The organism is Rahnella bruchi, assembly GCF_003614975.1.
Lineage (GTDB): Bacteria > Pseudomonadota > Gammaproteobacteria > Enterobacterales > Enterobacteriaceae > Rahnella > Rahnella bruchi.
Genome location: NZ_QZWI01000012.1, coordinates 1 through 164,920, shown reverse-complemented (window position 1 = coordinate 164,920; position 164,920 = coordinate 1). Strand labels below are relative to the sequence as shown.

Here is a 164,920-nt window from a genome sequence, read left to right as displayed (position 1 = left end):
ATAGCCTTTTGAACGTTGCGCAGCAACGGCCCGAAGGGTGAGCCACGAAGTGGATCATCAACTGCCAGGCATCAAATTAGTAGAAAGCCCTGTACTGACGTACAGGGCTTTTTGCTATGGGAAATTTGGTGGTTTTTGTTCGTTATTTGTCCTGCCATCAGGAACTTATTGCCTTGTTGCGGTCTGCCAGAACTTCTGTCAGTTATGCGTCAGATGATAAGCACTATAGCCGACAGCGGCACCTGCAATATCCCAGCTAAAATCTTTCCAGCTCCACCCACTCCCGCCATCACGACTGTCATAGAGTTCTTTGGCTGCGCCGAGGCTCACTGAAAACAACAGTCCGAATGACCGGTTGCGTGCTTCACTCCATCCCTGATGATCGCCATAGGCTGTACTCGCGGCGGCCAACACGGCAGAGCCTACGAAGTGTTCGGCCTTGTCTTTGCCTGTCCATTGATCATTCGCGAAATGCGTACACCCGCTGCATCCTGCTATCAGGACAATGCAAAGCGGCCTGATAGCGAAAGATAACTTCTGAGTCATAAGGAAGAATTCCGGATAAAAAAAAGCCCGATCACGATGATCAGGCTTTCAGTATAGCCAATTACAGAATTCGGCTGATGAGTCTGTCGATTCTTATCCGCCGTAAGCGCCGGATAAGCTTACGAACTTTGACCGGATAATTAGGAATACTTTCCAGTTCCATATAATGTGAAACCACGTGCGTATGCTGCCGAATTTCTTCCAGCTCTTTATTGCGCTCAACGGCCATTTCTTTATGCGGATCGTGGATCAGGATGGCATTCTCAAGATCCAGACGCCAGGCGCGGGGATTCAGGTTATTACCGGTAATCAGTTGCCAGCGGTCATCCACCCAGATGCCTTTCAGGTGATAACTGTTTTCGCCGTCTTTCCACAGACGGACAATCAACTGTCCGCTGTCAACGAAACGCTGTAAACGACTCAGGAATCGACGCAGATTAATCTCATACAAATAGGGTAAGGCGCCGATGATTTTGAATGGCTGATCCTGCGGAATATAGAAATCGTTCGCGGTTTTATCACCCACGATAATTTCCACCTGCTTACCACGGCGCAGAAGATGAATAATGTTGCGCGCCAGCATCGCAGGCATATTAAAGTACGGTGTACATAGCGTCAGCTTATGATCCGTGCTGGCCATAAGATGATGGATAGTCCGGTTAAGCTCATTTTGTTTGCCCAGACCAACGATTGGCGTGACGGCCAGTTCATCGTTACCGGCGTTGTCTTTAAAGTGATAGCCACTGGTACGCAGGGTCTGGCGGAACTGACGTGTTTCGTTCTTAATCTCAATGCTTTTTGGGCGATCTTCACGATCGAGCCGCTGCACGGCAGCTGCCGTCAGGATCGACTTCTTCATAAAGTCGATCATCGTGTTGGCCAGCGCGTTATTCGTCAGCAGCTGATACCGGTCATAACGATATTTTTCATGACGATGTAGGTAAACGTCATTAAGACTCGCACCGCTGTAAATGACCTGATCATCGATAACAAAGCCTTTGAGGTGCAAAACGCCCAAGGCTTCACGGGTATTTACAGGTACGCCATAGACCGGCACAGAAAGCCCGGGGCGCTCTTTCGCCATACGACAATACCAGTCAGCATTGGTATTTGCCGCCGCAGCGCCGATACGACCACGCTGAGCGCGGTGCCAGTCAACCAGCACGCAAATCTCCAGCTCAGGGCATCGCTGCTTGGCATCATACAACGCCGACAGTACATCGCGACCGCCATCATCGTTCTCAAGATAGAGCGCGACCAGATAAATCCGTTGGGTGGCGTTAGAGATGGCTTCGAGCAGCGTCGTACGGAAATCTGTCGGACAGTAGAGCGTTTTTACAGCATCAACTGTTTGGGGGAGTTTTGGCAGTTGAGCAAGGTGTTGTTGATGTTTATTACGTTTAAATTTTGACAACATCACAGTGCGCTTCTTCTCTCTTCATGTAATGGCTTTAGCGGCACAAACAGATACAGGTGACCGCACAATCGGTCGATAATACCATTAGTCCTGTCTGATGTGCGCAACTTTTGCCTGTTCATCGCGCAGGCTCACGGTTTTCTGCTACAAAATTCGGGTCTTTTCCAGCGTCAGGGAGAGGTTCACAATACCGTCCTGAATCTGAATGTCGACGTCAAACCCCAGCTTTCTGGCCAGCGTAATCATGCCGCGATTGTTAGGCATGGTTATTCCGGTCAGACGTTGCAGCCCGTGCTCTGCGGCGTAATTGATCATCTTATCCAGCAGGCGTCTTCCGAGTCCTAAACCTTTCAGGTCAGAGCGAACCAGAACCGAGAATTCGGCGTCAGTATTATCGGGATCTGAAACCGCTCTGGTGACACCAATAATTTCACTTTTATCATTCACATTATGAATGGCCACGAACGCCATTTCGCGGTCATAGTCGATTTGCGTCATATTCGCTAAATCTTCATGCGTGAATTCGTTGATCTCACTGAAATAACGATAGTAGAGATCTTCCTTCGTGACTTTGAGGATAAACGCTTTAAGCAGCGGTTCATCTTCCGGGAGTATCGGACGGAACAGTGCCAGCGACCCGTCTTTCAGTATAACGCGCTCTTCCAGTTCACGCGGATAAGGACGGATTGCCAGTCGTGAAGGTGCACCGGGCTGCTGCGCCGAAAGCTGCATTGAGACATCGAGCAGGCTGAGTTCATTGCCGGAAACCAGCAAAGGATGAATATCCAGCCGTTCTATTTCTGGGCAATCGATAATCAGGTTAGACACATTCACCAGCAGCTGACTGAGTGCCGGGATATCGAGGGGATGCAGCGCATTGCGACCGCGAATTTTGCCACTCTTGAGTGCCTGAACCACCTGATATCGCGCCAGCGTCATGTTCAGCGGCGGCAGGGAAATCGCTGCCTGTCTTTCCGGAAGCCAGTCAGTACCGCCCTCGGCCAGCATAATCAGCGGGCCAAATACCGGATCCTGTTCGACCACCACGCGAAGTTCCTGTGATCCTGGCCGGTTGGCCATGGTTTGCACCAGCAGTCCCTGAATTCTCGCTTGCGGAAATGCCTGTCTGGCGCGGTCAAATATCGCATTCGCGGCCTGTTCCACTTCACTGGCGGTGCGAAGATATAACATCACTCCCTGTACTTCAGAATTGTGCGGGATGTCAGGAGAACGCAGTTTCAGCGCCACCGGATAGCCTACCTGACTGGCGATATTCACTGCTTCAACGCTGTCGCTGGCTATCCATGTTGGCAGCACATTCATTCCGTACGCCTGCAAAATTGCTCGCACCTCATGGGTATCGAGCTGCGTGGTGCCTTCCGCTAATGTCCGGGCAATCAGCCGGTGCGCCTGATCGGTGTTTTGTTCAAGGTCTGCCGGCAGTGCCGGCGTTTCTTTTAGCTGCTTCTGGTTCCTGCGATATTCCACCATGTGCATAAACGCCGTCACCGTACCTTCCGGCGTGCGGTAAGTCGGGATCCCAGCTTCAGTGAAGAGTTTACGGGCTTCCTGCGACGAGAATTCTCCACACCAGTTGGTCAGCAAAGTGATGTATTTACCTCGCGGATGCTGACGAACAGCTGCTATCAGCTGACTGGCTGTCAGGGTGCCGTGCGCAGCAGCGCTTGGGGCGTGGATCACCAGCAGTGCGTCATAATCCGTGCTGTCGAGCAGAGCGGTCATTACTGCCTGATATAGTTTTGGTGTGGCATCGTCGCGTAAATCTAACGGATTGGCGGCGGTAATCGCTTCTGGCAAAACAGCACTCAGGGCGTGACGGGTTTCCTCACTGAGTTTCGCCAGTTTGCCGTTACGCGAAAGCAACTGATCCAACGCCATTGCAGCAGGGGCTGCGCCGTTACTGATGATAAGTAAGCGCTCACCACGCAACGGGCGCATATGGCTCAGCGTTTCGACAGCTGAAAAAAGCTCATGAGTATCCTGCACACGCAGCAAACCGGCGCGCTGGATAGCCGCATCATAGGCTGCATCCAGACTTAGCGGGCTGTTGAGCAATTGCTGGGCTTGTCCGCTGCGGCCACTTTTGATCACCAGAATCGGTTTATTGCGCGAGGCACTGCGTGAGGCGGAAAGAAAGCGCCGCGCATCGCTGATGTGTTCGAGGTAAAGAAGGATGGCGCTGGTTTTGCTATCGCGCGCAAGAAAGTCGAGCAGGTCATCGACATCAATATCCAGGCTATCACCCAGTGAAACGAAATAAGAAAAGCCCACGGCACGCTGTTGCGCCCAGTCGAGAATGGTATTGGCGACGGCCGCTGATTGCGAAATAAATGCCAGTTTACCAGGCAGGATGGGCACCGGCGAAAAGCTGGCATTCAGTTTTTGCCATGGAGCGAGAATACCGAGACTGTTTGGCCCGAGTAAACGCATCGAAAAGCGATGGGCACAGGTTTTGAGTTCAGCGAATTGCTGAGGTTTTGAGGAAAGCACAATCACTGTTTTACAGCCACGCTCGCCAAGTTGTTCCAGCAAGGCGAGATTGCGGTCAGCATGGGTGCAAAGAATGGCCAGATCCGGCGACATCGGCAGGGTCGCGACATCCGGCCAGGTCAGAACACCACACACGGCGCGATAAGCGGGCGTGACCGGCAGCACCGGGCCATTAAATCCGCTGTCGAGAAGATTACGCATCATCAGATATCCGGCGCGGCCCGGTTTATTACTGGCACCAATCACCGCGATAGATTCAGGTCGTAGCAGGGCTTCTAGTCCGCGCTGGCTCATCAGAACTCCAATCAATCATCCTGAACTGATTCTAGAGGTTTTCTTCGTTCTTTGCTGTGAGCTGATGCACCGGATGATGGGGTTTTCCGGCCAGATATTGGGTACGGAAATGAGTGAAGTGCCGTGACAAACCCGCAGATGCCTCGAAATCACCGGCTTTTTCCAGCAACGCAGCAGCCACTTCTACAGTGCAATGCAGTTCCGGGCGCGAGGCTTCACGCAGGATATAGCCTGAGCTGGCGCTTACATCAAGGGAGAATACCGGCAGATTATCCAGATACGGGCTTTTGCGAAACATCTTGCGCGCTTCGTTCCATGTGCCGTCGAGCATAATGAATAAAGGCGGTTTACTGCCTGCCGGTACTTCAGTAAATACCTGACGCGGGGGGGTGGCAAAAGAAGCCGGGAAGACCACGTAAGCCTGACGATCGGGGTCGGCAATCGCCTCCAGCAACGCCGGATCAGTTTGCGTACGTGACCACAGAAACGCCTGTGTATCGGGCAGAACGTCTGCGATTAACCGGCCAGTATTGCTGGGTTTCATCGGTTCAGTGTCAAACATCACCAGACAAAAACGGCTGGCGGCCTGATGGATTTCGCGTGTGGCGCAGATGCAGTTACGTGTGGGTAACAGGCAGGTCTGACAGCGAATGGCCCTGGATCCGCGCGCAAGGAAAGGGCGGGTAGACTGGGCTAAGCGCTGCTCACGCAGGCGAAGAACGGCGTTGTCTGACATAGGCATTCCGGTTAACGAAAAACGGCTATTCTAATCACCCGGTCAGGACAGGCAAGTGGCAACTGCGAATAACAGAAAAAGGCCCGTACAGTATGGGCCTTCGGCAGGGCTTTATAACGGCTTCTGCGTTACAATGATTCATTGAGCCAGTTGTTGAATGGAGCCTTAGGCATCGCTCCGCTCAACATATCGACCATTTTGCCTTCATTAAATACCATAATGGTCGGAATACTGCGGATACGGAACCGCGCGCTCAGTTCAGGTTCTGCTTCGGTATTAACCTTAATGAAACGGATTTTACCGGCACGTTCCTGAGCCACATCTTCAAAAATTGGCGCGAAGTTTACGCAAGGGCCACACCACGGCGCCCAGAAATCGATGACAACCGGCAAATCATCTTGCAGGTATTTGTCCAGGGTCGCGGCGGTCGCGTGAACCACATCGCCTTCAAAAAGTGCATGACCGCAGCGGCCGCATTTTGCGCCGTCGTCGATACGATCCTCAGGCAGGCGGTTGGTGGCCTGACATGATGAACAAACCGTATTCATAAAATAGCCTCTACATTGCTTAACGTGAGAAGGGTATCAACCACAAACTCGTTTTCACCCTTAAAAACGGTTAATAAAACGGCTGATATGTTACTTGTATGTTGTAAGTATGCGGGCGACACCTCACGTAAACAACGTGGTTTATTCAATGAATACGATAGTTTTAAGCTTTTGGTCCAAAGCCTGTGGCTTAGCTCACAGACATCAGGTAATCTTCGCGCCCTGCGCGTAGGTGGAGAGAAAAATGAACGATTCATTCAGTGGCAAGAACGGCAAAGTCAAAGTGATGTACGTCCGTAGTGACGACGACGGCGATAACCGCAATAACGATAAACGTCCTTCCAACAATAAAGGACGTCCGGGCGATAAACCTCGCCAGGGTTCCCGTCCAGACGATGCCCGCCGCAATGAGCGTCGTAGCAGCGATTCCCGTGGTGATTCCCGTGGCCCGGCTCCGCGTCGCGGCGACGATCGCCCGCGCCGTCCGGCTCGTGATGACGATGGCCCGTACTCTTCGCCGTGGAAAACGGTTTCACGTGCACCGGCAGATGAATCTGTTCCGGATCACGGTGGTATCAGCGGCAAAAGCTTTATCGATCCTGAACAGCTGCGTCGTCAGCGCCAGGAAGAAACCCGCGTGTATGGCGAAAATGCCTGTCAGGCGCTGTTCGCCAGCCGTCCGGACGCTATCGTCCGTGCATGGTTTGTTCAGTCGGTGACACCGCGTTTTCGTGAAGCACTGCGCTGGATGGCGGCAAACCGCAAAGCCTATCATGTGGTTGAAGATGAAGAGCTGGCGAAAGCGTCCGGCACCGAACACCACGGCGGCGTATGTTTCCTGATTAAAAAACGTCAGGGCTTGGATGCGGAAACCTATCTGCAATCTGCACCGGCAAAAGACTGTGTGCTGGCGCTGGAAAACGTCGGTAACCCGCACAACCTCGGCGGTATCATGCGTTCTTGTGCGCACTTTGGTATCAACGGGATGATGGTTCAGGATCCGGCTCAGCTGGAATCTGGCGCGGCAGTCCGTACTGCTGAAGGCGGCGCGGAACACGTTAAAGCCATCAGTGCGGATAACTTCCTTGAAGTGCTGGAAACCTTCCGTAACGCGGGATACACCATCGTCACCACGTCCAGCCATAAAGGTACGGCGCTGGGTAAAGCAGTATTACCGGCCAAAATGGTGCTGGTGCTGGGTGAAGAAAGTGATGGTCTGTCTGACAGCGCATGGCAGCAGGGCGACCTGAGCGTATCTATCGGCGGTACCGGTAAAGTGGAAAGCCTTAACGTTTCCGTTGCGTCAGGTATTTTGCTGGCAGAATGGTGGCGTCAGAACCAGGCATAATCGCCGGTTATCGCCATAAAAAACGGACGCTTAATGCGTCCGTTTTGCTTTCCGGTATTCAGGAATTGCCTTAATCAGTGTGCACCACCGGCACCCCCACCACTGCTGAATGGCGGACGGGCGAACCAGATTAAAATAAGCAACACCAGGAACGCACCGCCAGACAACCAGAAGATTTCATTGGCAGAGATGATAAGTCCCTGGTTGGTGATTTCCCTCGCTATCCAGCCAGATGCCTGCTGATGGCTCATGCCCATACCTTCCAGTTGCTGATACGTCTGCGTCGCAGCCGGATTATACGGCGTGATGTTTTCCGTTAACTGCGAGTGGTGCAGCGATTCACGGTTTGACCACATGGTGGTGGTGATTGACGTACCAATCGAGCCTGCCAGCGTACGGATAAAGTTCGACAAACTGGATGCTGCCGCCATGCGTTCAGGCGGTAAACCTGAAAGAATAATGGTCGTCAGCGGCATGAAGAAGCAACCGACCGCGAAGCCCTGAATAAACTGCGGCCACGCCGACGCCCCAAAGTCCATCCCCGGTTCGAACGTATACGCACGCCAGAAGAAGCAGTAGGCATACATGATAAAGCTAAAGGTCACCAGCTTTCGCATATCCAGCCGATGCGCAAAGCGCCCGATAATCGGTGACATCAGAACTGGCAAAATACCCACTGGCGCGGACGCCAGACCGGCCCAGGTGGCGGTATACCCATAGACCTCTTGCAATAACTGCGGCAGCAAGACAATTGCGCCGAAATAGAGCATGTAGGCCAGACTGATACACAGCACACCTATGGTGAAGTTTCGTGATTTAAACAGCGACAGATCGACTATCGGGTGGTCATCGGTCAGCTCCCACACAACCAGGAAGCACAACGCGACCACCGCCACGGCCGCAAGTACGATAATTTCCGTAGAGTTAAACCAGTCGAGTTCTTTACCCCGATCGAGCATCACCTGCAATGCGCCAATGCCCAGTACCAGCAGCACTAACCCCACACTGTCGATAGGCCTGATCTGCGTTGCGGTTTCGCGTCCTTTCAGCGTTTTCAGCGTCAGAAATACCACCACAAGACCGATCGGCACGTTGATAAAGAAGATCCATCCCCAGTGATAGTTATCACTGATATAACCGCCCAGGATCGGCCCGCAAATCGGGGCGACGATCACCGTCATCGACCAGAGCGCGAGCGCGGTACTTCGCTTGGCGGGAGGATAGTTATTGAGTAACAGACTTTGTGAGAGGGGGATCAGTGGACCTGCCACCACGCCCTGTACTACACGGAAGAAGATCAGCATTTCCAGGCTGTTGGACATACCGCACAGCCATGATGCAATCGCAAACAGCACCGTGGACCACAGGAAGAGTTTGACCTCACCAATACGTTTTGCCAGCCAGCCAGTGATCGGGATCGAGATGGCGTTTGCCACCCCGAACGATGTGATAACCCAGGTGCCCTGTGAGTTTGAGGCACCAAGATTCCCGGCGATGGTCGGGATCGCCACGTTGGCGATCGTCGAATCCAGCACCTGCATAAAGGTGGCCATAGACAAAGCCACCGTCATCCAGGCCAGCGGGGCGCCTACCAGCGGTTTATTTGCCACGAAGGTCTCCGGAGATTTTAGCCTGCATTAGCATGGATAACGTCAGCAATGATGGCATTGACCGGTGCCAGATCTATCGTAAGAGCTGAAGTCTGATACAACGGTTCGGTACGGACTTTATCCGCCAGCACCAGACCATCACGGTTCTGAGTATCAACGGTTACCAGTGTTGATAAACCGATACGCAGCGGATGTTCTGCCACTTCCTGATCGTTGAGTTCGATACGAACGGGCAGGCGCTGAACAACTTTGATCCAGTTACCTGTCGCATTCTGAGCCGGTAAAAGCGAGAACGCGCCACCGGTGCCCATATCCATACCCACCACTTTGCCGTGATATTTCACATCATCGCCATACATATCGCTGACCACGGTCGCCATCTGGCCAATACGCATATTCGCCAGCTGGGTTTCTTTAAAGTTGGCATCGACCCAGATGTGATGCGCCGGAACCACTGCCATCAGAGACGTCGTGGGGCTGATTTGCTGGCCAATTTGTACAGCGCGGCGTGAAACGAAACCGTCAATCGGGCTGCGCACTTTGGTACGTTGCTGGGCGAGCCATGCGTCACGCACCTCTGCGGCGGCCTGCAGCACCTGCGGCTGTTTATTGACCGGCGTATCCAGAATCATTGCATGATTGGCGTTGTATTGCTGAACGGCGATGTCGTATTGCGCTTTCGCAGTATCGACGGCATCACGGGCGTGCTGGAGTTCTTCACGACCAATTGCATCGACATTACCCAGAACTACGCGGCGCTTGAGATCCGTCTGAGCCTGTTGCAGCTGCGTCTGGCGCAACGCGATATTGGCCTGATACTGCTTGCCGTTGATGATTAACTGATGCGTCTGACGCACGCTGTTCGCCAGCGCTGTTTTAGAGCGCTCGAAAGCCTGCTCTGCATCGGTTGGGTCAATAGTCACCAGCACGTCGCCTTTTTTCACAAAGTCGGTGCTGTCGAAGTTGACGTCGGTCACGCTGCCCGACACCTGCGCCATAATCTGCACCTGGTTACCTGCGATATAAGCATCGTCGGTAGACTCGAAATGACGCAGTACCAGCAGCCAGTAGAACAGGTAGGCGATGGCGATAATAATGAAAATCCCGGTTAACAAGAGCAAAGCGACTTTACGCGTTTTTTTCTTATTTTTCGGAGCTTGCGGCGTTGCCTGAGTTTCGGCATTTGCGCTCATGGTCTTCTCCACACTGAGTCTTTTATTATGATTTTTGGTCCGCGGCCGGGGCCTGATAGCCACCCCCAAGCGCACGGATGAGACTGATTTTTGCCTGCATCAACTGACTACTGGCGTTGAGTTGCACCTGTTGTTGTTGCAGGAGCGCTGACTGGCTGGTTAACAGCTCATCCCGTCCGATGACGCCAGCGTTGTATCTTGCATCCGAAACGCGATACACCTCATCAAGCGACTTAGCGGCAGAAGATGCCTGCTGCAATTGTTCCGCGCTGCTTTTCGAGACTGTAATGGCATCCGCAGTTTGCTGGATGGCGTTCAGGATGGTCTGGTTATATGACTCAACAGACTGGTCATATAACGCGGACTCTTCGCCCAGTTTGGATCGCAGTGCACCGGCGTGGAAAATCGGCAGCGAAATGGCTGGCGCGATATTCCATGCCTCACTGGCTGCAGACAGAATATTGGGGCTGGTGCCGCCGTAGTTGGTGGTCGTCAGACCGCCAAAAGCACTGATGGAAAGGCTTGGATAGAACTCTTTTTTCGCTGCACTGACCCGCTGGGAATAAGATTCCACCAGATCACGTTGTGCCGCGATGTCAGGGCGTTTACCCAGTAAATCCAGCGTCAGTTCCGCCTTCGGTGCCAGAGCCTCTGCCGGTGGCAGCGCCACGGCATGCAGCCCGTTCATGGCATCCGGACCACGACCCGCGAGCGCAGAAAGCTGATGTCTCAGCTGTTCAGTTTGCGATTTAAGGTTGATGATTTGCTGTTTGGCACTGTCAGCCTGAGCCTGGGTTTGTTGCGGAATTTCAATACCATAGACACCGGCTTTATATTGCGCTTTACGCAAATCCGCCAGACGCTGGTTGTTATCCACTTCATGTTGCAGAACATCCTGCAAAGCAAGATTGGCCTGCAACTGATAATAGGCTGACGCTACCGAACTGGTCAGCGTCAGAGCGGCTTCTGCCTGTTCAGCACGGGCGGAATCTACCTGTGCTTTCGCGGCATTTACCTGATTGCGGTATTTACCCCACCAGTCAAACTCATAGCTCAAATTCAGCCCGAGGCTGTTGCTGCTGTCGAAAATCGGCGCCTGGGGATAACTTGTCAGGAACGGCGGGATCGTGTTTTTTGCTACACGTTCGCGTCGTGTCGAGGCATTGAGATCCAAATACGGGCCATTGGCGGCATCGGCTTCACCCATGACGCTCTGTGCTTCGCGCACGCGAGCGGCTGCCTGACGCAATGACGGCGAGTTTTGCAACGTCGTGGTCATCAGGTTATCCAGTTGCGGGTCATTAAGACTGCGCCACCACTGAGGGCCGAGGGTCAGGGAGCTGACTTTTGCCTGCTGCAGATGAAGCTGTTGCGTATCCAGCAGCGACGACTGAGGAGCAATATTATTACTGGAGGCGCAACCGGCCAAAATCAAAACGGCAAACAGCGGCGTAAGCCTCCAGCGAGCTTGGAGTGACATGTGTAGTTTACCTGAACAGAAATTTAGAATTGTTGTAGCGCTGTTGCATCCATCTGATCAAGGCGAGTTAACAGCTTGCGGGTCAGGGTTTCTAACTGCTTCTGTTCATCAGCGTCTAAAGTTGACCAGAGTAAATGCAGACTCTTGTGTTGAGGCGGAAGTAACTTCTGGATAAAGGCTTCCCCATCAGCTGTCAGGTGCAAATGCAGACAACGGCGGTCATTATCGCTCTCACGACGTTCAATCCATCCGCGTTTTTCCAGCTCATCCGCAATACGGGTGGCGTTAGTTCGGGAAGAACCTAAAGCAGAGCTTAGCTCAGAAGGCTGAATACTGTGACTTTCCTGCGCATCAAGGGTGAGTAACGCCATAAACAGCGTTTCATTAATCCCTTGTGCCTTCAGCATCTTATTGCGATTTTCAAGCAATTTACTTTGCATGTGCATACACAAACGGGTCAGCAAAATTTCCTGATAAGGGAAATCTTTTTGCTTTTTGGCCCGGAAATTTAACATGTTTTCAATTGGCGCGAACGAACTGTCCATATGAGAAGCCTCATTAGTTACAGGTGACATAGTAACGATGGTAATTAATAATATCAATGTCATGAATCACCAATTCTTTAGCAATTAGTGTGATTCATAACTCCAGTGAATTATTCAATGTTTAATGTATTAGGCAGAGTTTGCTCTGTTGTTACTCTGCGGTAAAAAATGGTCTTCAGCCTGCGGTCATCAGCATCACCTTAAACACCAGTCCGTACACCAGGGCACCGGTGAGAGTGGCGATAATGATGCTTTTGGTTCGCCAGAAAATCAGCGCAAGCAGAACAAAACCGGCCAGCGAAGGCAGCAGTTTTTGCTGATCACGCAAAATTTCCGGTGTACTTGAAACCACCAGCAGCGCGCAGATAGATGCGATACCGATGCTGTCGAGCACGCGGGACAGAGGGCCGCTTTTCGGCCCGGTTTTCTGCCTTGCGCCCATGCGCAAAGGCAAATACCGGAACAGGTAATTCACGGTGCCGACGAGCAGACAAACCAGAATGACATTAGTGCTCATCTGAGGTTATCTCCGTGGCGGAAGGGGATTGAGGGCGTTGCAGCAAGGCGGCAACGCAGCCGGCGGCCAGACCGCAGCCGATAGCGGCAGGAATCGACCAGAACAGGAGTCCGCCCAGCGCACCGGCCAGCGATGCGACAAACACCATGCTTTGCTGGCGCTTAAACGCTGCGAGCAAAAAACTCAGAAAAAGAGCCGGTAACATAAAGCCGAGTGCGGCTTCGACGGCTGGAAAATTTTCCAGCGGCCCGTTACCAAACAGCGCACCCACTGCCGTGCCGAATACCCATGAAAGCCAGGATGAAAGCGCAATGCCGCACATCCAGTTTTCGCTCCAGCTGCGTTTATCGCGGATAAGTTTGGCGGTGGCAGCGGCGAAAACTTCATCTGTCAGGCCAAATGCCCAGAGTGCTGTTTTTTTGCCATTGAGTTTTCCGACCAGACGGTTACGCAGCGACGGACCGTACAGCACATGCCGCACATCCATTGCCATGACAGTCAGGGCAGAAATCCACAGTGACATTCCGGCGCTGAGCAGCGCGGTGATGACAAACTGGCTGGCGCCAGCATAGATAAGAATTGAAAACAGGAGACTTTCAGCTGGGGTGAATCCCAGTTTTACGGCACTAAGGCCAAATGCAAAAGCGATGGGCAGATAGCCAATGACAATGGGCAGGCTATCGGTAATACCTTGTGTGAAAGTTGAAACACGGACGGGGTCGGGTGCTTCGAGATCTGGGTTGCTTTGCATGGGTGTTTAAAACATTGTGAAACCGGATGAGTTCCGGCAAATAATTCATTGTGCAAACATTACCAGACTGTAAGTATTGTTAACACCCTTTGGTTCAAATAAATTTCCAATATGATTATTCGCAAGCTAATCAGGAGGGGTGATGGTTCCCTCCTGATGTAGTTCCGTACGTTATTACGCCAACTTATGTTTATATCCCTTCATCCAGACCAGTAAATTCAATACACACATGATGGTACCTGCCGCCGACACCCCATACCAGCCCGCGGCCTGATAGGCCGAAGCAGACACCAGTGAACCTACTGCACCGCCAATAAAGTATGTCGTCATGTAACCCGCAGTCAGGCGGTTTCGTGCTTCCGGCATGGTTTTATAGATAACACTTTGGTTGGTAATGTGAACGCCCTGAACCGAAAGGTCCAAAACGATAATGCCGATAATCAGCGAAATCACCGAATGCTGACCCCAGGCAATCGCAGCCCACGAAAGCAGTAACAGGATCAGTCCCGCCGTGGTGGTCAGGTGCGCTTTCCCCTTATCTGCCAGATGTCCGGCGCGGGTAGCCGCCAGCGCGCCAGCCGCACCCACCAGCCCGAACAGCCCGATCACCGCTTCGGAATAATTGTACGCCGGGCCTGCCAGCAGGAACGCCATTGACGTCCACAAAATACTGAAGTTAGCGAAACAAAACATGCCGATCAGCGCGCGCGTGCGTAAAACCGGCGTGTGAATGAACAGCGTGAAGATGGATTTCAGCAGCTGCGGATAATTCAGGTCGGTATGTTGCTGGTGTTTCGGCAGCTTGCGCCACAAGACCAGGGCCATCACGATCATCAGTGCGCTCGCCACCCAGTAAACGGTGCGCCAGCCGCCCAGCGACGCCAGCAGACCAGCGACAGTACGCGCCAGCAGAATGCCCAGCAGCAGCCCGGACATAATCAGTCCGACCACTTTACCGCGACGTTCCGGTTCCGCGAGCGTCGCGGCCAGCGGCACCAAAATTTGCGCTACGACGGAGAACAACCCGGTCAGCGCTGTACCGACCAGCATGATGGTCAGCGTGGGCGCCATAGCGGTGATCAGTAATCCCGCAGCGGAAAGCAGCGTCATCAGCACGATTAAACCGCGACGTTCGAACATATCGCCAAGCGGCACGATAAACATCAGCCCGCAGGCATAACCCAGCTGTGCCACGGTGACGATGAATCCGGCCTGATTGACAGAAAGATCAAACGCGCGTGCGATGGTTTCCAGCAGCGGCTGCGGGTAATAGTTACTGGCGACGGCAAGCCCGGTGGCAACTGCCATCAGAATAATCAGCGCCGGGCTGAGGGGGGAATGCGTTGTAGTTTTTTTCATAATCAGAATAAATGGATCTTATTGAAGGAGCAGGGAAATGCGTAAAACGATTATCGTTTGAGTTGAAATATTAAACCAATGAATAGTTTTTATGGCAACTAGTTGATTTTGCAATAGCGTTTTTTTTATACAGACCCCACAAAAAAAACGGGCGAAGATTGCTCTCCGCCCGCTGGTCTTACAGAGTTTGTGCCGTGTTATTTCGCAGCAGCCATCGATTCTTTAATCCAGCCATCGAACACTTCCTGGTGGGCTTTGATCCAGCCGTCAGTCTGTGCGCTGATATCCGCTTCTGAATTATGACCGGCGTGCATGGCAGCGTTCTGCGCATTGATGTCTTTCAAAGGCAGTTTCATGATGGCAAACAGTTTCGCCGCTGCCGGGTTTTTCTCAGTCCAGGCCCGGTTCGCTACGATACGCATAGTACTGACCGGGAAACCATAGTTCTTGCCATTTGGCAGCTCAGTGTTGGGGTTTTTCTCGCCCGGCACCACGGAGAATGGCACCTGCAACCACACAACATCTTTGCCCGGCACCATAATGCTGCTCACCCAGTACGGCGTCCACGTGTAATAAAACACAGGCTTGCCTTCTTTGTAGCGCGTAATGGTGTCAGCGATCATCGCAGCATAGTTACCCTGATTGTTGGTCACGGTATCTTCCAGACCGTAAGCTTTCAGCTGTTCATTCAGCACCGCCTCACAACCCCAGCCCGGTGTACAACCGGTCAGATCGGCTTTACCGTCACCGTTGGTATCAAAAATTTTTGCCAGTTTCGGGTCTTTCAGCTGAGCGACATTGGTAATGTGATATTTATCGGCGGTTTTCTTATCAATAAGCCAGCCTTGTGCCGCGCCGGTGATATACGTGCCTTCGCGGTAAAAGACCTTATCGCCACCGGCTGCTTTGTACATTTCATCATGCAGCGGCGTCCAGTTAACGGCGGTAAAGGTTGCATCACCGGCAGCCATGGTGGTGTAGCCTACGTTGTAATCGACTTCGCGAATCGGCAGAACGTCGTAGCCCAGTTTTTCCAGCGCTTTATTTACCAGCTCAGTCTGGAAGGTTTCTTCGCTGATGCTGCTTTGAATTGGCGTAACTTTAATGCCTTTACCCGGCAGATCGGCGGCGAAAGTAGAAGCTGTGGCAAATGTAGTGAGAGCGACGAGCGCCCAGAGTCCTGTCTTTTTCATAAATTCCTCAGATTTTATCTTTGATTATTTTTTTGCTGCGGCAGCGGCAGCTTCTTTGATCCAGCCATCGAAGGTCGCCTGATGCGCCTTGATCCAGCCGTCGACGTGTTGCTGAATATCCTCGGAAGAAGATTCACCCTCGTGCATCCGCAAGTTCTGCGCATTCACATCAGCCAGTGGCAATTTCATAATGGCAAACAGCTTCGCAGCCGCCGGGTTTTGCTCAGCCCAGGCTTTATTCGCCACGATATGTTCGTTATTGACCGGGAAACCGTAGTTTTTACCGTTCGGCAGCGTGGTATCGAGATCTTTCAATGAACCTGGATTGGCGGAGAAAGGCACGGTCAGCCAGACCACATCTTTGCCAGGTTTCATCTCGTTACTGACCCAGTAAGGCGTCCAGGTGTAATACAGCACCGGTTTACCAGATTTATAGCGGGTGAGGGTATCGGCGATAATGGCCGAATAGTTGCCCTCGTTTTGCGTCACGGTATCCGTCAGGCCGTAGGCTTTAAGCTGCGTGCTAATTACGGAGCCGCATACCCAGCCTGGATTACAGCCCGCCATGTCGGCTTTGCCATCGCCGTCGGCGTCGAACAATTTGGCGATTTTCGGATCTTTCAGCTGCGACAAATCGTGGATGTGATATTTGTCTGCGGTTTTCTTGTCGATCAGATAACCCTGCGCCGCACCGCCGATAAACGTACCTTCACGGTAGAATTTCTGATCGCCACCGGCTGAGGCATACATGTCTTTTTGCAGCGGATCCCAGTTCACCGCCATGAACGTCGAATCACCACTGGCGATGGCGGTATACGCCACGTTGTAGTCGACTTCGCCGGTTTGCTGAACGTCGTAGCCCAGTTTTTGCAGCGCACGGTTAACCAGTTCGGTCTGGAATGTTTCTTCTGCGATAGTGCTTTGCAACGGTTTGACGACCACGCCTTTGCCCGGTAAATCGGCAGCGAAAGCGGCGGGTGTCGCAATGGATAATGCGAGGATGAGTGCTTTTTTCTGAGTTGTGCGCATGGTGAACCCTTATTCTTGCTTGTGAATACGTAAGAGTGGACTGCGTTGTTTCAGTGTATTGAGAGTTCCCGGCAGCGAACTGCCGGGAAAAGTGCAGTATGAATTAGGCTTTTTTAACGAAAGGCTTCATCACCAGACCGACAGGGCCGCGGGTGAACCAGCGGTGACCGCCTTTACTGCGGCTGTCGCGACCCATCGACTGGGTAAGACGGTCGAGGATAATGGCGAGGATGACGATACCTGCACCACCGACTGACGCCAGGCCCATGTCCAGACGACCGATACCGCGCAGAACCATCTGACCCAGGCCACCGACTGCAATCATCGAGGCGATAACCACCATCGACAGCGCCAGCATCAGTGTCTGGTTAATACCCGCCATAATGGTCGGCATCGCCAGCGGCAGCTGAACTTTAAACAGCAGCTGGCTCGGGCTTGAACCAAAGGATTTGGCAGCTTCGATCAGGTCATCTGGTACCTGATTGATACCCAGAATGGTCAGACGCACGACTGGCGGCAGGGCGAAGATGATCGTTACCACCACGCCCGGCACGTTCCCGATACCAAACAGCATCACAATCGGCACCAGATACACAAACGCCGGAGTGGTCTGCATGGCATCAAGCAATGGCCTGATAATTTTGGCGGCCCTCTGACTACGGGCCAGCCATATGCCGAGCGGCAAGCCTATCAAAATACAGAAGAACAGCGAGGTCAGTACCAGCGCCAGCGTCACCATCGCTTGTGACCATGCGCCGATAGCACCGATCAGAACCAGTGAAACCAGCGTAGCGGCACCCATACCGAAACCGGCCATCTGCCAGGCGATCAGCGCGAACACCAGGATCGCCAGCGGGGCAGGCAGGGATTCCAGACCATGCTGGAAACCGCTCAGTACGAAATCGACCGGCACACGGATCCCCTGGAATACCGGGCGGAAGTTGGTAACCAGCCAGTCGATCCCGTGGGTGACCCAATGGTCGAGCGGGATCAGCGTGTTGTGGAACGGATCGAGAATATTAAAATGCTGATGATGTTCAGGCGCGACAGCCAGCCAGTCATTGGCCTGTGCAGCGGCATGGTGTGCGGTGTCCGGAGCGCTGGTCGCGGCATCGCTGGCGCCCCCCCACGGATCACTGCTTGCCGCTGCGTTTGCCGCGGCATCGGGCTGAGCCGCAACAGCGCCACTGGCGTTATCGGCACCCCACGGGTCGACGGACGCGTCGGGAACCTGCGCCTGAGCGGCCTGTGCGTGCTGAACAATGGTGTTATGTATGCTTGAAAGACTCATTCGTTACCCCCTTCTTTATCCAGAGCCTGAAGCAACATGGCTTTGGAAATAATGCCGATATAGTTATTGTCCTCATTGACGACCGGCACGGCGCAAGGCGCGGCGGCGACATGAGAAATCAGTTCGCTGAGTGGCATATCTGCCTGCACCGCAGCCGGAGATTCCAGCAGGGCGCTTTCCAGCGTCAGATTGGCTTTCAGCGCAGCTTTCAGGGATTCAATCGACACAACGCCGATGAATTTCTGTCCACGTTCAAGCACATAACCATATTCGCGGTCTTCATCTTCGAGCAGCTTAAGGGCGGCACGCGGACCAAAACCGGGGGTTTTACGTATAAGCGCGCCACGACGGCGGGCAATGTCTTTGGCACTAAATACCTGGCTGATATCGACGCCACGGAAGAAGGTGCGCACATAGTCGTTGGCCGGATTATTCAGAATGTCTTCCGGCGTACCGACCTGCACCACTTCGCCGCCCTGCATAATGGCGATGCGATCGCCGATGCGCATGGCTTCGTCGAGATCATGGGAAATAAACACGATGGTGCGCTGATGCTGAGCCTGAAGCTTCACCAGCTCATCCTGCATCTCGGTACGAATTAATGGGTCAAGCGCCGAGAAGGCTTCATCCATCAGCAGAATGTCAGGGTTGTTGGCCATCGCACGGGCAAGACCCACACGCTGACGCATACCGCCCGATAATTCATCAGGATAAGATTTGGCATAGTTTTCCAGCCCGACCTGACGCAACGCGTCAATCGCTTTTTCATTGCGCTCTTCGACCGGGACACCGGCCAGTTCCATACCAAACGCGGTGTTATTCAACACGGTCAGGTGTGGCATCAGCGCAAAGGACTGAAATACCATACTGATTTTACTGCGGCGCACCTGGCGCAATTTTGACTCTGAGATTTTGGCGATATCTTCGCCGTCGATCAGGACTTCGCCACGGGTGGGCTCTATCAGACGATTGAGAAGGCGTACCATGGTGGATTTACCAGAACCGGATAACCCCATGATGACGAAAATCTCGCCTTCTTCAATGGCCAGACTGGCATTCTTTACGCCAAGTGAAAGACCGGTTTTCTCAAAAATTTCTTCTTTACCCTTGCCTGCGTCAATCATCTTGAAAGCGCGATCAGGGTTCTCGCCAAATACCTTATAAAGATTCTTTACTTCGATTTTAATTGCCATGCAATGTGCATTCCTTGGATATAAATAGCCGTATCGGCTCGATATCTAGTTTTTGTGTTGGACCGTATAGGATTTTGCCTGTAACAAAATAGTGAACGCTTTATACCCTAACACATAGAGATTCTGAGACAAGTCTCAATGTTTCCGGGGAATAATCATGATTGTGTTTCTGGTGGCGTATTTATCTGTATTTGCAGTGTTTAATTTAGATCAGTTAGCACTGACATTTAATGACAAATTATCCTGCCCGAAAATTTCAGCGCAGAACTAATTCCCCAACCGATTATTTTGTTAAAAATATATATAATTTGTTGTTTTCATTAAAGATAATGTCTTTTGTTTTTGTGGGGTTATAAGGGGCGGTAATTGCGTGATTTATATGGGGTTAATGTGTTTTGCTCAGTGCTTATTTACATGTGTAAATAGAGATTTCAGATTCGACTGAACGCGGAGAATTTACCGCTTGTCTGAAAGATGAGTGCTCAGTGAAATAATGACCTGAACCAGTGGGATCTGCGGGAAATTCGCCGGTGATAACACCGGCAGAATGTGCGAAATGCGTCACGCAAAATGGCCAAAATTCGGCCTCAGGATACGGATTTTTCTTGGTCTGCTATTTTGCGATATAAGCGTCTCGGATGACCGATATTTCCGTACTGCATTTCGACACCGATAAAGCCAATTTCCACACAATATTCCAGATAACGACGGCCTGTTGTTTTGCTGATCCCGACTTCCTCAACCACCTCTTCAACAGACCAGCTGACGTCAGGTTTCGCGGTAAATACGCGCTGAACCAGTTCGAGTGTATTCGGTTCGATGCCTTTGGCGGAAGGGGCTGCCGGCGTATCGCTGGCGGGCAGATTGAACAGCTTATCCAGCGCCCGCTGATCCACCACTTTCACATTACGCAGCGTTTGTACCAGCTGCATAAAACGTTCCAGTGAGCTTTGCAGGCGGTGGAAAGATACCGGTTTGATTATGTAGTCGAACGCGCCGCTGCGCATTGCATGACTACAGGTTTGCATATCGCTGGCGGCGGTAATGAAAATCACCGAGCAATCGAAGCTTTTCAGCAGCGGGCTGTCGATGAGATCCACACCCTGACCGTCCGGTAAAAAGTTATCGAGCAGAATCAGCCGTGGCTCATGCAGGCGCAGCAATGAGCGTGCCTGTTCCAGCGTGGCGGCGATACCCACGACACGCAGATTGAAATTTTGCTCGATAAAATCGCGGTGCAGGCCGGCCAGATGCGGCTCGTCTTCCACAATCACGACATCGAGAGCGCTACTGTTATTCATGATTCTTTCCTGTTAGAGCATCTGCCGGAGTCGGTATAAAGACTGAAAATATCGTACCTTGCGGCGTGTTGTCTGAGATTTCGATGCTGCCCCCGGCCTGACGGACATATCCGGCCACCAGATAAAGCCCGATACCGTGTTCGGCGCCGGTCGTCTCATAGCCACTTGAGGGCTTGCTTGTCACGCCCTGTTCAAACAGATGGGGTTTCAGGGCATCGTCCACGCCGCTGCCCTGATCGGCGACTTCAATCAGCAGCTCCTGGTTTCTGTCGGAAATATACAGTTCGACCGGCGCAGTAGGCGTCGGCGCTTTCAGCGTGGCGTCCACGGCATTATCCAGCAGATTACCCACTACCGACATCAGCTCAGTTTCAGTAATCGTTGCCGGAATACGGGTTAACTGGCAGGCGGGGTCGAAACTCAGCTCCACGCCTTTTTCGCGCGCGCTGACGTATTTACCCAGCAGCAACCCGCACAGCGCCGGGGAGGTGAAGCGTGTCGAGACGAAATCCAGCACCGCCTGGGCACCTTCAGACTGCGCCTGAATATAGTGCATTGCATCGTCGTAGCGCTGCATTTGCAGCAACCCCGCCAGCGTGGCAGTCCAATTCAGCTGTTCATGGCGCATGATGCGCAGATTGTCCGCGTAACGTTTCACCTGGCTCAGCTGACTGCTCAGCGTATTAATGTCGTTTTTATCGCGGAAACTGAACACCCAGCCGCTTTCCTTGCCCGGTTCAAGCTCGATCGGCACGCGGTTGACGATCACCTGTCTTTGGTTAAGCACCGTAATCTGATCATGCTGGCTGTTATTTTCACTGACGCCACTTTGCGTAAAGAAGCTAGGTGGGATTTGTAACACCTCCGCCAGCGATTTACCCAGCAGTTCATTTTCGGGCTGATGGATATCGAGTAACTCACGTGCGGCACGGTTGATGGAAATCAGCTGCTTCTGCGCATTAATCGCAAATACGCCTTCATACATGGCTTCCAGCAAGGCTTTTTGCTGGCGAACCAGAAGGGCAATATCTTTTGGCTCCAGCCAGAACATCTGCTTTTTAACGTTGCGGGTAAACATCCATGAAAAAATAAACAGCAGTAATAAAAGAAGTAAACCGTATAAACCAACCTGCGCCAGGCGGTGGCCGTTAATGTTATCAATATATGAGGTGAGGTAGCCGACGGAAACAATACCGATGACCTGATTATTCTCATCAAGGATCGGCGCTTTACTGCGTAACGAAACGCCGATGCCGCCTTGTCTGATGGAAATAATGGTTTTACCGGCCAGCACCTCTGCGTTATCACCGCCAATCATCGGCAGATCGATACGCTGCGGAGATTCGGAATGATAAAGATGCAGCTCGTGGGTATCCCCGATCACGATATAACTGGCATCGCTTTTATCGCGCAGTGGCTGGATAAGTCTGGCGATCCCGGCGATATCCCGGGCCTGAACCTTCTGTGCCAGCCCTGGCATCAGTGCGATTTCACTGGCCTGAACGCGTGCGCGCTGGCCGAGGTCATGGTGCAACTGACGGTCGATAATATGAAATAAAATCGCGCCCAGCAGCACCAGCAACAGGCAGGAAAATACCACCAGAGATAAAAAGAGTTTTACCTGAAAAGGCATTCGGAGTTTCATTCGGTCTGCGGCCACATCAACGTAAAGACACACATTGAATAAGCGTACCATGGGCCAACAGTGGCGGTAATCGGATAAAGACAGAGTTGTGAACAGGCAATATAAATAGCGATGAATTCACTCAATAATTATAAGGGTAATAGGGCGTTTTACTACAAATCTGATAATCCTTATAAATCAAATAACATTAACTCCATAAACACCATAACAACCTTAATCCCTGCGATTTTAATTTGAACAAACTCACATCCTGCTGACCTGCTGTTTTCTTATGCTCAGAACATCAATAAGAAAAGTATTTATAAGAAAGAGGCAATGTCATGAGCACAACCGACGATTCCTACATCGCAGTCAAAGAAAAGAAAGCTTCCGGCCTCTCAGCCAGGCAAAAATGGTGGCACATTCTCGATAACTACAAGATTGGTATTATCCCGCTGCCTTTCTTCCTGCTGGCGGGTGTGCTGATCCTGCTCGACTGCCTGAACGGCAAACTGCCTAGCGATATCGTGGTGATGGTCGCCACGCTGGCCTTCTTCGGTTTTGCCTGCGGAGAATTGGGTAAACGCTTACCGGTAGTGGGCAAACTCGGCGCGGCAGCGATTTGCGCCACCTTTATTCCTTCGGCGATGGTGCATTACGGGCTGTTGCCGGACGTGGTCGTTGATTCCACGGTCAAATTCTATAAATCCACCAATATTCTCTACCTTTATATCTGCTGCATTATTGTCGGCAGCATCATGAGCATGAATCGTCAGGTACTGATCCAGGGTTTTATGCGCATTTTCGTACCGATGCTTTGCGGCGAAGTTGTCGGGATGATCGCCGGTATGGCGATGGGCACCGTTTTAGGGCTACCGCCGATGCAAACCTTCTTCTTCCTGATCCTGCCGATCATGGCCGGTGGCGTGGGTGAAGGCGCGATCCCGCTGTCGATGGGCTACGCGACCATTCTGCATATGGAGCAGGGCGTGGCACTGGGACGTATTTTGCCAATCGTCATGCTGGGGGGGCTGACGGCGATAGTGCTGGCGGGTGTGCTCAATCAGCTCGGTAAACGCTACCCGCATCTGACCGGCGAAGGTCAGCTGATGCCGTCCAAAAAAGGTGAACTGGGCAGTGGCACTGACGAATTCGAAGGTAATCCTGGCGTGAATGCACTGGCCTGTGGCGCGCTGCTGGCGATCCTGTTGTACATGGTCGGGATGCTAGGACAAAAATGGATCGGTTTGCCTGCACCGGTCGGTATGTTATTCGCGGCGGTGCTGGTAAAACTGGCGAACGGCGTTTCACCGACTATTCAGCACGGTTCGATGACGGTGTACAAATTCTTCCGTACCGCAGTAACCTATCCGGTGCTGTTCGCGGTGGGCGTGGCGATTACGCCGTGGCAGGAACTGATTAATGCTTTTACTGTCCCGAACCTGCTGGTGATCGTGACCACGGTGCTGGCGCTGGTGGGCACCGGTTTTTACGTCGGCAAGAAAATCGGTATGCATCCGATTGATGTGGCGATTGTTTCCTGCTGCCAGAGCGGGCAGGGCGGCACCGGTGATGTCGCGATCCTCACTTCGGGTAACCGTATGACCCTGATGCCTTTTGCACAAATTGCTACCCGTATCGGTGGTGCCATCAACGTTTCTGTCGGGCTGTTTGTTCTGGCAAAGTTCTTCTCCTGAGTTCTCCTCTCATTTGCACCAACCCCTTATACCAAAGGGGTTGGTTTAACAGACAAAATTGTTTTCGGTCTAATTTTGGACACACTGCAGGCTGGTTATTTTTTGTTTCGTGGTTATTATTTACGCACTCAAAGATGAGTCACCTGCACCGTCAGCGGGTTCTCTGTATGGATTAATGGTATTTTCGTTAAAAGAAGTCGCGCATGTTCTGTATTAAAATATTCCTCCCTGTATTACTGATTATTGCTCCGGCACTCTTTAGCACCAATTCCTTTGCTTTTGATATGCCAAAGGAATTCGCGTCTATGAATCATCATAAGTTCTCCCACGAAGAGCTTTTTAATGTAAAAGAATCACCGGTATATGAAGACGGTAATGGCAACGCAAAAACGATCAAAGCTTCCTTACTGTCAGAATATTCAAACTGGAAAGGCACGCATTATCGTCTGGGGGGCACTACCCACAAAGGTGTGGATTGTTCAGCGCTGATGCAGCATATCTTCAATGCTTCCCTGCACCAGCAGTTGCCCCGAACGACGTTCCAGCAGATAAAGAACGGGCAGAAGATCAGCATAAATGATCTCAAACCCGGTGATCTGGTCTTTTTCAAAACATCGTCGCGCGATCGTCATGTCGGTGTTTACGTGGGTGATAATCAGTTTATTCACGCATCAAAAATTGAAGGTGTGACTATTTCTTCATTAGATAATCAGTACTGGATTAATCATTATGAAACGGCGCGACGTTTAGAATTAATGAGTTAAAATAAAGCATACAATCACGGGCGAATTAGTCTTTGTAATTCGCCCGTGATAATTTATGGATAATATATCGCTTATTTATCCGAAGATGCCTGCCACAGATTTAATTCGCCATCCGCCACATGTTTATCAATCGCCGTCAGTTCTTCTGCGGTAAAACGCAGGTTTTCCAGCGCCTTCACGTTTTCATCCAGTTGTTCCGGACGGCTGGCACCGATCAGCACCGACGTCACACGGTTATCCTTCAGCAGCCAGCTGAGTGCCATCTGCGCCATTGTCTGCCCGCGCTGTTGCGCCATTTCATTGAGCAAACGCAGACTGTTCAGATTCTCTTCTGACAGCATTTTGGCATTCAGGCCGCGTACTTTGTTCCCTTCAACCTGCATACGCGAACCGTCCGGAATACCGTTAAGGTATTTGCCGGTGAGCAAACCCTGCGCCAGCGGTGTGAACGCAATACATCCCACGCCATTTTGTTCCAGCGTGTCCAGCAGGCCACTTTTATCGACCCAGCGGTTCAGCAGATTATAAGAAGGCTGATGGATAAGTAGCGGTACTTTCAGCTCGCGCAGCAGTTCCGCCATTTTCTGCGTACGTTCCGGCGAATAAGAGGAAATCCCGACATACAACGCCTTGCCGCTTTGCACGGCATACGCCAGCGCCGCAGCGGTTTCTTCCATTGGCGTTTCTTCATCCACACGATGCGAATAGAAGATATCGACGTAATCCAGCCCCATGCGTTGCAGGCTTTGATCGAGACTCGCCAGCAAATATTTGCGCGAACTGCCGGAGCCATACGGGCCCGGCCACATATCGTAACCGGCTTTCGTGGAGATGATCAGTTCATCGCGGTACGGGGCGAAATCCTGCTTCAGCAGACGGCCAAAATTCTCTTCGGCAGATCCCGGAGGGGGGCCGTAGTTATTTGCCAGATCAAAATGGGTGATGCCTAAATCAAAGGCTTTTTGCAGCAAGCCGCGCTGGGATTCCAGCTGGCTGACATGGCCGAAGCTGTGCCAGAGACCGAGAGACAGTGCAGGGAGTTTTAAACCGCTCTGACCACAGCGGCGAAATTGCATGGTTTCATAGCGGGAGGGTGAGGCCGTGTAGGGCATGATGTTTCCTTTTTCTGATAGCGTAGGGTTTTGAAACACTGTTTCTATACTAACGCTGAGAAAAATAACGGCAACTTCAGAAAGTGGCATTTATTTAACTCCCTCCCCTGCGCAGGGGAGGGAGTTTTTAGAAATCCCAGTCCTCGTCTTCGGTGTTAACGGCTTTGCCGATCACATACGACGATCCGGATCCTGAGAAGAAGTCGTGGTTTTCGTCGGCATTTGGCGATAATGCAGAAAGGATCGCCGGATTAACATCCGCCATGCTGGCCGGGAACAGGGCTTCGTAGCCGAGGTTCATCAGCGCTTTGTTGGCGTTGTAATGCAGGAATTTCTTCACGTCTTCGCTCCAGCCCACGCCGTCGTACAATTCTTCGGTGTAGCGGATCTCGTTATCGTACAAGTCCTGAATCAGATCAAACGCCTGCTCTTTGATCTGACGCTGACGTTCTTCGCTTTCCAGTGCCAGCGCTTTCTGGAATTTATAGCCGATGTAATAGCCGTGAACCGCCTCATCGCGGATGATCAGTCGGATCAAATCGGCGGTGTTGGTCAGTTTGGCGCGGCTCGACCAGTACATCGGCAGATAGAAGCCGGAGTAAAACAGGAACGATTCGAGGAACACGCTGGCAACTTTCTTCATCAGCGGATCTTCACCGTCGTAATACGACAAAATGATCGCCGCTTTATTTTGCAGCGCGACGTTTTCCTCGCTCCAGCGGTAAGCCTCGTCCACGTCTACGGTGGCGCACAACGTCGAAAAAATCGAGCTGTAAGAACGCGCATGCACCGCTTCCATAAAGCAGATATTCGAGTAAACCGCTTCCTCATGCGGTGTCACCGCATCTTTCATCAGCGTGGGTGCGCCGGCTACGTTTTGCACGGTATCAAGCAGCGTCAGGCCGGTAAATACCCTGATTGTTAGCTGTTTTTCTTGTGCGCTCAGCGTCGCCCAGGAAGGAATATCGTTCGACAGCGGTACCTTTTCCGGCAGCCAGAAATTCGACGTCAGGCGGTTCCACACCTCGAGGTCTTTATCGTCCTGGATTTTATTCCAGTTGATGGCTTTACTGACCGGTTGCGGCACTAACAATTGTTTTACTGCGCTCATCTTTTAAGTCCTTTCAATCGGTTACAGCGTGCAGGAAACGCAGCCCTGAACTTCGGTGCCTTCCAGCGCCATCTGGCGCAGACGGATGTAATAAATGGTTTTGATACCTTTGCGCCAGGCGTAAATCTGCGCTTTGTTGATATCGCGCGTGGTGGCGGTATCGCGGAAAAACAGCGTCAGCGACAACCCCTGATCGACGTGCTGTGTGGCTTCGGCGTAGGTATCAATGATTTTTTCCGGGCCGATTTCGTAGGCATCCTGGTAGTAATCCAGATTGTCGTTGGTCATAAACGCTGCCGGATAATACACACGACCAATTTTTCCCTCTTTGCGGATTTCTACGCGGGACACAATCGGGTGAATACTCGACGTCGAATTATTGATGTAAGAAATAGAACCTGTCGGCGGCACCGCCTGTAAATTCTGGTTATACAGGCCATGCTGCATCACCGAGTCTTTCAGCGCCGCCCAGTCTGCGGGGGTCGGAAGAGTTATTCCGGCGTCAGCAAACAGTTCGCGCACGCGTTCGGTTTTCGGCTGCCATTTCGCGGCCAATGCGTCATCGACATATTTGTCGAAATAGACGCCGCTGGCATAGGTGGAATCTTTAAACCCTTTAAATGACTGCTGGCGCTCGATGGCGATCTGGTTTGAGGCGCGGATGGCGTGGAAAGCCACCGTACAGAAATAGATATTGGTGAAATCCAGACCTTCTGCGGAACCGTAGTAAATCCGTTCGCGACACAGATAACCGTGCAAATTCATCTGACCCAGGCCGATGGCGTGCGAATCCTGATTACCCTGATCAATAGACGGCACCGAGCGGATGTTACTCATGTCAGACACCGCGGTCAGCGCGCGGACCGCCATTTCGACGGTATTGCCGAAGTCCGGCGAATCCATCGCTGAAGCGATATTCAGTGAGCCGAGATTGCAGGAAATGTCTTTGCCAATTTCCTGATAAGACAGGTCTTCGCCGTAGATTGTCGGCGAATTCACCTGCAAAATCTCCGAACACAGGTTGCTCATGTTGATGCGACCTTTGATCGGATTGGCGCGGTTAACCGTATCTTCAAACATCATGTACGGATAGCCGGATTCGAACTGAATTTCCGCCAGCACCTGGAAGAATTCACGCGCGTTGATTTTGCTTTTGTGAATGCGCTTGTCATTCACCATCTCACGGTATTTCTCGCTGATGCTGATTTCAGACATCGGCACGCCATACACTTTCTCGACGTGATACGGCGAGAACAGATACATCTCTTCGTTGTTCTTCGCCAGTTCGAACGTGATGTCTGGAATAACCACACCCAGCGACAGCGTTTTAATACGGATTTTCTCGTCGGCGTTTTCGCGTTTGGTATCGAGGAAACGCAGAATATCCGGGTGATGGGCGTTCAGATAGACCGCGCCTGCGCCCTGACGCGCGCCCAGCTGATTGGCGTAAGAAAACGCATCTTCCAGCATTTTCATAATCGGAATCACGCCGGAAGACTGGTTTTCAATACGCTTAATCGGCGCGCCCACTTCACGGATGTTGGTGAGCATAAACGCTACGCCGCCGCCGCGTTTGGAAAGCTGCAACGCCGAGTTCACCGAGCGTCCGATGGATTCCATATTGTCTTCGATGCGCAGCAAAAAGCAGGAGACCAGCTCGCCGCGCTGTTTTTTGCCGCAGTTGAGGAACGTCGGCGTAGCAGGCTGGAAGCGGCCTGAGATAATCTCATCGACAAAATGACTGGCGAGCTGAATATCGCCGCGTGCCAGCGTCATCGCCACCATGCAGACGCGATCTTCATAACGTTCGAGGTAACGTTTGCCATCGAAAGTTTTCAGCGTGTAGCTGGTGTAATACTTGAACGCGCCCAGGAAAGTCTGGAAGCGGAATTTTTTGGCGTAAGCCTGTTTGAATAACGCCTTAATATCGTCAAAAGCGTACTGGTCCAGCACAGTGGCTTCGTAATAGCCTTCTTCAACCAGATAACGCAGTTTTTCCGCCAGATTATGGAAGAACACGGTGTTCTGATTGACGTGTTGCAGGAAGTATTGGCGCGCGGCCAGGCGGTCTTTATCAAACTGGATCTGCCCGTCAGCGTCGAACAGATTCAGCATCGCGTTAAGCGCGTGATAGTCCGGGCTGCTGGTACCGGGGTCGGTGATTGCTAGTTCTGTCGCTGCCAAAATTCTGTTACTCCCTGTCTGACCTTTGCAACGTCTTCCGGCGTTCCCAGCAATTCAAAACGGTACAGGTAAGGCACCTGACACTTCTGGGAAATAATATCGCCGGCAATACAATACGCTGCGCCGAAGTTGGTGTTTCCTGCGGCGATAACGCCGCGGATGAGTGAACGGTTATGTTCATCGTTGAGAAAACGGATCACTTGTGTCGGTACCGCGCCTTTGGCCGATCCGCCGCCATAGCTCGGCACCACCAAAATGTACGGTGTGTCGACGCGCAATTTTTCGGGCTGACGATCTTTCGGGATGCGGATCGCCGGCAAACCTGTTCTGCCGACGAAGCGATGGGTGTTTTCTGAACTGCTGGAAAAATAGACCAACGGATTCATCCGCCGGGCCTCAGAACGCGTTCTGAAGCTGGCGCAGGGCGCTGATTTTGTCCGGACGGAAACCAGACCAGTGGTCGTCACCGGCCACAATCACCGGAACCTGCTGATACCCCATCGCCCGAACCTGCCCGAGAGCCTGCTCATCTTGTGTTAAATCCACAACATCGTAAGCGATGCCTTGTTTATCTAATGCACGGTAAGTCGCGTTGCACTGGACACAGTCTGGTTTACTGTAAATAATAATGCTCATGATTCGTATTTCCATCTGGTATGAAATCAGAGACCATTTTTGCCTGCCCGCTGTGCGGCTGATTCAGCCAGGGGAGAGGCGCGAGAGTCGGTGCCATCGTGGCGTCCCGATGCACTGAATACTAGATGTGGTGATTAAAATTTTCAACCACACAATATGTAGATTTTCTAAATTTGCTTATTGCAAAAACGACAAAGCCCGCAGGAAGCGGGCTGGAGAGGGAAAACTTTTTTCGGTATGTTTTTTGAGCAGTGAGATTACTGGCGCATGCCTACCGCAAGACGGTTAAACGCATTCATTATGCCGATTGCGAACGTCAGTTCCGAGATTTCCACGTCGCTGAATTGTGCTTTCAGGGGCTCAAATGCATTATCCGGTGCGCCGGTTGTTGCCACCAGCGTCAGGGATTCTGCCCATGCCAGCGCCGCGCGTTCACGTTCGGAATACGCGTGGCTGACCTGCCAGCCCGCCAGCTGATCCAGTTTGGTTTGCGCGACATCCATTTTGCGCAGTGCTTTGGAATGCATATCCAGGCAATAGGCGCAGCCGTTAATTTGCGACACACGCAGGAATGCCAGTTCGATAATCACGTTATCCAGCGGACCGTTTTCCAGCGCGCCAAGCGCCGCTTTCATCGGTTCCATCACGGAAGAAGACAAAGAATAATAAGGCAGGCGAAGTGCAGTCATGATGATTTCCTTTGGGATTTTTGGAGTTAACAACGACGCACGGTGCGCCTCAATGACCGCTACTTTACGCCTCACATGGTCTATACTACAGGGCCATAAAATACATATTTAAACAGGTCATGATGCGCGGCTTCAGTCTTTCCTTTCAGCTCGATCCCCGGCACAAAGAACCGCTTTACCGTCAGATTTATCAGCGGGTAAAACAGGCGATCATGGCCGGTCAGCTTAAACGCGACAGCCGCGTACCGTCGGTGCGGGCACTGGCCAGTGAACTCGGCGTGGCGCGCGCAACGGTGGAAAACGCTTACGGCCTGCTGATGGCGGAAGGATTTCTGCAAAGTCGCGGGCAGGCCGGAACAGTGGTCAGCGCCCCGGAGAGTTTATCCGTCCCCGCGCCAAAACCGATCAGGAAAGACGCCACGCGTAAACCCATCAACCCGATGCTGCCCTCTGTTTCTTCTTTGCCTTTCCAGCTCGGGCTTCCTGCGCTGGATGAATTCCCCCGCGCTATCTGGTCGCGCATAGTCTCGAGACAAATCCGCCACACCAGCATGAACGATCTCGGTCATCCGCCGCTTGCGGGCACTGACGGATTGCGTAGTGTGGTCGCGCGTTATCTGCAACTTTCCCGCGGATTTACCTGCCGTCCCGAACAGATTTTTATCTGCGGCGGTTACGCGCCGGTTCTGGATTTGATTATCGGCAGCCTGTTGCAGCCCGGCGACGGTGTCTGGCTGGAAGACCCCGGTTATCCGGTGACGCAGGCGTTTTTCCGCGCGGCAGGTGCGGTTGCCATGGCGGTGAACGTGGATGATGAAGGCATGAATGTTCCGCAGGCGGTGAAGCAATTTCCTGACGCACGATTTGCCGTCGTAACGCCCGCGCACCAAAGCCCGACCGGCGTCACCATGAGCTTATCGCGACGCATGGCGTTGCTGGACTGGGCGGCGAAACAGCAGGCCTGGATTATCGAAGATGACTATGACAGCGAATTCCGTTATCACGGCCAGCCGCTGCCTTCTCTAAAAAGTCTGGATACGCAGGGAAGGGTGATTTATGCAGGGACATTCAGCAAAGTGATGTTTCCGGCGTTGCGCTGCGGCTATGTGGTGGTGCCAGAAAGTCTGGTGGATAAAATCGAGGCATATTGCCCGCTGCGGATTTGCGGCACGCCGCCTCTGGTGCAAAGCAGCATTGCGGAATTTATCGAACAGGGGCATTTCTACCGGCATCTTAAAAGAATGCGTCAGCTCTATGCACAGCGGCGTGGCTTTCTCGAACAGGCGCTGACGGCGCAGTTTTCGCCGGACGTATTGCGGGTGAATCAGCAAGTCGGCGGGATACAGTTATCCGCCAGCCTGAACAAAAATCTGGATGACGCGCTGATCGCCAAAAATGCGCGCGAACGGGGTCTTGCGGTACAAGCGCTTTCTGACTGGCAGGTTGAGCGAACTGAGCGTGACGATGCGTTGCGCCCGAACGGACTGCTGATGGGATTTCCCAATATTGGCACTCAGGAACAGGCAAACCAACTTGCCGCGCGACTGGAAGAAGTGATTTCAGAGAGCCAGAAATAGAAAACGGAGCCCGAAGGCTCCGTCGTCTTTTTAGCAATTGTGCGGCAATGAGGGAGCCACACGGATGTTTCAGCTTTTTAAGCCATATTCCCGACACAGGAGTGAAACATCACAAATTGCCTTTCAGGTTATCGACGTCCAAGCAGGACACCGATAACAATACCGATTGCTGCACCGGCACCTACGCCGTACCACGGATTATCTTTCACATAATCGTTGGCTGTAGCCGCCGCATCACGTGCCTGCTGACTGATTTTGTCGGTGTTAAAACGTGCACGGGTATCGCGCAGAACACCCTGAGCTTTGCTGCGGATTTTATCCAATTCGTCCCTGGATTTATCACCTGCAGACTGAAGCACTTCATCCAGCGTGTCCGCCAGCAGGGTTACGTCCTGATTAATATTTTTTTCTACTTTATCTGTTTTCTTAAACATTCCGTCTCTCCTTGTGTGACTGTTGGATTAAGCATAGACCATAATGTTGTACCGGATGGTTCTTTAAGGACAAAGGACTGCGAATATCGGGCATTTCAGGCCATGACGCTGTGGTAACAAGTCAGGCGGGACGCGGGATGGCGTGACGCGGCTCAGATTTCTCTGCAAAACAAAATTCACGTTACAGCCAATAACATTTTTAGCCCGTTTTGAGGCTGAAACCTGTTTATACTGTTGATTCCACTCTCAGTGATCTCATTTTTCGGGTCCGCCCATGTCTTTAAGTACGCTTCGTTCTAACGCTCTGCTCAATAAACGCATTTTGTCGTTCATGCTGTTTACCTTCGTGGTCTATCTGACCATCGGCTTACCGCTCGCCGTTTTGCCGGGCTTTGTGCATAACACGCTGGGTTATAACTCCGTGCTGGCCGGGCTGGTGATCAGCGTCCAGTATTTCTCGACCCTGATAAGCCGTCCGCACGCAGGGCGTTACGCCGACCTGCTGGGCCCGAAACGGGTGGTGATTTTTGGTCTGATCTGCTGCGGGATGAGCGGCGTGTTTTATGCGATCGCTTTCTGGTTTGCCGCTTATCCGCTGGTGAGCTTGCTGCTGCTTTGTCTGGCGCGCGTTTTCTTAGGCGTTGGCGAAAGCTTCGGCAGCACCGGAACCACCTTATGGGGCATTGGTGCAGTTGGCGCAAAACATACGGCACGGGTGATTTCCTGGAACGGCGTGGCTACCTATGGCGCGATGGCCGTCGGTGCGCCGCTCGGTGTATTGCTCAACCACGCTTACGGGCTGATGGGCGTCGCGGTTCTGATTATGGTGGCTGCGGTGTTTGCCGCCATTCTGGCCTGCATGAAAGCGGCCATTTCCGTCACTGCAGGTAAACGTATCGCCTTTAAAGCGGTGGTCGGACGCATCTGGCTTTACGGACTGGGACTCGGTTTTGGCACTATCGGGTTCGGCGTTATCGCCACCTTTATCACGTTGTATTACGCGGACAAAGGCTGGAGCGGGGCAGCGTTCACGCTCACCTTATTCAGCCTCGGATTCGTAGGCGCTCGTCTGGTCTTCGGCAACATGATCAACCGGTTTGGCGGCCTGCGGGTCTCGCTGGTGTCATTCGTGTTTGAGATCGCGGGACTGCTGATGATCTGGCTGGGGCACGATCCGCTGTCAGTCCAGTTTGGCGCGTTCCTTACCGGATCCGGTTTTTCCCTTATTTTCCCGGCGCTGGGCGTGGAGGCCGTGAAACAGGTGCCGCCGCAAAATCAGGGCACGGCGCTGGGCTTATATTCTGCATTTTTAGATCTCGGGCTGGGGATCACCGGCCCGGTCGCCGGGTTGATTATTTCGCATCTGGGCACGCCGTCTATTTATCTGGCCGCGGCGTTTATGGTGGTGATTGCCTGGCTGCTGACCCTCAAAATATGGCTGCAAACGTCGCGTCAGACAAAGGCTGAATAACCTTTATAGCTGTGCGGATGATGTGTTTAGATAAATCCTAAATACGCCAAAATTCGGGATAAACACATTGTCTGGCAGAGTTATTGCGGTAAGGTCGCCTTGCGGTTAAAGAAGCGAGGAGCAACCATGTATTTACGGCCAGATGAAGTGGCACGCGTTTTAGAAACATCAGGTTTTGAACGCGATTTTATTGATGATAAAGCTTACGGCTATCGCCGTGGCGAGCATTATGTGTATGTAAACCGGGAAGCGCGGTTTGGCCGGACTGCCCTGGTAATACACCCGGCGCTGAAAGAGCGCAGTGAGCGATTTGCCGAACCGACGGCATCTTTTCGCAGCAGTGATGCGTACAAGAATTTCCCGCTGGATGTTTCCAGCGACAACGAAACCTATTATGGAATTTGCCACGGTTTCAGTTCACGTCAGATTCTGGCGAGCTATCTGGATAACGTCTTCAGATAATCACGCACTTATTTATGACAAAAGAAAGCCGCTGATTCAGCGGCTTTTTTGCGTTTAAACCAGGTGGATCTGGTTATAAGTCTGATTGTAGTCGCGGCGAAACTGCGCCAGTTCAAAAGGTTCGATATCCAGTTCCGCAAAATAAAACAGCGCCAGTTCGGCGTGTTCGCTGCTCAGTTGTGGCGGCAGATGGGCGCGCACCAGAATATTACGCCAGCGGACGATATTTTCTTCAGAGGCATCTTTAATAAATGTCTGATAAATAAACACAACGTAGGCTGCTTTGCGGATCTCTTCAGCGTAGCCACCGCTTATGGAGCGGATAAACATCTGGCTCTGTCGTTTGCCCATTTCCAGCAGCATGGAATCAATATAAACCGGTTTAATTTTCAACAGACTGGCGAGAGATGCATTCGCTTTGCGGGTGTCTGCCGTCATAAACCAATAACCCACAATAAAAACCACAACAATTGCAGCAAGCATAATCCATATCATTCTGGACTCTGGCCTCCGGCCTTTTCTGGCGTGATGTGAAAGGTGCATGCAACACCCGATGTGGGGAGTTTATCTGCTAATGACAGGAAATACGTGATGGAGTGACAAAGAATTTGTGCCTGCCTCGCAGAATGTCATTGTAAGGTCATGGGATATTGATTTAATCAGGCTGAAAGGGCATGAACTTTTAAAGGAGTGACGGATGGCCAGAAACATTGAAATTAAAGCCAGGATTGATGATTTTTCAGCGATGCATGAAAAACTGGCGCTGCTTGCCGACGGATTGCCGGACATCATTGAGCAGGACGATACTTTTTTTATCTGCCCGCACGGGCGTCTTAAATTACGCACTTTTTCGCCCGTTCTGGGTGAGCTGATTTTCTATCAGCGCCCGGATAAGGCGGGTCCGAAAACCAGTTTCTACCAGCTGACTGAAACCCAGGATCCCGACAGCCTGCGTGAAACGCTGACGCTTGCTTACGGCACCGCGGGTCGCGTCATCAAGCAGCGGACGTTATTCATGACCAGCCAGACCCGTTTGCATCTCGACCGGGTAAAACATCTGGGTGATTATCTTGAGTTTGAAGTAGTGCTGGATGAGGATGAAACGCCGGAGCAGGGCATTGCGATTGCTGAGGATTTACTGGAGAAGTTAGGTATCGGGCGGCAGGAGCTGGTCGATCAGGCTTATGTCGATTTGCTCAATGCTAAAGGCAAACACCATCAGGATTAAGTGAGTCATCACCGCCTTGCGGGTTGAAGGCGGTGATGTCAGTTACTGTTACTTCGTTTCTTCCAGTGAATACGGCAATGGCTGAATGCTCAGCTGGCTGGTGGCGTCGTCACGCACGCGCAAATTCGCGTCGGCATCCAGATCGTTATTCAGCACAGCCTGAACCCAAACCGTGCCGTCGCTGAGCTGCACGGCTGCCAGAACGGTACCGGTTCGACGCCAGTTTTCCCCGAGCTGCAATTCAAGATCGTCTGCCGGAGCGGGCACTTTGCTCGCCTTGCCGGACAACCAGTAAAGCGCACGTTTATTGGCACCACGGTATTTTGCTCGCGCCACCATTTCCTGCCCTGCGTAGCAACCCTTGGTAAAACTGATGCCGTCGAGCGCCTGAATGTTGGTCGCCTGAGGAATAAACTGCACGGCGTTTGGCGTATCGATCACCGGGAAACCGGCTTCGATATCCAGTGCCAGCCATTGCTGGCTGTCATTGCGCTGCGCCTGCTCGCCTAATTCTTCGACCACCTGACGGGCTTTTTCCGGACTGGTCACAATCAGATAACGTTCTGCTGGCAGGGAGAAATGCAGCAGGGTGGTTTCATCCTGTTGCACGACTTGTTGCTCCGCCGTTGGTAATGTCGAAAAGAGACCCGTCAGGGCGGCGCTGGCCTGGAAGCCCGCCACACCAAGCAAGACGACGTCGTCATCAGCCGTGAACGTCACTTTGGAGAACACCGCATATTTCTTCATTTCGGTTAACTGAGTGTCGCGCAAATTACGACGCTCAATAAATGCCATGCCGTCTCCGCGCTTGAACAGACGAAGGTTGCTCCACATTTTTCCTTTCGCGTCACAATGCGCGCAAAGAACGTGGCTGTCGGCTGCCAGCGCATCAACATCCACAGTGACCTGACCTTGCAGGTACTTCATGGTGTCCGCGCCGGTCATGGTCGCCAGCGCCCAGTCTTCCAGAGAGATCAACGTCAACGGCAGATGAGAGGACGCTGAAGGTTTTTGCGGTGGAAAGGGAAATTCGTTAGCCATTTTCTAATCCCGGTCAATGAAATGTGACTGATGACTCATGGTAAAAGAGCCCACCCGCTTTGAAAACAGTTATTGGTGCCTTTTACGGGATGTCTTCCAGAGAATGTAAAACACCTGACAGGTTTACAGCTGGTTTTACGGCACATCACGTAGATTGACAAAACAGGGCACTGAAAAATTACGTCGCATGACGCGCCGCTGTTAGAATCATCGCAGACATAAAGAAACTCACGTTCTGTATCCCAACAAAGAGCCTTGTTATGGAAAGCAAAAATCAACTGGATATTAATAACCGTTCCCGAGTTCACTGGGCCTGCCGCCGTGGTATGCGCGAGCTGGATATTTCGATCATGCCGTTTTTCGAGCATGAATATGATTCGCTAAGCTTGGCCGATAAAGAGGTGTTTGTCCGCCTGCTGACCTGTGATGACCCTGATTTATTTAACTGGCTGATGAATCACGGCGAGCCGAACGATACCGAATTACAACGCATGGTCGCGCTTATTCAGACGCGAAACAAAGCTCGTGGCCCTGTGGCGATGTGACCTGAGGGTGTCCTGGCGCAGTCAGCTTTTCTCACTGGGATGTTACGGTACGGTGATGCTGCTGATTTTGCTGGCACCCTGGCCTGCGGGTTACTGGCCTGTCTGGATGACGTTGTTATTGCTGGTGCTGTTTGAATGTATCCGCAGTCAGCGTCGTATCACGGCGCGTACCGGTGAAATTGTTCTGACTGATGATCACCGTCTTTTATGGCGCGGTCATGAATGGCAGATTAAACAACCAGTGTGGATGATAAGCCACGGCGCATTGCTTTCACTGCGTCGACAGAAACTCAAAGGCGGTCTGGCGCAGGCAATGCGCAGCAGAAGGCAGCGTTTGTGGCTGGCTTCGGACAGTATGAGTCAGGAAGAGTGGCGGCATTTGCGCCAGATACTGCTGAACAGTCATCCGCAAAGCCCGGCAGAACCGGGCTGATATTTGCGGCTAACACATCGGTAGCGAAGCGTTACAGCAGGGCGTCCATTTCCAGCAGGATTTGCTCGCACCACTGTTGCAGGCGTTCTTCGGTGAGATCAAACTGATTCACATCGTCGAGTGCCAGCCCGACGAAATGTTTGCCATCGGCGCTTAGCGGTTTCGGGCTGGTAAATTCAAAGCCTTCCGTCGGCCAGAATCCGATAAAGCGAACACCCAGCGGCACCAGCTGATGGTAAAGCATACCGAGCGCGTCGAGGAACCACTCGCCGTAGCCGAGCTGGTCACCCATACCGTACATGGCAACAATTTTGCCGCGTAATTTAAGCTTAGGAAGTTGATTCCAGACGGCTTCCCAGTCTTCCTGAATTTCACCGAAATCCCATGTCGGGATGCCGAGGATCAGGATGCTGTAGTCTTCCATCACATCAGGATCAACATCTTTAATGTTGTGCAAATCAACCAGTTCTTCGCCCAGAATGTCGCGAATTTTCTCCGCAGCCATTTCGGTGTAGCAGGTGCTGGAACCGTAGAAAAGTCCAATTTTCATGCTTGTTGCCATAACGTCATAAGTATACGAATGGCAGGCAGTGTAGCAGATTTGGATGCATGAAAGGCATAATGGCTGGCGCAGTATGTGCTCAGGAAACAGGAGTCGGAATGCCAAAACAAGAGAATGTGAACACTCAGGACGTTACCTCTGAGCAGGCTTTGCAGGCAGTGAATCAGGCCGATCAGGGTCTGACAGAGCAGTTTCTGGATATGCTGTGGATTGAGCGAAATCTCGCTGAAAATACGCTCTCGTCCTACCGGCAGGACCTCAAAACGCTGCTGGGCTGGCTGCATCACAATAAGACTGATTTACTGCATGTCAGCGCGGAGGATTTGCAATCTTTCCTCTCCGAGCGGATCGAGGGTGGATATAAAGCCACCAGCTCAGCGCGTCTGCTCAGTGCGATGCGCCGTCTGTTCCAGTATATGAACCGCGAATCAGTGCGTCAGGATGATCCGACAGCATTACTGTCTTCGCCAAAATTACCGCAGCGGCTGCCGAAAGATCTCAGTGAAGCCCAGGTCGATGCGCTGCTGGCTTCGCCAAGCGTGGATGTTCCCCTGGAACTGCGCGATAAAGCGATGCTCGAACTGCTGTATGCCACCGGTTTGCGTGTTTCCGAGCTGGTTGGGCTGACGCTCAGTGACCTGAGTCTGCGACAGGGCGTGGTGCGCGTTATCGGTAAAGGGAACAAAGAACGTCTGGTGCCGATGGGCGAGGAAGCGGTGTACTGGATCGAGAATTATTTCGAGCACGGCAGGCCGTGGCTGCTCAACGGACAGTCGCTGGATATCGTCTTTCCGAGTAACCGCGCGCAGCAAATGACGCGTCAGACCTTCTGGCATCGTATCAAACACTATGCGATCCTTGCCGGTATTGATGCGGAACGTTTGTCACCCCACGTTCTGCGCCACGCCTTCGCCACCCACTTACTGAACCACGGTGCGGATCTGCGCGTGGTGCAAATGTTGTTAGGTCACAGTGATTTATCAACCACTCAAATTTATACCCATGTAGCGACTGAACGACTCAAACAGCTACATCAACAACATCATCCCCGTGCGTAACAGGCCGGAGAGAAAGGACGACATGATGAAAAAAGGTTTACTGCTGCTGACATTCCTGACTGCGTGTATGAGTTCCGCGGTCCATGCTGATGATGCAGCAATCAAAGCCACGCTGGGCAAACTGGGTATGAACAATGCCGAGGTACAGTCTACGCCGGTGAAAGGGCTGAGCGCCGTTTCCACCGACAGCGGTACGATTTATATCACCGAAGATGGCAAGCATGTTTTGCAGGGGCCGATGTATGACGTCAGCGGCAGCCATCCGGTCAACGTGACCAACAAAGCGCTGGTGAAAAAGCTCGATGCGCTGCAAAACGAAATGATTATCTACAAAGCCAAAAACGAAAAGCATGTGATTACGGTGTTCACTGACATCACCTGCGGCTATTGCCACAAATTGCACCAGCAGATGCAGGACTACAACGATCTGGGAATCACAGTGCGCTATCTGGCCTTCCCGCGTCAGGGGCTGAATTCCCAGACTGAGAAAGATATGCAATCAATCTGGTGTACCGGCAACCGTAAAACCAATTTTGATGCGGCGATGCGCGGCGATGCAATCACACCGGCGACCTGTGCCACCAGCATTGCAAAACACTTTGAACTGGGCGTTCAGTTCGGCGTTACCGGCACTCCGGCTGTGGTGCTGGAAGACGGTACTTTGATCCCGGGCTATCAGCCGCCAAAAGAAATGGCTGCCATGCTCGATCAGCAGGATCCTTCACATAAAACGGGTGGTTGATTTTTCGTGACCTTGCAGACTCAACTTCGCCGCCGTGAGGCAGCGACTGGCGTGGAACTTCCCGCCGATCTTTCCCCTTTGTTGCGCCGTTTGTATCTCGCCCGCGGGGTGAAAGAAAGTCAGGAGCTTGAGCGCAGTGTGCGCGGAATGCTGCCTTATCAGCAACTTGACGGCATTGATGCTGCGGTCGCGCTGTTGCAAAAAGCACTGGCTGAGCGTCTGCGCATTATTATCGTTGGCGATTTTGATGCCGATGGCGCAACCAGTACCGCGCTCACCTTGCTCTCGCTGCGCAGCATGGGCTGCGGGAATCTGGACTATCTGGTGCCAAACCGTTTTGAAGACGGCTACGGCCTCAGCCCAGAAGTGGTTGAACAGGCGGCGTCGCGCGGTGCGGAGCTGATTCTGACCGTCGACAACGGCATTTCCTCTCACGCGGGCGTCACGCTGGCCCACGAAAAAGGCATTAAGGTACTGGTCACCGACCACCACTTGCCGGGCGAAACCTTGCCCGATGCCGAAGCGATTATTAACCCGAACCTGGTCGGCTGCGAGTTCCCGTCAAAATCGCTGGCAGGCGTCGGGGTAGCGTTCTATCTGATGCTGGCGCTGCGCAGTGCTTTACGTGACAGCGGCTGGTTTGAGCAAAATGGTCTGGCTATTCCTAATCTGGCGGAACATCTGGATCTGGTCGCGCTGGGTACGGTGGCGGATGTCGTTCCACTCGATGCCAACAACCGCATCATGGTGTATCAGGGGCTGAACCGTATCCGTGCCGGTAAATGCCGGGCAGGGATCCGCGCGCTGCTGGAAGTGGCGGGGCGCGAAGCCCGCACATTGTGCGCCAGTGATTTAGGTTTTGCGCTCGGGCCACGGCTCAACGCCGCCGGTCGTCTTGATGATATGTCGGTCGGCGTGGCGCTGTTACTCAGTGAAGACATTGGTCAGGCTCGTGCACTGGCCAGTGATCTGGATGCGCTGAACCAGACCCGCCGCGAGATAGAGCAGGGGATGCAGGTTGAAGCGCTGGCGCTGTGCGACAAACTCGAGCGCAGCACTGATGCACTGCCTTTCGGTCTGGCGATGTACCATCCGGAATGGCATCAGGGCGTGGTCGGTATTCTGGCATCACGTCTGAAAGAGCGCTTTAACCGGCCAGTGATTGCGTTTGCTCCCGCGGGTGCTGGCATTCTGAAAGGCTCCGGTCGTTCGATAGCCGGTTTGCATATGCGTGATGCGCTGGAACGCCTCGATACGCTTAATCCTGGGCTGATGATGAAATTCGGCGGGCATGCAATGGCTGCCGGTTTGTCGCTGGAAGAAAGCAAGTTCGACGAGTTTCGCGACAAGTTTGCCGAACTGGTAGGTGAATGGCTGGATCCTTCGTATCTGGAAGGTGTGGTCTGGTCAGATGGCGAGCTTTCTGCCCGTGAGCTGACCATCGATACGGCTGAAATGTTGCGCGACGGTGGCCCCTGGGGGCAGGCGTTCCCGGAACCGACGTTCGACGGTACGTTCCGCATCCTGCAACAGAAACTGCTCAAAGAGCGTCATCTCAAGCTGATGATAGAACCTGTCGGCGGCGGTCCGCTGCTTGACGGTATCGCATTTAACATTGATCCGACGTTCTGGCCGGACAGCAGTATCCGCGAAGTACAGCTGGCATACCGGCTGGATATCAATGAATTTCGGGGAAATCGCAGCGTTCAGTTGATCATCGAGCATTTATGGCCGAAATAAGCGATTTTTGCCCGCAATAAACCCTGCAAAAAAATGGCTCCTTGCTATAAAAACACCGCTAATTCCGTTAGAATCTGCGGTTCGAATGGCATTGGGCCAACTCCGAATCTAACGTAAGACGCGAAAAATCATGTTTGAAATTAATCCGGTTAAAAACCGCATTCAGGACCTGTCCGAGCGGACAGTCGTTCTTCGGGGGTATCTTTGACTATGATGCCAAGAAAGAACGCCTCGAAGAAGTAAACGCCGAGCTGGAACAGCCGGACGTGTGGAACGAGCCAGAACGCGCACAGGCGCTGGGCAAAGAACGTTCCTCGCTGGAAGCTATTGTTGAAACCATCGATGAGTTATTGCAGGGCGCGGAAGATGTGACCGGCCTGCTGGAACTGGCTATTGAAGCCGACGATGAAGATACTTTCAACGAAACGGTTGCAGAACTTGATGCACTGACCGTCAAGCTGGAACAGCTGGAATTCCGCCGCATGTTCTCCGGTGAATACGACAGCGCGAGCTGCTATCTCGATATCCAGGCCGGTTCCGGTGGTACGGAAGCGCAGGACTGGGCGAGCATGCTGCTGCGTATGTATTTGCGCTGGGCAGAAGCCAAGGGTTTCAAAACAGAAGTTATCGAAGAATCTGACGGTGAAGTAGCAGGACTTAAATCTGCGACCATCAAGATCATCGGCGATTATGCGTTCGGCTGGCTGCGTACTGAAACCGGCGTTCATCGCCTGGTGCGTAAAAGCCCGTTCGACTCCGGTGGTCGTCGCCATACGTCTTTCAGTTCCGCGTTTGTTTATCCGGAAGTGGATGACGATATCGAAATCGAAATTAACCCTGCCGACCTGCGTATCGACGTATACCGCGCGTCCGGTGCGGGTGGCCAGCACGTCAACAAAACGGAATCTGCGGTACGTATTACCCACCTTCCGACCAACATTGTGACTCAGTGTCAGAACGACCGCTCCCAGCATAAAAATAAAGATCAGGCCATGAAGCAGATGCGTGCGAAGCTTTATGAGTATGAGATGCAAAAGAAAAATGCGGACAAACAGCAGCTGGAAGACAACAAGTCTGACATCGGCTGGGGCAGCCAGATTCGTTCTTACGTGCTGGACGATTCCCGTATCAAAGACTTACGCACGGGCGTTGAAACGCGAAATACGCAGGCCGTACTGGATGGCGACCTGGATAAATTCATTGAGGCAAGTTTGAAAGCCGGGTTATGAGGAACCAAAATGTCTGAGCAACAACCAGCAGCGCAAAGTGCAGAAACCGTACCAGATCTTAACAACGAGCTGAAATCTCGTCGTGAGAAGCTGGCTTTACTGCGCGAATCCGGTATCGCTTTCCCTAACGATTTCCGTCGTGACAGCATCTCTGATGAATTGCATGCGAAATATGGCGAAAAGACCAACGAAGAACTGGAAGCATTAAACATCGAAGTCACCGTCGGTGGCCGTATGATGACCCGCCGTATCATGGGCAAGGCGTCTTTCGTGACCCTGCAAGATGTCGGCGGTCGTATCCAGCTTTACGTTTCGCGTGATGACCTGGCAGAAGGCATCTACAACGAGCAATTCAAAAAATGGGATCTGGGCGATATCCTGGGTGCAACCGGTAAGCTGTTCAAAACTAAGACCGGCGAACTGTCGATCCATTGTTCTGAACTGCGTCTGCTGACTAAAGCACTGCGTCCGTTGCCGGATAAATTCCACGGCTTGCAGGATCAGGAAGCGCGTTACCGTCAGCGTTATCTCGACCTGATCGCTAACGACGATTCCCGTAAAACCTTCAAGATCCGTTCTCAGATCATGTCTGGTATCCGCAGCTTCATGGTGGAAAACGGCTTCATGGAAGTCGAAACCCCGATGATGCAGGTGATCCCTGGCGGTGCAGCGGCGCGTCCGTTCATCACTCACCACAATGCGCTCGACATCGATATGTACCTGCGTATTGCGCCAGAACTGTATCTGAAACGTCTGGTTGTGGGTGGTTTTGACCGCGTATTCGAAATCAACCGTAACTTCCGTAACGAAGGCGTTTCTCCGCGTCATAATCCAGAGTTCACCATGATGGAACTCTACATGGCGTACGCGGATTACAAAGATCTGATCGTTCTGACCGAAACTCTGTTCCGCACTCTGACCGAATCCGTTCTGGGCAGCAGCGTTGTGCAGTACGGCGACCAGACTTTCGATTTCGGTAAGCCTTTCGCCAAGCTGACCATGCGTGAAGCGATCTGCAAATACCGTCCGGAAACTAACGTTGCAGATCTCGACGATCTGGCTAAAGCGACCGCTATCGCAGAATCTATCGGTATCAAAATCGAGAAGAGCTGGGGTCTGGGCCGTATCGTTACCGAGATCTTCGAAGAAACCGCTGAAGCGCAGCTGATCCAGCCGACCTTCATTACTGAGTACCCGGCTGAAGTTTCTCCGCTGGCGCGCCGTAATGACGACAATCCTGAAATCACTGACCGTTTTGAATTCTTCATCGGTGGTCGTGAAATCGGTAACGGTTTCTCTGAGCTCAATGATGCGCAGGACCAGGCGCAGCGCTTTGCTGACCAGGTTTCTGCGAAAGATGCAGGCGACGACGAAGCGATGTTCTTCGATGAAGACTACGTGACAGCGCTGGAACACGGCCTGCCACCGACTGCTGGCCTGGGCATTGGTATCGACCGTATGGTTATGCTGTTCACCAACAGCCACACCATCCGCGACGTTATCTTGTTCCCGGCGATGCGTCCGCAGACACAAAAATAAGTTTCTTCAGAAACAACAAAAGGGCGCTCCGGCGCCCTTTTTCATGCCGCAGATCACGCCGCACGCTAACTGCTTAAAACTCCAGCGCTTATCCGCAATCACGCCTTGCTACGTTGTCGTAACCGGTTATAATGCCAGTCGCACACCGATGCGGGTGTAGTTCAATGGTAGAACGGCAGCTTCCCAAGCTGCATACGAGGGTTCGATTCCCTTCACCCGCTCCAAAACTTTCTTCTCTGCACTTATTCAACATCCTACAAAAATCATTCCCGATGCCTGCTGATCCGTATTTCCCTGTACGGTATTTTTGCATGTCTGAAACTTGGTCTCAGAGCAAAAAATCAATACAAATCAGCCCTCTCACCTGCGAAGGGGAGAGGGCTGATTCACATAACGCTTTGCAAACTCGTTTTAAAGCAAGCCGCAGTTACTTGTTTTTCACCTGCAAGCCACGCGGTAGATTGTTGTTATCCACCTGCGGTAAACCGGTAGAGGCAGAAGAGGTGAGCAAGCCGGTCTCAACGTAGTTTTGCAGTTTCTCGCGGGTATCGGTGATATCCAGGTTACGCATGGTCAGCTGGCCGATACGGTCATCAGGTGAGAATACGGAATCACCTTTTTCCATGGTCAGGCGCTCTGGTTTGTAGGTCAGATTCTCAGAGACCGTATTCATGATGGTGTAGTCGTTGCCGCGACGCAGTTCCAGAGTCACTTCGCCGGTGATTTCGCTGGCGACCCAACGCTGAGCGGAGTCGCGCAGCATCAGAGCCTGTGGATCAAACCAGCGACCCTGGTACAGGAGACGGCCCAGCACACGGCCATTCGCATGATATTGCTCGATGGTGTCTTCGTTATGGATACCGGTCAGCAGACGCTCGTAAGCGATGTGCAGCAGCGCCATTCCCGGAGCTTCGTAAATCCCACGGCTTTTGGCTTCGATAATACGGTTTTCAATCTGGTCGCTCATGCCCAAACCGTGACGGCCACCGATGCGGTTGGCTTCCATCATCAGCTCAACGCTGTCGTCAAAGGTTACGCCATTCAGCGCAACCGGATAACCACGCTCAAATCGGATAGAGACTTCTTCCGCTTTCACGACGACATTTTCGTCCCAGAATTTCACGCCCATAATCGGGTTAACGATTTTGACGCCGGAATCGAGGAATTCCAGATCCTTGGCTTCGTGGGTGGCGCCCAGCATGTTGGAGTCAGTGGAGTAAGCTTTCTCGGTCGACATTTTGTAGTCGAAACCAGACTGAATCATGAATTCAGACATCTCATGACGGCCACCCAATTCATCAATAAAGTCGGTATCCAGCCACGGTTTATAAATCTTCAGTTCAGCATTGGTCAGCAAACCGTAACGATAGAAACGCTCGATATCGTTACCTTTGTAAGTGCTGCCGTCACCCCAGATATTCACGCCATCTTCTTTCATCGCGGCAACCAGCATAGTACCGGTCACGGCACGGCCCAGCGGCGTAGTGTTGAAATAAGTCACACCGGCAGTGGTGTTGTGGAACGCGCCACACTGAATGGCGGCGATGCCTTCGGCAACCAGCTGTTTGCGACAATCAATCAGGCGAGCTTTCTCTGCACCGTATTCCATCGCTTTACGCGGAATGGCATCGTAATCTTCTTCATCAGGTTGACCCAGGTTGGCCGTGTAGGCATAAGGGATGGCGCCTTTTTTCTGCATCCACAGCAGCGCTGCGCTGGTGTCCAGACCGCCGGAGAACGCGATACCCACACGCTGATTGATAGGAAGGTGCTTGAGAATAGTTGTCATCGATAAAATCCTGTATGAATTAGGGCTGTCTGCTAAAGGTTTCAATGCCTATATTGATAACGCAAAACCGGGGTCAGGTAAAAGATATTTTGCATATTCATGTGCATTTTATTGCATAATTATACAAAAGTCATGCCTGCACAGTCGTGTTTCATTCAAAATATCTTCGCGTTTTAATGTGGCATCTGTCGCCGCCAAAATCCACCCCTGACTTGCCATTCCCAAAGCCATAATGACTCTTCCGCTTACAGAAGTTATCAAGGAGTGAGAATGAAAGTTTCAGCGCGCAATCAGCTATCCGGCACGGTTTCAGAAATTGTGGAAGGTGCGGTAAACGACGAAGTGGTGTTAGCACTCGATACGGGCGAAAGCCTGGTGACAGTCGTCACGAAAAACAGCGTGAAAACTCTGGGTCTGGTAGTGGGTAAAAAGGCCATCGCTATTATCAAAGCGCCGTGGGTGGTGCTGGCCTCGCCCGACTGCGGTCTGAATTTCTCTGCCCGCAATCAGTTCATCGGCAAAATTGACGATGTGAATCTTGGCGCGGTGAACTCCTCGGTGAGCATTACCTCCGATAAAGGCCTGGCGCTGACCGCGATGGTCACTAACGACAGTGTGAATGAACTGAGCCTGAAACCGGGCGATGCCATTCTGGCGCTGGTCAAAGCCTCCAGCGTGATTTTAGCGACACAAAAATAATGAAGGCACGGCCAGATTTATCGTGTGGTGTGGAGTCTGGCCGGGTTTCATCAAAGCTGCGGGCATTTAATCTGACCGATAGCCTTTTCATAATCTCTGTTATTATTTTTCTCGAGCGCGGTTTTCGCGTTACGTATCAAATCTTTATTATCTTTTGACAGCAAAATTTTATTTGCCCAGTCATCATCAGAGACTTTCTTTTCAGGCTGGCACTTTTCTTTGGTATCACGGACAAGTTGCTGTTTATTCTTACCAAATTCCAGACTCTGAAAAGCGGAATCTGCGAGAGCAATCCCTGGCATAGACATAATAATAATAAGAGGTAGTGCGCGAACAATATTCATTGTGATACCACCTGCATCCGGTTGTTAATAAAGAGGATATAACGACTATATGTTCAATGCCGGTATTACGCAAACCCGAGCGGGGAGCACGGCCGCCAACCTCACATCCCCTCCAGCGGCAACACATCCAGCGGTTTCACTTCCCTGAGCACAAACGACGTTTGCATCTCTTTGATGCCCGGCAGGCGGCGTACCACTTCCATTGCGAAGCTGGAAAAACTGTCGAGATCTTTCGCTACCACCTGCAACAGAAAATCGGCATCACCGGCAATCGCGTAGCAGGCGATCACCGCAGGCAATGCGCCAACTTCCTGTTCGAAACGTTGCGCATCTTCCTCGCTGTGACTGTCGATTTTGACCCGGATAAAAGCCAGCAACCCCAGACCGATTTTTTTCCGGTCAATAACCGCCTGATAGCCGGTGATCACGCCGTTGTCTTCCAGTTGTTTGGTGCGCCGCCAGCAGGGAGAAGCTGCCATACCGACCTTATCTGCGAGCTCCTGATTGGTCATGCGCCCCGAGGTCTGAAGCTGCTTCAGAATGCGAAAATCTGCCGCTGAAATTTCGGATGTGGACATAATCTGCCTTTTTGAAGTGATTTCTAGAAAGGGATAACCAGATTAGTGCATTTTACACCGTTAAAAGAAAGCACCTTTCAGCCGCCGCTCATTATCATGGTTCTCTTACTGATGAACGAAAGGGCGCATAAATGACAGAGACACTCCGGGTGGCAATTATCCTCAATCCTGAGCTTCCGACGGGATTACTGGCAAATACGGCGGGCGTGATTGGTATCGGATTAGCGGCAAACTTCCCGATGCTGGCAGGCATTTCGCTGACTGATGCGCAGGGCGTCACGACAGATTCTATATCGAAATACCCGCTGCCCATTCTTCAGGCAACGCCTGATCACATTAAGGCACTGATGTTTAAAGCGCTGGATGCCGCAGGCGAGCGCAGCGTGGTGCCGTTCCCGTCTTTTGCGCGCACCATGCATCAGTTTGAGCAGTATGAAATGACGTTTCCGCTAAGAGATTTGTACGATGAAGTGCTGGATGGCGTGGGGCTGGTCGGCGCGGAAAAATGGATAAAATCACTGACGGGAAATTTGAAGTTATTGCGCTAGTGAGCTGAATCCTCAGGTATAAAAAAACCGGCAAAAGCCGGTTTTTCTTTATCATCAACCCGATATCAGTTCGTTACTTTCAGCTGCGGATAGCGTTTGAAAATCGTCAGACACCAGACGAACGCGACGCAGCCAATCAGGCCACCGGCGTAGCCGACGTTGCTCATTTCCAGATGCAGACTGACCTGATTGCCGAGAAGCGCGCCCGCGCCGATACCGATGTTGTAGATACCCGAAAGCAGCGCCATCGAGACATCTGTGGCGTCCGTCGCCAGCGCCAGTACGCGCACCTGCATCGCCAGGCCAATAATCATCATCGCCAGTCCCCAGATTACACAAAGGATGGAAATGCTGACCGGGTTCATGACCGCGACAAACAGTAGCAACATGCTGAGCGTGACCATCAGGATCGGGCCGCTGAGCATGGCCGCCGGGAAGCGGTTGCCCAGCACACTAAATGCAATACTGCCGAGAATCCCCGCGCCGCCGAAAATCAGCAGCAGGAAGGTGGTGAAGTTTTCACCCATATTGGCGACAGTCTGAATAAAGGGTTCGATGTAACTGTACGCCGTATAGTGAGCAGTCACTATCAGTGCGGTCAGCACATACATACCGACCAGCGCAGGGCGGCGGAACAGCATCGGCACGCTTTTCAGCGAACCGGTATGCTCACTCGGTAACGGCGGCAACAATCTGATGAGGCAAATCAGCGTCAGCAGCGCGACAACGCCGATACTCATAAAGGTGGTGCGCCAGCCAAGATATTGACCAATCAGGCGGCCAAGCGGCAGACCGAGCACCATCGCCAGCGCGGTGCCGGTCGCCAGCATACTGAGCGCCTGTGTTTTTTTACCGGCAGGTGCCACGCGAATGGCCAGCGAGGCGGTAATCGACCAGAAAATCGCATGAGCCAGGGCGATACCGACGCGTGAGGCGACCAGACTCCAGAAATCCCAGGCCACGACCGAGAGAATATGGCTGGCGATGAATATCACAAAGATGACGATCAGTAAGCGCTTTCGCTCGACATTGCGGGTCAGCAGCATCAGCGGCAATGACATCAGCGCCACTACCCACGCGTAGATAGTCAGCATCAGCCCGACCTGTGCGGTCTGCATGTTGAAACTGGCGGCGATGTCAGAAAGTAATCCGACGGGCACGAATTCAGTGGTGTTGAAGATGAACGCGGCAATAGCCATCATCACAACGCGGAGCCAGGCTGTCCTGCGCGAAACGGTATCTGAGTGCATTGAAATTTATGACTTATAAGAAGAGGTGGAAATCAGGCCTCTGTCTGGCAGACGCCTGTTGAGCGCATAGTGTGTTTTATTTGTTCTAAAAATGAAACAGAAAATTGGCCTAACAGATAAATGTTTAGACGACAATTTTAGTTATGGAAACTGCGACGCTGATCACTTACTGCTTTGCATCATGCCAGCACCAGTGCCACGGCTCATAAATAAAGCCCCACGGGTTATTCAGCGGGAAGGACATAACGAAACCAAAGCGGGCTGCGTGAGTTTGCAGCCACTGAAAAGCCTCGGTTTCGCCAAAAACGCCGGTCACTTCGTCGCAGCCGGGGGTATTGATATCCACCGCGCAACCGGTGTGGTGCTCGCTGCATCCGGGCGGTGCCAGCGAGGTGAAAAACTCTTGCGGCGTGATGCCAGCTTCCTGTTTAGCGCGGATCAGCCCGGCCTGATAATCCAGACTGCGGAAAGCAGAGACCAGATAAATGCCCACCCCGTCGGCAGTCGCCTGCAGTTTCATCTGATGCCAGGCGGCAGCGGCGGGGGAGATCAGCCGGTAAACTTTGCCGGTTTCAGCATCAGTTTCTGTCTCCTCCAGTAAGTGCTCACTTACCTCTTCAAAATAGGGCAGCGTACGATGGGCAATGACCCGCGGATCGATGCCCAGATCAAGCAATAACCGGTCGGTTCTGGCTTTCAGCGCGGCCTGATTCATGCCTGTTCGTTTCCCGGACGGGCAATCACGTCATTCATGGCTTCCGTCATGGCTTTACCCGCCGTGCGCATCGACTGCTGATAGCGTGCGGAGGCCGCAACAAAGGCATTCAGCAGCTGCGTATCCTGCGGATGTTGCTGATATTCCGGATGCCACTGCACGCCAAGGCAGAAATCATACTCCTCACACTCAATGCCTTCGATAACGCCGTCCGGCGCATAAGCATTCACGATGCAACCGGGGCCCACCGATTTCACCGCCTGATGGTGCGAGCTGTTAACCTCGTAATGGTCGCGATCGACGCAGCGGCTGAGCAGCGAACCTTCCACTATCTCTACCGGATGACGGGCGCGCTTTTTGCCGCCCGCGTTTTCAGTATCAACGGTCGTGCTATGTTCAAGGGCGTCGGGGAGTGCATCGGGAATGTGCTGATGCAACGTGCCACCGGTTAAAACGGCAAGCAGCTGCTGACCGCCGCAGATCCCCAGCAGCGGCATATTGCGCTGCATGGCACCTTTAACGATGGCTTTTTCGAATTCGGTGCGAGCGGGTTTCAGGCGAACTTGATCGCTGGTCTGTTGCTCATTAAAGAGTTCAGGCGGCACATCAAACGCGCCGCCGGTGACCACAATGCCGTCACACATAGAGAGATATTCATCCGCCAGTTCAGCGTGATGAGGCAAAGCCAGCGGCACCGCACCGAGCTCTGCCAGACTGTTCATATAGTTCTGACGCAGGGCATACCAGGGAAAATCGGCGTAGCCACCAGCTTCCTCGCTGTCCAGTGTTACCCCAATCACTGGTCTGGATTGAAATTTTGTCTGCATTCGACTGAGTTCCTGCATGAAGATGAAAAACAATCAGAAAATGCACCATATCAAGCCGTGGTCGGAGCAAACAATATAAATTATCAATACTTCTAATTTTCAGGATTTAGCTCTGGTTTTCTCACCGGTTAAGGTGAACGGACAGAGGGTTTTTCACGCTAAGCCTGCGTTTTCCTGACAAAATTCCGGGACAGACTGACACTTCCTGATGCTTTTCTGTCGTCGTCTTCAATATTCATTCTCATTTAGTTCTTAACATTAGCAGGCCGGAAAGGATAAATTAGCGGGTATCATTCATCCTGCTGAATGAAATATAAATTCTTAATTGCTAACAAAATCTTTACGTTGTCCTAAAAACAGCCATCGAAGCTTTTAGGGATAATGTATTTTTGACTGATATTGAAAATCTCTGGTTGAAGGTCATTTTTCAGCTGTTTTCTCCTCATTAATACTGCGAAACCAAGAAATCTATGCTGCCGACTGCCTCGTCTCGTTCCAAAAAACGCACTTTCGTGTGGGTTATCGTCGCCATTATCGTTGCTGCGATCCTGGTCTGGTTCTTTGCTTTCCACCAGAGTGCCTCTGATCCTGCTGCTCATAAGAAGCCGGGACGTGGCGGCATGCGCGCGATGCGCGGGCAGATGATGGCCGGAATGGCAACGCCGGTGCAGGCCGGAAAAGCCACGCAGGCCGATGTGCCGGTCTATCTGCGCGCGCTGGGTACCGTGGTGGCCAATGCGACAGTCACCGTGACCAGCCGGGTGGATGGTCAGCTGATGAAGGTGTATTTCACCGAAGGGCAGAAAGTCGAGCAGGGGCAGTTGCTGGCGCAAATTGACCCGCGCAGCTATCAGGCGACGCTTGAACAGTATCAGGGCGACCTGGCACAGAATCAGGCGCTGGCGAAAAGCGCGGAGCTGACGCTGGCGCGTTACCGTAAACTGTATGCACAGGATTCCCTTGCGCGTCAGGATCTGGAAAGCCAGATCGCCACCGCCGGTCAGTACGCCGGTGCTGTGAAAGCCGATCAGGCGCAAATCGCTGCCGCCAAACTCAACCTCGAGTTCGCCAAAATTACCGCACCGGTCAGCGGCCATGTCGGTCTGCGTCTGGTAGATCCGGGCAATATGGTGACCAGCAGTTCCACCACCGGCATTGTCACGATCACTCAGACCCAGCCGATTGCCGTAACGTTCAGCGTGCCGCAAAGTAATCTGCAAACTCTGCTCAAAGCGCTGCGCGGCGGCAATCAGTTACCGACCACCGCTTTTGATCAGGGCGGCAGTGAAGTGCTCGGCCAGGGCAAACTGCAATTTATCAGCAACGAAATTGATACCAGCACCGGCAGCATCAAGCTGAAAGCGCTGTTCGATAATGCCGATGAAAAACTCTACCCGAACCAGTTTGTGAACGCCCGCTTGCAAGTGGCGACGCTGAAAGACGCTACGGTGGTCCCGGCGGCAGCATTGCAGCTGAGCAGCGATGGCAATTTTGTCTATGTGGTGAACGCCGACAGCACCATTGAGCGGCGCAGTGTGAAATCCGGCCCGGACTTTGGTGACGCTCAGGTGGCGATCCTGTCAGGGGTGAAACCGGGTGAGCAGGTGGTGACCACCGGGATCGACCGCCTGAACAACGGCACGAAAGTGGAGATTGTGACGCCAAATTCTGGCGAAGCTTCGGCAGCGGGCGGTTATTCCAAAGAGCGCCAGCAGAGCGGCGGAGTGGATAAAGCCACAACAGGCGCTGACAAAACTGCTGTCGCCCCTGATGCAGCCCCAAATAAAGCCGGTAAAGACAGCGGGTCTAAATGAATCCTTCACGCCTCTTTATACTCCGGCCGGTCGCGACCATTCTGCTGATGGTCGCCGTGCTGTTGTCGGGGGTTTTCGCCTACAACATGCTTTCGACCTCGGCGCTGCCGCAGGTCGATTATCCGACCATTCAGGTGACGACGTTGTATCCGGGAGCGAGTCCGGATGTGATGGCGTCGGGCATTACCGCACCGCTTGAGCGTCAGCTCGGGCAGATGGCGGGGCTGAGCCAGATGTATTCCACCAGCGCCAGCGGTTCTTCCATTATCACGCTGAAATTCTCGCTGGATTTGTCCCTCGACGTAGCGGAGCAGGAAGTGCAGGCGGCTATCAATGCCGCCGACAGCCTGCTGCCGAACGATTTACCGAATCCGCCGACGTATAAAAAAGTGAACCCGGCGGATGCTGCGGTGCTGACGCTGGCGGCGACCTCTGAATCGCTGCCACTGACCAAAGTTCAGGATCTGGTGAATACCCGCGTGGCACTGAAACTGTCGCAGATTTCCGGCGTCGGTATGGTCACGCTGGCGGGCGGTCATCAGCCTGCGGTTCGCGTGCAGGTCGATCCGCGTAAACTGGCGGCGCACAATCTCAGTCTGGAAACCATCAATACGCTGATCGGGAACAGCAACGTCAACGGTTCGAAAGGCGGTTTCGATGGCCCGAATCATTCGATAACTATTGATGCCAATGATCAGCTGCGCACCGCCGATGAGTACGGCAACCTGATCGTCAATTACGAAAACGGGGCGGCATTGCGTCTGCGCGATGTGGCGACGCTTTCTGAAGCGCCTGAAAACCAGTACCTGTCAGCCTGGGCGAACAAACAACCGGCGATCATTATCAGTGTGCAGCGTCAGCCTGGCGCCAACGTAATTCAGGTGGTGGATGCGATTAAAGCGCAGCTGCCGAAATTGCAGGAAGCGCTGCCGGAATCGGTCAAAATCAGCGTGATTTCCGACCGTACGCAAACCATCCGTGCCTCGATCAGTGACGTCCAATTCGAACTGCTTCTCTCTATCGCGCTGGTAGTCATGGTCACCTTCCTGTTCCTGCGCAATGTCGCCGCGACGCTTATTCCAAGCGTTGCCGTGCCGCTCTCGCTGGTCGGCACCTTTGGCGTGATGTATCTCTGCGGTTTCAGTCTTAACAACCTCTCGCTGATGGCGCTGACTATCGCCACCGGTTTTGTTATCGATGACGCCATCGTGGTGGTCGAGAATATTTCGCGGCGGCTGGAGGAGGGTGAAACCCCGATGCAGGCGGCCCTGAAAGGCTCGCAGCAAATCGGCTTCACCATTATTTCCCTGACGTTCTCGCTGATTGCCGTGCTGATCCCGCTGTTGTTTATGGGGGATGTGGTCGGGCGGTTGTTCCGCGAATTCGCCATTACGCTGGCGGTCTCGATTCTGGTGTCGATGGTGGTTTCGCTGACGCTCACCCCGATGCTGTGCGCTTATCTGCTGCGCCATACGCCGGAAGAAAAACAGAGCAAGTTTTACCGCAAAGGCGGCGAGTTCTTCGACAAAATGATCGCCGGTTACGACCGCATGCTGATCGTGGTGCTTAATCACCAGAAACTCACTTTGCTGGTCGCCGCGGCCACCTTAGTATTCACAGCGCTGCTGTATGTGATTGTACCCAAAGGCTTCTTCCCGTCGCAGGATACCGGGATGATCCAGGGGATCACCCAGGCGTCGCAGGACGTATCCTTCAGTGAAATGGGGCGTCGCCAGCAACTGCTGACTGCCGCCATTTTGCAGGATCCGGATGTGGAAAGTGTCTCTTCCACCATCGGTGTGGATGGCAATAACACCAGCCTGAACAGCGGTCGTTTGCAGATCAGCCTGAAATCCTTTGATGAACGCAGCGAGCGCGCACCGGCGATCATTGCGCGTCTGCAACAGGAAACGGCAAATGTGCCGGGCATCGAACTTTACATGCAGGCTTCGCAGGACCTGACCGTTGACGATCAGGTGACGCCGAGCCAGTACCAGTTCACCCTCGATGATTCTGACAGTGAAAATCTGGTGGAGTGGACGCCAAAACTGATTGAAAAACTCAGTGCTCAGCCGGAGTTCAGCGAAGTGGTCAGCAACCTGCAAAATCAGGGGCAGATTGCTTACGTCGAACTGGACAGAGACGCCGCCGCCCGTTACGGCATAACCGCTTCTGACGTGGATACCGCGCTGTACAACGCATTCGGCCAACGGCTGGTTTCCACCATCTTTACGCAGGCCAACCAGTACCGCGTGGTGCTGGAAGTGGCGCCGCAGTTCCAGCAGTCACCGGCCTCTTTTGATGACGTCTATCTGGCGACTAACAACAGTTCGTCGACCAGCGGCACGGCGGCGACCACCACCACCAGCACGTCCACGACGTCCGACAGCGGTAACCCGACCACCAATTCCGGTGCGACCAACGGCATGATCAAACTGACGTCGATCGCCAAAATCCACATGCGTACCGGCGCACTGTTACAGGCGCGCCTCAATCAGTTCCCGGCGGTGACCATCTCCTTTAACCTCAAAGACGGGTATTCGCTGGAACAGGCGCAGCAGGCCATTAAAACTACCGTGGCCGATATCGCCATGCCGGACAGCATCACCCTGCGCTATCAGGGCGCAGCGGCCTCGTTTGAAAGCGCCACCGGCAACACGCTGTGGCTGATCCTTGCCGCGCTGCTGACCATGTATGTGGTGCTCGGCATTCTGTACGAAAGCTTTATTCATCCGGTGACCATTCTTTCCACGCTCCCGTCGGCGGCGGTGGGGGCGTTACTGTCGCTCATTTTCGCTGGAACCGAGTTCAGTCTGATCGCGCTGATCGGGGTGATCCTGCTGATCGGTATCGTGAAAAAGAACGCCATCATGATGATCGACTTTGCGCTGGATGCGGAAAACAAACAGGGGCTTTCGCCGCGCGAGGCCATTCATCAGGCCTGTTTACTGCGTTTTCGTCCGATCATGATGACCACGATGGCCGCGCTGCTGGGCGCACTGCCGCTGATGCTGGCCAGCGGATCCGGCGCGGAACTGCGCCAGCCGCTGGGGCTGGTGATTGTCGGCGGTCTGATTTTCAGTCAGATCCTGACACTGTTCTCCACCCCGGTGATCTACCTGATGTTTGACCGGCTTTCTCACCGCCTTAATCCGCGTCATCGCCGTTCAGCGAAGCAGGCGGAATAAATGAATATTTCGCGTTTCTTCATTTTCCGTCCGGTCGCCACGATGCTGCTGACGCTGGCGATACTCCTGCTCGGTTTGCTCGGGTATCGCCTGCTGCCGGTTGCGCCGCTGCCGCAGGTGGATTTCCCGACCATTCTGGTCAGCGCCAGTCTGCCCGGTGCCAGCCCCGAAACCATGGCGGCAACGGTGGCGACGCCACTGGAAAGGGCGCTCGGGCAAATCGCCGGTGTGTCGGAAATGACCTCGCGCAGTTCGCAGAGTTCGACCAGCGTCATTTTGCAGTTCGATCTGGATCGCGACATCAACGGTGCAGCCCGCGACGTGCAGGCGGCGATCAACGCTTCCCGTGCGTTACTGCCGAGCAGCATGCCGTCGCTGCCGACTTATCGTAAAGCCAACCCGTCGGATGCGCCGATCATCATGCTGGCGCTGACGTCGGCCACGCGCAGCAAAGGCGAACTTTACGATATCGCCTCGAGCCAGCTGCAACAGAAAATCGCGCAGGTGAACGGCGTCGGGCAGGTTTCTCTGGTGGGTTCTGCGCTGCCGGGCGTGCGCATCGATTTACGTCCGGAAGCGGTGACGTCTTACGGCATCTCCCTCGACACTATTCGCACCGCCATCGCTGACAGCACCAGTAACCTGCCAAAAGGGCTGCTGCAAGGCTCAGATCAGTCGTGGATGATTGAGGGTAACGGTCAGCAAAGTACCGCCGCGCAGTACAAAACGCTGATCGTCACCTATATCAACGGCTCGGCTATTCGCCTGAGCGATATCGCCAATGTGTATGATTCGGTCGAAGACAAATACAACGTCGGTTATTACAACAGTACGCCGTCGGTGATGATTGGCGTGACGCGCCAGGCTGGCGCGAACATGCTGGAAACTATCGAAGCGATCAAAGCCGCGCTGCCGCTGATGAAAGAAAGTCTGCCCGGCGACGTGCAGCTCAATCTGGCGCTCGACCGTTCGCCTAACGTTTCTGCTTCCCTGCGTGACACCGAAATGACGCTGCTGGAAGCCACGCTGCTGGTGATCGCGGTGGTGTTTGTGTTCCTGCGTAACTGGAACGCAGTGCTGATCCCCGCCGTGGCGCTGCCGGTTTCCCTGATCGGCACCTGCGCGGTGATGTATCTGCTCGGCTACAGCCTGGATAACCTCTCGCTGATGGCGCTGATTATCTCCACCGGTTTTGTGGTCGATGACGCCATCGTGGTGCTGGAAAATATTACGCGGCATATTGAGGAAGGGCTGGGGCCGGTGCGGGCGGCGTTGAAAGGCGCGCAGGAAGTCAGTTTTACCGTGCTCTCAATGACGCTTTCTCTGATCGCGGTCTTCATTCCGATCCTGCTGATGGGCAGTATCGTCGGACGTCTGTTCCGTGAGTTTGCGGTCACGCTCAGCGTATCGCTGATCATCTCCATGCTGGTGTCGCTGAGCCTGACGCCGATGCTGTGCGCGCGTTTCCTTAAGCGCAAGCCGCCGGTGGAAAAACGTCAGCCACGCATTTACCGCATGATTGAACGCGGCCTGAACAACCTGCTGGCGGCATATTCCGCCGCGCTCGGCTGGGTGATGCGCCATCAGCTGATCACGCTGGTCGGCCTGTTCCTGACGATCCTGCTTAATTTTTATCTTTATACCGTGGTCGAAAAAGGCTTCTTCCCGGATCAGGACACCGGCATGCTGATGGGCATGCTGCGTGCGGATCAGAACACGTCGTTCCAGTCGATCCAGCCGCAGGTGCTGAAATACAGTAAGATCATTCAGGACGATCCGGCGGTGGATGCCGTGATGAGTTCGGCGGGCAGCGGCGGTTTTGGATCACGTAACACCGCAACGTTCTTCGTACGTCTGAAAGATTTCGACAAACGCACTGCGACGGCTAATCAGGTCGCCAACCGTCTGATGATGGCGACCGGCAAAGAACCGGGCGCGCAGCTGTTCCTGATGGCCGCGCAAGATCTGCATATCGGCGGACGCAGCGCCAATGCGCAGTATCAGTACAGCCTGCAATCTGACGATCTTTCCGTGCTGCGTGAATGGGCGCCGAAAGTGCAGAAAGCGCTGGCAAAATTGCCGCAACTGACCGGTGTGGATTCCGATGCGCAGACCGGCGGTCAGGAGATCATGCTTAATATCGACCGGGATCGCGCGACTCAGCTCGGCGTGAACGTGAAAATGATCGACACGCTGCTTAATAACTCCTTTAGCCAGCGGCAGGTAGCCACCATTTACAAAACGCTGAACCAGTATCACGTGGTGATGAATCTGACGTCTGACTACACCAGTAATCCCGATGTCCTGCATCAGCTGTATGTCGTAACTGATTCCGGTAATCAGGTGCCGCTGTCGGCTTTCGCCACGTTCAGCGGAGCCAATGCGCCGCTGTCGGTTTCCCATCAGGGGCAGACGGCGACCACGACCATTGCGTTTAACCTTGCCGACGGTTATGCGCTGGAAGATGCGCAGGCCGCACTGAAAACGACGATGGCGCAGATTGGTTTGCCGGATACCGTGCATGGCAGTTATGCCGGTACCGCACAGGCGTTTCAGGCACTGGCCAGCTCTATGCCGTGGCTGATTCTGGCGGCGCTGGCGGCGGTCTATATTGTGCTCGGCGTGCTGTATGAAAGTTATATTCATCCGCTGACGATTCTTTCCACGCTGCCGTCCGCCGGGCTTGGCGCGCTGTTGCTGATGCTGGTGACGGGGACGCAACTGACGGTGATCGCACTGATCGGGATCCTGCTACTGATCGGCATCGTGAAAAAGAATGCGATCATGATGATCGACTTCGCACTCGACGCCGAAAGGCGGCTCGGCCTGACGCCGCAACAGGCGATCACCCAGGCGTGTCTGATGCGTTTTCGCCCGATCCTGATGACCACGCTGGCCGCGTTCTTCGGCGCATTGCCACTGGCGCTGGGCAGCGGAGGCGACGCGGATCTGCGCAGTCCGCTGGGGCTGGCGATTGCAGGCGGATTGGCGCTGAGTCAGATCCTGACCTTATTCACCACGCCGGTCGTTTACCTGTATATGGATCGCACCAGCCGCGCAACGCATCGTCTGTGGCACCGCCTGCGTCCTAACGCGACGCCTCCGGAGGCCAGTTCTCATGACTGATCACACTGAAACTCATTACCCTGAAGCGAATCTGATGACTCTGCAAAAAACACGTTCTATGGTGTTCCGTCTTGCTCCGCTGGCGCTGGCACTTCTGGTCAGCGCCTGTACTGTCGGCCCTGATTACCAGCGGCCGGACGTTGCTATGCCCACGGCATTTAAAGAGGCCAAAGGCTGGACGGCGGCGATCCCGAAAGACAATCAGCCCAGAGGCGAATGGTGGTCAGTGTATCAGGATCCTGAGCTCTCATCGTTGCTGACGCAGGTGCAGATTTCCAACCAGAACGTCGCGCAGTACGCCGCGCAATATCGTCAGGCGCAAGCGCTGGTGACGCAGGCGCGTTCCGACTTATATCCTTCTGTGGATGCAACGGCTGGCAGCACGCGCAGCGGTACCTCGACGTCCGCCACTAACAAACAAACAGCAGAACTGAGTGCCAGCTGGGAGCTGGATCTATGGGGCAAACTGCGCCGTACGGCAGAAGAACAGGACGCCAGCGCGCAGGCCAGCAAGGCCGATCTGGCTGATGCGACGCTCAGTGCGCAATCCGAACTGGCGCAGGATTATTTCCAGCTGCGGGTGATGGATCAGCAAATTGCGTTATATAAGCAAAGTATCGATGCCTATCAGCGTTACCTGACGGTGATCCAGAATCAGTACGAAGGAGGTAACACCTCACGCGCCACGCTGGCACAGGCGCAGACTCAGCTGGAAAGCACTAAAGCTTCGGCGCTGGATCTTCAATGGCAGCGCGCCCAACTGGAGCATGCTATCGCCGTGCTGATCGGCAAACCACCGGCGCAGTTCAGCCTCGCCGCACGCGACGTCAAACTAAACCTGCCTGCGATGCCGGATGCGATTCCGTCGCAGCTGTTGCAGCGCCGTCCTGATATTGCCGCTGCCGAACGCACCATGGCCTCATCCAACGCCGCAGTCGGTGTGGCAACTGCCGCGTACTATCCGGATCTGACCCTGAGCGCCAGCGGCGGTTTCGCCAGCTCCGCATTCCATAATTTGTTCTCGTTGCCGAACCGCGTCTGGTCTTTAGGCCCCGAACTCAGCCAGACGGTACTGGATTTCGGGTCCACGCGCGGCAAAGTGGCGCAGGCCGAAGCCGCGTATGACGCCGACGTCGCCGGCTATCGCCAGAGCGTGTTAACCGCGATGCAGGAAGTGGAAGATTATCTGGTCGAACTGCATACGCTGGACAGCGAACGTGTCGCCCGTCAGAACGCCGCCGATTCCGCCAAAGAATCCGCGCGCGTCACCAACAACCAGTATCAGGCCGGGATGATCGATTATCTGGATGTCGCCACAACCGAGAACACCAGTCTGACGCAACAGCAAAGCGTCCTGTCACTGGTCAGCACCCAGATGGTCACCAGCGTCAAGCTGATCGCCGCGCTGGGCGGCGGCTGGAACGGAGATGTGGGTAAGTAGGAGAGTTTGAATGATCTCTACACCAAGGAGGTAAACAAGAAAATAGTTTCTGGCCAAATTGATTATGGCCTGTAGGTTTATATTGATGCGGGAAATTATTGTTTTCATTAATTCGTTTAAATTAGTGTAAGTCGATTTACTCAAGGCGGAGTAAAAATATGAAAATAGCTATACCCGCTTACTTATGGCTTAAAGATGATGGTGGCGCTCCAAAAGATCACTTCTGGTTAAAGCCAGGTGTAGGTTATGCGAAAAGAACGGGTTCTTAAGAAACGCAATTTTTTGGTTCCTGCACTCTTTGCGTTTGTGATGATCGCATGAGTCATTCACTTTCTTACATATTCATTCGATAACGGAAGTTATCAAGCAAACATACATCTGGACGCTTCACCTTATTAAAATAAACGCGGTGGGGGCTTTGATTTACTTATTTTTTCACTCATAAAACATCTAAATAGTTTAACGGGCTTAATATAAATAATTAGCCGGTGTGACGGCAGGCGAAAATGCGTGAATATTAAGATATTGGAATGATGGCCGCAGAAAAGGTGCGGGAAAAATATTATCGCCGTATTTGCAGATACATTCAGTACAGCTCCTCCTCCTGCCAAGGGGGAGGTTGAGTGTGGGTATTCAAGACAAGTCGGTGGTGGCATGTTCAACGATTCAAAACAGAAAGAATTACGCAAAGGTCTGCGAGGAAATCTCACTTATCCAGAGTTTGTTTTATGGCAGGCGATTCGTTGCAAAACGCTGGGTGTTAAATTTCGCCGTCAGCATGGGATCGGGCGCTACATTGTGGATTTTTACGCCCCGGAAATTTCGCTTGTTGTTGAGCTTGATGGTGAAAGTCATTTCAGTGAGAAAGGGATGGCAGCGGATAAAATCAGAACGGAGTTTCTTTGTGATTCGGGAATGAAAGTTATCCGGTTTACGAATCTTCAGGTTATGCAGGAATTACCTGAAATTCTTGAACATTTGCGATGTGAAATTGCACAACGGAAGACAATGTTAACTTTCTGATTTTATTTGTAAAACCCCCTCCCAACCTCCCCCTTCGCAGGAGGAGGAGTTAAAAGCCCGATCGGCTCCGCCTCTGTTGCAGGGGTTGGAGTAGAAACTGGGTCAGCTCCCTCCCCTGCGAAGGGGAGGGTTGGGGTGGGGTATTAATGGCTACGCGGAGTAAAAATTCCCACCAAAATAATTTTTTATCAGTATTTAGTCAGCTATCTCTTCAATATTACATTTCATCTTATCTATCAATAACTTGATTATCCTCCCTTAGCGTTTATCCCGTTTTGGGATAATTCTTCTGCCGGTTTACTCTTCCTGCGTAGACGTTTTATTTACTCATCACTCAGGAAAGGATCCTCCATGAACAAATCACAGAATCATACCGACTGGCATCAGGCAGACATCATTGCGGCATTGCGTAAACGGGGTACGACGCTGGCAGCGGTATCGCGCAGTGTGGGATTGAGTTCATCGACGTTATCGAATGCGCTGTCGCGGTCGTGGTCGAAGGGGATAAGGTGATTGCACAGGCGCTGGATGTGCATCCGAGCGTGATCTGGCCGAGCCGTTATTTTGATGCGCGGGGGGAGCTGGTGGAGAAAGTTCTACGTGGGAATAAGCTGACGCAACAGGCGGTTCGAGAAATGAAGAATCAGAAGGGTATGTTCACGGCGGATAGTATTGAACAACTTAAAAACAGTCTGCGCTGGTGAGTCTGTTCTCTTAAACAAAAACGCCGACTTCCGCCGGCGTTTCCATTCACTCAAAACCTTACTCCTTCCATCCCCCGCCCAACGCCTTATACAAACTGATGTCCTGATTCAGTTGGGCAAGCTGGGTGGTGATCAGCGTTTGCTGGGCGGAGTACAGGGAGCGTTGCGCGACCAGTACGCTCAGATAGTTGTCGACACCGCCTTTGAAGCGCATCTGCGAAAGATCGTAGTTGCGCTGGTTGGCGTCGGCGTCCTGCTGGCGGGCCAGCAGTTCGTCTTTGTAGGTCGCCTGACCGGCTAAGCCGTCGGACACTTCTTTGAACGCCGTCTGAATCGCTTTTTCATAGTTGGCGACGTCAATTTTTTTGGTGTCCCTGGCGATGTCGAGGTTGGCCTGATTCACGCCGCCGTCGAAGATCGGGATATTGATTGAAGGCATAAATGACCACGCGCCGGTGCCGCCGTCGAATAGTTTGCTCAGGCTGCCGCTTTCTGAACCGGCGGTGCCGGTCAGCGTGATGCTCGGGAAGAACGCCGCACGCGCCGCGCCGATGTTAGCGTTAGCCGCTTTCAGCGTATGTTCCGCCGCGATGATATCCGGACGACGGGTCAGCAGGTCAGATGGCAAACCGGCCGGTGTCTGCGGGAATTTCCAGTTCTGTTGCAGGGTGGCGTTGGCCAGCAGACTCTGCGGAATAGTTGTTCCGACCAGCAAGGTCAGCGCGTTCACATCCTGTCGAACCTGGCGGGTGTACTGCGCAATATCGGCCTGTGCTGCGCGCACCGTGGTTTCGGCCTGCACCAGATCCTGCGAGGTGCTGATGCCGGAATCGTAACTGCGTCTGGTCAGTTCGTAGGATTTGTTCTGGCTGTTGGCGGTGTTAATCGCCAGCTTCAGCAGATCGTTATCCGCCGCCAGACTCAGGTATCCGGAAGCGACTTCAGACACCAGCGAGATTTGCGTCGCGCGCTGCGTCGCCTCTGTCGCGAGATACGTTTCCAGCCCCTGATCACGCAGACTGCGCACGCGACCAAACAGGTCAACTTCATAAGATGTCACACCCAGATTGGCGCTGTATTGCTGATACGTCACCGGCCCGGTGTTTTGCGTCGAATACAGTCCGCCCGGCAGATGCTGGTTGGTTTCACCGGCGCTGGCGTCGAGTGTCGGCAGCAGGGCCGCGCGGTCAATCTGGAAAGCGGCGCGTGCAGTATCAACGTTTAACGCCGCGACCCGAAGGTCGCGGTTGTTCTTCAGGGACAGGTCAATCAGCTGGTTCATCGCCGGTTCATTGAAGAATGCTTTCCAGCCGATATCCTCTGCGGCGCCGGTTTTGGCACCGTCCCAGTTGCTGGCGACCGGTAACGCAGGGCGCTGATAATGCGGTTCCATCGTACAGCCCGCCAGCAGGGTGAGTGAAAACGCGCCGATAAGTGACAGCGCGAAATGCGGTTTATTCATGGTGTGTTGCCTCAGACGCAGGAAGCGCTTTTTCTTGTTTTTTCGATTTTCGGGTGAACAGATTCACAATCGTGACGTAGAACATCGGCACGAAGAAAATCGCGAGGAAGGTCGCCGTAATCATCCCGCCGACCACGGCGGTACCGATGGAGTGCTGGCTGCCCGCGCCCGCGCCGCTGGAAATCGTCAGCGGGAAGACGCCGAGGATAAAGGCCATTGAGGTCATGATGATTGGCCGGATACGCAGCTTGGCCGCTTCGATAGCCGCTTCCGTCACCGACATTCCTTCGTTCTCATGCAGCTCTTTGGCAAACTCGACAATCAATATGGCGTTTTTCGCCGCCAGCCCGACGGTGGTTAACAGGCCGACCTGGAAGAAGACGTCATTCGACAACCCGCGCAGCAGCACGGCGCCGATGGTGCCTAAGATCCCCAGCGGAACTACCAGCATGACCGAAAACGGAATCGACCAGCTCTCATACAGCGCCGCCAGGCACAGGAACACCACGATCATCGACAGGCTATAAAGCGCCGGGGTTTGTGATCCGGAAAGTTTTTCTTCATAGCTCAGGCCGTGCCATGCCACTTTGTAGCCCGGTGGCAGTTTGGCCGCGATTTCCATGACTGCTTCGTTGGCGTCGCCCGAGCTGTAGCCCGGTGCCGGTGCGCCCATCAGCTCGACGGAAGACACACCGTTGAAACGCTCGTAACGCGGTGAGCCGTACACCCATTTACCGCTGCCGAAGGCGCTCCACGGCACCATATCGCCGCTGGAATTACGGAAATACCAGTTGTTCAGATCTTCCGGCGTGACGCGGGAAGCCGCCTTGCCCTGGATATAAACGCGCTTAACGCGGTTGTTGTACATGAACTGATTCACGTAGGCCGAACCCCAGGCCGCCGACAACGTATTATTGATGTCGTCGAGGCTCAGACCCAGCGCCTGCGCGCGTTCATCGTCAATTTCAAGCTGATATTGCGGCTCATCTTCCATTCCGTTCGGACGTACAGCGGTCAGACGTTTGTCCTGTGAGGCCATTTGCAGAAACTGATTACGCGCTGCCATCAGGGCTGCGTGACCCTTGCCGTTGGTGTCTTGCAGGAAGAAGTCGAAACCGGTGGCGTTACCCAGTTCCATCACCGCGGGCGGAACGAAAGCAAACACGCGGGCGTCTTTGATGGTGGCGAAATGCGCCATCGCACGCCCGGCCAGCGCCTGAACTTTCTGCGCAGCGTCCGGACGTTTCGCCCAGGTTTTCAGCTGCACGAAAGCGATACCGACGTTTTGACCACGTCCGGCAAAGCTGAAACCGTTAGCGGTGAACACCGAGGAGACAATGCCGCCTTCCTGGGACATCAGGTATTCACGCACGTTGTCCAGCACCTGCTGGGTGCGCTCCGCCGAGGCGTTGGCAGGCAGGGTGGCCTGAACCAGCATCACGCCCTGATCTTCATCCGGCAGAAAAGTGGTCGGCACGCGGGTGAACATAAACCCGGTGGCGATCACGATCAGCAAATAGATGCACATGAACAGACGGCGGCGGGAGATAACTGTTCCGACGGCGCGGGTGTAGCGCATCGCGCCTTTGTCGAAGTTACGGTTGAACCAGCCTGCGAACCCTTTCTGCGATTTTTCCTCGTCGTTGTGTCTGATGATGGTGGCACACAGCGCCGGGGTGAAAATCAGCGCCATCAGTACCGAAAGCGCCATCGCAGAAACGATGGTGATGGAGAACTGACGGTAGATAATCCCGGTCGAACCGCCGAAGAACGCCATCGGCACTAATACGGCTGAGAGCACCAGCGCGATACCAAACAGCGCGCCCTGAATTTGCTTCATCGATTTGATGGTGGCTTCTTTCGGCGACAGCTTATCTTCCGTCATCACACGTTCGACGTTTTCCACCACTACGATGGCGTCATCCACCAGCAGGCCGATGGCCAGCACCATGCCGAACATCGTCAGGGTGTTAATGGAATACCCCGCAGCCGCCAGAATACCGAAAGTACCGAGCAGAACGACTGGCACCACCAGCGTGGTAACCAGTGTCGCGCGCAGGTTTTGCAGGAACAGCAACATCACGCAGAACACCAGCACGATGGCTTCGATCAGTGTTTTCACCACTTCTTCAATGGACGCGCTAACCACCGGCGCGGTCTGGTATGGGAACTCCACTTTCACGCCAGCTGGCAGGGAATCTTCCAGCCCGGCAACGGTGGCTTTCACCGCTTTGTCGGTATCCAGTACGTTCGCGCCGCTCGCCAGACGCAGGGCGATAGCGGTAGACGGTCTGCCGTTAAAGGTGGAGGAAATCGAATAACTTTCCGGCCCCAGATCCACATTCCCGACATCACTCAGACGCACCTGAGAACCGTCGGCATTCACTTTCAGCAGCACGTTTTTGAACTGATTAATGCTGTCGAAACGGGTTTTCCCGATGATGGTGGCGCTGACTTTACTGTCTTTGACCGTCGGCAGACCGCCGAGGGAACCGGAGGACACCTGCACGTTTTGCGCTTCAATCGCCGCGCTGACATCACTTGGGATCAGCTGATATTTATACAGTTTTGCCGGATCGAGCCAGATACGCATTGCGTACTCTGAACCGAGCACCAGAAAGTCACCGACGCCTTTGGTACGCACGATCGGATCTTCCAGTTTAGTGACCAGCAGGTTACTCAGATCCGAGTTACTCATTTTGCCATCGGTCGAAATCAGGCTGACCAGCAGCATGAAGTTGGCCTGATATTTGGCAATGCGTATCCCCTGATTGACCACTTCGGTCGGCAACTGCGACTCGGCCAGTGAGACTTTGTTCTGCACCTGAACCTGCGCGATATCCGGGTTAGTTCCCTGATCGAAGGTGGCAATAATAGTGGCGCTGCCGTCGCTGTTACTTTGCGATTCGATGTAGCGCAGGTTATCCAGCCCGTTCAGTTGCTGTTCGATGACCTGAACCACGGTGTTCTGCGCCGTTTCCGCCGAGGCACCCGGATAAGTGACGCTGACGGAAATCGCCGGAGGCGCGATATTCGGGTACTGGTTTATCGGCAGTTTCATAATCGACAGCGCACCGGCGATCATGATGACGATGGCGACAACCCAGGCGAATATGGGGCGGTTAATAAAGAAAGTAGACATTCAGCTCACCTATTGCGCGGAGGGATCGGTCATCGCGAGATTAGCCTGTTCGGCAGGGGCGCTGGCTTTGCGCTCGGTGGCGTTCACTTTGGCGCCAGGCCTGGCGTTCTGTAAGCCGTCGGTGATGACTTTGTCGCCATCATTGAGCCCCTGATTCACTAACCAGTTGCCGTTCATCATCTGACCGGTGGTGACCGAACGTTGCTCAACGGTGTTATCGGCTTTCACCACATACACATACGGCGCGCCTTTCACGTCATGCATGATGGCTTCCTGCGGCACCAGAATGCCTTTATCATCAACGCCTTGTTGCAGCTGTGCATGAACAAACATGCCCGGTAGCAACTCGTCGTGCGGGTTAGGGAAGGAGGCGCGCAGGGTCACGGAACCGGTACTTTGCGAGACGGTGACTTCAGAGAATTCCAGCTTGCCCGGCAGGGCATATTTGCTGCCATCTTCCAGCGTCAGGGTGGCCTGTGCAGCGTTGTCCCCGGCGGATTGCAATTTGCCGGACGCCAGCGCACGGCGCAGTCTAAGCAGATCCTGCGAGGATTCGTTCACATCGACATAAATAGGATCCAGCTGGTCGATGGTGGTCAGATACGCCGTCTGGCCGCTGGTCACCAGCGCACCTTCGGTGTAGAGCGAACGGCCAATGTGGCCGGAAATCGGCGCGTAGACCTTGGTGTATTGCAGATTCACGCGGGCGGTTTCGACATCCGCAGCGGCTTCGCGCTCGGCGGCGACTGCATCGTCATATTGCTGGCGGCTGACGGCCTGTGCATCAACCAGCGGTTTGTAACGGCGGGCGGTGGCATCGGCGCTTTTCCAGGTCGCCATCGCGCGATCGAATGCGGCCTGATAGGTCGAAGGATCAATCTGGTAAAGCTGCTGACCCGCTTTGACTTCGCTGCCTTCCACAAACAGACGTTTTAGGATCACGCCGTTCACCTGAGGACGGACTTCGGCGCTGCGCACGGCCGTGGTACGGCCCGGTAGGCTGGTAGTGAGGGCAACGGGCTGGCTGTGTAAAGTGACGACATTGACCGCAGGTGCCTGGACCGCCGGAGATGCAGAACCGGCGGAACCGTCACATGCCGAAAGCAGTACAACTGTACTGACAGAAAGAAACTTCAGGCGCATAGAATTCACTCTTTTTGGAAGATTGAGAATAACCATTCTCAACAAGTCCTCCACTATACGAGAGCGCCAGAGTTCCCTGTGTAAGGATATTGTCATCAGCCATGAGTCGATGTTTCGAAATATGAAGAAAATGTTGCCGTATAATCCATTGAAATTATAGGGTTTTAAACTTTTTGTGCAGTGGTAAATGGTAGAGAAGTCGTTACTTAGCAAACTAATTTATAGTTCTTAAGAATGATAACCAGTTAAATATTCTAAAAGTGAATGAATTGTTGGTGGTTAGAAAAGTGTGATGCAGATCAAACAATTTTATACATTTTAACCTGCTGCTTACCAGAAAAGGCTGAAGGATCGCGGCAACTGCCGTTACCTTAAGGGCCGAGAGCGAGCAGTTCTCCTATTTGCTTGTTGCCAGCCGTTCTGAACGATGGTCAGTCGCAACCCCCGTGCCCACAGTCCGATGTGGGCTTTTTTTTGGCTGCTATCCCAATCCGCTTTTCCCCCACAAAACTGTGATCCCTTTCATACTCCTGACTGCTATGTCTATACAACTATACATTCTGTGACTTAACTCAATTAACGGCTTATTTTTAGCCAGCTAATTGAGGGACGACAGATGATAAAACTTGGCAGCAAGGTGCATGATCTGGGCAAGGCCCTGATGACGCCTATCTCGGTGATTGCCGCCGCCGGTATTTTCTTAGGGCTGGCGGCGGCGTTGCAGAATCCGGCCGTCACCGGTGAAGCCTTCACGCAGATGAAAACACTGCAACTGGTGATCGGGTTTATCCGCCAGGTTTCCGGCGCGTTGTTCGCCAATCTTCCGCTGTTCTTTGCCGTCGCTACCGCGATGGGGCTGGCCAATGCAGAGAAAGCCACGGCGGCTTTTTCCGCCGTGATCGGCTTTGTCGGGTTGCATGTCGGGGTTAACTACAGCCTGCTGGCACAGGGGATTACGCCGGACACCATAACCGTCGCCAAACTCACGGCAAAAGGCATGACGGAAAGTGATGCGATGATTTACGCCGCCGAGTTCACCAATACGCTGGGGATTTTCACCTACAACATGAGCGTGCTGGGCGGGGTATTGGTCGGCTTAATTACCATGTGGTTGCATAACCGCTTTTACACCATCGTGTTACCGACCGCTGTGGCCTTTTTCGGCGGACGCCGCTTCGTGCCGATCATCACCATCCTGGTGCTGCCGATCGTCGGTGTGCTGATGTCGCTGATCTGGCCGACGGTCGCGCTGGGGATCCAGTGGATTGGTGAATTGATCGGACGCACCGGCGAGATCGGCACCTTTATATATGCCACGTCGGAGCGCTTGCTGATCCCGACCGGTTTACATCACATCATTAATGAAACGGTGCGTTTCACGCCGATTGGCGGGGTAACGACGGTGGATAATCAGAGCATTGTCGGTGCGCTGAATATCTTCAATGCCGCGCTGGCGAATCCTGGCATGATCCCGGATGCGGTGACGCAGCAGGCGACGCGTTTCCTGGCGCAGGGCAAAATTCCGGTGATGATGTTTGGCTTACCGGCGGCGGCGCTGGCGATGTATCACTGCGCCAGACCGGAACATAAGGGCCGCGTAAAAGCGCTGATGCTGGCGGGCGGGCTGGCATCGTTTACCACCGGCATCACCGAGCCGCTGGAGTTCTGCTTTATCTTCGTCTCGCCGGTGCTGTATATCCTGCACGCGGTGCTGACCGGCCTGTCATTTGTGCTGATGCAGATGCTGCATGTGATGATCGGTAACGTACAGGGCGGGGCGATCGACTTCCTGATCTTCGGTGTGCTTGGCGGCAGCAAAACGCACTGGTGGTATCCGCTGATCCTCGGGATTATCTACGCGCCTGTTTATTACTTCAGTTTCCGCTGGGTTATCTTGCGCATGCAGATCAAAACGCCGGGGCGCGAGGATGAAAACGATGCTGAAGAACGCGCGAAACCTGCGCAGGGAACCGGAGAGAAAACCAAAAATATCATTATCGGACTGGGCGGTGAGGGAAATATTACGGCGGTCGATTGCTGCTTTACCCGTCTGCGCGTGAAGGTCAAAGATATGGCGCAGGTGCAGGACGGAACGTTAATGAAAACCGGCGCAGCGGGGGTCAAGAAGATAACAGACACCGATGTGCATGTGATTTATGGCCCGCAGGTTGAGCAGGTAGCGAATCTGGTGAAAGCTGAGCTGTCGGGCATTGCCTGACGGCAGTTAACCTTTGACTTTGGCATGGACGCTGAAGCCATAGTTTTTCTGGTTGTAATAGACATCCGACACTTCAAACAGCGAACCGTCAGTGAAAGAAACCACCGCGTGCGAGTGCAACACCGGCTGGTCTCGTGACAGATTCAGCGCGAGGCGGATTTCGTTGGAAGGCAGTTCGGCGGAAATCAGTTTTGTGCTTCCCGCAGGCTGAAAACCTTTGGAACGGATATAGGCATATTTCGAGGCGGTCATGGCGGCGCGGTTAATATCCGGAAAATTATCGGCGCGCATCCAGCATTGTTCATACACAAACGGCTCGTCGCCCAGCAGACGCAGGCGGATCATAAAATACACGTCCGTGCCGGCAGGGATATTCAGCTCAAGGGCGATATCCTCGCTGACCGGTATCCGGCGAAATTCCAGCACCTGATTTTCAATCCGCTGGTTATTTTCCTGCGCGACTTCGCTGGCGGTGAGATGCCGGTCGAGCGGTAAGATGATTTTTTGCTGTTTCGGCGGTTCGACCACAAAAGTACCGCGTCCGCGAAATCGCGCCACACGCCCCTGACGGACCAGATAATCCACAGCTTTGCGCGCGGTCATGCGCGATACGCCGCAGATTTCGCAGAGTGCCGCTTCGGTTGGGATCGGATCGCCAGGTTTGATTTCCCCCGCGCTGATTTTTTCAGTCAGTTGCTGCTCAATTTGCAGGTAAAGCGGGGTGAATGAGTTCTTATCTATCTTCATTAAAGATAACCTCCGATCCCTTGAGAATTTCACTTAAGAATAATTGTATAGTCGGCTATACAAATCAGCCAGCCACCCTGTTGATTTTCTGTCCAAAATGGGTTTCAGCACACAAAAAAGAAAGGTTGCTGACATCAGCAACCTTTCTTCATTTTTCAGCCACTTCGCAGCGGCTTCAGTCGTTATTCAGGCAGCAGCGCGCTGGACGTAAATCCACACGGACCGTTTTCCTGATTTTTGAATCGCCAGCAGTGCTGATGATATTTCGCCACGGTATTTCGGTGCGCGACGCTGATAACCGACGTCTGCGGCAATTCGCTCAGCAGCAGAGCGTATACCTGTTGCTCGGTTTCGTCATCCAGCGCGCTGGTGGCTTCGTCGAGGAACAGCGTGTCCGGCTGGATCAGCAGAGCGCGGGCGAAGGAAAGACGTTGCTGTTCACCCGGAGACAGGCGCTGGCTCCAGTTGGCGTAATCATCAAGGATTTCAACCGAGGCCAGATGCGGCAGGCGGCACTGTTCCAGAACCTGTTGCAGGCGTTCATCGGTATATTCACGGCTGGCATCAGGATAACTCAGCGCGTCACGCAGGGTGCCAATCGGGATATAGCTGCGCTGCGGCAGGAACAGATAACGCTTACCTTCCGCCAGGGCGATATTACCGGAGCCATAAGGCCAGATACCGGCAATGGCACGCAGCAGAGTCGATTTACCACAGCCCGAAGGACCGGCAATCAATACGCGTTCACCCGGTTTCATCGATGCAGACACATCACAGAACAGCGGATTACCGTTTGGCAGATTCAGCGTGAGTTTATCGAGTTGCAGGGCGTGTTCGCTGCTCTGACCGACTTTGATCCCGCGTGGCTGCGCATTGACCTGATCGATAGCGGCGTTGAAACCGGCAAGACGGTTAACCGTGGCTTTCCAGTTGGCCAGATCGGTAAAGGCATCGATAAACCAGGACAACGCCCCCTGTACCTGTCCGAATGCGGAGGCGATTTGCATCAGGGCACCCATCTGGATTGCACCGGCGAAATAGCGCGGGGAAGCCACCAGAATCGGGAAGATATTGGCAAACTGTGCGTAAAAGTTGGACGCTACGTTCAGGCGACGGGTCACACGCATGATTGACCACCAGTTGGTTTTGATGGATTCAAACTTGCCGGTCAGCTGGTCGTGCTCGTTTTTCTCACCGTGATACAGGGCGATCGCATCGCTGTTTTCGCGGATACGGATCAGGCCAAAACGGAAGTTCGCCTCGAACCATTCCTGATTAAACCCGAGTTTTACCAGCGGCTTACCGATATACCAGATAATGAAGGAACCGACGGCGGCGTACAGCAACGCGAACCACAGCATGTAGCCGGGGATTTCAAAGTGATGTCCCGCCAGCATGAAGTTCAGCGGGCCACTGATCGACCACAGAATAAACACGAACGAGAACAGCGTCACCACGCTCGACAACAGCCCGAGCACCAGAGAAAGAGTCCCGCTGGTCAGGGCATTCAGGTCATCTGAAATACGCTGATCGGGGTTATCCACCTGATGCTGATACTCCGTGTAATAATAGGCGTGATTGGTCAGCCACTTCTCCATATACTCTTCGGTCATCCAGCGCCGCCAGCTCATTTGCAGGCCCTGCGTCAGATACACTCTGTAGATGGCAATCACGATGAACAGTAGCGCCAGCCAGGTAAATTTCCACAGCTGCGCTTTGAATACCGGATAGTTTCTGTTTTGCAGCGCGTCATAAAACACGCGGTTCCATTCGTTAAACTGCACGCTGAGATACACGCCAGCCAGCGAAAGGATGATGATAGTGGTCAACATGCCCCAGGCTCGCCACTTTTCTTCTGAGCGCCAGTAAGGCTTAATTAACTGCCAGACGGCGCCCCATTGCGCCGATTTCCCAGGTTTTTTAGTCATAATAGCCATGTGTAATCGATATGTTGTGAAGCCAATCATCCCAGAATGAGTGGCTCAGTGCGATAGGGCAATGAGCCACTTGTAAGGATGTTTTTCCAGCACGAAGCTCTGTAGACCACAAAAGTAGAAGGATGTTTGATGAAAGTCGCAGTGAATTTACTGTTGGTGGCAGGATGTTTTGCCAGTGCTCAGGCGCTGGCCCAGATTGATGAACCTGATATTGATGCGGATTGCGTAAAAACGGGCATTTATGCTGCTGCCGGGAAAGTCGCGTATCAGCAGGGAGATCTCGCCAACGCGCGTGAAATTTTCCGTAATCAGGTCGCCTGGAGCGAGTTTTGCCACAAGCCGCAGGATCAGATAGCGACTGCATACAACAACATTGCGCTGACCTACATAAAGCAGGGTGATTATCTGAAAGCCAAAGCCTGGCTGATGCTGGCACCTGCTGACAAAAAATCACAACACAACCTCGGTCTGATCCAGTCAAAACTCGAGGCAATACCGCAGGCTGAGAGTCCGGCAGGCATTTACTGGCAATATGCCGGTTTTGGCAGCTGGAATATTCTGGAAGTGAAAGGCGAGGAAGCGCAGTTCAAAATCGATTTCAGTGGCCTGTATATGGGGCAGATGTCTCTGTATTACGGCCCGAATACCGGCGAGTTTTCGGTGGTGACGGCAATCAAAGATAATCACGCGATTTACCACGAAGCCGATGACGCCTCTGCCGGTAGCGGCGAGTGCAGTGTGGACATGAATTTCGACCCGCAGAATGTGAAGCTGCATACCACCGGCGACTGTGGTTTTGGTCACAACGTACAGGCCGAAGGCGGATTTGTGCGGGTAGCGCAGTAAATTTGAATAAGAGCAAACCGGGCCAATTGGGTTGGTTTGTGCTCCCTCCCCTTCGAAGGGGAGGGAGCCGAAGGGATCTGTTTCTACGCCTGAGGATCTACCACATAAGGACCGAAGCAGTTGTCTTCAGGATCGCTTTGGAAGAACATCAGAATCAGATTGAAGACCGGGCACAGCACCCACCAGCCGCTGTATCCTGCATCGTGATTACGACGCACGGCTAATGCCAGGCTGGGAAGGAAAATGAATAATGAGTAAAGCAAAGACGTTAAATATTCATCACCAAACATCATGGCAATAATACTCACACCAATTGAAATAAGAATATTGAATAACACGAACCACCAATACTCTCTTCTTTGTGCTCGCCCAGAAAAGTTAGCGTAATTTTTAATTGCCTTCAAATACCAATTCATAATAATCCTTTATATAAAGTTAATTCAGGCTCACCTCTGTGTATGACAGAGTCCGTATGCCTGGAAGTGGAGAGGGATGTGATCCGGCAGAAGTCTAATATGAGGGGCTTGCGGGTTCAATTTTTAATTAACAGGTTGTTATTTCTGAATAATTACTTTTCAGTTCTTTTTGGAAACCAGCAAGGGTAAGTGCGTGATAAATATTAATACGTTTGTTTTTTCATTTTTTTAAAATAAAAATCAGCGGGGAGTAATTCCGCCGCTTTGATTGGCTAATTATTTATAAATAATATCTATTAAAGCCACTGCATTTCGCCCTTCAATACTTTCGCGCTCAGTTCTAATGACGAATCATCCTTAAGTTGCGGCCCCCAGAAAGCCACTTTTCGGTCTTTAGTGGCATTGATCTGATCCACCGTCGCCTGCGTAGCCACCACTTTTGCTTGCGGGAAGGCGGCGCGGATCGCATCCAGCCCGAAGTAGAAATCAGGGTCTGACAGGCTGATGTAAACCGTGGTCAGTTTTTTGCCGCTCGCTTTGATCATCTCCACCCGTTTTTCAGCGTCATGGCGCTGGAACTGCGCGTCGATCAATACCGCTTTTATCGCATTTTCTGCAATGTATTGTTATGTAAAGACTAATCCTGGTGCCGGGTGTTTTTCAGGCAGTGAGGGCACAGACTGCGTCTGGTCAAAAGTGTGATCAACGTGGTATTTAAGCCAATCCGGCGTAATGCCGGAGCCTTTACTCATAACTAAAAATATCCGGAGTTTTTATGCCTGTCGCACTCCTGGCACTGGCGCTCAGCGCGTTTGCCATCGGTACCACCGAATTCGTCATTATGGGGTTGCTCCCCAACGTGGCGGGGGATCTGAATGTCAGTATTCCTTCTGCAGGCTGGTTAATCAGCGGATATGCACTGGGCGTGGCGATCGGCGCACCGATCATGGCTGTGCTGACGGCAAAACTGCCGCGCAAGAAAACCCTGCTGCTGCTGATGAGCATCTTTATTTTCGGCAACGTAATGTGCGCGCTGTCGTACAGCTACGGTTTCCTGATGCTGGCGCGCGTGATCACGGCACTGTGTCATGGCGCCTTCTTCGGGATTGGCGCGGTGGTAGCCGCCAGTCTGGTGGCACCGAATCGTCGTGCTTCGGCGGTGGCGCTGATGTTCACCGGTCTGACGCTGGCAAACGTGCTGGGCGTTCCGCTCGGGACTGCGCTCGGTCAGGCGATGGGCTGGCGCTCAACGTTCTGGGTTGTGGCGATTATTGGCGTGGCCTCGCTGTTTGCGTTGTATAAAAAGCTGCCGGATAAGAAAGAAGAAGAACCGACCGATCTGCGCAAGGAAATCCGCGCGCTGCGCAGTCTTGGATTGTGGCTGTCGTTGTCGATCACCATTTTCTTTTCGGCGGCGATGTTCGCGCTGTTCACCTATATCGCGCCAATCCTGACGCAAATCACCGGTGTGTCTGAGCATGGCGTCAGCTGGACGCTGCTGCTGATTGGCCTCGGACTGACCATCGGTAACGTGCTTGGCGGGCGACTGGCGGACTGGCGTCTGGGCATTTCGCTGACTATGACTTTCCTGATGATCGCGATATTCTCCGTGCTGTTCAGCTACACCAGTGTTCATCTGGTGGCCGCCGAAATCACGCTGTTTATCTGGGCGATGGTGAATTTTGCCGCAGTGCCTGCGTTGCAGGTAAATGTCGTGACTTACGGCAAAAATGCGCCAAATCTGGTTTCCACGCTGAATATTGCCGCCTTTAACGTCGGTAACGCACTGGGTGCGTGGGTTGGCGGAGCAGTGATTGAACGCGGAATGGGGCTGAGCACCGTGCCTCTGGCGGCGGGCGGACTGGGCGCAATCGGCTTCGTGCTATGCGTGATCACTTTCCGTCGTGCGGCGAAGAAAGCGGTAAAAGTAGCGGCGTAATCCAGCTACTGAACATTGTAAAGGCCACGCGGAATTGCTCCCGCCTGGCCTTTTTTGTTTCTGTTCAGCGCATCAGTGCGACTTTCAGGCGTTGTGCAAAACGTTGCGCCTGCTGATGGCAGTGCTCAGCAAACGTGGTGACCAGTGCAGAAGCGGGGCGGTGCAGCGGCCGGATCAGGCTGACGGTGAACGGAACCGCGATGCTGAATTCCCTTAATACGACGCCGTTCTCGCTGTTATTAACTGAATAGTCCAACGCTGTCAGCGGATTGACGATGGAGACGCCCGCGCCTTCGCGCACCATGCTGCACACCGATGCGGCGCTGTGCGTTTCCATCACCAGCCGCCGATTCACCTGTTGTTCGGTGAACAGCGCATCGAGTAACTGCCGGTAACTGTCGGTCGCCGACAGGCTGATAAAATTCAGGCCGCTGAAATCCTGTGGCGTGAGACACCGCTTCGCCGCCAGCGGATGTCCTGCGGGCAGCACGCACACTTCGTTCAGCGTCAGCAGGGTCTGGCGCTCGGTTCCGGCAGGGGTCTGGGTGTTTTCCGTCAACCCTAAATCATGGCGCTGCGCTGAGAGCCATTCTTCCAGCAGCGGCGATTCCTGCGGCACAATATTAAAACTGACGTCGGGATAGCGGTCGAGAAACGGCTTACATACCGCAGGCAGCAATGACTGGCTGAACACCGGCAGGCAGGCGATCGACAACTGCGCCTGCTCGAACTGGCGGATGCCTTGTGCCGCGCTGACGATCCTCTCGAGACCGTAATACGAACGCTGCACTTCCTCAAACAACCGCAAACCCTGAACGGTGGGGTACAAACGCCCGCGCAGGCGTTCGAACAATTGCAAATCCAGCAACTTTTCACAACGCGCCAGTTCGCGGCTGACCGTCGGCTGCGAGGTATTAAGCAATGCGGCGGCTTCGGTCAGGTTGCCGGTAGTCATTACCGCATGAAAAATTTCGATATGGCGCAGGGAAATCGCAGGCATGAATTTATCCGGTGAACGGTAGGGGTAATCCATATCATAAATGAATAGACTGACCTGAAATAGATATTTTATCCCCGGTCTGTCACGCGGCATACTGGGGGAAATATGACTGAATTCACCTGACGGAAAATCTTATGCCCCGCGCTCTGAACGACATGTCTACCGCGCTTAATGCCGAAAATTTACTGGCTCTGCCGCAACAATTTGGCTGCCCTGTGTGGGCGTATGACGCCGAGATTATCAAAACGCGCATCGCGCAGTTGCGTCAGTTTGACGTTATCCGTTTTGCTCAAAAAGCCTGTTCCAATATTCACATCCTGCGCCTGATGCGTGAACAGGGCGTGAAGGTCGATTCTGTTTCGCTGGGCGAAATTGAACGTGCGCTGGTCGCCGGTTTTATTCCCGGTCGCGAAGACAGTGAAATTGTATTCACTGCCGACGTGCTGGATCAGCCAACGCTGGAACGCGTAACGGCGCTGGATATTCCGGTGAATGCCGGTTCCATCGATATGCTCAGCCAGATTGGCCAGCATAAAGCCGGACATCCGGTGTGGTTGCGGGTGAATCCGGGCTTCGGTCACGGGCACAGCCAGAAAACCAATACCGGCGGCGAAAACAGTAAACACGGGATCTGGTATGCCGATTTGCCACAGGCGCTGGCGGAAATTGCCCGTTATGAGCTGAAACTGGTCGGCATTCATATGCATATCGGTTCCGGCGTGGATTACGGTCATCTGGAGCAGGTTTGCGATGCGATGGTGCGTCAGGTAATTGAAACCGGACAAGATATTGAAGCGATTTCTGCCGGTGGGGGTCTGTCGATCCCTTATCATTTCGAAGAAGAATCTATTGATACCGGCCACTATTTTGGCCTGTGGAACCGTGCGCGCGAACAAATCGCCGCGCATCTGGGGCATGAAATCAAACTGGAAATCGAACCTGGACGCTTCCTGGTGGCAGAATCCGGCGTGCTGGTGGCGCAGATCCGCGCAGTCAAAGACATGGGCAATCGTCACTTTGTGCTGTGCGATGCGGGCTTTAATGACCTGATGCGTCCGGCGATGTACGGCAGCTATCACCATATTTCGCTGTTGCCAGTGGATGGTCGTGATGTCAGCGGGCAGCCGCTGACTGATTCTGTGATTGCCGGACCGCTGTGTGAATCCGGCGACGTGTTTACACAGCAGGCAGGCGGCGGAGTAGAAACCTTCCCGTTGCCGCCGGTACAAATCGGCGATTATCTGGTGTTCCACGATACCGGTGCGTACGGCGCATCCATGTCATCCAACTACAACACCCGACCGCTGTTGCCGGAAGTGTTGTTTGAGAATGGCGTGCCGAGGTTGATTCGTCGTCGTCAGACGGTGGAAGAGTTAATTGCTTTAGAACTGTAATCTTTGCTCCTGAAGATCAGCGACGGTCTGCTCTGCTCCTCCCCCTGCGAAGGGGGAGGCTGGGAGGGGGTTTTAAATACAAAGCAATGAGTTAAAGCACACGTTGAATTTAGTTTTTGACCTTAATACCCCACCCCAACCCTCCCCTTCGCAGGGGAGGGAGCAGATCGCGTTGCCTTAACTCCTTCGCAAAGCAGGGAGATTACTTATCAAACATCTCTTTTCTCAGTAACACGATTTCTTCTGCCAGATCACGGCACAGCATCGCGTCGGCCTGTTCCCATTCTTTTTTACGTGCGTGCTGAATGGCCATCATCGCCCGTTATGAGCTGAAACTGGTGGGCATTCATATGCATATCGGTTCCGGCGTGGATTACGGTCATCTGGAGCAGGTTTGCGATGCGATGGTGCGTCAGGTAATTGAAACCGGACAAGATATTGAGGCGATTTCTGCCGGGGGGGGCTGTCGATCCCTTATCATTTCGAAGAAGAATCTATTGATACCGGCCACTATTTTGGCCTGTGGAACCGTGCGCGCGAACAAATCGCCGCGCATCTGGGGCATGAAATCAAACTGGAAATCGAACCCGGACGCTTCCTGGTGGCAGAATCCGGCGTGCTGGTGGCGCAGATCCGCGCAGTCAAAGACATGGGCAATCGTCACTTTGTGCTGTGCGATGCGGGCTTTAATGACCTGATGCGTCCGGCGATGTACGGCAGCTATCACCATATTTCGCTGTTGCCAGTGGATGGTCGTGATGTCAGCGGGCAGCCGCTGACTGATTCTGTGATTGTCGGACCGCTGTGTGAATCCGGCGACGTGTTTACACAGCAGGCAGGCGGCGGAGTAGAAACCTTCCCGTTGCCGCCGGTACAAATCGGCGATTATCTGGTGTTCCACGATACCGGTGCGTACGGCGCATCCATGTCATCCAACTACAACACCCGACCGCTGTTGCCGGAAGTGTTGTTTGAGAATGGCGTGCCGAGGTTGATTCGTCGTCGTCAGACGGTGGAAGAGTTAATTGCTTTAGAACTGTAATCTTTGCTCCTGAAGATCAGCGACGATCTGCTCTGCTCCTCCCCCTGCGAAGGGGGAGGCTGGGAGGGGGTTTTAAATACAAAGCAATGAGTTAAAGCACACGTTGAATTTAGTTTTTGACCTTAATACCCCACCCCAGCCCTCCCCTTCGCAGGGGAGGGAGCAGATCGCGTTGCCTTAACTCCTTCGCAAAGCAGGGAGATTACTTATCAAACATCTCTTTTCTCAGTAACACGATCTCTTCTGCCAGATCACGGCACAGCATCGCGGTCATCAGATGATCCTGTGAGTGCACCATGATCAGATTCACCGGGATTTTGCCCACGCCTTCATCCAGCCCAATCAGTTGTGTCTGCACTTTGTGCGCGACACGCGCCGCGTCGTCCGAGGCTTTCAGCATCGCGTCGGCCTGTTCCCATTCTTTTTTACGTGCGTGCTGAATGGCCATCATCGCGTTAGATCGTGCTTCTCCGGCGTTGATCAATAACTCCATCACCGTTTGTTCCAGATCGAATTCCATCGAAAACTCCAAATTGGTATACCAGAAAAGTGTGAATTCATCATATTGGAATTCCAATATTCACATGTGAGAACGCTGTCACAGAAATTAATTCGTATTCCGCTATTTTTTGGCATGCCACATTACGCAAAGATCGCCGAAAAGTGGCCGACAGGATAATTAACAGAACCGGATTCTGACTCAGCTTCGGGCGACACCTTTAATCCTCATTCAATATAAAAAGGTGAAGACGAAACCAACACCTGTGAAGTATAGAAAAAAGAAAATGAGGTGCTGTCATGTCACTGAAAGACCGTTTTATCGATTCTCTCGGGGGATTCGCCAATACCTTTAATAGCCTCAGATACATCATGGCTATTAAGGCTTCTTTTATCACATTAATGCCGGTCATTATCGTGGGGGCATTCTCAGTTTTAATTTCTAATATGGTGATGGATCCGAAAAACGGATTAGCTCACTTCGAAATGTTCGCCTGGCTGGCGACGCTCAAACCGATCATGAGCAGTATTAACTACGCTACGCTCAGTTTTCTGACCATCGGCGCCGTCTTTTTAATTGGTATTGAACTCGGCAAAATTAACGGCTCGCGTTCATTATTTCCAGGCCTGCTGGCGGTGATTTGTTTTATTGCCGTCACGCCGACTACCGTCGATATGATGGTGAATGGCCAGATGCAGGAAGTGAAAGATGTGCTCGCCAAACAATTCTCCGATACCAAAAGTCTGTTCCTCGGCATGTTTATTGCCATTCTTGCGGTCGAGATTTATTCCCGTCTCGAGCGGATAAACAGCCTGCGCATTAAAATGCCGGAAAGCGTGCCGCCTAACGTGTCGGCGTCTTTCTCGGCACTGATCCCGGCCATTATTACCGTGGTGCTCGTCGCGACATTCGGCTTTGTTTTCCATCGCGTCACCGGCATGTATTTGTACGACGCGGTGTATCAGGTCATTCAGCGTCCGCTGGAATCGGTGATGCAAAGCCTGCCGGGCATCCTGCTGCTGATGTTTGTTGCGCAGCTGTTCTGGGTGATCGGTATTCACGGCAACCAGATGATTAAACCGATTCGTGAACCGCTGCTTCTCGGCGCGATCATGGTCAACATGACGGCATTTGAGCAGGGCCATGAAGTGCCGAATATCATCACCATGCCGTTCTGGGATGTGTATATGAGCATCGGCGGTTCAGGTTGCACCATCGGTTTGCTGCTGGCAGTAATGGTCGCCACCCGCCGTAAAGAGATGCGTGAAATCGCCAAACTTTCTCTCGGGCCAGGTTTTTTCAATATCAATGAACCGGTGATTTTCGGCATGCCGATCATGCTCAACCCGATTCTGGCGATCCCGTTCATCATCACACCTCTGATCACCGGCACTATCGGTTATTTTGCAACGAGCCTTGGATTTGCCGGGCGCGCCGTGGTGATGGTGCCGTGGACTACGCCGCCGATTATCAACGCCTGGTTATCGACTGCCGGTTCCATGGGCGCGGTCATCACCCAGCTGGGCTGCATTGTGGTGGCGGTGCTGATTTATCTGCCGTTCGTGAAAGTGGCCGCACGTCGTGCCGAACAGGCGCAGCGTGAAGCCATGCAACAGAGCCAGAAGCAGGCCGCCACGGCGTAAACCATTTGGAAAAGAGGGACGTTATGAGCAAGGTTTCAATCGCCATTCCTGACGGATTTATTCTCGGTGCTGCGGCTTCTGCGTGGCAGACCGAAGGCTGGAGCGGCAAAAAAGACGGGCAGGATTCGTATCTGGATCTCTGGTACAAAAATAATCGCCACGTCTGGCACAACGGCTACGGCCCGGCGAAAGCCACCGATTTTATCAACCGCTATAAAGAAGATGTGGCGCTGATGAAAGCCAGCGGGCTGACGCATTACCGCACATCGGTTAACTGGTCGCGCTTTTTCACGGACTACGAGCTGGGTACGGTGGATGAAGAGTATGCAGCGTACATCGACGATTATCTTGATGAGATGAAACGTAATGGCATCGAACCGATGCTGTGTCTGGAACATTACGAATTACCGGCATTCCTGATCGAAAAATACGATGGCTGGAGCTCGAAAAAAGTCGTCGAGTTATTCGTCCTGTACGCAGAAAAAGTCTTCGAACGCTATGCCGGAAAAGTCAGCCGCTGGTTTACTTTTAACGAACCGGTTGTGGTGCAAACCCGTGTGTATCTGGATGCGATCCGCTGGCCGTTCGAGCAAAACACCGCGAAATGGATGCAGTGGAATCATCACAAAGTGCTGGCAACCGCCAAAGTCGTCGAGCTGTTTTATCGCAAAGGATATAACGCGTCGGGCACCGTCGGGGTGATTTTAAATCCGGAAGTGACTTACGCCCGTTCGTCGGCGGAGCACGATCAAAAGGCGGCGCATTTATACGACTTATTCTATAACCGCGTATTTCTGGATCCGATGATCAAAGGGGAATATCCGCAGGAACTGCTGGATTTACTGGAAAAGCACGGCGTGCATTTCGATTATTCAGAATCCGAACTGGCAATAATTCGCAATAACACCGTAGATGAAGTGGGTATTAACCTTTATTACCCGCACCGCGTCAAAGCGCCATCCCGTGAGTGGAATAAAGAGACGCCGTTTCATCCGGCGTATTACTACGAACATTTCGAACTGCCCGGACGCCGGATGAATAAATCGCGAGGCTGGGAAATTTATCCAAAAATCATTTATGACATGGCGATGCGCATTAAAACGGAATACGGAAATATTTCGTGGTTTGTGGCTGAGAATGGTATGGGTATCGAAAATGAAGGTCAGTTCCGCGATACGAACAGCGGGGAAATTCAGGACGACTATCGAATTGAATTTGTTGCTGAGCATCTTTACTGGACATTAAAGGCGCGGGAAGAGGGCGCAAATTGTCAGGGATATATGCTCTGGGCCTTTACCGATAATGTTTCGCCAATGAACGCCTTTAAAAACCGTTACGGTCTGGTTGAGATTGATCTTGATAACAACCGTGATCGCCGTCAGAAGAAATCATCGCACTGGTTTAAATCCCTCAGTGAACATGGTGTCTTGTCTTTAACGCTCGATGACCAGGAAAAATAACCTAAGGAAATTCTATGAAACGACTCGTTTTAGCCTGTTCGGCAGGGATGTCCACGTCACTGGTGGTCACCAAAATGGAAAAAGAAGCCGCCGCGCGGGGTCTGGAATTCAAGATTTACGCCATTCCTGAAAACAATCTGCGTGATGAGCTCGATGCCTATGGCCGCGACATTGTGGCTGTTCTGCTCGGTCCGCAGGTGCGCTTTAAACTGGCAGAAAACAAAAAGTTAACCGATGAGCACGGGATCCCGATCGCGGTCATAGACATGATGGCCTATGGAACTTTAAACGGCGCAAAAGTGCTGGATCAGGCGTTATCTCTGATACAGTAACATCCGGTCTTTATGTTTTATGCATCAGGGTGATTGTGTGGAAAAAGGTGTGGCTTCGCAGGACAGAAAACAGTATCAGGAAATCGGGCACGACCTGCGTGAGCAAATCAAGCAAGGGCATTTCGCCGTAGGATCCCGCCTGCCGCCAGAGCGTAATATGGCGGAAACCTACGGTGTCAGCCGGACGATTGTGCGCGAAGCCTTACTGATGCTGGAACTGGAAGGCACGGTGGATATCCGTCAGGGTTCCGGCGTGTACGTGATCCGCATTCCTTCTCAGGAAGAAGGCGAAGACGAACTGATGTACCAGGGGCAAATTGGCCCCTTTGAAATCTTACAGGCGCGGCAGTTGCTCGAAAGCAATATCGCCGCGTTTGCCGCCAAAATGGCCACCAAAGCAGATATCGAAAATCTGCGTCGTACGCTAGAGCAGGAACAAATCGCCATCGTGGCCAACGATGAAAGTGGTGATAACGACAAGCTGTTTCATCTGCTGATTGCTGGCGCGACACAAAACCAGATGCTGCTCGATTCGGTGAAAAACATCTGGATGCATCGCGATTCCAGTCCGTTGTGGAAACAGTTACACAGTCATATCGCCACCCGCGGTTACCGCCTGAAATGGCTGGCTGATCATCAGAATATTTTAGCCGCACTGCGCCGCCGTGACGTGATGGGCTCTTATCAGGCGATGTGGCAACACATGGAAAACGTCAAAAATACGCTGATGGAACTGTCGGATGTTGATGCGCCGGAGTTTGACGGTTATCTGTTTGAATCCGTGCCGATTTTTCAGGGCAAACTGGTCTGAATCTGATGGAAATCATTAACCTCACCGAAAGGCCGGAATTTGCTGAAGCGGTGATCGACTGGCAATGGCAGGCATTTGGCAGCGAAAACAGCCGCGAATTCTTCTCAAGCGTGGTGAAGAGCTGTCTGAACGGTGCGGATTTGCCGCAAACATTTATCGCACTGGATGGCGAAAAACTGGCGGGCACGGTGGGATTGTGGCGCTGTGACCTGATCAGCCGTCAGGATCTCACGCCCTGGCTGGCGGCATTATACGTGGATGAACCCTATCGTTCGCGCGGGCTGGGGCAGCAGCTACAGGAATTTGTGCTGGAACAGAGCCGCCGCAGCGGCTTTCGTGAAGTGTATCTCTATGCCGAATTTACCGGCTATTACGAGCGTTTTGGCTGGAACTACATCGGCGACGCGCTGGATTATCCGGACAAGCCGGTCCGCGTGTATCACCAGTCGCTCTAAGTGTTTGACGGGCTGCTCACCGAATGACGGCGTACCAGCGTCGGGCTGAACATGTGGGTGGTTTCCGGCAGCGGCTGACCGTTTGCCAGCGCTAACGCCAGCTGCGCCGCCTGATTTGCCATCGCGACGACCGGATAACGTACCGTGGTCAGACGCGGGCGCAGGTAGCGCGAAATCAGCACATCATCAAAACCAATCAGCGAAATTTCACCCGGCACATCAATGCTGTTATCGCTTAATACCGATAATGCACCGGCGGCCATCGGATCGTTATAGCAAGTCACCGCAGTAAATCCTTTACCTAATCCAAGTAAATCCGCCATGGCTTTTTCGCCACCGATTTCATCCGGCTCTGCGTAAGCGATCAGTTTGTCATCTACAGGAATATTGTGTTCCGTCAGCGCATCGATATAACCCTGCAAACGGTCGCTGGCATCGGAAATGCCGTGATTGGAACATAAAATCGCGATGCGCTGATGTCCGGCCTGGATTAAATGGCGGGTTGCCAGCCAAGAGCCGTAGCGATCATCAAGCGCGATACAGCGCTGCTCGAAACCCGGTAATGTACGGTTAATCAGCACCATGCCGGGAATTTGCTGCATCAGGCTGGTCAGCTCATCTTCCGGCAGCATTTTGGCGTGAACCACTAACGCGGCGCAGCGGTGGCGGATTAACTGCTCAATGGCCTGACGTTCTTTCTCAACGTTATGGTAGCCGTTACCAATCAGCAGGAAGTTGCCCGTGGCGTAGGCCACCTGTTCAACTGCTTTCACCATTGCGCCGAAAAACGGATCAGAAACGTCGGCCACGATCAGCCCCAGCGTTTCGGTCGCCTGCTGGGCGAGGGCGCGGGCGTTGGCATTCGGATGATATTGCAGATGTTGCATGGCGTTCTGTACGGCTTCCCGCGAGCTGTCGCTGGCTTTCGGAGAATGGTTTATTACGCGTGAAACGGTCGCAACCGATACGCCTGCCAGTTTTGCTACATCCTTAATCGTCGCCATAACACTTCCGTTTTCCGTGAGGGTAATCGTTTACACCGCCAGTTTTGCGGAAAAGCACGGCGGCTGCAAGGATGCTGATCGCAACTTTGGGATGTAAGCGTGATGTAACGGGAAAAATACCTGAAGGTTTAGCGCCCCCTTTGCGAGGGAGGAGGCGCGAGAGATTTCGCAGGGAAACGATTTCTAGCGTACACGTCATCCCAGTTTCATTCTGACTAAACCCTTCCTTCCTCCTTAATCCACTGCATAAAATCATCGATAAACACTCTTGTTTTAAGCGGCAGCAGTTTCGTTGGAAGGGTGATGGCGTAGGCGTTGCGCGGCAAAGGATTTTCCACCCGCCATTCAGGCAACACCCGATGCAACTGACCATCAGCGATATACCGGTTGGCGATGAAAGTGGGGATCAGCGCAATGCCGACACCCTGCAAGATGGCATCAATCATGGCGTCGCTGTTATTGATCATCAACCGTGGGACCAGCGTAATACTCTCCATGATGTCATTGTGCCAAAAACGCCAGACACCGCGAAATTGCCGTTCATCCGGGGAAAAAATATTGTGTCTGGTGAGCGCCGCCGGGAATTCCGGTAGCACCTGGTCGTAATCCGCAGCACACACCAATACGTAATCGATAGGCATCAGGGCGCGGGCGACCCTATTCTCCGGCGGACTTTCGGTGATGCGCAGTGCCAGATCGCAGGCGTCCTGCGTCAGATTCGTGATCCGATCGGTCAGCGACAGCTCGACGTTGATTTCAGGATAGCGGCGTAAAAATGCGGGCAGAAAAGGAGTGAGCAGGATCTTACCCAGTGTGACTGGCGCGGTTACCCGCAAAACACCCTGAGGGGTATCGCTGAAGCTATCTGCCTGGGAGAAAAGTGTCTGCGTAGCCGACAGTACCGTCAGTGCTTGTTGGTAAATTTCCAGCCCGACCTCGGTGATGGCGACGGAGCGGGTCGAGCGGGTAAATAACACCACATTGAGGCGCTTCTCCAGCCGGTCAATCATCCTGCTCACCGAAGAAGGTGCCAGCGAAGTCTCCCGTCCTGCCGCAGAAAAACTTCCTTTTTCAACCACCTGGATAAAAACGGACAAACTGGGAAGCAGTTCGGCTAACTCATTTGTGCTTTTCACGCATAGCTCTTTTGTTTCTGGAATATCTATCCAAATTATCATCAGGCCGTATGATGTTCAACAAAGGCATTTTTTGGTGTGAATTTGACATAATAGTCAATTTATTTAATGGGTTAGCTATGTTAAATCAAATGGTTATTGAAAGGAAAGCAACGATATGAACAATGATCGTTTTGGATTAAAACGGTTCGTCTTTTCCCGCTTTGCCGGATCACTGTGCGATCAGTTTCTGCTGTTTGCGGTTCCGCTGGCGATTTTGAAAGCGACCGGTTCTTTAACCTTTTCCTCGCTGGCATTCGTGATTGAATGGCTGCCGCGTATTCTGTTTTTCCCGCTGTCAGGTTTTCTGGCGGACCGTATCAAGCCCCGTTTTATCTTCTTTAATGTGGAAGCCGGACGCTGCGTGTTAATGGTGGTCGCTTTCCTGACTCTGATCTTTCATCCCGGCGCCACATTCCCGGTGCTGGCGGTTATGATGGCGCTGCTGTCGGTGGCTTATGTCCTGAACTTTGTCGCCACCGAGGCGCTGTTACCGCGCCATATCCCCGCAGAGAGGCTGCCGAAAGCCCATTCCATGTTACAGGGTGTCGACCAGACCACGCAGGTTCTCGGCCCTGCTCTGGCAGTGGCCATTTCGGTCTATGGTGGCGTCGGGGCGATTTTAGCCTGTGCCGCCGTGCTGTTTGCTGTCTCTGCCATCAATTATCTGTTCCTCGAAACGCATGACCTTGAAGTGGCAGAGAAGATGAGTCTGCGTTCGATTGTGCAATCCAACATTACGGCGATTCAGGTGCTTAAGCAGAATAAAATCCTGCTGCATCTGTGTGCACTGACCTGGGTCGTGAACCTGGTTTACGGTGCGGCGCTGGTGGTGAGTGCGGCGGTGATCCTCAAAGAGTTTCATCTGCCTGAGAGTTACTTTGGCGTATTACAGACCTCGGCAGCGCTTGTCACCATCGTGACGTTTTTCTTTGTGCCGCGAATTGCCAAACGCTTTGGGCTTTCCACGCTCGGGACCCTGTCATTTTGCGGCATGATATTGTCGGGCGCTCTGATGTCGCTTTCACTCGATTACGCAATGTATCTGGCAGGTTACGCATTACTGATGGCATTTGACGGTGCATTCAGCGTCTATCTGCGCACCTTACGCAGCCAGATCATTCCACAGAAACATCTGGGGAAAACCATGGGGCTGATTGGCCTGATGAATATGTGTTCGGTACCCGTGAGCGGTCTGGCGGTGACCGCATTGGCAGGCAGCTTTATGCCGTTGCAAATCATCGCCATTATTCTGGTTTTTGCGCTGATATCAGGACTGATGTTGGTCGTCATTGGCCGCCGTGCCTTCGGCTACCATAGTTGGTTACCGCCGGTCATCGCGCAGCCGCAGCCCTGAAACGATCATCTCTTGCCGGACTATAAATAATGGGGATCAGATCCCCTTTTCTGTTTATTCATATTTGTGCTTTGAGTTTTTCCTCTGGTGAATGTTATTTTGGACGCTGCTCACTTGCACACAACGCATAATAAAAATCCCACCAGAGAAAAACATGTCTATTAAACGCTATCCGCAACTGGCTCACTGGGGCGCGTACACCGCCGTGGTGGAAGATGGCCGGTTGATCCGCTGCGAACCTTATAAAGCAGATGCCGATCCTTCGCCTTTACTCGATTCCATTGCGCCGCTGGTCTATTCCGACAAACGTATTCGTAAACCGGCGGTGCGCCGCTCGTGGCTGAAAAAGCGTGAAAACAGCGATCGCTCGCTGCGTGGCCGTGAAGATTTTGTCGAAGTGGACTGGGATCTGGCGCTGGATCTGGTGGCTGAAGAGAACAAACGTGTCCGCGATCGCTACGGCGCTTCCGGCATTTTTAACGGCTCTTACGGCTGGTCATCTGCCGGACGTCTGCATCATGCCCGTTCTCTGGTTCGCCGTTTTTATTTCACCGGTGGCGGTGGTGTAGATCAGCAGGGTAACTACAGCTGGGGCTCGGCGCAGTTCTTCTTGCCTTATGTGATCGGGACTTTTACCCCGCTGACCGGGCGCGTGACCTCATGGCCGAGCGTGGTGGAACATGCCGATATTCTCGTTGCCTTTGGTGGCCTGGCGCTGAAAAATTCGCAGGTGGCTTCCGGCGGTGCGGTGGAACATACGCTGAAACCGGCGCTGGAACGGCTGGCGAAGAAAGGTACCCGCGTCATTAATATCAGTCCGATGCGCGACGACTGTCCGGAGTTTGTCAATGCCGAGTGGATCCCGATCCGCCCGAATACGGACGCCGCACTGATGATGGCGGTGGCGTATGAAATTCAGCGCAAAGAAGCGCAGGACAACGCGTTTCTTGCCAATCACTGTGTGGGTTATCCGCAACTGGCTGCTTATCTGCGCGGCGAAACCGACGGTATTGCGAAAACCCCTGACTGGGCGAGCCACATTACAGGTGTTCCGGCAGAGCGAATCGCGCGTCTGGCAGACGACCTGATTGGCGTGCGCAGTTTTATTACCTGTTCCTATTCCGTACAGCGCGCCCACCGTGGCGAGCAGCCTTACTGGATGATGATCGCCATTTCCGCCATGCTCGGGCAGGTCGGTTTGCCGGGCGGCGGCTTCTCGTTTGGTCACGGTTCGATGAACAGCGTCGGGAATCCGCGTTATGACACGCCGGGGCCAGCCGTCAGCGCCGGGCCGAATCCTTGCGGTTTGTCGATTCCGGTGGCGCGCATCAGCGACATGTTACTCAATCCCGGTCAGCCGTATGAATTCCAGGGTGAGACGCTAAATTATCCGGATATTCATCTGGTGCACTGGGCGGGCGGAAATCCGTTCCATCATCATCAGCAGCTTAACCGTCTGGTGGAAGGCTGGCAGAAGCCGGATACCGTGATTGTGCAGGATAACGTCTGGACGGCTGCGGCGCAGATGGCGGATATCGTGCTGCCCGCAACCACCTCGCTGGAACGTAACGATATCGGTGGTTCGTCACGTGACCGTTTCGTGCTGGCGATGCATCAGGCAATTGCGCCTCAGCATCAGGCGCGTAACGATTTTGATATTTTTGCGGACATTGCCGAGCGCCTCGGTTATCGCGAGCAGTTCACGCAGGGGCGTAATGAAGATCAGTGGTTGCGCCATATTTATCGCCAGTGCGGCGAAGCGCAGAAAGGCACCGGCGTCGAATGGCCGGACTTCGAAACCTTCTGGGAGCGTGGCTTTGTTGAGTTGCCGATGCCGGAAAAAGACTACGTTTTCTTCGAAGAATTTCGCAAAAGCCCGCGCGCTAATCCGTTAGGGACGCACAGCGGTAAAATCGAACTTTTCTCCGAAATCATCGCCGGTTACGGTTATAAAGATTTCGCGCCGCATCCGGAATGGCAGCCGCCGGTCGAATGGCTGGGTGCCGAAAGCGCCAAAGAATGGCCGTTGCACCTGATTTCCATTCAGCCGAAAGATCGCCTGCACAGCCAGCTTGATCAGTCGCCGCTGGCGCAGTCGAACAAAACCGCCGGCAAGGAAACGTTGTTTATGCATCCGGAAGATGCGGGCAGCCGTCAGCTGAAAAACGGCGACCGGGTGAAAGTGCATAATGCGCGCGGCAGCTGTCTGGCAGGTGTTTCGCTTAACGACGGGATCACGCGTGGCGTAGTGCTGATGTCCACCGGTGCCTGGTTTGATCCGGGCTTTGGCGGCAAATGGCAGGAAACCGAGCAGGCGGGAAACCCGAATGTGCTGACGCTGGATATCGGCACCTCACGTCTGACGCAGGGGCCAAATGCGATGAGTTGTTTAGTCGAGGTCCAAAGTATTTAAGGTAGTTTTTAAATGGTTAGCCCGATTTAAGAAAAATCGGGCTGATTTTCACCACTCGTTACACTTTGCGGAATTATGTTTCGATTGCCTGCTGGCTGTGGTTCGTACAAAACAGCTAAATTGAACGTCCCAGAGGTATTGATTGGTGAATCATCAACGTGCTCTGCATGTTGATACCGATTAAATTTGCACCAACCTACGCGGATGCGTAGGTTTTTTTTTGCCTCAATTTCTGCACGCATCTAAGCAACCTCCTAAACTCTCTCTGACTGGCGTCTTTTACAACGGCTTATAGTATGCTGTTTCCCCAACCTTTTTCTTTCAAGATCAGGGATGACACATAAGGAGATGGCAAATATGTATAACTTTCTTTTCGCCGCTTTCAGATGGCTTTTCCGTCTGATGTTCCGGGTCACAGTGACCCCGGCGAAAAATAATTATGATTACCCGCGTTTAATCCTCACGCCGAACCATGTCTCGTTTATCGACGGCATGCTGCTGGTACTTTTCCTGCCGATCAAACCGGTTTTCGCGGTCTATTCCAATATTACGGATACCTGGTTTATGCGCTGGCTGAAGCCTTACGTGGACTTTATGCCGCTGGATCCGACCAAACCAATGGCGATCAAGCACCTGATCCGCGAAGTGGAAAAGGGACGTCCGGTGATTGTGTTCCCGGAGGGCCGCATTACGGTAACCGGTTCATTAATGAAGATTTACGACGGCGCGGCCTTTGTGGCGGCGAAGTCTCAGGCGACAGTGATCCCGGTGCGCATTGATGGCGCGGAATATACGCCATTCGGGCGCCTGTTCGGCAGCTTCAAGCTCCGCTGGTTCCCGAAAGTCACCATCAATTTGCTACCGGCGACGACGATCCCGATGCCGGATGCGCCGCGTTCCCGCGATCGCCGTGTGCTGGCCGGTGAGCAACTGCATAAAATTATGATGCAGGCGCGTATGGAAACCCGCGAACCGGAAACTTTATATCAGGCGTTGCTGTCCGCGCAGACCCGTTATGGCCGCCGTAAACCGTGCATCGCCGATATCGCGTTCAAAGAAGATTCTTATCAGGGGCTGCTGAAAAAATGCCTCGGTGTAAGCCGTATCCTGCAACGCTTTACCCGTGAAGGTGAGCACGTCGGCATGCTGCTGCCGAACGCCACGATCATGGCGGCAGCGCTGTTTGGCGCATCGATGCGTAACCGTATTCCTGCGTTGCTCAATTACACCGCCGGCGCGAAAGGGCTGCAAAGCGCGATGAAAGCGGCGCAGATCAAAACCATCGTGACGTCCCGGCAGTTCCTTGAGAAAGGCAAACTGACGCATCTGCCGGAAAATGTGCCGGAGGCGAACTGGGTCTATCTGGAAGATCTGAAAGATACGGTGACCACTCAGGATAAGCTGTGGATCCTGTTCCATCTGATTTTCCCGCGTCGTGCGATGTTGCCGCAAAAGCCTGATGATGCGGCGCTGGTGCTGTTTACCTCCGGCTCGGAAGGCAATCCAAAAGGCGTGGTGCATTCACACGCCAGCCTGATGGCGAACGTTGAGCAAATCCGTACCGTCGCAGACTTCACGCCGCGTGACCGCTTTATGTCGTCGCTGCCGCTGTTCCATGCATTTGGACTGACCGTCGGATTGCTGACGCCGCTGATGACCGGCGCACGTGTATTTTTATATCCAAGCCCGCTGCATTACCGCATCGTGCCGGAACTGGTGTATGACCAGAACTGTACCGTGCTGTTTGGCACCTCCACGTTCCTGGCCAATTATGCCCGCTTTGCCCATCCGTATGATTTCGCCCGCCTGCGTTATGTGGTGGCTGGCGCGGAGAAACTGGCCGAGAGCACCAAGGAAATCTGGCAAAACAAATTTGGTATCCGCATTCTGGAAGGCTACGGCGTGACCGAGTGCGCGCCGGTGGTGGCGATCAACGTGCCGATGGCGACTAAAGTGAACACCGTCGGCAAGATTTTGCCGGGGATGGAATCCCGCCTGATTACCGTGCCGGGTATTGAAGAGGGCGGTCGTCTGCAACTGCGTGGCCCGAACATCATGAAGGGCTATCTGCGCGTCGAAAATCCCGGCGTTCTGGAAACCCCGCAGGCTGAAAATGCCGCTGGTGAAATGCAGGCCGGCTGGTACGACACCGGCGATATCGTCACGCTGGATGAGAAAGGTTTCTGCGCCATTCGTGGCCGTGTGAAGCGTTTTGCCAAACTGGCAGGTGAAATGGTGTCACTGGAAAGCGTCGAGCAACTGGCCATCAAAGCTTCACCGGACAAACAGCATGCGGCGACGTCGCGCAGTGATGCCAGCAAAGGCGAGGCGCTGGTGCTGTTTACTACCGATGCAGAATTGCGTCGCGATGCACTGAGCAAAGCCGCCCGCGAACTGGGGCTGCCGGAACTGGCGGTGCCGCGTGATATCCGTGCCGTTAAAGCGTTACCGTTGCTTGGCAGTGGTAAACCCGATTTTGTGACCCTACGCCAGATGGCAGAAAACCCGGAGAGTGAGGCATGAGTCAGCCTTCAACGGCGGCCGCAGGGCCGCTGATGTCTAAAAGTATGTCTGCGGTAATCGTGGCGCAGTTCCTGTCGGCTTTCGGTGATAATGCTCTGTTGTTCGCGGCGCTGGCGCTGATCAAACAGCAGCTTTATCCCGACTGGAGCCAGCCCGTTTTACAAATGGCGTTTGTGGCGACGTACATTATCCTCGCGCCGTTTGTCGGTCAGTTCGCTGACAGCTTCTCCAAAGGCCGCGTAATGATGGTCGCTAACCTGCTGAAACTGGCGGGTGCCGCGGTGATTTGCGCGGGCATGAATCCGTTCCTCGGTTATACGCTGGTCGGTATTGGCGCGGCGGCGTATTCACCGGCGAAATACGGCATTCTCGGTGAAATCGCCAGTGGCGAACAGCTGGTGAAAGCCAACGGCCTGATGGAGGCTTCCACCATAGCGGCGATCCTGCTGGGTTCAGTGGCCGGTGGCGCACTGGCCGACTGGAGCATTCTGGCGGCGCTCGGTATCTGCGTGCTGGCCTACGGCGCGGCGGTTGCGGCAAACTGGTTTATTCCAAAATTGAATCCGGCACGACCGGGACAGTCGTGGAATCCGGCAAAAATGAGCCGGACATTTTTCGCTGCCTGTAAAACCTTGTGGCAGGATGGCGAAACGCGCTTCTCCCTGGTCGGTACCAGCTTGTTCTGGGGCGCAGGCGTGACGCTGCGTTTCCTGCTGGTGCTGTGGGTGCCGGTGGCGCTGGGCATTACCGATAACAAAACGCCCACGCTGCTGAATGCGATGGTCGCTATCGGGATCGTGTTTGGTGCGGGCGCTGCGGCGAAATTAATCCGTCTGGAAACCGTGAAGCGCTGCCTGCCTGCCGGTGTCGCTATCGGTATCGCGGTGGTGTTATTTGCGCTGCAAACCAGCATGCTGAGCTCTTATATCGTTCTGGTCGTCGTGGGGATTTTGGGTGGCTTCTTCGTGGTGCCGCTGAACGCCCTGTTGCAGCATCGCGGTAAAATTTCCGTCGGTGCGGGTAATGCGATTGCCGTACAGAATCTCGGTGAAAACACCGCCATGCTGCTGATGCTGGGCCTGTATTCGCTGGTGGTAATGGCAGGCGCACCGGTCGTGGCGATTGGCATCGGATTTGGTGTGGTCTTCGCGCTGGCGATTACCGGATTGTGGATCTGGAAGAATATGCAGAAACGCCGTCTGGCGTGAAGGTTTTTATCAAAAGAAAAGGGCGCTGAGCGCCCTTTTTTATGGCCTGTTACCGGAGCTTACGGCGCAGGAATGGTGAAGCGCTTGTGGATATTTTCCAGGTCAGTGAGGATTTCTTCATCGAGCGTCAGATCCTGACTGTCGATGTTGATCTTCAGCTGTTCCATTGTCGTCGCGCCGAGCAGTGTGCTGGCCACGAACGGTTGCTGACGCACAAAGGCCAGCGCCATCTGCGAAGGATCCAGATTGCGTTTCTTCGCCAGCGCCACATATTCGGCAATCGCCGCTTCTGCCTGCGGTGAAGAGTAACGGGTGAAACGGCTGAACAGCGTATTACGCGCACCGGCCGGTTTCGCACCGTTCAGGTATTTGCCGCTCAGCGTACCGAATGCCAGGCTGGAATACGCCAGCAGTTCGACGCCTTCGTGCTGGCTGATTTCTGACAAACCGATTTCAAAGCTGCGGTTCAGCAGGCTGTACGGGTTTTGAATGGAAACAATACGCGGCAGATCGTGTTTCTCTGCCAGTTGCAGGTAACGCATCACGCCCCACGGGGTTTCGTTGGAAACACCGATGTAGCGGATTTTACCGGCGCGTACCTGTTCATTCAGCGCTTCAAGCGTTTCCAGCAAGGTCACCGGAGACTGTTCTTCGGTGTACTGATAACTCAGTTTGCCAAAGAAGTTGGTCTGACGCTGCGGCCAGTGCAGCTGGTACAAGTCCAGATAATCTGTGTTCAGACGCTTCAGGCTGGCATCCAGCGCTGCGCGGATATTTTTACGATCCAGCATCTGGCCCGGTCGGATAGCGTTGTCATTACCACGCGAAGGTCCGGCAACTTTACTCGCCAGAATAATCTTCTCACGGTTGCCACGCGCTTTGAGCCAGCTGCCGATATAACTTTCTGTCAGCCCCTGCGTCTCAGGACGCGGCGGAACGGGGTACATTTCAGCGGTATCAATCAGATTGATGCCTGCTGAAACGGCGTAATCGAGCTGCTGATGGGCGTCGGCTTCGCTGTTTTGTTCACCAAAAGTCATGGTGCCAAGTCCCAGTAAGCTCACTTCTAAAGAACTGTGGGGTATACGGTGATATTGCATTGCCGGTTTTCCTTTATATCTGAGAATGTCAGGCTAATGAAAAAGCGCCTCAGCTGACTATATACAAGGGAATCATCAGGGGGAAGTGGCAGAGAGTGCCGGTAATCTGAGCAGGACGGGGGAAGAGCAAAAGAGCCGGTAAAAACCGGCTCTCATCGGACAGGGTTCAGCCCTGATTTAACGCTTCATGACCTGACTGACGTTGTCGTTGTTGATCTGGCGTTCATTGCCTTGTTCATCAGTATAGCTCAGCAAACCGGTGGATTTATCCAGCTTTGGCTTGCCATCGGTCAGGATCATGCTGCCGTCTTTGGTCGAGATGACGTAATCACTGGCGCAACCTGCCAGGGTAAAAACCAGCATTGCAGCACCGGCCATCATCAATGTTTTCTTCATCATTATTATCATTCCTTTTATGCACAACAAGAGTGTCAGATTTTAGCGTAGCAAAAGGTTTCAAAAGTAGCAGAAAAGGTGATTAAAATTTTCTAAATACGGCGATCAAAGCAAAAAGTGCCTGGCCAGCAGCGCCGCGGTAAAACGTTTCTTTAGGTAAAAACCGCGTGGCAGCGTCAGGATCGGTTGCCCGAATTCGCCGATGGCTTCAGTAAGCGCTTTACTGTTTGCGGCTTTTGGCCGGATTTGCAAAAACTCGCCATGACGGGCCGTAATTGTTTCTACTTTGCCGAGCACAATCAAATCCATCAGCTCTTCCCAGTCCTGACGCAGCTGTTCATCTTCTTCATGCGAAGGCTGCCACAATAAAGGTGCGCCAATATGCCGCTCTGCCAGCGGGATCTGACGTTCGCCTTCGACGGGTATCCATAATACCCGCGCCAGCTTATGGCGCACATGGCTGTTTTCCCAGGTTACACCGCTGTTGCCGGTCAACGGCGCGACGCAGACAAAGGTGGTTTCCAGCGGTCTGCCACGTGAATCAACCGGAATAGTTTTCAGCTCAATACCGATGTCAGCGAAATCCTGCTCAGGTTTACTGCCGGCTATCGCACCAAGATAAACTTCCAGCAACATACCGACCCAGCCTTTCTCCCGCTTAAGATTTTCCGGAATAGGCAGTCCCGCATGCTCAGCCAGCTCGCCCAGCGTGTGACCCGCCAGCGATTGCGCGCGTTGCAGCAGCTCCTGTTCGTGGTGGGGCGGTGTGGTGGCAGGTAAAGGAATAGACATAAAAAACAACGCTCAATTAAATGATTAATTTTTGTACTGCTTTGTGCAGGCACAATGAATAAAAAATTATCCCTGTGGAGCAATGAAATAATAGCATGATTTGCCTTAGGTTTTTTTCGGCTTTCTGTTCTCTTCAGTTCACATTTGATTAGGTTGATCACCTGTTGAAGGCGACAATAAACAGGATCTCCCCCCTACTTATCCACAGATTTCTTGGATAACCCTGCCTCTGAACGATCACTGGTTCGATTTACAGGCTTGACGGAAGGGGTTTTATCCAATTTTTGCTTTGATCACGTCAACTTTTAAACGATCGCTGTGGATAAAAACGACATTGGTGGATCTTTCACCAGGTCACTGCGTGTTGTGAGATAACTCTCATTTTTGACCGTGGGATAACTTGATTAATCGCATTTACTGTTTTGATTTATAGCGATTTTATTTGCTCTCTCTTTCTCAATCAAAATTAGTTCAGGAGAGTTTTACCCCGCTTACTCTTAAGTTCTTCACATACCTATCCACAGAAAAAGTGAATAAAATCCGGAGTGTTTCCCCAAATCTGTTTATAACTTTGAGAATATCGGTAAGTTATCCCATTTTTATTCATGCTCATCGGCATTAACCAGTGGTTTACCGCCTGTTGGTAGTATGAAACAATCAGAACATCTATGATTTTAAGCTATTGAGGTAGTCCGGTGATCGATGATGATGGCTACCGCCCGAATGTTGGTATCGTAATCTGTGACAAGCAGGGTCAGGTATTGTGGGCCAGACGTTACGGTCAGCACTCCTGGCAGTTTCCGCAAGGGGGCATAAACCCCGGTGAAACCGCTGAGCAGGCCATGTACCGCGAGCTGTTTGAGGAAGTGGGGCTTGGCCGTAAAGATGTACGTATTCTGGCTTCGACCCGTAACTGGTTACGTTATAAATTGCCAAAACGTTTGGTGCGTTGGGACACAAAGCCGGTTTGTATCGGCCAAAAGCAAAAATGGTTCTTGCTGCAACTGATGTGTAACGATGCTGATATCAATATGCAGCGTAGCAGTACGCCTGAATTTGATGGCTGGCGTTGGGTGAGTTTCTGGTATCCGGTTCGTCAGGTGGTTTCTTTTAAACGCGATGTTTACCGCCGCGTCATGAAAGAGTTCTCCACCACGATTATGCCGATGCAGGAAGTTTCCCTTCCCAAGACATCGCCCGCTTATCGTCGTAAAAGAGGCTAAGTCACGAAGAGATGCTCACGCGTTTGCGAGAAATTGTTGAAAAGGTAGCAATGGCGTCCAGCCTTAATGATGCGCTGGATGTACTGGTCAATGAAACCTGCCTGGCGATGGACACCGAAGTGTGTTCCGTCTATCTCGCTGACAATGACCGACGTTGTTATTACCTGATGGCGACGCGAGGTTTGAAAAAACCTCGCGGGCGGACTATTACCCTGGCGTTTGATCAGGGGATAGTCGGTCTGGTAGGGCGTCTGGCCGAGCCTATTAACCTTGCCGATGCGCAGAGCCACCCCAGCTTCAAATATATTCCTGCCGTAAAAGAAGATCTTTTCCGATCCTTTTTAGGTGTGCCGATCATCCACCGGCGTCAGTTACTTGGCGTGCTGGTTATTCAGCAACGCGAACACCGCCAGTTCGATGAAAGTGAAGAGTCATTTTTGGTCACGCTGGCGACGCAGCTGGCTGCGATCCTTTCTCAGGCACAACTGAATGTGCTTTACGGACGCTTTCGTCAGACCCGTGTCCGCGCGCTTGCGGCTTCGCCGGGTGTGGCGATTGGTATCGGCTGGCAGGACAGCTCGCAGCCTTCGCTCGAGCATGTTTATATGGCGTCCACGCTGGATACGGTGCGTGAACGTGAACGCCTGACGCGCGCACTGGAAGATGCCGGTGCCGAATTCCGGCGTTTCAGTAAACGTTTTAGCGCCAGCGCGCAGAAAGAAAGCGCCGCGATTTTCGATCTCTATTCCCACTTACTTAACGATGCGCGTCTCAAGCGCGAATTGTTCGCCCAGATTGATCAGGGTGCAGTGGCGGAATGGGCGGTCAAAAAGGTGGTTGAAGAGTTTGCCGCTCAGTTTGCCAGCTTACAGGATACCTACCTACGCGAGCGCGGCAGCGACCTACGTGCGCTGGGCCAGCGACTGGTCTTCCATCTCGACGATACCATTCAGGGCAATACTCAGTGGCCTGAGCGCTTTATTCTGGTCGCCGATGAGCTGACCGCCACATTGCTGGCTGAAGTGCCGCAAGACCGGCTGGCCGGTGTCGTGGTTCGCGACGGTGCGGCCAACTCCCACGCGGCGATTCTGGTGCGGGCAATGGGCGTACCGACCATCATGGGCGCCGATATTCAGCCTGCGCTGCTCAGCCAGCGGCAGCTGATTGTTGATGGCTATCGCGGTGAGTTGCTCATTGATCCGGAACCCGTGCTGGTCACGGAATACAAGCGTCTGATCAGCGAAGAAATGGAGCTGAGCCAGAAAGCTGAAGATGACGTTGAGCAGCCCGCCGCGCTGAAAAGCGGCGAACGGGTGAAAGTGATGCTCAATGCCGGTCTGAGTGCGGATCACGAAAAACTTTTCGGCAGCCGCGTCGATGGCGTCGGGCTGTACCGCACTGAAATACCGTTCATGTTGCAAAGCGGCTTCCCTTCCGAAGAAGAACAGGTCGCGCAATATCAGGGCATGTTGCAATTGTTCCCGCAAAAGCCGGTGACACTGCGCACGCTGGATATTGGGTCTGATAAACAACTTCCGTATATGCCAATCAGCGAGGAGAACCCTTGTCTGGGATGGCGTGGCATCCGCATTACCCTCGACCAGCCGGAAATTTTCCTGATTCAGGTGCGCGCGATGCTGCGTGCGAATGCGGCGACCGGTAATCTCGGCATTCTGCTGCCCATGGTAACCAGTCTTGAAGAGATTGATGAGGCGCGTCGTTTAATCGACCGTGCAGGACGGGAAGTGGAGGAACAACTCGGTTACGAGCTTCCGCGCACACGTCTTGGCGTTATGATTGAAGTCCCTTCAATGGTCTTTATGCTGCCTGCGCTGGCTGGAAGGGTAGAATTTATTTCCGTCGGCACTAACGATTTAACGCAATATCTGCTGGCGGTTGATCGCAATAACACCCGCGTTGCCGGGCTTTATGACAGCCTGCATCCGGCAATGCTGCGCGTGCTCAAGCAGATAATTACCAGTGCAGAAGTCGCCGGACTGGATGTCAGTTTGTGTGGAGAAATGGCGGGCGATCCGATGGGGGCATTACTGCTTACTGGTATGGGGTTCCGTAATCTCAGCATGAACGGACGCAGTGTCGCCCGTGTAAAATACCTGTTGCGCCGTATCGAATTGAACGATGCCGAAGAACTTGCCGGACGCGTATTACAGGCGCATTTCACCACGGACGTGCGTCATATGACCGCCGCGTTTATGGAAAGACGTGGGTTGGGTGGTCTGATCCGCGGCGGTAAATAAGCGCCGGACTTCGCATTCGCTGCCCTGTTACTCTCATCCTGATCGCAATCTGGCGCAGGATGAGAAGATTTTTTACAGAACTTTTCCAGCGGCTTAGCCCCGGAAAACCTTCCGGCTATGCTACTATTCGCTCCCTGCTGGCCCCTGACCGGGCAATAATGATAAACAATTTGTGGTGATAGATGAGCAACAGCTATCTGGCGTTTCCCCAGTTTGACCCGGTGATTTTCTCAATCGGACCGGTATCTCTTCACTGGTACGGACTGATGTATCTGGTCGGTTTTGTCTTCGCAATGTGGCTGGCTGTACGCCGTGCCAACAAGCCAGGCAGCGGCTGGACCAAAGACGAAGTTGAAAACCTGTTGTACGCAGGTTTCCTCGGTGTCTTCCTCGGTGGTCGTATCGGTTACGTATTCTTCTACAACCTGCCTCTATTCCTCGAAAATCCACTCTATCTTTTCAAAGTGTGGGACGGCGGTATGTCCTTCCACGGCGGCCTGATTGGCGTGATCGTGGTCATGCTGATTTTTGCGCGTCGCACCAAACGCAACTTCTTCCAGGTTTCCGATTTTATCGCACCGCTGATCCCGTTTGGTCTGGGCGCAGGCCGTCTCGGCAACTTTATCAATGGTGAACTCTGGGGTCGCGTAACCACGGATGTGCCATGGGCGATGCTGTTCCCAGGTTCGCGTCAGGAAGATATCGCGATTGCCGCCGCTGACCCGAAATGGCAGCCGCTGCTGAACCAGTACGGCGTGCTTCCGCGCCATCCTTCCCAGCTGTATGAACTGCTGCTCGAAGGTATTGTACTGTTTATCATCCTGAACGTATTTATTCGTAAATCTCGCCCGATGGGCGCGGTATCAGGCTTGTTCCTGATCGGTTATGGCTTATTCCGCATCATCGTTGAACACTTCCGCCAGCCGGATGCACAGCTCGGCCTGTTTGACGGGATCATCAGCATGGGACAGGTTCTGTCCATCCCAATGGTCGTTATTGGCCTGATTATGATGGTCTGGGCATATCGCCGTCCGCAGAAACAATTGTCGTGAGGTAACATGAAACAGTATCTGGATTTAATGCAGAAAGTGCTCGATGAGGGCACCCCTAAAGCCGACCGTACCGGTACTGGCACGTTGTCGATTTTTGGTCATCAGATGCGTTTCAACTTGCAGGAAGGTTTTCCGCTGGTCACCACCAAACGCTGTCATTTGCGCTCAATCATTCATGAACTCCTTTGGTTCCTGAAGGGTGAAACTAACATCGCTTATCTGCGTGAAAACAATGTCAGCATCTGGGACGAGTGGGCCGATGAAAACGGCGACCTCGGTCCGGTATATGGCAAGCAGTGGCGTGCCTGGGGCGCGGCTGACGGCAAGCAAGTTGACCAGCTGGCGAATGTTGTCGAGCAACTGAAAAAAGACCCTGACTCACGTCGTATTATCGTGTCAGCATGGAACGTCGGCGAGCTGGATCAGATGGCACTGGCGCCGTGCCACGCTTTCTTCCAGTTCTATGTAGCGGACGGGAAACTGTCCTGCCAGCTGTATCAGCGTTCATGCGATATCTTCCTCGGTCTGCCGTTTAACATTGCCAGCTACGCGCTGCTGGTACATATGATGGCGCAACAATGCGACCTCGAAGTGGGTGACTTTGTCTGGACGGGTGGCGATACCCATCTGTACAGCAACCACATGGAGCAGACACATCTGCAACTGACGCGTGAACCCCGCGCATTGCCAAAACTTGTCATCAAGCGCAAGCCGGCCTCCCTGTTTGATTACAACTTCGAAGATTTCGAGATTGAAGGGTACGATCCGCACCCGGCAATCAAAGCACCTGTCGCTATCTGATCCTTCGTTGTCTGCCGCCTGACGCACCTGTCAGGCGGTCATTTCTCTTGTATCCAGCTTTTACCCTCTGCCGCACTTTGTACGCCATTTCCTGAATATTCCAACTCCGATTTAAAGCCAAATGCTATTCCTGCGAGACGTCACGCAACATTTTTGTTGTGTGCATTATGTTGCGCTAATTGTTCCGGAGACATGCCGTAAAAAACCACTTTGCCGGTAGCAGAACAAATTTAACCGCCTACCCTGACGGCATGAAGACAAACAACATGATTGCAACCAGGTGCAAAGGGGAACGCGGGATGTCACTGATAGAAATGATGGTTGTGGTGGCTTTGGTCGCCATATGCACATTGTGGGGAACGCAAAGCTGGCGCGGTTACCAGCAGGCAATCAGGCTTGAACAACACGCCCAGCGTCTTCGATTGTATCTTTATGGTGTTCAGTCTGAGGCCAATAATTACAATCTTTCAGCGGTATTGTGGGCAATTGGTGGCAAAGACGGATGTGTCGGTTACGGCCCGCGCCCTTCTGATTGTCACAATGCTACCGGTAAAATCTTTGTCACAGAGGAACATGACATTGAGTTGTCCGGTCTCGCCGACAAATCAATGGGATTCTACGGGCTGCGAAATGCCGCGATGGCAGGGCGCTTAACGTTAAAAAATTCAGCGGGTAGTTTGCGTCTCGTACTTTCAGCAAGAGGGCGACTGCGGATATGCAGCGAAGACAAACCATTGCTGGGGATTAGCCTGTGCCAGTAGCCTCTCGCGGATTCACACTGCCGGAAATCATGATTGCGATGAGTATCGGCAGCATGCTGATGCTCAGCGCTGCGCAAATTTATCCACTGATGCGTCAGAGAAGCCAGAGCCTGGGAAGGCACTATCAGCTAGACCAGCTATTGCATCAGACTGTTTTTGCTATCGCCAAAGATCTCCGGCGTGCCGGTTTTTGTAATGGCAGTTGCGAGGGTAAACCGGTCATTGTGGGGCATGCCGGGGGAGAACCGGAAGGCTCCTGTGTCATCATCCTTTATGACCTGAATCGCAATGGCCGGTGGGAAAAGCCCGGTACAGCAGATTCGGAATATTTTGGTTACCGCTTACGGCAGGGGGGATTTGAGATCCAGCGGGGAGCGGCAGATTGCGGCAGTTCAGGTTGGGAGAAACTGCTCGATCCCTCTGAAGTCAGTGTCATGAACTTCAGCGTAAAAGAATCCTCCGCAGAAGCTTCCGGCGGATTGTATTCGCTGCAACTTGAAGCTCGCTGGAGCAATAACCCTACTGTCCACCGGAAAGTGGCGGAAATGGTGGCAGGGCGCTCGTTATGACTGAGGCAAAGAAGGTCGACAGTCTCTTTAGGCAAAAGGGAAGTGCCATGATATTGAGCATCATGGTGATGATGGGGCTGGCATTAATTGCCCTCAGTTCATTGCAACAGCAGCTTTCTGCCGGCCTGGCGCTGACCTCTAATCAGCACCGTTTTGTTATCGCCTGGGAAAATGCGTCTTCTGCCTTAGCCTGGGGCATTAGTCAGCCTTGGAAGGCTTTTAGTGATGCCCGCTGGCAGTGTCAGGACGTACCGGCAATGCTCATTTCCTCCGATGGCGGCAGGGTTTGTGTTCGCGCTTCACTCCGACAGGATGTCTATGTTCTTCGCGCAGAAGGAACCACGGGCGAAGGTAAGGCAACTGTGAAATTGTTTCAGCAAGCCAGCATGAAAAAACAGGCGGACGGAAAACTGAGTTTTTCACCGCTGAAACAGGGATGGCTGGACTTTTGTCCGGAGGCAGATGAGCAGGTTTGCAATGACTGATGACGGTACCGGGCAACAGGGTTTCAGCCTGCCCGAAGCGCTGATCGCAATGCTATTGCTGTCTGTATCCCTTCTCGGGCTGATGAATTACTACCAGTCGCTGACCTATGGTTTTATGCGCCAGTGGCAGACTCAGGAAGCATGGACAGAAGCACATTCTCAGCTCGAAGCGCACGCTGCGAGCGGGAAGGGGACAGAGCCTCTGGCGGAAAACTGGAATTATCAGTTTTCGGGGGTTTCCGCGTGTCAGTTATGCCAGCGGGTACAGGTAATCGTGCAAACGCCCGCAAAATATCAGGCAGTATTGCATCGGCTGGAATGCAAATTTGCACCCTGAAAAAGAGAGTAAAAGCCTACACGTGAGAAGCAAAAATACCGTCAAGCTGCTTGCAATGGTGTTTTAACAGCTTAGAGTGGTTTAACTAAGTGATTTTTACCTATTGGTAGGATTTGGCTTTATGGCTAAAACGTGACGGAACACAGGAAGAAAGTCCCGATTCGGTTTTTTTCACAACTATCCTGTTTCTGCGGGGTCTGAACAGACTCAACTGCTCAAAACAGCTTGTTGAGGTTCATCTGTTATTGAACCGCGTATTTATTGCCCGTGTGGCACGTTTATTTGATTGAGGGAGAGTGGCAATGTTAAAACAGGTTACCCGAATTTCCGGGTTACTGTTGTTATTGACCTTTTGGGCCCCTGTTGTTTCGAGTGCAGCCGACTGGCAGCCTTATGCACAAGCTATCAATAAAAGTCAGAACGACCCGCGTCAGTATCAGGCCATCAAACTGGCCAATGACATGACCGTCTTGCTGGTATCTGACCCTCAAGCCCCCAAGTCACTCGCTGCACTGGCTATTCCCGTGGGTTCGCTGGAAGACCCTGATTCTCAGTTAGGTCTGGCCCACTATACCGAACACATGTTGCTGATGGGCTCGAAGAAATACCCTCAACCGGAAAGCCTCTCGGAGTTTCTCAAAAAGCATGGTGGCAGCCATAACGGCAGTACGGCTTCATACCGCACGGCTTTTTATCTGGAAGTCGAAAATGATGCCCTGCCTGAAGCGGTAGACCGTCTTTCCGATGCCATTGGCGAACCATTACTAGATCCCGCCAACGGCGACCGGGAGCGAAATGCAGTGAACGCAGAGCTGACCATGGCGCGCTCGCGTGACGGCATGCGAATGGCGCAGGTGCGTGCAGAAACCTTAAATCCTGAGCATCCTGCAGCCCGTTTTGCGGGGGGAAATCTGGATACGCTAAAAGATAAACCCGGCAGTAAGCTGCACGATCAACTGACGGCTTTTTATCACCGCTATTATTCCGCTAACCTGATGGTCGGTGTGATTTACAGCAACAAGTCTTTACCGGAACTGGCAGAGCTGGCCTCAACCACCTTCGGGCAGATAGCTAATCATCACGCCGTGGTTCCACCGATTACGGTGCCCACTTTAACCGCTGAACAGAAAGGAGAGTTCATCCATTTTGTTCCTGCCCAGCCTCGCAAAGAATTACGTATTGAGTTTGCCATTGATAACAATAGTGCAGATTTTCGTAGTAAAACAGACACCTATATTAGCTATCTGATTGGCAACCGTAGTCCGAATACACTCTCCGACTGGCTACAAAAACAAGGTTATGCCGACGGGATCAGCGCCGGTGCGGATCCGATGGTTAACCGTAATATGGGCGTCTTCAATATCTCGGTTTCACTGACGGAGAAGGGACTTGCACAGCGTGATACCGTGATTGCCGCCATATTTAACTATCTCAACGAGATGCGCTCTAAGGGTATTGATAAGCCTTATTTCGATGAAATTGCGCATGTGATGGCGCTTGATTACCGGTATCCGGCATTAACGCGGGATATGGATTATGTCGAATGGCTGGTCGATACCATGCTGCGTGTGCCAGTTGAGCATGTTCTCGACTCGCCTTATCTGACGGATCAGTACGACCCTAAAGCCATTGAATCCCGTCTGGATGAAATGACGCCGCAAAATGCACGGTACTGGATAATCAGTCCAAATGAGCCGCACAATAAAATGGCTTATTTCGTGAATGCACCTTATGAGGTCGATAAAGTGCCGCCTCAGACTTATGAGCAATGGAAAACTCTTGGACAGAGTATTTCATTGTCCTTGCCGGCACTGAATCCTTATATCCCGAAGTCACTTGCGCTGGTGAGCAAAGATTCTAAGGCCACAAAACCTGAACTGCTGGTGGACGATAAAGGTTTGCGGGTGTTCTACATGCCCAGCAGATACTTTGCTGATGAGCCAAAAGCCAATGTGACCGTTTCTTTCCGCAACGACCAGGCGCTGAGTACGGCAAAAAATCAGGTGCTATATGGTCTGACGGATTATCTGACCGGTGTGGCTTTTGATCAGCTGAGCTATCAGGCCTCTATTGGCGGTATCACATTCGGGACATCACCGGACAATGGCCTGCAATTTACTGCCACAGGTTTTACCGAGTGTCTGCCTGATCTGCTGGCGGCGCTGGTAGATAACTATCCAGATTTTAAACCGACGCAGGAACAACTGGATCAGGCGAAATCCTGGTATCTCGAACGTCTGGCTTCAGCAGATAAAGGAAAAGCATTTGAGCTGGCATTACAGCCCGTTCAGTTGCTCTCCCGTGTGCCTTATACCGAACGCAGTGAGCGCGAAAAACTGGTTTCCGCTATCACACTTGAAGACGTGAATGCCTACCGTGAGCAACTGGTCCATCATGCCGCCGTCGAAATGATGGTTGTCGGTAACATGACTGCCGGTCAGGTTAAAGCCATGTCGCAACAGATTATGCAAAAGCTCGGCGCCCACGGTGACAAATGGTGGCGGGGTGAACAGGCGCAGGTGACTGAGCCGGTTAAAGCCAATATTCAGCGTGTCGGTACCAGTTCTGATTCCGCGCTGGCTGCTGTTTATGTGCCAACAGGCTACGATGAAGTGCAAAGTATGGGATACAGCGCGCTGCTCGGTCAGATTATTCAACCATGGTTCTACAGCCAGCTGCGCACTCAGGAGCAACTGGGATACGCTGTCTTTGCTTTCCCAATTCCTGTCGGAAAACAGTGGGGTATCGGTTTCCTGCTGCAAAGCAACAGCAAGCAACCGGACTATCTGTATCAGCGTTATCTGGCATTTTATCCGCAAGCCGAAAAGCGCCTGCGTGAAATGAAGGATGCTGAATTCCTGCAGTATAAGCAGGGGCTGGTCAATGAAATGCAGCAAAACCCGCAAACGCTGGATGAGGAAGCTGACAGATTCGGTAATGATTTCAGTCGCGGGAATCCGCAATTTGATACCAGGGCGAATGTCATTCGCGTGATTGCAGGTCTGACACAAACCCAGCTGGCGGATTACTTCCAGAAAGCAGTGATTAAACAGGAAGGGCTGGCGATGTTGTCTCAGGTTTCGGGCAATGACAGCAAAACTCCGCAATATGCCGCACCGGAAGGCTTCAAAACCTGGCCGGATACATCAACATTGCAGAAGACGCTGGGATCCAAATCCGCGGAATAACCGGCAAACCATAGAAAACAAAAAGGACGCATTTGCGTCCATTTTGTTTTCTGCAATTCACCGTTCAACGGGTAACATTACAGCTCAGAAATCAGAATTTTGGAACGACGCTGATAGTTGTACATTTCCTGTTTCTGAATCGGCAGCACGTCGACTTCTGCCGGTTTAAAACCGCGCTCCTGGAACCAGTGTATGCTGCGCGTTGTCAGGACGAATAGACGGTTAAGCCCCATCATTTTTGCCTGACTGGCTACACGCTGTAGCAACATCTCACCGCGTGAAGAACTGCGGTAGTCCGGATGAACGGCCACGCAGGCCATTTCGCCAATCCCTTCGTCATGGAACGGATAAAGCGCGGCGCAGGCAATCGTGAGGTTATCCCGTTCGATAATGGTAAATTTATCGATCTCCATCTCCAGCTGTTCGCGGGAACGGCGCACCAGAATACCCTGTTGCTCCAGTGGACGGATCAGTTCAAGAATTCCCCCGATATCATTAATGGTGGCGCGACGCACTTGCTCAGCACTCTCCATAACGATTTGCGTACCAATGCCATCGCGGGAGAACAATTCCTGAACCAGCGCACCGTCCTCCTGATAACTGATCAGGTGGCTACGACGAACACCACTGCGGCAGGCTTTCACCGCACCACGAAGGAAGCGAACGGTGCCGGAAAGATAATCGCCACTGGATTCCATCTGATCAATTCTTTCCTGCGCATCATTCGGGAATAATTCGGAAATGATATTACCTTCCTCATTGATGACCCCTTGGGAAGAACAGAAACCGATCATTTTCTCGGCCTTAAGCTTAATCGCCATCTGCGTGGCCACTTCTTCTGATGTCAGATTGAAGCTTTCACCGGTGACGGAAACGGCAACCGGACCGAGCAACACAATGGCATTGCTGTCGAGCTGGCGATGAATCGCCTCCTCGTCGATGCGACGAATACGTCCGCTGTGGCAGTAATCGATGCCGTCATCCACCCCCAGCGGCTGGGCGATAATAAAGTTACCGCTGACCACGTTGATGTGCGCGCCTTGCAGCGGCGTATTATTCAGACTCATCGACAGTCGTGCAGTGATATCGAGCTGTAAAAGCCCGGCAGCCTGCTTGACCAGTTCAAGAGAACGGGCGTCGGTGACACGGATGTTTTTATGGTAAATCGGTTCGTAATTGTGCTCAGCAAGGTTCGCATCAATCTGCGGGCGGGCACCATAAACGACCACCAGACGAATGCCTAAGCTGTGTAACAGCCCGATATCATTGACGATATTGCTGAAGTTTTCATGTTCAATGGCTTCTCCACCGAGCATGACAACGAAAGTTTTGCCACGGTGAGCATTGATATAGGGAACTGAGTGGCGAAATCCCTGAACCAGTTCAGTACTACGTTCCTTCACGGCAAAACCTCATTTGAATTTTTATTCGTAATTTTTGTATTTTTATTCTTTTAGGGGCGTGTGGCAAGTAAGAAATCTCTGTTTTTGAATTAACAATGATTACAAACCGTCAACAAATTGATAAATATAATAAATGTTTGGGAATGACATGCGGGATTTGATTCGTTAGAATTCGCAAACTGATTTTTTTATCACCTGTTTTTTACTTTTAGATATTTTTGAGACTGCATGACTGACGATATTCACAATCCCGGACGACGACGCCTTCTTCAAACCGTAGCTGCCTCCTGGATGCTGAGTGTGAGTAAAGTGGGTTTTGCCGCCAGCTCACAGGTTATCGCGGTACGCATCTGGCCTTCCTCGACGTATACCCGCATTACTCTCGAATCCAGTACTCCCTTAAAATATAAGCAGTTTCTGCTCAGTTCCCCGCCACGGGTGGTGATTGATATCGAGGGTGTTCATCTCAACAGCGTGCTCAAGGGCCTCGGTGAGAAAGTTCAGCAAAGTGACCCCTATATCCGTCAGGCTCGGGTAGGGCAGTTCGATACCAAGACGGTCCGCATGGTGCTGGAACTGAAACGAGCCATTAGTCCGCATGTCTTCACGCTGAAACCGGTCGCTGAATTCCATAACCGGCTGGTGGTCGATCTCTACCCGGAAGAAGGGGAGGTCAGTGCACAGGACGATCCATTGCTGGCGTTGCTGGAAGATTATAATCGCGGGGATGTGGCGAGAACGCTGCCGCCGGAAACAAAGAAAGACGGGCAGGCAGGGCGCAGCAGGCCGCTGGTGATCATGCTCGATCCCGGCCATGGCGGTGAAGATCCGGGCGCAATAGGTAAGTATAAAACGCGTGAGAAAGATGTGGTGTTGCAGATTGGCCGCAGGTTACAGAAGCTGATTGCGCGCGAGCCCAATATGAAAGCACATATGACACGTAATGAAGATGTCTTTATTCCGCTGAAAGTCCGAGTGGCGAAGGCGCGAAAGCTGCGGGCTGATCTCTTTATCTCCATTCATGCGGATGCATTTACCAGCCGGGCAGCCAAAGGCTCATCTGTTTTTGCCTTATCAACCAAGGGCGCTACCAGTTCAGCGGCGCGTTTTCTGGCACAAACCCAGAATGAATCTGACCTGATAGGGGGCGTCAGTAAAAGCGGCGACCGTTATCTCGATCATACGATGTTTGATCTGGTTCAGACCGCGACCATCAGTGACAGCCTGAAATTCGGTAAAGAAGTGCTGACGCGAATGGGCAAGATTAACCATCTGCACAAAAACAAAGTCGATCAGGCGGGATTCGCGGTGCTGAAAGCGCCAGATATTCCCTCGATTCTGGTCGAGACCGCGTTTATCAGTAATATCAATGAAGAGAAAAAACTTCGTACGGCACATTTTCAACAGCAGGTGGCCGAATCGATTCTGGCGGGTATCAGGGCGTATTTCGCTCAGGGCGGAATGTCTGCGAGGGGATGAGTCAGGTGTAACACGGGAAGTTCATTCCCGTTGTTTAGCGGAATCCAGATACAAAAAAACACCCGTTAAGGTGTCTGATGTTTTACTTTACAGCTTAATTGTACTGATTTTTAGTAGTTGGTTGCGGGGGCCGGATTTGAACCGACGACCTTCGGGTTATGAGCCCGACGAGCTACCAGGCTGCTCCACCCCGCGTCCGATGGAGGCGAACTATACTCCCCATGAGATTTCGTGCAACCCTTTTTTTTATTTATTCAAATAAAGCACTTAGTTGCTGATTTTTTATCCGTAAAATCGCCGTTTGATGCCCAATTTGGCTCAGCACACTTTTTTCGGCTATGGCAATTCCTTTCTGATAGGCCGTTTGTTATCGTTTCGCCAGTCATTTTCCTGAAAGTAAGAGAGCGCGGCAATAATGAAAGGACGTTGGAGTAAATATCTGCTGGGTGGTCTGGTGATAGCGGTACTGGCGGGATGTTCCTCGCGACCAACCGACCGTGGCCAACAGTATAAAGATGGTCGTCTGGATAATGCGCTTGAATACGTCAATGAGCCGAATGCGACAGGCAAACCGGTCAATGCGTTGGATTACTCTAATCAGGTTGCCGCAGTTCAAATTGCCTCTTCTTCTTTATATGGTCGTAATAACACGACATTCCAGGCCGTCGAACAATGGTTACGTTCCGGCGCGGATACCCGCAACCTGAGCCAGTACGGCATCAGTGCCTATCAGATGGAAGGAGCCGATAATTTCGGTAACGTGCAGCTGACCGGCTATTACACGCCGGTTGTGCAGGCACGTTATACCCGTCAGGGTGAATTCCAGTATCCGCTATACCGTATGCCGCCAAAACGAGGCCGTCTGCCTGACCGCGCTTCTATTTACTCAGGTGCGCTGAGCGATAACTACGTAATTGCCTGGACCAACTCCCTGATGGATAACTTCATGATGGAAGTGCAGGGCAGCGGGTATGTCGATTACGGCGATGGTCGCCCGTTCATGTTCTTTGGTTATGCAGGCAAAAATGGTCATGCTTACCGCAGTATCGGCAAAGTGCTGATCGACCGTGGCGAAGTCGCGCGTGAAAACATGTCGATGCAGGCTATCCGTCAGTGGGCCGATACGCACAGCGCCGCTGAAGTCCGCGAGCTGCTGGAACAAAACCCGTCATTTGTCTTCTTTAAACCGGAACCTTTCGCCCCGGTTCGTGGCGCAAGCGGTGTTCCGCTGATCGCCAAAGCGTCTGTGGCATCCGACCGTTCGCTGATCCCGGCGGGTACAACTTTGCTGGCCGAAGTGCCGGAGCTTAACGATAAAGGTAAGTTTACCGGTAAATATCATATGCGTCTGATGGTAGCACTGGATGTCGGCGGTGCGATTAAAGGGCAACATTTCGATATGTATCAGGGGATTGGGACTGATGCCGGTCATGCAGCAGGATATTATAATCACTACGGACGCGTCTGGGTGTTAAAATCAGCGCAGAATGGCAAGCCGCTGTTCACGGCGTACGCACCATCCAACTAGATTTCGACACAACGCACTGAGGTTTATCGTTTCATGACAGCTACTTACTCCGACGCTTATCAGCAACGTTTTGGTGGAACTGCCCGGCTTTATGGTCAGCAGTCGCTGGAGCTGTTTTCGCAGGCGCATGTCTGTGTGATTGGTATTGGCGGTGTGGGCTCATGGGCGGCGGAAGCGCTGGCGCGAACCGGCATTGGCGCGATCACGCTGATTGATATGGATGATGTGTGTGTCACTAACACCAATCGCCAGATCCATGCGTTACGTGAAAATGTCGGGCAGGCGAAAACGGAAATCATGGCGCAGCGCATTCTGGCGATTAATCCGGAGTGTAAAGTCACCTGCATTGATGATTTTGTTACGCCCGACAATGTGGCTGAAATGCTCAACCAGGGTTTCAGCTATGTGATTGATGCCATCGACAGCGTGCGGCCAAAAGCCGCTCTGCTGGCATATTGCCGTCGTTATAAGATCCCGGTAGTGACGACGGGCGGTGCGGGCGGCCAAATCGATCCGACGCAGATTGCTGTCGTGGATCTGGCAAAAACCATTCAGGATCCGCTGGCGGCGAAACTGCGTGAGCGTTTGAAAAATGATTTTAACGTGGTGAAAAACAGTAAAGGTAAGCTCGGGATAGATTGTGTATTTTCCAGCGAACCGCTGATGTATCCTCAGGCAGATGGCTCAGTGTGCGCCTCGCGGGCAACAGCCGAAGGCCCGAAACGGATGGATTGTGCATCTGGCTTTGGTGCGGCGACGATGGTTACCGCGACGTTTGGTTTTGTCGCGGTATCACATGTACTGAAGAAAATGATGGCGAAAGCACAGCGTCAGGCTCAGGCTGCCTGACGGGCAAGAGTGATGACGCCTTCTGCCAGCGCATTCAGTCCGCTCGAGCGGCTGGTGCTGAGCTGCTCACGCAATCCCAACACGTCAAACAGCGCCAGCGGATCACGCTTTAAGATCTCGTCTGGCGTTTTGCCTTCTACTGCCGTCAGCAATACGGCCAGCAACCCTTTCACGATGCGACCTTCACTGTCGCCATAGAAATGCATCGTCCCGTTCTCTGCTTTTTCTGCGCCCAGCCAGACCCGATTTTCGCACCCAGACAGCTCATTTTCAGGCGTTTTCAACGCGTTATCCAGCGTCGGCAGGGATTTAGCGAGCAGAATTAACTGGCGATAGCGGTCTTCCCACTGACGGAACGACGCGAATTTTTCGGTCAGTGAAGCTTCAGTGATCTCGTGGCCGAAAGGATGTGGTGCTGACATGATATTCCCCAAACAATGAATTAATCGGCTAACAAATCGAGGGCATATTTTACCGCACCGACCAGCCGCGTAACGTCCTGTTCATTATTATACGGTGCAAATGAGGCGCGTAATGTTCCGCTGATGCCCAGAGCATCCATCAGTGGCTGAGCGCAATGCTGCCCGGCGCGCAAGGCAATCGCCTGTTCGGCCAGTAACGCCACCAGATCACTGTGATGTACACCGGTGATATCGAATGCCAAAACAGAAGAATTCTGGCAGCGGAAACTGCGGAAACCTTCAATCTGCGCCAGCTGTTCTTCAGCCAGTGTCGCCAGGTGTTGGGTGTACTTCTCTGCGGCTTGCAGATCGAAATTTTTCAGCCAGTTCAGTGCAGCAGACATCCCGATCACACCGGCAATATTCGGCGTTCCTGCTTCGAAACGATGGGGAACAGCCTGAGGCGTGAAATTCGTCATAGAAGCCTGCGTCAGCATTTTCCCGCCACCCTGCCATGGCGACATACCTTCAAGTAATTCAGTTTTGCCATACAGCACGCCGATGCCGGTCGGTCCGTAAAGCTTGTGGCCGGAGAAAGCATAAAAATCGATATCGAGTCGTTGCACATCGGGCGGGCAATGCACCACGCCTTGTGCGCCATCGATAAGAACGGGTGTGCCATTTGCGTGTGCCTGTTCAACGGCGTGGGCAATATCGGGCATGGCGCCGGTCACGTTAGACATTTGCGTTAGCGCCAGAAGGCGTGTTTTGCCGTTCAGAAGGGTGGGAAGGGCGACGATATCCGGAACGCCGTATTGATCTACCGGCAGCGTGACAACGTGCGCCTGACACTGTTGTGCCACTATCAGCCATGGAATCAGGTTCGCGTGATGTTCAGCCTGACTGACGATAATCTCATCACCCGGTTGCAGGCGCGGACGCAGCCAGCTTTGTGCCACCAGATTTATCGATTCGGTAGTTCCCCGCGTCCAGACGATATTTTCGCTTCGCGGCGCATTAATCCATTGTGCCATCTGAACTCTGGCCTGCTCATATTCATCCGTCAGCGTTTGTGCCGCGCGATGCTGGCTGCGGTGGACGGTTGCGCCTTCCTGTGCATAGAAATTCACGGTAGCGTCAATCACTTCCTGCGGCTTGAGTGCCGTGGCAGCGCTGTCTAGATAGCATTGCCCCTGAGACAACGCAGGAAAGTGCTGGCGGAAACCGGCGGGGTTAAAGTCAGTCATACGAAATCAGATCCTTCGGCCTGAGTTAAAAAATGCAGGTTTTTTGTAACACAAGCCGCTTATTCATTTTAGGAATGGTTACCTGGAAATTTATCAGAGGTTTGTTATGCTGAATTACGAAGACTAGACGCATTAGCCTGGAGTCTAACCAGGTATTTAAAGCATTTTAATCTGCAAGGAGTCTATGATGAAGAAGATCGCCGCCGTAATTTCAGCTGCACTGCTGACGACAACACTTGCCGCCTGTTCGAGCAACTACGTGATGCATACCAACGATGGCCGTACCATTGTTGCTGAGGGCAAACCTAGCACGGACAGTGATACCGGTATGATCAGTTATACCGATGCGTATGGCAACAAGCAGCAGATCAATAAATCTGAAGTTAAAGAAATGGCAGAAGGGAACTGATCCCTCAGGTAACCTCCCTGATTCTTTGAATCCGGGGTAACCTCACGTTCCGCTTTATGTCAAAACCGGCTCTTCTTGCGATGAGGCCGGTTTTGTCACATTATGCGCCCGCATAATGCTGCCCCCGCCCGAACTTGCCATGAAAAACAGGCAAAAAAAAGCACCGCAATTAGCGGTGCTGAAAAATCACTTTGGACAGACAGGGTAATGTACAGGAAGTGAAAAGTTTGTAGCATTCAAGCTACGTGTCCGGATTGCCAGACAATTGCAAACACAACATCACAACCACAAGCCAAAAGTATTTCAGCATCCTCATACCAATCTACTTTTCGTTCCGGCTCAGGAAGTGGCGCCACTATAGGTTTTTGCCTGTACATCCTCAACGGACAAATTATAATGTCTCGGATTAAAAAAACTAATATCTAAACCCGCGGACAGGCGCTCCGCTTACCGGCGAATAAGAAGTATTCATTCTATGTCAAAACGTTTACCGCCTTTGAATTCTCTGCGTGTATTTGATGCCGCAGCGCGACACCTTAGTTTTACTAAGGCTGCCGAAGAATTGTTCGTCACGCAGGCCGCTGTTAGCCACCAGATCAAGTCACTTGAGGACTTTTTAGGGTTAAAACTGTTTCGCAGACGTAATCGCTCATTGTTACTGACCGAAGAAGGGCAGAGCTATTATCTGGATATTAAGGAGATATTCTCATCCCTGAATGAGGCGACACGTAAACTTCAGGCGCGAAGTGCGAAAGGGGCTCTGACGGTGAGTTTGCCTCCAAGCTTTGCGATTCAATGGCTGGTACCAAGATTGTCTGGCTTTAACTCAGCTTATCCGGGCATAGATGTGCGTATCCAGGCTGTGGACCGTGAAGAAGACAAATTGTCAGACGATGTAGACGTGGCGATTTTCCACGGTCGGGGTAACTGGCCGGGGCTTCGTGCCGAGCGTTTATATGCTGAATATTTACTTCCGGTTTGTTCTCCTTCTTTACTGATGAGTGATAATCCGCTGAAGGAACCGGCAGATTTAAGCCACCACACTTTGCTGCACGATGCTTCACGCCGCGACTGGCTGGCCTACACCAAACAGCTTGGGCTACAGCAGATCAATGTTCAGCAGGGACCCATTTTCAGCCACAGCGCGATGGTGGTTCAGGCCGCGGTTCACGGACAGGGCATTGCGCTGGTGAATAATGTGATGGCGCAGACAGAAATTGAGGCCGGACGCCTGGTGTGTCCGTTCAGTGAAATTTTGATCAGTAAAAATGCTTTTTATCTGGTTTGTCATGACAGTCAGGCAGAACTGGGTAAAATAGCCGCCTTTCGTCAGTGGATCCTCGCGCGTGCAGCCAGCGAGCAGGAAAAACTGCGCTTTCGTTTCGATCAGGCCTGAGGCCGGGTTTCTGGGGATAGAACGTCCTGGGGCTGCTTATCAGACTGATTACTTGGGATTTTCATCGGCAAATAACGATAACAGGTAACGCATAATGACCAGTCGTTCAATGTTGATCTTCGCCGCGATCAGCGGTTTTATCTACGTTGCTTTCGGTGCCTTTGGTGCACATGTGTTGAGTCAGTCACTCGGCGAAGCGGAAATGGCGTGGATCCACACCGGGTTAACGTATCAAAGTATTCATACGCTGGCGGTGATGATTTTAGGTGTTGCGATGCAGCGCCAGCGTAATGTGTGGTTCTACTGGAGTAGCGCCTTTTTAGCGCTGGGAACCGTGTTGTTCAGCGGCAGCCTTTATTGTCTGGCGCTGTCGCATCTCCGTTTATTTGTTTTTGTAACTCCGATTGGCGGTACCTTGTTTCTGGTCGGTTGGATTTTGATGTTGATCGGCGCACTGCGCCTGAAGAAAAAGGCCGAACGCCATGAATAAAGTTGCTCTCTACTGCCGTCAGGGTTTTGAAAAAGAATGCGCAGCAGAAATTACCGACAAAGCCGCAAAGATGGAAATCTTCGGTTTTGCCCGCGTCAAAGAAAACAGCGGTTATGTGCTGTTTGAATGCTATCAGCCGGATGATGCTGACAAGATTGCGAAGAATTTGCCGTTCCGTGAGCTGATTTTTGCCCGTCAGTTAATTGTCGTCGGCGAATTGCTCAAAGATTTACCGCCGGAAGATCGCGTTTCGCCGATCGTTGGCATGGTTCAGAACGTGATCACCAACGGTGGTGAACTTCGTGTCGAAGTGCCGGATACTAATGAAAGCAAAGAACTGACTAAGTTCTGTCGCAAACTGACGGTGCCGCTGCGCTCAGCGATGCGTGAATGCAAGGTGCTGGGTAAGAAAGAGAACGCACTGCGTCCTGTGGTGCATGTGTTCTTTATCGCGCCGGGTTGTTGCTACGTGGGGTATTCCTACAGCAATAACAACTCACCTTTCTATATGGGTATTCCGCGCCTCAAGTTCCCGTCCGAAGCGCCAAGCCGTTCGACGCTGAAACTCGAAGAAGCTTTCCACGTGTTTATTCCTGCGGATGAGTGGGATGAACGTCTGGCAAGCGGTATGTACGCGGTCGATTTGGGCGCGTGCCCGGGCGGCTGGACGTATCAGCTGACACAACGCAGCATGATGGTCACGGCTATCGATAACGGCCCGATGGCGCCAAGCCTGATGGAAACCGGTCAGGTAATACACCTGCGTGAAGACGGCTTCCGTTACAAATCCACCAGTACCAAAAACTACTGGCTGGTGTGTGACATGGTAGAAAAACCGGCGAAAGTGGCTGCGCTGATGTGTGACTGGCTGGTCAACGGCTGGTGTCGCGAGGCGATTTTCAACCTGAAGTTACCGATGAAAAAGCGTTACGAAGAAGTGTCTAACATTCTTGAGCGTATCGACGAACGTCTGAAAGAAAATGGTGTGAACGCGGAGATCTTCGCGAAACAGCTTTATCATGACCGTGAAGAAGTCACCGTGCATATCCGCCGTTTCTGGTCAGCTATTGGCGGGCGTCGCGATGAGCGTGATCGCTGATACTCTTCATACTTCGAGTTGCTGATGCGTTGGCTGCATGCGCTCACCCGAATCACTTACTCATGTAAGCTCATCGGGATTCACTGACTTGCCGCCGTCCTGCATCTTGAACTATTTTGAGTATCTGATAATGGCGTTTCTTAATAAGAAGCGCCTTTTTTACACCCATTTTATGGCAGGCGCAGTTGCTGTAAATTGCCGTCCAGCACGACATCGGTTTGCAGCGTTGAAACCCGTTTGCAGATATAAGCCTGTTCACGATGCACCTCCAGCTTATGCCGCCATTTTTCCGGGACACCTTCCAGATTATCGTAAAGTTCATCCAGCGATCCGGTCTGCGTCAGTAACGTGACAGCTGTCTTCGGGCCTATCCCCGGCACACCCGGAATTTTACTGCTGCTGATCCCCGCCAGACCCCAGTAATCAGTCAGTTGCTGCGGCAGAACACCAAAGGTTTGCTGCACAAAAGGCATATCCAGCCAGCGTTTCTGGAAGTAATCGCGGATCTGAACATTTGGTGCCAGCAGCTGGCAGTAACCTTTGTCGGTTGAAACAATGGTGACCTGATGCCCGCCGGACGATACTTTCGCCGCCAGCGTGGCCGCCAGGTCATCCGCTTCGTTGCCCGCCGAATGCCAGCAGGCGATGCCCTGCGCTTCGAAACCGGCTTTCAGACTGGGCATTTCCGCGAATAAGTTTTCCGGCATCGGTGTGCGCCCGGCTTTGTAGTCAGGCAGACACTGATGACGCCAGCTGTCTGCGCGGTCATCTTCGTCAAACACGGCAACGGCGTGCGTGGGCTGAGTATGCTGAATCAGCTGTGCGATGGCGTTCTGACAGGTGATAAGGCAGGGCGAACCCTGAACCGCATGAATCCGGCGGATCAGGTTCAGGGCATCGATAATCAGCAGATGTATAGCCATGATAATCTCCATAATAAAGGCGACTCGCGTCGCCCTTAGATCTGCTTAGAAACGTGACCGAGGGATCAGGCACAAATCTCATAACAAGGAATGTACGCGCTGCCCGGCAATTTCATGCGGTGCTGAGCGACGAACCCTTGCAGCAGGCTGTCCATTTTCTTCATTAATGCCGGATCGCCGTGCAACTTGAAGCGACCATGTTTTTCGATGGCGTGGATCCCAAACTCTTTCACGTTACCGGCCACAATTCCCGAGAAGGCACGGCGCAGTGCGGCGGCCAGTTCCTGCGGTGGCTGATTCGGATAAAGGTTCAGGTTCGCCATGTTTTCATGGCTTGGCTCGAACGGATGCTGCAAATCTGGCGCGATGCGAATCGACCAGTTAAAGCTGTACGCATCGCCGCTGTTACGGCGGTTTTCTTTCACCAACGGCATGGCGCGTTTCATCTGGCGGGCCACTTCTGTCGGATCGTCGATGATGATGGTATAGAACTTACAGGCATCTTCACCGAGCGTTTCTTTAATGAACGCATCGAGAACGTGGAAGTAATCTGCGCTTTCTTTCGGACCGGTCAGGATCAGCGGTAGTACCTGATCGCTGTTTTCCGGATCCATCAGGATCCCCAGCAGATACAGTAATTCTTCTGCAGTGCCTACGCCGCCCGGGAAGATAATGATCCCGTGGGCAATACGTACGAATGCCTCAAGGCGTTTTTCGATATCCGGCATGATGATCAGTTCGTTGACCAGTGGGTTAGGCGGCTCAGCGGCAATGATGGAAGGTTCGGTCATACCGATAAAACGGCCTGATTTGTAGCGCTGCTGCGCGTGACCGACGGCGGCACCTTTCATCGGGGCTTCCATCGCACCCGGACCACAGCCGGTGCAAATGTTCAGTTCGCGCAAACCCAGTTGGCTGCCGACGTTGCGGGCGTACTGGTATTCGATTTCATTGATTGAATGCCCGCCCCAGCACACGACCATGTTCGGATCTTCATCCAGATGCAGGGCACGGGCGTTACGTAAGATAGAAAATACCAGGTTGGTCAGGTGTGCTGAATTTTCGGTATTCAGGGTCTGATAACGACCGGCGCTATCGATTTGCCCGCTGACGAAGAGAATGTCACGTAGCACGGCAAAAAGATTGGCCTGCAATGAACGGATGATCCGTCCATCCACAAACGCATCCTCAGGTGGATTCACCAGCTCGAGTTTAACGCCACGCTCCCGGCGCAGCACGTTGATATCAAAGCTTTCGTAACGTTCGAGAAGTTCTTTACTGCTGTCAGTCTGGCTGCCGCTATTAAGGACGGCCAGTGAACAATTTCGGAAAAGGCGGTAGAGGTCGCTGCTCGCAGTACGTTTGAGCATGTCGACTTCCAGCTGCGACAACAAATCCATTGAGCCTAACGGGCTGATATGTGTAATCAAAGTTGCTCCTTGACACCAACGGGTGCAGTGATTCTTTCTGCTACCTGATTGCGGCGCATGATTTTGGGATCATGTTTTTTGCGCCGTATGCAATTTAACAGTAACCCTGTCATCAGGCTTTTACCAATGCTGACAGAGCGTTAGCTCAGTTCTTGAGCAACGTCTCGCATTATTGTCTGACAAGTCGGGCTGTTGCAGGTTCAAACGTGAAGTTGGATCTCCACGGATTGATATCCAGCCCGCCGCGACGTGTATAACGGGCGTACACGGCAAGTTTTTCCGGCTGGCAGAAACGCAGCAGATCATTGAAGATCCGCTCGACGCATTGTTCGTGGAATTCGTTGTGATGACGGAAAGACACCAGATAGCGGAGCAGGGCTTCACGGTCGATTTTTGGCCCGCGATAGTGGATCTGTACTGAACCCCAGTCTGGCTGATGGGTGATCAGACAGTTGGATTTCAGAAGATGACTCACCAGCGATTCTTCAACAATTTCCTCACCTTTGGCATCGGCCAGATAATCAGTGCTGAATTCGTAGCTGTCGATGGCAATATCCTGCTCATCAATACAAACGCCATCGAAACGTCCTACCGGCGAGCCTTCTATTTCAGACAGGCGACTCACAGTGACCGTCACGTCACCCTGCGCACAGTCGCTCAGGTCGCGTGTTAAGGTTTCCTGCACCGATTCCCAGTCAGGGAACACGGTCTGGTTGAAACTGTTCAGATAGAGTTTGAAACTTTTGGATTCGATCAGGTTCTGACTATTAGCATTCAGGCTGATTTCGCCCACGGCAACCTGCGGCAATCCCTTCGCGTTGAGCCAGGACAGTTCATACAGCGTCCAGATATCTGCGCCATGAAACGGTAAGTTATCCGGATACAGGCCAAGTGGCTCACGGTTCATGCTGCGTGGAACGGCCTGTAATAAAGACGCATCATAATGGTCAACGTAAGCCGTACTTTTGCCCAGCGTCAGTTGCGCCAGAGCCGGGTTATCCTGATATGAGGACATGCTGTCACCTTGCTTAGAGATAGGTACAATAGAGAATAGCCACCAGTTTAACCCAGCCTTACCGGAAGATGAGAGAATTATGGAGTCTGAAGTTTCTGTAGCATTGCGTGAATTTACTCAGCGTTTTGTCGATCTCTGGCAACAGGAAACCGGCATGCCGCCCTCCAGCGAAGCCCTGTTTGGGGTCGATTCGCCGTGCGTGGTGAAGACGGAAGAAGATAAGGTGTACTGGCTGACCCAGACATTCAGCCCACAGGCGACTCTGGAAAATGTCGAACGCGCGATGGAATTACAGCTTCGTCCCGAAGCGCATGAGTTCTATACCACGCAGTTCGCCGGAGATATGACCGCCAGCTGGCAGGGCAATGCGCTGACATTATTGCAGGTGTGGAGCCCGGAAGATTTCACCCGTTTGCAGGAAAATCTGATTGGTCATCTGGTTACGCAAAAGCGTCTGAAACTGACCCCAACGATTTTTCTGGCGACCACAGATTCCGAGCTGGATCTGGTTTCGTTGTGTAATGTGACGGGCAATGTTGTGCTGGAACAGTTCGGTAGTAAAAAAAGAACTCTACTCTCGCCATCGTTGTCAGAATTCCTTACAATGCTGACCGCTGTTTACCCCGCCTGATAGTAATGTCGATGTACCCCATCCCGCAGAGCACAAATGGCTCACAAGCGTGTGAGAGATCTCTCACAAAGGCTGTAAGAGATCTCGTTAATTTGGCTTAGTTATTTGTTTTAAATTAATTCAAAGTTATTTTAAATCAACGGCTTTGTGCATTATTTCATGGTGAGGCGGCTTACACCCCCCGATTTTGGCTTACAGCCTGTCTTGTCCGGAAGGGCAAAATCAACGATTCTAGTCGTGCACCAAGGAAGCATGAGACAGAACATCAGGATGATGGCTGAATCATAAAAGAAGGGGACGGCTCAGGAAGAGTCAGGACGGCATCGGATTATGCCAGGATGTTTCAGGACGAAACCAGGGACACCTCCAGGACGGAGAAGAGAGCTCACAAAGGAAGCTGAGCGGGTCACAGATGACCAAGGGATATCAGTCAGGATGATTTAGGACAGACCGTCAGGATGAAAGTTGGACGATGCCAAGGACAGCCGGTTAGGATAACCGCAGGAAAAGTTTTCAGGGATTGAGCAGGGAGCACTCAGGTAGCTGGATTGCTATAAAACGAACCGGGGGCACTGTGTAAACAGTGCCCCCAACTTTTTGTCTGAACCTTTTGTCGTAGTGCCTGATCAGTCTGGTAACAGAAGGCGCTCCGCGATATCCGAAGCGCCTCTCATTCAGCCTATTGCCCCTAAGACATCATCCTGCCCCTGTTTTTTCGGTAGCAGGAACAGGGTAGCGAAGATATCCAGCAGATAAATCGCGGCCAGCAGTGTTATCGCTGCGGTAAATGAAACCTGCGCCACCAGCATCCCGATCACCAGCGGGCCAAAACCCCCCACGCCACGTCCGAGATTAAATAACAGATTCTGCGCCGTCGCCCTGACGCGAACCGGATAAAGATCGGAAATCAATCCACCGTAACCGCCAATCATGCCATTCACAAACATGCCCATCAGCGCGCCCGCGAACAACATCAGGGTAGGATCGGTAAGCTGCGCATAACACACCACCATAATGACGGCGCCAACCTGATAAATCAGGAAGATTTTCCAGCGCGGGAAACGGTCAGAAAGCATGCCGAACAGCCAGATCCCAAATGTCATCCCCACGACAGTGACCGCCGTCCACAGGCCGGATTTGGTCAGCGAGAAGCCGAAGTTTTTCGACAGATAACTCGGCATCCAGATCATCAGCCCGTAATAGCCAAAGTTCTGTACCGAACACAGGATCAGAATGCCAATACTGGCTTTGGTCGTGGCTCTGTCACGGAACAACAATTTGATGCGGCTGAAAAGTGAGCCATCATTATTGCTTGCCGTCTGTTTAACAAAGGCTTCCGGCTCGCCCATTGTGCGGCGGATAAGGAAAGAGGCCAGTGCAGGCAGCAGTCCGACCAGGAACATGCCGCGCCAGCCGATAACGCCGAGCAGCAACGGGGTAAGAAATGCTGCCATTAACACACCCAGCTGCCAGCCCATGCCGACGTACGCTGAGGCGCGGTTACGTTTTTCAGCGGGCCAGGCTTCCGCGATCAGCGCCATACCAATACCGAATTCACCGCCCAGTCCGACACCGGCCAGCGTGCGGTAAATCAGTAAATCCCAGTAACCCTGCGCGAAAGCGCACAAACCGGTGAACAGGGAGAACATCAGAATGGTGAAGGTCAGTACGCGGATGCGGCCAAAACGATCGCTGATTGGCCCGAAAATCACGCCGCCCAGTACGGCACCTATCAACGTCCAGGTGACCAGCGAGCCACTTTGTGAGGATGACAAACCAAATTCGCTGGTGATAGCGGGGAGCATGAAGCCGAGGATCAGTAAATCAAAGCCGTCCATAGCGTAGCCGGTGACGGAGGCCAGCATAGCTTTTGCCGGTGTTGCGTGTGCTTTTTGAGGATGTTGTGCGGACATTTTTACACATCTGTGAAGAAAAAAGTGGCGGTAGTTTGCCCGTATCGGGCGTTTATCGCCACCCCGAAAAACTTATGGCTGGATTGATAAATTGGATACGATGCAGAAAGTTGGGGCATCAGTCCTTCAATGTTATGCTTTGCGCCCCCAGGCGGAGGCTGCCAGGGGCCATGAACGAAGAGAGTTATTGATGAATACAGAAAACCAGGTACGCGAGATTTTAGAAGATATCGAGCAGGTCATGCGTGATGATAAATTGTGGCACGCTACGCCGCCGGAAGCGGAAGCCTTTGAAAGCAAAGAGCCGTTTTCCGTAGATACCATGTCGGCTGAACAATGGCTGCAATGGGTGCTGGTTCCGCGCATGTACGCGTTACTTGAAGCACAATCGCCATTGCCCACCCGTTTTGCTATCACCCCCTATTTTGAAGTGGCGATGCCTGAAGCACTCCGTTTGCTGACTCAGCTGCAACGCCTCGACGATTTGCTGAACATAGAAGACTGACATGCTGGAAATTTTGTATCAGGACGAACATCTGATCGCAGTGAATAAACCTGCGGGCATGCTGGTTCATCGCAGCTGGCTGGACCGCCATGAAACGGTGTTTGTGATGCAGACATTGCGTGATCAGATTGGTCAGCATGTGTTTACGGTTCACCGGCTGGACAAGCCGACGTCCGGCGTTTTGCTGCTGGCGCTGTCCAGTGAGGTGGCGCGTTTGCTGTCGCAGCAGTTCGAAAATAATCAGATGAGCAAGGTGTATCACGCCGTGGTTCGCGGGTATGTGCCACAAGACGGCACTCTCGATTATGCGCTGACCGAAGAGCTGGATAAAATCGCCGATAAGTTTGCGAATCCGGACAAAGCGCCACAACCTGCTGTCACCCATTATCGCGTCGTCGCACAGGTCGAAATGCCGGTGGCTGTCGGGCGCTACGACACCGCGCGCTACAGCCTGATGGAACTGAAACCGGAAACTGGCCGTAAGCATCAGTTGCGCCGTCATATGTCGCATTTGCGCCATCCGATTATCGGTGACAGCGCGCACGGCGATTTAAAGCAAAACCGCGGCATGACCGAACACTTCGGCTGTTCCGGACTGATGCTGCACGCCAGCCATATGCAATTGCCGCATCCGGTGACCGGAGAACCGCTTTCATTGAATGCGCGCTGGGATGGCCGCTGGCAAAATGTAGTGACACAGTTTGGCTGGCAGGGAAAAATCCCTGAGCTTGAAAGGGTTGAGTTTGCAGAAACTTGCGGTCAGGATAGTCCACAAATTTAAGTCCTTTGATTGAAATATTGGCATCACACAGGAGTGAAACCCATGGCAGAAGTCGGAATTTTTGTCGGTACGGTATACGGCAATGCGTTACTGGTAGCAGAAGAAGCGGAAACCGTGCTGAAAGGCCAGGGCCATGAGGTCAAATTGTTCGAAGAAGGCACGCTGGAAGCCTGGCAATATTACCGTCATCACTTTGTCCTGATTGTGACGTCAACCACCGGTCAGGGCGATTTGCCTGACAGTATTGCGCCTTTGTATACCGCTATCCGCGACACTGTCGGTTATCAGCCTGAACTGCGCTACGGTGTGATTGCGCTTGGCGATATCAGCTACGATCATTTTTGTGGCGGCGGCCATAAGCTGGATGATTTGTTGCAGGAGCAGGGCGCGTCACGGATCGGCGAAATGCTGGAAATCGATGCGATGGAAACTGCCGAACCGGAAACGGTCGCTGTGCCATGGGTGGAAAAATGGGGTCAGTTGCTTAAATAAAGCCACACTTCGTGTCTTTCTCCGTGCAATAAAAAAGGTCAGGCAAATGCCTGACCTTTTTACTTTCTTAATCTTCTGAACGTGATTAATCAGCGACCGCTGGTCAGTTTTTCCAGATCGGATTCAATTTCAGTAATCTTATTCGCCACAACGGATTCCAGGTGACGCAGGTCATCAAGAATTTTACGCTTCAGATCCACTTCAACCTGATCGCGCTGACAGATTTGGTCCAGCTCATCAATCACATAGCGCAGGTTAGGGCTGATTTCATGAATTTCTTTGTAACCTTGCCCCGCGTTATCGGCGACGATAGTTTTGCGCTGGCGTGGATATTTAAATTTCACGCTTTTAGCAAAAAACTCACCTTTGTCTCTGCGGAAGTAGATCTTCAGAATGTCGTTATTGGCCTCCTGACGCAGGCTGTAACGATCAATATCGTCGGGATTATTAATGCCCAGGCTTTTCAGATTGTCATACATAGCGCCACCTTCGTTTAGGAGAAAATCAGAGTGTCATGATGAACTGAACGGCGGCTTTAATCATTGATTAATTGCACAGTTTGCCGTTTAGAAGATAAAAAAATAGCGGGTTATTTTTTAACAATACCCGCTATTTTAAGTTTAGTCGATTGTACGCAATAACTCATTCAGGCCGGTTTTGCCCAGAGTTTTCGCATCCACTTTCTTGACGATCACCGCGCAGTACAGGCTGTATTTACCGTCTTTAGAAGGCAGGTTGCCGGAAACAACAACGGAGCCCGCCGGTACGCGGCCATAATGCACTTCGCCAGTTTCGCGGTCATAAATTTTGGTGCTCTGGCCGATGTAAACGCCCATAGAAATCACAGAGCCTTCTTCAACGATTACGCCTTCAACGATTTCTGAACGCGCGCCGATAAAGCAGTTGTCTTCGATGATAGTCGGGTTGGCCTGCAAGGGCTCCAGAACGCCGCCGATACCCACGCCGCCAGAGAGGTGAACGTTTTTACCGATCTGCGCGCAGGAACCTACGGTCGCCCAGGTATCAACCATAGTGCCTTCATCAACGTAAGCGCCGATGTTGACGTAAGAAGGCATCAGCACGGTATTTCGTGCAATGAATGCGCCTTTACGCACGGCAGCAGGTGGCACTACGCGGAAACCTTCACGCTGGAAACGCGCTTCATCGTAGTCAGCGAATTTCATTGGCACTTTATCGAAGTAACGGCTTTCACCGCCTTCCATTACCTGGTTGTCGTTGATTCTGAACGAGAGCAGTACCGCTTTCTTCAGCCACTGATGCGTCACCCATTCGCCATCAATCTTCTCAGCAACGCGCAATTCGCCGCTGTCGATTTTGTTGATAACCTGAGTGATGGCGTCGCGCGTTACGCTGTCAACGTTAGCCGGGGTGATATCTGCACGGCGCTCGAAGGCTTGTTCAATAACGGTTTGTAGTTGCTGCATCCTGTTCTCTTTCCTGAATTGGTTTTAAAAGATAGTGGTACTTGTATCACATTTTATCGCCAGGGTTGAGTGCCTCAGTTAATCGGCGTGTGATTTCCTGACGAGTTTGCTTATCCAGCGCGCGTCGCTCACCGTTGGCCAGAATAAATAAGTCTTCTACGCGTTCGCCGATGGTCGAGATGCGTGCACCATGCAGTGACAGCCCGAGATCAGAGAACACTTCCCCCACGCGGGCCAACAGACCGGGCTGATCGAGCGCTACCAGTTCCATATACGTGCGGCGGTCAGTATGCGTCGGCAGAAAACTGACTTCGGTCTGCACGCTGAAATGACGCAGCTTTGACGAAGGACGTCGTGCGCGCGGCGGCTGATAGGCCTGCGTCATTGACTGTTCCAGCGCATATCTGATGGCTTCGTGCCGGTCCTGTGCCAGCGGGCTGCCGTCGGGTTCCAGCACAATGAAGGTATCCATCGCCATGCCGTCGCGATTCGTGAAAATCTGCGCGTCATGAATGCTCAGGTTACGTCGGTCGAGCTCACCGGCGACGGTAGCAAACAGATACGGGCGGTCCGGGCTCCAGATAAATATCTCGGTACCGCCGCGCGTCGCCTGACGGCTGACCAGTACCAGCGGTTTGGTGGAGTCATGCTCAAGCAGATGTCTGGCATGCCACGCCAGCTGATTCGGCGAGTGGCGCAGAAAATAATCCGCGCGGCAGCGACTCCAGATGCGGTGCAGCGCCTCCTCATCAATATTGTCCATGCGCAGCAACGCCAGTGCCTGCAAACGGTGATGGCGCACGCGCTCACGCAGATCCGGCGTGTTCTGCATGCCGCGACGCAGTTGTTTTTCAGTAGCGAAATACAGCTCGCGTATCAGGCTCTGTTTCCAGCTGTTCCAAAGGGTTTCGTTCGTGGCGCAGATATCGGCGACGGTCAGGCTGACCAGATAGCGCAAACGGACTTCGGTCTGCATTTCCGCCGCGAATTGTTGGATCTCGTTAGGATCCTGAATATCGCGGCGCTGGGCTGTGACAGACATCAGCAGATGGCAGCGGACCAGCCACGCGACCAGCTGGGTTTCGCGGGAATTCAGCCCGTGCAGTTCGGCAAACTCCAGCACATCCTGCGCACCCAGAATAGAGTGATCGCCGCCACGGCCTTTGGCGATATCGTGGAACAGAGCGGCCATCAGCAACAGTTCAGGCTGTGGCAGGCGCGGGTATAATTCGACACATAAAGGATGCTTTGGCCGCGTCTCTTCATGAGCAAAACTTTCCAGTTTTTGCAGCACGCGGATGGTGTGTTCATCGACCGTATAAGCGTGGAACAAGTCGAACTGCATCTGCCCGACGATTTGCCCCCATTGCGGCATATACGCCCACAACACGCTATGGCGGTGCATCGGCACCAGCGCCCGTGAAACGGCGCCCGGATGGCGCAGAATCGACATAAACATTTCGCGTGCCTGCGGGATCATACACAGCGGCTCTTTGAGATGGCGGCGGGCATGGCGCAGCAGACGCACCGTCGTTGAATAAATCCCTTTGATCTCGCGGTGACGCACCATCAGATGGAACATGCTGATGATAGTTTCCGGACGGTTATCGAACAGGGATTCGTCACGCAAATCGATAAGATCGCCGCGTAACTGAAAATGCTCATCCAGCGGGCGCGGTTTTTCATTCGGGCCAATCGCCAGAATCGCTTCGTCGAACAACTGCAATAACATCTGATTCAGCTCGCCGACCCGACGGGTCATGCGATAGAAATCTTTCATCATGCGTTCGACCGGCTGATTGCCTTCGCCCTGATACTGTAACAACTGCGCCACGCTTTGCTGACGGTCGAACAGCAGACGGTTGTCGTATCTCGGCAGAACCAGATGCAGGGCGAAACGGATACGCCACAGGAAGCTCTGACATTCCAGCAGCTCGTTGCGCTCGGCTTTGGTCAGGAAGCCGAAGGCCACCATTTCATCGAGCGATGTGGCGCCAAAATGGCGGCGGGCAACCCAAAGAATTGTGTGGATATCGCGCAGGCCGCCGGGGCTGCTTTTGATGTCGGGTTCAAGGTTATAGCTGGTGCCGTGATAACGCTGATGGCGCTCATTCTGCTCGGCAATTTTTGCGCGGAAGAAGTTCGGTGAAGGCCAGAACCCGTCGCTGAAAATGTGTTTCTGCATACTGAGAAACAGCGCGACATCGCCGCAAATCAGGCGGGATTCGATAAGGTTGGTGGCGACGGTTAAATCGGCCAGGCCTTCAAGCAGGCACTCTTCCAGGGTCCGGACGCTGTGGCCGACTTCCAGTTTGAGATCCCACAGAAGGGTGATCAGTTCGCCAATCCGCAACGCCTGCTCGTCGTTGAGGCGTTTCTGACTCAGGACCAGCACGTCGATATCGGATAAAGGATGCAGCTCGCCGCGCCCGTAGCCGCCGACGGCCACCATCGCGGTTTCAGGAATATTGTCGAACCCGTAGAACGTCCACAGACGTTGCAGCAGCTGGTCGATGTAATGCGCCCGCGCATCCACCAGTTCTTCCGCCCGTTGCCCGGCATTGAAGGCGTCCGCCAGCCATACCTGAAACACTTCCATATGCTGTTTGAGGCTCTGACGGTTTAAATCGTCATCCGGATAGACAGAAGGGGAGGCTGGTTGTGGCGGGAAACTACGGGTGAGATCCTGCGTGGTTTCTGGTTGCAGGCTCTTTTCAGCCGGAAAATTTTCAATCATGGGTGCGCAGCCCTACACGTGAGAGACCAATAAACGTGAAAGATAAAAAAACCGGCTTTCGCCGGTTTGATTCACAGATTTATACCCTCTCCGCAGAGCGGGCGACTGTTAGTCGTGCGTCAGGATAGCCGGGATGGTGTCATCCTTACGCAGCGTCATAATTTCACAACCGTTATCTGTCACCACAATAGTATGCTCGTACTGAGCCGACAAGCTGCGATCTTTAGTTTTTACTGTCCAGCCGTCTTTCATGGTGCGGATACGGAAATCGCCGGCGTTGACCATCGGTTCAACGGTGAAAGCCATGCCAGCCTGTAAAACCACGCCGCCGTCATCCGCATCGTAATGCAGAACCTGAGGTTCTTCGTGGAAACCTTCGCCGATACCGTGGCCACAGTATTCGCGAACAACAGAGAATTTCTCAGCTTCGACGAATTTCTGGATCTCTTTACCCAGCGTACGCAGGCGGATACCCGGTTTGATCATGCGCAGCGCGATATACAAGCTTTCCTGCGTGATGCGGCAAAGACGTTCGCCCAGAATAGTCGGTTTGCCCGCGATGAACATCTTTGAAGTATCACCGTGGAAACCGTCTTTGATCACGGTGACATCGATGTTGACGATATCGCCATCTTTCAGGATTTTGTCTTCACTCGGAATACCGTGGCACACCACTTCGTTAATCGAGATACAGACAGATTTCGGAAAGCCGTGGTAATCCAGGCAGGCAGAAACTGCTTTTTGTTTGTTCACGATGTGATCGGCGCAAATGCGGTCCAGTTCACCGGTGCTCACGCCAGGTTTGACGAAAGGCTCAATGATTTCCAGCACTTCGGCAGCCAGACGGCCAGCTACGCGCATTTTTTCGATGTCTTCAGGGGTTTTGATTGAAATAGCCATGTGTTGTCCTGCAGGTTCTGTGCATCAGGTGTGCTTTATTTCTACACCGATGTCGTCAATAATTAGCTGTGGCTTATGGTATCAGCCCTGATATTTGCTGCCAAACTATCATTTTCCGCTAAGCAATTCGGTGAACAAAAGTTGCTGTCCGGCCGTTATTTATGATATAAAGCGCGCCGGCAATCCGCTCTGGGTCTTACGACTCAAAGGGATTAAAGCCAAAATCACTCATTGTGTACTTATTAACGTAAGTAATAACACACACGTATCGACACATACGCCGGGGTGCCTTGGGAATTCGTTCTTCGGGGTCGGTTGTATGGGATACGTGGAGGCATAACCCCAACTACTTAATAGAGGTTTTATCATGGCAACTGTTTCCATGCGCGACATGCTCAAGGCCGGTGTTCACTTCGGTCACCAAACCCGTTACTGGAACCCGAAAATGAAGCCATTCATCTTCGGCGCTCGTAACAAGGTTCACATCATCAACCTTGAGAAAACTGTTCCAATGTTCAACGAAGCTCTGGCTGAGTTGCAGAAGATCTCCTCCCGTAAAGGTAAGATCCTGTTCGTTGGTACTAAACGCGCAGCAAGCGAAGCGGTAAAAGAAGCTGCACACAACTGCGACCAGTTCTTCGTGAACCATCGCTGGTTGGGCGGCATGCTGACTAACTGGAAAACCGTTCGTCAGTCCATCAAACGTTTGAAAGATCTGGAAGTTCAGTCTCAGGACGGTACTTTCGAGAAGCTGACCAAGAAAGAGGCGCTGATGCGCACTCGTGAACTGGCTAAGCTGGAAAACAGCCTGGGTGGTATCAAGGATATGGGTGGTCTTCCTGATGCTCTGTTCGTAATCGACGCTGATCACGAACACATTGCAATCAAAGAAGCTAACAACCTGGGTATCCCGGTATTCTCCATTGTTGATACCAACTCCGATCCGGATGGCGTTGACTTTGTTATCCCTGGTAACGATGACGCAATCCGTGCAGTAAATCTGTACCTGAGCGCTGTTGCTGCCACTGTCCGTGAAGGCCGTTCGCAAGATCTGGCTGTTCAGGCAGAAGAAAGCTTCGTAGAAGCTGAATAATAAGGCAAGCTCAGCAGAGCCCTTATTAACCAGGTATTGAAATATGTTGGTTAGGGGGCCTTTATTGGCCCCCTTTGCTTATCTTAAATGCGAGAAATATCTCACCGCAAAAAGCCTTTTTGCACTGAGATAATCGAGGAAAATACAATGGCTGATATTACCGCTGCCCTGGTAAAAGAACTGCGCGAACGTACTGGCGCTGGCATGATGGATTGTAAGAAAGCTCTGGTTGAAGCTAACGGCGACATCGAGCTGGCAATCGAAAATATGCGTAAATCTGGCGCGATCAAAGCGGCGAAAAAAGCAGGCAACGTAGCTGCTGACGGCGTGATCAAAACCAAAATCGAAGGCAACTTCGGCGTGATTCTGGAAGTTAACTGCCAGACTGACTTCGTTGCTAAAGATGCTGGTTTCCAGGCTTTCGCTGACAAAGTGCTGGATGCTGCTGTTGCAGGCAAAGTGACTGACGTTGACGTTCTGAAAGCTCAGTTCGAAGAAGAGCGTATTCAGCTGGTTGCTAAAATCGGTGAGAACATCAACATTCGTCGCGTTCAAATCCTTGAAGGCGATGTGCTGGGTAGCTACCTGCACGGCGCACGTATCGGTGTTCTGATCGCAGCTACTGGCGCAGACGAAGAACTGGTTAAGCAAATTGCTATGCACGTTGCAGCAAGCAAACCAGAATTCGTTAAGCCTGAAGATGTGTCTGCTGAAGTGGTAGAAAAAGAGTACCAGGTTCAGCTGGACATCGCGATGCAGTCTGGCAAGCCGAAAGAAATTGCAGAGAAAATGGTTGAAGGCCGCATGAAGAAATTCACCGGCGAAGTTTCTCTGACAGGTCAGCCTTTCGTTATCGATCCAAGCAAAACTGTTGGTCAGGTTCTGAAAGAACACAACGCTGACGTGACTAACTTCATCCGCTTTGAAGTGGGCGAAGGTATCGAGAAAGTTGAGACTGACTTTGCTGCTGAAGTTGCAGCAATGACTAAACAGTCTTAATCAGTACCTGATACACCCTAAAATGGAACCGCTGCGAAAGGGCGGTTCCGTTTTATCCAGCCCCAAATTCCTATTACATTGTGCGTAAAGTCATTCTGACAGCGCTATGATGTAAAGACCGACTATCCATTAAGACACATTGCTTCTAGGACAGACACCATGGCTACCAATGCGAAACCCGTTTATCAACGTATCCTGCTTAAACTCAGTGGCGAAGCCCTGCAGGGCAGTGAAGGTTTTGGTATCGACGCGAGTGTATTAGATCGTATGGCTCAGGAAGTGAAAGAGCTGGTCGAACTCGGCATTCAGGTAGGCGTTGTGATCGGCGGCGGTAACCTGTTCCGTGGCGCGGGCCTCGCACAGGCGGGCATGAATCGTGTTGTAGGCGACCATATGGGTATGCTGGCGACTGTCATGAACGGCCTGGCAATGCGTGATGCATTACACCGCGCCTATGTTAACGCACGTCTGATGTCTGCAATCCCTTTGAACGGTGTTTGTGATAATTACAGCTGGGCTGAAGCTATCAGCTTGCTGCGTCATAACCGTGTGGTGATTTTCTCCGCCGGTACCGGCAACCCTTTCTTTACCACTGACTCAGCAGCCTGCCTGCGCGGTATCGAAATCGAAGCTGATGTGGTATTAAAAGCCACCAAAGTTGACGGCGTGTATTCCGCTGACCCGGTGAAAAATCCGGAAGCGACGCTGTACGAAAGACTGACCTATCAGGAAGTGCTGGAACAGGAATTGAAAGTGATGGATCTGGCGGCCTTTACGCTGGCCCGCGATCACAATCTGCCAATTCGTGTTTTCAACATGAATAAGCCTGGCGCACTGCGTCGCGTGGTGATGGGTGAAAATGAAGGGACGCTGATTTCTAAAGCGGAGTGATCCTTCACAATTGAACATTGTGTTCAGCCAGCCTCTGCTGGCATGAGTATTCACGGACTATACTGATGTTATGGTCTGCCAGGTAACCCGCTTTCAAAGGTTAACAACGTGATTAACGAAATCAAAAAAGACGCTGAAATTCGTATGGAAAAATGCGTTGAAGCATTCAAAACCCATATCAGCAAAATCCGCACCGGCCGTGCATCACCAGGCATCCTGGATGGCATCATGGTGGAATACTACGGTTCATCCACACCTTTACGCCAGCTGGCGCAGGTGACAGTGGAAGATTCCCGTACTCTGGCTATCTCCGTGTTTGACCGTTCAATCAGCGCAGCTGTGGAAAAAGCGATCATGACCTCTGATTTGGGTCTGAACCCATCATCAGCAGGTGCGACAATCCGCGTTCCTCTGCCAGCACTGACCGAAGAACGTCGTAAAGACCTGATCAAGGTTGTACGTGGCGAAGCAGAGCAGGGCCGTGTGTCCGTGCGTAACGTTCGCCGTGATGCGAACGATAAAACCAAAGCACTGTTGAAAGATAAAGAAATCAGCGAAGACGAAGATCGCCGTTCTCAGGACGATATCCAGAAACTGACTGATATTTTCATCAAGAAAATCGACGTCGCTCTGACTGAGAAAGAAGCCGAGCTGATGGAGTTCTGATACAGCTTTAGCTTCCTCCCAAGCGCCGCAATTGCGGCGCTTTGTTTTTTGCGGGCTTTAAATCTTTTACCGGTTTGCACAATCTCATAGACAAGCCAGATAAGAGGTTTCAGACTGTGCACTTTCCGAATTTACGAGCGCTATCCCGGGCATTTTCATGAAACAAATGACTATTCTTGGTTCGACAGGGTCTGTCGGCACCAGCACGCTTTCCGTTGTCAGGTCTAATCCTGACAATTTCACTGTTAAAGCACTGGTTGCAGGGCGCAATGTTGACGTTATGGCGCAGCAGTGTCTTGAATTTCAGCCTGCTTACGCTTCCATGGCGGATGAAGCTTCTGCCCGTGCGCTGAGAGTCATTCTGGCTGAACAGGGATGCCGTACCGAAGTGCTTTCAGGCACTGATGCGGCCATCGAATTGGCGGCTCTTGATGATGTCGATCAGGTGATGTCGGCTATTGTGGGTGCTGCGGGCTTGTTACCGACACTCGCCGCTGTCCGCGCCGGTAAACAAGTGCTTCTGGCAAACAAAGAATCGCTGGTCACCTGCGGGCGTATCTTTATGGATGCCGTGCGCCAAAGCCAGTCCCAGCTTCTGCCCATCGACAGCGAACACAATGCGATTTTCCAGAGCCTGCCAGAAACTGTTCAAAAACAGCTGGGTTTTGCTTCTCTCGAAGAACACGGAATTTCCCGTATTATCCTGACCGGCTCCGGCGGTCCCTTCCGCGAACTCCCTTTGGAACAGTTTAGTGATGTGACGCCTGACCAGGCCTGTGCTCATCCAAACTGGTCGATGGGTCGCAAAATTTCCGTTGATTCAGCCACCATGATGAATAAAGGCCTTGAGTACATTGAGGCTCGCTGGCTGTTTAATGCCTCTGCAGCAGAAATGGAAGTCATCATTCATCCGCAATCGGTGATCCACTCAATGGTCCGTTATTGCGACGGGAGCGTGCTGGCTCAGCTGGGATCGCCGGATATGCGCACGCCAATTGCACATGCGATGGCCTATCCGCAACGCGTGAAGACTGAAGTGGAAGCGCTGGATTTCTGCAAAATGGGGGCGATGACTTTCAGTGCGCCAGATTATGCGCGCTATCCCTGCCTGCAACTTGCCATTGAAGCCAGTAATACCGGACAGGCAGCCACCACGGCACTGAATGCAGCTAACGAAATATCTGTCGCCGCTTTCCTCAAGGGTGAACTGCGCTTTACTGACATTGCATCCCTTAACCGTGAGGTCATGGAGCAAATGGTAAGTGGGGAACCCGATTCTGTTGAGGAAGTGTTGCAGATTGACGCATTGGCGAGAGTGCGTGCGAAAGATAAACTTCGTACTTTTGCGGTGTAGGCCTGTTTTAGTACTTATGCAGCAGTTTGTTAGCATCACACTGAGATGGTATAGTCTGCGCCACACTGGCAGCAGATTTGGCTTTTCAGAGACTGAATGTTACAGGTGGAATCGGTGAGCTGTCAGTTAAGCCGTGCCTGAAAGGGAGACACGGCTTTTTTGCGCGTGTAGTCGCAACAGCGACAAATAGGTGCAGCGCCAGCTGGCTGTTCTGGTGTATGCCTGAAGAGAGTTTTGCCAGCCGGAAAGCCGCTGTGTTCTGATAAAAGGAAATGAGTACGCGTTATGTCCCTCGAAAATCAACAGATGTCTGATATGTGTTGCTCTCAACCTCGCCATGTTGCCATTATCATGGACGGTAACGGACGCTGGGCAAAACGTCAGGGTAAAATGAGGGTATTTGGTCATAAAGCGGGAGTGAAGTCAGTGCGCAAAGCTGTGAGTTTTGCTGCCAGTCATCACCTCGATGCGCTCACGCTTTATGCCTTTAGTAGTGAAAACTGGAATCGCCCGGCTCAGGAAGTTTCCGCACTTATGGAACTGTTCGTGCGTGCCCTGGACAGTGAAGTCAAAAGCCTGCACAAACATAATGTCAGGCTGCGGATCATTGGCGATGTCAGTCGTTTTAGTGCTCGTCTGCAGGAACGTATTCGTCGTTCAGAAACACTTACTCAAAATAATGACGGTTTGACGCTCAACATCGCTGCGAATTACGGTGGCCGATGGGATATTATTCAAGGCGTTAAGACACTGGCAGGTCAGGTAGAAGCCGGTACACTGCGGGCGGAGCAAATTACAGAAGAGTTGCTGAATTCAGCGATCTGTATGAGCGAACTGGCACCCGTCGATTTGGTGATCAGAACCGGTGGGGAACATAGGATCAGTAATTTCCTGTTGTGGCAAATTGCCTATGCAGAGTTGTATTTTACCGATGTCCTCTGGCCTGATTTTGATGAAAATACCTTCGAAGGTGCGCTGACTGCTTTTGCACAACGCGAGCGCCGCTTCGGGGGGACTACACCTATCGGCGCTGATGCGTCCTAGGGAGAACATTTGCTGAAGTATCGCATTATCACAGCTCTGATTTTAATACCGATTGTTATTGCAGCACTCTTTTTGCTTCCACCGGTAGGTTTCGCCATCGTCACATTAGTCGTGTGCATGCTGGCGGCGTGGGAGTGGGGGCAACTGGCGGGTTTTGCAACACGTAATCAGCGTATCTGGCTGGCCATACTCTGTGGTTTTCTGTTGGCCGCCATGTTGCTGAGCATACCGGCTTATCAGCAAAGTGTGCATCTGATGCAGGTTAGCGGTTCTTTGTGGGCCGGACTTGCCTGGTGGTGCGTCGCGCTGCTGTTAGTGGTGGGATATCCGGCTTCGGCAGGATTCTGGCGGCATTCCCGCATATTGCGGGTAGTATTCGGTGTGCTGACGATTGTGCCATTTTTCTGGGGCATGATTGCATTGCGCCAATACGGCTATGCAGAGAATCATCACACTGGCGCATGGTGGTTGTTGTATGTGATGCTACTCGTCTGGGGTGCTGACTCCGGCGCGTATCTGTTTGGTAAATTATTTGGTAAGCACAAGCTGGCACCGAAAGTTTCTCCGGGAAAAACCTGGGAAGGGTTTGCCGGTGGGCTTTTGACTTCAGCCCTGATAGCCTGGTTGTTTGGTCGTTATGCACCGTTAACTGTGCAGCCATCAATCTTGCTGATTTGCTCCGTTGTCGCTGCACTGGCTTCTGTGCTGGGCGACCTGACGGAAAGTATGTTCAAACGCGAGGCAGGTATCAAAGACAGTGGTCATATGATCCCTGGCCACGGTGGAATACTTGACCGTATCGATAGCCTGACGGCTGCGGTGCCTGTATTTGCCTGTCTGATGCTGTTAGTGTATTAATCCGTCGCAGACGGTGAAGTTTCTAAGGAATAGTTAGACATATGATGAACATACTCTGGAGCCTGGCCGCCTTTATCGTCGCATTGGGGGTGCTTATCACCGTGCACGAGTTCGGCCATTTCTGGGTTGCTCGTCGTTGTGGTGTGCGTGTTGAACGCTTCTCTGTCGGTTTTGGTCGTGCGCTATGGCGCAGAACTGACCAGCAGGGAACCGAGTATGTACTGGCCATTATTCCTCTCGGCGGCTACGTCAAAATGCTCGACGAACGTGTCGAAGCCGTTGCGCCTGAATTTCGTCATCAATCTTTCAATAACAAAAAGGTCTGGCAACGTGCAGCTATCATCAGTGCCGGGCCGATTGCCAATTTCATTTTTGCCATTTTTGCCTACTGGCTGGTCTTCGTTATCGGCGTGCCCAGTGTGCGGCCTGTCATCGCGAATATCACTGCTAATTCAATCGCTGCCCAATCGAATATTTCATCCGGAATGGAACTAAAGTCTGTTGCGGGTATCGAAACGCCTGATTGGGAATCAGTTCGTATGGCGTTGATGGGCGAAATTGGTGATGACCAAACGACCGTAGGTGTTGCGCAATTTGGCTCATCTCAGGTGGTTGAGAAAACTCTGGATTTGCGCCAATGGCAGTTTGATCCTGAAAAGCAGGATCCGGTTGTCTCTCTGGGTATGATTCCCAGAGGTCCGCAGATAGAATCTGTTCTGCAGGAAGTGCAGCCTGATTCAGCTGCCCAAAAGGCGGGTTTGCAAGCCGGAGACAGGATCGTTAAAGTCGATGGTCAGATTCTGGAAAGTTGGCAGTCGTTTGTCATACAGGTCCGGGATAATCCGGGTAAACCTATTGCGCTGGAAGTCGAGCGGAGTGGGGATCCTGTCGCTTTAACATTAACGCCGGACACGAAGTCCGCAGGCAAAGGCAAAATACAGGGTTTTGCTGGCGTGGTACCGAAAGTGATACCACTGCCTGACGAATTTAAAACAATCCGTCAGTATGGTCCGTTTGTGGCGTTTTATGAGGCCGGGGATAAAACCTGGCAACTGATGAAACTCACTGTGAGCATGCTGGGTAAGTTAATTACCGGAGATGTGAAGCTGAACAATCTGAGTGGCCCAATATCCATCGCACAGGGCGCAGGAATGTCAGCAGAGTATGGTTTGGTGTCTTACCTCACGTTTTTGGCACTTATCAGTGTCAATCTGGGGATCATCAACCTCTTCCCATTACCGGTATTAGATGGTGGACACCTGCTTTTTCTCGCAATAGAAAAGCTAAAAGGTGGGCCAGTTTCCGAGCGAGTTCAGGACTTCAGTTACCGCATTGGTTCAGTTTTGCTGGTGTTGTTGATGGGGCTTGCACTTTTCAATGATTTCTCCCGTCTTTAAGACCGGAGATTAGGTTAGGAAGAACGCATAACAACGATGGCGATCAAAAAGTTGCTCATAGCGTCGCTGCTGTTTGGCAGCGCCACCGTATACGGTGCAGACGGTTTCGTAGTGAAAGATATTCATTTCGAAGGCCTGCAGCGAGTTGCCGTCGGTGCGGCGTTACTCAATATGCCGGTTCGCGTCGGTGATACGGTTACTGACGATGATATCAGTAACACCATTCGTGCATTGTTTGCCACTGGCAACTTTGAGGACGTTCGCGTCCTGCGTGATGGTGATTCACTGATTGTTCAGGTCAAAGAACGCCCAACCATTGCCAGCATCACTTTCTCCGGTAACAAATCGGTAAAAGATGACATGCTCAAGCAAAACCTGGAAGCCTCTGGCGTCCGTGTTGGCGAAGCACTTGACCGCACCACCATCGGCAGTATCGAGAAAGGTCTCGAAGACTTCTATTACAGCGTGGGTAAATACAGTGCGTCGGTAAAAGCGGTTGTGACCCCTTTACCGCGTAACCGTGTTGACCTGAAACTGGTCTTTACCGAAGGTGTTTCTGCCAAAATTCAGCAGATCAACATCGTAGGTAACCATGCCTTTACGACTGATGAGCTGATCTCACGCTTCCAGCTGCGTGATGAAGTGCCATGGTGGAACGTCGTCGGCGACCGTAAATATCAGAAACAAAAGCTCGCGGGTGACCTTGAAACCCTGCGCAGTTTCTATCTGGATCGCGGTTATGCCCGTTTCAATATTGATTCGACGCAGGTCAGCCTGACGCCGGACAAAAAAGGCATCTACATCACGCTGAACATTACAGAAGGTGAGCAATACAAACTTTCTGGCGTGGATGTGACTGGCAGCATGGCGGGTCACTCGGCAGAAGTTCAAAGCCTGACTAAAATTGATAAAGGCGAGCTGTATAACGGCGCCAAAGTCACCAAAATGGAAAACGACATCAAACAGATGTTGGGGCGTTATGGTTACGCTTATCCACGTGTGACAACACAGCCAGAAATTAATGATGCAGACAAAACCGTTAAGCTGCACATCAACGTTGATGCGGGCAACCGTTTCTACGTGCGTCATATCCGCTTTGAAGGTAATGACACCAGTAAAGACAGCGTACTGCGCCGTGAAATGCGTCAGATGGAAGGTGCCTGGTTAGGCAACGATCTGGTCGATAAAGGCAAAGAGCGTCTGAACCGTCTGGGCTACTTCGAAACTGTGGATGTTGATACGCAACGTGTTCCGGGTTCACCGGATCAGGTTGATGTGGTCTACAAAGTGAAAGAACGTAACACCGGTACTTTCAACTTTGGCGTAGGCTACGGTACAGAAAGTGGTGTCAGCTTCCAGGTCGGTGTCCAGCAGGACAACTGGCTGGGAACGGGTAACTCTGTCGGCATCAGCGGTACCAAGAACGATTACCAGACGTACGCGGAATTCACCATCACTGATCCATACTTCACCGTTGACGGCGTAAGTTTGGGTGGTCGTATCTTCTATAACGACTTTAAAGCTGATGATGCGGATCTCTCCAGTTATACCAACAGAAGTTATGGTATTGGCGGGAACCTGGGCTTCCCGATTAATGAGAACAACTCATTACGTCTGGGTCTGGATTACGTCCATAACGATCTTTCCAATATGGAACCACAGATTGCTATGTTCCGTTATCTGAACTCTGTTGGCCTGCAACCTGCTGTAACGACCAGCGACAATGCAGATGCAGACTTCAGCGCGGATGACTTCTTCGTGAATCTGGGTTGGGGTTATAACAACCTTGACCGTGGCTACTTCCCGACTTCGGGGACTAAAGCCAGCCTGAACGGTAAAGTGACTGTGCCGGGCTCAGATAACGAATATTACAAAATTACATTTGATTCAACCAGTTACTTGCCACTGAATCAGGATCGTGATTGGGTGCTGATGGGCCGTGCGCGTGCAGGTTACGCAGATGGTCTGGGCGGTAAAGAAGTACCGTTCTACGATAACTTCTATGCCGGTGGTTCAAGCAGTGTTCGTGGTTTCCAGTCGAACACTATTGGTCCTAAAGCAGCGTATTACAAATGTACTACTGCTAATACCTCCTACAACACTTGTCCGATTGATAATTCGGATGATGCAGTCGGTGGTAACGCAATGGCGGTACTGAGTGCGGAACTGATTGTTCCTACCCCGTTCGTCAGCGAGAAATACGCGAACTCACTGCGTACTTCCCTGTTTGTGGACAGTGGTACAGTATGGGATACCGGTTGGGAAAATACCCCTGAGTCTCAGGCAGCGGGCGTTCCTGACTACAGTAAACCAGGCAACATTCGTGTTTCTTCAGGTATTGCATTGCAGTGGATGTCTCCACTGGGACCATTGGTCTTCTCCTATGCACAACCGATTAAGAAATATGAAGGCGATAAGGCAGAACAGTTCCAGTTTAACATTGGTAAAACCTGGTAACGTACTGCCTGGGCAGAATTTGTTCAGCAGAATCGCAAAGGCCAGATGCTGAATTTGATACACGGGTTTCGGCCCGTGTATTGTTTTCTTATCGGGTGTTTTGTGTAATTTACTGTGCCATCTGGCACAAACGGGTGATGGAAGGAGTTTATAGTGAAAAAGTGGTTATATGCCGCAGGCCTCGGTTTAGTTATGGCTTCTTCAGCTAGCGTTCAGGCTGCTGATAAAATTGCTATCGTTAACGTAGCAAGCATTTTCCAACAAATGCCTGCTCGTGAAGCAGTAGCAAAACAGCTGGAAAACGAGTTCAAAAGCCGTGCGACAGATTTGCAATCTCAGGAACGTGATCTGCAAACCAAAATGCAACGTCTGCAACGTGATGGCTCTACAATGAAAGCCAGCGATCGTTCAAAACTTGAAAAAGACGTTATGGCTCAACGCGAAGCTTTCTCTGCTAAAGCGCAGCAGTTCGAGCAAGATAACCGTCGTCGCCAGGCTGAAGAACGTAACAAAATCCTGAGCCGTATCCAGGATGCTGTGAAATCTGTAGCCAGCAAAGAAGGTTATGATGTTGTTATCGATGCAAACGCCATTGCGTATGCAAATAATGACAAAGATATTACTGCTGATGTGCTGAAACAGGTTAAATAAACATGTCTTCAATTCGACTGGCTGATCTCGCACAGCAGTTGGATGCACAATTGCACGGTGATGGCGAAATTGCCATCACCGGCGTTGCTTCAATGCATTCCGCACACTCTGAGCAAATCACGTTTTTATCAAACAGCCGTTACCGTGAACAGTTGGCTTCCTGCAATGCAGGTGCCGTAGTGTTGACGGAAGCGGATCTGCCATTTTGCCCTACAGCGGCATTAGTGGTTAAAAACCCTTACCTGACGTACGCGCGTATGGCGCAGTTGCTGGATACTACTCCGGCGCCGGCACAAGACATTGCTGCGAGTGCAGTGATTTCTGACAGTGCAACTTTAGGTAAGAATGTCTCGGTTGGCGCAAATGCAGTCATCGAATCCGGCGTTGTACTGGGTGACAATGTTGTTATCGGTGCAGGCTGCTTTATCGGTAAAGAAGCGAAAATAGGCGCAGGAACCCGAGTTTGGGCCAACGTTTCTATCTACCATCGCGTGGAAATTGGCGAACAATGCCTGATTCAGTCCGGGACAGTGATTGGCGCTGATGGCTTTGGTTATGCTAACGATCGCGGCAACTGGATTAAAATTCCTCAGCTCGGCACCGTCATTATCGGTGATCGTGTTGAAATTGGCGCCTGTACCACCATCGACCGTGGCGCGCTGGATGACACCATTATCAACAACGGCGTTATCATTGATAACCAATGTCAGATTGCACACAACGTCGTGATTGGAGACAATACGGCGGTTGCCGGTGGTGTTATCATGGCCGGTAGTCTGAAAATCGGACGCTACTGTCAGATCGGCGGAGCCAGTGTTATCAACGGTCACATGGAGATTTGTGACCAGGCTGTCGTTACGGGAATGGGAATGGTAATGCGACCAATCACCGAACCTGGGGTATACTCCTCCGGTATCCCGTTACAACCGAATAAAGTTTGGCGTAAAACGGCTGCATTGGTAATGAATATTGACGAGATGAATAAGCGCTTGAAAGCTGTCGAGCGTAAAATCGAAAAAGATTAATTACCACCTACGGTGCTGCTTTGTGTTCCCTTTGTTGAGTGAACCTGCGACATACGTTCCTATTTGCGGCCTGCCTGATGACCTTCTTTTGGGGTCTGGCAGGCCGTGTTATTGATGCCATCAGTTTTTATAGACAGGAAGAGTATTTTGACTACTGACACTCATACTCTGCGTATTGAAGAGATACTGGATTTATTGCCACACCGTTACCCATTCTTGCTGGTTGACCGCGTGCTGGACTTTGAGAAAGGGAAATTTTTGCGCGCCGTGAAAAACGTTTCTTTTAACGAACCGTTCTTCCAGGGGCACTTCCCGGGTAAACCTATTTTCCCAGGCGTTTTAATTCTGGAAGCGATGGCTCAGGCCACCGGCATTCTGGCGTTCAAAAGTGTAGGAAAACTGGAACCGGGCGAATTGTATTATTTTGCAGCAATCGACGATGCACGCTTTAAACGTCCGGTCTTGCCGGGTGACCAGATGGTTCTGGAAGTTGAATTCATTAAAGAGCGTCGTGGCGTTGCTCGTTTCAAAGGTGTCGCGAAAGTAGATGGTGAGATTGCTTGCGAGGCATCAATGATGTGCGCCCGTCGCCGGGAGTCTTAATACATGATTGATAAAACCGCCTTTATTCATCCAAGCGCTATTGTTGAAGACGGTGCCGTAATCGGTGCCGGAGTCCATATCGGTCCTTTCTGCTACGTGGGATCCCAGGTAGAAATTGGTGAAGGTACTGAGCTTAAATCACACGTAGTGATTAATGGTGTGACCAAAATTGGCCGCGATAACCGTATTTTTCAGTTCGTTTCCATTGGTGAAATTAACCAGGATCTGAAATATGCCGGTGAACCAACACGCGTTGAGGTCGGCGATCGCAACAATATTCGTGAGAGCGTTACCATTCATCGTGGTACCGTTCAGGGCGGTGGTCTGACAAAAGTAGGCAGCGATAACCTGTTGATGGTTAACGCACATATTGCCCACGATTGCGTCATTGGTAATCGCTGTATTTTGGCGAACAATGCGACCCTGGGTGGTCACGTCGAAATTGATGACTTCGCGATCATTGGCGGTATGACGGCGGTACATCAGTTCTGTATTATCGGCGCGCATGTCATGGTGGGTGGATGTTCCGGGGTAGCTCAGGACGTTCCTCCGTTTGTGATTGCGCAAGGTAACCACGCGACACCATTCGGTATCAATATCGAAGGGCTTAAGCGTCGTGGTTTTGAAAAAGCCGATCTGCATGCGATTCGCAATGCCTATAAGTTACTGTATCGCAGTGGTAAAACGCTGGAAGAAGCCCAACCGGAAATCGCTGCAATTGCCGCTGAATTCCCGAAAGCTAAACCCTTCAGTGATTTCTTTGCCCGCTCAACGCGCGGCATTATTCGCTGATCTGCGCTACGGAAAATAATGCAAAAGCCTGTTCTGACAATTGGTCTGGTGGCCGGTGAAACGTCCGGTGATATTCTTGGCGCCGGGTTGATTCGAGCCTTGAAAAAGCATCATCCTGATGCCCGTTTTGTGGGTGTTGCAGGTCCGCTGATGCAAGCGGAAGGATGCGAAGCCTGGTACGAAATGGAAGAACTGGCGGTAATGGGCGTGGTAGAAGTTCTTGAACGACTACCACGCCTGTTGAAAATCCGTAAAGATCTGACCCAACGCTTTAGCGAACTCAAACCTGATGTGTTTGTGGGCATAGATGCTCCGGACTTTAACATCACGCTGGAAGGTCGCTTAAAGCAGCGCGGCATTCGCACGATTCATTATGTCAGCCCGTCTGTCTGGGCGTGGCGACAAAAACGTGTTTTCAAAATCGGCAAGGCGACAGATTTAGTTCTGGCATTCCTGCCTTTTGAAAAAGCGTTCTATGACAAATTCAATGTCCCCTGTCGTTTCATTGGCCACACTATGGCTGATGCCATGCCGTTGCATCCTGATAAACAGGCAGCACGTCTGGCGCTGGGGATACCAGATGATGTTCACTGCCTGGCGCTACTGCCGGGAAGCCGCCATGCGGAAGTGGAAATGCTCAGTGCGGATTTCCTGAAAACCGCGTTGCAGTTGCGTGAAACTTATCCTGATTTGCACATCGTGGTACCCCTGGTGAACGCGAAACGTCGCGAGCAGTTCGAGCGGATCAAGGCTGAAATTGCGCCTGATTTGCCCGCTCACTTGCTCGATGGCCAAGGCCGGGAAGCAATGATTGCCAGTGATGCGGCTTTGCTGGCATCCGGGACGGCAGCACTGGAATGTATGCTGGCTAAATGTCCGATGGTAGTGGGCTATCGCATGAAGCCGTTCACTTTCTGGCTGGCTGAGCGTCTGGTGAAAACGCCGTATGTTTCATTGCCAAACTTGCTGGCAAGACGGGAAATTGTCACCGAATTACTGCAAACCGAATGTGTGCCTGAGAAGCTTTCTGCTGCTTTGTTGCCTTTACTGGCCGGCGGCGAGAAAAGCCATGCGCTGCGTGAGACGTTCCTTGAACTGCATGAAAGTATCCGCCGCGACGCAGATGAACAGGCTGCTCAGGCCGTCATGGAGCTGGCAAACCGATGAGTGATTTATTTATCTATCCACAGGCCGTATGTATTGCGGGTGTGGATGAAGTGGGTCGCGGCCCGTTAGTGGGCGCTGTGGTAACAGCCGCGGTGATCCTCGATCCGGCCAATCCGATTAAAGGCCTGGCGGATTCTAAAAAACTGTCTGAAAAGCGCCGTGAGGCGTTATACATCGAAATTAAAGAGAAAGCGCTGGCCTGGAGTCTCGGGCGTGCTGAACCACATGAAATCGATGAACTGAATATTCTGCATGCCACTATGCTGGCCATGCAAAGAGCGGTTGCCGGATTGGGTATCACGCCTGATATGGTGCTGATCGATGGCAACCGCTGCCCTAAACTTCCGATGGCGTCACAGGCGGTGGTGAAAGGGGACAGCAAAGTCGCTGAAATCAGCGCGGCTTCAATTCTGGCTAAAGTCACCCGCGATCGTGAAATGGTTGAACTGGATCTTCAGTTCCCTGAATATGGTTTTGCGAAGCACAAAGGCTACCCGACGCCGGTGCATCTCGAAAGCCTTGCCCGCCTTGGCGCCACAGCACATCACCGTCGAAGTTTCTCTCCGGTGAAACGCGCGCTCGGGCTGGCATAACGCGTCACTTGTTCCTGCCCCGTTTTGCGGGGTATACAACCCTTAATTCACTCATTTCTGGACTCTGGATATGGCCGAACCTCGTTTTATTCATCTGCGTGTACATAGCGACTATTCCATGGTGGATGGGCTCGCGAAAGTGGGCCCGCTGGTGAAATGCGCAGCGTCACTCGGCATGCCCGCTCTGGCGATTACTGATTTCACTAATCTGTGCGGACTGGTTAAATTTTATGGTGCCGCGCACGGTGCCGGCATTAAGCCGATTATCGGCGCAGACCTGAATGTTCAGAGTGACATCCTCGGCGATGAGCTGGCGCAGCTGACTGTTCTGGCGATGAATAATCAGGGCTATCAAAATCTGACGTTGCTCATCTCCAGAGCCTATCAGCGCGGTTATGGCGCTGCCGGACCCATTGTCGACCTCGAATGGCTGGCAGAGCTGAACGAAGGTCTGATCCTGCTTTCCGGCGCGAGAATGGGCGACGTCGGTAAGTTCCTGACCCGCGGCAATGATTTGCAGGTGAATCAGTGTCTGGATTTCTACCAGCAATATTTCCCTGACCGCTACTACCTGGAATTAATCCGCACCGGTCGTGCAGAAGAAGAAAACTATCTTCATGCTGCCGTGGCGCTGGCGACAGAGCGTGGTTTGCCGGTTGTGGCCACTAACGACGTACGTTTTATGGTGCCGACCGATTTTGATGCCCATGAAATCCGCGTCGCAATCCACGACGGTTTTACCCTCGACGATCCCAAACGTCCGCGCAATTACACTTCGCAGCAATATATGCGCAGTGAAGACGAAATGTGTGAACTGTTTGAAGATGTTCCCGAAGCCCTGCAAAACAGCGTGGAAATCGCCAAGCGCTGTAACGTGACCATCCGGCTGGGCGAATATTTCCTGCCTCAATTCCCGACCGGCGATATGACCACGGAAGATTTCCTGGTCGAAAAATCAAAAATCGGTCTGGAAGAGCGTCTCGAGTTTTTATTCCCTGATCCGCAAGTACGTGCTCAAAAACGTGCTGAATACGACGAACGTCTGGATATCGAACTCGGCGTTATCAACCAGATGGGATTCCCTGGATACTTCCTGATCGTAATGGAATTCATCCAGTGGTCGAAAGATAACAGCGTGCCGGTTGGACCGGGACGTGGTTCCGGTGCAGGTTCTCTGGTGGCGTATGCGCTGAAAATCACCGATCTGGACCCGCTCGAGTTTGACCTGCTGTTCGAACGTTTCCTTAACCCTGAACGTGTTTCCATGCCCGACTTTGACGTCGACTTCTGCATGGAAAAGCGTGACCGGGTTATCGATCACGTTTCTGAAATGTACGGTCGTGAAGCGGTTTCGCAGATCATCACTTTCGGTACGATGGCCGCTAAAGCGGTTATCCGCGATGTAGGACGCGTCCTCGGTCACCCGTATGGTTTCGTTGACCGCATTTCAAAATTGGTGCCACCGGATCCGGGGATGACGCTGGAAAAAGCGTTTGCCGCAGAACCTCAGTTGCCAGAAATTTACGAGGCTGACGAGGAAGTTAAGTCACTGATCGACATGGCCCGTCAGCTGGAAGGTGTCACCCGTAATGCCGGTAAACACGCCGGTGGGGTGGTCATTGCGCCAACCAAAATTACTGACTTCGCACCGCTTTATTGTGATGCAGAAGGTAACCACCCGGTTACACAGTTCGATAAAAACGACGTGGAATATGCCGGGCTGGTGAAGTTTGACTTCCTCGGCCTGCGTACGCTGACCATCATCGACTGGGCGCTGGCAATGATTAACGCCCGCCGCGAGAAATCCGGTGAGCCGCCTCTGGATATCGCGGCCATCCCTCTCGATGACAAGAAAAGCTTCGACATGCTGCAACGCTCGGAAACCACTGCGGTATTCCAGCTTGAATCGCGCGGCATGAAAGATTTGATCAAACGTCTGAAGCCCGACAGTTTCGAAGACATGATCGCTCTGGTGGCGCTGTTCCGTCCGGGGCCGTTGCAGTCAGGCATGGTAGATAACTTTATCGACCGTAAGCATGGTCGCGAAGAAATTTCCTATCCGGATATCCAGTGGCAGCATGAATCCCTGAAACCTGTACTGGAGCCGACTTACGGCATCATCCTGTACCAGGAACAGGTCATGCAGATTGCGCAGGTTCTGGCGGGTTATTCGCTCGGTGGCGCAGACATGCTTCGTCGTGCGATGGGTAAGAAAAACCCGGTTGAAATGGCCAAACAGCGCGGCGGATTTGAAGATGGTGCGAAATCTCGCGGTATCGACGGCGAACTGGCGATTAAAATCTTCGATCTGGTAGAGAAGTTCGCCGGTTACGGTTTTAACAAATCTCACTCAGCGGCCTATGCTTTAGTGTCGTATCAGACGCTGTGGCTGAAAGCGCACTATCCGGCAGAATTCATGGCGGCGGTAATGACCGCGGATATGGATAACACCGAGAAAGTGGTCGGTCTGGTCGATGAATGCTGGCGTATGGGGCTGAAAATACTGCCGCCTGATATCAACAGCGGCCTGTATCATTTCCACGTGAACGACGAAGGTGAAATCGTTTACGGTATTGGCGCAATCAAAGGTGTGGGCGAAGGTCCGATTGAAGCCATTATTGAGGCGCGTAATGAGGGCGGCTATTTCAAAGAGCTGTTTGATCTCTGCGCGCGTGCTGATGTCAAAAAACTGAACAAACGTATTCTCGAAAAACTGATCATGTCCGGTGCTTTTGACCGTCTCGGGCCGCACCGTGCCGCACTGATGAGCTCTCTGCCGGACGCACTGAAAGCCGCTGATCAACATGCTAAAGCTGAAGCGATTGGTCAGGTGGATATGTTTGGCGTTCTGGCCGAAGCGCCGGAGCAGGTCGAAAAATCCTACGCGAATGTGATGCAGTGGCCGGAACAAACGGTGCTTGATGGCGAACGTGAAACGCTTGGGTTATATCTGACCGGCCATCCGATCACACAGTATTTGAAAGAAATCGAGCGTTATGGCGGCGGACAGCGCCTGAAAGATATGCACCCGACGGAACGGGGCAAAATGACCGTTGCAGTGGGACTGGTGCTCGCTGCACGCGTCATGGTCACCAAGCGCGGTAACCGCATTGGGATCTGTACACTGGATGACCGCTCAGGTCGTCTGGAAGTCATGTTGTTCACCGAAGCATTGGAAAAATTTCAGCATTTATTGGAAAAAGACCGTATCCTTATCGCCACAGGACAGGTCAGCTTTGATGACTTCAGTGGCGGGCTTAAAATGATGGCCCGCGATGTAATGGACATCAGTGAAGCACGGGAAAAATATGCTCGCGGTCTTGCTATATCGCTGACTGACAGGCAAATTGATGACCAGCTTTTGAACCGTCTCCGCCAATCGTTGGAACCTCATCGATCGGGGACGATACCAGTGCATCTGTATTACCAACGAGAAAACGCAAGAGCCCGGCTACGATTCGGGGCGTCATGGCGTGTTACGCCAACGGACAAACTGTTGCTGGATTTGCGAGGCCTGGTCGGTAGTGAGCAGGTGGAACTGGAATTTGACTAAAATAGGAATGCTATGAGTCTGAATTTTCTTGATTTTGAACAGCCGATTGCGGAACTGGAAGCGAAAATTGACTCGCTGACTGCAGTCAGCCGTCAAGACGAAAAATTAGATATTAATCTGGACGAGGAAGTTGCACGCTTGCGCGAAAAGAGCGTTGAACTGACCCGTAAGATTTTCTCTGATCTGGGTGCCTGGCAAATTGCCCAACTGGCGCGCCATCCTCGTCGCCCTTATACCCTGGATTACATCAAACATATCTTTACTGATTTTGATGAACTGGCGGGTGATCGTGCCTATGCAGACGATAAAGCTATCGTTGGCGGTATCGCCCGTTTAGGTGAACGTGCCGTGATGATCATTGGTCATCAGAAAGGTCGTGAAACCAAAGAGAAAATTCGTCGTAACTTCGGTATGCCTGCGCCGGAAGGGTATCGCAAAGCGTTACGCCTGATGGAAATGGCAGAACGCTTCAAACTGCCAATCATTACCTTTATCGACACTCCGGGTGCTTATCCTGGTGTTGGCGCTGAAGAACGTGGACAGTCTGAAGCTATCGCCCGTAACCTGCGTGAAATGTCTCGCCTGAATGTTCCGGTTATCTGCACCGTTATCGGTGAAGGTGGTTCCGGCGGTGCACTGGCGATTGGCGTTGGCGACAAAGTTAACATGCTGCAATACAGCACCTATTCGGTAATTTCACCGGAAGGTTGTGCTTCTATCTTGTGGAAGAGCGCGGATAAGGCTCCTCTGGCTGCGGAAGCAATGGGTATTGTTGCACCGCGTCTGAAAGAGCTGAAACTGATCGACTCCGTTATTCCGGAGCCTTTGGGTGGCGCTCACCGCAATGTCGAAGCCATGGCGGCTTCTCTGCGTGCACAACTGGAAGCTGATCTCAGCGATCTGGATGTTCTCAGCACGGAAGAATTGCGCAACCGTCGTTATCAGCGTCTGATGACTTACGGCTACTGCTAATTTGCGAGTGATTTCGAAAAGGCCATGCTTATGCATGGCCTTTTTTATTGGCGTTTTTACTGCTCAGACTTTCCTGCAATCTTAAAATCCTATGTTTTGCCCCAAACTCATCAGCAAGGGGTACACAGCAGGGACCAACCGTGTTTCTATTAATACCTGAGAGAAAAATAACAGAAGGATTTGTCAGATGAATATTATCGCTATCATGCGCCCGGAAGGGGCTTACTATAAAGAGGAACCAATCCGCGAACTGGATAGCGCACTGACGCTTCTTGGGTTTCAGATAATTTATCCGCGTGACCGGGCTGACTTACTCAAACTCATCGAAAATAATGCCCGGATCTGCGGCGCGATTTTCGACTGGGATCAACACAGCGAAGAGCTGTGTACAGAAATTAACGAGCTGAATGAATATCTGCCGCTTTATGCATTTATCAATACGCATTCGACGCTGGACGTTGACGTCAATGAAATGCGTATGGTGCTGTATTTCTTTGAATATGCGCTGAGTGCGGCCGACGATATCGCTAAACGCGTCCGCCAGTACACCGATGAATACATCGACACGATTACGCCACCCCTGACGAAAGCGTTATTCACCTATGTGGAAGAAGGTAAATACACCTTTTGTACGCCGGGGCATATGGCCGGTACGGCCTTTTTGAAAAGTCCGGTCGGAACGCTGTTCTATGATTTTTTCGGAGCCAAAACGCTGAAAGCGGATGTGTCGATTTCAGTCACCGAGCTGGGTTCTCTGCTCGATCATACCGGCCCGCATCTGGAAGCCGAAGAATATATCGCGAGAACTTTCGGCTCTGAGCAGAGTTATATCGTCACCAACGGGACTTCGACCGCCAACAAAATAGTCGGCATGTATGCAGCGCCTGCCGGAAGTACGGTGCTCATTGACCGCAATTGTCATAAATCACTCGCACATCTGATGATGATGACCAATATCGTGCCGGTCTATTTGCGCCCGAACCGCAACGCTTACGGCATTCTTGGCGGGATCCCGCAGCGTGAATTTACCCGCGAGAGCATCGAAGAAAAGATTGCCCAAACCGCGAATGCGAGCTGGCCGGTTCACGCCGTCATTACTAATTCCACTTATGATGGCCTGTTGTATAACACCGATTACATTAAAAATACTCTGGATGTTCCATCGATTCACTTCGATTCTGCATGGGTGCCGTATACCAACTTCCATCCTATTTACGATGGCAAAAGCGGAATGAGCGGCGAACGGATCCCTGGTAAAGTCATTTACGAAACGCAGTCGACGCACAAATTGCTGGCGGCTTTCTCGCAGGCTTCGATGATCCACATTAAAGGTGATTACAACGAGAGCACCTTTAATGAAGCCTATATGATGCATACCACGACGTCGCCGAACTACGGCATTGTCGCCTCAGCGGAAACCGCGGCGGCGATGCTGCGCGGAAATCCCGGACGGCGCCTGATCAACCGCTCAGTGGAACGTGCATTGCATTTTCGCAAGGAGATCCAGAGGCTTCGTGAAGAAACTGACGGCTGGTTCTTCGATATCTGGCAGCCTGAACATATTGATGAAGCGGAATGCTGGCCGCTGGATCCGGATCAAAACTGGCACGGTTTTGCTAATGCTGATGCCGATCATATGTATCTGGATCCGATCAAAGTGACCATCCTGACACCCGGCATGAACGAAATGGGTAAACTGGAAGAAGAGGGGATACCGGCGGCGTTGGTGGCGAAATTCCTCGATGAACGCGGCGTGGTGGTGGAAAAAACCGGGCCGTACAATCTGCTTTTTCTGTTCAGTATCGGCATTGATAAAACCAAATCCATGAGCCTTATGCGCGGTCTGACTGATTTCAAACGCAGTTACGATCTCAATCTGCGGGTCAAGAATATGCTGCCAGATCTCTATGCGGAAGATCCTGATTTCTATCGTAATATGCGTATTCATGATCTGGCGCAGGGGATCCACAAACTGATCGTCCGTCATGACCTGCCGCGTTTAATGCTGGAAGCGTTTGATGTGCTGCCGGAAATGAAAATGACACCGTATGAAATGTTTCAGCATCAGGTTCGCGGGCACATCGATGAATGTGATATTGATGAGCTGATCGGCAAAGTATCCGCCAACATGATCCTGCCTTACCCGCCGGGCGTGCCAGTGGTGATGCCGGGAGAGATGATCACCGAGGAAAGCCGCGCGGTGCTCGATTTTCTGATTATGTTGTGCTCAATAGGCGAGCGTTATCCCGGCTTTGAAACTGATATTCATGGAACGCGTCTCACAGAAGACGGGCGCTATCTGGTGAAAATCTTAAAACTTCCGGAAGCGCAGTAACAAACAGCCCTCTTCGTGAGGGCTTTTTATTGACGATTCCGGACAGCCTGAGTAACGTTCACCACAGAAATCAACAGGACATGACTATGCTTAATCTTCGCCAGATCCACCACATCGCTATTATTGGTTCTGATTATCAGGCCAGCAAACACTTCTACTGCGACATTCTCGGGTTCACGTTGCAGGGCGAATTTTACCGGGAAGAGCGTGATTCCTGGAAAGCCGATCTGGCGCTGAACGGCCAATACACCATTGAACTGTTCAGCTTCCCGCAGCCACCGAAACGACCAAGCCGCCCGGAAGCCTGTGGGTTGCGTCATCTGGCGTTCAATGTGGATGATATCGAACAGTCAATTTCAGTGCTCACTGCGTCGGGTGTTTTCTGTGAGCCAGTAAGAATCGATCCGTATACCGGTAAAAAATTCACTTTCTTTAACGACCCTGATGGCTTGCCGCTGGAATTGTACGAATCCTGATCATTCTATGAACTCAAAAACTGCCACGACATTTCTGACCGAACATTTGCGCCATAAAATCGGTGACGCACGAAAACTTTGTGTGGCTTTCAGCGGCGGGCTGGATTCATCTGTTCTGTTGGCCGGGCTGGCAGAGCTACGTGATACCACACTGCCGGAAATTGAACTGCGTGCGCTGCATATTCATCACGGGTTAAGTCAGTTTGCCGATGACTGGCTGGCGCATTGCCAGGCATTTTGTCTTCAGCGGAACATCCCTTTTTCCGCCGTAAAGGTACGGGTGGATGCACAAAACGGCGGTATAGAAGCTGCCGCTAGAACGGCGCGGTATCAGGTATTTTCAGACCATCTGGCTGAGAACGAAATCTTACTGACAGCGCAGCATCTCAACGATCAGTGTGAAACTTTTATGCTGGCGCTTAAGCGTGGCAGCGGTCCGGCGGGCCTTTCGGCGATGAGCGCGGACAGTTCAGCGCACGGTTATCGTTTGTTGCGTCCTCTGCTCGATCTTACACGTGAGCGGCTTGAAGAATTCGCGGCTCAGTTTCAGCTCAGCTGGATTGAAGATGACAGTAACGGTGATGCCCGCTTTGATCGCAACTTCCTGCGGCTGGGGATTCTGCCCGTAATGTATGATCGCTGGCCGCACTTTGCTCATGCTGCTGCCCGCAGCGCATTGCTTTGCGCGGAGCAGGAGGCGTTGCTGGATGAGTTGCTCAGTGAGTCGCTCACAGCGTTGACTGACGAGCAGGGCAGTTTATCAGTCGAGGGTCTGAAGGAGTTTTCAGCCGTCAGACGTTCTGCATTATTGCGCCGTTGGCTGGCTTTGCTCGGTGAAAAAATGCCTTCGCGCGAGCAGTTGCATAGAGTCTGGGATGAAGTGGCATTAAGTCGTGAAGATGCACAGGCCCGGTTAGTACTGGGGGATAGGGTAGTCAGGCGTTTTCGCCAGCGTCTGTATTTATTACCGGAATACCAGCCCCTGAAAGATCAGATTATCAACTGGGATCCGTGCGAAAAATTAATGCTGCCGGACGGACTCGGGTTTCTGGAAATTGATATTGATCCCCGCACACAAGCGGATGGCTGTCTGATCCGCCAGCCTCATGCTGATGAGAAGGTCACCGTACGTTTTCAGGCGCAGGGATCTATTGAAAAGGTCGGACGGGATCGTGCGCGTCAGGCGAAAAAACTTTGGTTGGAACTCGGTGTCCCGCCGTGGCAGCGGGATCGGATCCCACTGATTTATTACAATGATCAACTGATGGCAGCACCGGGATGGTTTATCACCCGCCAGGCCCTGACTCAAAATAACGAAGCGCAATGGCGGATCCTATGGTCCGTGGCGTAATAACAGATAAATTATTATTGGGCGGTTTTCATGTGTCCGGGGAGTGGGGATGTTGGTTGTGATGAGAAGTGTGGCAGGAATAGCGGCCCTTATGCTGTTCAGTTTACCGGCACTGGCTGGCGGAAACGTGGCTGACGGGCAGTCAAAATCAGCCAGTTGCGCGGCGTGTCATGGCGCAAAGGGACAGGCCATTAATTCTGTTTACCCTAATCTGGCCGGGCAAAATGCAGATTATCTGGCACTTTCGCTACATGCTTATAAGAAAGGGGAAAGAAGCGGTGGACAGGCAGGGGTAATGCAGGCATTCAGTTCATCATTGTCCGATCAGGATATCAGTGATTTATCGGCGTATTACGCCAGTCTCAAGCCGCTGGACTGAAGGGCTCAGAAATGCAAACGGGCAATCCTGAGATTGCCCGTGAGGTAAATTGAGGGTTGTTTCTGCTATTCAGCGCTGACAACTACCGTGCCAATTTCCGGATGGCTAAAGCTTTCTATGTGATCTAAACGAAGATCCCGTTGTTCGCCGTTCGCCTCAACCACCAGATATTCCACTTTTTTACGCATTAACAGATCGTTGGCTTTCGCCTCAACAATTTCTCCGCTACGCATCTTCAACGTCAAAACAAGGTGATGCTGGCAGGCGAGCTCGAGATTATCGTAGTCATCGCAATTGATGGGTTGGTACTCATCATTCATCGACATAATCGCTCACCAATAAGTTAGCGGCGGCATAGGCCGCCTGGTCCCTAACGGAAGACGGAAGTTCAGTGTTTGCTGCCACTTCGTCCAATGCTTTCAATACACAGCCCAACGCATCGGGCACATATCCGAGATCGCCACTTGCGATTTCAGAATATCTACGGCGTACCAACTCACAGTATTGTTGCATAAGTTCTCCCTAAAAAGCGTATCCCTCTGAGGAAAGCGCAGAAAGATAAGCTCTCAGTATTTAACGACTATAGCACAGGAGAGTGTGAGTTATTAGCCGCCCTGTAAAGGTAAATCGTTTGCGTAAAGCCATTATTGAGGATGACCATCGGGGGAAAACTGGTCGCGGCAGGACGCTTTCAAGTACACTGTGCGTCTATTATCAAGGGGTTTACCATGGCGTTAAAAGCAACCATTTATAAAGCAGCAGTCAATATCGCCGATATGGACCGCAATTTCTTTCATGACGCTAACCTGACACTGGCGCAGCATCCTTCAGAAACAGAACAACGCATGATGCTGCGTTTGCTGGCATGGATTTATCATGCTGACGAAAGGCTGGTGTTTACTCGCGGACTAAGCGCGGAAGATGAGCCGGAAATCTGGCGTAAGAATGACCACAATGGTATCGAGTTATGGGTCGAATTGGGATTACCTGATGAGAAGCGTCTGAAAAAGGCCTGTAACCAATCGCGCGAAGTTGTCCTTTATGCGTATGGTGAGCGTGCTGCGAAAGTCTGGTGGTCGCAAATCGAGGGCAAAGTCAGAGGTTTTGAGAATCTGCGCATCCGTTATATAGAAGATGAGTTACTGACGCAGCTGACCGCTTTCGGCAGCCGTACGATGAATTTACAGGCGACGTTACAGGACGGAACTATTTGGCTTTCTGATGCTCAGAGTAATTTGGAAATTCATTTTTCTGAATGGAAAGAGTCTGTTGTGAAAGAAACCAGGTAATCAACGTGCTAATCCTTTCCGGAAAAATGGAAATACCCGACAGCGAAATCGAATTAACGGCGATACGCGCTCAGGGGAATGGCGGCCAGAACGTCAATAAAACCTCAACGGCCATTCATTTACGCTTTGATATTAAAGCGTCGAGTTTGCCAGAATATTACAAAGAGCGTTTACTGGCGTTCAATCATCATTCTGTTACCGCTGACGGCTGGGTCATAATCAAGGCCCAGGAGTACCGGAGCCAAGAGATGAATCGCGAAGCGGCACTGGCCCGGCTTGGGGCATTGATTTCACAGGCGATGGTGGTAGAAAAACCGCGTCGGGCAACGAAACCGACCCGCGGGTCTAAAATTCGGCGGGTAGAAAGTAAAGTTCGCAAGGGTGCGACGAAAGCATTGCGGGGCAAGATACGTTAGCCCTAAATTCGTGCTGCAGGACAATTTTTATCGCAGCACTGTGGAATAGCAGTAGGGGAGAAACTGTGAAAAAAATCATTATTGGAGCAGTGCTGGCGCTCGGGGCGTTATCATTGTTCGGCTGTCATACCGCCGCATTTAATCATGAAAAACCTTTGCAGGCGATGCAGCAGAGTTACAGCGGCGTGTTGCCCTGTGCGGATTGCAGCGGCCTGAAAACGTCACTTTTCCTGCAACAGGACGGAACATATATCCTGCAGGAAATCTATCAGGGAAGTAAAGACGGCGATCAGACGTTCGCCAGTTACGGGCGCTGGGCGCGGACTGCCGATAAACTGGTGCTGACGGGTAACGATGGTGAGAAACGCTATTTCCATCCGAAAGATGAAAATTTGGAAATGCTGGATATGAGCGGTGAGCCTGTTACTTCTCAGTTCAATTATACCCTCAAGCCGGTGCAGCAAAGTTTGCCTAAGACGCCGATGGCACTGACCGGAATGATGCAATACAGCGCTGATGCGGCGTCATTCAAAGATTGTACAACCGGTAAAGTGTTCCCGATGTCGGCAAATAAATCACTGGAAGAAGGTTATCTTGCGGCGCGTAAAGCACCCAATCAGCTGGTCTTCCTTTCCATGGATGGCCATTTCATGACGGAGCCATCAATGGAAGAAGGGCAGATACAAAACGCCGTGGTGGCGGATAAAAACGTTAAGTTTGACGTAAACAAATCCTGTCCTTAAAGCCAGAGCGGACTGAACTGCATAAACTGAATTGCACAAACAAAAATGCCCGCATTAAGCGGGCATTTTTTATGGCAAACAATCGTTAGCCGATCTTAACGCGGGATCTGGCTCAGCAAATATTCAACGATATCGCTTTGTTTGATCATCTGTTTTTCACCAGAGCGACGGTTTTTGTATTCCAGCTCTTCAGCATCCAGATTACGATCACCAATCACTACGTGATGCGGAACACCGATCAGTTCCATATCAGCAAACATGACGCCCGGACGCTCTTTGCGATCGTCGAGGATCACATCGATACCGTGTGAACGCAGTTCTTTGTACAACGCTTCTGCTGCATCTTTCACGCGGAAAGATTTTTGCATGTTCATTGGCAGAATCGCGACCTGGAAGGGAGCAATAGCATCCGGCCAGATAATGCCACGAGCATCATGGTTTTGTTCAATTGCCGCAGCGACCACACGGGTCACGCCGATACCATAACAACCCATGGTCATTACCTGATTACGGCCATCTTCGCCCTGAACGGTCGCATTCATCGCTTCTGAGTATTTGGTGCCCAGCTGGAAGATGTGACCGACTTCGATACCACGTTTGATAACCAACGTACCCTGGCCATCCGGGCTTGGATCGCCATTAACAACATTACGAATATCCGCCACTTCTGGCAGCGCAGCATCGCGATCCCAGTTAATACCAAAGTAATGCTTACCGTCGATGTTAGCACCTGCGCTGAAATCGCTCATGGCGGCAACAGTACGGTCAGCGACAACTGGCATCGGCAGATTTACCGGACCGAGAGAGCCCGGGCCAGCCGGCACGATTTCACGAATTTCAGCTTCTGTCGCAAACGTCAGTGGTGTAGCAACTTGTGGCAGCTTTTCCGCTTTGATTTCGTTCAGCTCATGATCACCACGAACCAGCAGGGCAACCAGTTTATGGCCGCTTTCTGCGGTTGCATGAACCATCAGGGTCTTAACGGTTTGTTCAACCGGAACCTGGAACTGTTCAGTCAGTTCAGCGATGGTTTTGGCATTTGGCGTTTCAACAACACGCATTTCTTCGGTTGCTGCCGCGCGCGCAGTGGCCGGAGCTAGGGCTTCAGCGAACTCGATGTTAGCCGCGAAATCAGAAGAATCAGAGAACACTACATCATCTTCGCCGCTCTGTGCCAGAACCTGGAATTCATGTGAAGCGCTGCCGCCGATAGAGCCGGTATCCGCTAAAACTGCACGGAAATCCAACCCCATACGGCTGAAGATCTGGCTGTAGGCTGCGTACATTGCATCGTAAGTTTCCTGCAAGGATTCCTGCGTCGTGTGGAACGAGTAGGCATCTTTCATCAGGAATTCACGGGAACGCATCACGCCAAAACGCGGACGAACTTCGTCACGGAATTTGGTCTGGATCTGGAAGAAGTTCAGCGGCAATTGTTTGTATGAGCTGACTTCATTACGGATCAAATCGGTAATAACTTCTTCGTGGGTCGGGCCAAGAACGAATGGGCGATCGCCACGGTCAACAAAACGCAGCAACTCCGGACCATATTGTTCCCAACGTCCGCTCTCCTGCCATAAATCGGCGGGCTGAACTACCGGCATCGACACTTCAATGGCGTTCGCGTTGTTCATTTCTTCGCGTACGATGTTTTCAACTTTCTTGAGAACACGTAAGCCGGTCGGCAGCCAGGTATACAGACCTGAGGCCAGTTTACGGATCATCCCCGCACGCAGCATCAGCTGATGGCTGATCACTTCCGCGTCGGCTGGCGTCTCTTTCAGTGTAGAGAGCAGATATTGAGTAGTACGCATGATGTTGTTGGTTCCGTTAGCACTGCAAATTGCAATCAGGCTGCCATTGGCAGCCAAAACGTGAAAAGTGATTTAGTTTACCAGCGAGTTGCTGTTGTCAAAAGAGACGCAGAGGAAATTTAGTCTTTGTCGAGGGACAATACCTGATTCAGAGAGCCCGTCACCCGCCAGCGAACATTAAACTCCAGCAGGCGAACGGCGTAATCCCGCTCGGCGGCTTCTCCCTTACGGTAGGCCGGTCGGGGGTCCTGACCTAAAACCTGTGTAATAAAACGGCGCAGATGCGGATATTGCCTCGCATGTTCTGCCAGCTGCTGTTCAGCCTGTGGCAAAAATTCTACCGGCATATTGGCCTCCGGCGCATGCTGGGCAAATCCGGCACGCGCTTGAGGATGGCTTTCCGCAAAGGGAAGATAAGGTTTAATATCCACGACAGGCGTGCCATCCACCAAATCCAGACTGCCCAGTTGCAGAATGACATTTTGTCCCTGACAGCGGATCCCTTTAAGCTCAATCAGAGACATCCCAAGCGGATTTGGCCTGAAGGTTGAACGGGTCGCAAATACCCCGGTACGCGTATTTCCGCCCAGACGTGGCGGACGAACGGTCGGACGCCAGCCGCCTTCCATCGTCTGATGAAAAATGAACATCACCCATATATGACTGAAGTCTTCCAGCCCGCGAACGGCTTCGGGCTGGTTGTAAGGCGCGTGCAGATGTAATTCACCGCCACCATCCTCAATCAGACCGGGCTGGCGCGGAACAGCAAACTTCTCTTTATAGGGCGAATGAATCGTCCCTATTTGCTCAAAAGAAAATGAGGTCATTTAAACGTGACGTTGAGGGCAGAACCCTGACAAATCGCCTGCTGGAAACATCCCGGCACACCGCTGATGATCTGGCACTGGTGCAGTAATACTGCGTTGGCCTTCATATAAGATGCGCGGGTCAGCATTCTTTTGCGCGCGGCAGCGAGGCTTGGTGGTGCATCATTTTGATCGCCCTGGCAGGATTCGCCGGAGACTTCGCCTAAATCACGGAAAGGGCTACCAACCAGTGCTTCAGCGTCTTTATAGAGTTTAACCGGGGCAGGGCGTACCGGAGCCGGTTTAGCTTTAACGGGTTTTGGCTCTTCTTTAACAACGGGTGCAGGAGGGGTTGGCTGTGGATGTTTCGTCATAGAGCAACCCGCCAGCAAGAGCGCCGACAAACAGAGAGGTAAAGCACGCATGGTATATCCTCTGCTTTTTAATATGTTTACAGGAAAGAATGTGGCGTTATTGAACCAAGGTATTGAGGAAATAACAAGGCGGGCATATGCCCGCCTTGAATTTATTTATGAAAGTAATATTTACAGCGTAATTGTCAGGACGAAATCTTCATCCCTGACAGCAACGGATTACCAGCCTTTGACTGCGCCGCCGTTGAAGATTTTGTTCGCTGCAGCGTTAACTTCATCAGACTGGTAAGCCTGAACGAATTTCTTCACGTTTTCAGCGTCTTTGTTATCTTCACGGGCAACGATCAGATTCACGTACGGAGATTCTTTATCTTCTACAAAGATGCCGTCTTTCTCTGGAGTCAGGTTGATCTGGCTCGCGTAAGTGGTGTTGATCACAGCCAGAGCGATTTTCGCATCATCCAGTGAACGTGGCAGCTGTGGTGCTTCCAGCTCAACCAGTTTCAGGTTTTTAGGGTTCTCAGTCACATCCAGAACGGTTGGCAGCAGACCAACACCCTCTTTCAGTTTAATCAGCCCGACTTTTTGCAGCAGCAGTAATGAACGACCGAGGTTAGTCGGGTCGTTTGGCAGAGCAACCTGGTCGCCATCTTTCAGCTCATCTACAGATTTGATTTTCTTAGAGTAACCGGCGATTGGATAAACGAAGGTGTTACCGACCGGAACCAGTTTGTAGCCACGATCTTTGATCTGCTGATCCAGGTAAGGCTTGTGCTGGAAGGCGTTAACGTCGATATCGCCTTTGCTCAGCGCTTCGTTAGGTAATACGTAATCGTTGAAAGTCACCAGTTCAACATCAAGACCGTATTTCTCTTTCGCTACTTTCTGAGCTACTTCAGCAACTTGTTGTTCAGAACCGACAATTACACCCACTTTGATGTGGTTTGGATCTTGTTCTTTTGGTCCGCAACCGACTAATGCCAGCGATCCCAGAAGCGCGCCGACAACGGCAATGGATTTGAATTTGTTAGACATGTCCTTTCCTCAATAAACGGATATAAATCATTCACAGTGTAGCTATTACAGCTGCTATTTCTTATTTATGTGTGACTGCTTTTACGATGCGGTCGCCACAAAATTGAATTAAATACACCAAAACCACTAACAGGACTAATACCGTATTCATCACAGTTGCGTCGTAACCGATATAACCGTACTGATAACCGATTTGTCCCAAACCACCGGCGCCGACAGCGCCACCCATAGCAGAATAGCCTACGAGTGTGATCAATGTGATGGTCGCTGCATTGACCAGACCCGGCAGAGCTTCCGGCAACAAGATTTTACGGATGATCTGCATCGGTGTTGCACCCATCGCGCGGGAAGCTTCCACCAGACCGCTTGGAATTTCCAGCAGGGCATTCTCAACCATACGGGCAATAAACGGAGCCGCACCGACAGTCAGCGGAACAATCGCGGCCTGCAGACCGATAGAGGTACCGACAATCAGACGGGTGAACGGGATCATCCACACCAGCAAGATAATAAAAGGAATAGAACGGAAAATATTCACCAGCGCTGACATCACGCGGTAGACGTTTTTATTCTCTGCAATCTGACCAGGACGCGTCACATACAGCAGGACGCCAAAAGGCAAGCCCAGTACAAAACCAAAAAAGCCAGAGGTCAGCGTCATAATGACAGTTTCCCAGATACCCCGGCCCATTAACCACATCATTGCCTCAGACATAACCGAGTACCTCTACTTTCACCTGATTCTCATGCAGGAACTGAATAGCTGCCTGAGTGTTTTCTTCTGAACCGTGCATTTCTGTCAGCATAATCCCGAACTTCACGCCGCCGGCATAATCCATCTGAGCACTGATAATGTTGTTATTAATGTCAAAGCGACGTACGACTTCTGAAAGCAGCGGCGCATCGACCGACTGACCGGTAAATTCCAAACGCAGTAAAGGCACGCGTTCTGCTTCTGGTTGCGGCACCATACGCATGGCGTAATCTTCAGGGATATCCAGGTGTAATGTGGACTGAATGAATTGCTGAGCCAGCGGAGTTTTCGGATGAGAGAACATCTCGCTTACTTTATCCTGCTCAATCAGTTTACCGTCGCTGATGACTGCAACCTGATCGCAAATGCGTTTTACGACGTCCATCTCATGGGTAATAAGCAGGATGGTTAATCCAAGACGACGGTTGATGTCCTTCAGCAGCTCAAGAATGGCGCGGGTAGTGGCCGGGTCCAGCGCGCTGGTGGCTTCATCACATAGCAACACTTTCGGATTGCTGGCCAATGCGCGGGCAATGGCCACACGTTGTTTCTGCCCGCCGGAAAGATTCGCCGGGTAAGCGTCATGTTTATCTTCCAGACCCACCAGACTCAGAAGTTCAGAAACGCGCTTTTTGATTTCAGCCGAAGACTGATTGTCCAGTTCCAGTGGCAACGCGACATTGCCGAATACGGTGCGCGATGAAAGCAAATTAAAGTGCTGAAAGATCATACCAATCTGGCGACGTGCGCGGGTCAGCTCTTTTTCAGAAAAAGATATCAAATCCTGACCATCAACCAATACCTGGCCTTCCGTCGGGCGTTCCAGCAAGTTGACGCAGCGTATCAGAGTACTTTTCCCTGCGCCGGATGAGCCGATGACGCCATAAATTTGTCCGGCAGGGACGTGAAGACTCACGTCAGAGAGCGCGACTATCTGGCGCGAACCCTGCTGGAAAACCTTGGTGATGTTTGAAAGTTTAATCATATTATTTTTTATTCTGTCTTTTTGCCGTGACGTGGTGAAATTAACTCTTCGGGGATCGTCCCCGTAGCATGTCGTGGATGCTAAGGCGTCTAGACGTCTAAGTCAACCAGGTTAGCATTCTCACAGGCAGTGAAAACATGCGATACTCACGCCATTAATCAGGCATCAGGAGCAAATTCGTGGCACAACCTGTTTCAGCAATCTTTCTCGACCGTGATGGTACTTTGAATGTCGATCACGGCTATGTACATGAAATCGATAACTTCCAGTTTATCGAAGGCGTCATTGACGCCTGTCTTAAATTAAAAGAAATGGGCTTTTTGCTGGTACTGGTGACCAATCAGTCCGGTATTGCACGCGGTAAGTTTACTGAAGATCAGTTTATGACGCTGACCGAATGGATGGACTGGTCTTTGGCTGACCGTGGTGTCGACCTCGACGGCATCTACTTCTGTCCTCACCATCCGGAAGGCACCGTTAAGGAGTTTACCCAGGTTTGTGATTGCCGTAAGCCACTGCCGGGTATGTTTCTAACAGCTAAAGAAGAGCTGAATATTGATATGGCTTCTTCTTATATGGTGGGCGATAAACTTGAAGACATGCAGGCGGCCACTGCGGCGGGTGTCGGGCATAAGATTTTAGTGCGCACTGGTAAGCCGGTTACCGAACAAAGTGAAAGTGCAGCTGACGCAGTGCTGGAAAGCCTTGCTGCTTTGCCTTCCTTTATAGCAAAAGCGTAAAAATAAGGGTCTTTGGATAAAAAAACGGCAAACGAAATAAAACTGTATTTATTCGCTTGCCATTAAAATCTAACTCCCTATAATGCCGCTCCATCGACAGGGAACAACGTGAACAACATCACGAAGTAACCGGGTCGGAAAGATTAAAAACAGCGGCAACCGAATGAAATAAACGGTTGACACTGAATGAGGAAAGCGTAATATACGCCACCTCGAGTTAGCAAGCGAAATCGCGTAACTCACTGCTCTTTAACAATTTATCAGACAATCTGTGTGGGCACTCACAAGACGATATCAGCCACCTCGGTGGCAAAAAATATC

Annotated in this window: 146 protein-coding genes, 2 tRNA genes and 4 pseudogenes; 82 read left to right on the top strand and 70 right to left on the bottom strand. The window is 52.2% G+C overall.

Annotated features, from left to right (window positions below; all coding sequences use genetic code 11):
• Positions 1-198: 198 nt before the first annotated feature.
• The 5 genes from D5398_RS18790 to trxC form a co-directional block, all read right to left on the bottom strand.
• Positions 199-546 carry a YfiM family lipoprotein gene (locus tag D5398_RS18790; RefSeq protein WP_120508987.1) on the bottom strand — a complete coding sequence of 116 codons (348 nt, stop codon included), beginning with the start codon at positions 544-546 and terminating at the stop codon, positions 199-201.
• Between the two features lie 61 nt (positions 547-607).
• The gene (gene pssA / locus D5398_RS18785) at positions 608-1,963 is read right to left on the bottom strand and encodes a CDP-diacylglycerol--serine O-phosphatidyltransferase (RefSeq protein ID WP_120508986.1); all 1,356 of its coding nucleotides are present in this window, start codon (positions 1,961-1,963) and stop codon (positions 608-610) included.
• Positions 1,964-2,107: 144 nt separating this feature from the next.
• A complete protein-coding gene (locus tag D5398_RS18780) occupies positions 2,108-4,768 on the bottom strand; it encodes a bifunctional acetate--CoA ligase family protein/GNAT family N-acetyltransferase (RefSeq protein ID WP_120508985.1) in 2,661 nt (886 codons plus the stop codon).
• Between the two features lie 31 nt (positions 4,769-4,799).
• Complete coding sequence (locus D5398_RS18775; protein ID WP_120508984.1) at positions 4,800-5,504, bottom strand: tRNA-uridine aminocarboxypropyltransferase; 705 nt, start codon at positions 5,502-5,504, stop codon at positions 4,800-4,802.
• A 128-nt stretch (positions 5,505-5,632) separates the two neighbouring features.
• The gene (gene trxC / locus D5398_RS18770) at positions 5,633-6,052 is read right to left on the bottom strand and encodes a thioredoxin TrxC (RefSeq protein WP_015695963.1); all 420 of its coding nucleotides are present in this window, start codon (positions 6,050-6,052) and stop codon (positions 5,633-5,635) included.
• A 244-nt stretch (positions 6,053-6,296) separates the two neighbouring features.
• On the opposite strand from trxC, the gene D5398_RS18765 reads away from it, so the two are divergent.
• Positions 6,297-7,400, top strand: coding sequence for a tRNA/rRNA methyltransferase (locus D5398_RS18765; RefSeq protein ID WP_120508983.1), 1,104 nt, complete (start codon positions 6,297-6,299; stop codon positions 7,398-7,400).
• Between the two features lie 74 nt (positions 7,401-7,474).
• Here D5398_RS18765 and emrB read toward each other — a convergent pair whose 3' ends face one another.
• From emrB to D5398_RS18700, 13 genes are all read right to left on the bottom strand, one after another.
• Entirely contained in the window at positions 7,475-9,010 is a 1,536-nt protein-coding gene (gene emrB, locus D5398_RS18760) for a multidrug efflux MFS transporter permease subunit EmrB (protein WP_120508982.1), read from the bottom strand.
• Positions 9,011-9,027: 17 nt separating this feature from the next.
• Positions 9,028-10,203, bottom strand: a complete 1,176-nt coding sequence (gene emrA, locus D5398_RS18755) for a multidrug efflux MFS transporter periplasmic adaptor subunit EmrA (RefSeq protein WP_120508981.1) — start codon at positions 10,201-10,203, stop codon at positions 9,028-9,030.
• Positions 10,204-10,228: 25 nt separating this feature from the next.
• Positions 10,229-11,683, bottom strand: a complete 1,455-nt coding sequence (locus D5398_RS18750; RefSeq protein ID WP_120508980.1) for an efflux transporter outer membrane subunit — start codon at positions 11,681-11,683, stop codon at positions 10,229-10,231.
• Positions 11,684-11,706: 23 nt separating this feature from the next.
• Positions 11,707-12,228 (bottom strand): transcriptional repressor MprA, encoded by a 522-nt coding sequence (gene mprA / locus D5398_RS18745; protein WP_120508979.1) that lies wholly within the window; start codon positions 12,226-12,228, stop codon positions 11,707-11,709.
• Positions 12,229-12,403: 175 nt separating this feature from the next.
• Positions 12,404-12,745: an L-valine transporter subunit YgaH gene (gene ygaH, locus D5398_RS18740; protein WP_120134589.1), complete on the bottom strand. Its 342-nt coding sequence runs from the start codon at positions 12,743-12,745 to the stop codon at positions 12,404-12,406.
• On the bottom strand, positions 12,735-13,496 hold the full coding sequence (locus tag D5398_RS18735) for an AzlC family ABC transporter permease (RefSeq protein WP_120508978.1): 762 nt from the start codon (positions 13,494-13,496) through the stop codon (positions 12,735-12,737). The genes ygaH and D5398_RS18735 overlap by 11 nt, the downstream gene beginning before the upstream one ends.
• A 174-nt stretch (positions 13,497-13,670) precedes the next feature.
• Positions 13,671-14,855: an MFS transporter gene (locus D5398_RS18730; RefSeq protein ID WP_120508977.1), complete on the bottom strand. Its 1,185-nt coding sequence runs from the start codon at positions 14,853-14,855 to the stop codon at positions 13,671-13,673.
• 197 nt (positions 14,856-15,052) lie between these two features.
• The gene (gene proX / locus D5398_RS18725; protein ID WP_120508976.1) at positions 15,053-16,048 is read right to left on the bottom strand and encodes a glycine betaine/L-proline ABC transporter substrate-binding protein ProX; all 996 of its coding nucleotides are present in this window, start codon (positions 16,046-16,048) and stop codon (positions 15,053-15,055) included.
• Positions 16,049-16,072: 24 nt separating this feature from the next.
• On the bottom strand, positions 16,073-17,077 hold the full coding sequence (gene proX / locus D5398_RS18720; protein WP_120508975.1) for a glycine betaine/L-proline ABC transporter substrate-binding protein ProX: 1,005 nt from the start codon (positions 17,075-17,077) through the stop codon (positions 16,073-16,075).
• A gap of 103 nt (positions 17,078-17,180) precedes the next feature.
• The gene (gene proW, locus D5398_RS18715) at positions 17,181-18,368 is read right to left on the bottom strand and encodes a glycine betaine/L-proline ABC transporter permease ProW (RefSeq protein ID WP_120508974.1); all 1,188 of its coding nucleotides are present in this window, start codon (positions 18,366-18,368) and stop codon (positions 17,181-17,183) included.
• Positions 18,365-19,561, bottom strand: coding sequence for a glycine betaine/L-proline ABC transporter ATP-binding protein ProV (gene proV, locus D5398_RS18710; protein ID WP_120508973.1), 1,197 nt, complete (start codon positions 19,559-19,561; stop codon positions 18,365-18,367). Before proV ends, proW begins: the two co-directional genes overlap by 4 nt.
• A 587-nt stretch (positions 19,562-20,148) precedes the next feature.
• Positions 20,149-20,862 (bottom strand): response regulator, encoded by a 714-nt coding sequence (locus D5398_RS18705; RefSeq protein WP_120508972.1) that lies wholly within the window; start codon positions 20,860-20,862, stop codon positions 20,149-20,151.
• Positions 20,855-22,507 carry an ATP-binding protein gene (locus tag D5398_RS18700; protein WP_120508971.1) on the bottom strand — a complete coding sequence of 551 codons (1,653 nt, stop codon included), beginning with the start codon at positions 22,505-22,507 and terminating at the stop codon, positions 20,855-20,857. The genes D5398_RS18705 and D5398_RS18700 overlap by 8 nt, the downstream gene beginning before the upstream one ends.
• 320 nt (positions 22,508-22,827) lie before the next feature.
• Between D5398_RS18700 and D5398_RS18695 the strand changes: the two genes are divergently transcribed.
• Positions 22,828-24,183: a 2-hydroxycarboxylate transporter family protein gene (locus D5398_RS18695; RefSeq protein WP_120508970.1), complete on the top strand. Its 1,356-nt coding sequence runs from the start codon at positions 22,828-22,830 to the stop codon at positions 24,181-24,183.
• A gap of 203 nt (positions 24,184-24,386) precedes the next feature.
• Positions 24,387-24,947 carry an NlpC/P60 family protein gene (locus D5398_RS18690; RefSeq protein WP_120508969.1) on the top strand — a complete coding sequence of 187 codons (561 nt, stop codon included), beginning with the start codon at positions 24,387-24,389 and terminating at the stop codon, positions 24,945-24,947.
• A 71-nt stretch (positions 24,948-25,018) separates the two neighbouring features.
• On the opposite strand, the gene mgrA is transcribed toward D5398_RS18690, so the two are convergent.
• The 6 genes from mgrA to D5398_RS18660 form a co-directional block, all read right to left on the bottom strand.
• Positions 25,019-26,059, bottom strand: coding sequence for an L-glyceraldehyde 3-phosphate reductase (gene mgrA, locus D5398_RS18685; protein ID WP_120508968.1), 1,041 nt, complete (start codon positions 26,057-26,059; stop codon positions 25,019-25,021).
• A 127-nt stretch (positions 26,060-26,186) separates the two neighbouring features.
• On the bottom strand, positions 26,187-27,170 hold the full coding sequence (gene nrdF / locus D5398_RS18680) for a class 1b ribonucleoside-diphosphate reductase subunit beta (RefSeq protein WP_120508967.1): 984 nt from the start codon (positions 27,168-27,170) through the stop codon (positions 26,187-26,189).
• A gap of 21 nt (positions 27,171-27,191) precedes the next feature.
• Positions 27,192-29,354: a class 1b ribonucleoside-diphosphate reductase subunit alpha gene (gene nrdE, locus D5398_RS18675; RefSeq protein ID WP_120508966.1), complete on the bottom strand. Its 2,163-nt coding sequence runs from the start codon at positions 29,352-29,354 to the stop codon at positions 27,192-27,194.
• On the bottom strand, positions 29,336-29,740 hold the full coding sequence (gene nrdI / locus D5398_RS18670; RefSeq protein WP_120508965.1) for a class Ib ribonucleoside-diphosphate reductase assembly flavoprotein NrdI: 405 nt from the start codon (positions 29,738-29,740) through the stop codon (positions 29,336-29,338). The genes nrdE and nrdI overlap by 19 nt, the downstream gene beginning before the upstream one ends.
• Before the next feature lie 10 nt (positions 29,741-29,750).
• Positions 29,751-29,990, bottom strand: coding sequence for a glutaredoxin-like protein NrdH (nrdH, locus tag D5398_RS18665; RefSeq protein ID WP_120508964.1), 240 nt, complete (start codon positions 29,988-29,990; stop codon positions 29,751-29,753).
• A 257-nt stretch (positions 29,991-30,247) separates the two neighbouring features.
• The gene (locus tag D5398_RS18660; protein WP_120508963.1) at positions 30,248-30,679 is read right to left on the bottom strand and encodes a carboxymuconolactone decarboxylase family protein; all 432 of its coding nucleotides are present in this window, start codon (positions 30,677-30,679) and stop codon (positions 30,248-30,250) included.
• Positions 30,680-30,801: 122 nt separating this feature from the next.
• On the opposite strand from D5398_RS18660, the gene pdxR reads away from it, so the two are divergent.
• A complete protein-coding gene (gene pdxR / locus D5398_RS18655; RefSeq protein WP_120508993.1) occupies positions 30,802-32,256 on the top strand; it encodes a MocR-like pyridoxine biosynthesis transcription factor PdxR in 1,455 nt (484 codons plus the stop codon).
• 128 nt (positions 32,257-32,384) lie between these two features.
• Here the strand turns inward: pdxR and D5398_RS18650 are convergent, their stop codons facing one another.
• Positions 32,385-32,690, bottom strand: a complete 306-nt coding sequence (locus tag D5398_RS18650; protein WP_120508962.1) for an ElaB/YgaM/YqjD family protein — start codon at positions 32,688-32,690, stop codon at positions 32,385-32,387.
• A gap of 274 nt (positions 32,691-32,964) precedes the next feature.
• Here D5398_RS18650 and D5398_RS18645 point away from each other — a divergent pair, with 274 nt between their 5' ends.
• Positions 32,965-34,161 carry an MFS transporter gene (locus D5398_RS18645; protein WP_120508961.1) on the top strand — a complete coding sequence of 399 codons (1,197 nt, stop codon included), beginning with the start codon at positions 32,965-32,967 and terminating at the stop codon, positions 34,159-34,161.
• 126 nt (positions 34,162-34,287) lie between these two features.
• The gene (locus tag D5398_RS18640) at positions 34,288-34,623 is read left to right on the top strand and encodes a DUF2002 family protein (protein ID WP_112289777.1); all 336 of its coding nucleotides are present in this window, start codon (positions 34,288-34,290) and stop codon (positions 34,621-34,623) included.
• Between the two features lie 54 nt (positions 34,624-34,677).
• Here the strand turns inward: D5398_RS18640 and D5398_RS18635 are convergent, their stop codons facing one another.
• On the bottom strand, positions 34,678-35,118 hold the full coding sequence (locus D5398_RS18635; RefSeq protein WP_120508960.1) for a DUF1198 domain-containing protein: 441 nt from the start codon (positions 35,116-35,118) through the stop codon (positions 34,678-34,680).
• A gap of 202 nt (positions 35,119-35,320) precedes the next feature.
• Here D5398_RS18635 and D5398_RS18630 point away from each other — a divergent pair, with 202 nt between their 5' ends.
• Positions 35,321-35,851 (top strand): class IV adenylate cyclase, encoded by a 531-nt coding sequence (locus tag D5398_RS18630; protein WP_120508959.1) that lies wholly within the window; start codon positions 35,321-35,323, stop codon positions 35,849-35,851.
• Positions 35,852-35,899: 48 nt separating this feature from the next.
• On the opposite strand, the gene ygfZ is transcribed toward D5398_RS18630, so the two are convergent.
• Positions 35,900-36,892 (bottom strand): tRNA-modifying protein YgfZ, encoded by a 993-nt coding sequence (ygfZ, locus tag D5398_RS18625; RefSeq protein WP_120508958.1) that lies wholly within the window; start codon positions 36,890-36,892, stop codon positions 35,900-35,902.
• A gap of 278 nt (positions 36,893-37,170) precedes the next feature.
• Between ygfZ and sdhE the strand changes: the two genes are divergently transcribed.
• On the top strand, positions 37,171-37,437 hold the full coding sequence (gene sdhE, locus D5398_RS18620) for an FAD assembly factor SdhE (RefSeq protein WP_120508992.1): 267 nt from the start codon (positions 37,171-37,173) through the stop codon (positions 37,435-37,437).
• Entirely contained in the window at positions 37,418-37,870 is a 453-nt protein-coding gene (locus D5398_RS18615) for a protein YgfX (RefSeq protein ID WP_120508957.1), read from the top strand. The genes sdhE and D5398_RS18615 overlap by 20 nt, the downstream gene beginning before the upstream one ends.
• Before the next feature lie 31 nt (positions 37,871-37,901).
• Here D5398_RS18615 and fldB read toward each other — a convergent pair whose 3' ends face one another.
• Positions 37,902-38,420: a flavodoxin FldB gene (fldB, locus tag D5398_RS18610; RefSeq protein WP_120508956.1), complete on the bottom strand. Its 519-nt coding sequence runs from the start codon at positions 38,418-38,420 to the stop codon at positions 37,902-37,904.
• Between the two features lie 110 nt (positions 38,421-38,530).
• On the opposite strand from fldB, the gene xerD reads away from it, so the two are divergent.
• The 6 genes from xerD (at position 38,531) to D5398_RS18580 (ending at position 44,964) form a co-directional block, all read left to right on the top strand.
• A complete protein-coding gene (xerD, locus tag D5398_RS18605; protein WP_120508955.1) occupies positions 38,531-39,490 on the top strand; it encodes a site-specific tyrosine recombinase XerD in 960 nt (319 codons plus the stop codon).
• Positions 39,491-39,515: 25 nt separating this feature from the next.
• Complete coding sequence (dsbC, locus tag D5398_RS18600; RefSeq protein WP_120508991.1) at positions 39,516-40,232, top strand: bifunctional protein-disulfide isomerase/oxidoreductase DsbC; 717 nt, start codon at positions 39,516-39,518, stop codon at positions 40,230-40,232.
• A gap of 6 nt (positions 40,233-40,238) precedes the next feature.
• Complete coding sequence (gene recJ, locus D5398_RS18595) at positions 40,239-41,972, top strand: single-stranded-DNA-specific exonuclease RecJ (protein ID WP_120508954.1); 1,734 nt, start codon at positions 40,239-40,241, stop codon at positions 41,970-41,972.
• 130 nt (positions 41,973-42,102) lie between these two features.
• Positions 42,103-43,201, top strand: a protein-coding gene (gene prfB / locus D5398_RS18590) for a peptide chain release factor 2 (protein ID WP_120508953.1) whose coding sequence is annotated in 2 segments (ribosomal slippage) — positions 42,103-42,177 and positions 42,179-43,201 — 1,098 coding nt in all. Because the reading frame shifts where the segments join, the coding sequence is not laid out codon by codon here.
• Between the two features lie 9 nt (positions 43,202-43,210).
• Entirely contained in the window at positions 43,211-44,740 is a 1,530-nt protein-coding gene (gene lysS / locus D5398_RS18585; protein WP_120508952.1) for a lysine--tRNA ligase, read from the top strand.
• A 150-nt stretch (positions 44,741-44,890) separates the two neighbouring features.
• Positions 44,891-44,964: transfer RNA gene (locus D5398_RS18580), tRNA-Gly, on the top strand.
• Positions 44,965-45,167: 203 nt separating this feature from the next.
• Here D5398_RS18580 and argG read toward each other — a convergent pair.
• Positions 45,168-46,529, bottom strand: coding sequence for an argininosuccinate synthase (gene argG, locus D5398_RS18575; RefSeq protein ID WP_015689414.1), 1,362 nt, complete (start codon positions 46,527-46,529; stop codon positions 45,168-45,170).
• Positions 46,530-46,799: 270 nt separating this feature from the next.
• Between argG and D5398_RS18570 the strand changes: the two genes are divergently transcribed.
• Entirely contained in the window at positions 46,800-47,228 is a 429-nt protein-coding gene (locus D5398_RS18570) for a TOBE domain-containing protein (RefSeq protein ID WP_120508951.1), read from the top strand.
• A gap of 50 nt (positions 47,229-47,278) precedes the next feature.
• Here D5398_RS18570 and D5398_RS18565 read toward each other — a convergent pair whose 3' ends face one another.
• A complete protein-coding gene (locus tag D5398_RS18565) occupies positions 47,279-47,572 on the bottom strand; it encodes a YicS family protein (protein WP_244216797.1) in 294 nt (97 codons plus the stop codon).
• A gap of 101 nt (positions 47,573-47,673) precedes the next feature.
• Positions 47,674-48,150, bottom strand: a complete 477-nt coding sequence (locus D5398_RS18560) for an Lrp/AsnC family transcriptional regulator (protein ID WP_120508950.1) — start codon at positions 48,148-48,150, stop codon at positions 47,674-47,676.
• 131 nt (positions 48,151-48,281) lie between these two features.
• On the opposite strand from D5398_RS18560, the gene D5398_RS18555 reads away from it, so the two are divergent.
• Positions 48,282-48,698, top strand: coding sequence for a DUF2000 domain-containing protein (locus D5398_RS18555; protein WP_120508949.1), 417 nt, complete (start codon positions 48,282-48,284; stop codon positions 48,696-48,698).
• Between the two features lie 65 nt (positions 48,699-48,763).
• Here D5398_RS18555 and D5398_RS18550 read toward each other — a convergent pair whose 3' ends face one another.
• From D5398_RS18550 to D5398_RS18540, 3 genes are all read right to left on the bottom strand, one after another.
• Complete coding sequence (locus D5398_RS18550) at positions 48,764-49,948, bottom strand: sugar transporter (protein ID WP_120508948.1); 1,185 nt, start codon at positions 49,946-49,948, stop codon at positions 48,764-48,766.
• 166 nt (positions 49,949-50,114) lie between these two features.
• Complete coding sequence (locus D5398_RS18545; RefSeq protein WP_120508947.1) at positions 50,115-50,663, bottom strand: M15 family metallopeptidase; 549 nt, start codon at positions 50,661-50,663, stop codon at positions 50,115-50,117.
• A complete protein-coding gene (locus tag D5398_RS18540; RefSeq protein WP_120508946.1) occupies positions 50,660-51,490 on the bottom strand; it encodes a gamma-glutamyl-gamma-aminobutyrate hydrolase family protein in 831 nt (276 codons plus the stop codon). The genes D5398_RS18545 and D5398_RS18540 overlap by 4 nt, the downstream gene beginning before the upstream one ends.
• A 470-nt stretch (positions 51,491-51,960) precedes the next feature.
• Between D5398_RS18540 and D5398_RS18535 the strand changes: the two genes are divergently transcribed.
• From D5398_RS18535 to D5398_RS18510, 6 genes and pseudogenes are all read left to right on the top strand, one after another.
• Entirely contained in the window at positions 51,961-53,304 is a 1,344-nt protein-coding gene (locus tag D5398_RS18535) for an MdtA/MuxA family multidrug efflux RND transporter periplasmic adaptor subunit (protein WP_120508945.1), read from the top strand.
• The gene (locus tag D5398_RS18530) at positions 53,301-56,492 is read left to right on the top strand and encodes an efflux RND transporter permease subunit (RefSeq protein WP_120508944.1); all 3,192 of its coding nucleotides are present in this window, start codon (positions 53,301-53,303) and stop codon (positions 56,490-56,492) included. Before D5398_RS18535 ends, D5398_RS18530 begins: the two co-directional genes overlap by 4 nt.
• Positions 56,493-59,618, top strand: coding sequence for an efflux RND transporter permease subunit (locus D5398_RS18525; protein WP_120508943.1), 3,126 nt, complete (start codon positions 56,493-56,495; stop codon positions 59,616-59,618).
• Positions 59,611-61,059 (top strand): efflux transporter outer membrane subunit, encoded by a 1,449-nt coding sequence (locus D5398_RS18520; RefSeq protein ID WP_120508942.1) that lies wholly within the window; start codon positions 59,611-59,613, stop codon positions 61,057-61,059. Before D5398_RS18525 ends, D5398_RS18520 begins: the two co-directional genes overlap by 8 nt.
• 654 nt (positions 61,060-61,713) lie before the next feature.
• Positions 61,714-62,082: an endonuclease domain-containing protein gene (locus D5398_RS18515; protein WP_120508941.1), complete on the top strand. Its 369-nt coding sequence runs from the start codon at positions 61,714-61,716 to the stop codon at positions 62,080-62,082.
• A gap of 351 nt (positions 62,083-62,433) precedes the next feature.
• Positions 62,434-62,684: pseudogene (locus tag D5398_RS18510) on the top strand (helix-turn-helix domain-containing protein); the annotation flags it as partial.
• A gap of 160 nt (positions 62,685-62,844) precedes the next feature.
• On the opposite strand, the gene D5398_RS18505 reads toward D5398_RS18510, so the two are convergent.
• Genes D5398_RS18505 through D5398_RS18495 form a run of 3 tightly spaced genes read right to left on the bottom strand, consistent with a single transcriptional unit; the run spans position 62,845 to position 68,533 of the window.
• Positions 62,845-64,248 carry an efflux transporter outer membrane subunit gene (locus tag D5398_RS18505; protein ID WP_120508940.1) on the bottom strand — a complete coding sequence of 468 codons (1,404 nt, stop codon included), beginning with the start codon at positions 64,246-64,248 and terminating at the stop codon, positions 62,845-62,847.
• On the bottom strand, positions 64,241-67,390 hold the full coding sequence (locus tag D5398_RS18500; protein WP_120508939.1) for an efflux RND transporter permease subunit: 3,150 nt from the start codon (positions 67,388-67,390) through the stop codon (positions 64,241-64,243). The genes D5398_RS18505 and D5398_RS18500 overlap by 8 nt, the downstream gene beginning before the upstream one ends.
• 9 nt (positions 67,391-67,399) lie before the next feature.
• Complete coding sequence (locus D5398_RS18495) at positions 67,400-68,533, bottom strand: efflux RND transporter periplasmic adaptor subunit (RefSeq protein ID WP_120508938.1); 1,134 nt, start codon at positions 68,531-68,533, stop codon at positions 67,400-67,402.
• Between the two features lie 616 nt (positions 68,534-69,149).
• On the opposite strand from D5398_RS18495, the gene D5398_RS18490 reads away from it, so the two are divergent.
• Positions 69,150-70,751, top strand: coding sequence for a PTS transporter subunit EIIC (locus tag D5398_RS18490; RefSeq protein ID WP_120508937.1), 1,602 nt, complete (start codon positions 69,150-69,152; stop codon positions 70,749-70,751).
• A gap of 6 nt (positions 70,752-70,757) precedes the next feature.
• Here D5398_RS18490 and D5398_RS18485 read toward each other — a convergent pair whose 3' ends face one another.
• Together D5398_RS18485 and D5398_RS18480 are read right to left on the bottom strand one after the other, a co-directional pair.
• Positions 70,758-71,498 (bottom strand): GntR family transcriptional regulator, encoded by a 741-nt coding sequence (locus D5398_RS18485; RefSeq protein WP_120508936.1) that lies wholly within the window; start codon positions 71,496-71,498, stop codon positions 70,758-70,760.
• Between the two features lie 182 nt (positions 71,499-71,680).
• Positions 71,681-73,435, bottom strand: coding sequence for an ABC transporter ATP-binding protein/permease (locus tag D5398_RS18480; protein WP_120508935.1), 1,755 nt, complete (start codon positions 73,433-73,435; stop codon positions 71,681-71,683).
• Positions 73,436-73,564: 129 nt separating this feature from the next.
• Between D5398_RS18480 and D5398_RS18475 the strand changes: the two genes are divergently transcribed.
• Positions 73,565-74,281 (top strand): tetratricopeptide repeat protein, encoded by a 717-nt coding sequence (locus tag D5398_RS18475; protein WP_120508934.1) that lies wholly within the window; start codon positions 73,565-73,567, stop codon positions 74,279-74,281.
• Positions 74,282-74,364: 83 nt separating this feature from the next.
• Here D5398_RS18475 and D5398_RS18470 read toward each other — a convergent pair whose 3' ends face one another.
• Together D5398_RS18470 and D5398_RS18465 are read right to left on the bottom strand one after the other, a co-directional pair.
• Positions 74,365-74,697: a DUF805 domain-containing protein gene (locus D5398_RS18470; RefSeq protein WP_120508933.1), complete on the bottom strand. Its 333-nt coding sequence runs from the start codon at positions 74,695-74,697 to the stop codon at positions 74,365-74,367.
• A 347-nt stretch (positions 74,698-75,044) separates the two neighbouring features.
• Positions 75,045-75,299, bottom strand: a pseudogene (locus D5398_RS18465) (MBL fold metallo-hydrolase); the annotation flags it as partial.
• Between the two features lie 173 nt (positions 75,300-75,472).
• Here D5398_RS18465 and D5398_RS18460 point away from each other — a divergent pair.
• Positions 75,473-76,636, top strand: a complete 1,164-nt coding sequence (locus D5398_RS18460) for an MFS transporter (RefSeq protein WP_120508932.1) — start codon at positions 75,473-75,475, stop codon at positions 76,634-76,636.
• 64 nt (positions 76,637-76,700) lie between these two features.
• Here the strand turns inward: D5398_RS18460 and D5398_RS18455 are convergent, their stop codons facing one another.
• Positions 76,701-77,636, bottom strand: a complete 936-nt coding sequence (locus D5398_RS18455) for a LysR family transcriptional regulator (RefSeq protein WP_120508989.1) — start codon at positions 77,634-77,636, stop codon at positions 76,701-76,703.
• 134 nt (positions 77,637-77,770) lie between these two features.
• Here D5398_RS18455 and lysA point away from each other — a divergent pair, with 134 nt between their 5' ends.
• The gene (gene lysA / locus D5398_RS18450) at positions 77,771-79,030 is read left to right on the top strand and encodes a diaminopimelate decarboxylase (RefSeq protein ID WP_120508931.1); all 1,260 of its coding nucleotides are present in this window, start codon (positions 77,771-77,773) and stop codon (positions 79,028-79,030) included.
• 202 nt (positions 79,031-79,232) lie between these two features.
• On the opposite strand, the pseudogene D5398_RS18445 reads toward lysA, so the two are convergent.
• A pseudogene (locus tag D5398_RS18445) lies at positions 79,233-79,349 on the bottom strand (PTS N,N'-diacetylchitobiose transporter subunit IIA); the annotation flags it as partial.
• A gap of 4 nt (positions 79,350-79,353) precedes the next feature.
• Between D5398_RS18445 and D5398_RS18440 the strand changes: the two are divergent.
• Positions 79,354-80,072, top strand: a pseudogene (locus D5398_RS18440) (diaminopimelate decarboxylase family protein); the annotation flags it as partial.
• A gap of 202 nt (positions 80,073-80,274) precedes the next feature.
• Here the strand turns inward: D5398_RS18440 and D5398_RS18435 are convergent.
• Positions 80,275-80,592, bottom strand: a complete 318-nt coding sequence (locus D5398_RS18435) for a PTS lactose/cellobiose transporter subunit IIA (RefSeq protein ID WP_013574149.1) — start codon at positions 80,590-80,592, stop codon at positions 80,275-80,277.
• A gap of 278 nt (positions 80,593-80,870) precedes the next feature.
• On the opposite strand from D5398_RS18435, the gene D5398_RS18430 reads away from it, so the two are divergent.
• The 5 genes from D5398_RS18430 to D5398_RS18410 are packed head-to-tail and all read left to right on the top strand — an operon-like array spanning position 80,871 to position 85,272.
• A complete protein-coding gene (locus D5398_RS18430; RefSeq protein ID WP_120508930.1) occupies positions 80,871-82,214 on the top strand; it encodes a PTS sugar transporter subunit IIC in 1,344 nt (447 codons plus the stop codon).
• Between the two features lie 23 nt (positions 82,215-82,237).
• Positions 82,238-83,674 carry a glycoside hydrolase family 1 protein gene (locus D5398_RS18425; protein ID WP_120508929.1) on the top strand — a complete coding sequence of 479 codons (1,437 nt, stop codon included), beginning with the start codon at positions 82,238-82,240 and terminating at the stop codon, positions 83,672-83,674.
• 14 nt (positions 83,675-83,688) lie between these two features.
• Positions 83,689-84,006, top strand: coding sequence for a PTS sugar transporter subunit IIB (locus D5398_RS18420; RefSeq protein WP_120134525.1), 318 nt, complete (start codon positions 83,689-83,691; stop codon positions 84,004-84,006).
• A gap of 37 nt (positions 84,007-84,043) precedes the next feature.
• The gene (locus D5398_RS18415; RefSeq protein WP_120508928.1) at positions 84,044-84,817 is read left to right on the top strand and encodes an FCD domain-containing protein; all 774 of its coding nucleotides are present in this window, start codon (positions 84,044-84,046) and stop codon (positions 84,815-84,817) included.
• A 5-nt stretch (positions 84,818-84,822) separates the two neighbouring features.
• Positions 84,823-85,272 carry a GNAT family N-acetyltransferase gene (locus D5398_RS18410; protein ID WP_120508927.1) on the top strand — a complete coding sequence of 150 codons (450 nt, stop codon included), beginning with the start codon at positions 84,823-84,825 and terminating at the stop codon, positions 85,270-85,272.
• Here D5398_RS18410 and galR read toward each other — a convergent pair.
• Positions 85,269-86,276 carry an HTH-type transcriptional regulator GalR gene (galR, locus tag D5398_RS18405; protein ID WP_112288286.1) on the bottom strand — a complete coding sequence of 336 codons (1,008 nt, stop codon included), beginning with the start codon at positions 86,274-86,276 and terminating at the stop codon, positions 85,269-85,271. The genes D5398_RS18410 and galR overlap by 4 nt on opposite strands.
• A 215-nt stretch (positions 86,277-86,491) precedes the next feature.
• Positions 86,492-87,412 (bottom strand): LysR family transcriptional regulator, encoded by a 921-nt coding sequence (locus D5398_RS18400; protein ID WP_120508926.1) that lies wholly within the window; start codon positions 87,410-87,412, stop codon positions 86,492-86,494.
• A gap of 157 nt (positions 87,413-87,569) precedes the next feature.
• On the opposite strand from D5398_RS18400, the gene D5398_RS18395 reads away from it, so the two are divergent.
• Together D5398_RS18395 and D5398_RS18390 are read left to right on the top strand one after the other, a co-directional pair.
• A complete protein-coding gene (locus D5398_RS18395; protein WP_120508925.1) occupies positions 87,570-88,808 on the top strand; it encodes an MFS transporter in 1,239 nt (412 codons plus the stop codon).
• A 154-nt stretch (positions 88,809-88,962) separates the two neighbouring features.
• Positions 88,963-91,221 (top strand): molybdopterin guanine dinucleotide-containing S/N-oxide reductase, encoded by a 2,259-nt coding sequence (locus D5398_RS18390; protein ID WP_120508924.1) that lies wholly within the window; start codon positions 88,963-88,965, stop codon positions 91,219-91,221.
• A 26-nt stretch (positions 91,222-91,247) separates the two neighbouring features.
• Here D5398_RS18390 and D5398_RS25475 read toward each other — a convergent pair whose 3' ends face one another.
• Positions 91,248-91,463: a hypothetical protein gene (locus D5398_RS25475; RefSeq protein WP_162940789.1), complete on the bottom strand. Its 216-nt coding sequence runs from the start codon at positions 91,461-91,463 to the stop codon at positions 91,248-91,250.
• A gap of 115 nt (positions 91,464-91,578) precedes the next feature.
• On the opposite strand from D5398_RS25475, the gene aas reads away from it, so the two are divergent.
• Positions 91,579-93,744, top strand: coding sequence for a bifunctional acyl-ACP--phospholipid O-acyltransferase/long-chain-fatty-acid--ACP ligase (gene aas, locus D5398_RS18385; protein WP_120508923.1), 2,166 nt, complete (start codon positions 91,579-91,581; stop codon positions 93,742-93,744).
• Entirely contained in the window at positions 93,741-94,952 is a 1,212-nt protein-coding gene (gene lplT, locus D5398_RS18380; protein WP_120508922.1) for a lysophospholipid transporter LplT, read from the top strand. Before aas ends, lplT begins: the two co-directional genes overlap by 4 nt.
• A gap of 59 nt (positions 94,953-95,011) precedes the next feature.
• On the opposite strand, the gene D5398_RS18375 is transcribed toward lplT, so the two are convergent.
• The 3 genes from D5398_RS18375 to mutH form a co-directional block, all read right to left on the bottom strand.
• Positions 95,012-96,052 (bottom strand): NADP(H)-dependent aldo-keto reductase, encoded by a 1,041-nt coding sequence (locus D5398_RS18375; protein ID WP_120508921.1) that lies wholly within the window; start codon positions 96,050-96,052, stop codon positions 95,012-95,014.
• A 177-nt stretch (positions 96,053-96,229) separates the two neighbouring features.
• Positions 96,230-96,448, bottom strand: a complete 219-nt coding sequence (locus D5398_RS18370; protein ID WP_162940790.1) for a YgdI/YgdR family lipoprotein — start codon at positions 96,446-96,448, stop codon at positions 96,230-96,232.
• 105 nt (positions 96,449-96,553) lie between these two features.
• Entirely contained in the window at positions 96,554-97,240 is a 687-nt protein-coding gene (gene mutH, locus D5398_RS18365; RefSeq protein WP_120508920.1) for a DNA mismatch repair endonuclease MutH, read from the bottom strand.
• A gap of 695 nt (positions 97,241-97,935) precedes the next feature.
• Here mutH and rppH point away from each other — a divergent pair.
• From rppH to ptrA, 9 genes are all read left to right on the top strand, one after another.
• The gene (gene rppH, locus D5398_RS18355) at positions 97,936-98,463 is read left to right on the top strand and encodes an RNA pyrophosphohydrolase (protein WP_101079247.1); all 528 of its coding nucleotides are present in this window, start codon (positions 97,936-97,938) and stop codon (positions 98,461-98,463) included.
• A gap of 11 nt (positions 98,464-98,474) precedes the next feature.
• Positions 98,475-100,721, top strand: coding sequence for a phosphoenolpyruvate--protein phosphotransferase (gene ptsP, locus D5398_RS18350; protein WP_120508919.1), 2,247 nt, complete (start codon positions 98,475-98,477; stop codon positions 100,719-100,721).
• 182 nt (positions 100,722-100,903) lie between these two features.
• Positions 100,904-101,773 (top strand): prolipoprotein diacylglyceryl transferase, encoded by an 870-nt coding sequence (lgt, locus tag D5398_RS18345; RefSeq protein WP_120508918.1) that lies wholly within the window; start codon positions 100,904-100,906, stop codon positions 101,771-101,773.
• Between the two features lie 6 nt (positions 101,774-101,779).
• Positions 101,780-102,574, top strand: coding sequence for a thymidylate synthase (thyA, locus tag D5398_RS18340; protein ID WP_120508917.1), 795 nt, complete (start codon positions 101,780-101,782; stop codon positions 102,572-102,574).
• Positions 102,575-102,825: 251 nt separating this feature from the next.
• Positions 102,826-103,335 (top strand): prepilin peptidase-dependent protein, encoded by a 510-nt coding sequence (locus tag D5398_RS18335; RefSeq protein WP_425272773.1) that lies wholly within the window; start codon positions 102,826-102,828, stop codon positions 103,333-103,335.
• Positions 103,326-103,904 (top strand): prepilin peptidase-dependent protein, encoded by a 579-nt coding sequence (locus tag D5398_RS18330; RefSeq protein ID WP_244216795.1) that lies wholly within the window; start codon positions 103,326-103,328, stop codon positions 103,902-103,904. Before D5398_RS18335 ends, D5398_RS18330 begins: the two co-directional genes overlap by 10 nt.
• A 47-nt stretch (positions 103,905-103,951) precedes the next feature.
• The gene (locus D5398_RS18325; protein ID WP_120508914.1) at positions 103,952-104,389 is read left to right on the top strand and encodes a YgdB family protein; all 438 of its coding nucleotides are present in this window, start codon (positions 103,952-103,954) and stop codon (positions 104,387-104,389) included.
• Positions 104,367-104,726, top strand: a complete 360-nt coding sequence (locus D5398_RS18320; protein ID WP_244216794.1) for a prepilin-type N-terminal cleavage/methylation domain-containing protein — start codon at positions 104,367-104,369, stop codon at positions 104,724-104,726. The genes D5398_RS18325 and D5398_RS18320 overlap by 23 nt, the downstream gene beginning before the upstream one ends.
• 302 nt (positions 104,727-105,028) lie before the next feature.
• Positions 105,029-107,914 (top strand): pitrilysin, encoded by a 2,886-nt coding sequence (gene ptrA, locus D5398_RS18315; protein ID WP_120508912.1) that lies wholly within the window; start codon positions 105,029-105,031, stop codon positions 107,912-107,914.
• Positions 107,915-107,991: 77 nt separating this feature from the next.
• Here ptrA and argA read toward each other — a convergent pair whose 3' ends face one another.
• Complete coding sequence (gene argA / locus D5398_RS18310) at positions 107,992-109,317, bottom strand: amino-acid N-acetyltransferase (protein ID WP_120134543.1); 1,326 nt, start codon at positions 109,315-109,317, stop codon at positions 107,992-107,994.
• Between the two features lie 228 nt (positions 109,318-109,545).
• On the opposite strand from argA, the gene amiC reads away from it, so the two are divergent.
• A complete protein-coding gene (amiC, locus tag D5398_RS18305; protein WP_120508911.1) occupies positions 109,546-110,796 on the top strand; it encodes an N-acetylmuramoyl-L-alanine amidase AmiC in 1,251 nt (416 codons plus the stop codon).
• A 118-nt stretch (positions 110,797-110,914) separates the two neighbouring features.
• On the opposite strand, the gene D5398_RS18300 is transcribed toward amiC, so the two are convergent.
• A tRNA-Met gene (locus D5398_RS18300) sits at positions 110,915-110,991 on the bottom strand.
• Between the two features lie 220 nt (positions 110,992-111,211).
• Between D5398_RS18300 and mltA the strand changes: the two genes are divergently transcribed.
• The gene (mltA, locus tag D5398_RS18295) at positions 111,212-112,324 is read left to right on the top strand and encodes a murein transglycosylase A (protein ID WP_120508910.1); all 1,113 of its coding nucleotides are present in this window, start codon (positions 111,212-111,214) and stop codon (positions 112,322-112,324) included.
• A gap of 33 nt (positions 112,325-112,357) precedes the next feature.
• Complete coding sequence (gene tcdA / locus D5398_RS18290) at positions 112,358-113,173, top strand: tRNA cyclic N6-threonylcarbamoyladenosine(37) synthase TcdA (protein WP_120508909.1); 816 nt, start codon at positions 112,358-112,360, stop codon at positions 113,171-113,173.
• Here the strand turns inward: tcdA and csdE are convergent.
• Together csdE and csdA are read right to left on the bottom strand one after the other, a co-directional pair.
• Positions 113,161-113,595: a cysteine desulfurase sulfur acceptor subunit CsdE gene (gene csdE, locus D5398_RS18285; protein ID WP_120508908.1), complete on the bottom strand. Its 435-nt coding sequence runs from the start codon at positions 113,593-113,595 to the stop codon at positions 113,161-113,163. The genes tcdA and csdE overlap by 13 nt on opposite strands.
• A 20-nt stretch (positions 113,596-113,615) precedes the next feature.
• Entirely contained in the window at positions 113,616-114,821 is a 1,206-nt protein-coding gene (gene csdA / locus D5398_RS18280; RefSeq protein WP_120508907.1) for a cysteine desulfurase CsdA, read from the bottom strand.
• Positions 114,822-115,008: 187 nt separating this feature from the next.
• Between csdA and D5398_RS18275 the strand changes: the two genes are divergently transcribed.
• From D5398_RS18275 to rlmM, 4 genes are all read left to right on the top strand, one after another.
• Positions 115,009-115,230, top strand: coding sequence for a YgdI/YgdR family lipoprotein (locus D5398_RS18275; protein ID WP_104924609.1), 222 nt, complete (start codon positions 115,009-115,011; stop codon positions 115,228-115,230).
• Positions 115,231-115,705: 475 nt separating this feature from the next.
• Positions 115,706-116,626 (top strand): transcriptional regulator GcvA, encoded by a 921-nt coding sequence (locus tag D5398_RS18270; protein ID WP_120508906.1) that lies wholly within the window; start codon positions 115,706-115,708, stop codon positions 116,624-116,626.
• A gap of 94 nt (positions 116,627-116,720) precedes the next feature.
• A complete protein-coding gene (locus D5398_RS18265; RefSeq protein WP_120508905.1) occupies positions 116,721-117,116 on the top strand; it encodes a DUF423 domain-containing protein in 396 nt (131 codons plus the stop codon).
• Positions 117,109-118,215 (top strand): 23S rRNA (cytidine(2498)-2'-O)-methyltransferase RlmM, encoded by a 1,107-nt coding sequence (gene rlmM, locus D5398_RS18260; protein ID WP_120508904.1) that lies wholly within the window; start codon positions 117,109-117,111, stop codon positions 118,213-118,215. Before D5398_RS18265 ends, rlmM begins: the two co-directional genes overlap by 8 nt.
• Positions 118,216-118,385: 170 nt before the next feature.
• On the opposite strand, the gene xni is transcribed toward rlmM, so the two are convergent.
• From xni to queF, 3 genes are all read right to left on the bottom strand, one after another.
• Complete coding sequence (gene xni / locus D5398_RS18255) at positions 118,386-119,138, bottom strand: flap endonuclease Xni (RefSeq protein ID WP_120508903.1); 753 nt, start codon at positions 119,136-119,138, stop codon at positions 118,386-118,388.
• A 65-nt stretch (positions 119,139-119,203) separates the two neighbouring features.
• A complete protein-coding gene (ppnN, locus tag D5398_RS18250) occupies positions 119,204-120,568 on the bottom strand; it encodes a nucleotide 5'-monophosphate nucleosidase PpnN (protein ID WP_120508902.1) in 1,365 nt (454 codons plus the stop codon).
• Between the two features lie 169 nt (positions 120,569-120,737).
• Entirely contained in the window at positions 120,738-121,583 is an 846-nt protein-coding gene (queF, locus tag D5398_RS18245) for an NADPH-dependent 7-cyano-7-deazaguanine reductase QueF (protein WP_120508901.1), read from the bottom strand.
• Between the two features lie 79 nt (positions 121,584-121,662).
• Here queF and syd point away from each other — a divergent pair, with 79 nt between their 5' ends.
• Positions 121,663-122,214, top strand: a complete 552-nt coding sequence (gene syd, locus D5398_RS18240; protein WP_120508900.1) for a SecY-interacting protein — start codon at positions 121,663-121,665, stop codon at positions 122,212-122,214.
• 674 nt (positions 122,215-122,888) lie between these two features.
• On the opposite strand, the gene D5398_RS18235 is transcribed toward syd, so the two are convergent.
• On the bottom strand, positions 122,889-124,127 hold the full coding sequence (locus D5398_RS18235) for an MFS transporter (protein WP_120508899.1): 1,239 nt from the start codon (positions 124,125-124,127) through the stop codon (positions 122,889-122,891).
• Between the two features lie 190 nt (positions 124,128-124,317).
• Between D5398_RS18235 and D5398_RS18230 the strand changes: the two genes are divergently transcribed.
• The 3 genes from D5398_RS18230 to D5398_RS18220 are packed head-to-tail and all read left to right on the top strand — an operon-like array spanning position 124,318 to position 125,905.
• A complete protein-coding gene (locus D5398_RS18230) occupies positions 124,318-124,632 on the top strand; it encodes a YqcC family protein (protein WP_120134688.1) in 315 nt (104 codons plus the stop codon).
• A 1-nt stretch (position 124,633) separates the two neighbouring features.
• On the top strand, positions 124,634-125,413 hold the full coding sequence (truC, locus tag D5398_RS18225; RefSeq protein WP_120508898.1) for a tRNA pseudouridine(65) synthase TruC: 780 nt from the start codon (positions 124,634-124,636) through the stop codon (positions 125,411-125,413).
• Between the two features lie 42 nt (positions 125,414-125,455).
• Positions 125,456-125,905, top strand: coding sequence for a flavodoxin (locus D5398_RS18220; RefSeq protein WP_120508897.1), 450 nt, complete (start codon positions 125,456-125,458; stop codon positions 125,903-125,905).
• 89 nt (positions 125,906-125,994) lie between these two features.
• On the opposite strand, the gene D5398_RS18215 is transcribed toward D5398_RS18220, so the two are convergent.
• From D5398_RS18215 to map, 4 genes are all read right to left on the bottom strand, one after another.
• Positions 125,995-126,384 (bottom strand): DUF3461 family protein, encoded by a 390-nt coding sequence (locus tag D5398_RS18215; protein ID WP_056781756.1) that lies wholly within the window; start codon positions 126,382-126,384, stop codon positions 125,995-125,997.
• A gap of 141 nt (positions 126,385-126,525) precedes the next feature.
• Positions 126,526-127,350: a 2,3,4,5-tetrahydropyridine-2,6-dicarboxylate N-succinyltransferase gene (dapD, locus tag D5398_RS18210; protein ID WP_101079222.1), complete on the bottom strand. Its 825-nt coding sequence runs from the start codon at positions 127,348-127,350 to the stop codon at positions 126,526-126,528.
• Positions 127,351-127,396: 46 nt separating this feature from the next.
• A complete protein-coding gene (gene glnD, locus D5398_RS18205; RefSeq protein ID WP_120508896.1) occupies positions 127,397-130,087 on the bottom strand; it encodes a bifunctional uridylyltransferase/uridylyl-removing protein GlnD in 2,691 nt (896 codons plus the stop codon).
• A 108-nt stretch (positions 130,088-130,195) separates the two neighbouring features.
• Entirely contained in the window at positions 130,196-130,987 is a 792-nt protein-coding gene (gene map / locus D5398_RS18200) for a type I methionyl aminopeptidase (protein ID WP_120134684.1), read from the bottom strand.
• A gap of 367 nt (positions 130,988-131,354) precedes the next feature.
• Here map and rpsB point away from each other — a divergent pair, with 367 nt between their 5' ends.
• The 21 genes from rpsB (at position 131,355) to D5398_RS18095 (ending at position 155,643) form a co-directional block, all read left to right on the top strand.
• Positions 131,355-132,080 (top strand): 30S ribosomal protein S2, encoded by a 726-nt coding sequence (rpsB, locus tag D5398_RS18195; protein WP_095923217.1) that lies wholly within the window; start codon positions 131,355-131,357, stop codon positions 132,078-132,080.
• Positions 132,081-132,227: 147 nt separating this feature from the next.
• The gene (tsf, locus tag D5398_RS18190) at positions 132,228-133,079 is read left to right on the top strand and encodes a translation elongation factor Ts (RefSeq protein ID WP_112288325.1); all 852 of its coding nucleotides are present in this window, start codon (positions 132,228-132,230) and stop codon (positions 133,077-133,079) included.
• Between the two features lie 159 nt (positions 133,080-133,238).
• Complete coding sequence (pyrH, locus tag D5398_RS18185; RefSeq protein WP_095923215.1) at positions 133,239-133,970, top strand: UMP kinase; 732 nt, start codon at positions 133,239-133,241, stop codon at positions 133,968-133,970.
• Between the two features lie 108 nt (positions 133,971-134,078).
• On the top strand, positions 134,079-134,636 hold the full coding sequence (frr, locus tag D5398_RS18180) for a ribosome recycling factor (RefSeq protein ID WP_120508895.1): 558 nt from the start codon (positions 134,079-134,081) through the stop codon (positions 134,634-134,636).
• 157 nt (positions 134,637-134,793) lie between these two features.
• Positions 134,794-135,990 (top strand): 1-deoxy-D-xylulose-5-phosphate reductoisomerase, encoded by a 1,197-nt coding sequence (gene ispC, locus D5398_RS18175; protein ID WP_120508894.1) that lies wholly within the window; start codon positions 134,794-134,796, stop codon positions 135,988-135,990.
• Between the two features lie 285 nt (positions 135,991-136,275).
• On the top strand, positions 136,276-137,034 hold the full coding sequence (ispU, locus tag D5398_RS18170) for a (2E,6E)-farnesyl-diphosphate-specific ditrans,polycis-undecaprenyl-diphosphate synthase (protein ID WP_112288328.1): 759 nt from the start codon (positions 136,276-136,278) through the stop codon (positions 137,032-137,034).
• 9 nt (positions 137,035-137,043) lie between these two features.
• A complete protein-coding gene (cdsA, locus tag D5398_RS18165; protein ID WP_120508893.1) occupies positions 137,044-137,892 on the top strand; it encodes a phosphatidate cytidylyltransferase in 849 nt (282 codons plus the stop codon).
• A 41-nt stretch (positions 137,893-137,933) separates the two neighbouring features.
• Complete coding sequence (gene rseP, locus D5398_RS18160) at positions 137,934-139,289, top strand: sigma E protease regulator RseP (protein ID WP_120508892.1); 1,356 nt, start codon at positions 137,934-137,936, stop codon at positions 139,287-139,289.
• Between the two features lie 36 nt (positions 139,290-139,325).
• Complete coding sequence (gene bamA / locus D5398_RS18155) at positions 139,326-141,746, top strand: outer membrane protein assembly factor BamA (RefSeq protein ID WP_120508891.1); 2,421 nt, start codon at positions 139,326-139,328, stop codon at positions 141,744-141,746.
• 153 nt (positions 141,747-141,899) lie between these two features.
• A complete protein-coding gene (gene skp, locus D5398_RS18150) occupies positions 141,900-142,397 on the top strand; it encodes a molecular chaperone Skp (RefSeq protein ID WP_120134677.1) in 498 nt (165 codons plus the stop codon).
• A gap of 2 nt (positions 142,398-142,399) precedes the next feature.
• On the top strand, positions 142,400-143,422 hold the full coding sequence (lpxD, locus tag D5398_RS18145) for a UDP-3-O-(3-hydroxymyristoyl)glucosamine N-acyltransferase (protein WP_120508890.1): 1,023 nt from the start codon (positions 142,400-142,402) through the stop codon (positions 143,420-143,422).
• Between the two features lie 147 nt (positions 143,423-143,569).
• Entirely contained in the window at positions 143,570-144,025 is a 456-nt protein-coding gene (fabZ, locus tag D5398_RS18140) for a 3-hydroxyacyl-ACP dehydratase FabZ (RefSeq protein ID WP_095923207.1), read from the top strand.
• 3 nt (positions 144,026-144,028) lie between these two features.
• Positions 144,029-144,817, top strand: coding sequence for an acyl-ACP--UDP-N-acetylglucosamine O-acyltransferase (lpxA, locus tag D5398_RS18135; protein WP_120508889.1), 789 nt, complete (start codon positions 144,029-144,031; stop codon positions 144,815-144,817).
• Positions 144,818-144,835: 18 nt separating this feature from the next.
• On the top strand, positions 144,836-145,984 hold the full coding sequence (gene lpxB / locus D5398_RS18130; protein WP_120508888.1) for a lipid-A-disaccharide synthase: 1,149 nt from the start codon (positions 144,836-144,838) through the stop codon (positions 145,982-145,984).
• Positions 145,981-146,577, top strand: a complete 597-nt coding sequence (gene rnhB / locus D5398_RS18125; RefSeq protein WP_120134673.1) for a ribonuclease HII — start codon at positions 145,981-145,983, stop codon at positions 146,575-146,577. Before lpxB ends, rnhB begins: the two co-directional genes overlap by 4 nt.
• A 70-nt stretch (positions 146,578-146,647) precedes the next feature.
• Positions 146,648-150,130, top strand: a complete 3,483-nt coding sequence (dnaE, locus tag D5398_RS18120) for a DNA polymerase III subunit alpha (RefSeq protein WP_120508887.1) — start codon at positions 146,648-146,650, stop codon at positions 150,128-150,130.
• A 12-nt stretch (positions 150,131-150,142) separates the two neighbouring features.
• On the top strand, positions 150,143-151,102 hold the full coding sequence (gene accA, locus D5398_RS18115; RefSeq protein WP_120134671.1) for an acetyl-CoA carboxylase carboxyl transferase subunit alpha: 960 nt from the start codon (positions 150,143-150,145) through the stop codon (positions 151,100-151,102).
• Positions 151,103-151,289: 187 nt separating this feature from the next.
• Positions 151,290-153,437: a lysine decarboxylase LdcC gene (locus D5398_RS18110; protein ID WP_120508886.1), complete on the top strand. Its 2,148-nt coding sequence runs from the start codon at positions 151,290-151,292 to the stop codon at positions 153,435-153,437.
• 86 nt (positions 153,438-153,523) lie between these two features.
• Positions 153,524-153,913, top strand: coding sequence for a VOC family protein (locus D5398_RS18105; protein WP_120508885.1), 390 nt, complete (start codon positions 153,524-153,526; stop codon positions 153,911-153,913).
• 7 nt (positions 153,914-153,920) lie between these two features.
• Entirely contained in the window at positions 153,921-155,264 is a 1,344-nt protein-coding gene (tilS, locus tag D5398_RS18100; protein WP_120508884.1) for a tRNA lysidine(34) synthetase TilS, read from the top strand.
• Between the two features lie 91 nt (positions 155,265-155,355).
• On the top strand, positions 155,356-155,643 hold the full coding sequence (locus tag D5398_RS18095) for a c-type cytochrome (protein ID WP_415838520.1): 288 nt from the start codon (positions 155,356-155,358) through the stop codon (positions 155,641-155,643).
• A 65-nt stretch (positions 155,644-155,708) separates the two neighbouring features.
• On the opposite strand, the gene rof is transcribed toward D5398_RS18095, so the two are convergent.
• Positions 155,709-155,969 (bottom strand): Rho-binding antiterminator, encoded by a 261-nt coding sequence (gene rof, locus D5398_RS18090; RefSeq protein ID WP_015696107.1) that lies wholly within the window; start codon positions 155,967-155,969, stop codon positions 155,709-155,711.
• The gene (locus D5398_RS18085; RefSeq protein WP_120508883.1) at positions 155,956-156,156 is read right to left on the bottom strand and encodes a YaeP family protein; all 201 of its coding nucleotides are present in this window, start codon (positions 156,154-156,156) and stop codon (positions 155,956-155,958) included. Before D5398_RS18085 ends, rof begins: the two co-directional genes overlap by 14 nt.
• Before the next feature lie 215 nt (positions 156,157-156,371).
• Here D5398_RS18085 and D5398_RS18080 point away from each other — a divergent pair, with 215 nt between their 5' ends.
• The 3 genes from D5398_RS18080 to nlpE all read left to right on the top strand — a co-directional run bounded on the left by D5398_RS18080 (position 156,372) and on the right by nlpE (position 158,091).
• Entirely contained in the window at positions 156,372-156,932 is a 561-nt protein-coding gene (locus D5398_RS18080) for a YaeQ family protein (protein ID WP_120508882.1), read from the top strand.
• Positions 156,899-157,348 (top strand): alternative ribosome rescue aminoacyl-tRNA hydrolase ArfB, encoded by a 450-nt coding sequence (gene arfB / locus D5398_RS18075; protein ID WP_415838521.1) that lies wholly within the window; start codon positions 156,899-156,901, stop codon positions 157,346-157,348. Before D5398_RS18080 ends, arfB begins: the two co-directional genes overlap by 34 nt.
• Positions 157,349-157,413: 65 nt before the next feature.
• Positions 157,414-158,091, top strand: coding sequence for an envelope stress response activation lipoprotein NlpE (gene nlpE / locus D5398_RS18070; RefSeq protein WP_120508880.1), 678 nt, complete (start codon positions 157,414-157,416; stop codon positions 158,089-158,091).
• Positions 158,092-158,186: 95 nt separating this feature from the next.
• On the opposite strand, the gene proS is transcribed toward nlpE, so the two are convergent.
• From proS to metN, 6 genes are all read right to left on the bottom strand, one after another.
• Entirely contained in the window at positions 158,187-159,905 is a 1,719-nt protein-coding gene (gene proS, locus D5398_RS18065) for a proline--tRNA ligase (RefSeq protein WP_120508879.1), read from the bottom strand.
• A 119-nt stretch (positions 159,906-160,024) separates the two neighbouring features.
• Positions 160,025-160,732 carry a tRNA (N6-threonylcarbamoyladenosine(37)-N6)-methyltransferase TrmO gene (gene tsaA / locus D5398_RS18060; protein ID WP_120508878.1) on the bottom strand — a complete coding sequence of 236 codons (708 nt, stop codon included), beginning with the start codon at positions 160,730-160,732 and terminating at the stop codon, positions 160,025-160,027.
• Complete coding sequence (rcsF, locus tag D5398_RS18055) at positions 160,729-161,136, bottom strand: Rcs stress response system protein RcsF (protein WP_120508877.1); 408 nt, start codon at positions 161,134-161,136, stop codon at positions 160,729-160,731. The genes tsaA and rcsF overlap by 4 nt, the downstream gene beginning before the upstream one ends.
• A 168-nt stretch (positions 161,137-161,304) precedes the next feature.
• Positions 161,305-162,120 (bottom strand): MetQ/NlpA family lipoprotein, encoded by an 816-nt coding sequence (locus D5398_RS18050; protein ID WP_120508876.1) that lies wholly within the window; start codon positions 162,118-162,120, stop codon positions 161,305-161,307.
• A gap of 61 nt (positions 162,121-162,181) precedes the next feature.
• Complete coding sequence (locus tag D5398_RS18045) at positions 162,182-162,835, bottom strand: methionine ABC transporter permease MetI (RefSeq protein WP_120134658.1); 654 nt, start codon at positions 162,833-162,835, stop codon at positions 162,182-162,184.
• Positions 162,828-163,859 (bottom strand): methionine ABC transporter ATP-binding protein MetN, encoded by a 1,032-nt coding sequence (gene metN, locus D5398_RS18040; protein WP_120508875.1) that lies wholly within the window; start codon positions 163,857-163,859, stop codon positions 162,828-162,830. The genes D5398_RS18045 and metN overlap by 8 nt, the downstream gene beginning before the upstream one ends.
• A 179-nt stretch (positions 163,860-164,038) precedes the next feature.
• Between metN and gmhB the strand changes: the two genes are divergently transcribed.
• Entirely contained in the window at positions 164,039-164,599 is a 561-nt protein-coding gene (gene gmhB, locus D5398_RS18035) for a D-glycero-beta-D-manno-heptose 1,7-bisphosphate 7-phosphatase (protein ID WP_120508874.1), read from the top strand.
• Positions 164,600-164,920: the final 321 nt, after the last annotated feature.

Excerpts from the sequence above, each read along its gene's own strand:
- D5398_RS18790 (WP_120508987.1), bottom strand. The coding sequence starts at position 546 with ATGACTCAGAAGTTATCTTTCGCTATCAGGCCGCTTTGCATTGTCCTG.
- pssA (WP_120508986.1), bottom strand. The coding sequence starts at position 1,963 with ATGTTGTCAAAATTTAAACGTAATAAACATCAACAACACCTTGCTCAA.
- D5398_RS18780 (WP_120508985.1), bottom strand. The coding sequence starts at position 4,768 with ATGAGCCAGCGCGGACTAGAAGCCCTGCTACGACCTGAATCTATCGCG.
- D5398_RS18775 (WP_120508984.1), bottom strand. The coding sequence starts at position 5,504 with ATGTCAGACAACGCCGTTCTTCGCCTGCGTGAGCAGCGCTTAGCCCAG.
- trxC (WP_015695963.1), bottom strand. The coding sequence starts at position 6,052 with ATGAATACGGTTTGTTCATCATGTCAGGCCACCAACCGCCTGCCTGAG.
- D5398_RS18765 (WP_120508983.1), top strand. The coding sequence starts at position 6,297 with ATGAACGATTCATTCAGTGGCAAGAACGGCAAAGTCAAAGTGATGTAC.
- emrA (WP_120508981.1), bottom strand. The coding sequence starts at position 10,203 with ATGAGCGCAAATGCCGAAACTCAGGCAACGCCGCAAGCTCCGAAAAAT.
- D5398_RS18750 (WP_120508980.1), bottom strand. The coding sequence starts at position 11,683 with ATGTCACTCCAAGCTCGCTGGAGGCTTACGCCGCTGTTTGCCGTTTTG.
- mprA (WP_120508979.1), bottom strand. The coding sequence starts at position 12,228 with ATGGACAGTTCGTTCGCGCCAATTGAAAACATGTTAAATTTCCGGGCC.
- ygaH (WP_120134589.1), bottom strand. The coding sequence starts at position 12,745 with ATGAGCACTAATGTCATTCTGGTTTGTCTGCTCGTCGGCACCGTGAAT.
- D5398_RS18735 (WP_120508978.1), bottom strand. The coding sequence starts at position 13,496 with ATGCAAAGCAACCCAGATCTCGAAGCACCCGACCCCGTCCGTGTTTCA.
- D5398_RS18730 (WP_120508977.1), bottom strand. The coding sequence starts at position 14,855 with ATGAAAAAAACTACAACGCATTCCCCCCTCAGCCCGGCGCTGATTATT.
- proX (WP_120508976.1), bottom strand. The coding sequence starts at position 16,048 with ATGAAAAAGACAGGACTCTGGGCGCTCGTCGCTCTCACTACATTTGCC.
- proX (WP_120508975.1), bottom strand. The coding sequence starts at position 17,077 with ATGCGCACAACTCAGAAAAAAGCACTCATCCTCGCATTATCCATTGCG.
- proW (WP_120508974.1), bottom strand. The coding sequence starts at position 18,368 with ATGAGTCTTTCAAGCATACATAACACCATTGTTCAGCACGCACAGGCC.
- proV (WP_120508973.1), bottom strand. The coding sequence starts at position 19,561 with ATGGCAATTAAAATCGAAGTAAAGAATCTTTATAAGGTATTTGGCGAG.
- D5398_RS18705 (WP_120508972.1), bottom strand. The coding sequence starts at position 20,862 with ATGAATAACAGTAGCGCTCTCGATGTCGTGATTGTGGAAGACGAGCCG.
- D5398_RS18700 (WP_120508971.1), bottom strand. The coding sequence starts at position 22,507 with ATGAAACTCCGAATGCCTTTTCAGGTAAAACTCTTTTTATCTCTGGTG.
- D5398_RS18695 (WP_120508970.1), top strand. The coding sequence starts at position 22,828 with ATGAGCACAACCGACGATTCCTACATCGCAGTCAAAGAAAAGAAAGCT.
- D5398_RS18690 (WP_120508969.1), top strand. The coding sequence starts at position 24,387 with ATGTTCTGTATTAAAATATTCCTCCCTGTATTACTGATTATTGCTCCG.
- mgrA (WP_120508968.1), bottom strand. The coding sequence starts at position 26,059 with ATGCCCTACACGGCCTCACCCTCCCGCTATGAAACCATGCAATTTCGC.
- nrdF (WP_120508967.1), bottom strand. The coding sequence starts at position 27,170 with ATGAGCGCAGTAAAACAATTGTTAGTGCCGCAACCGGTCAGTAAAGCC.
- nrdI (WP_120508965.1), bottom strand. The coding sequence starts at position 29,740 with ATGAATCCGTTGGTCTATTTTTCCAGCAGTTCAGAAAACACCCATCGC.
- nrdH (WP_120508964.1), bottom strand. The coding sequence starts at position 29,990 with ATGAGCATTATTATTTACAGTAAACCAGACTGTGTCCAGTGCAACGCG.
- D5398_RS18660 (WP_120508963.1), bottom strand. The coding sequence starts at position 30,679 with ATGACTGCACTTCGCCTGCCTTATTATTCTTTGTCTTCTTCCGTGATG.
- pdxR (WP_120508993.1), top strand. The coding sequence starts at position 30,802 with ATGCGCGGCTTCAGTCTTTCCTTTCAGCTCGATCCCCGGCACAAAGAA.
- D5398_RS18650 (WP_120508962.1), bottom strand. The coding sequence starts at position 32,690 with ATGTTTAAGAAAACAGATAAAGTAGAAAAAAATATTAATCAGGACGTA.
- D5398_RS18645 (WP_120508961.1), top strand. The coding sequence starts at position 32,965 with ATGTCTTTAAGTACGCTTCGTTCTAACGCTCTGCTCAATAAACGCATT.
- D5398_RS18640 (WP_112289777.1), top strand. The coding sequence starts at position 34,288 with ATGTATTTACGGCCAGATGAAGTGGCACGCGTTTTAGAAACATCAGGT.
- D5398_RS18635 (WP_120508960.1), bottom strand. The coding sequence starts at position 35,118 with ATGATATGGATTATGCTTGCTGCAATTGTTGTGGTTTTTATTGTGGGT.
- D5398_RS18630 (WP_120508959.1), top strand. The coding sequence starts at position 35,321 with ATGGCCAGAAACATTGAAATTAAAGCCAGGATTGATGATTTTTCAGCG.
- ygfZ (WP_120508958.1), bottom strand. The coding sequence starts at position 36,892 with ATGGCTAACGAATTTCCCTTTCCACCGCAAAAACCTTCAGCGTCCTCT.
- fldB (WP_120508956.1), bottom strand. The coding sequence starts at position 38,420 with ATGAAAATTGGACTTTTCTACGGTTCCAGCACCTGCTACACCGAAATG.
- xerD (WP_120508955.1), top strand. The coding sequence starts at position 38,531 with ATGCCAAAACAAGAGAATGTGAACACTCAGGACGTTACCTCTGAGCAG.
- dsbC (WP_120508991.1), top strand. The coding sequence starts at position 39,516 with ATGAAAAAAGGTTTACTGCTGCTGACATTCCTGACTGCGTGTATGAGT.
- lysS (WP_120508952.1), top strand. The coding sequence starts at position 43,211 with ATGTCTGAGCAACAACCAGCAGCGCAAAGTGCAGAAACCGTACCAGAT.
- argG (WP_015689414.1), bottom strand. The coding sequence starts at position 46,529 with ATGACAACTATTCTCAAGCACCTTCCTATCAATCAGCGTGTGGGTATC.
- D5398_RS18570 (WP_120508951.1), top strand. The coding sequence starts at position 46,800 with ATGAAAGTTTCAGCGCGCAATCAGCTATCCGGCACGGTTTCAGAAATT.
- D5398_RS18565 (WP_244216797.1), bottom strand. The coding sequence starts at position 47,572 with ATGAATATTGTTCGCGCACTACCTCTTATTATTATTATGTCTATGCCA.
- D5398_RS18560 (WP_120508950.1), bottom strand. The coding sequence starts at position 48,150 with ATGTCCACATCCGAAATTTCAGCGGCAGATTTTCGCATTCTGAAGCAG.
- D5398_RS18555 (WP_120508949.1), top strand. The coding sequence starts at position 48,282 with ATGACAGAGACACTCCGGGTGGCAATTATCCTCAATCCTGAGCTTCCG.
- D5398_RS18550 (WP_120508948.1), bottom strand. The coding sequence starts at position 49,948 with ATGCACTCAGATACCGTTTCGCGCAGGACAGCCTGGCTCCGCGTTGTG.
- D5398_RS18545 (WP_120508947.1), bottom strand. The coding sequence starts at position 50,663 with ATGAATCAGGCCGCGCTGAAAGCCAGAACCGACCGGTTATTGCTTGAT.
- D5398_RS18540 (WP_120508946.1), bottom strand. The coding sequence starts at position 51,490 with ATGCAGACAAAATTTCAATCCAGACCAGTGATTGGGGTAACACTGGAC.
- D5398_RS18535 (WP_120508945.1), top strand. The coding sequence starts at position 51,961 with ATGCTGCCGACTGCCTCGTCTCGTTCCAAAAAACGCACTTTCGTGTGG.
- D5398_RS18530 (WP_120508944.1), top strand. The coding sequence starts at position 53,301 with ATGAATCCTTCACGCCTCTTTATACTCCGGCCGGTCGCGACCATTCTG.
- D5398_RS18525 (WP_120508943.1), top strand. The coding sequence starts at position 56,493 with ATGAATATTTCGCGTTTCTTCATTTTCCGTCCGGTCGCCACGATGCTG.
- D5398_RS18520 (WP_120508942.1), top strand. The coding sequence starts at position 59,611 with ATGACTGATCACACTGAAACTCATTACCCTGAAGCGAATCTGATGACT.
- D5398_RS18515 (WP_120508941.1), top strand. The coding sequence starts at position 61,714 with ATGTTCAACGATTCAAAACAGAAAGAATTACGCAAAGGTCTGCGAGGA.
- D5398_RS18505 (WP_120508940.1), bottom strand. The coding sequence starts at position 64,248 with ATGAATAAACCGCATTTCGCGCTGTCACTTATCGGCGCGTTTTCACTC.
- D5398_RS18500 (WP_120508939.1), bottom strand. The coding sequence starts at position 67,390 with ATGTCTACTTTCTTTATTAACCGCCCCATATTCGCCTGGGTTGTCGCC.
- D5398_RS18495 (WP_120508938.1), bottom strand. The coding sequence starts at position 68,533 with ATGCGCCTGAAGTTTCTTTCTGTCAGTACAGTTGTACTGCTTTCGGCA.
- D5398_RS18490 (WP_120508937.1), top strand. The coding sequence starts at position 69,150 with ATGATAAAACTTGGCAGCAAGGTGCATGATCTGGGCAAGGCCCTGATG.
- D5398_RS18485 (WP_120508936.1), bottom strand. The coding sequence starts at position 71,498 with ATGAAGATAGATAAGAACTCATTCACCCCGCTTTACCTGCAAATTGAG.
- D5398_RS18480 (WP_120508935.1), bottom strand. The coding sequence starts at position 73,435 with ATGGCTATTATGACTAAAAAACCTGGGAAATCGGCGCAATGGGGCGCC.
- D5398_RS18475 (WP_120508934.1), top strand. The coding sequence starts at position 73,565 with ATGAAAGTCGCAGTGAATTTACTGTTGGTGGCAGGATGTTTTGCCAGT.
- D5398_RS18470 (WP_120508933.1), bottom strand. The coding sequence starts at position 74,697 with ATGAATTGGTATTTGAAGGCAATTAAAAATTACGCTAACTTTTCTGGG.
- D5398_RS18460 (WP_120508932.1), top strand. The coding sequence starts at position 75,473 with ATGCCTGTCGCACTCCTGGCACTGGCGCTCAGCGCGTTTGCCATCGGT.
- D5398_RS18455 (WP_120508989.1), bottom strand. The coding sequence starts at position 77,636 with ATGCCTGCGATTTCCCTGCGCCATATCGAAATTTTTCATGCGGTAATG.
- lysA (WP_120508931.1), top strand. The coding sequence starts at position 77,771 with ATGCCCCGCGCTCTGAACGACATGTCTACCGCGCTTAATGCCGAAAAT.
- D5398_RS18435 (WP_013574149.1), bottom strand. The coding sequence starts at position 80,592 with ATGGAATTCGATCTGGAACAAACGGTGATGGAGTTATTGATCAACGCC.
- D5398_RS18430 (WP_120508930.1), top strand. The coding sequence starts at position 80,871 with ATGTCACTGAAAGACCGTTTTATCGATTCTCTCGGGGGATTCGCCAAT.
- D5398_RS18425 (WP_120508929.1), top strand. The coding sequence starts at position 82,238 with ATGAGCAAGGTTTCAATCGCCATTCCTGACGGATTTATTCTCGGTGCT.
- D5398_RS18420 (WP_120134525.1), top strand. The coding sequence starts at position 83,689 with ATGAAACGACTCGTTTTAGCCTGTTCGGCAGGGATGTCCACGTCACTG.
- D5398_RS18410 (WP_120508927.1), top strand. The coding sequence starts at position 84,823 with ATGGAAATCATTAACCTCACCGAAAGGCCGGAATTTGCTGAAGCGGTG.
- galR (WP_112288286.1), bottom strand. The coding sequence starts at position 86,276 with ATGGCGACGATTAAGGATGTAGCAAAACTGGCAGGCGTATCGGTTGCG.
- D5398_RS18395 (WP_120508925.1), top strand. The coding sequence starts at position 87,570 with ATGAACAATGATCGTTTTGGATTAAAACGGTTCGTCTTTTCCCGCTTT.
- D5398_RS18390 (WP_120508924.1), top strand. The coding sequence starts at position 88,963 with ATGTCTATTAAACGCTATCCGCAACTGGCTCACTGGGGCGCGTACACC.
- D5398_RS25475 (WP_162940789.1), bottom strand. The coding sequence starts at position 91,463 with ATGCGTGCAGAAATTGAGGCAAAAAAAAACCTACGCATCCGCGTAGGT.
- aas (WP_120508923.1), top strand. The coding sequence starts at position 91,579 with ATGTATAACTTTCTTTTCGCCGCTTTCAGATGGCTTTTCCGTCTGATG.
- lplT (WP_120508922.1), top strand. The coding sequence starts at position 93,741 with ATGAGTCAGCCTTCAACGGCGGCCGCAGGGCCGCTGATGTCTAAAAGT.
- D5398_RS18375 (WP_120508921.1), bottom strand. The coding sequence starts at position 96,052 with ATGCAATATCACCGTATACCCCACAGTTCTTTAGAAGTGAGCTTACTG.
- D5398_RS18370 (WP_162940790.1), bottom strand. The coding sequence starts at position 96,448 with ATGAAGAAAACATTGATGATGGCCGGTGCTGCAATGCTGGTTTTTACC.
- mutH (WP_120508920.1), bottom strand. The coding sequence starts at position 97,240 with ATGTCTATTCCTTTACCTGCCACCACACCGCCCCACCACGAACAGGAG.
- ptsP (WP_120508919.1), top strand. The coding sequence starts at position 98,475 with ATGCTCACGCGTTTGCGAGAAATTGTTGAAAAGGTAGCAATGGCGTCC.
- lgt (WP_120508918.1), top strand. The coding sequence starts at position 100,904 with ATGAGCAACAGCTATCTGGCGTTTCCCCAGTTTGACCCGGTGATTTTC.
- thyA (WP_120508917.1), top strand. The coding sequence starts at position 101,780 with ATGAAACAGTATCTGGATTTAATGCAGAAAGTGCTCGATGAGGGCACC.
- D5398_RS18335 (WP_425272773.1), top strand. The coding sequence starts at position 102,826 with ATGAAGACAAACAACATGATTGCAACCAGGTGCAAAGGGGAACGCGGG.
- D5398_RS18325 (WP_120508914.1), top strand. The coding sequence starts at position 103,952 with ATGATATTGAGCATCATGGTGATGATGGGGCTGGCATTAATTGCCCTC.
- D5398_RS18320 (WP_244216794.1), top strand. The coding sequence starts at position 104,367 with ATGAGCAGGTTTGCAATGACTGATGACGGTACCGGGCAACAGGGTTTC.
- ptrA (WP_120508912.1), top strand. The coding sequence starts at position 105,029 with ATGTTAAAACAGGTTACCCGAATTTCCGGGTTACTGTTGTTATTGACC.
- amiC (WP_120508911.1), top strand. The coding sequence starts at position 109,546 with ATGACTGACGATATTCACAATCCCGGACGACGACGCCTTCTTCAAACC.
- mltA (WP_120508910.1), top strand. The coding sequence starts at position 111,212 with ATGAAAGGACGTTGGAGTAAATATCTGCTGGGTGGTCTGGTGATAGCG.
- tcdA (WP_120508909.1), top strand. The coding sequence starts at position 112,358 with ATGACAGCTACTTACTCCGACGCTTATCAGCAACGTTTTGGTGGAACT.
- csdE (WP_120508908.1), bottom strand. The coding sequence starts at position 113,595 with ATGTCAGCACCACATCCTTTCGGCCACGAGATCACTGAAGCTTCACTG.
- csdA (WP_120508907.1), bottom strand. The coding sequence starts at position 114,821 with ATGACTGACTTTAACCCCGCCGGTTTCCGCCAGCACTTTCCTGCGTTG.
- D5398_RS18275 (WP_104924609.1), top strand. The coding sequence starts at position 115,009 with ATGAAGAAGATCGCCGCCGTAATTTCAGCTGCACTGCTGACGACAACA.
- D5398_RS18270 (WP_120508906.1), top strand. The coding sequence starts at position 115,706 with ATGTCAAAACGTTTACCGCCTTTGAATTCTCTGCGTGTATTTGATGCC.
- D5398_RS18265 (WP_120508905.1), top strand. The coding sequence starts at position 116,721 with ATGACCAGTCGTTCAATGTTGATCTTCGCCGCGATCAGCGGTTTTATC.
- rlmM (WP_120508904.1), top strand. The coding sequence starts at position 117,109 with ATGAATAAAGTTGCTCTCTACTGCCGTCAGGGTTTTGAAAAAGAATGC.
- xni (WP_120508903.1), bottom strand. The coding sequence starts at position 119,138 with ATGGCTATACATCTGCTGATTATCGATGCCCTGAACCTGATCCGCCGG.
- queF (WP_120508901.1), bottom strand. The coding sequence starts at position 121,583 with ATGTCCTCATATCAGGATAACCCGGCTCTGGCGCAACTGACGCTGGGC.
- syd (WP_120508900.1), top strand. The coding sequence starts at position 121,663 with ATGGAGTCTGAAGTTTCTGTAGCATTGCGTGAATTTACTCAGCGTTTT.
- D5398_RS18235 (WP_120508899.1), bottom strand. The coding sequence starts at position 124,127 with ATGTCCGCACAACATCCTCAAAAAGCACACGCAACACCGGCAAAAGCT.
- D5398_RS18230 (WP_120134688.1), top strand. The coding sequence starts at position 124,318 with ATGAATACAGAAAACCAGGTACGCGAGATTTTAGAAGATATCGAGCAG.
- truC (WP_120508898.1), top strand. The coding sequence starts at position 124,634 with ATGCTGGAAATTTTGTATCAGGACGAACATCTGATCGCAGTGAATAAA.
- D5398_RS18220 (WP_120508897.1), top strand. The coding sequence starts at position 125,456 with ATGGCAGAAGTCGGAATTTTTGTCGGTACGGTATACGGCAATGCGTTA.
- D5398_RS18215 (WP_056781756.1), bottom strand. The coding sequence starts at position 126,384 with ATGTATGACAATCTGAAAAGCCTGGGCATTAATAATCCCGACGATATT.
- dapD (WP_101079222.1), bottom strand. The coding sequence starts at position 127,350 with ATGCAGCAACTACAAACCGTTATTGAACAAGCCTTCGAGCGCCGTGCA.
- glnD (WP_120508896.1), bottom strand. The coding sequence starts at position 130,087 with ATGATTGAAAATTTTCCGGCTGAAAAGAGCCTGCAACCAGAAACCACG.
- map (WP_120134684.1), bottom strand. The coding sequence starts at position 130,987 with ATGGCTATTTCAATCAAAACCCCTGAAGACATCGAAAAAATGCGCGTA.
- rpsB (WP_095923217.1), top strand. The coding sequence starts at position 131,355 with ATGGCAACTGTTTCCATGCGCGACATGCTCAAGGCCGGTGTTCACTTC.
- tsf (WP_112288325.1), top strand. The coding sequence starts at position 132,228 with ATGGCTGATATTACCGCTGCCCTGGTAAAAGAACTGCGCGAACGTACT.
- pyrH (WP_095923215.1), top strand. The coding sequence starts at position 133,239 with ATGGCTACCAATGCGAAACCCGTTTATCAACGTATCCTGCTTAAACTC.
- ispC (WP_120508894.1), top strand. The coding sequence starts at position 134,794 with ATGAAACAAATGACTATTCTTGGTTCGACAGGGTCTGTCGGCACCAGC.
- ispU (WP_112288328.1), top strand. The coding sequence starts at position 136,276 with ATGTCCCTCGAAAATCAACAGATGTCTGATATGTGTTGCTCTCAACCT.
- rseP (WP_120508892.1), top strand. The coding sequence starts at position 137,934 with ATGATGAACATACTCTGGAGCCTGGCCGCCTTTATCGTCGCATTGGGG.
- bamA (WP_120508891.1), top strand. The coding sequence starts at position 139,326 with ATGGCGATCAAAAAGTTGCTCATAGCGTCGCTGCTGTTTGGCAGCGCC.
- lpxD (WP_120508890.1), top strand. The coding sequence starts at position 142,400 with ATGTCTTCAATTCGACTGGCTGATCTCGCACAGCAGTTGGATGCACAA.
- lpxA (WP_120508889.1), top strand. The coding sequence starts at position 144,029 with ATGATTGATAAAACCGCCTTTATTCATCCAAGCGCTATTGTTGAAGAC.
- lpxB (WP_120508888.1), top strand. The coding sequence starts at position 144,836 with ATGCAAAAGCCTGTTCTGACAATTGGTCTGGTGGCCGGTGAAACGTCC.
- rnhB (WP_120134673.1), top strand. The coding sequence starts at position 145,981 with ATGAGTGATTTATTTATCTATCCACAGGCCGTATGTATTGCGGGTGTG.
- dnaE (WP_120508887.1), top strand. The coding sequence starts at position 146,648 with ATGGCCGAACCTCGTTTTATTCATCTGCGTGTACATAGCGACTATTCC.
- accA (WP_120134671.1), top strand. The coding sequence starts at position 150,143 with ATGAGTCTGAATTTTCTTGATTTTGAACAGCCGATTGCGGAACTGGAA.
- D5398_RS18110 (WP_120508886.1), top strand. The coding sequence starts at position 151,290 with ATGAATATTATCGCTATCATGCGCCCGGAAGGGGCTTACTATAAAGAG.
- D5398_RS18105 (WP_120508885.1), top strand. The coding sequence starts at position 153,524 with ATGCTTAATCTTCGCCAGATCCACCACATCGCTATTATTGGTTCTGAT.
- tilS (WP_120508884.1), top strand. The coding sequence starts at position 153,921 with ATGAACTCAAAAACTGCCACGACATTTCTGACCGAACATTTGCGCCAT.
- D5398_RS18095 (WP_415838520.1), top strand. The coding sequence starts at position 155,356 with ATGCTGTTCAGTTTACCGGCACTGGCTGGCGGAAACGTGGCTGACGGG.
- rof (WP_015696107.1), bottom strand. The coding sequence starts at position 155,969 with ATGTCGATGAATGATGAGTACCAACCCATCAATTGCGATGACTACGAT.
- D5398_RS18085 (WP_120508883.1), bottom strand. The coding sequence starts at position 156,156 with ATGCAACAATACTGTGAGTTGGTACGCCGTAGATATTCTGAAATCGCA.
- D5398_RS18080 (WP_120508882.1), top strand. The coding sequence starts at position 156,372 with ATGGCGTTAAAAGCAACCATTTATAAAGCAGCAGTCAATATCGCCGAT.
- arfB (WP_415838521.1), top strand. The coding sequence starts at position 156,899 with ATGGAAAGAGTCTGTTGTGAAAGAAACCAGGTAATCAACGTGCTAATC.
- proS (WP_120508879.1), bottom strand. The coding sequence starts at position 159,905 with ATGCGTACTACTCAATATCTGCTCTCTACACTGAAAGAGACGCCAGCC.
- tsaA (WP_120508878.1), bottom strand. The coding sequence starts at position 160,732 with ATGACCTCATTTTCTTTTGAGCAAATAGGGACGATTCATTCGCCCTAT.
- rcsF (WP_120508877.1), bottom strand. The coding sequence starts at position 161,136 with ATGCGTGCTTTACCTCTCTGTTTGTCGGCGCTCTTGCTGGCGGGTTGC.
- D5398_RS18050 (WP_120508876.1), bottom strand. The coding sequence starts at position 162,120 with ATGTCTAACAAATTCAAATCCATTGCCGTTGTCGGCGCGCTTCTGGGA.
- D5398_RS18045 (WP_120134658.1), bottom strand. The coding sequence starts at position 162,835 with ATGTCTGAGGCAATGATGTGGTTAATGGGCCGGGGTATCTGGGAAACT.
- metN (WP_120508875.1), bottom strand. The coding sequence starts at position 163,859 with ATGATTAAACTTTCAAACATCACCAAGGTTTTCCAGCAGGGTTCGCGC.